General features: G+C 52.8%; 223 protein-coding genes, 4 tRNA genes and 3 riboswitches (1 of these 230 cut by a window edge). Of the genes, 101 read left to right on the top strand and 126 right to left on the bottom strand.

What is annotated here, in order from left to right:
* The 11 genes from GOC95_RS12970 to GOC95_RS13020 all read right to left on the bottom strand — a co-directional run.
* Window positions 1-132 (bottom strand): GTP-binding protein (locus GOC95_RS12970; RefSeq protein ID WP_236061810.1); only part of this gene is annotated, 132 nt, incomplete at its 3' end.
* 122 nt (window positions 133-254) lie between these two features.
* A tRNA-Thr gene (locus GOC95_RS12975) sits at window positions 255-329 on the bottom strand.
* A gap of 20 nt (window positions 330-349) precedes the next feature.
* Window positions 350-425, bottom strand: a tRNA-Gly gene (locus tag GOC95_RS12980).
* Between the two features lie 70 nt (window positions 426-495).
* Window positions 496-580 (bottom strand) — tRNA-Tyr (locus GOC95_RS12985).
* A gap of 62 nt (window positions 581-642) precedes the next feature.
* Window positions 643-718 (bottom strand) — tRNA-Thr (locus GOC95_RS12990).
* Between the two features lie 128 nt (window positions 719-846).
* Entirely contained in the window at window positions 847-1254 is a 408-nt protein-coding gene (locus GOC95_RS12995; RefSeq protein WP_194748745.1) for a ClpXP protease specificity-enhancing factor, read from the bottom strand.
* A gap of 61 nt (window positions 1255-1315) precedes the next feature.
* Window positions 1316-1915, bottom strand: a complete 600-nt coding sequence (locus tag GOC95_RS13000) for a glutathione S-transferase N-terminal domain-containing protein (RefSeq protein WP_194748746.1) — start codon at window positions 1913-1915, stop codon at window positions 1316-1318.
* Window positions 1916-1980: 65 nt separating this feature from the next.
* Entirely contained in the window at window positions 1981-2691 is a 711-nt protein-coding gene (locus GOC95_RS13005; RefSeq protein WP_194748747.1) for a cytochrome c1, read from the bottom strand.
* Window positions 2691-3977, bottom strand: a complete 1287-nt coding sequence (locus tag GOC95_RS13010; protein WP_275357632.1) for a cytochrome b N-terminal domain-containing protein — start codon at window positions 3975-3977, stop codon at window positions 2691-2693. The genes GOC95_RS13005 and GOC95_RS13010 overlap by 1 nt, the downstream gene beginning before the upstream one ends.
* 5 nt (window positions 3978-3982) lie before the next feature.
* Window positions 3983-4603: a ubiquinol-cytochrome c reductase iron-sulfur subunit gene (gene petA, locus GOC95_RS13015; RefSeq protein ID WP_275357634.1), complete on the bottom strand. Its 621-nt coding sequence runs from the start codon at window positions 4601-4603 to the stop codon at window positions 3983-3985.
* A gap of 116 nt (window positions 4604-4719) precedes the next feature.
* A complete protein-coding gene (locus GOC95_RS13020; protein ID WP_275357636.1) occupies window positions 4720-5466 on the bottom strand; it encodes a Nif3-like dinuclear metal center hexameric protein in 747 nt (248 codons plus the stop codon).
* Window positions 5467-5533: 67 nt separating this feature from the next.
* Here GOC95_RS13020 and GOC95_RS13025 point away from each other — a divergent pair, with 67 nt between their 5' ends.
* Window positions 5534-6691 carry a Do family serine endopeptidase gene (locus GOC95_RS13025; protein ID WP_275357638.1) on the top strand — a complete coding sequence of 386 codons (1158 nt, stop codon included), beginning with the start codon at window positions 5534-5536 and terminating at the stop codon, window positions 6689-6691.
* Between the two features lie 13 nt (window positions 6692-6704).
* On the opposite strand, the gene tatC is transcribed toward GOC95_RS13025, so the two are convergent.
* From tatC to GOC95_RS13165, 28 genes are all read right to left on the bottom strand, one after another.
* Window positions 6705-7442, bottom strand: a complete 738-nt coding sequence (tatC, locus tag GOC95_RS13030; RefSeq protein ID WP_275357640.1) for a twin-arginine translocase subunit TatC — start codon at window positions 7440-7442, stop codon at window positions 6705-6707.
* Window positions 7443-7473: 31 nt separating this feature from the next.
* Window positions 7474-7995, bottom strand: a complete 522-nt coding sequence (tatB, locus tag GOC95_RS13035) for a Sec-independent protein translocase protein TatB (RefSeq protein WP_275357641.1) — start codon at window positions 7993-7995, stop codon at window positions 7474-7476.
* A gap of 13 nt (window positions 7996-8008) precedes the next feature.
* Window positions 8009-8191, bottom strand: coding sequence for a Sec-independent protein translocase subunit TatA (tatA, locus tag GOC95_RS13040; protein WP_194748754.1), 183 nt, complete (start codon window positions 8189-8191; stop codon window positions 8009-8011).
* A gap of 25 nt (window positions 8192-8216) precedes the next feature.
* Window positions 8217-8546: a histidine triad nucleotide-binding protein gene (locus GOC95_RS13045; RefSeq protein WP_275357643.1), complete on the bottom strand. Its 330-nt coding sequence runs from the start codon at window positions 8544-8546 to the stop codon at window positions 8217-8219.
* Entirely contained in the window at window positions 8543-8863 is a 321-nt protein-coding gene (locus GOC95_RS13050) for a phosphoribosyl-ATP diphosphatase (protein ID WP_194748756.1), read from the bottom strand. The genes GOC95_RS13045 and GOC95_RS13050 overlap by 4 nt, the downstream gene beginning before the upstream one ends.
* On the bottom strand, window positions 8856-9239 hold the full coding sequence (hisI, locus tag GOC95_RS13055; protein ID WP_275357645.1) for a phosphoribosyl-AMP cyclohydrolase: 384 nt from the start codon (window positions 9237-9239) through the stop codon (window positions 8856-8858). Before hisI ends, GOC95_RS13050 begins: the two co-directional genes overlap by 8 nt.
* Complete coding sequence (hisF, locus tag GOC95_RS13060) at window positions 9236-10000, bottom strand: imidazole glycerol phosphate synthase subunit HisF (RefSeq protein ID WP_275357647.1); 765 nt, start codon at window positions 9998-10000, stop codon at window positions 9236-9238. The genes hisI and hisF overlap by 4 nt, the downstream gene beginning before the upstream one ends.
* A gap of 2 nt (window positions 10001-10002) precedes the next feature.
* Window positions 10003-10746: a 1-(5-phosphoribosyl)-5-[(5-phosphoribosylamino)methylideneamino]imidazole-4-carboxamide isomerase gene (gene hisA / locus GOC95_RS13065; protein ID WP_194748759.1), complete on the bottom strand. Its 744-nt coding sequence runs from the start codon at window positions 10744-10746 to the stop codon at window positions 10003-10005.
* Window positions 10747-10799: 53 nt separating this feature from the next.
* A complete protein-coding gene (hisH, locus tag GOC95_RS13070; protein WP_275357978.1) occupies window positions 10800-11444 on the bottom strand; it encodes an imidazole glycerol phosphate synthase subunit HisH in 645 nt (214 codons plus the stop codon).
* A 14-nt stretch (window positions 11445-11458) separates the two neighbouring features.
* Window positions 11459-12049: an imidazoleglycerol-phosphate dehydratase HisB gene (gene hisB / locus GOC95_RS13075; RefSeq protein ID WP_194748760.1), complete on the bottom strand. Its 591-nt coding sequence runs from the start codon at window positions 12047-12049 to the stop codon at window positions 11459-11461.
* Window positions 12050-12201: 152 nt separating this feature from the next.
* On the bottom strand, window positions 12202-13086 hold the full coding sequence (hxlA, locus tag GOC95_RS13080) for a 3-hexulose-6-phosphate synthase (protein ID WP_194748761.1): 885 nt from the start codon (window positions 13084-13086) through the stop codon (window positions 12202-12204).
* Between the two features lie 216 nt (window positions 13087-13302).
* Entirely contained in the window at window positions 13303-14367 is a 1065-nt protein-coding gene (hisC, locus tag GOC95_RS13085; RefSeq protein ID WP_275357651.1) for a histidinol-phosphate transaminase, read from the bottom strand.
* Between the two features lie 9 nt (window positions 14368-14376).
* Window positions 14377-15672: a histidinol dehydrogenase gene (gene hisD, locus GOC95_RS13090; RefSeq protein ID WP_275357980.1), complete on the bottom strand. Its 1296-nt coding sequence runs from the start codon at window positions 15670-15672 to the stop codon at window positions 14377-14379.
* A gap of 13 nt (window positions 15673-15685) precedes the next feature.
* Complete coding sequence (gene hisG, locus GOC95_RS13095) at window positions 15686-16327, bottom strand: ATP phosphoribosyltransferase (RefSeq protein WP_275357652.1); 642 nt, start codon at window positions 16325-16327, stop codon at window positions 15686-15688.
* Window positions 16328-16329: 2 nt separating this feature from the next.
* A complete protein-coding gene (gene murA, locus GOC95_RS13100) occupies window positions 16330-17595 on the bottom strand; it encodes a UDP-N-acetylglucosamine 1-carboxyvinyltransferase (protein ID WP_275357654.1) in 1266 nt (421 codons plus the stop codon).
* A 2-nt stretch (window positions 17596-17597) separates the two neighbouring features.
* Window positions 17598-17906 carry a Grx4 family monothiol glutaredoxin gene (grxD, locus tag GOC95_RS13105; RefSeq protein ID WP_194748765.1) on the bottom strand — a complete coding sequence of 103 codons (309 nt, stop codon included), beginning with the start codon at window positions 17904-17906 and terminating at the stop codon, window positions 17598-17600.
* Window positions 17907-17935: 29 nt separating this feature from the next.
* Window positions 17936-18181 (bottom strand): BolA family protein, encoded by a 246-nt coding sequence (locus tag GOC95_RS13110; RefSeq protein WP_194748766.1) that lies wholly within the window; start codon window positions 18179-18181, stop codon window positions 17936-17938.
* 54 nt (window positions 18182-18235) lie between these two features.
* Window positions 18236-19042, bottom strand: coding sequence for an ABC transporter permease (locus GOC95_RS13115; RefSeq protein WP_194748767.1), 807 nt, complete (start codon window positions 19040-19042; stop codon window positions 18236-18238).
* Window positions 19039-19953: an ABC transporter ATP-binding protein gene (locus GOC95_RS13120; RefSeq protein ID WP_275357656.1), complete on the bottom strand. Its 915-nt coding sequence runs from the start codon at window positions 19951-19953 to the stop codon at window positions 19039-19041. The genes GOC95_RS13115 and GOC95_RS13120 overlap by 4 nt, the downstream gene beginning before the upstream one ends.
* Before the next feature lie 74 nt (window positions 19954-20027).
* Window positions 20028-20321, bottom strand: coding sequence for an STAS domain-containing protein (locus GOC95_RS13125; RefSeq protein WP_275357658.1), 294 nt, complete (start codon window positions 20319-20321; stop codon window positions 20028-20030).
* A 31-nt stretch (window positions 20322-20352) separates the two neighbouring features.
* The gene (locus GOC95_RS13130) at window positions 20353-20955 is read right to left on the bottom strand and encodes an ABC transporter substrate-binding protein (RefSeq protein ID WP_275357659.1); all 603 of its coding nucleotides are present in this window, start codon (window positions 20953-20955) and stop codon (window positions 20353-20355) included.
* Between the two features lie 24 nt (window positions 20956-20979).
* Window positions 20980-21525, bottom strand: a complete 546-nt coding sequence (gene mlaD / locus GOC95_RS13135) for an outer membrane lipid asymmetry maintenance protein MlaD (RefSeq protein ID WP_275357661.1) — start codon at window positions 21523-21525, stop codon at window positions 20980-20982.
* 34 nt (window positions 21526-21559) lie between these two features.
* Entirely contained in the window at window positions 21560-22354 is a 795-nt protein-coding gene (gene mlaE, locus GOC95_RS13140; protein ID WP_194748771.1) for a lipid asymmetry maintenance ABC transporter permease subunit MlaE, read from the bottom strand.
* Complete coding sequence (locus tag GOC95_RS13145) at window positions 22354-23157, bottom strand: ABC transporter ATP-binding protein (RefSeq protein WP_194748772.1); 804 nt, start codon at window positions 23155-23157, stop codon at window positions 22354-22356. Before GOC95_RS13145 ends, mlaE begins: the two co-directional genes overlap by 1 nt.
* Before the next feature lie 129 nt (window positions 23158-23286).
* Window positions 23287-23925, bottom strand: coding sequence for a prepilin-type N-terminal cleavage/methylation domain-containing protein (locus GOC95_RS13150; protein ID WP_275357663.1), 639 nt, complete (start codon window positions 23923-23925; stop codon window positions 23287-23289).
* 204 nt (window positions 23926-24129) lie between these two features.
* Window positions 24130-25272 carry a c-type cytochrome biogenesis protein CcsB gene (ccsB, locus tag GOC95_RS13155; protein WP_194748774.1) on the bottom strand — a complete coding sequence of 381 codons (1143 nt, stop codon included), beginning with the start codon at window positions 25270-25272 and terminating at the stop codon, window positions 24130-24132.
* 24 nt (window positions 25273-25296) lie between these two features.
* Window positions 25297-27216 carry a cytochrome c biogenesis protein ResB gene (locus GOC95_RS13160; protein ID WP_275357665.1) on the bottom strand — a complete coding sequence of 640 codons (1920 nt, stop codon included), beginning with the start codon at window positions 27214-27216 and terminating at the stop codon, window positions 25297-25299.
* Between the two features lie 204 nt (window positions 27217-27420).
* Window positions 27421-28047: a c-type cytochrome gene (locus GOC95_RS13165; protein WP_194748776.1), complete on the bottom strand. Its 627-nt coding sequence runs from the start codon at window positions 28045-28047 to the stop codon at window positions 27421-27423.
* A 110-nt stretch (window positions 28048-28157) separates the two neighbouring features.
* Here GOC95_RS13165 and yihA point away from each other — a divergent pair, with 110 nt between their 5' ends.
* On the top strand, window positions 28158-28793 hold the full coding sequence (gene yihA / locus GOC95_RS13170; protein ID WP_275357666.1) for a ribosome biogenesis GTP-binding protein YihA/YsxC: 636 nt from the start codon (window positions 28158-28160) through the stop codon (window positions 28791-28793).
* 36 nt (window positions 28794-28829) lie between these two features.
* Here yihA and trmB read toward each other — a convergent pair whose 3' ends face one another.
* On the bottom strand, window positions 28830-29549 hold the full coding sequence (gene trmB, locus GOC95_RS13175; RefSeq protein ID WP_275357668.1) for a tRNA (guanosine(46)-N7)-methyltransferase TrmB: 720 nt from the start codon (window positions 29547-29549) through the stop codon (window positions 28830-28832).
* A 164-nt stretch (window positions 29550-29713) separates the two neighbouring features.
* Complete coding sequence (locus tag GOC95_RS13180) at window positions 29714-30883, bottom strand: SAM-dependent methyltransferase (RefSeq protein ID WP_275357669.1); 1170 nt, start codon at window positions 30881-30883, stop codon at window positions 29714-29716.
* 40 nt (window positions 30884-30923) lie between these two features.
* On the opposite strand from GOC95_RS13180, the gene GOC95_RS13185 reads away from it, so the two are divergent.
* From GOC95_RS13185 to topA, 4 genes are all read left to right on the top strand, one after another.
* Window positions 30924-31676, top strand: a complete 753-nt coding sequence (locus GOC95_RS13185; RefSeq protein ID WP_275357671.1) for a pteridine reductase — start codon at window positions 30924-30926, stop codon at window positions 31674-31676.
* Window positions 31677-31683: 7 nt separating this feature from the next.
* On the top strand, window positions 31684-32004 hold the full coding sequence (locus GOC95_RS13190; protein WP_275357673.1) for a hypothetical protein: 321 nt from the start codon (window positions 31684-31686) through the stop codon (window positions 32002-32004).
* Between the two features lie 68 nt (window positions 32005-32072).
* Window positions 32073-33014: a tRNA 2-thiocytidine(32) synthetase TtcA gene (ttcA, locus tag GOC95_RS13195; RefSeq protein WP_275357675.1), complete on the top strand. Its 942-nt coding sequence runs from the start codon at window positions 32073-32075 to the stop codon at window positions 33012-33014.
* Window positions 33015-33125: 111 nt separating this feature from the next.
* On the top strand, window positions 33126-35678 hold the full coding sequence (gene topA, locus GOC95_RS13200) for a type I DNA topoisomerase (RefSeq protein WP_275357677.1): 2553 nt from the start codon (window positions 33126-33128) through the stop codon (window positions 35676-35678).
* 49 nt (window positions 35679-35727) lie between these two features.
* On the opposite strand, the gene GOC95_RS13205 is transcribed toward topA, so the two are convergent.
* Together GOC95_RS13205 and metK are read right to left on the bottom strand one after the other, a co-directional pair.
* Window positions 35728-36981, bottom strand: a complete 1254-nt coding sequence (locus GOC95_RS13205; RefSeq protein WP_275357678.1) for an HD-GYP domain-containing protein — start codon at window positions 36979-36981, stop codon at window positions 35728-35730.
* A gap of 113 nt (window positions 36982-37094) precedes the next feature.
* Window positions 37095-38258, bottom strand: a complete 1164-nt coding sequence (gene metK, locus GOC95_RS13210; protein ID WP_194748785.1) for a methionine adenosyltransferase — start codon at window positions 38256-38258, stop codon at window positions 37095-37097.
* A 165-nt stretch (window positions 38259-38423) separates the two neighbouring features.
* Between metK and dapF the strand changes: the two genes are divergently transcribed.
* The 15 genes from dapF (at window position 38424) to eutC (ending at window position 56392) form a co-directional block, all read left to right on the top strand.
* Window positions 38424-39254 carry a diaminopimelate epimerase gene (gene dapF, locus GOC95_RS13215; protein ID WP_275357679.1) on the top strand — a complete coding sequence of 277 codons (831 nt, stop codon included), beginning with the start codon at window positions 38424-38426 and terminating at the stop codon, window positions 39252-39254.
* A 34-nt stretch (window positions 39255-39288) separates the two neighbouring features.
* On the top strand, window positions 39289-39942 hold the full coding sequence (locus tag GOC95_RS13220; RefSeq protein WP_194748787.1) for a DUF484 family protein: 654 nt from the start codon (window positions 39289-39291) through the stop codon (window positions 39940-39942).
* A 189-nt stretch (window positions 39943-40131) separates the two neighbouring features.
* A complete protein-coding gene (gene xerC / locus GOC95_RS13225) occupies window positions 40132-41013 on the top strand; it encodes a tyrosine recombinase XerC (protein ID WP_275357680.1) in 882 nt (293 codons plus the stop codon).
* 184 nt (window positions 41014-41197) lie between these two features.
* Complete coding sequence (locus tag GOC95_RS13230) at window positions 41198-41779, top strand: Fe-Mn family superoxide dismutase (RefSeq protein WP_194748789.1); 582 nt, start codon at window positions 41198-41200, stop codon at window positions 41777-41779.
* Between the two features lie 403 nt (window positions 41780-42182).
* A riboswitch (guanidine-I (ykkC/yxkD leader) is annotated at window positions 42183-42280 on the top strand.
* 57 nt (window positions 42281-42337) lie between these two features.
* The gene (locus tag GOC95_RS13235) at window positions 42338-43399 is read left to right on the top strand and encodes a putative urea ABC transporter substrate-binding protein (RefSeq protein ID WP_275357681.1); all 1062 of its coding nucleotides are present in this window, start codon (window positions 42338-42340) and stop codon (window positions 43397-43399) included.
* An 11-nt stretch (window positions 43400-43410) separates the two neighbouring features.
* A complete protein-coding gene (locus GOC95_RS13240; RefSeq protein WP_275357683.1) occupies window positions 43411-44226 on the top strand; it encodes an ABC transporter permease subunit in 816 nt (271 codons plus the stop codon).
* Window positions 44223-45005, top strand: a complete 783-nt coding sequence (locus GOC95_RS13245) for an ABC transporter ATP-binding protein (protein WP_275357685.1) — start codon at window positions 44223-44225, stop codon at window positions 45003-45005. The genes GOC95_RS13240 and GOC95_RS13245 overlap by 4 nt, the downstream gene beginning before the upstream one ends.
* An 11-nt stretch (window positions 45006-45016) precedes the next feature.
* Window positions 45017-45745 carry an urea amidolyase associated protein UAAP1 gene (locus tag GOC95_RS13250; protein ID WP_275357687.1) on the top strand — a complete coding sequence of 243 codons (729 nt, stop codon included), beginning with the start codon at window positions 45017-45019 and terminating at the stop codon, window positions 45743-45745.
* Window positions 45746-45758: 13 nt separating this feature from the next.
* Window positions 45759-46394 (top strand): urea amidolyase associated protein UAAP2, encoded by a 636-nt coding sequence (locus tag GOC95_RS13255; RefSeq protein WP_049637673.1) that lies wholly within the window; start codon window positions 45759-45761, stop codon window positions 46392-46394.
* 209 nt (window positions 46395-46603) lie between these two features.
* Window positions 46604-50203, top strand: a complete 3600-nt coding sequence (gene uca / locus GOC95_RS13260) for an urea carboxylase (RefSeq protein ID WP_275357690.1) — start codon at window positions 46604-46606, stop codon at window positions 50201-50203.
* Window positions 50204-50214: 11 nt separating this feature from the next.
* Complete coding sequence (gene atzF, locus GOC95_RS13265; protein ID WP_275357692.1) at window positions 50215-52017, top strand: allophanate hydrolase; 1803 nt, start codon at window positions 50215-50217, stop codon at window positions 52015-52017.
* 169 nt (window positions 52018-52186) lie between these two features.
* Window positions 52187-52504: a multidrug efflux SMR transporter gene (locus GOC95_RS13270; protein ID WP_194748797.1), complete on the top strand. Its 318-nt coding sequence runs from the start codon at window positions 52187-52189 to the stop codon at window positions 52502-52504.
* Window positions 52505-52779: 275 nt separating this feature from the next.
* Entirely contained in the window at window positions 52780-54126 is a 1347-nt protein-coding gene (gene eat, locus GOC95_RS13275; RefSeq protein ID WP_275357694.1) for an ethanolamine permease, read from the top strand.
* A gap of 66 nt (window positions 54127-54192) precedes the next feature.
* Window positions 54193-55590, top strand: a complete 1398-nt coding sequence (locus tag GOC95_RS13280; RefSeq protein ID WP_275357696.1) for an ethanolamine ammonia-lyase subunit EutB — start codon at window positions 54193-54195, stop codon at window positions 55588-55590.
* A 1-nt stretch (window position 55591) separates the two neighbouring features.
* Window positions 55592-56392 carry an ethanolamine ammonia-lyase subunit EutC gene (gene eutC / locus GOC95_RS13285; RefSeq protein WP_275357698.1) on the top strand — a complete coding sequence of 267 codons (801 nt, stop codon included), beginning with the start codon at window positions 55592-55594 and terminating at the stop codon, window positions 56390-56392.
* A gap of 15 nt (window positions 56393-56407) precedes the next feature.
* On the opposite strand, the gene GOC95_RS13290 is transcribed toward eutC, so the two are convergent.
* Window positions 56408-57394: a helix-turn-helix domain-containing protein gene (locus tag GOC95_RS13290; protein WP_275357699.1), complete on the bottom strand. Its 987-nt coding sequence runs from the start codon at window positions 57392-57394 to the stop codon at window positions 56408-56410.
* A 384-nt stretch (window positions 57395-57778) separates the two neighbouring features.
* Here GOC95_RS13290 and GOC95_RS13295 point away from each other — a divergent pair, with 384 nt between their 5' ends.
* Window positions 57779-58663 (top strand): TorF family putative porin, encoded by an 885-nt coding sequence (locus tag GOC95_RS13295; protein WP_194748802.1) that lies wholly within the window; start codon window positions 57779-57781, stop codon window positions 58661-58663.
* 164 nt (window positions 58664-58827) lie between these two features.
* On the opposite strand, the gene GOC95_RS13300 is transcribed toward GOC95_RS13295, so the two are convergent.
* Window positions 58828-62517 (bottom strand): EAL domain-containing protein, encoded by a 3690-nt coding sequence (locus GOC95_RS13300; protein ID WP_275357701.1) that lies wholly within the window; start codon window positions 62515-62517, stop codon window positions 58828-58830.
* Between the two features lie 277 nt (window positions 62518-62794).
* On the opposite strand from GOC95_RS13300, the gene xth reads away from it, so the two are divergent.
* Window positions 62795-63571 (top strand): exodeoxyribonuclease III, encoded by a 777-nt coding sequence (gene xth / locus GOC95_RS13305; protein ID WP_275357703.1) that lies wholly within the window; start codon window positions 62795-62797, stop codon window positions 63569-63571.
* Here the strand turns inward: xth and GOC95_RS13310 are convergent.
* The 3 genes from GOC95_RS13310 to GOC95_RS13320 are packed head-to-tail and all read right to left on the bottom strand — an operon-like array spanning window position 63568 to window position 66449.
* Entirely contained in the window at window positions 63568-64521 is a 954-nt protein-coding gene (locus GOC95_RS13310) for a hypothetical protein (RefSeq protein ID WP_275357705.1), read from the bottom strand. The genes xth and GOC95_RS13310 overlap by 4 nt on opposite strands.
* A 12-nt stretch (window positions 64522-64533) precedes the next feature.
* Complete coding sequence (locus GOC95_RS13315) at window positions 64534-64962, bottom strand: DNA polymerase III subunit chi (protein WP_194748806.1); 429 nt, start codon at window positions 64960-64962, stop codon at window positions 64534-64536.
* A 5-nt stretch (window positions 64963-64967) separates the two neighbouring features.
* On the bottom strand, window positions 64968-66449 hold the full coding sequence (locus tag GOC95_RS13320; protein WP_194748807.1) for a leucyl aminopeptidase: 1482 nt from the start codon (window positions 66447-66449) through the stop codon (window positions 64968-64970).
* A gap of 88 nt (window positions 66450-66537) precedes the next feature.
* On the opposite strand from GOC95_RS13320, the gene lptF reads away from it, so the two are divergent.
* Together lptF and lptG are read left to right on the top strand one after the other, a co-directional pair.
* Complete coding sequence (gene lptF, locus GOC95_RS13325) at window positions 66538-67647, top strand: LPS export ABC transporter permease LptF (protein WP_275357708.1); 1110 nt, start codon at window positions 66538-66540, stop codon at window positions 67645-67647.
* Window positions 67644-68738, top strand: a complete 1095-nt coding sequence (gene lptG, locus GOC95_RS13330) for an LPS export ABC transporter permease LptG (protein ID WP_275357709.1) — start codon at window positions 67644-67646, stop codon at window positions 68736-68738. The genes lptF and lptG overlap by 4 nt, the downstream gene beginning before the upstream one ends.
* An 18-nt stretch (window positions 68739-68756) precedes the next feature.
* Here lptG and GOC95_RS13335 read toward each other — a convergent pair whose 3' ends face one another.
* From GOC95_RS13335 to GOC95_RS13345, 3 genes are all read right to left on the bottom strand, one after another.
* Window positions 68757-69158 carry an RDD family protein gene (locus tag GOC95_RS13335; RefSeq protein WP_275357710.1) on the bottom strand — a complete coding sequence of 134 codons (402 nt, stop codon included), beginning with the start codon at window positions 69156-69158 and terminating at the stop codon, window positions 68757-68759.
* An 84-nt stretch (window positions 69159-69242) separates the two neighbouring features.
* Window positions 69243-69785, bottom strand: a complete 543-nt coding sequence (gene fae / locus GOC95_RS13340; protein ID WP_275357711.1) for a formaldehyde-activating enzyme — start codon at window positions 69783-69785, stop codon at window positions 69243-69245.
* A gap of 47 nt (window positions 69786-69832) precedes the next feature.
* Window positions 69833-70273, bottom strand: coding sequence for a GNAT family N-acetyltransferase (locus tag GOC95_RS13345; RefSeq protein ID WP_275357712.1), 441 nt, complete (start codon window positions 70271-70273; stop codon window positions 69833-69835).
* A gap of 84 nt (window positions 70274-70357) precedes the next feature.
* Between GOC95_RS13345 and GOC95_RS13350 the strand changes: the two genes are divergently transcribed.
* Window positions 70358-70738, top strand: a complete 381-nt coding sequence (locus GOC95_RS13350; protein WP_194748817.1) for a DoxX family membrane protein — start codon at window positions 70358-70360, stop codon at window positions 70736-70738.
* Window positions 70739-70776: 38 nt separating this feature from the next.
* Here the strand turns inward: GOC95_RS13350 and GOC95_RS13355 are convergent, their stop codons facing one another.
* The 7 genes from GOC95_RS13355 to def all read right to left on the bottom strand — a co-directional run bounded on the left by GOC95_RS13355 (window position 70777) and on the right by def (window position 78582).
* A complete protein-coding gene (locus GOC95_RS13355; RefSeq protein WP_194748818.1) occupies window positions 70777-72039 on the bottom strand; it encodes a response regulator in 1263 nt (420 codons plus the stop codon).
* A gap of 9 nt (window positions 72040-72048) precedes the next feature.
* Window positions 72049-74211: an ATP-binding protein gene (locus GOC95_RS13360; protein WP_275357713.1), complete on the bottom strand. Its 2163-nt coding sequence runs from the start codon at window positions 74209-74211 to the stop codon at window positions 72049-72051.
* Between the two features lie 4 nt (window positions 74212-74215).
* The gene (locus GOC95_RS13365) at window positions 74216-74791 is read right to left on the bottom strand and encodes a DUF4390 domain-containing protein (RefSeq protein WP_194748820.1); all 576 of its coding nucleotides are present in this window, start codon (window positions 74789-74791) and stop codon (window positions 74216-74218) included.
* Window positions 74769-76058, bottom strand: coding sequence for a 16S rRNA (cytosine(967)-C(5))-methyltransferase RsmB (rsmB, locus tag GOC95_RS13370; protein ID WP_275357714.1), 1290 nt, complete (start codon window positions 76056-76058; stop codon window positions 74769-74771). Before rsmB ends, GOC95_RS13365 begins: the two co-directional genes overlap by 23 nt.
* Before the next feature lie 119 nt (window positions 76059-76177).
* On the bottom strand, window positions 76178-77047 hold the full coding sequence (htpX, locus tag GOC95_RS13375) for a zinc metalloprotease HtpX (protein WP_194748822.1): 870 nt from the start codon (window positions 77045-77047) through the stop codon (window positions 76178-76180).
* Between the two features lie 84 nt (window positions 77048-77131).
* Window positions 77132-78052 carry a methionyl-tRNA formyltransferase gene (fmt, locus tag GOC95_RS13380; RefSeq protein WP_275357715.1) on the bottom strand — a complete coding sequence of 307 codons (921 nt, stop codon included), beginning with the start codon at window positions 78050-78052 and terminating at the stop codon, window positions 77132-77134.
* A gap of 14 nt (window positions 78053-78066) precedes the next feature.
* Complete coding sequence (def, locus tag GOC95_RS13385) at window positions 78067-78582, bottom strand: peptide deformylase (protein WP_194748824.1); 516 nt, start codon at window positions 78580-78582, stop codon at window positions 78067-78069.
* Between the two features lie 166 nt (window positions 78583-78748).
* On the opposite strand from def, the gene GOC95_RS13390 reads away from it, so the two are divergent.
* The 3 genes from GOC95_RS13390 (at window position 78749) to GOC95_RS13400 (ending at window position 81456) form a co-directional block, all read left to right on the top strand.
* A complete protein-coding gene (locus GOC95_RS13390) occupies window positions 78749-79786 on the top strand; it encodes a LysM peptidoglycan-binding domain-containing protein (protein ID WP_275357716.1) in 1038 nt (345 codons plus the stop codon).
* An 11-nt stretch (window positions 79787-79797) separates the two neighbouring features.
* Complete coding sequence (dprA, locus tag GOC95_RS13395) at window positions 79798-80910, top strand: DNA-processing protein DprA (RefSeq protein WP_194748826.1); 1113 nt, start codon at window positions 79798-79800, stop codon at window positions 80908-80910.
* Window positions 80911-80988: 78 nt separating this feature from the next.
* Window positions 80989-81456, top strand: a complete 468-nt coding sequence (locus GOC95_RS13400; RefSeq protein WP_275357717.1) for a DUF494 domain-containing protein — start codon at window positions 80989-80991, stop codon at window positions 81454-81456.
* 71 nt (window positions 81457-81527) lie between these two features.
* On the opposite strand, the gene metF is transcribed toward GOC95_RS13400, so the two are convergent.
* The 3 genes from metF to ahcY all read right to left on the bottom strand — a co-directional run bounded on the left by metF (window position 81528) and on the right by ahcY (window position 84277).
* Entirely contained in the window at window positions 81528-82355 is an 828-nt protein-coding gene (gene metF / locus GOC95_RS13405) for a methylenetetrahydrofolate reductase [NAD(P)H] (protein ID WP_275357718.1), read from the bottom strand.
* Between the two features lie 58 nt (window positions 82356-82413).
* Window positions 82414-82764 (bottom strand): phage holin family protein, encoded by a 351-nt coding sequence (locus tag GOC95_RS13410; RefSeq protein WP_194748829.1) that lies wholly within the window; start codon window positions 82762-82764, stop codon window positions 82414-82416.
* A gap of 103 nt (window positions 82765-82867) precedes the next feature.
* Complete coding sequence (ahcY, locus tag GOC95_RS13415) at window positions 82868-84277, bottom strand: adenosylhomocysteinase (RefSeq protein WP_275357719.1); 1410 nt, start codon at window positions 84275-84277, stop codon at window positions 82868-82870.
* 93 nt (window positions 84278-84370) lie between these two features.
* Window positions 84371-84453, bottom strand: a riboswitch (S-adenosyl-L-homocysteine riboswitch).
* A gap of 226 nt (window positions 84454-84679) precedes the next feature.
* Here ahcY and GOC95_RS13420 point away from each other — a divergent pair.
* Window positions 84680-84829, top strand: coding sequence for a hypothetical protein (locus GOC95_RS13420; RefSeq protein ID WP_194749138.1), 150 nt, complete (start codon window positions 84680-84682; stop codon window positions 84827-84829).
* An 83-nt stretch (window positions 84830-84912) separates the two neighbouring features.
* Here the strand turns inward: GOC95_RS13420 and GOC95_RS13425 are convergent, their stop codons facing one another.
* The 5 genes from GOC95_RS13425 to GOC95_RS13445 all read right to left on the bottom strand — a co-directional run bounded on the left by GOC95_RS13425 (window position 84913) and on the right by GOC95_RS13445 (window position 90457).
* Window positions 84913-85920: a serine protease gene (locus GOC95_RS13425; RefSeq protein WP_275357720.1), complete on the bottom strand. Its 1008-nt coding sequence runs from the start codon at window positions 85918-85920 to the stop codon at window positions 84913-84915.
* A gap of 367 nt (window positions 85921-86287) precedes the next feature.
* Window positions 86288-87862, bottom strand: coding sequence for an FAD-binding domain-containing protein (locus GOC95_RS13430; RefSeq protein WP_275357722.1), 1575 nt, complete (start codon window positions 87860-87862; stop codon window positions 86288-86290).
* Window positions 87849-88727: an alpha/beta hydrolase gene (locus GOC95_RS13435; protein WP_275357724.1), complete on the bottom strand. Its 879-nt coding sequence runs from the start codon at window positions 88725-88727 to the stop codon at window positions 87849-87851. Before GOC95_RS13435 ends, GOC95_RS13430 begins: the two co-directional genes overlap by 14 nt.
* A gap of 58 nt (window positions 88728-88785) precedes the next feature.
* Window positions 88786-89958 (bottom strand): diguanylate cyclase, encoded by a 1173-nt coding sequence (locus GOC95_RS13440; RefSeq protein ID WP_194748833.1) that lies wholly within the window; start codon window positions 89956-89958, stop codon window positions 88786-88788.
* Window positions 89959-89992: 34 nt separating this feature from the next.
* Complete coding sequence (locus tag GOC95_RS13445) at window positions 89993-90457, bottom strand: EVE domain-containing protein (protein ID WP_194748834.1); 465 nt, start codon at window positions 90455-90457, stop codon at window positions 89993-89995.
* A gap of 68 nt (window positions 90458-90525) precedes the next feature.
* Between GOC95_RS13445 and GOC95_RS13450 the strand changes: the two genes are divergently transcribed.
* A complete protein-coding gene (locus GOC95_RS13450; protein ID WP_275357727.1) occupies window positions 90526-90885 on the top strand; it encodes a DUF2237 domain-containing protein in 360 nt (119 codons plus the stop codon).
* A gap of 283 nt (window positions 90886-91168) precedes the next feature.
* Here GOC95_RS13450 and GOC95_RS13455 read toward each other — a convergent pair whose 3' ends face one another.
* Window positions 91169-91471 (bottom strand): cell division protein ZapA, encoded by a 303-nt coding sequence (locus GOC95_RS13455; protein WP_275357729.1) that lies wholly within the window; start codon window positions 91469-91471, stop codon window positions 91169-91171.
* Window positions 91472-91473: 2 nt separating this feature from the next.
* Entirely contained in the window at window positions 91474-91710 is a 237-nt protein-coding gene (locus GOC95_RS13460) for a hypothetical protein (RefSeq protein ID WP_194748837.1), read from the bottom strand.
* A 90-nt stretch (window positions 91711-91800) separates the two neighbouring features.
* Window positions 91801-92013: riboswitch (cobalamin riboswitch) on the top strand.
* Between GOC95_RS13460 and GOC95_RS13465 the strand changes: the two genes are divergently transcribed.
* The 9 genes from GOC95_RS13465 to GOC95_RS13505 all read left to right on the top strand — a co-directional run bounded on the left by GOC95_RS13465 (window position 92013) and on the right by GOC95_RS13505 (window position 99705).
* On the top strand, window positions 92013-94055 hold the full coding sequence (locus tag GOC95_RS13465; RefSeq protein ID WP_275357731.1) for a TonB-dependent receptor: 2043 nt from the start codon (window positions 92013-92015) through the stop codon (window positions 94053-94055). It overlaps the preceding riboswitch by 1 nt.
* An 87-nt stretch (window positions 94056-94142) precedes the next feature.
* Window positions 94143-94712, top strand: a complete 570-nt coding sequence (locus GOC95_RS13470) for a hypothetical protein (RefSeq protein WP_275357733.1) — start codon at window positions 94143-94145, stop codon at window positions 94710-94712.
* Between the two features lie 12 nt (window positions 94713-94724).
* Window positions 94725-95330 (top strand): cob(I)yrinic acid a,c-diamide adenosyltransferase, encoded by a 606-nt coding sequence (cobO, locus tag GOC95_RS13475; protein ID WP_275357735.1) that lies wholly within the window; start codon window positions 94725-94727, stop codon window positions 95328-95330.
* Window positions 95330-96631, top strand: coding sequence for a cobyrinate a,c-diamide synthase (locus GOC95_RS13480; RefSeq protein WP_275357737.1), 1302 nt, complete (start codon window positions 95330-95332; stop codon window positions 96629-96631). The genes cobO and GOC95_RS13480 overlap by 1 nt, the downstream gene beginning before the upstream one ends.
* Window positions 96628-97302 (top strand): 5,6-dimethylbenzimidazole synthase, encoded by a 675-nt coding sequence (bluB, locus tag GOC95_RS13485; protein ID WP_194748842.1) that lies wholly within the window; start codon window positions 96628-96630, stop codon window positions 97300-97302. Before GOC95_RS13480 ends, bluB begins: the two co-directional genes overlap by 4 nt.
* On the top strand, window positions 97299-98102 hold the full coding sequence (locus GOC95_RS13490) for a cobalamin-binding protein (protein ID WP_275357739.1): 804 nt from the start codon (window positions 97299-97301) through the stop codon (window positions 98100-98102). Before bluB ends, GOC95_RS13490 begins: the two co-directional genes overlap by 4 nt.
* Window positions 98099-98623, top strand: a complete 525-nt coding sequence (gene cobU, locus GOC95_RS13495) for a bifunctional adenosylcobinamide kinase/adenosylcobinamide-phosphate guanylyltransferase (RefSeq protein ID WP_275357741.1) — start codon at window positions 98099-98101, stop codon at window positions 98621-98623. The genes GOC95_RS13490 and cobU overlap by 4 nt, the downstream gene beginning before the upstream one ends.
* A gap of 14 nt (window positions 98624-98637) precedes the next feature.
* Entirely contained in the window at window positions 98638-99453 is an 816-nt protein-coding gene (locus GOC95_RS13500) for a DUF4198 domain-containing protein (RefSeq protein WP_275357743.1), read from the top strand.
* A gap of 33 nt (window positions 99454-99486) precedes the next feature.
* Window positions 99487-99705, top strand: coding sequence for an RNA-binding S4 domain-containing protein (locus GOC95_RS13505; protein WP_194748846.1), 219 nt, complete (start codon window positions 99487-99489; stop codon window positions 99703-99705).
* Here GOC95_RS13505 and GOC95_RS13510 read toward each other — a convergent pair.
* Window positions 99702-101153 (bottom strand): cobyric acid synthase, encoded by a 1452-nt coding sequence (locus GOC95_RS13510; protein ID WP_275357746.1) that lies wholly within the window; start codon window positions 101151-101153, stop codon window positions 99702-99704. The genes GOC95_RS13505 and GOC95_RS13510 overlap by 4 nt on opposite strands.
* Before the next feature lie 2 nt (window positions 101154-101155).
* Between GOC95_RS13510 and cbiB the strand changes: the two genes are divergently transcribed.
* The gene (cbiB, locus tag GOC95_RS13515; protein ID WP_275357747.1) at window positions 101156-102109 is read left to right on the top strand and encodes an adenosylcobinamide-phosphate synthase CbiB; all 954 of its coding nucleotides are present in this window, start codon (window positions 101156-101158) and stop codon (window positions 102107-102109) included.
* Complete coding sequence (gene cobD, locus GOC95_RS13520; protein WP_275357749.1) at window positions 102102-103082, top strand: threonine-phosphate decarboxylase CobD; 981 nt, start codon at window positions 102102-102104, stop codon at window positions 103080-103082. Before cbiB ends, cobD begins: the two co-directional genes overlap by 8 nt.
* Here cobD and GOC95_RS13525 read toward each other — a convergent pair.
* Both GOC95_RS13525 and GOC95_RS13530 read right to left on the bottom strand, forming a co-directional pair.
* Window positions 103068-103709, bottom strand: a complete 642-nt coding sequence (locus GOC95_RS13525; protein WP_275357751.1) for an FMN-binding negative transcriptional regulator — start codon at window positions 103707-103709, stop codon at window positions 103068-103070. The two genes, cobD and GOC95_RS13525, sit on opposite strands and share 15 nt — an antisense overlap.
* The gene (locus tag GOC95_RS13530) at window positions 103696-103944 is read right to left on the bottom strand and encodes a hypothetical protein (RefSeq protein ID WP_275357753.1); all 249 of its coding nucleotides are present in this window, start codon (window positions 103942-103944) and stop codon (window positions 103696-103698) included. The genes GOC95_RS13525 and GOC95_RS13530 overlap by 14 nt, the downstream gene beginning before the upstream one ends.
* A gap of 105 nt (window positions 103945-104049) precedes the next feature.
* Here GOC95_RS13530 and GOC95_RS13535 point away from each other — a divergent pair, with 105 nt between their 5' ends.
* Window positions 104050-105459 (top strand): PLP-dependent aminotransferase family protein, encoded by a 1410-nt coding sequence (locus tag GOC95_RS13535; protein ID WP_275357754.1) that lies wholly within the window; start codon window positions 104050-104052, stop codon window positions 105457-105459.
* Between the two features lie 151 nt (window positions 105460-105610).
* On the opposite strand, the gene GOC95_RS13540 is transcribed toward GOC95_RS13535, so the two are convergent.
* From GOC95_RS13540 to GOC95_RS13550, 3 genes are all read right to left on the bottom strand, one after another.
* Window positions 105611-106765: an OmpA family protein gene (locus GOC95_RS13540; RefSeq protein WP_275357756.1), complete on the bottom strand. Its 1155-nt coding sequence runs from the start codon at window positions 106763-106765 to the stop codon at window positions 105611-105613.
* Between the two features lie 76 nt (window positions 106766-106841).
* The gene (locus GOC95_RS13545; protein ID WP_275357757.1) at window positions 106842-107000 is read right to left on the bottom strand and encodes a DUF3309 family protein; all 159 of its coding nucleotides are present in this window, start codon (window positions 106998-107000) and stop codon (window positions 106842-106844) included.
* Between the two features lie 171 nt (window positions 107001-107171).
* A complete protein-coding gene (locus tag GOC95_RS13550; RefSeq protein WP_275357758.1) occupies window positions 107172-107570 on the bottom strand; it encodes a BON domain-containing protein in 399 nt (132 codons plus the stop codon).
* Window positions 107571-107831: 261 nt separating this feature from the next.
* Here GOC95_RS13550 and GOC95_RS13555 point away from each other — a divergent pair, with 261 nt between their 5' ends.
* Window positions 107832-108056, top strand: coding sequence for a glycine zipper 2TM domain-containing protein (locus GOC95_RS13555; protein WP_275357760.1), 225 nt, complete (start codon window positions 107832-107834; stop codon window positions 108054-108056).
* A 107-nt stretch (window positions 108057-108163) separates the two neighbouring features.
* Here the strand turns inward: GOC95_RS13555 and GOC95_RS13560 are convergent, their stop codons facing one another.
* The 5 genes from GOC95_RS13560 to GOC95_RS13580 all read right to left on the bottom strand — a co-directional run bounded on the left by GOC95_RS13560 (window position 108164) and on the right by GOC95_RS13580 (window position 112620).
* The gene (locus tag GOC95_RS13560; protein ID WP_194748856.1) at window positions 108164-108409 is read right to left on the bottom strand and encodes a DUF2171 domain-containing protein; all 246 of its coding nucleotides are present in this window, start codon (window positions 108407-108409) and stop codon (window positions 108164-108166) included.
* A gap of 211 nt (window positions 108410-108620) precedes the next feature.
* Complete coding sequence (gene cobC, locus GOC95_RS13565; RefSeq protein ID WP_275357761.1) at window positions 108621-109202, bottom strand: alpha-ribazole phosphatase; 582 nt, start codon at window positions 109200-109202, stop codon at window positions 108621-108623.
* Complete coding sequence (locus tag GOC95_RS13570; protein WP_275357763.1) at window positions 109199-109990, bottom strand: adenosylcobinamide-GDP ribazoletransferase; 792 nt, start codon at window positions 109988-109990, stop codon at window positions 109199-109201. The genes cobC and GOC95_RS13570 overlap by 4 nt, the downstream gene beginning before the upstream one ends.
* Window positions 109987-111033 (bottom strand): nicotinate-nucleotide--dimethylbenzimidazole phosphoribosyltransferase, encoded by a 1047-nt coding sequence (gene cobT / locus GOC95_RS13575; RefSeq protein ID WP_194748859.1) that lies wholly within the window; start codon window positions 111031-111033, stop codon window positions 109987-109989. The genes GOC95_RS13570 and cobT overlap by 4 nt, the downstream gene beginning before the upstream one ends.
* Window positions 111034-111159: 126 nt before the next feature.
* Window positions 111160-112620: a DegQ family serine endoprotease gene (locus GOC95_RS13580; protein WP_275357765.1), complete on the bottom strand. Its 1461-nt coding sequence runs from the start codon at window positions 112618-112620 to the stop codon at window positions 111160-111162.
* A gap of 247 nt (window positions 112621-112867) precedes the next feature.
* Here GOC95_RS13580 and GOC95_RS13585 point away from each other — a divergent pair, with 247 nt between their 5' ends.
* Complete coding sequence (locus GOC95_RS13585) at window positions 112868-113977, top strand: HPP family protein (protein ID WP_275357766.1); 1110 nt, start codon at window positions 112868-112870, stop codon at window positions 113975-113977.
* On the opposite strand, the gene GOC95_RS13590 is transcribed toward GOC95_RS13585, so the two are convergent.
* On the bottom strand, window positions 113974-114432 hold the full coding sequence (locus GOC95_RS13590; protein WP_275357768.1) for a DUF2721 domain-containing protein: 459 nt from the start codon (window positions 114430-114432) through the stop codon (window positions 113974-113976). The two genes, GOC95_RS13585 and GOC95_RS13590, sit on opposite strands and share 4 nt — an antisense overlap.
* A gap of 292 nt (window positions 114433-114724) precedes the next feature.
* Here GOC95_RS13590 and GOC95_RS13595 point away from each other — a divergent pair, with 292 nt between their 5' ends.
* Window positions 114725-117307 (top strand): chemotaxis protein CheW, encoded by a 2583-nt coding sequence (locus tag GOC95_RS13595; protein ID WP_275357769.1) that lies wholly within the window; start codon window positions 114725-114727, stop codon window positions 117305-117307.
* Window positions 117307-119466 carry a bifunctional diguanylate cyclase/phosphodiesterase gene (locus tag GOC95_RS13600; RefSeq protein WP_275357770.1) on the top strand — a complete coding sequence of 720 codons (2160 nt, stop codon included), beginning with the start codon at window positions 117307-117309 and terminating at the stop codon, window positions 119464-119466. The genes GOC95_RS13595 and GOC95_RS13600 overlap by 1 nt, the downstream gene beginning before the upstream one ends.
* Window positions 119467-119498: 32 nt before the next feature.
* Here the strand turns inward: GOC95_RS13600 and sbmA are convergent, their stop codons facing one another.
* Window positions 119499-120725, bottom strand: coding sequence for a peptide antibiotic transporter SbmA (gene sbmA / locus GOC95_RS13605; protein ID WP_275357771.1), 1227 nt, complete (start codon window positions 120723-120725; stop codon window positions 119499-119501).
* 199 nt (window positions 120726-120924) lie between these two features.
* Entirely contained in the window at window positions 120925-121299 is a 375-nt protein-coding gene (locus tag GOC95_RS13610; protein WP_194748865.1) for a hypothetical protein, read from the bottom strand.
* 200 nt (window positions 121300-121499) lie between these two features.
* On the opposite strand from GOC95_RS13610, the gene GOC95_RS13615 reads away from it, so the two are divergent.
* On the top strand, window positions 121500-122516 hold the full coding sequence (locus tag GOC95_RS13615) for a trypsin-like peptidase domain-containing protein (RefSeq protein WP_275357772.1): 1017 nt from the start codon (window positions 121500-121502) through the stop codon (window positions 122514-122516).
* 29 nt (window positions 122517-122545) lie between these two features.
* On the opposite strand, the gene GOC95_RS13620 is transcribed toward GOC95_RS13615, so the two are convergent.
* Window positions 122546-122980: a DUF3429 domain-containing protein gene (locus GOC95_RS13620; protein WP_275357774.1), complete on the bottom strand. Its 435-nt coding sequence runs from the start codon at window positions 122978-122980 to the stop codon at window positions 122546-122548.
* Between the two features lie 147 nt (window positions 122981-123127).
* Here GOC95_RS13620 and GOC95_RS13625 point away from each other — a divergent pair, with 147 nt between their 5' ends.
* Window positions 123128-123922, top strand: a complete 795-nt coding sequence (locus GOC95_RS13625; RefSeq protein WP_275357775.1) for a MipA/OmpV family protein — start codon at window positions 123128-123130, stop codon at window positions 123920-123922.
* Between the two features lie 38 nt (window positions 123923-123960).
* Here GOC95_RS13625 and GOC95_RS13630 read toward each other — a convergent pair whose 3' ends face one another.
* Entirely contained in the window at window positions 123961-124881 is a 921-nt protein-coding gene (locus GOC95_RS13630; protein WP_275357776.1) for a PHB depolymerase family esterase, read from the bottom strand.
* A gap of 126 nt (window positions 124882-125007) precedes the next feature.
* Between GOC95_RS13630 and GOC95_RS13635 the strand changes: the two genes are divergently transcribed.
* Window positions 125008-125607: a nucleotidyltransferase family protein gene (locus tag GOC95_RS13635; protein ID WP_275357777.1), complete on the top strand. Its 600-nt coding sequence runs from the start codon at window positions 125008-125010 to the stop codon at window positions 125605-125607.
* Here GOC95_RS13635 and GOC95_RS13640 read toward each other — a convergent pair whose 3' ends face one another.
* From GOC95_RS13640 to GOC95_RS13650, 3 genes are read right to left on the bottom strand one after another with little or no spacing between them, the layout of a single operon-like run.
* Complete coding sequence (locus tag GOC95_RS13640) at window positions 125608-126591, bottom strand: XdhC family protein (protein WP_275357778.1); 984 nt, start codon at window positions 126589-126591, stop codon at window positions 125608-125610.
* 5 nt (window positions 126592-126596) lie between these two features.
* Window positions 126597-128759: a xanthine dehydrogenase family protein molybdopterin-binding subunit gene (locus GOC95_RS13645; RefSeq protein WP_275357779.1), complete on the bottom strand. Its 2163-nt coding sequence runs from the start codon at window positions 128757-128759 to the stop codon at window positions 126597-126599.
* An 11-nt stretch (window positions 128760-128770) separates the two neighbouring features.
* On the bottom strand, window positions 128771-129226 hold the full coding sequence (locus GOC95_RS13650) for a (2Fe-2S)-binding protein (protein WP_194748873.1): 456 nt from the start codon (window positions 129224-129226) through the stop codon (window positions 128771-128773).
* Window positions 129227-129591: 365 nt separating this feature from the next.
* Here GOC95_RS13650 and GOC95_RS13655 point away from each other — a divergent pair, with 365 nt between their 5' ends.
* Window positions 129592-130599, top strand: coding sequence for an NAD(P)-dependent alcohol dehydrogenase (locus GOC95_RS13655; protein ID WP_275357781.1), 1008 nt, complete (start codon window positions 129592-129594; stop codon window positions 130597-130599).
* On the opposite strand, the gene GOC95_RS13660 is transcribed toward GOC95_RS13655, so the two are convergent.
* Window positions 130596-131585 carry a helix-turn-helix domain-containing protein gene (locus GOC95_RS13660; RefSeq protein WP_275357782.1) on the bottom strand — a complete coding sequence of 330 codons (990 nt, stop codon included), beginning with the start codon at window positions 131583-131585 and terminating at the stop codon, window positions 130596-130598. The two genes, GOC95_RS13655 and GOC95_RS13660, sit on opposite strands and share 4 nt — an antisense overlap.
* 153 nt (window positions 131586-131738) lie before the next feature.
* Between GOC95_RS13660 and GOC95_RS13665 the strand changes: the two genes are divergently transcribed.
* A complete protein-coding gene (locus tag GOC95_RS13665; protein WP_275357784.1) occupies window positions 131739-132185 on the top strand; it encodes a hypothetical protein in 447 nt (148 codons plus the stop codon).
* Here the strand turns inward: GOC95_RS13665 and GOC95_RS13670 are convergent.
* Genes GOC95_RS13670 through GOC95_RS13680 form a run of 3 tightly spaced genes read right to left on the bottom strand, consistent with a single transcriptional unit; the run spans window position 132182 to window position 134824 of the window.
* Window positions 132182-132361: a DUF2892 domain-containing protein gene (locus GOC95_RS13670; protein ID WP_194748877.1), complete on the bottom strand. Its 180-nt coding sequence runs from the start codon at window positions 132359-132361 to the stop codon at window positions 132182-132184. The two genes, GOC95_RS13665 and GOC95_RS13670, sit on opposite strands and share 4 nt — an antisense overlap.
* Before the next feature lie 34 nt (window positions 132362-132395).
* Complete coding sequence (gene sulP, locus GOC95_RS13675; protein ID WP_275357786.1) at window positions 132396-134123, bottom strand: sulfate permease; 1728 nt, start codon at window positions 134121-134123, stop codon at window positions 132396-132398.
* Window positions 134120-134824 carry an MBL fold metallo-hydrolase gene (locus GOC95_RS13680; protein ID WP_275357788.1) on the bottom strand — a complete coding sequence of 235 codons (705 nt, stop codon included), beginning with the start codon at window positions 134822-134824 and terminating at the stop codon, window positions 134120-134122. The genes sulP and GOC95_RS13680 overlap by 4 nt, the downstream gene beginning before the upstream one ends.
* Window positions 134825-134997: 173 nt before the next feature.
* Between GOC95_RS13680 and GOC95_RS13685 the strand changes: the two genes are divergently transcribed.
* On the top strand, window positions 134998-136362 hold the full coding sequence (locus GOC95_RS13685; protein WP_275357790.1) for a sigma 54-interacting transcriptional regulator: 1365 nt from the start codon (window positions 134998-135000) through the stop codon (window positions 136360-136362).
* A 5-nt stretch (window positions 136363-136367) separates the two neighbouring features.
* On the opposite strand, the gene GOC95_RS13690 is transcribed toward GOC95_RS13685, so the two are convergent.
* From GOC95_RS13690 to GOC95_RS13705, 4 genes are all read right to left on the bottom strand, one after another.
* Window positions 136368-136787 (bottom strand): DUF6691 family protein, encoded by a 420-nt coding sequence (locus tag GOC95_RS13690; protein ID WP_275357792.1) that lies wholly within the window; start codon window positions 136785-136787, stop codon window positions 136368-136370.
* 7 nt (window positions 136788-136794) lie between these two features.
* Complete coding sequence (locus GOC95_RS13695; RefSeq protein ID WP_275357794.1) at window positions 136795-137220, bottom strand: YeeE/YedE family protein; 426 nt, start codon at window positions 137218-137220, stop codon at window positions 136795-136797.
* A gap of 58 nt (window positions 137221-137278) precedes the next feature.
* Entirely contained in the window at window positions 137279-137500 is a 222-nt protein-coding gene (locus GOC95_RS13700) for a hypothetical protein (RefSeq protein ID WP_275357796.1), read from the bottom strand.
* Between the two features lie 220 nt (window positions 137501-137720).
* A complete protein-coding gene (locus GOC95_RS13705) occupies window positions 137721-139301 on the bottom strand; it encodes a Na+/H+ antiporter (RefSeq protein ID WP_275357798.1) in 1581 nt (526 codons plus the stop codon).
* Window positions 139302-139582: 281 nt separating this feature from the next.
* Here GOC95_RS13705 and GOC95_RS13710 point away from each other — a divergent pair, with 281 nt between their 5' ends.
* The gene (locus GOC95_RS13710) at window positions 139583-139822 is read left to right on the top strand and encodes a hypothetical protein (RefSeq protein ID WP_194748884.1); all 240 of its coding nucleotides are present in this window, start codon (window positions 139583-139585) and stop codon (window positions 139820-139822) included.
* Between the two features lie 6 nt (window positions 139823-139828).
* Window positions 139829-140098, top strand: coding sequence for a KTSC domain-containing protein (locus tag GOC95_RS13715; protein WP_275357801.1), 270 nt, complete (start codon window positions 139829-139831; stop codon window positions 140096-140098).
* A gap of 20 nt (window positions 140099-140118) precedes the next feature.
* Here the strand turns inward: GOC95_RS13715 and GOC95_RS13720 are convergent, their stop codons facing one another.
* The 5 genes from GOC95_RS13720 to GOC95_RS13740 all read right to left on the bottom strand — a co-directional run bounded on the left by GOC95_RS13720 (window position 140119) and on the right by GOC95_RS13740 (window position 145556).
* Window positions 140119-141345 carry an MFS transporter gene (locus GOC95_RS13720; protein WP_275357802.1) on the bottom strand — a complete coding sequence of 409 codons (1227 nt, stop codon included), beginning with the start codon at window positions 141343-141345 and terminating at the stop codon, window positions 140119-140121.
* A gap of 10 nt (window positions 141346-141355) precedes the next feature.
* Window positions 141356-141703, bottom strand: a complete 348-nt coding sequence (locus GOC95_RS13725; protein WP_275357804.1) for a DMT family protein — start codon at window positions 141701-141703, stop codon at window positions 141356-141358.
* Between the two features lie 145 nt (window positions 141704-141848).
* Entirely contained in the window at window positions 141849-142718 is an 870-nt protein-coding gene (locus GOC95_RS13730; RefSeq protein ID WP_275357806.1) for a hypothetical protein, read from the bottom strand.
* Between the two features lie 157 nt (window positions 142719-142875).
* Window positions 142876-144225 (bottom strand): sigma-54 dependent transcriptional regulator, encoded by a 1350-nt coding sequence (locus tag GOC95_RS13735; RefSeq protein WP_275357808.1) that lies wholly within the window; start codon window positions 144223-144225, stop codon window positions 142876-142878.
* Window positions 144210-145556 (bottom strand): ATP-binding protein, encoded by a 1347-nt coding sequence (locus tag GOC95_RS13740; protein ID WP_275357810.1) that lies wholly within the window; start codon window positions 145554-145556, stop codon window positions 144210-144212. The genes GOC95_RS13735 and GOC95_RS13740 overlap by 16 nt, the downstream gene beginning before the upstream one ends.
* A gap of 225 nt (window positions 145557-145781) precedes the next feature.
* Here GOC95_RS13740 and GOC95_RS13745 point away from each other — a divergent pair, with 225 nt between their 5' ends.
* Together GOC95_RS13745 and GOC95_RS13750 are read left to right on the top strand one after the other, a co-directional pair.
* Complete coding sequence (locus GOC95_RS13745; RefSeq protein ID WP_275357811.1) at window positions 145782-147167, top strand: DUF1800 domain-containing protein; 1386 nt, start codon at window positions 145782-145784, stop codon at window positions 147165-147167.
* A 2-nt stretch (window positions 147168-147169) separates the two neighbouring features.
* Window positions 147170-148318, top strand: a complete 1149-nt coding sequence (locus GOC95_RS13750) for a DUF1501 domain-containing protein (protein ID WP_275357813.1) — start codon at window positions 147170-147172, stop codon at window positions 148316-148318.
* Here GOC95_RS13750 and GOC95_RS13755 read toward each other — a convergent pair.
* Both GOC95_RS13755 and GOC95_RS13760 read right to left on the bottom strand, forming a co-directional pair.
* Entirely contained in the window at window positions 148264-148821 is a 558-nt protein-coding gene (locus GOC95_RS13755; protein ID WP_275357815.1) for a YgjP-like metallopeptidase domain-containing protein, read from the bottom strand. The genes GOC95_RS13750 and GOC95_RS13755 overlap by 55 nt on opposite strands.
* A gap of 43 nt (window positions 148822-148864) precedes the next feature.
* Entirely contained in the window at window positions 148865-149131 is a 267-nt protein-coding gene (locus GOC95_RS13760) for a hypothetical protein (RefSeq protein ID WP_275357816.1), read from the bottom strand.
* A 310-nt stretch (window positions 149132-149441) separates the two neighbouring features.
* On the opposite strand from GOC95_RS13760, the gene GOC95_RS13765 reads away from it, so the two are divergent.
* The 10 genes from GOC95_RS13765 to GOC95_RS13810 all read left to right on the top strand — a co-directional run bounded on the left by GOC95_RS13765 (window position 149442) and on the right by GOC95_RS13810 (window position 162176).
* A complete protein-coding gene (locus GOC95_RS13765; protein WP_275357818.1) occupies window positions 149442-151328 on the top strand; it encodes a diguanylate cyclase in 1887 nt (628 codons plus the stop codon).
* Window positions 151329-151566: 238 nt separating this feature from the next.
* Complete coding sequence (locus GOC95_RS13770; protein WP_275357819.1) at window positions 151567-153078, top strand: PAS domain-containing sensor histidine kinase; 1512 nt, start codon at window positions 151567-151569, stop codon at window positions 153076-153078.
* On the top strand, window positions 153050-153493 hold the full coding sequence (locus tag GOC95_RS13775) for a response regulator (protein WP_313985077.1): 444 nt from the start codon (window positions 153050-153052) through the stop codon (window positions 153491-153493). The genes GOC95_RS13770 and GOC95_RS13775 overlap by 29 nt, the downstream gene beginning before the upstream one ends.
* A 2-nt stretch (window positions 153494-153495) precedes the next feature.
* Complete coding sequence (locus tag GOC95_RS13780; RefSeq protein WP_275357822.1) at window positions 153496-155250, top strand: GGDEF domain-containing response regulator; 1755 nt, start codon at window positions 153496-153498, stop codon at window positions 155248-155250.
* 157 nt (window positions 155251-155407) lie between these two features.
* Window positions 155408-155587, top strand: a complete 180-nt coding sequence (locus tag GOC95_RS13785; protein WP_275357824.1) for a hypothetical protein — start codon at window positions 155408-155410, stop codon at window positions 155585-155587.
* An 84-nt stretch (window positions 155588-155671) separates the two neighbouring features.
* Window positions 155672-156886: a DUF2252 family protein gene (locus GOC95_RS13790; protein WP_275357826.1), complete on the top strand. Its 1215-nt coding sequence runs from the start codon at window positions 155672-155674 to the stop codon at window positions 156884-156886.
* A gap of 214 nt (window positions 156887-157100) precedes the next feature.
* A complete protein-coding gene (locus GOC95_RS13795; RefSeq protein ID WP_275357828.1) occupies window positions 157101-157589 on the top strand; it encodes a BLUF domain-containing protein in 489 nt (162 codons plus the stop codon).
* A gap of 335 nt (window positions 157590-157924) precedes the next feature.
* The gene (locus GOC95_RS13800; RefSeq protein ID WP_275357830.1) at window positions 157925-160249 is read left to right on the top strand and encodes an FdhF/YdeP family oxidoreductase; all 2325 of its coding nucleotides are present in this window, start codon (window positions 157925-157927) and stop codon (window positions 160247-160249) included.
* Window positions 160239-160601 (top strand): hypothetical protein, encoded by a 363-nt coding sequence (locus tag GOC95_RS13805; protein WP_275357832.1) that lies wholly within the window; start codon window positions 160239-160241, stop codon window positions 160599-160601. The genes GOC95_RS13800 and GOC95_RS13805 overlap by 11 nt, the downstream gene beginning before the upstream one ends.
* A 141-nt stretch (window positions 160602-160742) precedes the next feature.
* The gene (locus tag GOC95_RS13810; RefSeq protein ID WP_275357833.1) at window positions 160743-162176 is read left to right on the top strand and encodes a PLP-dependent aminotransferase family protein; all 1434 of its coding nucleotides are present in this window, start codon (window positions 160743-160745) and stop codon (window positions 162174-162176) included.
* A 52-nt stretch (window positions 162177-162228) separates the two neighbouring features.
* Here GOC95_RS13810 and GOC95_RS13815 read toward each other — a convergent pair whose 3' ends face one another.
* From GOC95_RS13815 to GOC95_RS13825, 3 genes are all read right to left on the bottom strand, one after another.
* On the bottom strand, window positions 162229-162681 hold the full coding sequence (locus GOC95_RS13815) for a DoxX family protein (protein ID WP_275357834.1): 453 nt from the start codon (window positions 162679-162681) through the stop codon (window positions 162229-162231).
* On the bottom strand, window positions 162665-164395 hold the full coding sequence (locus tag GOC95_RS13820; protein WP_275357836.1) for a DUF692 family multinuclear iron-containing protein: 1731 nt from the start codon (window positions 164393-164395) through the stop codon (window positions 162665-162667). The genes GOC95_RS13815 and GOC95_RS13820 overlap by 17 nt, the downstream gene beginning before the upstream one ends.
* Before the next feature lie 72 nt (window positions 164396-164467).
* A complete protein-coding gene (locus tag GOC95_RS13825; protein WP_194748904.1) occupies window positions 164468-164737 on the bottom strand; it encodes a hypothetical protein in 270 nt (89 codons plus the stop codon).
* 211 nt (window positions 164738-164948) lie between these two features.
* On the opposite strand from GOC95_RS13825, the gene GOC95_RS13830 reads away from it, so the two are divergent.
* The 3 genes from GOC95_RS13830 to GOC95_RS13840 all read left to right on the top strand — a co-directional run bounded on the left by GOC95_RS13830 (window position 164949) and on the right by GOC95_RS13840 (window position 167727).
* Complete coding sequence (locus GOC95_RS13830) at window positions 164949-165812, top strand: bestrophin family ion channel (RefSeq protein WP_275357838.1); 864 nt, start codon at window positions 164949-164951, stop codon at window positions 165810-165812.
* 134 nt (window positions 165813-165946) lie between these two features.
* Window positions 165947-167275: a chloride channel protein gene (locus GOC95_RS13835; protein ID WP_275357839.1), complete on the top strand. Its 1329-nt coding sequence runs from the start codon at window positions 165947-165949 to the stop codon at window positions 167273-167275.
* A gap of 215 nt (window positions 167276-167490) precedes the next feature.
* Window positions 167491-167727 (top strand): DUF2789 domain-containing protein, encoded by a 237-nt coding sequence (locus GOC95_RS13840; RefSeq protein ID WP_194748910.1) that lies wholly within the window; start codon window positions 167491-167493, stop codon window positions 167725-167727.
* Window positions 167728-167792: 65 nt separating this feature from the next.
* Here the strand turns inward: GOC95_RS13840 and GOC95_RS13845 are convergent, their stop codons facing one another.
* Genes GOC95_RS13845 through GOC95_RS13855 form a run of 3 tightly spaced genes read right to left on the bottom strand, consistent with a single transcriptional unit; the run spans window position 167793 to window position 173403 of the window.
* Window positions 167793-170870, bottom strand: coding sequence for a CusA/CzcA family heavy metal efflux RND transporter (locus GOC95_RS13845; protein ID WP_275357841.1), 3078 nt, complete (start codon window positions 170868-170870; stop codon window positions 167793-167795).
* Window positions 170867-172018, bottom strand: a complete 1152-nt coding sequence (locus tag GOC95_RS13850; protein ID WP_275357843.1) for an efflux RND transporter periplasmic adaptor subunit — start codon at window positions 172016-172018, stop codon at window positions 170867-170869. The genes GOC95_RS13845 and GOC95_RS13850 overlap by 4 nt, the downstream gene beginning before the upstream one ends.
* Window positions 172015-173403 carry a TolC family protein gene (locus tag GOC95_RS13855; RefSeq protein WP_275357845.1) on the bottom strand — a complete coding sequence of 463 codons (1389 nt, stop codon included), beginning with the start codon at window positions 173401-173403 and terminating at the stop codon, window positions 172015-172017. The genes GOC95_RS13850 and GOC95_RS13855 overlap by 4 nt, the downstream gene beginning before the upstream one ends.
* Before the next feature lie 248 nt (window positions 173404-173651).
* Between GOC95_RS13855 and GOC95_RS13860 the strand changes: the two genes are divergently transcribed.
* From GOC95_RS13860 to GOC95_RS13900, 9 genes are all read left to right on the top strand, one after another.
* On the top strand, window positions 173652-174335 hold the full coding sequence (locus GOC95_RS13860; RefSeq protein WP_275357847.1) for a response regulator transcription factor: 684 nt from the start codon (window positions 173652-173654) through the stop codon (window positions 174333-174335).
* Complete coding sequence (locus GOC95_RS13865) at window positions 174325-175734, top strand: HAMP domain-containing sensor histidine kinase (RefSeq protein WP_275357849.1); 1410 nt, start codon at window positions 174325-174327, stop codon at window positions 175732-175734. The genes GOC95_RS13860 and GOC95_RS13865 overlap by 11 nt, the downstream gene beginning before the upstream one ends.
* A 96-nt stretch (window positions 175735-175830) precedes the next feature.
* The gene (locus tag GOC95_RS13870) at window positions 175831-176688 is read left to right on the top strand and encodes a hypothetical protein (RefSeq protein ID WP_275357851.1); all 858 of its coding nucleotides are present in this window, start codon (window positions 175831-175833) and stop codon (window positions 176686-176688) included.
* Window positions 176689-176889: 201 nt separating this feature from the next.
* Complete coding sequence (ovoA, locus tag GOC95_RS13875; protein ID WP_275357853.1) at window positions 176890-178995, top strand: 5-histidylcysteine sulfoxide synthase; 2106 nt, start codon at window positions 176890-176892, stop codon at window positions 178993-178995.
* Window positions 178992-180212 (top strand): PatB family C-S lyase, encoded by a 1221-nt coding sequence (locus GOC95_RS13880; protein WP_275357855.1) that lies wholly within the window; start codon window positions 178992-178994, stop codon window positions 180210-180212. Before ovoA ends, GOC95_RS13880 begins: the two co-directional genes overlap by 4 nt.
* A 31-nt stretch (window positions 180213-180243) precedes the next feature.
* Window positions 180244-180993: a tetratricopeptide repeat protein gene (locus GOC95_RS13885; protein WP_275357857.1), complete on the top strand. Its 750-nt coding sequence runs from the start codon at window positions 180244-180246 to the stop codon at window positions 180991-180993.
* Between the two features lie 165 nt (window positions 180994-181158).
* The gene (locus GOC95_RS13890) at window positions 181159-181932 is read left to right on the top strand and encodes a PEP-CTERM sorting domain-containing protein (RefSeq protein ID WP_275357858.1); all 774 of its coding nucleotides are present in this window, start codon (window positions 181159-181161) and stop codon (window positions 181930-181932) included.
* Between the two features lie 240 nt (window positions 181933-182172).
* Window positions 182173-183264: an ADP-ribosylglycohydrolase family protein gene (locus tag GOC95_RS13895; protein ID WP_275357860.1), complete on the top strand. Its 1092-nt coding sequence runs from the start codon at window positions 182173-182175 to the stop codon at window positions 183262-183264.
* Between the two features lie 59 nt (window positions 183265-183323).
* On the top strand, window positions 183324-183638 hold the full coding sequence (locus GOC95_RS13900; RefSeq protein ID WP_194748919.1) for a hypothetical protein: 315 nt from the start codon (window positions 183324-183326) through the stop codon (window positions 183636-183638).
* Between the two features lie 89 nt (window positions 183639-183727).
* On the opposite strand, the gene vapB is transcribed toward GOC95_RS13900, so the two are convergent.
* The 3 genes from vapB to GOC95_RS13915 form a co-directional block, all read right to left on the bottom strand.
* Window positions 183728-183928 carry a type II toxin-antitoxin system VapB family antitoxin gene (gene vapB / locus GOC95_RS13905; RefSeq protein ID WP_049637567.1) on the bottom strand — a complete coding sequence of 67 codons (201 nt, stop codon included), beginning with the start codon at window positions 183926-183928 and terminating at the stop codon, window positions 183728-183730.
* A gap of 177 nt (window positions 183929-184105) precedes the next feature.
* Window positions 184106-184516, bottom strand: a complete 411-nt coding sequence (locus GOC95_RS13910; RefSeq protein ID WP_275357861.1) for a putative toxin-antitoxin system toxin component, PIN family — start codon at window positions 184514-184516, stop codon at window positions 184106-184108.
* Window positions 184509-184757, bottom strand: coding sequence for a type II toxin-antitoxin system Phd/YefM family antitoxin (locus GOC95_RS13915; protein ID WP_194748922.1), 249 nt, complete (start codon window positions 184755-184757; stop codon window positions 184509-184511). The genes GOC95_RS13910 and GOC95_RS13915 overlap by 8 nt, the downstream gene beginning before the upstream one ends.
* Window positions 184758-184920: 163 nt before the next feature.
* On the opposite strand from GOC95_RS13915, the gene GOC95_RS13920 reads away from it, so the two are divergent.
* Window positions 184921-185700 carry a DUF1223 domain-containing protein gene (locus tag GOC95_RS13920; protein WP_275357862.1) on the top strand — a complete coding sequence of 260 codons (780 nt, stop codon included), beginning with the start codon at window positions 184921-184923 and terminating at the stop codon, window positions 185698-185700.
* A 30-nt stretch (window positions 185701-185730) separates the two neighbouring features.
* Here the strand turns inward: GOC95_RS13920 and GOC95_RS13925 are convergent, their stop codons facing one another.
* The 5 genes from GOC95_RS13925 to GOC95_RS13945 form a co-directional block, all read right to left on the bottom strand.
* Window positions 185731-186876, bottom strand: a complete 1146-nt coding sequence (locus tag GOC95_RS13925; RefSeq protein ID WP_275357863.1) for a tetratricopeptide repeat protein — start codon at window positions 186874-186876, stop codon at window positions 185731-185733.
* A 225-nt stretch (window positions 186877-187101) separates the two neighbouring features.
* The gene (locus tag GOC95_RS13930; protein ID WP_275357864.1) at window positions 187102-187683 is read right to left on the bottom strand and encodes a hypothetical protein; all 582 of its coding nucleotides are present in this window, start codon (window positions 187681-187683) and stop codon (window positions 187102-187104) included.
* 190 nt (window positions 187684-187873) lie between these two features.
* Entirely contained in the window at window positions 187874-188770 is an 897-nt protein-coding gene (locus GOC95_RS13935; protein WP_275357865.1) for a hypothetical protein, read from the bottom strand.
* Between the two features lie 358 nt (window positions 188771-189128).
* Complete coding sequence (locus tag GOC95_RS13940) at window positions 189129-189989, bottom strand: hypothetical protein (RefSeq protein WP_275357866.1); 861 nt, start codon at window positions 189987-189989, stop codon at window positions 189129-189131.
* A gap of 32 nt (window positions 189990-190021) precedes the next feature.
* Window positions 190022-190396, bottom strand: a complete 375-nt coding sequence (locus GOC95_RS13945; protein WP_275357868.1) for a lysozyme inhibitor LprI family protein — start codon at window positions 190394-190396, stop codon at window positions 190022-190024.
* Window positions 190397-190736: 340 nt separating this feature from the next.
* Here GOC95_RS13945 and GOC95_RS13950 point away from each other — a divergent pair, with 340 nt between their 5' ends.
* Window positions 190737-191987, top strand: coding sequence for an AAA family ATPase (locus GOC95_RS13950; protein ID WP_275357870.1), 1251 nt, complete (start codon window positions 190737-190739; stop codon window positions 191985-191987).
* Between the two features lie 94 nt (window positions 191988-192081).
* Here the strand turns inward: GOC95_RS13950 and GOC95_RS13955 are convergent, their stop codons facing one another.
* Together GOC95_RS13955 and GOC95_RS13960 are read right to left on the bottom strand one after the other, a co-directional pair.
* Complete coding sequence (locus GOC95_RS13955) at window positions 192082-192774, bottom strand: NrdJb (protein ID WP_275357872.1); 693 nt, start codon at window positions 192772-192774, stop codon at window positions 192082-192084.
* 195 nt (window positions 192775-192969) lie between these two features.
* Window positions 192970-195135, bottom strand: a complete 2166-nt coding sequence (locus GOC95_RS13960; RefSeq protein ID WP_275357873.1) for an adenosylcobalamin-dependent ribonucleoside-diphosphate reductase — start codon at window positions 195133-195135, stop codon at window positions 192970-192972.
* A gap of 336 nt (window positions 195136-195471) precedes the next feature.
* Between GOC95_RS13960 and waaA the strand changes: the two genes are divergently transcribed.
* Window positions 195472-196818 (top strand): lipid IV(A) 3-deoxy-D-manno-octulosonic acid transferase, encoded by a 1347-nt coding sequence (gene waaA, locus GOC95_RS13965; protein ID WP_343223997.1) that lies wholly within the window; start codon window positions 195472-195474, stop codon window positions 196816-196818.
* A gap of 835 nt (window positions 196819-197653) precedes the next feature.
* On the opposite strand, the gene metH is transcribed toward waaA, so the two are convergent.
* Window positions 197654-201442, bottom strand: coding sequence for a methionine synthase (gene metH / locus GOC95_RS13970; protein ID WP_275357875.1), 3789 nt, complete (start codon window positions 201440-201442; stop codon window positions 197654-197656).
* 215 nt (window positions 201443-201657) lie between these two features.
* Between metH and GOC95_RS13975 the strand changes: the two genes are divergently transcribed.
* The 6 genes from GOC95_RS13975 (at window position 201658) to GOC95_RS14000 (ending at window position 209276) form a co-directional block, all read left to right on the top strand.
* Complete coding sequence (locus GOC95_RS13975) at window positions 201658-202026, top strand: CidA/LrgA family protein (RefSeq protein WP_194748945.1); 369 nt, start codon at window positions 201658-201660, stop codon at window positions 202024-202026.
* A complete protein-coding gene (locus GOC95_RS13980) occupies window positions 202019-202759 on the top strand; it encodes an LrgB family protein (RefSeq protein WP_275357877.1) in 741 nt (246 codons plus the stop codon). The genes GOC95_RS13975 and GOC95_RS13980 overlap by 8 nt, the downstream gene beginning before the upstream one ends.
* Window positions 202760-202999: 240 nt before the next feature.
* Window positions 203000-203335 (top strand): hypothetical protein, encoded by a 336-nt coding sequence (locus GOC95_RS13985; RefSeq protein WP_275357879.1) that lies wholly within the window; start codon window positions 203000-203002, stop codon window positions 203333-203335.
* A 219-nt stretch (window positions 203336-203554) separates the two neighbouring features.
* Window positions 203555-204637, top strand: coding sequence for an efflux RND transporter periplasmic adaptor subunit (locus tag GOC95_RS13990; RefSeq protein WP_275357881.1), 1083 nt, complete (start codon window positions 203555-203557; stop codon window positions 204635-204637).
* A 21-nt stretch (window positions 204638-204658) separates the two neighbouring features.
* A complete protein-coding gene (locus tag GOC95_RS13995) occupies window positions 204659-207847 on the top strand; it encodes an efflux RND transporter permease subunit (protein ID WP_275357883.1) in 3189 nt (1062 codons plus the stop codon).
* A complete protein-coding gene (locus GOC95_RS14000) occupies window positions 207837-209276 on the top strand; it encodes a TolC family protein (RefSeq protein ID WP_228518856.1) in 1440 nt (479 codons plus the stop codon). The genes GOC95_RS13995 and GOC95_RS14000 overlap by 11 nt, the downstream gene beginning before the upstream one ends.
* A gap of 498 nt (window positions 209277-209774) precedes the next feature.
* On the opposite strand, the gene GOC95_RS14005 is transcribed toward GOC95_RS14000, so the two are convergent.
* The 3 genes from GOC95_RS14005 to GOC95_RS14015 form a co-directional block, all read right to left on the bottom strand.
* On the bottom strand, window positions 209775-210356 hold the full coding sequence (locus GOC95_RS14005) for a hypothetical protein (protein WP_275357884.1): 582 nt from the start codon (window positions 210354-210356) through the stop codon (window positions 209775-209777).
* A 137-nt stretch (window positions 210357-210493) separates the two neighbouring features.
* The gene (locus GOC95_RS14010; RefSeq protein WP_275357886.1) at window positions 210494-210853 is read right to left on the bottom strand and encodes a DUF4186 domain-containing protein; all 360 of its coding nucleotides are present in this window, start codon (window positions 210851-210853) and stop codon (window positions 210494-210496) included.
* A 16-nt stretch (window positions 210854-210869) separates the two neighbouring features.
* Complete coding sequence (locus GOC95_RS14015; protein ID WP_275357888.1) at window positions 210870-212102, bottom strand: MFS transporter; 1233 nt, start codon at window positions 212100-212102, stop codon at window positions 210870-210872.
* 252 nt (window positions 212103-212354) lie between these two features.
* Here GOC95_RS14015 and GOC95_RS14020 point away from each other — a divergent pair, with 252 nt between their 5' ends.
* The 13 genes from GOC95_RS14020 to tmpT all read left to right on the top strand — a co-directional run bounded on the left by GOC95_RS14020 (window position 212355) and on the right by tmpT (window position 224222).
* Entirely contained in the window at window positions 212355-212942 is a 588-nt protein-coding gene (locus GOC95_RS14020) for a hypothetical protein (RefSeq protein WP_275357889.1), read from the top strand.
* A gap of 27 nt (window positions 212943-212969) precedes the next feature.
* Complete coding sequence (locus GOC95_RS14025) at window positions 212970-213878, top strand: hypothetical protein (RefSeq protein WP_275357891.1); 909 nt, start codon at window positions 212970-212972, stop codon at window positions 213876-213878.
* 15 nt (window positions 213879-213893) lie between these two features.
* A complete protein-coding gene (alkB, locus tag GOC95_RS14030) occupies window positions 213894-214532 on the top strand; it encodes a DNA oxidative demethylase AlkB (RefSeq protein WP_275357892.1) in 639 nt (212 codons plus the stop codon).
* 185 nt (window positions 214533-214717) lie between these two features.
* Window positions 214718-215044 (top strand): ribosome-associated translation inhibitor RaiA, encoded by a 327-nt coding sequence (gene raiA, locus GOC95_RS14035; protein ID WP_194748955.1) that lies wholly within the window; start codon window positions 214718-214720, stop codon window positions 215042-215044.
* Between the two features lie 132 nt (window positions 215045-215176).
* Window positions 215177-216127 (top strand): HPr(Ser) kinase/phosphatase, encoded by a 951-nt coding sequence (gene hprK / locus GOC95_RS14040; protein WP_194748956.1) that lies wholly within the window; start codon window positions 215177-215179, stop codon window positions 216125-216127.
* A gap of 19 nt (window positions 216128-216146) precedes the next feature.
* A complete protein-coding gene (gene rapZ / locus GOC95_RS14045; RefSeq protein ID WP_275357895.1) occupies window positions 216147-217028 on the top strand; it encodes an RNase adapter RapZ in 882 nt (293 codons plus the stop codon).
* Window positions 217029-217049: 21 nt separating this feature from the next.
* Window positions 217050-217457, top strand: coding sequence for a PTS fructose transporter subunit IIA (locus tag GOC95_RS14050; RefSeq protein ID WP_194748958.1), 408 nt, complete (start codon window positions 217050-217052; stop codon window positions 217455-217457).
* A gap of 11 nt (window positions 217458-217468) precedes the next feature.
* The gene (locus tag GOC95_RS14055) at window positions 217469-217738 is read left to right on the top strand and encodes an HPr family phosphocarrier protein (protein WP_275357897.1); all 270 of its coding nucleotides are present in this window, start codon (window positions 217469-217471) and stop codon (window positions 217736-217738) included.
* On the top strand, window positions 217739-219490 hold the full coding sequence (ptsP, locus tag GOC95_RS14060) for a phosphoenolpyruvate--protein phosphotransferase (RefSeq protein ID WP_275357899.1): 1752 nt from the start codon (window positions 217739-217741) through the stop codon (window positions 219488-219490).
* A gap of 126 nt (window positions 219491-219616) precedes the next feature.
* On the top strand, window positions 219617-221647 hold the full coding sequence (locus GOC95_RS14065) for a M3 family metallopeptidase (RefSeq protein ID WP_275357900.1): 2031 nt from the start codon (window positions 219617-219619) through the stop codon (window positions 221645-221647).
* An 86-nt stretch (window positions 221648-221733) separates the two neighbouring features.
* Window positions 221734-222042 (top strand): hypothetical protein, encoded by a 309-nt coding sequence (locus tag GOC95_RS14070; protein WP_275357902.1) that lies wholly within the window; start codon window positions 221734-221736, stop codon window positions 222040-222042.
* Between the two features lie 197 nt (window positions 222043-222239).
* Window positions 222240-223487, top strand: a complete 1248-nt coding sequence (locus GOC95_RS14075) for a hypothetical protein (RefSeq protein ID WP_194748963.1) — start codon at window positions 222240-222242, stop codon at window positions 223485-223487.
* 72 nt (window positions 223488-223559) lie between these two features.
* The gene (tmpT, locus tag GOC95_RS14080) at window positions 223560-224222 is read left to right on the top strand and encodes a thiopurine S-methyltransferase (RefSeq protein ID WP_275357904.1); all 663 of its coding nucleotides are present in this window, start codon (window positions 223560-223562) and stop codon (window positions 224220-224222) included.
* Window positions 224223-224227: 5 nt separating this feature from the next.
* On the opposite strand, the gene GOC95_RS14085 is transcribed toward tmpT, so the two are convergent.
* The 4 genes from GOC95_RS14085 to GOC95_RS14100 form a co-directional block, all read right to left on the bottom strand.
* Window positions 224228-224908 carry an HAD family phosphatase gene (locus GOC95_RS14085; RefSeq protein WP_275357906.1) on the bottom strand — a complete coding sequence of 227 codons (681 nt, stop codon included), beginning with the start codon at window positions 224906-224908 and terminating at the stop codon, window positions 224228-224230.
* 66 nt (window positions 224909-224974) lie between these two features.
* Entirely contained in the window at window positions 224975-225865 is an 891-nt protein-coding gene (locus tag GOC95_RS14090) for a transglutaminase family protein (protein ID WP_275357908.1), read from the bottom strand.
* Window positions 225866-225873: 8 nt separating this feature from the next.
* Window positions 225874-228414 (bottom strand): circularly permuted type 2 ATP-grasp protein, encoded by a 2541-nt coding sequence (locus GOC95_RS14095; RefSeq protein WP_275357910.1) that lies wholly within the window; start codon window positions 228412-228414, stop codon window positions 225874-225876.
* Between the two features lie 75 nt (window positions 228415-228489).
* A protein-coding gene (locus GOC95_RS14100) for a transglutaminase family protein (RefSeq protein WP_275357912.1) crosses the window boundary here: on the bottom strand, window positions 228490-229075 show its end. 2705 nt of this gene lie beyond the right edge of the window; only the last 586 of its 3291 coding nucleotides appear in the window; its start codon lies off the right edge, out of view; it ends in the stop codon at window positions 228490-228492.

Below are 229075 nucleotides of genomic sequence, written 5' to 3' on the forward strand. Positions count from 1 at the left end.
TGCTTCGCCACCAAATTTCTTGGTCAACACTGTGGTGATCGCCGCTGTCAATGTTGTCTTACCGTGGTCAACGTGACCAATCGTACCAACGTTCACGTGTGGCTTGGTACGTTCAAATTTGCCTTTTGCCATGATGTTTTTCCTTTATTAGTACTAAATAAAGCCAATAATATTGTTTTCACAAATTATGCGACGCGGATGACAGCACCCTTGCGCGACTACTTACCAAGCCCCATATCACTACAGAGCGCATCTGGTGCCCATGGCGGGAATCGGACCCGCGACCTCTCCCTTACCAAGGGAGTGCTCTACCACTGAGCCACATGGGCGTTTTGCCTTTTGTTATTGTTGGAGCGGGCGACGAGGTTCGAACTCGCGACATCTTGCTTGGAAGGCAAGTGCTCTACCAACTGAGCTACACCCGCACTATGCAGAACACCCAAGGAAGGCTCTCACCAACCCGCTTTACAGCAACACCTACAGGCAATCATTTTTTGGTGGAGGGGGCTGGATTCGAACCAGCGTACTCAGAGAGAACGGATTTACAGTCCGTCGCCTTTAACCACTCGGCCACCCCTCCAAAAAATCGACCGCGATTATCGCGGTTTATGTCATCAACGTCAATGTCAACTGACATAAATTTGGTGCCGGGTATCGGAATCGAACTGATGACCTTCGCATTACAAGTGCGCTGCTCTACCAACTGAGCTAACCCGGCATTTCAGGAAGGCGCAACTATATCACTTTTTTTGGGATGTGATCTAGTGCTTTTATGAATTTTTTTATTTTTTGTTGAAAAAATTGCATCCAAAATGAAGCATCGGCTAAACACCGAGCACAGCAACCTTACTTCACTACTTTAAGGTGTGACTTTTTCGCTTGCGCATCCACCGCAGACGCTACCGGGGACACCATTTTTTCAGGCGCTGGCGGCACGCCATCCACAACTTCAAAAAACATACCTTGCCCATTCTCCCTGGCAAATACGCCTCCGATCCGGTTGATCGGGACATAAATATGTTGCGCAACGCCATTAAAGCGCGCAGAGAACACAACCGCATCATTATCAATATGCAAATCTTTGACAGCGGTGTAGTTCACATTTAGCACAATCTCGCCATTTTTGACATAAGCCATCGGTACACGCGTCTGCGCATCCACTTTGACCAGCAAATGCGGCGTCAGATTATTATCCAGACACCATTCATGTATGGCGCGAATCAAATAAGCCGTGGTCGGAATCAATGTACTCATGTTGGACTTCCTTAAAAAAACAGCGCGAATATGGATTCGCGCTGTTTATGCATGACTGATGTTATTTACGCATCGCCTTTTCAGAGGGTGTCATAGCCTCTGCATACATTGGGCGCGAGAACAAACGCTCGGCATACTTGAGCAATGGCGAAGCCTGGTTTGGCAACTCAATGCCATAATGCCCTAACCGCCATAACAATGGCGTGATCGCCACATCCAGCATGGAGTACTCGTCGCCCATCAGGTAGTTTTGCTTGCCAAAAATCGGCACCAACTGCGTCAGGTTATCGCGAATGACCTTGCGTGCACGATCCGCGGTTTCCTGATTATCAGATTCAACATCCTTGATATGACTGAACAAGTCTTTTTCAAAGTTATACAAGAACAGTCTTGCACGTGCGCGCATGACCGGGTCAGCGGGCATGAGTTGGGGATGCGGAAAACGCTCATCGATATACTCATTGATGATATTGGCTTCTGACAAGACCAGGTCACGCTCGACCAACACCGGCACTTCACCATACGGATTCAAAATGGCCAGATCTTCAGTTTTATTGGTCAAGTCCACATCAATGACTTCAAAGTCCATGCCCTTCTCGAACAGCACGATACGGCAACGGTGACTGTAAGGATCAACGGTACCCGAATACAATCTCATCATAATTTATTTTCCCTATAAAAAAAGACACCAAGGCCTCACGCCTTGGTGTCAGACTTGGTTGGCAATTAGCGAATATCTTTCCAGTATTCGGCTTTGATTTTTTTCACCAAGAAGAACAATCCTGACAGGAACAGCAACACTGCCACCCCAATCCACAAACGGGATTGTTTGGCTGGCTCTGCCATAAATGCGAGGAAGTTAGTCAGATCACCGACAAACTGGTCATACTCTTGCGGATTGAGCTTACCGGCTTTGTCCAGTTTAAGGGTGTGTGTTTCGTGATCGAGTACTTGCACGCCTTGCAACTCATATAACACGTGCGGCATGGCCACCTTGTCAAACACCAGGTTATTCCAGCCAGTGGGACGTGACTCATCCTTGTAGAAGCTGCGCAGATAGGCATACACCCAATCCGCACCACGCGCACGCACTTCAACGCTCAAATCAGGCGGTGCAGCACCAAACCATTTTTTTGCATCTTTAGGGTTCATGCTAATGCGCATGGTTTCGCCCACCTTCTCACCGGCAAACAACAGATTGTCTTTAATCTCTTTGTCGGTCAGGCCAATGTCCTGCAAGCGGTTGTAACGCATGTAGTTGGCGCTGTGGCAATTCAGGCAATAATTTACAAAGATCTTGGCACCACGCTGCAATGACGCTTTATCCGTCATCTTGATTGGCGCCTTGACATCAATATGCACCTCATTTGCAAACGCCATCACTGACGCCAAGAGGGCCAGACCTGCAAAGGCCTGCAAAAACAATTTTTTCATCATTAGTATGTCACCCTTTCTGGCACAGGCTTGGTTTGATCTTTTTTGGTATACCAAGGCATCAAGACAAAGAATGCAAAGTACACCACTGAACAAATACGAGCCAACACAGTCGCACGGTCTGCACGACCCATCCATGGTCCAAATTGACCCCAGACATCACCTGGCACGGTTCCCAGATAACCCAGGATCACGAAGCTGATCACAAAAGCGGCCAACCAGCGTTTGTACAACTTGCCACGGTAACGAATAGACTTCACCGGACTCTTGTCCAACCACGGCAAGAACGCAAAAGCCACGACTGACAAGCCCATGGCTACCACACCAGGGAATTGCGAGATACCGATAGGCGGCACTGCACGCAAAATGGAGTAGTAAGGCGTGAAATACCAGACTGGCGCAATATGCGGCGGTGTTTTCAAAGGATCTGCCGGAATAAAGTTATTCGCTTCGAGGAAGTAACCACCCATTTCAGGCATAAAGAACACAATCGCAAAGAACACCATCAGGAAGACAACTACACCCACCAGATCTTTCACAGAGTAGTAAGGGTGAAATGGAATGCCATCCAATGGAATACCGGTTGCCTTGTCTTTATAGGCCTTGATTTCAACGCCATCAGGGTTGTTAGAGCCCACTTCATGCAAGGCCACGATATGCACAGCAACCAACCCCAGCAGCACCAGCGGTAAGGCGATCACGTGGAAAGCAAAGAAACGGTTCAGGGTAGCATCGGAAACCAGATAGTCACCACGCAACCATTCTGACAAGTCAGGACCAATAAACGGCACAGTTGAGAACAGGTTCACAATCACCTGCGCACCCCAGTAAGACATTTGCCCCCATGGCAGCAGGTAGCCAAAGAACGCTTCGCCCATCAGCACCAGGAAAATGCCCACACCAAACAACCAGATCAACTCACGCGGCGTGCGATAAGATCCGTAAATCAGACCACGGAACATATGCAAATAGACCACCACAAAGAACATGGAGGCGCCGGTCGAGTGCATGTAACGGATGATGTTGCCGCCAAATACGTCCCGCATGATGTATTCCACCGAAGCAAAGGCCAACTCGGCATCTGGCTTGTAGTTCATGGTCAGAAAAATACCGGTGACAATTTGCAGCACCAGCACCAACAAAGCCAATGACCCGAAGAAATACCAGAAGTTGAAATTTTTCGGTGCGTAATACTCGGTAAGGTGTCCCTTGATGGTACTGGTCAGCGGGAATCTGGCATCAAACCAGCCCAATAAACCAGTGGCAGTTGTTTTTTTAGTCGTTGCCATGATAGTTAAGCCTCCGCCTTTTTGTCTTCGCCAATCAGCAAGGTCGTGTCAGTCAGATATTGATGCGGCGGTACCAGCAGATTTTTTGGTGCCGGAGAGCCTTTGAACACACGGCCAGCCAAGTCAAATTTAGAGCCGTGGCAAGGACAAACAAAACCACCATCCCAGTCTGCTGTCATTGCAAAGTTGTCGTTTGGTGAACAACCCAGATGCGTGCAGGTCCCCAACATGACCCCGAACTCTGGCTTGATAGAACGATCCTTGTTTTTACAATACTCAGGCTGTTGCGGCACCTCCAGATTCGGATCCGACAACTGGTCATCATGCTTGACCAACTTATCCAGCATTTCTGGCGTACGACGCACGATCCACACCGGTTGACCACGCCATTCAGCCGTCATTTTCTCGCCCGGCTTCAACTTGCTGATATCCACCTCGACAGGTGCGCCCGCCGCTTTGGCACGTTCACTTGGCAGCATGCTACCAACAAACGGCACCGCTACTGCAGCAACCCCAACAGCCCCGGTGGCGGCAGTCGCTTTCACCAAAAAATCGCGTTTTTGCAAATCCACCTCAGATGGCTGGCAAAACGACAAACAGTTGTTGTCAATTTTGTTTTCTGACATTGGCTTCCTTAATCTACCCTTTTGAGGTAACAGTGAGTATAAAACTTGAGTCGCGATTATACATTTTTCGCAGAAACAAGCCAAATTTATTTCAATAAGTCATTGATATTAATCAATTAAAAAGGGTTACCCAACTCAACATAAACATGCTCCAAGCCATGCGTTTGTGCAAGCCACTGCCCAAGCGCCTGGACGCCATAACGCTCAGTGGCATGATGCCCGGCACTGAGGTAAGCCGTGCCTGATTCGCAGACGGTATGCCAGGTTTGCTCGGAGACTTCACCACTGATAAACAGGTCCACGCCAGCAGTGACCGCCTGTTGAATATAAGATTGGGCAGCGCCAGTACACCAGGAGACAGTGTGCACTAACTTATCAGGGGCCCCAAGCACTTGTGGCTGCCGCCCCAATCGTTGGGCAACATGCTCTGCCACCTGCGCCAGCGACATCGGTTGCGGCAAGGTGGTCACAGGCAGCATATTCTTATCATCGAGATAGCGTGTCACCGGCCAGCCGAACACCTGTCCCAGTTGCACATTGTTTCCCACCTGCGGATGTGCATCCAGCGGCAGGTGATACGCCAGCAGGCTGATATCATGTGTGAGCAAGCGCTTGAGGCGCTGACGCTTGAGCCCAGTCACCTCTGCTGGCTCGCCACGCCAGAAATAGCCATGATGCACTAGAATCGCATCCGCATTGGCGGCGATGGCCGCCTCAATCAGCGCATGACTGGCAGTCACGCCACTGATAATGCGCCGCACTTGCGGCCGCCCCTCCACCTGCAAACCGTTGGGGCAATAGTCCTGGAATTTGCTTACTTGCAAAAAATTGGCCAATTCACTAACAAGAAGATTCAATTCCATCTCTGAGTCTCATATACTAGTCGTTGTTAAAGACATTCACTTATTGCACATTTCTCTTTTGGCATCTATGCGACATCTCTGGTCTATCTTCTCACAAGCAGTCACCGTTTGTCTGGGCATTTTGTTTGTCTTAAAACTTTTTTATCCCACCCTGCTCACGCAACCCGTGAACAAAACCCTGGTGATCAAGGAAACGGCCGCGACTAGCCAGGCCATGGTCGCGAAGTCCGGCTACCGCAATGCCGTGAGCAAGGCCATGCCCTCAGTGGTGAATATTTTCACCACTGCCCGCATGAGCCAGGATCCACACCGCGCATTGAAGAATGACCCATTGTTTCGTCATTTTTTCGGTGATGAAATAGAAGAAGAGGATGAGCAACCTGAAAACAGCCTCGGTAGCGGCGTGATTGTCAGTGCCGATGGCCTGATCCTGACCAATAACCATGTGATCAGCTCGGCCGATCAAATTGAAGTTGCGCTCAGCGATGGCAGCAAGTCCTCAGCCACAGTGGTCGGTACCGATCCCGAGACCGACCTGGCCGTGCTCAAAATAGACCGCAAACAACTCCCTGCCATCACATTCAGCAATAGTGACCAGATGAAGGTAGGGGATGTCGTCCTGGCAATTGGCAATCCGTTTGGCGTTGGACAAACCGTGACCCAAGGCATTATTAGCGCGCTTGGGCGCAACCATCTGGGCATCAATACATTTGAGAACTTTATTCAAACCGATGCCTCCATTAACCCTGGCAACTCCGGTGGCGCGCTCATCGACGTCAACGGCAACCTGATCGGCATCAATAGTGCCATTTATTCCCGCAATGGCGGCAGCATGGGGATAGGCTTTGCTATTCCGGTCAGCATCGCCAAACAGGTCATGGAACAAATTACCTTTAATGGGTCGGTGACGCGTGGCTGGATAGGCATAGAAGCGCAAGACATTACGCCAGAACTGGCGGAATCCTTTAACCTCAAGAACGTCAACGGCTCCTTGATTGCTGGTGTGTTGTTAGATAGTCCGGCTGATCGCGCCGGCTTGCGTCCTGGCGACATCCTGATTGCCATCGACAACAAACCTGTATCTGACAGCCAGGCAATGCTAAATATAATCGCCATGCTCAAGCCACGTGACAAGGCAACATTGGCGATCTTGCGCGCAGGCAAGAAAATGGAGATCAGCCTGATCGTAGGTAAGCGCCCACTACCAAGCAAAGTACCGCAATAACTAGAAAGTGGAATTAAGTCGGCGTAGCATTGTCCGCTGGCGATTGCGGCAACCAGCGCACCACCAGCAGGCCCAGCTCATAGAGCAACCACAACGGGATGGCCAGCATGCATTGTGAGACAATGTCAGGGGGCGTAAAAATGGCGCCCAACACAAAAGCGCCTACGATTACATAAGAGCGCGCCTCCTTGAGTTGCGCCAAAGTCACCCACCCCATCAATGATAACAATATCACGGCGATGGGCACTTCAAACGCAAAGCCAAACGCCAGAAACATGCCGATGACAAAGTCGAGATACTCAGCAATATCTGTCATCACCGCGACACCCGCCGGGGCGCTACCCACCAGAAAGCCAAACACAACCGGGAACACGGCAAAATAGGCAAAGGCCATGCCCATAAAGAATAACCCGATGGCCGCCGCAAGCAGGGGCCGAATCAATCGTTTTTCATGTGCGTATAACCCCGGTGCGATAAATGCCCAGCACTGATAAATCATCCATGGCAACGCGATCAAAAAGGCTGCCATCATGGTCACTTTCATCGGCACAAAGAAGGGCGTTGTGACTGCTGTCGCTATCATTTGCGCCCCTTGCGGCAACTTTGCCAGCAAGGGTGCCGCCAGCAAATGATAAATGCGGTCAGCAAACGGAAATAAAGCCACAAAAATGACCAGCCAGCCCGCAACCGCACGCAATAAACGGTTACGCAGCTCAATCAGGTGGGAAATAAAACTTTCAGTAGGCGTCATAATTTATAAAGCGCGATCAAACTACAAACGCTTAGAGGATGGGTTCATTCGGTGGCGTATCGTTTGCCGCCTTCGCTGCCTGCCGTGCGCGGCGCTGTCTCGGTTTTGCCGCAGGGGCTTCTGCAAATAACTCGGCTTGTGGCGCTGGCGCAGGTTCAGAAACCACCAATGCGCTAGGCACTGCTGCTTCAGCAGACTGTTCATCGTTCACCGGTGTTGACTTGCGTTGACGTGGTTTGCGTGGCGGTTTAACCGGCTCAACAACCTTCTCTGGCTGGACACTGGTTTCGGCGATCGAATTCTCAGGCAAAATATGCTGTGCCGCATCGTCATATACAGACTGCAAGCCCGACTTTACTTCGTCTTGCAGTTGTTGCAAGTCGGCAAATCTGGCTTCACGATTGACCTCGTCTTTTACCTGGCTGACAAAGCGTTGCATGCGGCCAAAAAAAGCGCCCGCAGTGCGGGCGACTTTAGGCAGTTTTTCCGGCCCGATCACCACCAAGGCAACCAGCGCAATCACCAGTAATTCTGAAAACGAAATATCAAACACAATCGGTCAGTACTTACTTACTTTTGTCAGAAATCTCATCAGGCTTAGAGCCTTCTTTGCCGTCATTCATTGCTTTTTTAAACTCATTGACCGCGCCACCTACATCACCGCCAATATTACGCAGCTTTTTGGTACCAAACACCAGCACCACGATCAGTAACACGATCAACCAATGCCATAAACTGAATGAACCCATTGCAATCTCCTTAACGCGTCAACTTTTAAGCGGCAGGCCCGCCACCAAAGACATGCAGATGGATATGGAACACTTCCTGGCCACCCTCATGCCCGACATTCATCACTGTTTTATAGCCAACCAACCCTTGCTCAGCAGCCAGCTTGGCACCCAGCAACATCATTTTGCCAAGGAGCGCCTGATGCTCAGCAGTACATTCTTTAAGCGTTTCAATATGTGCTTTGGGGACAATCAGAAAGTGTACCCGCGCCAGTGGGCGAATATCATGAAATGCGATGACCTCGTCATCTTCATACAGCAATTTCGCCGGAATAGTGCCAGCAACAATTTTACAAAAAATGCAGTCTGCACTCATTCTTTCCTGCTCGCTTTCTCAACGATGCCAGACAGCCCTTCACGCCGCGCAAGCTCATTGAGCACATCCTGCGCCTGCAAGCCGGCATGACTTAACATCACCAGGGTATGAAACCATAAATCGGCGGTTTCATAAATCAGCTCTTCCTTGTTGCCGCCTTTGGCCGCAATCACTGTTTCCGTCGCTTCTTCACCCACTTTTTTGAGGATGCTGTCCATGCCTTTGGCATAGAGTTTGGCGACATAGGAGCTGGCCGGATCGGCACTTTTACGCGCTTCCAGCAACTCAGACAAGCGGCTTAATACGTCATCACTCATGGTAAATCGCTTTCGGATCTTTGAGCACAGGCTCTACAGTCACCCAGGTATCGCCCTGTAATTGCTGAAAGAAACAGTTATGCCTACCTGTGTGACAGGCGATGCCACCCAATTGTTCGACCGTGATCAGCACGACATCATTATCGCAATCGAGACGAATGTCGTGCACGATTTGCGTGTGCCCAGACTCTTCACCTTTATGCCACAGCTTGTTGCGCGAGCGTGAATAGTAAACCGCATGACCAGAGTCCCTAGTCAACTGCAAGGCTTCGCGGTTCATCCAGGCAAACATGAGAATTTTACCGGTGTCTTTTTCCTGGGCGATGACCGGCACCAAGCCTTCTGCCGTCCAGCCCACTTGCTCCAGCCAGTTCATCGCACTTCTATCCCATGTTCACGCATATAGTCTTTCGCTTGCTGTACAGTGAATTCGCCATAGTGAAAAATACTGGCAGCCAGAACAGCGTCGGCGCCACCAACGGTGACACCCTCCACCAGATGTTGCAGATTCCCCACGCCGCCGGAAGCAATCAATGGCACATCCACTGCTTCGCTGATCGCTTTGTTGAGCGGGTTATTAAATCCGATTTTGGTTCCATCGCGGTCCATGCTGGTGACCAGCAACTCACCGGCCCCCAGACTCACCATCTTTTGCGCCCATTTGACGGCATCGAGACCAGTCGGATTACGCCCGCCATGGGTGAACACTTCCCACTCAAACGGCTGGTTGTCTACTTTTTTTGCATCAATCGCGACCACTATACACTGCGAACCAAAACGTCCAGCGGCATCCTCAACCACTTGCGGATTGACCACGGCAGTGGTGTTGATGCTTACTTTATCGGCCCCCGCATTCAGCAGCCGACGCACATCTTCAATCTTGCGCACGCCGCCACCGACGGTTAACGGGATAAAAATCTGCTCGGCCACACGCTCAATAATGTGCAGAATCAAGTCACGATTGTCTGAGCTGGCGGTAATATCCAGAAACGTCAGCTCGTCCGCGCCCTGGTCGTTGTAGCGCTGTGCGATTTCCACCGGATCGCCTGCATCGCGCAATTCCAGAAAATTCACGCCTTTGACGACACGACCATCAGTCACATCCAGGCAAGGAATAATGCGTTTGGCGCAGCCCATTTTTATTGACCACTCAGCTGGTCAGCTAATGCTTGTGCAGCAGAAAAGTCCAGTGTCCCTTCATAAATGGCGCGACCGGTAATGGCACCCATGATGCCTTCATCCTGCACGGCACACAAGTTGCGCACATCATCCAGATTGGTCACCCCGCCACTGGCGATCACCGGAATCGTTAACGCCTGTGCCAATGCCACAGTCGCTTCAATATTCACGCCGGTCAACATGCCATCCCGGCCGATATCCGTGTAAACAATACTTTCCACACCGTAATCTTCAAATTTCTTCGCCAGGTCAATCACATCATGCCCCGTCAACTTGGACCAGCCATCCACGGCTACTTTGCCGTCTTTGGCATCCAGGCCCACCATGATCTGGCCTGGGAAAGCATAGCAGGCCTCATGCAGAAAGCCCGGATTCTTCACAGCGGCGGTGCCAATAATGACATAGCTGATACCATCATCCAGATAGCGCTCTATCGTATCCAGATCACGGATGCCACCGCCCAATTGAATAGGGATATCCCCACCTATTGCAGCCACAATAGACTTGATCGCACCTTCATTGACAGGCTTGCCCGCAAAGGCCCCATTCAAGTCCACCAGGTGTAAACGCTTACCGCCTTTATCTGCCCAATGTCTGGCCATCGCTGCAGGATCTTCGGAAAATACGGTGGACTCTTCCATCAGTCCCTGCTTCAAACGCACGCAGTGGCCATCTTTTAAATCAATTGCTGGAATGATTAACATGTTGTTTTCAGTAGATAAATAACGAGTAGTGACTAAAACGACTGTAGCCCGCCTTAGGGCTTCCAGTTTACAAAATTACGTAAAAGTTGCAAGCCTGCACTGGCGCTCTTTTCCGGGTGAAACTGGACGGCAAATACATTGTCACGTGCAATCGCACCGGTAAAATCAAATGGATAGGCGGTGGTCGCAGCGGTCAATGCCGTCTCATCCGGGACCACATAGTAGCTATGCACGTAGTAAAAACGGGCCTGGTCAGGAATCTCCTGCCACAAGGCATGCGGCTGAGTCTGATGCACCTGGCTCCAGCCCATGTGCGGGACCTTGAGCTTTTCACCATGCACATCCACCATTTTTGCCTGAGGAAAGCGCTTGACCTCGCCGGCATACACACCTAGCCCAGGCACATTGCCTTCTTCAGAATGCTCAAACAACATTTGCAAACCAATACAAATGCCGAGGAAAGGCTTTTGCTGTGTTGCATCAAGCACTGCCTGGCGCAAACTCCGCGCATCCAATTCACGAATGCAATCCGGCATGGCGCCCTGCCCCGGAAACACTACCCGCTCCGCCTGGGCAATTTGCGCAGGATCACTGGTGACTGCAACCGTGGTATCAGGCGCTACCGCTTTGAAAGCATTGGCAACTGAACGGAGGTTTCCCATGCCATAATCAACAATGGCGACTTGCAAACGATTCATCATAAACAATCGGGCTATAACGCACCTTTGGTTGATGGCATCAAGCCGGCCATGCGAGGATCCTGGGTGGCCGCCATACGCAAGGCACGGCCAAACGCTTTAAAAATCGTTTCCGCCTGGTGATGAGCGTTTTGGCCTTTGAGATTATCAATGTGCAGCGTGACCAGTGCATGATTGACAAAGCCCTGGAAAAATTCGTGAATCAGATCTACATCAAACTCACCGATCATGGCACGCGTAAAGGTGCAATCAAACGCCAAGCCCGGACGACCGGACAAGTCCAGCGCCACACGGCTCAAGGCTTCATCCAGCGGGACATAGCTATGCCCGTAGCGCGTCAAGCCTTTTTTGTCGCCCAACGCCTTGCTGAATGCCTGACCCAAGGTAATCCCGATATCTTCAACCGTATGGTGGGCATCAATATGCAAATCGCCTTTGGCATGCACTTTCAGGTCTATCATGCCATGACGGGCGATTTGATCCAGCATGTGATCCAAAAAGCCCAGCCCACTGTCCAGTTCAGACTGCCCTGTACCATCGAGATTAATCGACACAGTAATTTGGGTTTCTAGCGTATTACGCGTAACTTCGGCTTGACGTGACATATGAGAGAGGAAGGTGATCACTGAGAGTTTGCAAGTATTACACGCATTTTACAGCAAGTCTTGGCAGACAGGCAAAACCAGTTGTGAAAAACAAAAAAGCAGCCCAATGGACTGCTTTTTTGAATCGTGCATTTATCAGAAATAAAAGCGGATTATTTTGCTTCTTCAGTCGCTGGCGCAGCTTCTGCAGCAGGTGCTTCAGCGGCTGGAGCAGCTTCTTCAGCAGCTGGTGCTTCGGCAGCAGGCGCCTCAGCAGCTGGGGCAGCCTCTTCAGCAGCTGGTGCTTCTGCAGCAGGCGCAGCTTCTTCAGATTTTTTACCCAACAAAGAGAATACCAATACTGCAGCAACTGCAGCAATGATCCATGGCAGCAACTTGTTACCACCTTTAGCAGCACCAGCACCTGCACCGTGTGCAATTTTGGTGATTTCTGTTGCAGCAGCAGCAGGATCAGCAGCACCGTAGATCGCTGCACCAGCAACGACGATATCAGCACCAGCGTCAACCACTTGTTTAGTCGTTGCAGCTTTTACACCACCAGCCACAGACACTTTAGCGCCTGTTTTCAGACCGGACACCAGGCCCAAGTCAGCGAATGGAGTTTGACCAGCCGCTTGTTGGTCCAAGCCAGTGTGCACGCCGATGATGTGTGCACCCAACTTAACAACTTCCAGCGTACGGGCTTTTTTGTCTTTTACGTTGATCAGGTCGATTTGCGCTTCTTTGCCATATTTGTTGGCAGCATCAATCACGCCTTTGATAGTACCGATGTCAGCAGTGCCCAAAACGGTACAAATGTCAGCACCTGCTTTGTAGAATGGCTCAGCTTCGTAGAAGCCAGCATCCATGGTTTTCAGGTCAACCAAAATTTTGTTGTTAGGGAATTTTGCACGCAGTGCTTTCAACAGTTCGATACCGTTGTGCTTGATGCAAGGGGTACCGATTTCCAAGATATCAACGTGTGGCGCCACTTTAGCTGCTAAAGCGATCGTCGCGTCAAAATCCAATGAGTCCAATGCCATCTGGGTTTGTGCCATTTTTCTTCCTCCGAGTTTGCTCTATTTTCAATCCAATGAATCTATGCGCAGCAATCATGCAAACGCAACCGTCACTGCACATTATGTACAATAGGGTGCATCATAACCGGATTTGCCACACAATGACAATATTCGCTGGATATTTTTATGTGCGATTACAATCAATTAACCGCGATTAGCCCGTAATTTAGTACAAATCCCGCGCTTTTGACGACATCAGGCTTGCACAAGCGCACGTATTGCCTGCATCAAGGCCTGATTTTGCGACTCGTTGCCGATGGTAATCCGTAAAAAATCAGAAATTCTGGCTGGTTTTTTGAAATGGCGGACGATCACGGCGCGTTCACGCAGCCCTGCGGCCAACTGCTCACCCGCATACGCCGGGTGACGGGTAAAAATAAAGTTTGCCCCGGAAGGCAACACTTCAAATCCCAACGCTTCTAGCGCACTGACCAGGTTGGTACGCGACGTGATGACCTGTTGACGCGTTTGCTGAAAGTAAGCTTCATCCTGCAATGCCGCAATAGCGCCCGCCTCGGCAAAACGATCAATCGGATATGAGTTAAAGCTGTCCTTGACCCGGATTAATGCCTCAATCAACGCGGCATTGCCCAACGCATAGCCCACGCGCAAGCCTGCTAACGAACGTGATTTCGAATAGGTATGCGTCACCAGCAGATTGGGGTAACGATGAATCAGTGCGACCGCGGATTCGGTGCCAAAGTCAACATAGGCCTCATCGACCACCACCACAGATTGCGTATTGTGGGCCAGCAAGCGCTCAATTTCGCTTAATGGCAGCGGAATGCCGGTTGGCGCGTTGGGGTTAGGGAAAATAATCCCGCCATTTGGGCGCAAATAATCGTCTATCGCCACTTCAAACTGCGCATTGAGCGCAACGGTTTCAAAGTGGATGCCGTACAAGCCGCAGTAGACCGGATAGAAACTGTAACTAATATCAGGAAACAACAAAGGCAAGTCGTGCTTGAGCAAGGCCTGAAACACGTGCGCCAACACCTCATCGGAACCGTTACCGACAAACACCTGATTGGCTTGCAGCCCATGATATTCAGCCAACGCCGCCTTGAGGCGACTGGAATCCGGATCGGGATACAGGCGCAAACTGTCTGCAGCTTCTGCCTGCAAGGCAGCAATCACCTTGGGGCTGGGACCATAAGGGTTTTCATTGGTATTAAGCTTGACCAGATTTTGCAACTTGGGCTGTTCGCCCGGCACATAAGGGGTCAACTCATGAACAATCTTGCTCCAATATTGACTCATGGCTGCCTCTTATTTCAAGCGATACTCAGCACTACGCGCGTGCGCCTGCAGGCCTTCGCCATACGCCAACGTCGCAGCAATCTTGCCCAGCGTTTGCGCCCCCGCAGACGACACCATAATCAGGCTGGAACGCTTCTGGAAATCATAGACCCCCAACGGCGAACTGAATCGGGCGGTACGTGAAGTCGGCAGCACATGGTTGGGGCCGGCGCAATAATCGCCCAGCGCCTCACAGGTGTCACGCCCCATGAAGATCGCCCCGGCATGCTTGATCTGCTTGCTAAAGGCCAAGGCATCATCCATGGATAACTCCAGGTGTTCTGGCGCGATGTAGTTACAAATCTCGGCGGCCTCAGCCAGGTCCTTTACTTGTATCAGTGCACCCCGGTTTTGCAGCGAGGTACGAATAATCTCCTGGCGCGGCATGTCGACCACCTGACGGGCAATACTGGCCTCCACCTGATCCAGAAATTCTGCGCTTGGCGACAGCAATATCGCCTGTGCCAACTCGTCATGTTCCGCCTGACTGAACAGATCCATGGCTGTCCAGTCTGGATTGCTCTTGCCATCGCTGATGACCAGAATCTCAGAAGGGCCTGCCACCATATCAATACCGACGACCCCGAACACCCGGCGCTTGGCCGCAGCCACATAGGCATTGCCTGGCCCGACAATCTTGTCTACCTGTGGCACGGTTTCAGTGCCATATGCCAGCGCCCCCACGGCTTGTGCACCGCCAATACAGAACACGCGATCCACGCCACAGACCGCTGCCGCAGCCAGTACCAATGAATTTTTCTCGCCATTCGGCGTAGGCACAACCATCACCAACTCTTGCACACCCGCCACCTTGGCAGGGATCGCATTCATCAGCACAGAAGAAGGATAAGCCGCCTTACCGCCAGGCACATACAAACCCACGCGATCCAGCGCCGTCACCTGTTGACCAAGCAAGGTGCCATCAGCCTCGGTATATTGCCAGGACTGCATGACTTGCTTTTCGTGATAGCTACGCACCCGGTCAGCTGCTGCCTGCAAAGCCTCGCGCTGTGCCACCGGCAGGCTGGTTAGTGCCGCTTGCAGTTCCGCTTGAGGAATTTCCAATGCAGCCAGACTGGAGGCATTGGTTTTATCAAAGCGGTTGGTATATTCAAGCACAGCTGCATCGCCGCGTGCCTTCACATCCTTGAGAATGTTGGCGACCACCAGGTCTATGCTGTCATCTTGCGCGGTCTCAAAAGCCAGCAATGCCTTCAATTCGGCATCAAAGCCCTGATCCTGTGTATTTAAGCGTTTAATCTTCATCATTTTCTAAACATTAATCTTTGCGGACAGCGCCCGCAAAGCTATCAATAATCGGCTGCAACAAAGGCCGATTCACTTTGTAAGAAGCCTGATTGACCACCAGCCGCGAACTGATAGCACCAATCTCTTCTACTGCTTTGAGCTTGTTGGCGCGTAAAGTTCCACCCGTGCTGACCAAATCCACAATCGCATCCGCCAAGCCGACCAACGGACCCAATTCCATCGAGCCATAGAGCTTGATCAAATCCACATGCATGCCTTTGGCGGCAAAATGCTCGCGTGCAGTTTTCACATACTTGGTCACCACCTTGAGGCGCGCGCCCTGACGGATGCTGGCTTCATAATCGAAGTCATCACGCACCGCCACCATCATTTTGCAGCGCGCAATATTCAAGTCCAGCGGTTGATACAGGCCTTCTCCACCATGCTCATCCAGGACATCCTTACCGGCAATACCAATATCTGCTGCACCATATTGCACATAGGTAGGCACATCGGTCGCACGGACAATCACCAACCGGACATCCTCACGGTTGGTCGGCAAAATCAGCTTGCGGGAAGACTCGGGGTCTTCTAATGCCTGAATCCCTGCTGCGGCCAACAAGGGCGTGGTTTCCTCAAAAATACGCCCCTTGCTGAGTGCGATAGTAATCATGATTAGTTCGATCTGCGCACTTTGGCGCCCAGTTGATTCAATTTTTCTTCGAGTTTTTCGTAGCCGCGATCCAGATGGTAAATCCGATCTATCACGGTTTCCCCCTCAGCGACCAGGCCAGCCAGAACCAAGCCGGCAGACGCACGCAAATCGGTGGCCATCACATTTGCGCCTTCCAGTACGGAGACACCTTTCACCAAGGCAGTATTGCCCTGCACATCAATATTGGCGCCCATGCGCTGCAACTCTTGCACATGCATAAAGCGGTTTTCAAAAATGGTTTCAATCACCGTAGATACGCCCTCTGCCACCGTATTCATGGCCATGAACTGCGCCTGCATATCGGTAGGAAACGCAGGATGCGGCGCCGTACGCACATTGACGGCTTTGAGTTTGCCATCACTTTTGACCGTAATACTGTTCGCGTCATGACTGATTTGGGCACCGGCTTCACGCAGTTTTTCGATCACCGCCTCGAGCAAATCAGGACGTGCGTTTTTCAAGGTCACTTCACCACCGGTCATGGCAGCGGCTACCATATAGGTGCCGGCTTCAATACGATCACACACAATATGATGCTGTGCGCCAAGCAAACGCTCCACCCCTTCGATGGTAATCGTGTCTGTGCCAGCGCCTTTAATGTTGGCACCCATTTTATTCAGGCACTCGGCCAGATCAACCACCTCAGGTTCTTTGGCAGCGTTTTCCAGCACCGTCGTGCCCTGCGCCAGCGCAGCGGCCATCATGAGATTTTCTGTGCCGGTGACAGTGACCAGATCCATATAATACTTAGCGCCTTGCAGGCGGCGGTTAGGCAAGTGCAAGGTGCTGGCCTGGATGTAACCGTGCGTGATATGCATGGCAGCACCCATGGCTTGCAGACCTTTGATATGCAAATCGACCGGACGCGAACCAATGGCGCATCCGCCAGGCAAAGACACGCGGGCAGTACCAAAACGCGCCAGCAATGGTCCTAACACCAGGATAGATGCACGCATGGTTTTCACCATGTCATAGGTGGCTTCAAACGAGGCCACATCGCTGGCATCCAGTATGACCTGATCCGCCTGTTTGCTGACCTTGACGCCCATGGTGTCCAGCAGCTTCAGCGTAGACGCCACGTCACGTAACTCAGGCACCCCCGTGAGCGTAAAAGGCGTTTCCGCCAGCAAGCCAGCGCACAAAATTGGCAACGCGGCATTCTTGGCGCCAGACACGACGACTTCGCCGTGCAGAGGCACGCCACCTTCAATAATCAGTTTATCCAAAATTACGCTTTCGCCAACAGTTCTTGCAATTCACCACTCTGGTACATACTGCGCATAATGTCGGCACCGCCGATAAACTCCCCGCCTACATACAGTTGCGGAATAGTCGGCCAGTTAGCAAATTGTTTGATGCCTTCACGCACCTCCATGTCTTGCAACACGTCTACCGCAACAAACTCGGCACCACAGGCGTTGAGGATTTGCGCAGCCACGCTTGAAAAACCGCATTGCGGAAACTTGGGGCTACCTTTCATATACAGCACCACCTTGTTGCTAGTCACTGTCTCTTTGATTTTTGCTTGTACATCCATGATTCACACTCCATCGTGTTAAGAACGCTTCAGGCCTGTAGTTGCTGCCATTGCGTCGGGGTATAGGTTTGCATAGACAGCGCATGGATTTCAGCGCGCATCCGGTCTCCCAGTGCGGCATAGACAAGCTGGTGCTGCTGCACCATGCGTTTACCTTCAAATGCTGGACTGACTATCACCGCATCAAAATGCGTGCCGTCATCGCCATTGACTTTCAGGTAATCGCACTCCAACCCGTTGCGGATATAAGCCTCTAATTGCGCTGCTGTTAACACAAAACCTCTCTTGTTCTACAAAGTACAGTTGAATCTAGCCAGGGGTCTGGCCAGCTAACTGCGTAATTTATAACCGGATTTTAACATCTTTAGGCATAGCCACGCCAATCCGAGCAAGAAGCTAGCCACCACTGCCAAACTCAGCCATGGCGACACGTCCCCCTGCCCGAAGAAGCCATAACGAAAACCGTCTATCATGTAAAAAAATGGATTCAATTGCGAGACCGCCTGCCAGAAAGGGGGGAGCGAGTGAATCGAATAGAAAACACCGGATAAAAACGTCAGCGGCATGATGACAAAGTTTTGAAAAGCGGCCATCTGGTCGAACTTGTCCGCCCAGATACCGGCAATCACACCAAACGTGCCCAGCAATGCGCTACCACAAAGTGCAAACGTGATAATCCACCCGGGATGCACCGTTGGTACCGACACAAAACACAAGGCAACCAGATAAATGCTCAAGCCGACCACTAAGCCACGGATCATGGATGCCGCCAGAAAAGCGATAAAAAACTCCATGGTCGTCAGCGGCGTGAGTAGCAGGAAGACAATATTGCCCATCACTTTCGACTGGATCAGGCTCGATGAGCTATTGGCAAAGGCATTCTGCAACAAGGACATCATCATCAGGCCGGGCACCAGAAACGCTGTATAACTGACCTGATCGTAGACTTTGACGTGGGACTCCAGCACATGCGAAAAAATCAGCAGGTATAACAATGCCGTTAGAATGGGCGAGGCAATGGTTTGAAATGCCACGCGCCAAAAACGCAACAGCTCTTTTTTAAACAGCGTATAAACGCCGCGACGCTGCGGGCTGATTTTGTCATCCAGCCAAAAAAATGGATTCAGCCACTTCATGCCAGCACTCCTTGCTGATTCCCCACCAGGTTAAGAAAGACATCTTCCAGATCCGCCTCCTGCAGTTGCATGTCCAGCACATGCACGCCCGCCTGACGCAACGCAGTCAGCACCGTTTCCACCTGCGTTAACTCCGTGATCGTCAGGACGACCTCCTCCCCGTTTTGCTGCTTGAGTAGCGGCTGTAACACGGCAGGCAAGGCCGCCGACAAGCGTAACGACAACTGCTTGGCGGCATGGCTCTTGAGCAAAGCGCGCGTGCTGTCTAGCGCCACAACGCGGCCTTGCTTCATCATTGCCACGCGCTGACACAAAGCCTCAGCTTCTTCGAGATAATGCGTGGTCAAAATAATCGTATGTCCTTGCTGATTCAGTTTTTGAATAAACGCCCACAGCATTTGCCGCAATTCGACATCCACCCCTGCGGTCGGCTCATCGAGCACGATGACGGGTGGCTTGTGCGCCAGCGCCTGCGCAATCAGGGCCCGACGCTTCATACCGCCCGACAGTTTTCGCATATTGGTATAGGCTTTGTCAGTGAGCCCCAGCCCTTCGATAATCTCATCGACCCAGACATCATTCTCGGGGCCATGCCCGAAATAACCAGCCTGGAAACGCAGCATTTCACGCACATTGAAAAACGGATCAAATACCAGCTCTTGCGGCACCACGCCCAATGCCTGACGCGCACGCTGATAATCAGACTGCACATCGTACCCCATGATGCGGATGCTGCCGCTCGTGGGTTGCAACAACCCCGCCATCAAATTGATCAGCGTGGATTTGCCTGCCCCGTTAGGGCCAAGTAAGGCAAAAAACTCGCCTTGCTCAATCTGCAAATCCACGCCCCTTAGGGCTTCAAACTGACCAAACCGTTTGGTAATTCCTGTGATTTCTATGGCAGCGGCCACGTGTATCCTTTCGCTATCCCAAAAAAACGAAACCCCACCTCGTCTGAGCTGGGGCTGTTCGATTTTGTGAGTGGTTAATTCAACAAGAATCCATCGACACCGTATAGCTGCATTAAACTTCGCAGATTGTCTGGCACCCCGACGACTGACATGTTACCCGGGTGCGTATAGTCATAATTAAGTCTGCGCTGTATCTCAAGAATCATACTGATCGCCACCGTATCCACCTCTTTCACCCCTGAAAAATCCAGGGTCAGTGGCGAGGCCAGCTGCAATTTTTGCAAGTCAGCTAAAGTTTCGCTGACATTGGCAATCAGCAAATCACCTTTAAAGTGCAAACTATTTTGTTGTTGCGTCAGTTGAGCCACCCGTTTCTCCCGATTTTTTCAGACCACGCAGTTATTTACCTGTGGCTGCCTTGTTCTTATCCGCCAGTTTTTTCGTCAGGCTATCCAGACCATTTTGGCGAATTTCTTGTGCAAACTGGCTACGGTAGTTAGTGACCAGACTCACGCCTTCAATGACGATATCAAACACTTTCCAGTCGTCGCCTTTTTTACCCAACGTGTAATCAACGGCAATCGGATCGCCACCAGGCTGCTGTATCGCCGTTTTGACGGTTGCTGTATCCGCCCCGGACTCCATGCGGAAAGGCTTGTATTCAATTACCTGATTTTTGTATTTAGACAATGCAGTAGCATAAGTGCGTAACAGCAGCGTCTTGAACTCAGCCTGGAAAGCTGTTTTCTGATCTGGGCTCGCATTGGTCCAGTTTTTACCTAACACCAGACGTGACACTTTCTCAAAATCAAAGTTTGGCAATATCTTTTCTTCTGCCAGACTGAAAATCTTTTGCTGGTTGCCCGCTTGAATATCCTTATCGCTTTTGATGACTTCAATCACATCGTCGGCGGTCTTTTTCACCAGTTGATCGGGTGCCATTGCTGCCATTGCTACACCACTGACCAACCATATGGCTGCTGCCATCCACCACTTTTTCATCGCTATCCCTTTATATCGTTTGAGTTATTTGCCCACTTTATCAAGCGGGCTGGCATCTAACGCATCAACTGTACTTTCGGTTGATGCAGCTGCCGTTTTATTTCCATTCTCGTTACTTTCTGTCGCCTTGCTATACAAAAACTGACTAATCAGTTTTTCCAGCACAACCGCATCCTGGGTCTGTGTGATCTTGTCCCCATTTTTGAGGTTGATTTCGTCACCACCGGCTTCGAGCCCAACGTATTGCTCACCCAGCAATCCTGCAGTGTAAATGTTGGCGAACGTATCTTTGGGGAATGCATAACGGGCATCAATGTTGAGACTCACGACGGCCTCATAAGTTTTAGGATCAAACACAATATCATTGACGCGACCGACCACCACCCCTGCGCTTTTCACAGGGGCGCGAGGTTTGAGGCCGCCGATATTTTCAAAATTCGCCGTCACGGTATAGGTCTGGCCAATATTACTGGTAGTGAGATTGCCCACTTTCATTGCCAAGCCCAATAAAGCGGCCAATCCTAATGCCACAAAGATCCCTACCCATAAATCAATTGTTGTTCTTTCCATTGCTGCTCCCGCAAATATCTCGTACGTTGTCCTGCTAAACCGCGATCATGAACGAGGTTAATATAAAATCCAGTCCCAATACCGCCAGTGACGAACTCACCACTGTGCGTGTTGTGGCCCGGCTGACCCCCTCAGCGGTCGGCGGTGCATCATAGCCCTCAAACAAGGCAATCATGGTACAAGCCACGCCAAACACCAGGCTCTTCAACACGCCATTCAGGATGTCATACTGCCAGTCCACATTGGCTTGCATCTGTGACCAGAATGCCCCAGCGTCGACGCCAATCAAAGGCACTGCCACCAAATAGCCGCCCAAAATACCCACCATCGAGAACAAGGCCGCCAATATTGGCATGGCAATCACCCCCGCCCAGAAACGCGGGGCAATGACGCGTGCGATGGGACTGACCGCCATCATTTCCATGGCAGAAAGCTGCTCTGTCGCCTTCATCAACCCGATTTCAGCAGTAATGGCGGTACCGGCACGTCCGGCAAATAACAAGGCCGTAACCACCGGCCCCAACTCGCGCACCAGGGCCAACGAAACCAATACGCCAATCGCTTCCGACGAGCCGTATTTTTGCAACGTGTTATAGCCCTGTAACGCCAGCACCATGCCGACGAAAAACGCGGAGACCAGAATAATGATCAGTGAGAGGACGCCAGTAAAATAAACTTCGCGGATCGTGAGCCGAAAGCGGCGAAAACTCTCGCCGGAGGAAATCAGCGTTAACCACAACAGGCGACCACCCGCTCCCAGACGCCAGATTTTATTGATAAAGCCCGCCCCCAGCTTGGTCAGCAGCCGCTTGATTTTATGCACAATCATTAACGCGCCCCTCTTAACAAACTGGCATGATATTCAGGCGCCGCATAATGGAAAGGAACTGGACCGTCTTTTTCACCATGCACAAATTGATGGATAAACGGCAACTCGGACTGACGCAGCTCATCGGGCGTGCCCTCGGCAGCGACAATGCCGTCGGCGACGAAATAGACGTAGTCAGCAAACTGGAAAGTCTCTTCAACATCATGCGTGACGATGATAGAAGTTGCTCCCAGCACGTCATTCAGGCTGCGAATGAGGTCGCAAATAACGGCCATGGAAATCGGATCCAGTCCGGCAAATGGCTCGTCATACATGATGATGCTGGGATCCAGGGCAATCGCGCGCGCCAGTGCAACACGTCTGGCCATACCGCCTGACAGCTCTGTAGGCATCAGGGCATGTGCACCCCGCAAACCAACCGCATTCAACTTCATCAGCACCAGGTCACGAATCATGCTTTCGGGCAAGCTGGTATGCTCACGCATCGGAAACGCAACATTTTCATACACGGATAAATCGGTGAACAAGGCACCATGTTGAAATAACATGCCCATTTTCCGGCGCAATCGGTAAATGCCTTCACGATCTTGCTCATGAACGACCTCACCAACCACTTTGACTTGCCCCTTGGTCGGCTTTAACTGCCCACCGATCAAGCGCAACAAGGTAGTTTTACCGCTGCCACTGCCGCCCATGATGGCAACCACCTTACCTTTGGGAAACGTCATGTTGATGCCTTTATGCAACAATCGGCCTTTGTAGCCGAAAGACAGGTCTTGAATTTCTACAATTGCGTTCGCCATAGGAAGTGGGAGTTGTAAATCGGCTCTTATTCTAAAACAGATTCAAATTGAAAAGATGTATGTAAACCTCATAATACAAAAAGCCTGAAAAACCAGGCTTTTTGTATCAGCAATCTGTTGTATTCTACACTAAAAACTCATGCACACTAAGTAGGCCGTGCCGGGTAGCGGGGCGGCAACACCGGCACTAGGTGTGCCATTTAGGACAACACGCATGGCGCCAGTATTGCCCACACCGTCATCCAGCATGGTATCCAATTGCGCCGCATAACGCCCTAAAATCGCATCGGAACACATGGCGTGCGCACTGCTAAACGCGCCTGCGGTGACCGCTGTTAAAGCGGTCACGTTGCTGACACCCAACTGCCCGCCTTCACTATTGCGCGGCACATATTGCGTACTGGTGGGGTCGGTTGATCCGGTAGCCAAGCCCGCCAATCGCAGGTGTTGCCAGATTAAAAATGATTCATCCGTATCTGTGTTTGAATTCCAAGCACCTTGAATCAAGCCATTTTGTGTTTGCCCGTTCGTAGTCGCATTGGTGCCGTTGACATGGATATCCGCCGCATGATCATCCCCGGGCAAGACGCGAAAACGGTCTTGATAGCCATAAAAATAAGTGGGGATATTTCTAAAGTCACTGGCAAGGCTTTTCACCTTGGCGTTGGCAATCAATTCTTGCCCGCGCATCACCCCGGCCAATAGCAACCCGGCGATCACCAGCACAATCGCCAATTCAATCAAAGTAAACCCTTGTTGTGTTTTCATGTTAAATCCTCCTGATAGCTTAAACCTGTTGTTAAAAGCATGACCCGAGACGCTTCTGCACCGACGCCATGAATAGCCCGGCACAGCAATTACTTTAACACTAATTAAATATATTTAACAAATAAAACACCAGGAATCTAGCAAAAAGACTAAAGAAAACGGGCAGATGTTTACACATCTGCCCGTTGAAATGGCTACTTAAAATTACAGCGTACCGTAAGAATGCAGCCCGCTTAAAAACATATTCACGCCCAAAAATGCAAACGTTGTCACCAGCAAACCGACCAGCGCCCACCAGGCCAACATACTGCCGCGCAAGCCTTTCATGAGACGCAAATGCAGCCAGGCCGCATAATTTAACCAGACAATCAGTGCCCAGGTTTCTTTAGGGTCCCATGACCAGTAGCCTCCCCAAGCCTCTGCGGCCCACATTGCCCCTAAAATCGTTGCAATCGTGAAAAATGCAAAACCGACCGCAATCGCTTTATACATCAAATCATCCAGCACATGCGGCGCGGGCAAGCGACTCGCCAGAATGCCCCGCTTTGCCAGCAGGTAAGCCCCGGCAACCATCGCCGCCAGCGAGAAGGCGCCATAGCCAATGAAATTGGCGGGCACATGAATTTTCATCCAGTAACTTTGCAAGGCAGGCACCAACGGCTGAATCTCATTGGCATGACGATCGAAGGTATACCAGAGAATAAAGCCCACCGCCGCATTGATCACCACCAGCACAAAACCACCCAATTGGCGTGTTTTAAACAATTGCTCATAGTGCAAATACAACAAAGCCGTGATCAGGCAAAACAGGATAAACACTTCATATAAATTGCTGATCGGAATATGGCCGATATCGGGTGCAATCAGGTAGGACTCATACCAGCGCACCATCAGGCCGACAAACCCAAACAAGGTCGCCGTCCATGTCAGGGCCGAGGCCACTTTGGCGGTGAACTCTGATTTTTGGAACATGGCCAGCCAATAGGTCAGCATGGCCAGTACAAACAGCACATTCATCCACATGATGGCAGACTGGCTGGCCAACAGAAACTTGAGCAAGAAGCGTTGACCACCCTGACTCAAGTCGCCCTGATAAACGTAGACGCCAATCAGGCTCAGCACAGCCACACCCAAGACCAGGCGGGCAATGGCTGACCAGCGCCAGCCCAAATAACTAAATACCGCGACTGCCCCAAACAGAAAGCTGACCTCGTAAATATCCATGAAGCCTGCATAGCGCTGATACGAAAACACCGCACCCGCCAGCAATAGAATGGCATAGACCCAATCAAACTTGCTTAACGACTGCCAGAAGGATACTGGCTTGGATAACGTTGACGTATTCATCTTATTCCCCGATTCAATAACGCATTATGCTGAAGGTGCTTGCAACAGCGTTGAAAGTTGCTGGCGCGCACGCGCAAAATCCTGATCCAAGTCCATATTTTTACGGTTAGACGACATGGCCACCAGGACTTCGTGCTGTGCAGGTTTGATCAATAACCACAAGCGACGTTCCTTAATATAGAACATGGCAAAAATACCCAGTACCAACATCACCGACCCCAGATATACCCAATTCTGCCCAGGCGAGCGCGTCAGTTGAAAACCACTGGCTTGTTTCAGCGTGTAACTCTTGAGCTGAAAATAATACGGTGTGCCATAAAAGAATAAGTCATTCATGGCATTCAGGCTATCCTGTATAAAGATGGCGCTGGTCTGATCCTCTGCAATAGGCTGCAAGTGACGTTGTGCACGGCTCATTTGATATGCCTGCATCGCTGCACGATTCAACAATTTGAGATAAGTTTGTGCCGCTTGCTCGCGCTGGTCTTTGGGCACAGCGCTTTCAATAATGCGCGACAACTCACTGTAGCCGCCACGCTTGAAGGTCATCAGTAGCTGCTGCAAGCTTTGCTCAAACTGCGCTCGTAATGTAGGGTTATTACCTGGCATTTGCGCGGCTACCTGTTGCGCGATCGCCTGAATCGACTTGTCATCGCGCAAGGTTTGACGCAATCGCATAAAACCGGTGATTTCCATGTCGTCATCTGCCGGAATGCGCAAATACTTGAAGTCCTCCTGCACGGTCTCACGCATGCCAGAGACAAAATAAGCGCGGCCATCCAGCATCAAAGGCTGCATGTAATTCACGTACTCACGAGCCTGGCCACTGGCATTGCGCAATTTGAACGTGGTGTTTGGCCCCACATTGTGCGGCTTACCTTTACCATCCGCCGACAGATTCAGGATGTTAAACTGGCGAAACTCGTTGAATTCGACGGTCAGTTTTTGCGCGCCGTCACCGAGCGAGCCTTTTTGCAAGATCACGCCATCCACATCAAATCCATCCTGCTGGTTAGCGGCCAAATCCCAGAGTTTGAATTTGAGCTGTGAGCCACCATCCTGAAAGTCAGATTGGTAAATCGCAATCCCTTTGTAAATAAAAGGATGATTCACTCTGACCGTCGCCTCAATCGGTTGCTTCAGGTCTGAATCAGTGATGAGGATATCGCTTTCAAACGATTTCGGCATCCCGGTCGGGTAATGCTCGATACGAAAGTCCTTGAGCATGACCGTAAAAGGTAATTCTTGGACCAGATAGCCATCACGCACCCGTAAGAAAGACACGTTATCACGTTCGCCTTCCGGCAAGGTCATATTGGCGCGGAATGAAAGGTTGCCCACCCCCAGCCGACTCTCAGGCGGCACCTGGCGTGAAGGAATATCGCGCGTCTCAACCTTTTTGCAACCCAGCAATTCCTGAATCTTGAACGGCAAATTGCCATCGAGCAGGCCACCAAAACAAATCACCACAATCGCGGCATGCGTAAAGATATAGCCCAGGCGCTGATGCGTCCCCAATTTGGCCGCAATCAGCACATCGCCATTACTTTGTGGTGTGGCCTTATAAGTGTAACGCTCTGCCGTCAACCAGGCGGACAACTGTGACTGTAAGGCGGGTGCTGCCGAAGCCGTCGTCAGACTGGCCTGATGCTCAAATAAACGCAAGGACTTTTCAGTCGCATGCTCTTTATAGGTTTTCCATTCCTTGAGCATGAGCGGTGTATTCCGCAGCACGCACAAGGTGGTTGAAATCACCAAAAACAGTAAAATCACCAAAAACCACGCCGCATGATAGACATCCAGCAACCCGAGCAATTCGAACAATTCAAACCAGAATTGACCGAACTTGACGATGTAATTGGTATAGGGCTCATTCTGCTTGAGTACGGTACCAATAATCGACGCAACGCCCAACAGCGTTAACAAGCTCACGGCAAAACGCATGGAACTCAGTAACTCATAAACACGCCGGGAAAATGAAGCTGGTGATTTCAAATCGTTCTCGTCAAAAAGATGGATAAGTTTGGTTGCTGATCAGTCACGGTCTTAACGCAAGGCCCGCTGTTGTGGACGACACAAAACTGCAAAGGTTGCATACGGCTACAGTAAAAAAGGTGGCCAAAGCCACCTTTTTCGAGCAGTCAAAAATTAACGCAAACCTTGGATATAGTCTGCAACAGCCTGCATCTCGGCATCGCTCATTTTACCGGCGATGGTCATCATCATTGGTGCATTGGCGCGCTCACCCGTGCGGAAAGTACGCAGTTGCTGCAAGGTGTAATCTGCATGCTGCCCGGCCAAGCGCGGAAACTGCTTGGGCAACCCGGCACCCGTCGCGCCATGACAAGCTGCACAGGCAGGCACTTGCGTTGCAGCAATCCCGCCGCGATAGATCTTCTCGCCCAGTGAGCCTTTACCATTACTTTTCGCCTTGTTCAGCTTGATGCTTTGGGAAGAAAAGTATTTTGCCAGGCCTTCCATGTCTTCCTGGCTTAAGGCACCGGCCATGCCGGACATCACTGCGTTGGCACGCGTGCCTTCTTTAAAGTTAGTCAACTGCTTGACCAGATACTCAGGATGCTGACCCGCCAACTTGGGGTTGGTCGTAATCACACTGTTACCATCTGCGCCATGACAAGCCGCACAGACGTTCTGCACGATTTTCTCAGGGCCATTGACCGCTGGCGCCGCCGCAGGGGCCGCTTCCTCAGCAAAAACAGGCTGCAAGCCAGTTGCCAGCAATAAAAACAATCCCGCTTTAAAACTCTTTAACATATCTGAATGCCCCAACGTTTTTATTCTGCAGCATTTTATCAAACAAAGCCTGTTCGTGATAGCATGCAAGCCTGAATAGTCCACAAATCTTGAGTCAGCTCAACGCCATCATGCCTGTTTTCCAAAATGCCAGCTTTCACCTCTCTGCACACCACCTGCGGGACTTGCCCCCAGCCAGTGGCATTGAAGTAGCGTTTGCCGGCCGGTCTAACGCCGGAAAATCGAGCGCGCTGAACACTTTGGCCAACCATAACCGGCTCGCGTTTGTGAGCAAGCAACCAGGTCGCACACAGCTGATTAACTTTTTCACCCTGGGCGATGACAAGCACCTGGTTGACCTGCCTGGCTACGGTTACGCCAAGGTGCCTGAAGCCATGCGCATGCATTGGCAAAACGTGCTGTCCCGCTACCTGAGCGAACGTAGCAGCCTGGCCGGCCTGGTACTGGTCATGGATAGCCGTCACCCACTCACACCACTAGACCGGCAAATGCTGGACTGGTTCTGCCCCAGCGGCAAACCTGTGCACGTACTGCTGACCAAAAGCGACAAATTGTCGCGCAGCGAATCTACCATCACCTTAGGTAAAGTCCGCAAAGAGCTCCAAGCCAACTGGGGAAATGCCATCACCGTACAACTCTTTTCCAGCCTGAAAAAGCAAGGCGTGGATGAAGCAGAAAAAGTGCTGGGCGAATGGTTTTTCGGTGGTGCCCCCCAAACGGAAGCGGTGGCGCCAGCCAGCGAATAAAAAAGGCAGACGCACAGTCTGCCTTTTTGCTTGGCCTTAAACGCGCCTGAACACCAAATCCCACACCCCGTGTCCCAACTTGAGACCCCGGTTTTCAAACTTGGTGAGCGGACGGTAGGCCGGTTTCTCGGCGTAATCTGCCGCAGTATTCTGCAACTGTGGCTCTGCGCGCAACACCTCAAGTACCCACTCGGCATACTCCTGCCAGTCAGTCGCCACATGAATGTAAGCGCCCGCTTTCAATTTTGAGCACAACAGTTTTACAAACTCAGCCTGGATCAATCGACGTTTGTGATGACGTTTTTTGTGCCAGGGATCGGGAAAGAAAATGTGTACGCCATCCAGCGAACCGTCTGCCAACATCTGCTGTAACACCTCAACCGCATCATGCTGAATAATACGGATATTCTGGATATCCCCCTCCTGCATCAACTTGAGCAGACTCCCCACGCCTGGGGTATGTACCTCGACTGCCAGAAAGTCATAGTCAGGCAAGGTTTGTGCAATCTTTGCCGTCGCATCCCCCATGCCAAAGCCGATCTCAAGGATTTTTTTGCTCTCGCTACGCGCGAATGCCTGATTCAGATCGAGCGGCTGCGCTGCATACTCGATCCCGAATTGCGGCCAGGCCGTTTGTAATGCGCGCTCCTGGCCCTTGGTCAAGCGGCCCTGACGCAGCACAAAACTGCGGATACGGCGTTGATAAGGCGCTTCGTCAATCGGGAGGGTTTGGTCTAATTCACTCATGGAGCGCATTATACTTGAGAGGCATGCTTTTGATTTTGTGATTTTTACGGTCTGTGCTTTCAGCTTCATTGCAACCAGTCGCGAGTACAACAATGTGTCAATCAAGGTTGCGTGCACTCAAGCGCAAACATGGCTGATTCAAGCATACACGGCCGCCATCAACCAGCCCAAACTTAAAGCTGATGACGCTTATCCCCTTGCAAAAAGCCCAGCAATGGCAATGAGATCCCTTTACTCAAAGCCAATACCTTGAATAATTCGCCCATCTCCGCCGGTGACAACAGCTTTTGCACCGCAGCCACCTGCGGCAAATAATGGGCACTGTCTTCGGGATTGATCTGCTGTAGCAATTGCAGAATGCCGCAATTGATCAAAAACTGGGCTTGATTGGTGTATCCCGCGCAATCGAGTCCATGTGCCAATGCCGTTTCGGCCATGGCGGTAAAATCGACGTGGGCGGTGATGTCTTGCAAGCCGGGATACCGCAACGGATCATCATGCGCATAGTGCTGATAATGACACATCAGTGTGCCCTGGTTGCGCTGCGGGTGATAGTACTCGCGGGCACTGAAGCCGTAATCAGGCAGCAAGATCAATCCTTGCTGCAACATCGCGGCGAGACTGGCGATCAATCCTTGTGCCGCAGGATTGATTTCGGTGAGATAGCCTTCTGGCAACTGAGCGGCGTCGATGTGTGCGACGCCTGCTTCATTTTGCAAAGGGCGCGTTTGCCATACAAAACCATGTTCATAGCCAACCCCGCGCTCCAGCCAGCGGCCGCCATGCCACTCCACCAGCTGTACCGGGATTGCATCCAGCACTTCATTGCCAATCACCACGCCCGTGAATTGCTCAGGCAAACGATCCAGCCATTGCACCCGTGCATAAAGCTCGGCTGGCAAGCCTGCCTGCAAGCTTTCTTGCTGGCGCATCCGTAAGTTGGCACTTACCTCAAGGATAGAGTAGTGTGGGAGTAGCTGGTGCTGGGTATGCAGCGCTTGCAGCAAGCCTTGCGCCAATCTGCCGGTGCCTGCGCCTAGCTCCAAAATAGCCCCCCCGGTTTCTAACAGCACAGGGGCGAGCTGGTTGGCGATGGCCTGCGCAAAGAGAGGCGAAATTTGGGGAGCAGTCACAAAATCGCCGCCTATACCGAACTTATTGCCGCCGCCGCTGTAATATCCGAGGTGTGGCGTATACAAGGCTTGCTGCATGTAATCCGCAAAGGAAATCCAGCCGCCTTGTTGCTCAATATGCGCTTTGATCTGTTGGTGCAGGGCGTCGCTGTGCGCCTGCATCAGCGCATCCGGCACAGGCAAGCGGGAAGAAGTGGGTTGAACAGTCATTCAATCATTATAATGTGAGCCGTTTAGAAAAGAGTACAACGTGAAATTCAGCCCTAACAATAAAGTAGTATTGATTACTGGCGGTGCCAAGCGGGTAGGCGCCGCCATCACCCGCGCCTTGCACCAGCAAGGGGCCAATGTGATGTTGCACTACCACACCAGTCAGCAAGAAGCCGAAACACTGCAAGCAGAGCTCAACCAGACGCGTGCCGACAGTGTAGCGATCATGCAGGCCAACCTACTGCAAACGGCAGATTTACCCAAACTGATCCAAGCCACCTTGCAACAATTCGGCCGACTCGATGCACTGATCAACAACGCTTCCAGCTATTATGCGACACCCCTCGGTGGCATTAGCGAAGCACAATGGGACGAACTCACCGGCAGCAACCTTAAAGCGCCCTTATTTTTAAGCCAGGCCGCCGCCGATGCCCTGTTCGCCAGCCGGGGATGCATCGTCAACATCACGGACATGCACATAGAGCGCCCAAAAAAGCATTACATCGTTTACAGTGCCGCCAAAGCCGGTCTGGTCAACCTGACCAAATCGCTGGCGCAGGAGTTGGCGCCCAATGTACGCGTCAATGCGGTCGCACCTGGGCCAGTATTGTGGCCAGAAGACCATCAGGAGTTTGATGAAATCTACCGGCAACAGGTCGTCAACCAGACCCTGCTTAAGCGCACAGGCGAACCAGAGGATATTGCCAAGGCGGTCAAATTTCTGGTGTATGACGCGCCGTTTATCACCGGCCATGTGCTGGCCGTGGATGGCGGCCGCCATTTAAGTATGTAACTCAGCGATGCGGATTAAAGAGCAGACCATCACTATCCATGCTGCTGCACCCCCCAAACCCCAATTGGGTGCAGCCTGTAATGGCTGTGGTGTCTGTTGTGCGGCCGAGCCCTGCCCGGTGAGTCTGACCCTGCTCTGGCCGCATCAAACCCCGTGCCGCGCCCTGATCTGGAGTGAAGTTGAAAAACGTTATTTTTGCGGCATGGTCAGTGCGCCGGCGCAATTTTTAAGCTGGCTACCGACCAGGCTCAACCGTGCGGCCAGCCGATTATTCAGACGCTGGATTGCTGCAGATACGCGATGCGATGCAGATGTTACGCTGGAATAAACAAAATCACCTCAAATAATCAAACACTTACCATTTTTACGCCCGGCTTTCCGCTATAATGCGCGCCTATGAAGATCAAACATTACCCTGACGATGTCAGCCAGAATTTTTTAAAGCTGCGCAACCAGTTGATTAGTGCCACCGGTAAAGCCATTGGTGACTACAACATGATTGAGGAAGGCGATACCGTGCTGGTGTGCATGAGTGGCGGCAAAGACAGCCATGCCATGCTCATGATTCTGCTGGCGCTGCAAGAACGCGCGCCGATCAACTTCAAACTGATTGCGATGAATCTGGACCAGAAGCAGCCGGGCTTTCCAGCCGACATTCTGCCGGCCTACTTTGAAAAACTGGGTGTTGAATATCGCATCGTCGAGGCCGACACCTACTCCATCGTCAAGGAAAAAATCCCTGAGGGCAAAACCACTTGCAGCCTGTGTTCACGCCTGCGTCGTGGCATTATCTACACCACGGCACAGCAATTGGGTGCTAACAAGATTGCGCTGGGACACCATCGCGATGACATTGTGCAAACCTTGTTCTTAAACATGTTTTACGGTGCCAAGATGAAGGCGATGCCGCCCAAGCTGGCGACCAACCGTGGCGAATTCATGGTGATCCGCCCGCTGGCCTATTGTGCCGAAAAAGACATTGCCGCTTATGCACGCGGCATGCAGTTTCCGATTATTCCGTGTGATTTGTGCGGCAGCCAGGAAAACTTGCAGCGGCAAAAAGTGAAAGACATGCTTAACAACTGGGAGCGTGAACAACCCGGGCGCATCAATAATATTTTCCGTGCCATTGGTAATGTGGAGCCCTCACACTTGGCAGATTTTGACTTGTATGACTTCAAGCATTTGAGCCAGGCCAAAGAGGAGGATGAAGACCCCATGTTTGACCATGAGAAATTTTCGAGCAACGACATGGCACTGACCATTGCCACGCAAGACGAAAAACATATTGCCTTTGCACGCAAACCGTTTCCAGTTGCGGTGTCCACTGAAGAATAAAACAACTATTTGAGGATGGCAGGTGTATAAAACGGCACTTTCTTGTATGGAAGGTTGTCTACCCGTTGCAACGCTTGCTATTATCTAGCCAACGCTTAAACAGACTACGCAATGTCCAAACTACTGATTGTAGAATCCCCTTCCAAAGCCAAAACCCTAAAAAAGTATTTGGGCGGCGACTTTGAAGTCTTGGCCTCTTACGGGCATGTACGAGACCTGATTCCGAAAAATGGCGCCGTCGATCCAACCCAGCAGTTTGCCATGAAGTACGGCATTATCGACCGCAACAGCAAGCACGTAGATGCGATTGCCAAAGCAGTCAAAAATGCAGACAGCATTTATCTGGCAACCGACCCGGATCGCGAAGGCGAGGCCATCTCCTGGCATATTGCCGAGATTCTGGCTGAGAAAAAGCTGATCAAGAACAAATTGCTCAAACGCGTTGAGTTTAACGAAATCACGCAAACCGCCGTCAAGTATGCGATTGATCATCCGCGCGACATTTCGATGGACTTGGTCAATGCGCAGCAGGCGCGCCGCGCGCTGGACTATCTGGTTGGCTTTAATTTATCGCCACTGCTATGGAAAAAGATCCGCCGCGGCCTCTCGGCTGGCCGCGTGCAGAGCCCTGCTTTGCGCCTGATTGTCGAACGCGAGCTCGAAATCGAAGCCTTTACCAGTCAGGAATACTGGAGCATCCATATGGGTGCGCTCAAGCATGCGCATGGTTTTGAAGCCAAGCTGGTGCAGCTCAATGGGGCAAAAGTCGAACAGTTCACCGTCATCAATCATGACCAGCAAGCCGATATCGTCGGCAAACTGCTGCTGGCGTCTGCCGGCAAAACAACGGTCACCCGCGTTGAGAAAAAACAACGCAGCCGGAGTCCGGCCGCCCCCTTTACCACGTCAACCTTGCAACAAGAGGCCGTGCGCAAGCTGGGCTTTACCACCAGCCGCGCCATGCGTGTTGCACAACAACTGTATGAAGGGGTAGACGTAGGTAGCGGCACCGTCGGTTTGATTACCTACATGCGTACCGACTCATTCAGCCTGGCCACTGAAGCAGTCATGCAAATCCGCGACTACGTGAAAAAGCATTTTGACGCAGACTACCTGCCCAAAGCGCCCATCATGTACAAAACCAAAGCCAAGAATGCCCAAGAGGCACACGAGGCGATCCGCCCAACCGATATTACACGGACGCCAGCCAGTGTGCGTCAATATCTGAATGACGAGCAGTTCAAACTGTATGAAATGATCTGGAAGCGCACGCTGGCTTGTCAGATGACACAGGCCAAATATGACGCGGTCAGCGTTGATCTGGCCGTCGGCTCTGAGGCTAACCTGTTCCGGGCCAGTGGGCAAACGCTGGTCTTCCCTGGCTTTATTGCCGTCTATATGGAAGGCAAGGACGACGACAAAGACGACGAAGATGCCGAGGCCAAACTACCGCACCTGGAAACAGGCGAAGTGCTGAACGTTGAGCGTATTTATGGCGAGCAACATTTTACCGAGCCGCCGCCGCGTTACTCTGAGGCCAGCCTGGTCAAAGCACTGGAAGAATACGGTATTGGCCGCCCCTCGACGTATGCGAGCATTATCTCCACCTTGCAAGACCGCGAGTATGTGCTACTGGATAAGAAACGCTTTACCCCTACGGACGTAGGTCGTGTCGTCAACAAGTTTTTGACCGAGCACTTTACCCAGTATGTGGATTATGACTTTACCGCCAAACTCGAAAACGAGCTCGATGAAATTGCAGAGGGGAATTTAGACTGGGTGCCCGTCATGGACAAGTTCTGGCAAGGGTTTAACCAGCAGATCCAGGTCAAGGCCGATGTCGAACGTCCGGGCAATGAACTCATAGATGAACAATGCCCAAAATGTGGCCGCCAGTTGCAGAAACAACTGAGCCGCTATGGTAGCTTTATCGGTTGTACCGGCTACAACGCCACCCCCAAATGTGATTACAAACGCAGCCTGGATGGTGAAACCAATGCCGCCGCCGAACCGGTCGTCATCGGTCAGGACACGGAAACCCAAAAAGACATTTACCTGATGAGCGGCCCTTATGGCCCCTATTTACAGGTAGGTCAGCCTGTGGAAGGCGAAAAGAAAAAACCAAAACGCGTCAGCATCCCCAAAGAGATTCCACTCAGCCAGATCAATATTGATACGGCGCACATGCTGCTCAGCCTGCCTCGGGATCTGGGCGCACACCCGGAAACCGGTAAAAAAATCGTCGCCAATATTGGCCGCTTTGGCCCCTACGTCAATCACGACGGCAAGTTCAAGTCCATCCCAAAAACTGAAAGCGTGTTCAGCATTACGCTGGAAAGCGCAGTCGCACTGTTGGCGGCTGCCGGGGGCCCGGCACCGCTGGCTGACTTGGGGGCGCACCCTTCAGGCGAGGGGCGTATTGAGGTATTCTCAGGACGTTATGGTCCCTATGTACAACATAGCGGGATCCGCGCCACACTGCCAAAGAGTGTGACGCCGGAAGAGTTAACCGTTGAGCAAGCGCTAGAGTTATTGGCCGAAAAGGCAGCGAAAGACGGCGGCACTAAAACTGGTAAAAAAACGACAGCTAAAAAAGCGCCTGCCAAAAAGACAACAACCAAGACAACCACCAGCAAACGCACAAAAAAAACCGAAGCAGGATAAATAAAGGGAGCTTAGCTCCCTTTATTTATTGTTGCTGCGATGGCGAGGACTAATGATTCGTCCATAAATGATCAATGTTGTCTACGCCCCAGGCTGCAGCGGACTCATTGCCTACAATCTCATCCATTCCCTTGGATAAATCTAATTCAACCACGGGAATACGCGTTTTGGATTTTGTGGAGAAAAACACCTTCACGACCGGCTTGAGTAAACTGTCAGGCGATTGCCTGACCACGACAGCCAAACGGCCAGACTTCAAAATTACCACAGTCCCCACAGGATAAATACCCAAACTCTTGACGAAAGCCTTAAAGATGACCGGATCAAAATGCCCGGCCCAACTGGCCATACGTTTGAGTGCCATACCTGGCTCCCAAGCCGGTTTATATGAACGGGTCGACGTAACGGCGTCATACACGTCACAAATAGCGCCCATCTTGGCAAAAATACTAATGCGGTCTCCAGACAGTCGCTTGGGATAGCCGCTTCCGTCCACTTTCTCATGATGATGCAAACAAACATCGAGCGTGACTTCATCGGCAACATTCGCTTTAAGCAACATATCGTAGCCCAACTGCGGATGCTGGCGGACGATATCAAACTCCTGATCAGAGAGTGCGCCAGGTTTATTCAAAATATCCAGCGGAATCGCAGCTTTGCCCATATCATGCATTAATCCGGCCAATCCGGCTTTACGGATCTCTGCATCAGAAAGCTTGAGCTCTTTTGCCAGGGCCGCCATCAGTGCGCATACCGCCACCGAGTGCATATACGTGTAATCATCTACCGTTTTTAGCCGTACAAGACTAATCAGCGCATGCGAATTACGCGTAACAGAGGCAGAAATTTCTTCCACGATGGGCATCACTGCTTCCGCCTCTATTGCTTTACCCAGGCGCAAGTCCTGAAACATTGAGCTAATGGCTTTGCGCGAAGAAGCAATGATCTTAACCGCTTGCTCTCGCTCAGCCTCAATCGTGGTCGGGGTGTGTCTATTCGGATCAGGTGAGGCGGGCGGTGGGGACGGTGCCGGACCATCCAACTCAAGCATGACCAGCTCCTTATCGGACAAGGCTGGCTGCGGAGGGGGCTCGGATAAGGTTTTTTTGGCCTTAGCAACATCCAGGCCCTGGCTGATATCAATCACTACCTCTTGGATGCGGCTGGCAAGGAGTTTTTGCAAGTCTTCAGGGTCTTTGAGCACAAACTTGCTGCGCCAAAATGGATGATCCATCCACTGCCCCTTGAGCTCATGAATGTACATGCCTAGGCGCACGTCCTTCACTTTAATTGTTTTAAGCATCCCGTTTACAACCCCCATACAACTGCTAACAATTTTACAATTGATTCAGGTCAAATAGCCATAAAAAAAGAGGGCAAATGCCCTCTTGAAAATTACTTTTATGTGAATGTTGTTTACAATCCAGCCGCCGCGCGCAGTGCTGCCGCCTTGTCGGTATTTTCCCAGCTGAACTCGGGTTCATCGCGGCCAAAGTGACCATATGCTGCTGTTTTGCTGTAAATAGGTCGCAACAGGTCCAACATTTTGACAATGCCTTTGGGACGCAAGTCAAAATGCTCGCGTACCAATTGTGTCAGACGTTCATCAGACACCTTGCCGGTACCATAGGTCTCGACCATGATAGAGGTCGGTTGAGCAACGCCAATCGCATAGCTCACCTGCACCAGACACTTGTCCGCCAACCCTGCAGCGACAATGTTTTTGGCGACATAACGACCCGCATAAGCGGCTGAGCGGTCAACCTTGGAAGGGTCTTTGCCAGAGAATGCGCCACCACCATGGGGTGCAGCACCGCCATAGGTATCCACAATAATTTTGCGGCCGGTCAGACCGCAATCACCTTGCGGGCCGCCAATGACAAAACGACCGGTCGGATTGACCAGATACTTGATCTCGCCTTTGATCAATTCTGCGGGTAAAGTCGGTTTGATAATTTCTTCAATGACAGCTTCACGAATGGCTTCTAAAGTCATCTCAGGGGCATGCTGGGTAGACACCAGCACGGTGTCAATTTTATGCGGTTTGCCATCGACATACTGAATCGTGACTTGTGATTTGGCATCCGGACGCAGCCAAGGCAAGCGGCCATCTTTACGCAGTTGCGATTGACGCTCCATGACACGGTGGCTCAACCAGATGGGCAAAGGCATCAGTTGTGGCGTTTCGTTCACGGCATAGCCAAACATCAGACCCTGATCACCCGCGCCCTGATCCAGAGGATCATCATTGGCGTTATCGACGCCTTGCGCAATGTCCGGGGACTGTTTGTCATAAGCCACCAGTACCGCACAACCTTTGTAGTCAATGCCGTAATCGGTATTGTCGTAGCCGATACGCTTGACTGCATCCCGGGCCACTTTGATGTAATCAACATTGGCTGTGGTTGTAATCTCACCGGCCAACACAATCAGGCCTGTATTTGCCAGAGTTTCCGCCGCCACACGTGCTGTCGGATCTTGGGCAAGAATGGCATCGAGAATGCTGTCAGAAACTTGATCGGCCAGTTTGTCAGGATGACCTTCGGAAACGGATTCCGAGGTAAAAAGATATTCACTCATGTTTGACGCCTTGAAAAGTATAAAGTTAATAAAAGCAGCGGACTAAAGGCTAAAGCCCGCCACAAATCGTGGGATGGCTGATTCTACCCGAGTTTAAAAACAACTAGGAATAAATATAATGTCCATAGATGCCTTCAACGGCCCGATAAGGTATTATCTTGAGCTATGAAATTAAGATTCACCAAAATGCAGGGCGCCGGCAATGATTTTGTCGTCATTGATGCGACACGAGCACCCGTCAACCTCTCCCATGCCCAAATCCAGCACATCGCCAACCGCTATTTTGGCGTGGGTTGCGACCAGTTATTGATGGTCGAGTCGACGACCACGCCTGACGTGGACTTTCGTTACCGCATTTTTAATGCGGATGGTGGCGAAGTTGAGCAATGCGGCAATGGGGCCAGGTGTTTTGTGCGATTTGTCGTGGATAAAGGGCTCACAGACAAACACGAAATCAAGGTCGAAACCGCCAGTGGCGTGATTACGCTCAAATTACAAGAAGACGGACAAGTCACAGTGAATATGGGCGCGCCTCGTTTTACACCCGCGCAGATCCCATTTGAGGCTGAGCAACAAGCAACCACTTATGAATTGCCATTGGCAAGCGAAACCATCACAGTCAGCGCAGTATCCATGGGCAACCCGCATGCAGTCATGCTGGTAGACAATGTGCATACGGCCGAAGTCGCCAGCCTTGGTCCGCAAATAGAATCGCATCCTCAATTTCCGCAACGCGTGAATGCGGGTTTTATGCAGGTCCTGAACGAGCATGAGATCAATTTGCGTGTCTATGAACGCGGCAGTGGTGAAACGCTGGCTTGCGGCACTGGCGCCTGCGCGGCAGCCGTCAGTGGCATCCAACTGGGTACACTACAAAGCCCGGTCAAAGTCCATACCCGTGGCGGCATCCTCACCATCCAATGGGCAGGCGGAGAGTCGCCCGTCTTGATGACCGGGCCGGCAGAGATTGTATTTGACGGCGAAATTGAAATTTAAAACAAAGAACTTTAAGATAAAGAACAGCAGTATCATGGAAGAAAGCATCAACGAAAACGACATCAAGCATTACCTCAAAGCACATCCTGATTTCTTTGAGCGTCATGCCCACTTACTGGCAGAGCTGTTCCTGCCCAGCCCTCATGGCAAAGGCACCATTTCACTGGCAGAACGTCAGCAAATTGCACAACGTGACAAAATCCGCGTCCTGGAATCCAGATTTACCGAGCTGATCCTGACTGCTGAAGAAAACGAAACCACCGCCAACAAAGTACACGAGCTAACATTAGGGTTGCTTTATGCCAAAGACGTGCCGGCCTTGCATGCGCATCTGGTCGAGTTTTTGTCCAGCCAGTTTCAGTTGCCAAATACGCAACTCAAACTATGGGCCAATGACGCCCATGCGCCAGACAGCCTGTTTATTGCGGCAGAAGACTCACTCAAAAACTGGGCCAAAGACTTGAGCCAACCTTACTGTGGCACGCTGCCAACCATGGATATTGCTGGCTGGTTTAGTGAAACCCCGGCTTCGCTGGCCGTGATTCCGATGCGCTACCAGGAAGTGACGTTTGGTCTGATGGCCATCCCCAGCGAGCAACGCAGCCGCTTTTATGCGGGCATGGGCACCCTGTTCCTTAACCGCATTGGTGAACTGGTCAGCGCCTCGCTGGCACGCTATATCGTATGAAAGCCCCCGCTGAGGTTTCCGCCAAGAGGTATCTTCTTGCGGCAATTGTCAGCGTAAATCAACCATGGCAACGCGGCCAGATTGCAGCGTTAGCTGTGACCCAGAGTCGGCATGAACAAGCATGGTCACTCCAACTGCTGCGGGCACTGGCTGCCGCCCACTCATCTTTAAAGTACTGCGGATACTCGCATGCATGAATTGCTAGATGACTATCTCGATTTTCTGCATTTCGAGCGCGGTCTCAGTGAACACACCCGCAACAACTACCAGCGTGACCTCGAACAACTGCTCGCGCAACACGGGCAAACGCTACAATCGATCACCCCGCAACACATCCGTCGGAGCATCGCCACCCTGCACAGCCAAGGCCTGAGTGGCCGCAGCATCGCGCGCATGCTCTCCAGCTGGCGTGGCTTCTTCCGTTATCTGGTCCTGCATCACCAATTCCCCTCCAATCCGGTCATCGGCTTGCGCGCACCCAAAGCCGCCAAAACGCTGCCACACGCGTTATCTATCGAGCAAACCATCAAACTGGTCGAACTGGAGGGCGATACCGCCATCGTTGTGCGCGACCGCGCCATGCTGGAACTGTTCTACTCCTCAGGCTTGCGACTGAGCGAACTGGTCGGCCTCAATCTGGACCGGCTGGATTTAAACGAAGGCATGGTCACCGTCATCGGCAAAGGCAATAAAACACGGATGGTCCCGCTGGGGAGCAAAGCCGTTGCTGCACTGAAGGCCTGGTTGGCCCAGCGGCCACTGTGGCTGCTCAAACAGCCACAGCAACCCGCGGTCTTCATTAGCCAGCAAGGCCGCCGCCTCAACGGTCGCAGCATCCAAAAGCGCATCAGTGACTGGGCCATCAAGCAGGGCCTGCATAGCCATGTGCATCCCCATATGCTGCGTCACAGCTTTGCCAGTCATGTGCTGCAAAGTAGTGGCGATTTACGGGCCGTTCAAGAAATGCTCGGGCACGCCAATATCAGCACTACCCAGGTGTATACCCATCTGGATTTTCAGCACTTGAGCAAAGTGTATGACGCTGCACACCCGCGTGCCAAAAAAAAATAAATGGCTGAATCAATGGCCTAGCTTTTACCCTAGTCCTCACATGGTTTTGCAAGTGCATAAATTGTGGCAAAATAACCCTACTAAATTGGTAAACTTTCTACCAGTCTCGTGACTCTAAAGTCACATCGCCTGCGTTTAGTCATGACAGGCAGTTATTTCAATCAAACCTAAAAAAGGAAATTCCATGGAACACGTCTTACCAGCATTGCCTTTTGCAAAAAACGCATTAGCCCCACACATGTCAGAAGAAACTTTTGACTATCACTATGGCAAACACCACCAAGCCTACGTGACCAACCTCAACAACCTGATCAAAGGCACCGAGTTTGAAAATGCCAGCCTGGAAGAGATTGTGAAAAAATCTTCTGCTGGCATCTACAACAACTCTGCACAAATCTGGAACCATACCTTCTTCTGGAACTGCCTGTCTCCAAACGGTGGTGGTGAGCCAACAGGTGCATTGGCTGCAGCCATCAATGCCAAATGGGGCTCTTATGAAGAGTTCAAAAAAGCTTTCCAAGCTTCAGCAGTCGGCAACTTTGGTTCAGGCTGGACCTGGTTGGTGAAAAAAGCCGACGGTTCTGTAGACATCGTCAACATGGGCGCCGCGGGCACCCCATTGACCACAGGCGACACTGCATTGTTGACCATCGACGTTTGGGAACACGCCTACTACATCGACCACCGCAATGCCCGTCCTAAATTCGTGGAAACATTCCTCAATCACCTGGTGAACTGGGAATTTGCAGCAAAAAACTTTGCTTAATTCGCAGAGTCGTTGGCGACAATAAACTAAAAGTCGCAAACATTAACCTGTATATTAAAAGCGTTGTTTGGTGATACCAAACACCTGCGCTAAAGCCCCGGACCTTCTGGGGCTTTATTTTTTCCTGGTTGATCAGTTTGAATAGAGACGCTTGGTAATCATGCCTTTGTGAGGTGAGGCTGACTTTCTCTGAAAGTATTTTCTCTGTCATTTACAAGTGAATGATTGCATTTTTATCGTATTGCACGATTTTAATCACGCCCAAACTTGGACTTAACGCACTATCAAAGTGCATAAATATTGATCACTTTTATAGGAATTCCATTTAAAACAAGGATTTACTGACTGGCATATTAGTTGCTAGTTTAGTCATGTGGGGCAGCAGGTATGAACGCTGCATTACCTAATGGTTGGCTAGGGTTCCGGCTTACGTGAGTGAGTGCTGGTCCGAGAGCTGACGACCTCCAAGAGGTTACACGGCGGGATAAAAGCCCGGGAGATAGCAACATTTTGAATGTTAGCTGCTCCCTTGCCGAATAATTTACTTGGAGTTCTCCTATGCTAGTTCGACGCTTTACAATCGCACTGACGCTGCTTTGCTTTTCTTTGTTCAATACCACAGCATTCGCTGCTGACTCAAAAAAACAATTCAATATTTGCTGGACCATTTATGCTGGATGGATGCCATGGGATTATGCGCAAGCTAAAGGCATCGTTGCCAAATGGGCAAAGAAATACGGCATCACGATTAAAGTCACTCAGTTGAACGATTATGCTGAGTCCATTAATCAATACACCGCGGGGCAATTTGATGGTTGCAGTATGGCCAATCTGGATGCGTTGGTTGTGCCAGCGGCGGGTGGCGTTGACTCCACCGCATTAATTGTCGGCGACTATTCAAACGGTAACGACGGTATTGTCATTAAAGGCGCGAATAAACAGATCAAGGACCTCAAGGGGCAAAGCGTACACTTGGTTCAATATTCTGTATCGCATTACTTACTGGCAAGGGCTCTGGAACAGGCCGGACTCACCCAGAAGGACTTGAAGTTAGTCAATGTCTCAGATGCAGATGTTGTCGCCGCCTTTAGCACACCCTCTGTGAAAGCAATGGCAACCTGGAACCCTCAACTCTCTGAGTTAGCCGCGCTGCCAAATACCTCAAAAGCATTCACCTCCAGCCAGATTCCTGGCGAAATCATCGACTTGATGGTCGTCAATACAGACACTTTACGAAAAAATCCATCGCTAGGGAAAGCTTTAACGGGCGCATGGTTTGAAGTGATGGCACTCATGAAAGCAAAAGATAAAGAGGCGTTGCAATACATGGCAAAGCACTCTGGCACAACCCTGGATTCATACATGCAGCAAATTTCCACCACAGCCCTGTTTTATGAACCTGCTGCCTCACTGGCCTTTGTCAGGGACGCGAAACTGCCAACGGTGATGCAAAAGGTTTCTAGTTTTTCTTTCGAGAATGGTTTGCTAGGGCCTGCAGCAAAATCCGCAACCGCCATTGGCATTGAATATCCCAACGGCGTCGTCACCGGTAATAGCAAAAATATAAAGCTCAGATTCACTGACACGTATCTGCAAATGGCTGTGGATGGCAAGCTCTAAACAGGTCAATCATGAGATTAATTAATCAACACCCCAGCCGGGGGACGAGATGGATGCTTGCCGCAATACCAATGATCTTGATCATTGTTGTGTATTTGGTGAACTCACATCTTCGCCTGGTTGAAAATCCAGAGGACAAGCTCCTGCCTAGTGTTTCTCAAATGTGGGAAGCCCTGAAGCTGATGGCATTTACAGAAGATCCCTCCACTGGGACCTTTCTGATGCTGGATGACACCTTGTCCAGTTTGAAGCGACTAGGGATGAGCTTAGCCATTGTTGCATCGCTTGGGTTAACGCTCGGTATTTTATTAGGGTCGATCCCGTTGTTACGGGCATCCCTTTCTCCGTTGGTCGCGATCATCTCCATGGTGCCGCCGCTGGCGATCCTTCCCATCCTGTTTATCGTGTTTGGCCTGGATGAGCTCTCTAAAGTCATGCTGATTGTGATCGGACTCACGCCCATGCTGGCGCGCGACCTGGAACAACGGGCACGAGAACTGCCCAAGGAAATCATCATTAAAGCGCAGACCTTAGGCGCTAACTCATGGACGGTAATGATACGGGTGGTACTACCGCAATTACTGGCAAGATTGATGACTTCCCTGCGCTTACTGATGGGTTCAGCCTGGTTGTTTCTGATTTCTGCGGAAGCCATCTCATCCACAGAAGGCCTGGGATATCGCATCTTTCTAGTGCGTAGATATCTGGCAATGGATGTGATCTTGCCCTATGTTTTGTGGATCACCTTGCTCGCTTGGCTGACAGATTATGCCCTCAAAAAACTGCATCAAGTCTGCTTTCCTTGGGCTGAAGGAGCGGACGCATGAGTTTTATAGAGTTTAAGAATGTGTGGCGAAGCTACGGAGACCATGTCGTTTTAGAAGGCCTGAATCTGAAGGTTGAAGAAGGCGAGTTTTGCACGCTGGTAGGCGCTTCCGGATGCGGAAAATCTACATTCCTGCGCATGTTGCTGGGCCAGGAAACCCCCACCAAAGGTGAGATTCTTTTGGATGGGCAAAAACTCCGGGCAGAGCCAGACCCATCCCGCGGGGTGGTATTCCAAAAATACTCGGTGTTCCCGCACCTGACGGTTCTGGAAAATGTAGTCATAGGTATGGAGTTTTTAGCATCGCCTTTTTGGGGGCGCCTGTGGGGAGCTAAAAAGAAAGAAGCAAGACTGAGGGCCACGCAAATACTCACCCGTGTCGGTCTGGATCACCATTTACATCAATACCCTTCTGCGCTATCGGGCGGCATGCAGCAACGCCTCGCCATCGCGCAGGCATTGATTGCTCAACCTCGCATCCTGTTGCTGGACGAACCCTTTGGCGCGCTGGATCCCGGCATTCGCAAAGATATGCATGCACTCATGTTAGAACTATGCAAAGAGACAAAATTGACGGTCTTCATGGTCACCCATGACTTGTCCGAGGGCTTTCATTTGGGCACCCGATTGATGGTATTTGATAAGGTCAGAGTCGATCCACATGCGCCCCAAGCCTACGGTGCGCGCATCACCTACGACATCAAGCTCAATCAGGACAGACTCCAGCAACAAGCACAGGTGGCGACATTGCCCACCCATGTGCTTAATCAAACGAATTAAAAGGTTTACCCATGAACAATGATACAAATACATCCAACATCCTCTATGAAGAGCTTGTTCCAGGGGGCGGTCACATCTCCTTCATCCTGAAAAAAGACCAGGTTTTGCGCATGACAGACGTCGAAGGTCACGCCAATGTCAGCCTCATGATGTTGAATGCACATCAACACAGCGAGCGACTGAACTTACCAGACACCTTAAAAGCACAACACACGGCCAAGCTCACAAAAGGACATTGCTTTTACTCGGACATGGGGAGAGTACTCGCCGCCATCACTGAGGACACATGCGGCTGGCATGACAGTTTGGGCGGGGTTTTGAACGCTCAAGAAGTTGAAACGAAATATGGCGTTGGTCGCTATCAGGAACTGAGAAATAATTTCTATCGCAATGGTACCGACAACCTGTTGGTGGAAATGGGTAAATGGAACCTTGATCTTCAAGATTTGCTCATGGTCGTTAACTTTTTTAGCAAAGTGACCGTGGATGACGAGGGATCCCTGTTCTTTGAGCCCAACCATTCTTGTGCAGGCAATTACGTGGAGTTGTATGCCCCAATGGACACCTTGGTGATTCTGACCGCCATTCAACATCCATTGGATCCCAATCCTGAATATCACCCCCGCCCCGTTCAACTGTCATGGCGCAACGCAGAGAGTGAAAGTATCAGTGAAGTTTGTCGACAGTCTCGGCCGGAAAACGGTCGTGCTTTCCATAACACTGAACGCTTCTACCTGTGAGGAAGGAATCAATATGAACATCATCTCAAGCCAATTAGTTGCTGAAAACGCCTTTTTCCACCATGTCATTCCGGCAGGCGAACCTTATTTGTTTGAAGTCAAAGCAGGACAGACATTCAGGCTGTTAGACAGTGAAGGTAACCAAGCCGTGGATACCCTTTTTTATAGCGCGAGCAATCCAAGAGAGCGTTATGACGCGCAACGGACCATGCGCAATCAGAACAAGGTTTACCTGACGACGGGTACAACGCTGTACTCAAATCTGGGCAATCCATTAGCCACGATTGTGGCAGATACCTGCGGTCGCCACGACACGCTGGGAGGCGCATGCGCTCAGGAAAGTAATACCGTACGTTATTCCCTCGACAAGCGCTACATGCATAGTTGCAGAGACAATTTCATGTGTGCATGTTTGCATGATGGCAGATTGAACAAGCGGGATATTGGCGCAAATATTAACTTCTTCATGAACGTTCCGGTCACTCCGGAGGGCGGCTTGACCTTTGCAGATGGCATTTCAGCGCCAGGCAAATATGTGGAGTTAAAAGCGCACCAGGATTTAATTGTGTTGATCTCGAATTGCCCGCAACTTAACAATCCCTGTAATGGATGGAACCCAACCCAAGCGGAGGTGTTTGTATGGAATTAAGGTTTAAAAAAAGTATGCGCACTGTCTTTAGAAAAATGCTCACGACGCTCTATCAAGGAATGGTTGCAAGAGCAGACTTTTCCAAATAGCGCGCTTTTAGCAAGTCACGCCGGCTACCCAAACGATCACCTAGCCAGTGGATCCCGCTGTGGACGACCTCAGCGTGGTTTCGTATATGCGGGACGACCCGCCCTCAGAAGATCATTTGTATGTTCAATAAACTACTGATTGCAAATCGAGGGGCAATTGCTTGCCGCATCCTCCGCACCCTAAAAGCCCTGAACGTGAAAGGGGTGGCGGTTTATTCAGAATCGGATATTGCCAGTTTACATATTCAGCAGGCCGACGAGGCGATTAGCCTAGGTGAAGGCCCCGCTGCAAATACGTATCTCAATGTAGCGCGAATACTTGAAGTCGCAAAAACCACAGGGGCGACTGCCATTCATCCTGGGTATGGTTTTTTATCTGAGAATGCAGCGTTCGCAGAAGCCTGCGAACAAGCAGGCATCGCCTTTATTGGCCCAACTCCGGAACAATTACGCGTTTTCGGGCTTAAGCACACGGCAAGGGCCATTGCAAAAGCCCATCAGGTGCCCATGCTGGAGGGCACTGAGTTGTTGGAGAGCGTGCACGAGGCGACCGCTGCAGCCAAGCAGGTAGGTTACCCGGTCATGCTGAAAAGTACCGCAGGGGGTGGTGGCATAGGCATGCGCGTATGCTGGAACGAACGCGACCTTGCCGAAGCATTTGAGGCAGTCAGGCGCCTGGGACAGAACAACTTTAGTGACTCTGGCGTGTTTATTGAAAAATACATTGAACGCGCCAGACACTTAGAGGTTCAGGTGTTTGGGGATGGCAACGGTGAGGTCATTGCCTTGGGGGTGCGTGATTGCTCAGTGCAGCGCAGAAACCAAAAAGTATTAGAAGAAACCCCGGCGCCCAATTTGCCGGACGGCATGGCGGAGGCGCTATGTGAAGCGGCGATTAAATTAGCAAAAGCGGTTAATTACCGCAGTGCTGGCACCGTAGAATTTGTGTATGACAGCCTTGCCGAGCAATTTTATTTCCTCGAAGTGAATACCCGCTTACAGGTAGAGCATGGTGTTACCGAGCAAGTATGGGGCGTTGACCTGGTGCGTTGGATGATTGAATTGGCGGCTGGCGACTTACCGCCTTTGTCAGACATTCGCCAAACACTGCAACCCCATGGCCACGCAATACAAGCCCGCCTGTATGCCGAAGATCCGGGAAAAGACTTTCAACCCAGCCCTGGTTTGTTGACCAATGTTGCGTTTCCACATGCGGATGGAAAAGCATTGCGTGTAGACACATGGGTTGAGGCAGGCTGCGAAGTGCCGCCCTATTTTGACCCCATGATTGCAAAAGTGATTAGCTGGTCAGCCACCAGGGAAGAGGCCAGAAAGCGCCTAGATGACGCGCTTGGTGAGACAGTGTTATACGGCGTAGAGACCAACCGTGACTACCTCAGACAAATATTATCCGACCAGCCATTTTCAGAAGGCCATCCCTGGACGCGCTGCCTTGAGGGGTTGGCGTATCAATCTCACACATTTGAAGTCCTTGTTCCGGGCACGCAAACCACTATCCAGGATTATCCTGGCCGCCAGGGATATTGGGCCGTCGGTGTTCCGCCCTCAGGCCCAATGGATAGCCTGGCGTTCCGTTTGGGGAACCGTTTGCTGGGGAACGAGGAACGTGCCGCCGGATTGGAAATCACCATGAGTGGTCCCACCTTGCGCTTCAATACGGATGCCGTTGTCGCTATCACGGGTGCAACCATCCCAGTAAAAGTGGATGGAGAGCAGGTGCCACACAATGTCTCTCTCCACATCAAGCGAGGGTCAACGTTAACCTTAGGCAAAATTGCCGAAACAGGCGCCCGCAGCTATTTGCTTTTCAGGGGCGGCCTGGAGATTCCTGAATATTTGGGCAGTAAAAGTACGTTTACGCTGGGCCAATTCGGCGGGCATGCCGGGCGTGCTTTAAGGGCCGGGGATGTCATCCACCTGCCAGCATTAGAGGATGCTGCTGCGGGCATCGCACTACCGCCAGGCCTCTACCCTCCCCTTGCTGAGACCAGACAGATCCGGGTCATTTATGGGCCGCATGGCGCCCCGGAATATTTCACCCAGCGCTACATCGATCAGTTTTTAAACACAGATTGGGAAGTGCATTTCAACTCCAGCAGAACCGGTGTTCGCCTGATTGGACCGAAACCTGAGTGGGTCAGAGAGAGCGGCGGTGAAGCGGGTTTACACCCATCCAATATTCACGACAACCCCTATGCGATTGGTGCGGTTGATTTCACCGGTGACATGCCGGTGATTCTCGGGCCTGATGGGCCCAGCCTGGGCGGCTTTGTCTGCCCGGTGACGATGATTGAAGCAGATTTATGGCACCTGGGACAACTCAAGGCAGGTGACAAAGTTCGCTTTATCCCGGTGACCATCGCCACCGCCAGACAGGCTTTTAAAGAACAACAGCAACAAATCGCAGGCCTGAGTCCAATCACTGCATCCTGGCAGGCGGCAGAACTGCAGACCCCTATCGTGCTGGAAATTGGGGAAAAGGATGCCAAGCTCGTCGCAAGACTATCTGGCGATACGCACTTGTTGATTGAGATCGGCGCGCCTGAGCTAGACCTTGTTTTGCGATTCAAAGCGCATGCTTTGATGCAAGCCATCGAACAAAGTAATCCTGCCGGCATTATTGACCTCACCCCTGGCATACGCTCCTTGCAAGTGCATTACCAGCCTGAACAGCTGCCATTAAAAACCTTATTGGCGTTGATCCAGGAAATTTGGGGCAAACTCAGTTCAACGCAAGACATTACCGTGCCATCCAGGGTAGTGCATTTGCCATTGTCCTGGGACGATCCCGCTTGCCAATTGGCGATCGAAAAATATATGACCACCGTGCGTAAAGATGCGCCTTGGTGCCCGAGCAACCTGGAGTTCATCCGCCGCATTAATGAATTGCCGGATATTCAAAAAGTGCAGGAAATCGTTTTTGACGCCAGTTACCTGGTCATGGGGCTGGGTGATGTTTACCTTGGCGCACCAGTCGCCACCCCTTTGGATCCAAGGCACAGATTAGTCACTACCAAATACAACCCGGCCAGAACCTGGACTGCCGAGAACTCCGTCGGCATTGGCGGCGCTTACATGTGCGTTTACGGTATGGAGGGCCCAGGGGGTTACCAGTTTGTGGGCCGCACCCTGCAAATGTGGAGTCGCTATAAAAAAGTGGCTGCGTTTGAAGGAAAGCCATGGTTATTGAATTTCTTTGACCAGATTCGCTTTTACCCCGTGTCGGCCGAAGAATTACTTGTCATCCGGCGTGATTTTCCACTCGGTCGCTATCCATTAAAGATTGAAGAGACCAGCCTCAATCTTTCGCAATATCAGTCCTTCTTGGCGCGGGAAGCATCATCGATTCAAGCGTTCAGAACCCATCAAAAAAAGGCATTCAATGCGGAGCGTCAGCGCTGGATTGACACTGGGCAGGCGAATTTTGAAATAGATGAACAGTTAGCCAGTGACACTGAAGAATCCACCTTAGCCGAGGGTCAGGTCGGCGTGGAAAGTCACATTGCCGGCAATTTGTGGCAAGTCGTTGTGCAGATTGGGCAACAGGTGACCGCTGGCGAATCTTTAGTCATTCTTGAATCCATGAAAATGGAAATTGAAATCCAAGCACCTGTCGATGGTGTCGTGGCAGAGATACGGGTCTCCCCTGGCTCACCAGTCAAAGCCGGGCAGTGTGTGGTCGTGATTAACGAAGCTTAAAGGACATTGAAATGAAACACCCATATAACCTGCAATTGGATGCCCTTAAAAGTGCGTATGCCAACCATGCATTCTCACCCCGTGAACTCATTCAAGCATTGCGCGAAAGAGCCCTCCAGTTAAATCCAGAATACAAGCTCTTTATCCACATTCTGACCGAAGAAGAATTAGCGCCTTATCTGGCAAATCTAGAGGCAACCGGGCCTGAAAGCTTACCGCTGTATGGCGTCCCATTTGCGGTCAAGGATAACATCGACCTGGCCGGTGTCCCAACCACGGCGGCATGTCCTGCGTTTAGTTACATCCCGGCAAAAAATGCCACCATTGTTGCGCAGTTGATCGCACTAGGCGCGATCCCCATCGGTAAAACGAATCTTGATCAGTTCGCGACTGGCCTGAACGGCACCCGCTCCCCCTATGGACTCTGCCGCAATAGCGTCCTTACTGAATACCCCAGTGGCGGTTCAAGTGCAGGCTCCGCGCTGGCAGTGGCGTTGGGACTGGCATCATTTGCACTCGGGACGGATACCGCAGGCAGCGGGCGTGTTCCGGCAGCGCTCAATAACCTGATTGGATTGAAAGCCACCAAGGGCTTAATTTCAACGGCTGGCGTGGTGCCAGCTTGTCGCACACTGGATTGCACGACCTTTTTTACCGCGACTGCATTGGAAGCAAGCAAACTGCTAGCACTCACTGCGCATAAGGATCCAGAAGACGAATACAGTCGTGCCAATGTTGGCTGGAACACGGGCAGATCGTTTGGCATCCCCGCCAGCGGATTTAAGTTTGGCGTCCCTAAACAATTAGAGTTTCTAGGTTGCGCTGAAAGTCAGGCCCTCTTTGAGCGTTCAGTCTCCACCCTTGAGACCATGGGGGGCATTGCCATTGAAATAGACTTCAGTGCCTTTCTGGAGGCTGCGAAGCTTCTTTACGAAGGCCCTTGGGTTGCTGAAAGATACAGCGTCGTTGGCGAGTTGATTGAGAATAATCCAGAAGCGGTGCTGCCTGTCATCAGAGATGTGCTGCAGAAAGCGCCGACTGCCACGGCGGTGCAAGCGTTTAGAGCTCAATACAAATTACAAGCCCTAAAAGTCAAGACGGATGCCATTCTTGCCAATCTGGATTTCATGATCACGCCAGCCTATCCGCGCCCGTTCACCTTGGCTGAGCTAGCGGCAGAGCCTGTGAAACGCAACTCTGATTTGGGGACTTACACCAACTTCATGAATCTGCTGGACTATGCGGCGGTAGCGGTTCCGGCTGGATTCATGCGGAATGGCCTGCCTTCAGGGGTGACTTTGTTTGGGCGGGCATTCTGTGACCAATATCTTTTAAGTATTGCTGACAGTTTTCAGCGCACCTCAAAACTACCGCTGATTGGTCAATTCGAATTCACGGCCGCGCACCCGACAACACTGGCAAAAAATGATCGCTCACAGCTGCTGGTGTGTGGCGCACATTTAGACGGTTTACCCTTGAATTGGCAATTAAAAGATAAAGGCGGGCAATTGCTCAAAAAAACACAGACCTCCCCTGCTTACCAGTTTTATGCCTTGGCGGGCTCACCGCCCAAACGACCAGGGTTAAGAAGAGTTGCAACCGGTGGCCGGTCATTTGAGGTGGAAATCTGGGAAATCCCCACCCAAGAGCTAGGCGCCTTTCTAAATGATATTCCGGCGCCATTAGGACTGGGCAAGGTTGAACTGATAGATGGCTCATGGGTCACCGGATTTATTTGTGAGGATTACGCACTGGAAACTGCAGATCAAATCTCTCAGTTTTCTGGATGGCGAGATTACTTGCAACACCAATAGCTTTGCTGGGTCTGTCAGCGGCCCGCTGACGTTTCCATTATCCATTCAAAAATCTTTTTTGCTTTTAATAAGGATGTTACACAAAAAGATGACTATCTTTAGCGCAGTGGGGAGGCCCTCCAGTCATTGCGTTTTCACAGGACGGCTTGGCTTCACTTTAGGACAATTTATGGCTTGGTTACAACTTTTCGCCGCTGGCATTCTGGAAATCATCTTCGCTTACGCGATCAAAGAGTCTGATGGTTTTTCAAAACTGCTACCGTCACTCATGACGCTGCTTACAGTGATAGGAAGCTTTTGGTTGCTGTCTTCAGCGATGCGCACGATCCCCATGGGCACCGCTTACACTGTTTGGACGGGGATTGGTGGCGTTGGTGCATTTATCGTTGGCATCACGGTGCTCTCTGAACCCATCACAATGTTGCGATTACTTGCGGCAACCTTAATCATTTCTGGGCTGATACTCATGAAAGTTGGCGGATCATAAACCATGAAATGTCAACAGCACTCGCCCTAAAGGGGTCGCTCACTTAACGCTCACCTTGCGTGAGACGACGTATTTATTCTTTTAACAGCACGTCTGTGATCAAGCAGACCCTGCTGATGTAGCTTACTTCGTTGCAATTACCCAAGCTTGTAAGATTCAAGCCCAACCTTAGGCAATCTATAGCGCGCAACCCATCATTGCGAAAATGGGATAGTTGAATTCACACGAAACTCGCATGATACGACCATGATTTTTAATTGCTAGGGGAAGCTGTCATGAGCGTATCGTTAAAGCCAACGCTGAATGGTTGGCATTTATGGGGACTGGCCGTCGGGCTGGTGATTTCTGGCGAATATTTTGGCTGGAGTTACGGCTGGGATAAAGCGGGAACCTTGGGTTTTTTGGTGACCACGCTCTTTATCGCGCTGATGTACACCACCTTTATTTTCAGTTTTACCGAACTCACTACTTCTATTCCACATGCCGGTGGGCCGTTTGCTTACGCCAGACGGGCTTTTGGTCCTAAGATGGCGTATGTTGCCGGTTATGCCACCTTGATTGAGTTTTTATTCGCACCGCCGGCCATTGCGATGGCGATTGGCGCCTATCTGAATGTGCAATATCCGGGCATAGACCCCAAGCTTTTTGCCGTGGGTGCTTATATTGTATTTGTCAGTTTGAATATTGTTGGGGTGCATATCGCTGCCACCTTTGAACTGCTGGTCACCTTGCTCGCGATTATTGAGTTATTGGTGTTTATGGGCGTGGTTGCCCCCGGTTTCTCGATGACAAACTTTGTCGCACATGGCTGGGCAGGTAATGACGTTTTTAGTAGCGCAGCGATTCCAGGCATGGTGGCGGCGATTCCATTTGCCATTTGGTTTTTTCTCGCCATTGAAGGTGTTGCCATGGCGGCAGAAGAGGCCAAAGATCCGAGAAGAACGATCCCCAAAGCCTATATTGCCGGGATTCTGACGCTGGTGTTTCTGGCTATGGGTGTCATGCTTTTTGCAGGTGGTGTGGGCGACTGGAGAACCCTGGCCAATGTCAATGATCCTATTCCACAGGCAATGAAAGTGGTGGTGGGTGAGAACAGTGGCTGGTTACATATGCTGGTTTGGATTGGCTTGCTAGGCTTGATTGCCTCTTTTCACGGAATTTTGCTTGGTTGCTCACGGCAGATTTTTGCCCTGGCACGCGCCGGATTTATGCCCAAATACTTTGAAGCCACGCATGCGCGCTTTAGAACCCCACATCGCGCGTTGATCGCTGGGGCCGTGGTCGGCCTGGCAGCTATTTTGAGTGATGACTTACAGTTTAATGGCATGACGCTCACGGCAAACTTGATCACGATGGCGGTATTCGGGGCCATCGTCATGTATATCGTTTCGATGCTGAGCTTTTTTGCGCTGAGAAAAAATGAGCCTAAGCTTGAACGCCCGTTCCGAACCATGGGTTATCCGCTGTTTCCGGCCATTGCCTTGAGCCTTGCCGTGATCAGTTTGCTGACCATGGTCTACTACAATCAGGCATTGGCGCTGGTGTTTGCCGTGCTGATGGCAGTGGGCTATATTTATTTCAGCCTGACAAAAGGGCAACGCGACACCGCGACTGACCGTTAAACGCGGACAATCCATGCAAGGTACGTAAAGGAGTCCCCTGTTGATTCCTTGGAGAGTGAGAAAAAGATGGCTTACAGTTACAGCGTCGGCGTACATCAGTATCAGTTTAAAGACTTGAAAGAAGTGATGGCAAAAGCCTCACCGCCGCGCTCTGGCGACTTTCTCGCAGGCGTGGCTGCAGAGACTTATGTCGAACGGATGTCCGCCAGAATGTGCCTCGCCAGTGTGCCGCTCAAACGCTTTTTAGAGGAGTTGCTGCTGCCTTATGAACAAGACGAGGTGACGCGCTTAATCATTGATACGCATGATGCGCAGGCATTTAGTGAAATCAGCCATTTAACCGTGGGCGATTTTCGAGACTGGTTGTTGCTGGATACCACGGATACCGCCACGCTGACACGGGTGGCCAAAGGTATCACACCGGAAATGGCGGCAGCGGTCAGCAAACTGATGCGCAACCAGGACTTGATCCTGGTCGCCAAAAAATGCCAAGTGACGACCGCATTCCGAAATACCATCGGTCTGCCGGGTCGGCTGTCTGTGCGCTTGCAGCCCAACCACCCGACCGACGATGCCCGCGGTATTGCCGCTTCTCTGCTAGACGGATTATTGTATGGCTCCGGAGATGCGGTGATCGGCATCAACCCGGCCACCGATAGTATTCCTGGCTTGATGAACTTATATTACCTGGTTGATGAAGTCATTAACCAATATGAGATTCCCACCCAGTCGTGCATCCTGACCCATGTCACCAACCAGATTCAACTCATCGAAAAAGGCGCGCCGATTGATTTGGTGTTTCAGTCGATTGCCGGCACCGAACAAGCCAATAAAACGTTTGGTATTAATCTTTCCATTCTGGATGAAGCTTATTCTGCAGCCTTGTCACTGCAACGCGGCACGGTAGGCCAAAACGTCATGTATTTTGAAACCGGCCAAGGCTCGGCACTCTCGGCCAACGCCAATTTTGGCATGGACCAGCAAACCTGCGAGGCACGTGCCTATGCGGTTGCCCGCCACTTTTCGCCCTTACTTACCAATACGGTGGTGGGCTTTATCGGGCCTGAATACCTGTACGACGGCAAACAAATTATCCGTGCCGGATTGGAAGACCATTTCTGCGGTAAGTTGCTGGGCCTGCCGCTGGGGTGTGATGTCTGCTACACCAACCATGCCGAGGCAGATCAAGACGACATGGACACCTTGATGACCTTGCTGTCTGTGGCTGGTATTACCTTTATCATGGGCATTCCAGGGGCGGATGACATCATGCTTAATTATCAGACCACCTCCTTTCACGACGCCCTCTATTTGCGTAAAACGCTCAACCTGAAGCCAGCACCGGAGTTTGAGCAGTGGCTACAACGCATGAACCTGATGGATCACACCGGCATGATCCGCCCGGTAGACAATAGCCATGCCCTGTTACAAAATAAACCCAAACAATTAATGAATGCCCCTTAATATGCATCAGCCTCCCGCAGACACGAGTACTGGCATCGTCAGTGAAGACCCCTGGTCACAGCTTAAAAGCTTCACACAAGCGCGGATTGCCATCGGCAGGGTAGGCAGCAGCCTGCCTACGCAAGAAGTCTTGGATTTCAGCTTGAGCCACGCATTGGCCAGGGATGCGGTTCATCTTGGCCTGGATACCCAGGCGTTGATGGCGCAAATTCAAGCGACATTGTCAGTCGATGTCCATCAGGTTCATAGCAAGGCACCAGACCGGGCTTCTTATTTATTAAGGCCCGATTGGGGCCGTCAACTGAGTGAAGACAGCGGGCTACACCTCAAAGCCGCCAAACCAAAACAAACCATTGATTTATTACTGGTGGTGGCGGATGGCTTGTCTTCACTGGCAATCAAAAATCATGCCCTGCCATTATTGCAAGAAATTCATGCGCAAGCCCCTGCGGAATGGCATCTGGGGCCAGTGGTGATTGCCTCCCAGGCCAGGGTTGCACTGGCCGATGAAGTGGGCGAAATGCTTGGCGCAAACATGGTGGCCATGCTGATTGGTGAGCGGCCTGGACTCAGCTCGCCGGATAGTCTGGGGATTTATTTGACGCATCAACCACGACGTGGCCGCAGTGATGCGGACAGGAACTGTATTTCCAATGTCAGGCCAGATGGCCTGGGTTATGCTGCCGCCGCAAAAAAATTGTTATGGCTGGCAAAAGAAGCCAAACGTTTAAAATTGTCCGGCGTTGCACTCAAAGATGAAAGCGATGTCGTTATGATTCAAGACGCGCCTTCCGGCCAATGACGCAAAACCGCCACCTCATCCATGAAAGCGCTTGAAGGTCGTAGAGGGCGCTTCACCAAACATCTTTTTATATTCCTGCGAAAAATGTCCAAAATGCCAGAAGCCCCATGAAGTGGCTGCCTCCGTCACAGAATTGGCGTGCCTCAGCATTTGGCGGACACCATTGAGCCGCTCGGTGCGCAGGTAGACGATCGGACTTTTCTCCAGGGTTCTTTGAAAGTGATATTGCAAGGTACGGTGGCTCATGGCCAAAGACTCGCACAACTCGACGACAGTGATAGGATCATCCTGGCGTTCACGCACGATTTTTCTGGTTTTGGTGACCACTTGCCAGGATTGATTCTGATAATAAACCGTCCTTGGCGCCGAATCGTCACAGAGCAATGTATCGGCCACCATTTGCAAAGCCATCATTTGTGTTTCTTGCACCAGCGTAGGGTATTGTATAAAGCCGGGCAATGCCTTGAGCGTCGCAAATACAGAACGTAAAAAGCGGACCAGGTTCTGATACTTTGTTTGGCTCAAATATAAAATCTTGGCACTCTTGCACTGCTGGTCCAGTCGCTCCTGATCGTCATCTGACAAGTACTGCATCAGAAACTTTCTCGAAATCACAATCAGGCCGATAGTGAGGTTTGCAGGCGAGACAAACTCAAAACCGTTTCTGCCAGAAAAAATATGCACTGCCTGCTGCTCGCAGAGGCTGCCACAAAACATGCCCTTTTCAATGCTATTCATCGGCACCCCGATAGAGATTTTCTCCTCATCCAGATAGCCTTGTTGATGGAGTTGCTGATTAGTAAATTCAAGGAATAATGACACCTCAGGCAAGTGCACATGGGTCAAAAAGCCATTAAAGTGCCCGGCCGAGAGCTGTGAGTAATCTTGATGCCAGCCTTGCAGGAACTGAGACTGCTCATCAAAATCCTGACTTTCCCTATGCAAATAGTTTGACTGTGGCAGCGTCAATAATGCCGCAGTGCGCGCGCAGTGTTCTAACATTATGGTATCCCTGAGTCTGCTTTATTATTATGTGAGCTAACTGTAGTGCTGTGTTAGCAAATAACATTCCAACTCTCCTGTTTTAGCACACCGCCCAGCATTCAGCTTGCCATGCAGGTTTACAAAGCATTTCCTGCGCGCTTTTATTTCGTAGCATTGGTTACCCTCATCACAAAGTTATCAATCCAGGTGCAATTAGGCATGCTGCGCCTATTTTTAGTGCATTGCATGGGCGCAAAAAGCACTGTCTGCGCATCCGGTGCTCACCTAATCCTCAAACCTCCCATCACCATTTTTATCTGCATCTTTGCCGATTTGGGATAGCCGCAGGGGACTGCAATCCGCAGAATGAGCTCACATTATTCATTAACAGGGACCCTATTTATGCGTAAATCTATCCTTTTTGCTCTTGCACTCGTCTCCGCAAGTTTCGTCTCCACGCTTAGCCAGGCAGAAGAAAAGTCTGCCTGGACATTGTCCAGAAATGTGGCCTTTGTGTCGGACTACTACTCCCGCGGCATCTCTCAGTCATGGCACAAGCCTGCCGTTCAGGCCGGGATGGATCTTGCCCATGAGAGCGGCTTTTATGCAGGCGTTTGGGGGTCTAGTATCACGCCACAAACCTATGTCGACAGTACCACCGAGATTGATATTTACACGGGCTACAATGGTAGTTTCGCTGCAGTTGAAAAGCTCGCCTGGTCAGCTGGGCTGATTGGCTACCTCTATCCAGGCGGCAATTGGAACAAATGTAACTGTAAACGCAGCGACGGGGTTACCAGAGTGGGTAGCCAGCGCTTTGACACTTATGAAGCAAATGTTGCCCTCAGTTATGACTGGATTAGTGCAAAAGCCTCTGTCACGCTCACGGACTGGTTTGGCGCCAATAAGAGTACCGGTTTTGACAGTGATAGCCGTGGCTCCACTTACATCGAGTTAAATGCCAACTATCCGCTGCCGTTTTATGACCTGATTCTGGTGGGACACGTTGGTATGCTTGATGTAGCGGCCAAGGTAACACCACTCTCTTATGGTGACTACTCTGCTGGTAAAGGGAATCCAGACAACACTGACTACAAAATTGGATTGAGTAAAACGCTGGCAGTAGCGAATACGACTGGGCTGAACCTTGGCGTGTACTATGTGGGGGCGAATGACACTGGCTACTGGAGTCCCCAAGGTTACGGTGGCTCCAGTTTTAATGGCGGAAGCCGGTCCAAAGACCTGACAGATAATCGCTGGATAATCACGCTGAGTTCTACCTTCTGATCAACACCGCGTTTGATCCGTGGTCGCGCGTCAGTCTGATGCGACTGGCGCAGCCTGGAGCGCCACTCCAGGCCGTTAGCGACCACACACAGTCCTCTCTCATACTCCCGGTTGACCGGGAGTTTTTTTATGTAAGGCGCGTTAGATGCTGGCGCTGCCAAGCATCAGCCTGTCATGACAGACTGTCCGGTTGCGACTAAACGTTCAAAATCCTGCGTACGCTGCGGAACGGAGAAGTAATAGCCCTGGAACGTATTACATCCCAAACGGGTGAGAAGGTCGAGCTGCGCTTCGGTCTCTACCCCTTCGGCCAATACGTCGAGTTGCAGGCTGATCCCCAGTGAAATAATGGCATTGACGATACTTTGGTGATCCTGCCCCTGTAACATGTCGCGTACAAACGACTGGTCGATCTTGAGCTGATCAAACGGGAAGCGCTTGAGGTAAGACAATGAAGAATAGCCCGTGCCAAAATCATCCAGCGAAAAACTGACACCCGCCGCTTTGAGCGCGGTCATTTTGGCGATGATATCTTCCACATTGTCGATCAACATGCTTTCCGTCAACTCAAGTTGAAGTCGGCCTGGGGCAATGTTGGCTTCGGTCAGCAATTGCTGCACCTCCGTGACAAATGCTGATTGCAGATACTGCTTGGGACTGACATTCACGGCCACCACCATTTGACTGAGTTGCGGATGAAATGCCCACTGCTGCAATAAGGCACAGGCCTGCTGCAAGACCCAGCGCCCCAGGGCGACAATTTGTCCGCTAGATTCGGCGAGGGCAATAAACTCACCGGGCATGATCAGGCCACGTTCAGGATGTTGCCAGCGCAACAGTGCTTCTGCACCGACCATCTGATGCTGCTGGTTATATTGTGGCTGCAAATGCAAGACAAACTCCTGCTTTTGTATGGCCTCATGTAACTCCGCCTCCAGCGCCACGCGCTGACGGAGCTCGACTTCCATCTGCGCATCAAAAAACCGGTAGCCATTTCTGCCGGCCTCTTTGGCTTTATACATGGCCATATCGGCGCGTCTGAGCAGCTCATCGGTCTGACTCATGTCAGGATCAAACAAGACGACGCCGATGCTGGGGGTGGTGTAGTGCTGGTAGTGATCGAGTTTGAACGGCTTTTTAAAGGCGCCTACGATTTTTTCACAAATTTTGCGCGCCTGCTTTTCCGCTTGGTCCGCCGCGGATGCCAAACTATCGAGCACGACCACAAACTCGTCGCCGCCCAGGCGGCTAACCGTATCCTGCCGCCGCACAGAGTGTTTAATGCGTTTGGCGACCTCAATCAGCAAGGCATCGCCTACTGCATGCCCATGCGTATCGTTGAGTGTTTTGAAGTTATCAATATCGATAAACATCAAGGCGCCACCGGTTTTTTTAAGTTGGGATTTACGGATATGGGCCGCCAGCCTGTCTTGCAGCAACAGCCGGTTGGGTAGGCCGGTCATGGTGTCGTAGTAGGCCAATTGGCGAATTTGCGCATCGGTGCGCTTGCGTTCACTGATGTCCCTGAGTACAGCCACCCAATGCGTCACACGGCCACGCTTGTCATGCAGCGGCAAGGCATCCATTTCCAATGAAATGCCGTTACCTTGATGATCGACAGTCACCACTTCCGTTTTAATCGGTAATTGCTGCTGCCAGGCTTCCTTAATGCGTTGCAAATCGTTGGCAGGCGTACTGTTTTTAAACAGCTCAAACGGCGAAAGATGATTGTACTGGTCCACGGCCAAGCCGGTGATACGTGTAAACGCATCATTTAAAAAGACAATTTTTTGCTGTAACGGGGTGTGTACCGGCGCCTCAGTGATCATCACCATATCATTCAGCCGTGACACTCCGCTTTGTAACAGCTTCAATTGTTCATCGGCCTGCTCGCGCTCAATCGCCAACCCGAGAATATGGGCATAACTCTCGACCATGTCCAGCTCGGCTGTCTCTGGCAGGTGGCGTGACTGACGATACATCGCCAGCATGCCAAGCACCCGTTGGCTGCGTGAGAAGATGGGCAAGCTCCAGCAGGCACGCAAGCCATGTTTCAGCGCAAGGTCTGCATAGTCAGCCCATAGCGGGTGCGTGCTGATGTCTTCGGCTATCACCCGGTTCTGGGTCAAACTGAGCATGCCATAACCTGCAACAGGCAGCTGACTCATCGCTTGTGCGTAGCTGGCTGGCAAGCGGTGCGAGGCGGCATGATGCAGATGCCGCCCATCCTGATCCATTTGTAAAATCACACAATAGACCTCGGAAAAATGCGCCTCGATGAGCTGCACGGCCGCATGCAAAATCTCAGGTAACGGGATATCCGCCAGCAGCATCGCCTGTATTTTGTCTTGTCCCTGCTTGATCGCTTCAAGTTGTTTTTGTACCGTAATATCCTGTAACGAGCCTTGCACCTGAACAATCCGGCCGTGCTCGTCGCGCAACGCCTGCCCCATTGCGCGCACCCAGAACCGGCGGCCATGCACGGTGACCTTTTCCAGCTCCAGATCATAAGGGGTTCCCTCCGACATGCATTTCTCAAGCGCGCTGGACATGATCGCCCGATAGGCTGGCACAAAAAGGCCCATGCCTTCCTCAAGGCTGGGAGAGTATCCAGGTGGCAATTCATGTAAGGCTGCCACTTCGTCAGACCAGCGCATGCGCTTTGTGGGCAGGTCTATGACCCAGCCACCGATTTTTGCCACATTGCCCGCCACTTTGAGCAAATACTCAGTCTGGCGCCGCTGATCAATTTCCTCTTGCAAGGCCCGCGTTCGCTCAGAGACCTGCCTGCGCATTTGCAGGTTCCACAACACGGTGACAGCCACCACCAGCACGAGTGTAAACACCCCGCGTATTAGCCAGTTCACATAGGGGCGTTCTATAGAAACATCATGGCGGTAGATAAAGCCTTGTAGTTGCGCATTGGCAGGAACCAGCCCCAGCGCGGCATAGGTCTGGGCAATCGACTGCCAGCGCTCTTCATTCATATGTCCCCAGGGCACCACCTCAGACAACACATAAGGCGCCATTAAACGCGCCTCCTGCAACAGAGACTGTTGATTGATGTCGCGTTGCGCAACGCCAGGCATGCTGGCTATCGCATTGGCCATGGCCTCTTGATGATTGAACGCGTACTTCCAGCCTTTTTTGGTGGCGCGCAAAAAAGCCTCAACCCGTGCGGGATGTTGCAACAGCTCCTGTTCAGTCGTGAACAGTACATCGCCATAAAAATCTGCGCCATAGGCCTGGTTGCTAAGAATAGCGGGGGCATAGCCTCTTTGCTGTAATTGCATGGGCTCATCCATCGCATAGGCCATCATGGCGTCCACGCGCCCCTCAATCAAATCATCCAGATTTGAGCGATAAGGCAGAAGCGTCATTTGGTGAATATCCAGATGTTGCTTGAATAGCATGGCCTGAAATTGCAAACGGCCATGTTCACCCGAAAGCATAATGCGTTTGCCGATCAGATCTTGAGGCCGCTTGATTCCGCTGTTTTGCAAACTCAGTAACACATACGGGGAGTGCTGAAAAATGGCGGCCAGAGCGATTAGCGGCTGGCCAGACAAGCGTGAAATCAGAATTTCGGAATCGCCGATGGCGTAATCTGCTTGATCAGACAAGACCTGCTTTAAGGGATCGATGGACTGGTTACCCTCGATAATCTCGACCGCCAACCCTTCATCACGGTAGTAACCCTGTTGCAAGGCAGCGTAATAACCAGCGAATTGAAACTGGTGATGCCATTTGAGTTGTAAGCGGATAGGCTCAGCCGGGGGTGCCGCATAGGCGAATGCTGACCAAACCATGGCCAGCAGCGAGGTGCAGACTAAAACAATCCATCGGCGTGTCATGCGGATCCAGACAACATGAAAGATATCCTGACTGGATGCGAGGTGTTCTGTCAGGCCCAACTGTATTTATACGGCAGTGATATGCAAACAGATTGCAGAAATAAACACAGAATCCATGAGGTATCCGGAGAATTGATCTCATTAATGCTCCGGGTGTGAGTTAACAAGCCGGTTTAGACCAGCATGCAGGCATTGCCTGTGATCTCAGTTGCTCGTGTAAAATAGCGGCAAATCAACGCCAGCACGGCTTGTTGCACTGAATTTAAGGGGAAGATGGTTGAAACTCGCTACTTGGAATGTTAACTCGCTGACCGTGCGTTTGCCGCATGTGCTGGACTGGCTCAGTGCGAATCAACCGGATGTACTGTGCTTGCAGGAAACCAAACAGGAAGATAGCAAGTTTCCGTATGCGGCGCTCAAAGAGGCTGGCTACAATGCCGTGCATAACGGCCAGAAAACCTATAATGGCGTGGCGATCCTAAGCCCGCATGCAATAGAGGCTGTTCACCTGGACTTGCCAGACTATGCTGACACGCAAAAACGCATTATTGCGGCCACCATACAAGGCATTCGGGTGATTTGCGCCTATGTCGTCAATGGCCAGGCAGTAGACTCGGACAAATACCATTACAAGCTGGCATGGCTTAATGGACTGCAAAGCTGGCTTCAAGCAGAACTGAGTCAACATGAAAAACTGGTAGTTCTTGGCGATTACAATATTGCACCAGATGACCGTGACTGCCACGACCCGCAGGCCTGGCTGGGCCAGGTGCTGGTAAGTCCGGCTGAGCGGGCCGCCTTTCAGCAATTGCTGGCCTTAGGCTTGCATGATAGCTTCAGGTTGTTTAATGATCAGGCAGGCGAGTTTAGCTGGTGGGATTACCGCATGGCCGCCTTCCGCCGTAATATGGGCATGCGAATTGATCACATTCTCGTCAGCAACGCCCTCAAACCACACTGCGAAAGCTGTGTGATAGATAAAACACCACGCAAGCTCGAACGCCCCAGCGACCATACGCCCGTGGTGCTGACCCTGGCCAACGCAAGCCCTTAAACCGTTGGCATCACAAACTTGATGCCCTGCAACACCTCCAGAATGCGCGACTTGAGCCGTTTGTTCATATCGGCTTCCATCGCCTGCAGTTGCATCGCCACCAAGGCAGCGACTTTTTCTTGCATGCTAGCAGCATTGACCGACAAGTCGTCCTGCATGCCCTGCTTGAAGGCCTCCAGTTGTTGTGCAGACAGTTCGTTAAACACTTGCTGCAACGATTGCTTATAGTCTGCAGCCAGGGTCGCCGCAGCCAGCTCATGGCTGGCGGACAAACGAGACTTGGCTTGTTCCTGTAATTGCTGCAAATGCGTCTCCAACGTTGATTCCAGTTGGCTACGCAATGCCAATACTCTGCTTTCGAGTTCGGTTTGCTGTTGCGCCAACAAACTGGCGAGCCGTTCATCCAGCCATTGCTGGCTATTGGCCTCCAACCGCTCAAGCAGTGTTTGTTCGGTAGCGGAAAATGTGGCCTGCTGCGACGCATTCAGCTGGACCAGCTTATCTTCGACCGCCTGCAACTGTTGCTCGGACTGACTTTCCAGCGCCTCGGTAAACGCTTGTTCACGTTGTTGCATCTGAGCGAGCTGCCCCTCTGTCAGCGCGCTCAGGCTCGCCTCCAAACCGTCCACCTGTTGCTTGCTGACATTGCCCATCGCTTCACGAAAAGCTTGCTCAATCGACTGTATGCTTTCGCCGATTTGGGTTTGTGCCTGTGACAACACGGTCTGTTGCAACGCGTTGGCATACTGGGTCAGCCCTTGCTGGTGCTGCGCGAGCGACTCACTGGACTGCTCGGCCAACTGCGTCGTGATGAGTTGCGTGATCTCTGGCAATAAAGCCTGTTTGAGCTGTGCCACCAGTTCGTTCATGTCTGGCATGACCACCTCGGCCACTGGCGACGCAGATTTTTGAACAACTTTGGTTAACACCGGAATTTCTGAAGTTTCCACACACCCTCCCCGTTATGCTTGTGACTGCATGGACTTGATATGCTGAATCTCATAGCCCCGATCACGGTAAAACGCCCAGCGCTGGCGACCAGCCGCTTTTTCAGTTTCGTCTTGCCCAATGATTTCGAACACATGCCGAAAACGGCTAAAAAACTTGGGCAATGCTGTTTGGCAGTTAAACAATAAATCATCCTGCCGGATCTGCTCAGGCGCCCAGGCAATCTGCACAGGCGTCAGCGCTGCATGGTCGGCATCGGCGAGCACATGCGGTAAAAAGCCTTCAACCGGCTGCTGCCAAAGCTGAGTACTCAACTGCTCAGCCTGCTGACGATCTGACAAATAGACGGTGACACTGCGCTGCCTGGAAAACGCCTGCGATATTAAGTGTTGCATCAATGCAGGCGTATCCGGCACATCCGTATAAAAACGAATTTTGGTCATGCCTTTTATTGTGCGGCTTGCGCCAACAGATAACTCATGAGCAAAGGCACTGGCCGGCCAGTGCCGCCTTTTTCCTTGCCTGATTTCCAGGCAGTGCCTGCGATATCCAGATGTGCCCAGTCATACTTTTTGGTATAGCGCGACAGGAAGCAGGCGGCTGTAATACTGCCGGCGGCGCGCCCGCCAATATTGGCCATGTCGGCAAAATTACTGTCCAGTTGCGCTTGATAGTCATCCCACAAGGGCATTTGCCAGGCACGGTCACCGGCTTGCTCCCCCGCCTCCAGCAACGCTTTGGCCAGCTGGTCATTATTGGCAAACAAGCCACTGACATGATGGCCGAGTGCAATCACGCAGGCACCGGTCAAGGTTGCAATATCAATCACCGCGGCAGGCTCAAAGCGCTCGGCATAGGTCAAGGCATCACACAGAATCAAACGGCCTTCGGCGTCGGTATTCAATACCTCTATTGTTTGGCCAGACATACTGGTCAAAATATCGCCAGGTTTGGTCGCGCGGCCGCTTGGCATATTCTCACAGGTCGGGATCAAGCCAACCACGTTGAGTGGCAGCTTCAACTCACCCAAGGCCTTGAACACGCCAAACACAGATGCCGCGCCGCACATGTCATACTTCATCTCATCCATCTCAGCGCCTGGCTTGAGTGAAATTCCGCCAGTATCAAACGTAATGCCCTTACCCACCAGCACCACCGGTTTTTGCGATTTTTTACCGTGCAAATGCTGCATGACAATAAAGCGCGGCGGCTCTTCGCTGCCACGGGTCACGCCTAAAAATGAGCCCATATTGAGTTTTTCAATCGCAGCCTGATCCAGCACTTCGACCTTGAAGCCATATTCCTTGGCTAACTTTTCAGCCTGCTTGCCCAAATAGCTGGGCGTACAGATATTTGGTGGCAAATTGCCCAGATCTTTAGCCAACGCCACGCCCTGGCCAACGCTCTGCCCTTGTTTCAGCCCCAGCTCAGCCTCGGCTTGTGCGGATTTTTCAAGCAACACGCTGACGGATTGCAGCGGATGCGGCTCCACCGATTTCTCTTTGACCGCATTCACTTTGTAAGTGGCATCGAGCGCCACCTCGGCCAAAGCCGCCGTTTTTTGCTGCACACTGACTTTTTTCAACGCAAGCGCGGCAAAGTCGGTGGCGAGATGGTCTACGCCTGCTGGCAACGCTTTAATCGCGGCGCGGAAACTGGCACGCAATCCTTTGAGATTCAGCTCATCGGCTTTACCCAAGCCGACCAGCAGCACTCTGGGCGCCGCAACGCCTGCCAACTGACGCAACATCAGAGTGGTACCAGCCTTACCTTCCATATCGCCAGACTTGACGGCCGCCGAGATGGCTTTCTCAGTGGCGCCATCCAGCAGCTTGGCTAAATCGCTGAGTTTACGGCCTTCAAAAATGCCCACCAGCAAGCAATCTGTACGCAATTTTTCCGGGGAAGTGCTTTTTATGCTAAATTCCATCTTTATCCTTTTTGGTTCCATGCAACTAGCTTAAGTGATGGTTGTATTATCTAGTGTTTTATGCTGATTTCAAAGCGGTGCATTTAAATTGAAAATTTTCAAACGTGCATTGTCTGCAGAGCTCATGTCTTCTGCCTCTGCCATCTTCCTGATTATCCTCGGCATCGTTGTCGCTCAGCGCGCTGGCAATATCGTACGCCAGGTCTCCAGAGGCATTTTACCTAACGATGCCATTGGCACCATCCTGACCTTTAGCCTGGTGCAATTCATGCCCATGATGATGTCGCTCGCTGTTTTTCTGGCCGTGCTATTGACGCTGACACGCTGGCACCGCGACTCGGAAATGGTGATCTGGATGTCCGCAGGCCTGAGTTTAAGGCAATGGGTCTTGCCTATCATGCGGTTTCTGGCGCCGATTGTGCTCATTATCAGTCTGTTTAGCCTGATAATTATGCCTTGGGCCAGTGGCAAGGCAGACAGCTACCGCGAGCAGCTCAAAAAACGGGATGAACTGTCATCAATAAGCCCCGGGACCTTTAAGGAGTCGAGCGCGGGCGATCGCATTTACTTTATTGAGAGCTTTGACAAGCTTGGCTACGAAGTCAAAAACGTGTTCGTCCAATCCAAACAAAACGGCAAAATTGGCATTATTACTGCGAATCGTGGCAGCCGCTACAAAGCCAGCAACGGTGATAATTTTTTACGGCTGGAACATGGCCGACGCTATGAAACTACGCCCAACAGTCTGGAGGTCATGACCACCGAGTTTGAGCGCTATGATATCCGGGTCGAAGCCAAAGAGACTGCGCCCGCCGCCGCCACCGCGCAGATCAAATCCACGCAATCGCTGCTGAGCGATGCCAGCGCCGCAGACCATGCCGAGCTGCACTGGCGCATGGCGATTCCGATCTCAACCATCGTCATGGTCCTGCTTGCCATCCCGCTCAGCTTTGTCGATCCACGCGCAGGCCGCTCGCTCAACATCATGTTTGCGATCCTGATATTTATTATCTACAACAACCTGCTCAGCATTTTTCAGGCCTGGATTACGCAAGGCAAAATCTCGGTACTGGTGGGATTGTGGCCCGTGCATCTGAGTTTTATCCTGCTTGGCTGGTATCTTTACCACCGACGCAAACATCTGAAACCGCTGATGCCGAGCTGGCTCAAACGCACCCCAAAAATCACTAAGCCATGACCCTGACCCGTCTAAACCGTTATTTCTGGCAAGAGATCAGCTTCAGCATCATGCTGGTGCTGTTGGGCCTGCTTGCCATGTTTTCGTTCTTTGACCTGCTACAGGAGCTGGACAGCCTGGGACGAGGTCACTATGGCATCAACAGCATGCTCATCTATGTCGCCCTGAGTATTCCTGGCCATATATACGAGGTGGCACCAGTCGCCGTATTGCTGGGCATCGTCTATACCTTGGGCGCGATGGCAGGGAACTCGGAGCTGATTGTCATGCGCACCAGCGGCATTTCATTGCAATCCATTGCCATGATTCTGCTTAAAATTGGCCTAGTGTTTGCATTAGTGACCTTTCTGATTGGCGAGATCATTGCACCCATCAGTGAAAAACTGGCGCAGCGCATCCGTATTCAAGCCACTGATTCCGTCGTCGCGCAGGACTTTCAATCCGGCCTCTGGATTAAAGACGGCAGCAGTTTTGTCAATGTCAGCTCGGTCATGCCAGACACCAGCCTGGTCGATATCCGCATTTATGATTTCGACCCCCAGTTCAAGTTAAAGCATATCAGCCATGCCGAGAAAGGCTACTTTCAGGATGACCACTGGGTGCTGTCTAACGTCACCCAGACCAATATCAATCACAGCAAACAGATTCAGGATAACTCGATCACCTCACAGTTTTTCAAGCAGACGCGCTGGGAGTCACTGATCCGGCCAGAACTGTTGAATGTGCTGCTAGTATTGCCAGAAAAAATGTCGGCCTGGAACCTGTATAGCTTCATTCAATACTTACATCAAAATGGACAACGCAGTACCCGCTATCAGGTCGCACTGTGGGCTAAGCTGGTCTATCCACTGGCATGTTTGGTGATGGTGGTACTGGCCTTACCGTTTGGCTTTTTGCAACAGCGTGCCGGTGGCATCAGCGCCAAAATCTTTGCCGGTATTTTTCTGGGCGTGGTCTACCAGATCATGAACCGCGTGTTCGTGCATTTGGGTGTGCTCAATGACTGGCCACCGCTGGTGAGTGCCATCAGCCCGACGCTACTGTTTTTGCTGGTCGGCCTGGGCATGCTTTACTACGTAGAGCGGCGTTAAAACCCGCCTGACTCGTGCTTATGTGATGCTGATTATCCGCGAGCCAAGCAGCCGGTCATGCAAAAACTGCTGCTCGCGATCCAGTACTGCCCACCACAATGTCAGCCCAGCCGGGAGCAACAACAGTGTTGCCACCCCATAGCGCAGCAAAGCCAGGCGCCAGTCCAGCAAACTGCCCTCGGCATCTATCACTTTCAGCTTCCAGGTCTGGCTGGCCAGCGTTTGTCCGGTCACCACCCAACAGCGCACAAAGTAAGCGCCTATCGACAGCCACAACAGCATCTGCAAACCTACACGCCGCCAGCCATGACTGGCATCCCCCACCACCAGCACATAAGCGGCGGTCAGTGCCAAGGCCAAGGCCAGCATCAACAAAGCTTCGTAGATCACGGCCAGATATCGTTTAATTAAATATTTCATTGCGCGCCTGCCCACTTTCACCGGATAACAAAAACCCCGCACATGCGGGGCCTATTTCACACAGGATAAACAGGGGATCCTGACTTATTTCTGATCCCAGCTATCTTCCCACATGCAGTGCTTGATTTTGTGACGGTTAGCAATCAGCTCATCAATGCTAGGCTCGTCGTTCAATGCGCGCTTCAAGGCCAGCTTGATCGCTTCGTAGTTGTTTTTGTACAGATCGGCTTTGTCCAGATTGGCTTCTTTGGCACAGCCCGGATCAATCCACAGCAAGGCAATAATGCACAGATCATTGACCAGCTCTTTAGGAATAATGCCTTCGATCACTGCATCGGTAATGCCATCAGCCACACCAGCTTGCACCACACCACCGAACAATTCGATATTCAAGGAATCTTTCAAGGTGACTTTTGGCACCATCATGGTCGCTGGGCGCACCATCTGGTTGATGTCACGCACGGCAAACATGGCCGTGTGGCCTTTGGTTTGCGCCATCATGTTCGCGAAAGCCGTACCCACTGGGCCGTCCACGGCACCGATCACGATTTCTGGCATCGCGGCGGTCACGTCCTTGCCTTCGGAAAACACGGTAGCTTCACCCGCTTTAAATACGATTTTTGACATGAGAATTCCTTTGTATGTCTGGATGTTGGAGAAAATTCAAACCATAATTATATCAGTTCAAGCTGCATATCGACATGCAGGATATTGGCATCCAGATACGGCTCGCTGCAAACCACAAACCCGGCTTGCTCATAAAAGCCAATTGCATGCCTCTGCGCCGACAAGCGCACATCGCTGAGCTCCCATTGCCGACAGATCTGTATTGCCTGCAACAGCATGGCCTCGCCAATTCCTCGCCGCCGCCATGCGGGCAATACCGCCATGCGGCCAATATAGCCCCCGGGCAGAACGCGGGCGCATGCCACGGCATCATGCGCGTAATGCGCTAACAGATGCACTGCAGTGTCATCCGCAGCATCCCACTCCAGCGCTTCGGGCACCTGTTGTTCATGTATGAAGACCTGTTGCCGTATCCGGCTACAGTCTGCCCATAAAGGATCTTGCTTACTCAGTGTGCTGATTCGGAGCTCAATGCGCTTTACAGACATGACAGCCTCCAGAGCAAATATTGCAATTGTCAGAGCCCGCAGGCATCATACATCCTTTATTAAAACAGGATTTGAGGAAAAGTTATGTGTCGTTTTCAAACCGCAGCGGCCAGGATTTTACTGGGGCTGGTGTTTTTTGGGGTGGTGATTTTAAAGCTGATGGCCATTTTAAATACGCCTGATGGTTATCTGCAATACCAAATGATGTTAGGGCAATTTGGCCTGCCAGCCGTGTTTGCACCATTGCTGATTTTCATTCAGTTTGTGTTTGGTCTGTTGCTGATCGTGGGGTACAAAACCCAACTATCTGCACGCGTTTTGGGCGTGTTGGCGGTATTTATGGCACTGGTGCTGGGCCAGGCTTCGCTGGACGCGTTTTTTGCCTACCTGGGCATCGCCGGTGGCATGTGGTTATTGAGTATTTATCCGCAAACTGCTTGCAGTCTGGATAACCGCAACAAATAAACGATTCAGTCGTAAAAAGCCGGGTTAGCCCGGCTTTTTTATCCCTTGATTTTGATCCCCAGCTGTTTGAGCTTGCGATAGAGGTGTGTCCGCTCCAGCCCCGAAATTTCTGACAACCGGCTCATATTATTTTTGACCAGCCGCATGTGGTACTGGAAGTAAAAACGCTCGAAGTCATCGCGCGCTTCACGCAAAGGCTGATCCAGATTAAGCGGCATATGCTGCTCGGACGACTCGCCGCGCTGCCCTTGAAAATTGGCCAGAACACGCTGCACATCGGTCTGGGTAATGCTTTCACCCAAACTGGTCATGAGCAGGTTCTGTACCACGGACTCCAGCTCGTCCAAATCACCAGGCCAGTCAGCATTGCGCAGCGCATTCAGCGCCGCCACATCAAACGCCTTGTAGTCAATCTTGCTGGCTTCAACCATCAAGGTCGCCATCGCATTGACCAGATCGGGAATATCCTCTTTGTGCTCATCCAGGCAAGGCACCTTGACCGCTGACCCGGCCAGCGTTTGCAGCAAGGCCTGCTCCAGCATGGCTTTTTCAATCAGTTGCGGCAAGCCATGCTCACTGGCACAAATCACGCGTACCCCGTATTTTTCGGATTTATTGATGAGCAGGTGCAGGCCTTTTTGTTCGGTCTTGCCCAGCCTGGTGACTTCATCCACAAACACCACGCCTTCGCGGGCCTGCTCGAGAATTTCCATCGGTGCGGTGACCAGCTTCTCATACTCGGTCAAGGCCACCCACGGCGTATTCTGCGGACGCAAAAACTTGGCGCACAATGGCACACTGCCGCCTTTTTTACCAATCAGGAACAAGGTGTTTTTATGGCGCGCCAGCTGCTCCAAGCGCTGCTTGAGCTCCTGAATGACGGCACTTTTGCCAAAGCTGGACAGGTTAATTTCGGTATGCGCCAGATGCTCGGTATGTTTGATCGCTGCGCCTACGGTTTTGAGCAGCTTTTGCAAGGCAATCGGTTTTTCGAGGAAGTCGAACGCCCCGAGGCGAGTGGCCTCGACCGCGGTATCTATGGTGCCATGCCCAGACATCATGATCACCGGCATGGTCAGCAAGCCGGCATTGGCCCATTCTTTAAGCAGGCTGATGCCATCACAATCGGGCATCCAGATATCAAGCAACACCAGATCCGGTCGCTGCTTGAGCCGCTCGTCCCTGGCAATTTGTGCATTTTCTGCCAGGCGCACGACGTGCCCCTCATCCCGCAAGATATCGCTTAATAACTCCCTGATGCCGATTTCATCATCGACGACCAAAATATTACGTGAAGCCATGGTACTTCCTTACACGATGCGCTCAACGCGCCGACGTTGTTGTTGTTTATCGACCGGCAAGCTGATGGTGACGCTGGCGCCCCCTTGTGGCAGATTATCAATGCGTATCTGTCCACGCTGCTCTTCTATCATTTTTTTGACAATAGCCAATCCCAACCCGGTACCGTGTGACTTGGTTGTGACGTAAGGTTCGAACACCCTCGCCATCACCTCGGTGGGAAAACCACTGCCGTTATCCGTCACTGACAATTTTATACGCTCGCCATCATAATCGGTCAAGATCACAATTTGCGGTTGTTCAGTTTGCACCAATGCATCCTGGGCATTTTGCAGCAGGTTATGCAGGATTTGGCGCATCATGGTGGCATCGGCATAAATCTCGGGCAGCTGCTCATGCAGGGACAGCACCAGCTTGACCACAGAGGCGTTATAAAGGCGGCTCACATCGCGGATCAAGGAATTCAAATCCAGCCTTACCAGTTGGGCGGCAGGCGTTCTGGCATACTCACTAAATTCATTGACCATATTCTTCATGGCCTGCACCTGGTTGACGATGGTATCGGTAGACTTAAACAGCATCTCCGCATCTTTTTCTTCCAGTTTGTCCTGCAGCTTCAGCTGCAAGCGCTCGGCAGACAGCTGTATCGGTGTCAGCGGATTCTTGATTTCGTGCGCCAGCCGTCTGGCTACCTCGGCCCAGGCGGCATCGCGCTGGGCTTGCGCCATGGCGGTCACATCATCAAACACCACTACCAGGCCGTGCCCCGCCCCTTCCGGCAACCGCGTCACCCGCAGCATCAGCATCTGCTTGCCATGCACGCCTTCAATTTCGATCTGGCTGCTTAAATGCCGTTCATGATGGTCAAATTGCAACGTGTCTTCATAGTGCTGCATCACCAACGCTGTAAAAGGCGTGAGGTAATCATTTTCGGCCGCAATGTCGGTAAAGACTTTGTTTTTAAAGCCCACCAGCGAAATCCCCAAAATATTGGTGGCAGCCAGATTGTAAACACGCAGCTCCGCCTGTTCATTAATGGTCATCACGCCTGAGCTCAGGTGCGACAAAATAGCTTCCAGGTAAGCACGTGCAGACTCCACATGCTGACGGCTCTGCTCGGAGGCATTTTTCGCTTCCTGTAACTGGCGCGTCATGCTGTTAAACGACTTCACCAGCACACTCAGCTCATCCTTACCAAATGAGGGCAGCTGCTGCGAATAATCGCCACTGGCAATCAGCCGCGTCCCTTCTGCCAGCACAGTCAAGGGTTGCGCCATGCGCCGACTCAGTGCAAAGGCGATGGTCAATGCGCCCAGCATGGACAGCAGCAAAATCATGGTCAGCGTCAGCATGAAAATGTCTTTGAGTGACTGCCGGCTGTACGACAAGGTCTGGTACTCGCGGTAGACCTCCTGCACCGATTCGGCAGTATTCGAGAGCGCCTTGGGCACCGGTTGCATCAATTGCAGAATACGCATCTCGCCCGTGATCCCCAAGGACTCCACCGGAATCAGCACGCGCATGTACAAGCCTTTGCCGGGGATAGGCTCGATTTTGCCGTAGATACGGCTACGTGCCTGGCGCAACTGCGGCACAGAAGGCAGTTCGGGTAAAAAGCTGCTGGGGTCAGAGCTGCTGACAGCCAGAATCGCACCTTGCGGGGTCAGTAATGCCGCGTCCTGAACGCCGGCTTTTTCACGCAGATCGTTCAGTTGTCCATAATGTGAGCGGGCCGTTTGCAGTGATAGCGAGACCGCCATGCTTTGCGCCTTTTCCTTGACGTCCTCCAGCATGATATCCAGCGCCCGTTGCCCCAGATTCAGACCCCCATCCAGTGCGGATTCGACTTTGACGTTAAACCAAGACTCAATCGAGCGTGACAGGAAGTTCACAGAAACCAGATAAACGATCATGCCAGGAATCAATGCCATGAGGGCAAAAGACACCAGCAATCTGAAATTCAGCTTGCTGCCTACCTGTTTGGCTTTGGTGGTCTGGTAAAGATGGCGTAACTGGTAGGCAATCACCCCCAGCAACAACACGGCGAGGCCAGCATTGATATACAGCAGGATCAGGTAATAATCCCCACTGATGGCGGTGTTGGCACTGGCGAGAGACAGCAGGTACAGCAGGGCTGCCGCCAGTAGAATGGACAAAATCAGGACATACCGCATAGGGCTAACGCTGGGTGTCCTTTACCCACCAGCTAAACGTCGGCGTGACCAGCTCCCAGTCACTTTCGCCCAGTGCATCCAGCTGCAAGGCTTTAGGCAGCTTGCTGGTGTCCAGATGCATTTTGAGCGCCGCCTGATAGGGCTGATTTTTTTCTAGCGTGGCATGCGGCGTCAAGCGCCAGTCGCGGATCAGGCCCAACTCACGCCTGGCTTCAGCCAGGCTGTCGAATCCTTTTTGCTGTTGCGGATAATTAAGCAGATACTGCTTGGTCAGCGCGTGATAGTTGAGCGTGACGGCGCGACGCTCGGTCACCACCTCATCATCAAACCAGTACTTCATGGGTTTGATGATCTGGCATTCATACAAAAAAGTCAGGGCGATGCCCTTACTCAAAGCTTCCTCAAGCGCGCGGCCAAAATGGATGTCCAGATCCGCATCCAGCGCCCAGGTATCTTCACGCAATACCAGCTCGGCACTTTTGACATGGGCATGATTGTTATTGGCAGCCAGTGCCAATGCTGTCATGGTCAGCAGAAAAAAAAGCGCCGAATAATATTTAATGTTTTTGTAAAAGCGCATAAAACAATCCGTCATGCGCTGCAGTAGGCAGCAATTGCCCACCAATGGACTGCTGGCAAGGGAGATCCGAGGCATCAAACTGCACTGGCAACCTGACCGCATCTGCATGCATGGTTAAAAACTGTTGAATCTGCATTTCATTTTCTTGTTGAAAAATCGAACAGGTGACGTACAGCAATTTACCGCCTTTTGCCAGCATATGCCACAAATTCAATAATATTTGCTGTTGCATCTGGGCAAATACCGTCAAATCCTGTGGCCGACGCAACCATTTCATATCGACATGCCTGCGCACGATGCCTGAGGCGCTGCAGGGCACATCAGCCAGAATGCGGTCAAATAACTGACCATCAAACCAGTCGGCTTTTGCCGCATCGCCTGTCCTGACCTTGGCTTGCAAGCCCAGACGCTGCAGGTTGTCGTGGACACGGCGCAGGCGCTCTGCCTCCACATCCAGGGCAAGCAAGTCAATATCACTGGCTTCAAGCAAGTGACAAGTTTTACCGCCCGGCGCGCTACAGGCATCCAGCACGCGCATGCCTGCTTGCACATCCAGCAAAGGAACCGCCCACTGTGCGCCGGCATCCTGCACACTGAGCCAGCCTTGATCAAAATACGGCAGCTTGTGCACCGGCAACGGCTGCTGCAACTGAATCGCCGTACCGCCCAGCGCTTGCGCCGCAATCCCCGCATCATCCAGCGCCTGCATATAGCTGGCGACATCCGTTTTGCGCAGATTAATGCGCAACGTCATGGGGGGGTGGCTGTTGCCTATGGTCAGAATCGACTGCCAATGCTGAGGATATTGTTGTTTGAGGGTATCAATCCACCATTGCGGATAGTTAAATTGCACCGCTTCCGACTGACTCACTTGCGCCTGCAAGGCTGACCGTTGGCGCAAAAAATTACGCAATACCGCATTAACCAGCCCTTTTGCCCAGCGCAGCCCGGTTTTGCCCGCGGCTTCCACAGCCTGATTGACCACCGTAAAATCATCTTCGGCCCCATGCAACAGCTGCGACAGGGCAACCAGCAACAGCGCGTGTACACGTGCATCCGTCACGGGCTTGGCCGTCAGCGCCTGCAAATAAGCCGCGGCTTCGGCATACAAGCGCAAGGTGAGGTAACTGTAATCCTGTGCAGCCGCCTGCTGTTGCGGCGTCGCTGACTTGACCCTGCGCAATGCCTTGGGCATGGAAACAGTCAGGTTATGTCCGGCCAACACTTCGGCCACCGCAGATGCGGCTATGAGCTGGGCAACTTGCAAAAGAAGACTCTGGTGAAAAAAAGACTATTCTACTTGATGCGCCCAAAATACACAGACAAAAACACACACAATAAAAAAGGCTTTCTTGCGAAAGCCTTTTTTGTCTGTTGAAATCGCGTTTAATACTGGTTAGCCAACGCCAGCAAACGGCGGATCCGCTCTTCGGTCTGCGGGTGGGTGCTGAACAACCCCGCCAGGTCTGCGCCTGATAAGGGGTTGATTATCATCATCTGCCCGGTTTCCGGGTGTTGCTCGGCAGTCATATTGGGAATCTGGTGCGCATAATTGTGAATTTTCTCCAGCGCGGCCGCCAAGGCTTTCGGGTCGCGGCTGATCTCAGCCCCCATGCGGTCTGCTTCGTATTCGCGCGACCGTGAAATCGCCATCTGGATCAGCGAAGCGGCCAACGGTGCCAGAATCATAATCAAAATACCAATAATGGGATTGGGTCGGTCTTCGCCCTCCCGATGCCCGCCAAACATCAGGCCAAATTGCGCAATCGATGAAATAGCCCCGGCCACGGTGGCGGAGATAGTAGAGATCAAGGTATCGCGGTGTTTCACGTGCGCCAGCTCATGTGCCATCACACCGCGCAATTCGCGCTCACTTAAAATCTGCATGATGCCGGTGGTGGCTGCCACGGCCGCATTTTCGGGGTTGCGGCCAGTCGCAAAAGCATTAGGCTGGCTTTCATTGATCACAAATACACGCGGCATGGGCAGTTGCGCCCGCTCGGCCAGCTCTTTGACCATGTTGTAATAATTGCGGAACTGCCCATTGCCAAAATTATTTTCAGCATTGATCTCAACTGCGCCATACATTTTCAGCACCGCCTGGTCGCTAAACCAGTAGGCATAAAAGTTCATGCCGCCTGCCAGTAACAGCGCCAGCAACATGCCGCCCTGGCCACCCAGCGCGCCGCCCACCGCAACAAACAGGGCAGTAATCGCGGCCATCAACACAAAGGTTTTGGTCCAGTTACCTAACATAGTGACTCCTTCACAATTCGGTGAGTAATATCGACTTTAATATGCGGGGATGACAGGCATTTTTCAATGCCTGCACCAGATTGACTAGAAAAAGCGGTCGCCGACTTGCACATGCTGACCTTGCACAAACTGTTGTGCCGTTTGGCGCTTGCCACCCGGCATCTGCAACTCATGCAGTTCTAATGCGCCGTCGCCACAGGCCACCTGCAGCGGATGTGTCTGCAACACAGTGCCTGGCTCGCCTTGACCCGCCACGGCTTGAGCAAACCACAGTTTGCAGACTTGATCATTAAATTTGGCTGTAGCGACCGGAAAGGGATTAAATGCACGAACCTGACGTGAAAGTTGCTGGGCAGATTGCGTCCAGTCAATGGCTGACTCGGCTTTTTCGAGCTTGTGCGCATAGGTCACCAGCGTATCGTCCTGTACTTCAGAGGCCAGACGACCGGTATCTTGCAAGGTCTGCATCGCCTCGACCATCAAGCGCGCCCCTTCGCGACTGATCGCATCATGCAAGGTCTGCGTGGTATCGGCCGCAGTAATCGCCACCGACCATTTACTGATCATATTGCCGGCATCCAGCTTGGGCACCACCTCCATGATGGTGACACCCGTCTCGGTGTCCCCGGCCAGAATGGCCCGGTGGATGGGCGCAGCCCCGCGCCAGCGTGGCAGCAAGGAGCCATGGATGTTGTAACAGCCTCGCGTCGGGATGTTCAGCACCGCGGTCGGAATAATCAGGCCATAGGCCGCAACGATCAGCACCTCGGCGTTGACCGCTGCAATCTCGGACTGCACCTCGGCGGGCTTAAGGCTTTCTGGCTGAAAAACACGTAAGCCGTGTTGCAAGGCGAGCTGTTTGACCGGACTCGCTTTTAACTGCATGCCACGGCCCGCGGGGCGGTCTGGTTGCGTCAACACCATGACAATGTCATGGCCCGCGTCTATGAGTCCTTGCAAAGCCGGTACTGCAAACTCCGGGGTCCCGGCATAAATAATACGCATGCAACCTTCCTGACTTAATAACTGTTGCGCTCGATTTCACGCGCGTGCTTGACCATTCTGGTCCGGATACGGTTACGTTTGAGCGTGGAGAGATACTCCACAAACACCTTGCCCAGCAAATGATCCATTTCATGCTGGATACAGACGCTCAGCAATCCATCCGCATCCAACCTGAAAGTGTTGCCATGCACATCTTTCGCTTCGACGGTAATAAATTCAGCGCGCGTGACACTTTCATAGATGCCGGGCACTGACAGGCAACCCTCTTCATAATCCTGGCTACCTGACTGGGCAATGATTTTAGGATTGATCAGCACCAGCAAATCGTCTTTTTCCTTGCTCAAGTCAATCACGATCAACTGGATGTGCTGGTCGACCTGCGTAGCAGCCAAGCCTATGCCTGGCGCATCATACATGGTCTCAGCCATATCGCTGACCAGTTGCTGTAATGCCTCATCAAATACTTGCACCGGTTTGGCCACCGTATGCAGGCGTGGATCCGGATATTGCAAAATTGGAAGTAGTGCCATGCTCTACAAATCTTTCCATTCAAATAGTTTGTGCAAAAACAGGGCAAAACGCCTGCTTTTTCACCTTGATCAGAACTTTAAAGCCATGCTAGATTGGTTGATATTGCGCAGTGGCTGTGCGCAGGTACAGCCCATCCATTTGTGTCGCATAAAACAGAGACGCCACATGACGAAAATTGTTCAAATTATAACCTCGCTTGCGCTGGCTTGTAGCAGCTTATTGTTACAGGCAGAAGAAATTCCGTTGCGGCCGCAGCACCCCGACCGGCATGTCGTCGTCAAAGGCGATACCTTGTGGGATATTTCGGCCAAGTTTCTGAAAAATCCATGGCAATGGCCACAGATTTGGCAATTAAACCGGTCTAGCATTAAAGATCCGCACTGGATTTATCCGGGGGATGTCATCGTGCTCGACACCAGCAGCGGCCAACCCGTACTCAAACTGGTGCGCGAATCTGTCACCCTGGAGCCTGGCATGATAGTCACGCCAATCAAAGGCGATGCCATCCCCGCCATACAGCCCAATATCATCCAGCCGTTTTTGACCAAGCCCATGCTAATTGCACCAGAGGCGCTCAAGTCGGCGCCCAGAATTGTGGCGGCGCAGGAAGAACGTGAGATTCTGAGTCCTGGCACACGCATTTATGTGCAGGGCCTGCCAGACGGTCCACGCAACGCCTGGGCAATCTACCGAGAGGGGGAGGCGATCAAAAACCCTGAAAATGGTGAGCTGCTAGGCACAGAAGCGCATTATCTGGGGGAGGCTAAGCTGCTGCACGCAGGCCAACCTGCCACCTTGACCGTGACCCAGGCCAAAGAGGAAATTGCGGTTAAAGACAAACTGATTGCGATGGAAGATTCTCTCAGCCCGCCTTATGTGCCGCATGCGCCCGAACGCCAGATTGAAGGCCAGATTGCACGCGTGAGCGAAGGCATCAACGAGACTGGATATGGCCGTGTGGTGGTGCTCAATCGCGGCGAAGCGCAAGGCCTGGAGCACGGTCATGTGCTTTCGGTGCTGCGCAAAGGCGACAGCATGGTAGACCCCGAATCCCCAGACCCTAAACATCCGGTCACGATCCAGTTGCCGGATGAGCCTGTCGGCTTGGTGATGGTCTTCAAAACCTTTCCCAAGCTGTCATACGCGCTCGTCATGCAGGCCTCGCAACCTATCCATGTGGAAGACGTGGTGCGTACCCCCTGATCTCCGCACTGATGGTCACAGATCCTGAAGAGAGCGCAGCCTGGATTGCCTTAAGCCTGGTCGAAGGGCTGGGTAGTGTCACCTATTGCCAGCTGTTGCTGCACTTTAAAACCCCGCAGGCGATTCTGGCCGCCTCCTACAGCAGCTTGTGCGAACTGGTCAGCAAAGACGTCGCCGAAGGGATACAAAAAGCGCCAGAAGACCCGCATATTGCCAAGACACTGGACTGGCTCTCACAACCAGATAACCACCTGATCACATTGGCGGATGCCTACTATCCGCAACGCCTGCTCAGCATAGACCAGCCGCCGCCCGTGCTCTATGCCAAAGGCAACCTGCAAATGCTCAAGCGGCCTGGCCTGGCCATTGTCGGTAGCCGCCATGCCACACCGCAAGGCGAGTCAACCGCCGAACAGTTTGCCGAAAGCTTGTGCCGGGCCGGATTTGCCGTAGTCAGCGGGCTGGCATTAGGCATAGACGGCGCCGCACACAGAGGCGCGCTCAAAGCAGATGGTGCCACGATTGCCGTGGTCGGCACCGGGCTGGATATTGTCTATCCGGCACGGCATAAAGCCTTGGCCCATCAGATTGTGCAGTATGGCTTGTTGCTCTCCGAGTATCCACTAGGGACGCCATCTTTGACACACAATTTTCCCAGACGCAACCGTATTATCAGTGGCCTGTCTGAAGGCTGCCTGGTGGTAGAGGCCAATATTGATAGCGGCTCACTGATCACGGCAAGACTAGCGATCGAACAGGGCCGTGAAGTCTTCGCCATTCCGGGCTCTATTCACTCGCCGGTGTCCAAAGGGTGCCATGCGCTGATCAAACAAGGGGCAAAGCTCGTCGAGTCCACCGAGGACATTGTCAGCGAATTGAAGCATGTCCGCCTGCCCAACCCCGCACTTTCGATTAGCCCGAATGGGTCACTACCCGATTGGACTAATCTACCCGCCGAAGCCAGTCCTGTCCTGGCTTGCATGGGGTTTGACCCCATCTTTGCAGAGCTCATTGCCGCCCGCGCCGGGTTGACGCCCGAACAAGTTTCCACCATGCTAACACTACTTGAATTAGAAGGTGTGGTCAGCCATCTCGCCAACGGCCAATTCCAGCGATTGGTTTAAAGCTCGGTTCAGACCCACCCCAGTATCGCTGCTATTCACTACTAATAGCGGAGCAGCGTGTTTGAGGAGAATTTAGACATGTTGGAAGTACTGATATTTATCTATCAAAATTATTGGGATAAGCATGATGCGTTTGAGCTGAAAGAAACAGACGAAACCATCATGGCCTATGAGCTCTCCCAAGCCGGGTTTAACCACCAGGATATTTTACATGCCGTGGGCTGGGTGAAAGACCTGCGTCGCTCGGTGCAACAGCCGCAATACCAGCACGACCCGTTTGCGATTCGCGTCTATTGCGAGATGGAACGCAACAAGATCAGTGACGACAGTCTGAACTTTCTGGGCTTGCTACAAAGAAGCGACATCATCACGGCTTATGAGCGCGACCTGATTATTGATCGTGCCATGGTCTTGCCGCAAGAAACCTTGAGCATGGAAGATATCCGCTGGATCACCATGATGGTGCTGTGGGACGAAACGCGCAAACAGGATTACCTGTTTGTTGAAGATGCCTTGTTTAACCCGCAAGGTTTGTCATTGCAATAACCCAACAGAACGACACAAAAAAAGCGCGGCTGATTCAGTCCGCGCTTTTTTGTTTGCCCGTATTGTTACGACTACAGTTGCCGGATAATCTGGCCAATAATGCCCGCCTGGTTTAGGGTGTAGAAGTGCATTTTATCTACGCCTGCCTCAATCAGTTTGGTACAGATATCAGTGACCACCTCCGCGCCAAAGGCGCGCAATGAAGCCATATCATCGCCATAGGCTTCCAGTCGCATACGCAGCCAGCGTGGAATCTCGGCACCACAGACATTGGAGAAGCGCGCCAGTTGCGTGTAGTTATAAATCGGCATGATGCCGGGAATAATCGGTGCAGTGACACCCAGCTTCTGCGCCGCTTCTACAAAACGGAAATAGGCATCCACATTGTAAAAATACTGTGTAATGGCCGAATCCGCGCCAGCGTCGATTTTACGCTTGAAGTTTTCAAGGTCTTTTTGTGCTGAGCCGGCTTCCGGGTGAAACTCGGGGTAAGCCGCCACCTCCAGGTGAAACCAGTCGCCGGTCTCGGCGCGGATAAAACTCACCAGCTCATTGGCATATTTAAAGTCCCCCGCACTCACTTCGCCTGAAGGAATATCGCCACGTAAGGTCACCAGTCTGTTGATGCCTTTCGCCTGATAGGCTTGCAGCAATTCGCGGATTTCTTCTTTGCTGGAAGAAATACAGGAGATATGTGGGGCTGCACCATGGCCTTCAGCCTGGATTTCGAGCACACTTTCCATGGTACGGTCGCGGGTTGAGCCCCCCGCACCAAACGTGACGGAAAAAAACTCGGGAGAGAATACGGCCAGCTCTTTGCGTACTTGACGCAGGTTTGCCATGCCTTCCGCCGTTTTGGGCGGAAAAAACTCAAAACTGTAAGCGATTTTTTGATTCACTGTTTTCTCTTTTATTTCTAAACGCGTGATTTCAGGCAGATGCGGGGATGGTCAGGTATCAGTCTTTTTCGTTGAACACAATCGCACTCAGGATCCAGGCAATCACGCTATACACCAGGGCGCCTATGACGCCAGTCATCACACTATTGACGACAAAGCCTTGCAACAGGTGGCCGACAAACCAGAAGAGCAGACCATTGATGACTAACAGAAACAGTCCCAACGTCAGCAAGGTAATCGGCAAGGTCAAAAGCACCAGAATCGGCTTCACCAGCATATTGGCCAGACCAATCACGACAGCAGCCACCAGCGCAGCGCTGAAATTGGCCACTTGAATGCCTGGGACCAGATAAGCCACGGCCATCAGTGCCAATGCATTGAGTACCCAAACAACCAGTAGTTTAAACATGCCGCCTCCTTGGATGAAAGATGAGGCAAAGTGTACACCAAATCTGCGCCAGAACATCTGGCGCAGGGGCGGCATGGTTTAGCGCACGCTGAAAAGCGCGTGATTAATAGCGATAATGCTCAGGCTTGAATGGGCCGGTTTTGCTCACGCCAATGTAGGCTGCTTGTGCATCGGTCAAGGTGGTCAATTGCGCATTGAGTTTCTTCAACTGCAAGATCGCCACTTTTTCATCCAGATGTTTAGGCAAGGTGTAAACGCCAACTGGATACTTGTCGGTCTGGGTAAACAATTCAATCTGCGCAATGGTCTGGTTGGCAAAGCTGGAGCTCATCACATAGCTTGGATGACCTGTGCCGCAGCCCAAATTGACCAGACGGCCCTTGGCCAGCAAGATGATGCGCTTGCCGTCCGGGAAAATCACGTGATCGACTTGTGGCTTGATCTCTTCCCACTGGTATTTTTCGATGCTGGCAACATCGATTTCATTGTCGAAGTGACCAATGTTACACACAATCGCCTGATCCTTCATTTTGGCCATGTGCTCATGCGTGATAACGTGGTAGTTACCCGTCGCTGTGACAAAAATGTCCGCATGTTCAGCGGCATAATCCATGGTCACGACGCGGTAGCCTTCCATCGCGGCTTGCAGGGCACAAATCGGGTCAATTTCGGTCACCCAAACCTGGGCAGACAAGGCACGCAAGGCTTGTGCAGACCCTTTACCCACGTCACCGTAACCGGCAACAACGGCAATCTTGCCTGCAATCATGACATCGGTCGCACGCTTGATGCCATCCACCAGAGACTCACGGCAACCATACAAGTTATCAAACTTAGACTTGGTCACAGAGTCATTCACGTTAATGGCAGGGAAAGCCAGCTTGCCTTCTTTATGCATTTGATACAAACGGTGCACGCCCGTGGTGGTTTCTTCGGTCACGCCTTTAATCGCAGCCAAACGCACGGAGTACCAGGTCGGGTCTGTTTTCAGCTTGGCCTTGATGGCGTTAAACAGACAAATTTCTTCTTCTGAAGTGGGGTTCGCCACCACAGACAAATCTTTTTCGGCACGGCTACCCAAATGCAGCAACAGGGTCGCATCGCCACCATCATCCAAAATCATGTTGGAGTAATCACCATCCGTCCACTCAAAAATACGGTGGGTGTAATCCCAATACTCTTCCAGCGTTTCGCCTTTCACGGCAAACACGGCAGTGCCCGTCGCGGCAATCGCAGCGGCGGCATGGTCCTGGGTTGAGAAAATATTGCAAGAAGCCCAGCGCACTTCAGCACCCAAATCCTTCAGGGTTTCAATCAGTACAGCGGTCTGGATAGTCATATGCAGAGAGCCAGTAATGCGCGCGCCTTTCAGTGGCTGTTGCACCGCGTACTCTTCGCGGATTGCCATCAGGCCAGGCATTTCAGTCTCGGCAATCGCAATTTCCTTGCGACCCCAGGCGGCCAGGCCCATGTCTGCGACTACATAATCTTTGATATCAGCTACAGTATTCATGTTTCAAATCCTTAAAAAAATGAAAACTGAGCAGGAAAAGTTCGATAAGAACCGGTGGCAACGTTGTTCACCTTTTTTCCGTGCTCGCACAGTGAAAAGTGAACGCCGTTGAGATGCTTTACAGCAAATGCTCTGAGCCTGGGAGTCGAGTGACTCTCGCAGCGTTCCTCAGAAGTTGCGAATTATACGCGAACCCAAGGATTTTACAAAAAACAAATCCTGAGCAATCAAAGAACAACCACTGAAAACCTGCTCAAATAGCTGCCTAGAAATACCCTCTTTACCGATTCATTAAATTGACCGAATTACATGCTGCTACTCTGTCAAATCAGTTTCACCCGCCTGTGCCATGATGACATCACGTTCTCAAATATCCTCATTTAGTATAGAAAGGTGATTACTATGACCATGTATCAAGTAATGGATGAAGAAAATCATTGCATCGCAACCTTTCATCATTTTCAGGAAGCCATGTATACCGCACAAGACTTCACCCTGTGGGATGATGAACATTACTATCATGTCGAAGAGCTGGATCTGGCGGTCGCCTAAGCAAACCGTCCCGACATCAAAAGAAAAAAGCGCCAGTTAAGGCGCTTTTTTATTGGGGCTGACACAACACTGCCAGCCTCGCATCAAGGCAAGGTTTTCATCGCCACTTTGAGCTCTTCAGCCTTTTCGGCATCCAATTGTGTCAGCGTATCCACATTGGCCAAGGCTTCGATATGTTTACCGTTGGACTCCGCAATCAGGCCCAGGTAATAAAAAGCCTGACTATGCTGATCGTTCATGCTGACGACACGGTGCAAGTGTTGCTCAGCCATGTTGAGATCCTTGGTTTCATATTCAGCTGCAGCCAGATAAAACCAGGCTTCTGTATTATGAGGTTCCTGAGTCGTCCATTGCTGGGCAATCGCTTTCAGGCCATCCCAGTCCTTGTGCAGGTAAGGAAACACCACTTTCATGAAATAAGGCCATTCAGCTGCCGGCTTGCCCCAGAAAGGCAGCTCGCTTTTGACCACAATCGGGCCCGCTGGCTGCGCGATCAAAGCCTGAACCCAATCAATCGACATGTAATAGTAGTAGGCATCTTTACCAGGGCTCTTGAGTGTAATCAGGCCGACCAACGCGCCCGTCTCATCAAACAGACCACCACCACTGGCGCCTTGTCTGAAACTGCTGGTTGCCCGCACAATCACGGAGTCATCCATGGCAAACAGCCCCTTGACCACCCCTTGGCTGCTCACAGGTGCGGCGACAAAACTCGGATAGCCGATGTTAAAGACTGCTTGCTCGTATTTGAGATCGCGGCTGGACTTCATGGTGACTGGGCTAATCGGCAGGTCATCCATTTGCAGCATGCAAACATCATGCTTCCAGTCCGGTTTGACACCCACGGCATGGTAAGCCGCCCCGCCACTGACCACGCTGATACTGGTGGCATTGGCAACCACATGGCAGTTGGTCACGACCTGATTTTCAGCCACCACGACGCCTGAACCCAGCCCGTATTGCCCATTTTTCAGGCCGACCTGCACACGTAGCACGCGGCTGTTCAACGCCTGCATGAGCTCGGCAGAAGGCTCTGCCATCAATGGGATTGCCAGGCAACCTAACAAACATCCGATCAACCATTTTGCCATGTCTTGCTCCAATCTGCGAAGGTAGGCAACAAGGAATGCACTACCTGTAATACGTTTTGGAAAGCTTCTTAAACTGTTTATAGCAAAACGTATTCCAAGCTGGAGAATGCGGGCTCACTTACCGCCAGACTATGGGGAGACCATGAGAAAGAAAGGAGAGATTTTATATTTAACTATAAAAATCAATGAGATAAGGAAAAATAACTGTCGTATCACTGTAGTCGCTCAGTCGACTGCTTGAGCGAGCGGCCAGAAGTGCCGCAGCAGACCGCTCAGCACACGCACAAAATCAGTGCGCAAAATCAGTGCATGCACTACCGAGTCGCACGCCTTATCGGTTTCGCAAACATCGGCAACTGGTGAAAGGCTAAAACTGCAGTGAAAGCTGGGATGCTGCCGGGCTTTGTGCACTCACGGAAGCCGTACTCCGATTTGATTTTTTGCGGAGACTGCCACGGTCTACCTTGGGAAAATGGCGCGATTTGCGCGAAGCATGCCGCTGCAAAATATCTGCGACAGCATGCGCTGGCATGGTCTGCCTGATTGCAAACCAATCCTGCTTGGCTGTCTGGATGGCCTCGCCAATATCAACCATGGGCGCAGGATAGTCGCGGCCAATCAGGCAGCCATACCGCCGCTGTAAACTCGGAGGCATGCGCCAGGGTTCAAAAATCCAGCTGTCTGGCACCTGTCTCAAAACAGGCAGCCACTGGCGGACAAACACCCCTTGAGGGTCCTGAGTCAAGGCTTGTTTAACCGGATGGTAAATGCGCAATGTATTGATGCCGGTCGTGCCAGACTGCATTTGCACTTGCGGCCAATGAATCCCCGGCTCGTAATCAACAAAAGCTCTGGCCAGATGCAACCCGCTTGGCCGCCAGGGCAGTTGCAACAAATAGCTGGCGGTACTCATGAGCATGGCGCGCATGCGAAAATTCAGCCACCCGCTTTGATTGAGCATCTGCATGCAGGCATCTACCAGTGGCCAGCCAGTCTGGGCAGCCTGCCAGGCTTGTAAACGTAAGGCGACCCCAGCATCGGGTAACCGGGACTGTAGTGCCTCGAAGCCCCGGTAAAAACTCTGGTGTTCAATCCGTGGTTCGCTTTCAAGCTTTTGCATAAAATGGCAATGCCAGTGCAAGCGGCTTTCAAAACTGTGCAGCTGACGGCGCTGTTGCACGTTTTCAGTCTGCTGCGCACGGGCCCGGGTAGCCTGTAACACGGTACGCAGGCTCACAGCGCCCCATGCCAGATAAGGTGACAGGCGGCTACAGGCTTGGACAGCACTGAGCGGGCTGGAAATCCCCCGCTGATAACCATGTACGCGGCGCGTCAAAAAATCCGCCATCACCGCCTCAGCCACCCCTATACCGCCGACCTGACGTTCCGCTTGCGCGTGGCCAGCCACTGCTGGCAACCGCTCCAAGCCATGATCCGGTAACCGAACAGCAAGTCCGGATGCAGGCACCGCAATGACAGGCGCCTGCATGCGTAACGCCCACTGCGCTTGCCACTGTTGCCGGTCTGACAGCCGTCTCACCACCCCATTCTGCGGCCATTCCTGCCAGACGATGCCTTGCATCCTGCACCACGCTTGTACCTGCCGGTCGATGGTGTAGGTGTGTTGATTCCCGGTTTCTTCATGGCTATACAGTCCGGCGATCCCGAATTTTGCATGCAGCCTCTGTAACAGCGTCAAGGGGTCGTGATGATAGACATGCAAATGCAATCCAAGATGTTGCAAGGCATCTGCCAGCCCCTGCAAACACTCGCGCACGAACATGGCCTGACTGAGGCTGGCATCCTCTGCCGACCACACTTGTGGAGCCCAGATAAAGAGCGGCAAAACCGGCCCAGCCTCACAGGCGGCAGACAGCGCGGCATGATCCGCGACACGTAAATCGCGCTTAAACCAGACCACATGCACATCACGCAGAGGCATGCTGGCCAATCCAGTCGCAAATATCTTGTAGCAATGGACTGTTGCCGCGCAGGGGTCTGGCCAGCTTGGCGACCATATCCACATGGTTGTAGTTGGCATAAGTCAGCAACTTGACCTCGCTGCCTTGCGCCTCAAGCGCACGCGCCAGATTGATCGAGTTTCTGGGCCAAACGGTTTGGTCTTTCAGGCCTGCCAGCAGTAGTAAAGGCGGATGTTGGCCGCTGACAAAATGGATAGGCTGTGATTGCCACTCCTGCTCAGTAGGTGCAAAAATCGCGCGCAAGGTATCCGAGGTGAGCGGCAAAAAGTCATAAGGTCCGGCCAGGCCTATGGTGCCTTTAATCGCCGTGGGTGATAATCCGACAGCCGCCAGATAGGCAGCATTCAAGGTCAGCATGACGGCCAGATGTGCGCCCGCAGAATGCCCCAGCAAGAAGACACGCGACGCATCGCCTTGATACTCGGCTACGTGTTGCTTGACCCATTGCAATGCCAGAGCGGGGTCTTGCATCAATTGCGGAAACTTAAGTTCGGGATAGAGCCTGTAATCGGCAATCACAACCAGCATGCCTTGCGACGTCAACGCCTCTGCCACAAACAGGTAATCTTGCTTGCTGCCAGACTCCCAGCTACCGCCATAAAAAAACAACACCACAGGGCGTGGTGTTACAGTGTGGTCACGTGGCTGATAAATATCCAGGCGCTGCCTGCTGTGCGGCCCAAAAGCGATATCGCGATGGATGCGCATACCTTTATCGGGAATCACCGCGTTTAACAAAGTGACTGGCCGACAGGCCGAAAGCAGCAGACCGGCCAAGCCAGTCAACCAGCTACGCCGCGTCAATTGAGGATTTTGCAGATTCATAGGCATTGATGACCATGCCCAAGATAGAAAATTCCCGTCGCAATAATGATCGCTATCGTTAATGGTTGGCAATATAGACGCGGTTACGGCCCTGCTGCTTAGCCGTGTACAAAGCAAAATCTGCCATTTTCATCAGCTGCGTCAAGCCATCCTGCGTCCCCAATTGCGCGGTAGACACCAACCCAAAAGAGGCCGTGTAGTGAATTTGCTCTCCTTGCTCGCTCATCACACTGTGATCAATTTCCGAGCGCAAGCGCTCAATCACATGTGCCGCTTCATGCAGATCCGTCATCGGCATCAGAATACCAAACTCTTCGCCCCCCAGACGCCCAACCATGTCGCTGGTACGCAAGGCACTCACGCAGCGCAGGCAAAAATTCTGCAAAACCAGGTCGCCAGCATGATGTCCGTATTGGTCATTAATCTTTTTAAAAAAATCGATGTCCACCATCGCAAATGAAAACGAGGAGCCGTAACGCTGATAGCGCCTGATTTCTGACTCCAACTCATGAATGAAGTGCCGCCGGTTGGCGATCCCGGTTAAAAAGTCAGTAAAGGCAAATTTGTCTGCTTCAAGATGCAAATGGTATATGCGGCCCCCAACAAAGAGGCCTACCAGCAAAAACAGGGTCACCAGCAGCGCTGCGTAAGTGATGCCTTGATGGGTGTGCCGCTCCATGCGCTTTTCACTCTCGGCCACATACTCGTTGGCGCGCAAGTCCGCATGCGCGAGGATGGCTTCGTTGAGCTTTGCCACCTTGGCAAAGCGCGCATTCCAGGCCGTCTCAATCAGGGTGCTTGCTTCGGTATACTGTCCCTCAGCCAATTGCTTGATTACCGAGGCTGTCATTTCGTCCAGCGCTTGAATATTCTGTTTGAGCAGCGGTAATGGCGCGCGATCTCCCGAATAATTACGTTCTATGCTGGCGATTTTTTGTTGGGCAGCGGCCTCATGCCCCTTAATCGCCGCCACGGTATTGATCAAATGCACGCTGTCTGCCTGAATCAGCGTGGCATAGAGCAAATCGCTTCGGATCTGATGCAACTGAGACTCCAGCGCCTGCGCAGCGTTGGAAACCGTAAAAGACTGCTCATAGAAATTGCGAGTGGTCTGGTGCATCTCGCGCATACTGGAAAAATAAATCCAGAGGAACAGCAGCACACCGATCAGAACGATCATAAAACCGGCGACAAGGATATACAAGACTGCTTTTCTACGCCTGATACTCATATCATGTACGCCACCAAAGTCGCCAAAGAAAAGGTTATGTGCTGAGCAGGGCCGTGATAAACGCCCACTCTTTGGGATCGACCGGGGTAATCGACAAGCGGTTCCCTTTTTGCAAGACACGCATGGTGGCCAGGGCGGGCGTTTCCCGCATCTCTTTCAAACTCAGCAATCGCGTTTTGCGCACGAGCTTGACATCTACGTTCACCCAGCGTGGACTTTCCGGTGTAGACTTGGGATCAAAATACTTGTGCCCTTGCACAAACTGAAAGCGGTCGGGATAGGCCAAGGTGCTGACCTCGCAAATGCCGACGATGCCAGGCTCAGCACAATTGGAGTGATAAAACAACACGCCATCGCCCACCTTCATCTGATCACGCATGAAGTTTCGCGCTTGATAATTGCGTATCCCATACCAGTCTACAGTTTGATTGGGGAATCCCGCCAAATCATCAATGGAGACATCCGAGGGTTCGGATTTCATTAACCAGTAACGCGCCATGCCTGAAAACCTTCTTTACACATCTAAATGCCAGTATCATAAACCAAGTTAGAGCACAGTTGAAAATCATGACAAAAAACGTTTTAGGCACCCTTCTGATCCCTTGCAGTATGCAACCAGTCACAGGCTTTATGCGTGATGGTTGTTGCAGTCACCACCCGGAAGATTTAGGTAAACATACCGTCTGCGCAGAAATGACAGATGAGTTTCTGGCGTTTTCGCAAGCGCAAGGCAATGACTTGTCCACCCCCAGACCAGACTACGCCTTTCCCGGGCTCAAGGCTGGTGATCGGTGGTGCCTGTGTGCGAGAAGATGGCTGGAAGCCAGTGAAGCGGGTTATGCGCCGCCAGTGATTCTGGAGTCTTGCCACGAAAACTGCCTGGAAATCATTAGCCTGGCGGACCTGAAATACCACGCCTTGAGATAACAAGACAAAGGTGCGAGAGGAGATGTGCTAAGGGGTTACCTGAGCCGCTAATCCTGAACCAAAAAAGTTCAGGTGGTAACAGCCTAAGGTACATTAGGTTCGCACGCCAAGGGCGTCTTAAAAGACCGCCCAACTTAGTGCGATCGCACCGCACCTGATGAGCCGAAACCTATAACAAAGACTAGTTCAAGGAATTTTGGACTCAGGCAACGCCTTAGCACACCACTTTTATGATACGTCATTTAATACTAATGACGGTTAAAATTTTGTGAAATGAAGCGGATTACAATAATTTGTGCTGGCCGGACAAAACATCATCGATCTGCTGCTGCATGGTAGAAATGCGCTTTTTCACCTCGCCCACATCAACCCCGCCGCTACGGGTATTCAACAACTCATGGGTAATGTTCAGCGCGGCCATGATCGCAATCCGCTCCACACTCACCATCTTGCCCACATCACGAATTTCGCGCATTTTACCATCAAGGTAACCCACCGCCTGCAATAAACTGTCGCGCTCTTCGTCGGTACAGGTCACGCTAAACGCGCGGCCCATGATCTCGATATCAATCGGCTGCTTGGCCATGACTAACGACCTTCCTCAGGCAATGCCGACAACAAGCGCTCCAGCTGCACACTGGCTTGCGTCATGTTCAGCTTTAGAGATTGTGACTCCTGATGCAAACGCGTGACCTCCTGACGTAACTCCACGTTTTCGTCACGCAGCTGGCTGCACAAAGCAATCAGCTTCGTCACACGCTCTTCAAGACTTTTCAAATCGGCATCCATCAGCCCATTATCTTTTAAAAAAACGAGTGTGGTCAATAGCTAAGCGCATTTTTTCAAAGTAAATTAAGAATTTGAAGCCCCTCGCAAGACACCATGCAACTGGTCAAAGTCACCGCTTTAGACTAGAATGCCGAACAGTTGTCAGGTGCCTGCGGCTGCGTTCTTGCAGACAAGGGTGAAACTGGGAAACAGGTGCGCGAACCTCGTTCGCAATGCCTGTGCTGCCCCCGCAACGGTAAGCAAGTGCGGGTCTATCCATACGCCACTGAGTAAAAACTTGGGAAGGCGATAGACCAAAACTTGCCAGCCCGGAGACCGGCCTTATAACTTAAATAAGCATGGAAATACCGCGGGGTGACGGTTTCAAAACGAATGACATTCTCAAGCTATTAAATGTCTCCATCAATGTCTTTGATGTTGAGCCTGTCTACCTTGCGTTTCCTTTTTACTTTTTGCATGCGGGGTCGCATGCATTATCGGAAACAATCATGAATAAAAAAATCATTTTGGGACTCATCGCCCTTTCTCCTACGCTTACTCAAGCGCAAGAAGTCTTTTCAAATAGTAGTAGTGAAATTGCTTCACTGTCTTTGGATGAAGTTACTGTAACGGCAGCCAGGGTTCCCGTTTCGACTAAAACAGCTACTGGAGATGTTACTGTCATTACTCACGATGAAATTGATCGTTTAAAAGGCAGTTCACTTCCTGACTTGCTCAGATTGCAACCGGGTTTACAAATTTCCACCAATGGAGGCATGGGAACCGCAAGCAATGTATTTTTACGTGGCACCAATGCGGAACAGGTTGTGATTTTAGTGGATGGTTTGCGCATTAATTCGGCAACATTGGGTACGACTGCGATTGAAAACCTGCCGCTTGCGTTGATAGATAGAATAGAAATTCTTCGTGGCCCAGCTTCCAGCCTGTATGGCGCAGATGCCATTGGCGGAGTTATTCAGATATTTACTCGGCGGGGGAAAACCGATCAAACAAGATTTTTTGGTAGCGTAGGCGCAGGTAGCTATGATACCTACACAGGTAGCGCAGGGTTTGGCAGCCGCTATCGTGCCTTGCAATTTGGGGGGCAAATAAACAGCTATGACACACGCGGCATATCTGCCAAGAAACACCCACCTCAAGCCATTGATCGCGATCGGGACGGCTATCGTAACTTGAGTGGAAGTGCCTATGCCGACTTAGAGTTCAGAGAAGGACACAGCCTGGGCGTCAACTTCATGGAATCTGATGGACGGAATGATTTTGACAATGCATATAACAACTACTCTACAACCAATCAGCAGGCCTATGGCGCAACGCTCAAAAATCAACTTACTGAACATTGGAACAGTACCTTAAAATATGGAATCGGTCGCGAGCGCTCGTTTAGCCTGAATAGCGCTACCAGTAATAGTAAATTCGACTCAAAGCAGACGCAGATCACATGGCAACACGATTACTCCCTAGCTGTTGGGACCTTAACATTTGCCTACGATAGACTCGAACAAGATGTAGATACTTTGTCAAATGGCATTCCAAGCATTAGCAGAACAAGAAATGATGACGGCTTTCTGGTGAGCTTTGTGGGAAACCGTGCTGCACACAGCACCCAGATGTCAGTGCGTGAAGACCATAACAGTCAATATGGCAACTACGTTACGGGCGGTTTTGGTTATGGTTATACATTTTCGCCAGAATGGAAAGTCACTGCTCAATATGGTTCTGCATTTAGAGCACCTACATTTAACCAATTGTATTTCCCTAGCTTTGGTGATCCAACGCTCAAACCAGAAAAGTCTGATAACTTTGAAATGAGCCTGCGGTACCAAAACACCGCCATACAGGCCAAAATGACTGTATTTGAGAATCACATTCGCGACCTGATTCAGAACGTTGGGCCTGCAACCTCAGGATGTTCCTTTACAGGATTCTGCCCCGTCAATGCCGGTAAAGTTGTTATTCAAGGACTAACCATCGAGGGAGGTGCCATGCTGGACGATGAATGGCAACTCGCTGGAAACCTCACTATTCAGTCCCCAAGAAGCGATGATACAAATAAACTGCTGCCAAGAAGAAGTCAGCGCTATGGCAATTTGCAGTTGCTATATAAATCAGGCAATTGGAATGCTAGCACCGAACTCTCAGCATCATCAGCTCGTTACAACGACGCGGAAAATAATTTCAGATTAGGGGGCTACACTTTATTAAACGCTTCGCTTGGCTATCAGTTAGCTACCCACTGGAAACTTCTCGCGCGGGCAAACAACCTTTTGAATAAAGATTATGCATTGGCAACCACCAAGAGCTCGTTTTCGCCCAACGCGCCTGATTACAACACCATGGGTACCAACGTCTTTATCAGCCTGAATTACGATATGAAGTAAACCGGGAACGGGGGATTTTGCCCAAGCCCGTGCGAATTGGGCTAAAATCCACGTCTTATAATTAACCTTAATTTTGGAGTCGTTGGCATGCCACGTAACCTTTCAACTCAGTCTCTGGCAATTGGCTTTCTCATTGCCTTGATGGTCATTATCACGCGTGGTCATCATTTTGCTTCGATTGATTTTTTACCGAGCGCTTCTTATGCAGCGTTTTTTATCGCGGGTTATTACCTGCGCTCAACGCTGGTGTTTGTGGCCTTGCTGGGATTGTGTGCTGCGCTGGATATGGCAGCCATCACCTGGGGCGGCGTGAGTAATTTCTGCGTGACCCCTGCTTATGGCTTTTTGTTGCCGGCTTATGGCAGCATGTGGCTGGCTGGCCGTTGGACTGCGTCGAACACTGCCTGGCAATTAAGCAGCCTGTTCAAGCTGACAGGGGCGGTATTGGTGGGATCTGTGCTTGCTGAGCTGTTTTCCAGCGGTGGGTTTTACTTCTTTGGTGGCCGCTATGCCGAACCGACCCTGGTTGAGTTTGGCGCGCGTCTGGTCAAATACTTCCCGAAACAAATCGAAGCGATTGCATTTTGGGTCGTGGTTGCAGTGATTGCACATGTGGCATTTGGCCTGGCCAAGCGCTCCGTGCGCGAAAACGCTTAAGTATTACGCACCATGGAAACCAATGATCGCGACAGTCGCCACAAGGCGCGCATGATCCGCAAAAAAGCGGTCATTGACGAAAAAATCGAGCAGGCCAACCAAGAAAAAGGCCTGTTACTCATCCTCACAGGCAACGGCAAAGGCAAAAGCTCTTCTGCCTTTGGCATGGTGGCCCGCTCGCTGGGCCACGGCATGCGTGTTGGTGTCGCCCAATTTATCAAAGGCCGTTCAGATACGGGCGAAGAAGCCTTTTTTCGCCAGCACTCTGCTGTCACCTGGCATGTGCTGGGCGAAGGCTTTACCTGGAACACACAAGACCGCCAACGCGACACCGAAACCGCCATGCGTGGCTGGCAGATTGTAGCGGAGATGCTGCAAGACCCGGCCATTCAGCTGGTGGTGCTGGATGAGCTCACCTACACCTTCAAATATGGCTACCTCGATGAACAAATGGTGTTGGACGCCATCGCCAAACGCCCACCCATGCAACATGTGGTCATCACTGGCCGCGGCGCTTCCGAGGCATTGAGAAACGCTGCCGATACGGTGTCTGAACTGATGGATGTCAAGCATGCCTGGCGTGCAGGCATCAAGGCCCAGGCCGGGATAGATCTGTAATGCAAGCAACCGCGGCAAGCTGCCGCGCCATGTTAATGGCGGCCCCGGCGTCTGGGCAAGGCAAAACCATGGCTACCGCGGCCTTGGCCCGGGCTTATAAAAACCGCGGCCTGCGCGTGCAGGCGTTCAAATGCGGGCCGGACTTTATCGACGGCATGATTCTGCAAGTTGCGACTGGCAAGCCAGTGTATAACCTCGACCTTGGCATGTGTGGTGAAGCCGATGCACAACGGCTGCTGCACAAGGCAGCCCAAAACAATGACGTGATTCTGCTCGAAGGGGTGATGGGGCTGTATGATGGCAAGCCTTCATGCGCCGATATTGCCGAGCGCTTTGGCATCCCTGTCGCACTGGTGCTTAATGCCAAAGCCATGGCACAGACCTGTGCCGCGGTCGCCTATGGTTTGTATGGCTTTCGGCCCGCCCTTCAGCGCGCCGGAGTGATTGCCAACCAGGTCGGCAGCGAGGGTCATGCCAATATGATTAAAGAAGCACTCCCCACGGACATCCCCTGGCTGGGTGCCATGAAATATGACACGCAACTGAGCTTGCCAGAGCGCCATCTGGGCTTGCATCTTGCTCAGGAAATCACGGACATAGACCAGCGCATAGAAGCCGCTGCGCAACTGCTGGGGCAAGACATGCCATTGCCGCCGAGCGTGCAGTTTGCCGCACCCGAACAGCAGGCGATAACACCATTATTGCAAGGCAAAACCATTGCCGTGGCTAAAGATGCTGCTTTCTGTTTTACCTATCAGGCCAATCTGGATCTGCTACAGACACTAGGCGCACAGATTGCATTTTTTTCACCCTTGCACGATACGCAATTACCGGCTGCGGATGCTTACTGGCTGCCGGGTGGCTACCCGGAATTGCATCTGGAGCGACTGCAACACAACCACAGCATGCGTGAAGGTTTACGCGCAGCCGCCGAATCAGGCAAACCCATATTGGCCGAATGTGGCGGCATGCTGGCACTCGGTGAAACACTAAATGGACAACCCGCCTTCGGCCTGCTCCCCGGCAGCGCCGCGCTTCAGCCCAAATTGCAAGGCCTGGGCACGCAGCATGCAACCTTTTCAGCGGCTGACAACAGCGCAACTGGCGATGACGCGACGACGATAGGCGCGCACACTTTTCACTATGCCCGCTTTGACACCGACTTGCCGGTCATTGCGCAAGGCAAAGGTAAATATGGCGCTGGCGAGCCGGTCTATCGCCATCAATCCATCACTGCCAGCTTTTTGCACTTTTACTTTCCGTCTAACCCGGCACTGGCCGCACAATTTTTCATGCCATGAGCTTTGCCTATTCAGATGCCGACAAAGCGGCGATATACAAGGTAATTACCGAGCGACGCGATATGCGGCATTTTTTGCCCACGCCTATCGCCCCCGAGTTATTGCAGAAATTACTGCAAGCCGCCCATCACGCGCCCAGTGTCGGCCTGATGCAGCCATGGCGGTTTATCCGCATCAGCGATGTCACATTGCGAAAAGCCATCCACACGCTGGTCGATGAAGAACGCAAACTCACGGCCCAGGCCATCGGCGAAGTTGAAGACACGGCGCGCATGGCCGAGTTTATGCGCCTCAAAGTGGAAGGCATTCTGGACTGTGGCGAGGTGCTGGTCGCCACCTTGTGCGACCAGCGTGAAAAACACATTTTTGGCCGCCGCACATTGCCAGAAATGGACCTGGCCTCGGTCAGCTGTGCGATTCAAAACTTGTGGCTGGCGGCGCGTGCCGAAGGCATAGGCTTGGGTTGGGTCAGCCTGTTTGACCCGCACCAACTGGCGCAATTATTGAATCTGCCCGAGGGCGCCAAACCAGTCGCCATTTTATGCTTGGGCTATGTGAATACGTTTTACAAATCGCCCATGCTGGTGGAAGAAGGCTGGACGACAGAAAAACCGCTCGCTGACATGCTGATGGAAAATGGCTGGCAACCTCACGAAAGCACACAAACATGAAGCGCTGGCCACAACGCATCGTCTGCCTGACCACCGAAACGGTGGAGGTACTGTACCTGCTGGGTGAGCAGGACCGTATTGTCGGTATTTCCGGCTTTACCACGCGCCCGGCCATCGCCCGCAAAGAGAAGCCAAAGATCAGTGCCTTTACCAGCGCCAATATTGAAAAAATCCTGGCGCTGCAGCCTGACCTGGTGCTGTGCTTCTCTAACTTGCAGGCTGATATCGCGGCCTCACTGATCAAAGCCGGTTGCCAGGTGCATGTGTTTAACCAGCGCAGCCTGGATGAAACACTGCAGATGATACTCACCGTCGGTAATCTGGTCGGGGCCAGCGAAAAAGCAGAAGATTTAGTAGCACGCTACCAGGCACAATTGGGGGCAGCACGCCAGCAGACAGCCAGTTGGCCGCGCAAACCCAAGGTCTATTTTGAAGAGTGGGATGAACCCATGATGTGCAGCATCCGCTGGGCGGCTGAATTGATCGCCGCTGCCGGCGGGCAAGATTGCTTCCCTGAATTGAGCCAGTTTCACAGTGCCAGGGACCGCCAGGTCACCGCAGCGCAAGTGATTGCAGCACAACCGGATATCATCATCGGCTCCTGGTGCGGCAAGAAATTCCAGCCGGAAAAAGTCAAAGCCCGCCCAGGCTGGCAAGCGATTCCTGCCATCCAGCATGGGCATCTCTATGAAATCAAGTCGGTCGATATCTTGCAACCAGGCCCCGCGCTGTTTAGCGAAGGCCTGGTGCAATTGCAAACCATTATTCAACGCTGGCAACAACAAGGGGGTCACGCATGACTACGCACCTGATTTTAGGCGGGGCACGCAGCGGCAAAAGCGCCCATGCCGAGCGGCTGGCCTCGGCACTTGAATGCCCGGTCACCTATATCGCGACGGCCCAAGTCTACGATGACGAATTTGCCAAACGCGTGGAGCATCACAAAACCCGCCGTCCGCCTTACTGGGGATTGGTCGAAGCGCCATTCAACCTCGGGCAGACCTTGCTAGACAACGACGCACCAGACACCTGCCTGATTGTCGATTGTTTAACCTTGTGGCTGGCGCAATGCATCTGCCCGGACTGCGAAAAACCGGAACGCTTGGACTGGCAGGCAGAAAAACAGGCGCTACTGGCGGCCTTGCCGCAATTGCAAGCACACGTATTTTTAGTGAGCAACGAGGTCGGCATGGGCATTGTGCCCTTGGGTGAAATCAACCGCCAGTTTCAGGATGAACAAGGTCGCCTCAACCAGCACGTGGCAGCGGTTGCAAACCACGTGAGTTTTATTGCCGCAGGCTTGCCATTAACGCTTAAATAACAAGAAAGACCTGTATGAAAAGATTGTCCCTCGCCCTGCTCGCTTTAGTCACCGCTTTGGCTGCCGAGGCGCATGTGCCCTTTTTAAAACCTAACCAGTTCAATGTGACGCATCATCGGCTAACCATTGAATCTGCGTTTACCGAGTTTCCATTCCAGGCCGACTTCGCCATGGACTCGCCTAACTTCACCATCACGTCCCCTGCCGGCGAAGTGACTGCCATCAAACCGATCGCCAAAACCAAAGCGGCGGTGTATCTGGAGCCCGAATTAAAAGAAGAAGGCAGCTACCGTATCAGCACCGGCCAGCGTGTAGGGCCTGTTTATAAAGCAGTAGAAACGCCGGATAAAAAACTGTATTTTGCGGCAGATATGAAACGGGTTAGCGGCAAGCCGACCACCATGAACTATTACAGTTATGCCGACACTTATATTTTCAAAGGACAACAGAAATACAAACCTGTGCCTTTAAACAAAGGCCTGGAAATTATCCCCTTGGCCTCGCCCAATGGTGTGCAATTAGGGGGTGAACTCAGCTTGCAAGTCCTCGAACATGGCAAGCCGGTGCCTAATGCACGCATTATCGTGGTTACCGATAACGAGCACTTTAGCAAGCGCCGCATGGAAGACCTTTACGATGTTGAAAACGTCAGACCGTCCAACCTCCATGCCAATCAGCAAGGTGAGTTTACCTTCAAACCACAAAAAGCCGGGTTGAATTTCCTGTTTGTGACGGTGCATCACCAGCTCAATGAAAACCTGTGGGAAAGCCTGAATGCTTCGCTGACGCTGGAAGTGAATTTACCGCCAGAGACGGAAAACAAGCCTTAAAATGACTGCTTTCAGGCATTGAAGGGAAGCAGCATGCAAACGACGACTTTTGAACTGAGAGGCGAATACATCGCACTCTGTGACTTGCTCAAACTCGAAGGGGTAGCCGACAGTGGCGGTCAGGGTAAGTCTATGGTGGCGGAAGGATTGATCAAGGTTGATGGCGAAATTGAACGCCGAAAAACCGCCAAAATCCGCGCCGGGCAAGTGGTGCAGGCGTTTGAACAGACCATCCAGGTCGTGGCTGCTTAATCTGGCTTAAAGTCTTGCGGCAGATAAGCCGCCAGCGCGGACCAGTTGAAGTGCTGCTGCACACTGTCTGCCAATTTTTCCAGGCTCTGCTCACGCAATTGCGTGTAATCGTAAGCTACTTGCTCAGACAAACCAGCCCATTGCAACCAGGCAGCGCAAGCTTGCGGATGGTCAAACAGGCCATGGATATAACTGCCTGCCACCTGGCCATCTTCGGATAACGCCCCCTCTGCCTGGCCACTCAGCAGATGCACCGGGCGTGCTAATGCCCGTCCGGTACTGACGCCCATATGAATTTCATAGCCTTGCAATTGGGCATTGGCAAACGCCAACTGACCTGACACCTGCTTGAGCTGTTTGTGCGCCTCAAGGGTGGTTTCCATTTCCAGCCAGCCCAAGCCGGCACTACTGCCTATCTCGCCCTCCAGCCCTAGTGGATCATGCAATTGCTGGCCCAGCATCTGAAAGCCACCGCAAATGCCCAGCACTTTGCCACCATAACGCAAATGGCGCGCGATCCGTGGCTCCCAGCCATGTTCACGCAAGGCCGCCAGGTCACCGCGTACATTTTTGCTACCAGGCAGGATGATAAGATCAGCCGCCGGCATCTCTTCACTCAACCGCACAAATCTGAGATCGACCTGCGGGTGCAAACGCAAGGCATCAAAATCAGTATGGTTGGCGATATGCGGAAATATGGGCACGACGATGGTCAACTGTATGTCTGATTTGCGTGCGCTTGTGGTGGCTACCGCATCTTCTGCTTCCAGATGCAAGTCATGCAGATACGGCAATACGCCAATCACGGGCTTGCCTGTGCGTTCCTCCAGCCAATCCAGCCCTGGTTGCAGCAAGGCAAGATCGCCGCGGAATTTGTTAATCACAAAGCCGATCACCCTCGCCTGTTCGCTTTCAGATAACAACGCCAGCGTACCAACCAGGTGGGCAAATACGCCACCCTTATCAATATCAGCCACCAGAATGACGGGGCAATCCACCGCCTCAGCAAAGCCCATATTGGCAATATCGTTGGCGCGCAGGTTAATTTCAGCCGGGCTGCCCGCGCCTTCGACCACAATGCATGCATATTGCTGCTGCAAACGCGCATAGGATTGCAGCACGGCTTGCATGGCGGTCTTTTTGTAGTCGTGGTAAGTACTCGCTTCCTGGTTACCCACCACCCGGCCATGAATGATCACCTGGCAGCCGGTATCCGAGTTAGGCTTGAGCAAGACCGGATTCATATCGGTATGCGGCGGCAATCCGCAGGCCATGGCCTGCACCGCTTGCGCACGGCCAATCTCGCCGCCGTCTTCAGTCACCGCCGCATTGAGCGCCATGTTTTGCGGCTTGAATGGCGCCACCGCCACCCCGCTGCGGTACAATACGCGGCACAATCCGGCCACCAGCGTACTTTTACCGGCATCCGACGTGGTGCCTTGAACCATTAATGTTTTCACTGCCTGCTTATACATCCCCTGATTATCTCACACTCGCCGGGATTGCCTGTGGCGCGGTGCTGCTCGATTTCTGGCTTGGCGAACCCAGGCGCTGGCACCCATTGGTCGGTTTTGGCTGGTTAGCGTCCAGGCTTGAAAAACGGTTGAATCCTTTATCTAGGCAACCGTTACGCGGCCAATATATCAGTGGTATCGTTGGTGTGCTCCTGCTGGTGTTACCAGTGCTGATTGCGGTGGTATTACTGATGCAAGTCTCCGTCTGGCTCGCGCTCGCATTGCATGTGTATTGCCTGTATTTTGCCATTGGTCAGCGCAGCTTGCGCCAGCATGGGCTGGCTGTTTATCAGGCCTTGCTGGCCGGGCAATTTAAGCAGGCACAGCTTGCCACCTCCTATATGGTCAGCCGCGATGTGGAGGCGATAGAGCCGGTCAGCGCAACCATAGAATCCGTGTTAGAAAATGGCAACGATAGTGTATTCGGCGCCCTGTTCTGGTTTTTTGTCGCGGGCGGCCCCGGCGCGCTGGCTTACCGCCTTGTGAATACGCTGGACGCCATGTGGGGCTATAAAACGCCACGTTATTTTTATTTTGGCTGGGCCGCCGCACGGCTGGATGATGTATTGAATTACATTCCGGCCCGCCTCACAGCCATCACCTATGCACTGCTCGGACACACCCGCCTTGCCTGGCAATCCTGGCGATCACAGGCATCGTTATGGGATAGCCCGAACGCAGGCCCGGTCATGTCCGCTGGGGCAGGCGCACTCAATGTACAGCTCGGCGGGCGCGCCCGCTATCATGGCGAATGGCATGAGCGCCCGCGTCTGGGCACCCACACGCCCCCTACTGCAGAGGATATCCCACGCGCATTGCAACTGGTGCGCAATGGCATGCTGAGCTGGCTGATGGTGGCGCTATTGATTGGAGGGTTAGCCTATGCTTGAGCACGGCGGCAATTTGCAGCAAGCGGCACAGCAATACGGCAGACCACTGGCCGACTGGCTGGATCTCTCGACCGGCATCAACCCGCAACATTACCCGATCCCCGCACTGCCCGCCGCCTTGTTTCATCGGCTGCCTGCTGCGGCGGACAGTTTGCACGCCATAGCAAAAGCCTATTACGGCGCACCGCATGTGCTCGCCTGTGCGGGCTCACAAGCGGCCCTGCAAGTGTTGCCGCGTTTGCGCGCGCCATGCCAGGTCGCCATGCCGCGCACCATGTATCAGGAACACGCACATGCCTGGCAACAAGCCGGCCACCAACTGCACTTTTTTGAACAGTCCCCAGACGACGTCCTGTTGCAACAATGCGAGGTGTTACTGGTCTGCAACCCCAACAACCCGACCGGCCAGAAGTACGCCGCTGAGACGCTGCTTGCCTGGCATGCCGCATTAGCGCGGCGGGGCGGCTGGCTGGTGGTGGATGAAGCGTTTATGGACAGCACGCCACAACACAGCCTCGCCAGCCAGAGCGGTCAGGCAGGGTTATGGGTGTTGCGTTCACTAGGCAAGTTTTTTGGACTGGCCGGGCTCAGGGTCGGCTTTTTACTGGGGGAGCCTACGGCCCTGGCGCAAGTGGCCGCTCTGCTTGGCCCCTGGACCCTTGCCGGCCCCAGCCAATACCTGGCCGAGTTGGCCCTGGCGGATCGGTCATGGCAGCAACAGATGCGTGCACAGTTGCCTGTGCAATCGGCGAACTTAGCGCAACTGCTGACGCAATATGGACTGCCCGCTTACGGCGGCACGGATTTATTTCAATATGTACAACATCCTGGCGCGCACCAGTTTCACCAGTCTTTGGCCCAACATGGTGTGTGGACGCGTTATTTTGCCGCGCCACAAGCGCTGCGGTTTGGATTGCCCGCTGAGGCCGACTGGCCGCGGTTGGCGCAGGCGCTGGGATCACTTACCGTTTAACCCATTCACCGCCTGCACAATGGCAGCCAGGTCCCTGGCATGCGGCGCCTCACTTGCCTGCAAGCCCTGCCATACACCCTGCCGATTCTCCAGCGGTTGATTCTGACTCACCTTCCATTTGCCAGTCAGTTGCGTGATTTCTATCGAGATGCCCACGGTCGCCTGCATCATCCGCTCAATATCGTCAGCCGGTGCATCTTCAAGCTGCCACGGCTGTTCAAACTCGGCCTCATGCTGCGCAGTCAGCGCCCGCAAATGCTCGCGCAACCAATCCGCCTCTTCAATCAACCGTAATTGACCTTGCACGTGGACCACCACGTAATTCCAGGTAGGCACCCCTTTTCCACGCTGCGTTTTGCTGGGGTACCAGGAGGGCGAAACATACGCATGCGGACCATGAAAAACCGCCATCACGGCTTGCGCTGACGCATTCTGTTGCCAGTGTTGCCAAAGCGGATTGGCACGCGCCAAATGCCCGCATAAGCGACCGGCCTGCAAAGACAGCGGCAGGTGGTTCACCTCCAGTCCGGTCGGCAACGAGGCAATCAATGTCGCAAAAGGATAGCGATGGATCAATGACAGCAGGGCTTCGTCACTCGATGCAGAAAAATGTTTAGGGAGATACATTGGACTCATCCTGCGCCTGATTGGTGACAGGCGACAGCCACAACACCTGCCCCCTGACCATCACAGCCGCCTGTCGCGTTTGGTTACCAGGGTCGCATCCCAAAGGACGAGTCAGGTTTTGCAGGCATACCGGCGGCTGGCTGGGGGATAGCGCTTGTTGGTGAAAGGGATGTGCAGGGATCACACATGCAGCCAGTAGTGTCAGCACCAGCACACTGCTCAGAACCAAAGACATGATGACGCTCCTTCATGAAAGATAGCGTGATCGTAATCGCCAAAACCAGTACACTACATATACACTTTATACATCAATCTACAAAACTGTACAGGCCCATCTACCATGCCAGTCACACAGCCGCTAATCACCATTAACCCGCTTGAACCGATACCACTGGTTGAGCAAATTGTCAGCGGGATCCAGCAACAGATCGCACAGCGGGTGCTACGCACCGGTGCGCGCCTGCCGTCTATCCGTGATTTTGCCGCGCAACATGGGGTCAGCCGCTTTACCGTGGTCGATGCTTATGATCGCCTGGTCGCGCTGGGCTACCTGCTGTCGCGGCGCGGTTCTGGCTTTTATGTGGCTCCCGTCACCCCTTTGCAAACGGCGGTAACAGATACGTCTTATCTGGAGCGGGCAGATGATGTATTGTGGCTGTTGCATAATACTTTCAGGGATGTGCCAGAGGCGATCCGGCCGGGCTGCGGCTGGCTACCCAAGGATTGGCTGGATCAAAAAGTCATTCAAAAAAGTCTGAATGAATTATCCAGAAAGTCTGGCGGCTTTTTAACCAGTTATGGCGACGTCAGCGGCTATTTACCGCTCAGGCAGTTGCTCGCCCAAAAAATCCTGGGCGAGATCGGTATCCACGCTGAGGCCTCGCAACTGCTCATCACCAACGGCGCTTCGCATGGGCTAGACCTGATCGCCAGACTCATGATCAAAGCGGGCGATGTGGTGCTGGTGGATGATCCCGGCTATTACACCTTATTTGGCCTGCTCAAATCCATGGGCGCCCAGATTGTTGGCGTGCCGCGCGGACTCCATGGTCCCGATATCGCACAGCTGGAGCAGCTGTTGCACATACACAAGCCCAAGCTGTTTTTCACCAACACCGTGCTGCATAACCCGACCGGCACCAGCACCAGCCTGGCGGTGGCACACCAGTTGTTACAGCTGGCAGAAAAATATGGTTTTTATCTGGTGGAAGACGATATTTATGGTGACTTTCACCCACAGACGGCGGTCAGGCTCGCCGCCCTGGACCAACTCAACCGCGTCATCTATGTCAGTAGTTACTCCAAAACAATTTCTGCCAGCCTGCGTGTGGGCTTTATCGCCTGCCAGGCAGAATTGGCGCGCAGGCTGCTAGACCTCAAGCTCCTGACAGGGCTGACCAGCTCTGAAATCAACCAGCGCGTGATGTACCAAATCCTGGTGGAGGGCAGGTATCGCAAGCATATGGAGAAAGTACGCAACCGCCTGGCAGTCAAAAGAGGGCAAGTCATTCAGGCACTAGAGCAATGCGGGCTGACGCTTTACACCGAACCGGCCGGAGGCATGTTCGTCTGGGCCAGCCTGGGCCATGGCAGACAGGCGGCCGAAATCGCCAGTCTGGCGACCAGACAGAACGTCATGCTGGCCCCTGGCAACTTGTTCAGACCGTATCAGGAGCCTTCATCGTGGTTGCGCTTTAACGTGGCGCATTGCGAGGGCGACAAGGTATTTGAGCTATTAAGCACCGCCTAGCGTCTTAACGGGTTTACAAAACCGACCTTGGGAATCGCACCTGACACATTCAGGTGGCGATGCTGGCAACGTGACGCTGCTGCCGCTCAGGTTAACAGGGCACCCAAGAGTAGGCGTCGGCGGCCCGCCCTGCCCCATGGAGGCCTTGGCGTTAAGAGCACCCGGGCCGGTCAGGCAACTGGTGCTGTGCCTGATCTTCGATGACCACGCGCCGATTGGGTTGCAAACATAGAATCAGTGGCTCTCCATGTATGCCCTGACAGCTGACTTTGGGATCGGCCTCGCCTTTGCCTACACTTTTCAGTCGGCCGGACGCTACGCCTGCCTGCACCAGATAGTCTTTGACCTGATTGGCTCTTTGTTCAGAAAGCCGCTGATTGTATTGTTGCTTGCCGATGCGATCGCTGTAGCCGGTCACCATCACCAGCTCAAATTCAGGATGCGCGTTTAACTTGCTCACCACGTCATCCAGCAATGGTTTTGCGCCTTCACGCATCTGGGCTTTATCAAAATCAAACAGCTTTTCTGCCGACAGCGTAATTGTTTCAAACTGGGCTTTGCAATCAGGAGGCGGCGCGGCGACCGGGAGAGTCGCCGTTGTTCTGGGCTCAGTTTGTGTGGCTGGTGGCATGGGGCGTGTGACCGGGGCATTGGGTGGCGGCATGTCGTTTGCAGCTAGGATGGCCGGCGGCGGTGCGCCAAAACGCCACATACCGCCGATATTGAACAGATCGTTAGCAATGGTGCCTGAGGTATCCACGCTGGTACCCGGTGCATGGGCATCAGACTTTGACCATTGACGTCGCCAATCCACCTGTACGCCAAAGCGATCGCTGATGATCCATTGCGCGCCCAGACCGGCATTGCCCATCCAGGAGGTGCGCATTTCATGATGCAAGCCAGGCAGATTGCTGTAATCCACATTATTACGTGCGACGCCGCCGCCTATCAGTAAAAATGGCCGTAGCGCCTGACGGCTGAACAGATATAACACGTCAGCACCCAGGGTGATTTGTTTGTAATGCCCGCCGACGCCGGCGATGCCGGTATCTTCAGCCACGCGATTGTAAGTAAAACCGCCTTGCACATCCCAGTCAGGCGAGAGCTCCTTGCCCAGCTTGATAAAAAAGCCGCCGCCATGCTGTTTGGCATCCAGCTGGTCATCGGTGCGCAGGCTGCTGGCACCCGGTAACACATACCAGTCGCCCTGATACATCTGTCCGGCATGTACCATGCCGATGTTCAGGGATAGCAAGGTGGCTAGAGTGATTGTTTTAAGCGGAACATTCATGACAGCAGGATGCATACGATGCCTTAAGTAAGTAAAAATGGGTTGCATGAACCAGTGCGCAAGCCTGGCCAAGCGACATGTTGTCAGTCAATTAAATCCGTCCGGTCAACAGCAAGATGAGCAACACCAGCAATATCACCCCCAGCCCGCCGCTGGGCAGATAGCCCCAGTTCTGGCTATGCGGCCAGCGCGGCAAAGCACCAATCAGCATCAATATAAAAACAAGGATCAAAATCTGTATCATGGTCATGGTCTTCTCCGTAGGCAGCGTCAGCAAGTGCGCTTATTGGTGCGTGATGTTGTAACGCAAGGCATCAATCTGGTCATGCGTGAGCGTGCACTCTGCCGCTGTATGGTTTCGAGTGATCTTCAATATGAACCCGGCGCATCTCCGCGCCTGAGTTTTGTCTCTGTTAAAAAACTACTGTATCTTCAATTGATTATCGACTTTGCTCACCTCGGGCATCGCTTGCACAATCTCCACGGCCTTATCGCGGCTGGCCAGCGAAGTGACCACCCCATTCAGAGTGACGACCCCGTTGAGGGTGCTGACCGCAATATCCATGCTGGCAAGACTGGACTCGGCCAGAAACGCAGCTTTAACCTTAGTGGTAATAGCCGTATCAGAGAGCGCTTCCTTTGCGGCATCCGTCTTGTTTTCCAGTGGGTCTTGGGCCTGGCCCAGACGCTGCTCGGCACTTTCGACGGCCTGGTCTATCTCCTTACCCACATCCTGTGCGTTCTTGGGGTCATTGCAGGCGGTCACGGCCAGACCACACAGCCCGGCGATAAAAATATGCCTGATTGCTAAACGATTCATTCCCTGCTCCTCAATTTGTTAATCGCAGCCAGGTGACGATTGCATCACGCCTGCCCGGCCATGCTGAAAACACAAGCTGCGTGTTGATTGCTGCCATTATTGGAATGAATGCACCCGGGGTCTGTGCGTTAGCGCGCTTAGCGGGCAGCCACCGGAATCATAGTCAGCCACTGCATCTACAACTAGCGCACAGACTGGGTGTTGATGCGGAGATAAGCTCTTTATGTACGCTTACTCAACCCTGACTCAAGAGGTCTCAACATGAATACGATGAATCACAAAAGCAACAACCTGCTGGCTGCCATACTGTTTATATTGCTGACAGGATGCGGTGGCATGACCACACGAGATAAAAGTACAGCGATTGGCGCTGGCGTGGGCGGTGTGGCAGGTGCAGTGCTGACGGGGGGAGGTGCACTGGGTACGGTGGGTGGGGCAGCCGTTGGCGGCATCATTGGCAACCAGATTGGCAAAGACAAAAAATAAGCGGCTACGCATGCCGGAGCGTCCTCGGACACTGTCGGCACTCACACAAAAAAACATCCCCCGCGGCGGATGCCAACAAGAGATGCAAGACGATGCGCTACACTACTTTAGTTGGCCGATGCCGAGCTTTTCCAATCCTTCATGGCTTGCTCGCCAGAGCGATCTACCTGAATCTGATTGTTTTCTGTTGAAACGACCCAGCTCAGCGGGATAAAGTGGTGCTGGCCGCTTTTATCCTTCATTAATTTAATCGTTTGCTCACCTTCCATATGGTCGACCTTGGCAAACTCATTGTTTTGCGAACAGACCACCGACATATCCGGCTTGATGTCACTTGCTTTGACTGTATTCATTGTTCTCCATTCCACTTGTACCAAGTGTTTGCGTTTAGGGCCTTAGAGTGTCGCAGCCTTTTTAAGCCCCGACTGTAAGCTAGCCCACGCTTGGTCAGACAGCGACGAAGCGGGATTCCCCTCCTGCCAATGTCAGAACAGACTGGTTTTTAGAAACGCATGCGTGGTGACCCACATGGAGAGCGTGCATGCAAGTGATACAAGCCTGATACTAACGATTCACAAACGTAATTTTGGGAATTTCCCCGAAAAATTCCATGCGGGTCAAACTGGCGTAATCGATATGCAACCGGAACAAGCCTTTGAGTTGCATATTCAGCACATGGGCAATCAGCGCGCGTATCATGCCGCCATGGGTGACTACCAGCACATGTTCACCGGCATGGCGGGCTTGTATCTCTTGCAAAAAGTCCACACCGCGCGCCTGTAACTGGGCAAAGGTTTCGCCTTGTGGCGGCGAAAGTTCGGCATAGTTTTTGGCCCAGACATCAAATCGCTCACGCGGAATATCGTTCCAGGCCTGCATCTCCCATTCGCCAAAGTGCAGCTCCTTGAGGCGCACATCGGCCTGAATGTCTCCGGCATGCCCCAGGCCGTGGGCCAGACCCAGTGCGAGTTTGTGGCAGCGCTGCAAAGGGCTGGTATAGAGGGCGTGGAAAGCATCGGCTTGCAGCTTTTGCTGCACGCTGGCCAACTCGTGATGAAAGTTGGCCGAGACATCGACATCGCTTTGTCCGTAACAGATGCCTTCAGCGATTTGTAAACTGGTGTGTCTCACCAACGTCAATTTCATGCCAAGCGCTCCCAGGCCAGCAGGCCCAAATAAAAAGCGACTTCAGTCAGTTGCTGTGTCGCACCCAGCGTATCGCCGGTATACCCTTGAATCTGTCGTAACATCGTTTGCCGCCACATCTGCCAGACCACGAGCACAGGCAAGCTGGTGATCAGTAAAAAATATCCGGCAGCCATCAATGACTGATTGATGCCCAGCATCAGGGCGAAGCCCAGCCAGCAGAGCATGCCGAAGACGCTGGCGCACAACACGTCCTGCCGGGTCAGCGTAGTGGCTAGCGGTTTGGCCTTGCCCGCAGTGCGCACATAGTTGGCCGTCGCCATCACATACACCGCCGCCAGTCGGCTCAGGGCATGGCTGGCAATCAGGGCAAACGGCAAGATAGCGGGCGCAAGCGCAGACAAAGCCTCAAACTTGAACAGCAAGATGCCCACCAGCGCAATGGCGCCGTAGCTGCCAAGGCGAGAGTCATGCATGATCTCCAGCTTGCGCTCGCGCGTCATGCCTCCGCCCAAGCCGTCCGCACTGTCGGCCAGGCCATCTTCATGAAAGGCGCCTGTGGCAAGGATGGTGGCAGCCATGCTGCACAACACGGCCAATGCCGGGTTGAATAGCCCATGCGCCAGCCACCAGACCATGGCGGCCAATAAGCCCACCAACAGGCCGACCAACGGGAAATAGCGGGCCGCCTGATTCAGATCACTTTCTTTAAAGTCAGGCAGTGCTGGCACCGGGATACGCGTAAAAAACCCCACGGCCAGCAAAAAGGAACGCCATTGCGATTTCACTGCACTTGCTCGCTGACGCCAGCACTCTCAAAGCTGGCCATTTCGGTGAGAAAGGCAACCGCAGACTGCAGCAAGGGATAAGCCAGTACGGCGCCGGTGCCTTCGCCCAGACGCAAAGACAAATGCAGCAAGGGCTGCGCCTTGAGGTGTGCCAGCATGATGCCATGGCCACTTTCGTCAGAGCAATGTGCAAAAACGCAATAGTCGACCACCTGCGGATACAGCTTGGCGGCCACCAGCAAGGCCGAGGTGGCAATAAAACCATCAATGAGCAAGGTGACACGGGCTTCGGCAGCGGCAAGCAATGCCCCAACCATCATGGCGACTTCAAAGCCGCCAAAAACGGCCAATGCATGCAGAGGATCGCTGGCAGGCACATGATGCGCTTGCAAGGCGGAAGTGAGCACCGCCAGTTTGTGCTGCAACCCCTTGTCGCTGACACCGGTGCCACGCCCCACACATTGATGCATGGGTAAGCCACACAGCACACTCATGAGGCAACTGGCGCTGGAGGTATTGCCGATGCCCATCTCGCCCAGTGCCAACACATTACAGCCCTGGGTAATGGCATCCCTGGCAATTTGCGAGCCGCGGTAAATCGCCTGTGCGCATTGCTCGGCCGTCATCGCCGGCTGATGCAGAAAACTGGCGGTGCCCATGCCCACCTTGGCATCAATCAACTTGGGGTGCGGGGCGAATACGGCATTGACGCCGCTATCCACCACATGCAGCTCAAACCCATGCTGGCGCGCAAACACATTAATGGCGGCACCGCCATTTAAAAAGTTGAATACCATTTGCGCCGTCACCGCTTGCGGATAAGGGCTGACGCCTTCGGCGACGATGCCATGATCACCTGCAAACACCAGCATGGTGGGCTGTTGCAACACCGGATGTACGGTTTGCTGGATCAGCCCCAGTTGCATAGCCAGGGCTTCCAGCCGCCCAAGGGCGCCTAAGGGTTTGGTTTTTTGGTTGATCTGCTGGGCCAGCGCGGCTTGCAGGGTCTGGTCTTCGATGGGGGTGATTTGAAATGTTTGCATATTGTTATTTTACCGGGCAAAAAGGTCAGTCTGGCAGAATTGTTAAACGCTTTGGCGTCTACACCGCTGCCTGAATAAAAAAGCCCCGCAACTGCGGGGCAAATGGCTAAGGAAGCAACACGTGAATCAACCTATTTTAACGGGAACATAGAGTTTGCTGTCCCCACGCATGACCAATAGGGCCACATTCTTGCTGTTTTGCGTTAACTTGTCCTGCAACTGGCTGACGCTTTTCACCTGATCGCCATTAACGGCTAGAATGACGTCACCTGGCTGGATGCCGGCATTGGCGGCAGGACCCTTACCCACCTCTTCCACCAGCAAGCCCTGCTTCAGTTGCGTCTGTGCCAGCTCTTGCGAAGTGAGCGGGCGCACACTCACCCCTAATCTGGCTTGCTTGCTATCCATGCTGGCAGCAGGGTCTACCTGCGCGGTTTGCATTTCATCAATACGCACAGTCAGTTTTTTGAGCTGTTTGTTGCGCCAGACTTCAACGCTGACCGTACTGCCCGGCTTGATACTGCCCACCATGGGCGGCAAGTCGCTGGAGCGGTCTATGCTCTGACCATTAAACTTCAAGATCACATCGCCAGGTTCTAGGCCGGCTTTATCCGCAGGGCCATTTTTCTCGACATTGCTGACCAGGGCACCATTGGGGGCCTGCAAGCCAAATGAAGAAGCTAAATCCTGGTTAATGGCTTGCACACCAATGCCCAGACGGCCACGGCTGACTTTACCTTTTTCGAGCAACTGCTGCTCAATGCCCATGGCCACATCAATCGGGATCGCAAATGACAGGCCCTGATAGCCACCGCTACGGCTGTAAATTTGCGAGTTAATGCCAATGACCTCACCATTCAGGTTGAAGAGCGGCCCGCCAGAGTTACCGGGGTTAATAGCCACGTCAGTCTGCAGGAAAGGCACATAGCCCTCGTCTGGCAAGGCGCGGGATTTGGCCGAGATAATGCCTGCCGTCACCGTGTTGTCAAAGCCGAAGGGCGAGCCTATTGCCACGACCCAGTCCCCCACATTGCTGCTTTTGGTACTGCCAATACGGACAGTCGGCAAATCTTTGGCATCAATTTTCAGCACCGCCACATCGGTCAGCTTGTCCACGCCGACCACCTTGGCTTGGAACTCACGCTTGTCAGACAGTTTGACGGTCACCACATCGGCTTTATCCACCACGTGGGCATTGGTCAGGATCACGCCATCAGACTTGACGATAAAGCCTGAACCCAGGCCATTCATCGGCGTTTCGGTTTGTGGCATATTGGGCTGAAACCGGCGGAATAACTCAAACATGGGGTCGCTAGGATCCATGCCCGGAATCCCGGCGGTTTTCACGGTGCCACTGACGCTGATATTCACCACTGCAGCGCCCTGGGTAGACGCGATACTGGCAAAGTTAGGCAGCGTGATATAAGCACTTGGCGCGGTCATGGTTTTGGCCGACACCGGCGCAGTCGCCTGCGCATGATTCACCAGCGTGTAGCCTTTCATCCAGTAGCCAGCACCAAACAGTGCTGCCACGGCCAAAGGCACAGACACCCAATGCGTCAATTTTGATTGTAAGAACGCTTGCATCACAGTTTCCTTTCTTCTGCATCAATCAAGTTGTGTCCTTTCTTGCAGGACCATTCAGCGCTTATGAGCTTTAAAACAGGGCCTAAGTTTCCGAATTTTTGTAACCGAATTGTATCGGGAGAAATTCCCGCTCATCGTCACACCAACATCACCCCTAAAAAGGGTCCGTGTTACACTGCGGTCTTTGCTTTTTTGAATTGGAATGGCAAACCTCGCCCGTTTTTTAAAGCCTTATTGGCCGCGGCGCATGACCGGGTCGATGCGCGATTACGCACGGGCGGCGCTGGGCGCGGGCCTGGGGATTTTGCTCACTGGCGGGATGGCCGGCCTGGTCATCGCAGAAGCGCCAGCTGCAGACTGGCATACTGCTGTTTTCCTGATTGCGCCCATGGGGGCCTCCGCTGTCATTTTGTTTTGTTTGCCATCCAGCCCGCTGGCACAACCGTGGGCCTTGCTGGCAGGCAATACGCTTGCCGCCTTAAGCGGGGTATTGTTTGCGCAATGGTTGCCAGATTTTCCGGTCACCGCCGCAGCGCTTGCCATGCTGTCGGCCATTGCGTTGATGTTTGCCTTTCGTTGCCTGCATCCGCCTAGCGGCGCGGTGGCCCTGACTGCCGTGTTGGGCGGCGAACCAATCTGGCAACTCGGCTTTGGCTTTATCTGGTGGCCGGTGCTGGCAAACAGCCTGTTACTGGTACTCACAGCCTGGATTTACCATCGTCTGACCGGCTATCGATACCCGGTGGCGGATCATGACCATGCCGCAGCGACGCCCACGCATATGCGCTATCAGTTTGGATTCACGCCTGAAGATTTGCAGCAGGCACTGGGGCAGTCTCACGAAGTGCTGGACATTCACCCTTCGCAATTACAACACCTGCTTGAGCAAACCGAATTGATTGCCTACCACCGTAAACTGGAGGCGATTACCTGCGAACAGATCATGCGGCCAGTGGAGACCACCTTTGAATATGGCGACCCTCTGGAAGCCGCCTGGCACACCATGCTGGCGCAGACCGAGCCTGCGGTGCCTGTAGTCAACAAGGCAAAGCTGGTGATAGGGATATTGAGCCTGTCAGACTTTGTGCGGCATGCCCAGGCGAGCAGTTATCGCGAAGTGGGGCCTGCCCTGCAGCGACTGATCCGCTGGTCACCCACCACGCATAGCGACAAAGCGGAAGTTGTCGGCCAAATCATGACCACGCCAGCCATCACCATCCAGGCCCAGATGCATCTCATGCATACCATTCCGCTCATGACCAGCCATCACTTGCAATTGCTGCCCGTGGTGGATGCCTCCAACAAACTGGTCGGCCTGCTGACACAAACCGACGTGATCCGCGCACTTTACCGCTAGGACTTGCCCGCCTGTTTACGCGCCGGTTTTTCCAATTGCTGATACGGCACGATCACTTCGCGTGAGGCAAGCACAATCTCGCGCAAGAAACAGAGCAGTCCCAATATCAGTGACGCCATCGAGATAATAAACGACACCATCACCAGGTGCGGCAAGCGCAAGCCGGTTTCCACCGAAATAAACATGCTGGCGATGGAGACACAAATACACAAGGCGGCAAACGTGGCCAGGCCAATCGCCCGGCGCAGCCATTTGGTGCGCCTGACAATAATCTTGAGCTCATCCTTGAACCGCTCACGCTTCTCCTCCGGCGTATCGGTTAAAAACCTGGCACGGTCAATCGAGCGGCCCAGGCGGCCAATTAACACGCCGAGAATCGACCCGATGCCAGTGAGCAAAAACACGGGCGCCACCGCATCACGGATCGCTTCCGACACACTGTGGATTTCTATCATGGTATTAATCATGCGCTGGCGAACTCAGGAAAAAGGAAGGCCTATTTTGACATGAAAAACACCAGACACGCGTGCACCATTTTAGCCAACTGCGCACCAACACAAGGCATGCGCGCAAAGCAGGTAGCGTTTATTTGACCAATCACCAGCGAAATCATGTCCCTCAGGTTTTAATATTTAAATAAAAGCATTTTTCTTGCCATTGTTTTGCAATTCGACCCCGCTAAATGGGAACCATTCTTGCTATAAATAGGCGGAATTAATTGCAATCATGGAAGAACACTAGAAATATATGCACCCACAACCTTTGACTGAAGAGCTCGCCAGCCATTTTAAAAAGGTCAACGATTTCCGTTCACACATCTACCAGCTACAAAATGCCTGGGACAGTCTTGCGCTGATGGCGCAACTGTCCGGCACAGGCTCCGAAATGGAAGAAACACGCACGGCATTCAACAAAATCTCGAATGCCGTGTTACGCCACCTGTCAGAAGAAACCTTGCACAAAACGGCGGCACAGCTGACATCCAAGGCATTTGAGGTCATTAACCTGCTGATCCGCAACCTGTTTGAACGCACGGCGGATATCGGCTTTTTTGCCACCGACGATGATGTCAGGGGTTACCTTGAAAAACATGCGGCAGGCGCAGTCACGGCGCATGAGCAATCGCGTATCACGCAGCGTTTTCAGGAATATCAAAAGAAATATACCGTCTACGAAAATATTGCCCTTTTTGATATGGCGGGCAACTTGCTGCATCAGCTGGATGCCTCCCAGCAGACGCTGGTAGACCAACACGCAATTTTCAAGCTGGCAGCACAATCCAGCGCGCCGTATGTCGAGTATTTTTATGAAACGGAAATCAACGGCAAACCTTACCAATCCCTGATGTATGCGCATGAAGTGCGCAGCAGTGATGGCCTGCGGTCTTTAGGCGTCCTGTGCTTGTGCTTCAAGTTTGTGAACGAACTGCAAACCATTTTTCAAAACCTGATTTCTGGCTCGGACTGGACCATAGGCATCCTGCTGGATGAGCATCGTCACGTGATTGCCTCTAGCGATCCACACCAAATCCCCATTGGCATCACCCTCTGTGCAGACACGGACAAGGACTGGTTTGTGGCGCGATTTGCGGGCCGTGAATACCTGTGTGTCACCAAGCAGGCCGAGAATTATCAAGGCTACTCAGGGCCAGGCTGGCTGGGACAAGCCATGATTCCGCTTGAGTATGCATTCAACCAGAGCATGCAGGGCATGATCAGCAATATTGATGCGGAAATCTTGCGCAAGGTGATGCGCAGCCCGCTGATTTTTTCTGAAAGCCTGCTGAATATTCCAAAACAGGCGGCCAACATTCAGAGCAAGCTGAACCAGTCGGTGTGGAACGGCAATATCTGGCAGAGCAACTACGTCAACACCCAGCAAAAGAACTTCTCCAAAAGCCTGCTCTCGGAGATCAGCAATACCGGACATAAAACCCAGCAAATTATTGAGGGCATGGTCTCTGAGCTGTATCAGACCGTGGTCTCGGTGATGCTCGAAAACTCCAGTTTTTATGCGCAGCTGGCGGTAGAGATCATGGACCGCAACCTGTACGAGCGAGCGAATGACGTCCGTTGGTGGGCACTCACACACATCTTCAGAGAATGCCTGGGTAACGCCCAGCTCTCTGCGCAGGATAAAAGCCAGATCAGCTCAATTCTGCGCTACATCAATGGCTTGTATACTGTTTATGACAACCTGATCGTCTTTGACCGGCAAGGCACGGTGATTGCAGTGTCCAACCCACGTTACAATGAGTTGATCGACAGTCAGCTCACCGAAGAATGGGTAGGCCGCACACGCAGCTGTACTTCCAGTCAGGACTATGTGGTGTCGCAGTTTGAACCGACGCCCTTGTACAACCATCAGGCAACCTATATTTACGCAGCGCCGATCCGGCATTTGGATGGCAACAGTATTGTCGGTGGCATAGGCATTGTGTTTGACAGCAAGCCGCAATTCCAGGCCATGCTCCGTGATGTGATTCCACGCGACAAAACCGATACCCCGGTCAGCGGCAGCTTTACGCTGTTTGTCAACGAACAGCTCAAGGTGATCTCCAGCACGCATGCAGACTTTGCCACCGGCGATGACTTTGCGTTGATGCCGGAAATCAGCAATCTCAATGAAGGCCAGCGACTGTTTGATATTGCCATTTACCATCACACCTACTATGCGGTAGGGGTGCACGCGGCGTATGGTTATCGTGAATTCAAGGGGGCAGAAGACAACTACCGGAATAAAGTCTTTGCCTTGATTTTTACCCCGCTTGGCAATGTCAACGAAATCAACCAGCGCATCACGGCAGAGTCGCAGGTCATCCACAACAAATTTAACCCCAACCTGTTCCTGCAAAATGCTGAAGACAGCCAGGAGTACGCAACCTTTTATGTCGGCAACAGCTGGCTAGGGATAGAGGCCCGCTTTGTCCGCGAAGCGATTGACGAAGTGCAGTTACGCACGCTGCCAGAGTCGGCGCCTTTTATTGCGGGCATGCACCCCTATGGCGATCAGGTCATCCCTATTATTGACCTGGCGCGCATGCTGGGTCACGCGCACTACTTTACCGATTACCGGCAGATTGTGGTGATTGAAGACAAGGCAGCCGCCCTCAAATTCGGGGTCTTTGTCTCGGCGCTGGGCGAGATTCCTTACCTTGCCCCCAACCAGATTCAGCCCATGAATACTTTTTTCAAGGGGATTAGCAACAACCCCGGCATTGCCATTGCCAATCTCGCCCAGCAAAGCATGCTGACCCTGATGAATGCCCAAAGCCTGTGGGAAAAAGTCACTATCGGCCAGCAAAGGCAAACTGAACAGGCGATGCTGTAATGCGTGGCCAGATCAACTGGGACATGATGCAAACACAAATCGTCGATGCCTTAATGACCTCACAGCAACAACGGCTGTTGGATACGCTACTGGATAATCTGGATGGCATGATATACCGCTGCCTGTATGATGATCAGTGGACCATGATTTATGTCAGCAAAGGCTGTGAGTCGCTGACCGGCTATGCTCCGCAAGACTTGATCCTGAACAAGGTCAAGTCCTACGAACGGATCACGCACACTGAAGACCGTGCACAGGCGCGCAAAATCATTCATGAAGCGGTCAGTCGCAAACAACGGTTTGCACTTGAATACCGCATTGTGCGTGCCGATGGCGAAATCAGCTGGGTGGCCGAACGCGGCAGTGGCGTCTTTGATCCCGAGGGCAAACCCGTCGCCCTTGAAGGCATTATTCAAGACATCACTGAACGCAAACGCATTGAGCAGGCGCTCTACAGCACCGAGCAAAAATACCGCTCCATGTTTGAGAACTCGACGCTAGGCATGTTCCAAACCACAGAATCTGGCACCTACCTGAATGCCAACCTGGCGCTGGCCAAGCTCTATGGCTATGCCTCGCCGGCGGAGCTGATCAGCGACCTCAACAATATCAGCACGCAACTGTATGTAGAAGACAGCCGCCGTCACGACTTTACCGAAGCCATCCGCCTGCAGGGGCGTGTGCAGAATTTTGAGTCGCAAGTCTACCGGCTGAATGGCGAAACCATCTGGATCTCGGAAAACGCGCATGCCGTCTATGATGCACAAGGCAGTATTCTTTACTACGAGGGCACGGTCGAAGACATCACCGACCGTAAAAACTATGAGTTGCAAATCCGCCAACTGGCGGTGACAGACAACCTGACCGGGTTGTTAAACCGCCATGCCTTCAGTGGCAAACTGGCCAGCCTGATTGCGGAAGCCGACAAGTTTCACTACAAAATAGCGATTGCCTTTATTGACCTCGACCATTTCAAACTCATTAACGACACGCTGGGCCACCGTGCCGGTGACAAGCTGCTGGAGAACGTCGCGCAACGGCTGATTCAGAGTACACGCCCGACGGATGCCATTGTGCGGTTTGGCGGCGATGAGTTTGTCATGCTCTACCCCGGCATGCGCTCGGCAGAAGATGCCCAACCCTTGCTGTCACGCGTGATGGAAGCCATTTCGCAACCGATTGCCATTGGCGACTATGTGTTTAACATGACTTGTAGCGTTGGCGTCAGCATCTACCCGGACCATGCCCAAGACATTGATACCTTGCTGACGTGCGCCGACTCTGCACTGTATAGCGCTAAAAATGCCGGTAAAAATAAAGTGCAAATGTTTAGTGGCTCCCTGGCACAGCAACTGGGCGAACGTAACGAAATTGAATATGGCCTCGGACACGCCCTGCAACGGCAAGAACTCATGCTGTATTACCAGCCGCAAATCAATATGCAGCACGGCAATATCAGCGCGCTGGAAGCCCTGATCCGCTGGCAGCACCCGGAGCGCGGCCTGATTCCGCCTGACCAGTTTATTCCGGTGGCTGAAGAAACCGGCCATATTTTTGCCATCGGTGAATGGGTCTTGCAGACTGCCTGCAAGAAAATCAAAGCCATGCAAACCGAATGGGGCTATCTGGTGCCGATTGCGGTCAACGTCTCGCCTATCCAGTTTTTGCGCGGCAACCTGGTGGAGACGGTGCAACGGGTCTTACGGCAGGAACGCGTCCCGCCACACTTGATTACGCTGGAAGTGACCGAGAATGCGCGCTTTAAGGATGAAGCCATGTTTACGCGGACACTGGAGCAACTCAAACGCCTGGGCGTTTGTATTGCCATTGATGACTTCGGCATCGGCTACTCCAATATGGCCTATCTGAAAAACTATCCGATTGACGAGCTCAAGATTGACAAAGCGTTTGTGCAGGACCTGGAACAAAGCGTGACCAATGGCAATATCCTGCTGGCATTGATCAATCTGGGTAAAAGCTTGCATAAATCAGTGACCGCAGAAGGCATAGAAAACGAGTACCAGCACCGCTTTTTATTGCACAGCGGCTGCGATGTCGGCCAGGGCTATTACTACAGCAAGCCCTTGTCAGATGAAGCACTGGCACAGTTCATGCGCGAGCAACGGCCCAAGTTTGACCATTTGCAGGTGAGCCGCTAGGCGGTCACCTGCGATGTCCAGCTTGCAACCGTCTACGCGTTGCTGCGTTCGATTTCTGGCAGCGCTTCGTGTTTAATGGCGGCTTCAAATGCGGTCAACCGTTTGTAAACCGACAGCAGCTCGACAATGGTGGTCCAGGAGTTGACCAGATATTGAAACGAGTTACTCACTTGTGAGAACGCCGTCAGAATCTGCTGCAAAATACCAAACGTGATTTTACCCGCAGCAATGGTAGGCACCAGAATCAAGTAGGCAAAGATATTATCCGCCTGCAAATACAGGCTGCGCGCGACATTGAAATACATATAGTGAAAATACAAGCGGAAGTAGTTTTTACGCACATCCAGAAACAAGGCTTTTAGCGTCTCAGGTTGCGCGCGTGCCGGGTCATCTTCGCCATACACCAGCTCTTTACGATACGCGGCTTCTACCCGCTGGTTTCTGAATTCCAGGCCTGGCAACTTAATCCCGACCGCAGCCAACAAAAAGGTACCGAACACAGACCAGGCGATTGCCGCCGTGAACAGCGGCGCAGGCACCGCCCCAAACACGGGCAGCTCACTTACATACGCAGACAAGCTCCACAACACCGGCAAAAACGCAAACAAGGTCATCACCGCCTCCACCATAGACACGCCCAGGCCCTCCATGATGGTCGCAAAGCGCATAGTGTCTTCCTGTACCCGTTGCGATGCCCCTTCAATGTTGCGCACCTGCGGCCACTGGTGGGTATAAAAATCGTTCATCGCCGTACGCCAGCGGAAAATATAGTGGCTGACAAAAAAGCGAGTCAGGACATAAATAAAAATGGCCACGAACGCGATTTCGGCAAACTGCAACATGAGGATATACAACTGCGCGGTCGTGACCTTGGAGTTGGGCGAAAGCGCCGCTTGCACCGCATCAAAAAAAGGCCGGCGCCAGTTATTGAGCGCTACCGATACCTGCACAGAATAATAGGTCGAAAACAAAATAAACGCGCTACCGACAATCGACCACCATTGCCAGCGGCTAGGTTTAAGCTTGAACCACATCAGCGCAAAAATCGCGACGCTCACCAGGTAATACAGATAAAACAGCTTGAACGGGTCAGTGACAAAATGCCCGAGTCCGATCACCGGCTCCTTCTCTACCATGGATAAACCCAATGCCGTGCCAATGGCAGAAGAATACTCGAACCATATGCCGCAACAGACCATTGCCCACAGAATGACAGACGGCCAGAACCAGCGGGAGTCGGGAAAAAAGGATTTGAACATAGGCGATTGATATTCTTATTAACAAGTGTTCAGTGTATTGGCTCTTGCCCTGGCCTGCAACAAGGTCATGCAATCAGATTCATCAAGTTTTGCAGATCAAATAACGTCCGGCAACAAAAAAGCCCCCATGTGGGAGCTTGAGTATTGTGCGGGGAAAATGTTCAAAATCTTTTACATAGCCGATTTTAAAACGGTCGTGTTAACTGTAATTGCCTCTAAAGCAGCACCCTAAAGGGGAGTTGCTTTGATAGCTGGCGCGTTGAAGCATGACTTTAGCCTTGGGTGAAGATTTGTGGCTGACCAGCCGCCGTTTTACCGGCGCTTTTCTTGCAGACTCCACCTTACCGGGTGTGGCTTGAACTGGCGTGGCTTGTGCGGCATCAGCCATGGCGTCACTAGCCTCAGCCAATTGCACGCGCTGCTCAGGCTCAGGCTTAGCCCCTTCACCTGCATTCACAGCTTTAAGAAAATAACGGTTATCGGCAGGCGCTTCATGTTCAAAGGTAATCATCATCAAGGCCAACATGTTGAGGAAAATCAGTTTGGGAAGCATGTACGATTTGTGGGAATGCATTTTATGCTCAATATTTGAAGGTTGAGTCAGGCACCATCTTAATGGTAAGCGCCGCACTTAGACGTAGGCTGCCGCTGATTTGCCTGTCAGAAAATGCTTACTCGCACCGCACCGAAAACGTTTTTGATCCTGACAGGTCTTACCGCTTAAGAATTTGTTACTTAAACATCCGACAGACCTGAATAAAGAATAGAGGGGTTATGAAGTCAATCTTGCTCACCAGCTTGCTTTTGCTGACCAATGTTTTAAATGCTCAGCCCAGTATTGTTGATACGCTGGAACTCGGACACTCAATTGTCATGGTCACCACCGACTTGCCGGATGGCTCAAACGGCAGGGGCTCTGGTGTAGTGGTCAGCCCCGAATACGTGGCGACCAACTGTCATGTGATTGCCAATAGCAAAGGTGTGAATATCGCCAAATTTAGAGATGGTTATCAGCCGATAGGCCTGAAAGCCAACTGGAAGCGCGATGTCTGCCTGCTGAAATTTGACCCGCTGCCATTCAAACCCATCCCCATGCGAGACAGTCAAAGCCTGCAATATGAAGAAGAAGTCTTTAGCATGAGTTTTCCAGCCGGTGCGCCGGTGCCACAGCTGTCTTATGGCGCGATCAAGGGCATTTATCCGTTTGATGGCAGCCTGATTGTGCGCTCTAACGCCTCTTTTTACATGGGCTCTAGCGGCGGCGCCTTGTTTGACCAGCACTACAACCTGATCGGCCTGACCACGTTCAAAAGCCCGGGCCAACCAGCGTTTTATTACAGCCTGCCGGTCGAGTGGATCAAGGAGTTGATGGCGGCGCCTGAAACCACGTCACTCAAAACCAATGATGTCCCTTTCTGGGCGTTGCCGCTGGAACAACGGCCTTATTTCATGCAGGTGGTGATTCCCTACCAAAATGCAGACTGGCGTGATTTGAAAACCATTGCCGGACAATGGACGGGCCAAGAACCGGCTTCTGCCGATGCCTGGTATTTTTTGGGGCTGGCGGAAGAAGGCTTGCAGCATTATGTGCAGGCAGAGCAGGACCTGAAAAAAGCCTATGACCTTAACCAGCGCGATGTTGATGCCATGCTTGCGCTGTCCAGAGTCGCCTTTGTGCAAAAAGATGTGGCGACGTTAGAGTCTATCCAGCCAGCGATTCAGGCGATAGACCCGGAACAAGGCGAAAAAGTCACGCAACAAATCCAGGCCTTGAAGCAAGCCAGTCCCTGAGTTGGTCTAATCTGACGCTGGCCTGGCGTTTAAAACTGCAACACCAGCATCGCGCACAGGCACAATGTCACCAGCAGTGTGATTTGTGTGCGCAACTGGTAAAACCAGCGTTCAATCAGACCCTCAGCCACCAGCTTGCGGTCTATCAGCCATAAAACGATAAAGGCGGCTATCTGCACCAGATATTGGGTGACCGGCACCACAAAAAACAGGGTAGCCCAGGCAAGTAGGGCCAGCAAATTGCTGGTGACCAGCAAATTCAGGCGGGTGTCTTGGGCATGGTTCAAAAACAAGCCCCAGTGTATCCCACATAAAAATGAGATAATAACGGCGCCATAGGTCAGCGCCAGATAGCCGGTATGATAGTGCGCCATCCCCTGCATCTGCGCCACCACGGCGCCCGCAAAAGGCAGCGCGCCCATAAAGGTCAATGTTTTAGCCAGCTGAATATGTATAGGTCGCATGTGTTTTCTCCTCTTTGCAGCGATGTGACCATGGGCAATCATTTTGGTTTTGGGGCTGCAAACGAAAAAGCCTGCATGGCATGCGGGAACTAAATCAGCCGTTAAGTGCTCATGCCATCAACATAAAATAATACACGGATACACACCATGAACTTTCATCACGCATTGCCCGTGGTTGGCACTTGTATGGCCATCACCTTCTTCAGTCCCCTTACGTCTGCCGAATCCCGCATAGACCGGCAAACAGAAACTGCCGTGCCCAGAGCACAAAATCTTTATGGGATTGGCGTTGGCATCCTGCCAAAGACATCCGGTTCGGATGAATACCGCGCGCTTGTGTTGCCGATTATTAACGCGAATTATGGCGACCGTTTTTTTATCAATGCCCTGCAAGCGGGCGCCTGGTTAGTGGATAGCGAGGATAAACGCTTACGCTTTGGCCTGTCTGCCGAGGCCAAGTTTGGCTGGGATGCCAGTAAGGGCGACCGTACGCGCGGCATGGATGACCGCGACTTTTCGATTTTTGTTGGGCCGCTGCTCCGCTGGCAAACCGACTATGGCACATTGAATGCGCAATGGACCGCGGATGCCAGTGGCAACAGTAATGGCCAGCAGTTTCAGGTGCAATACATCAAGAGCCTGTTAAGGTCGCAAAACTTGCGTCTGAACGGCCTGGTGGGGGCGACCTGGAACAGCCAGAAATTCAACAACTATTACTTTGGGGTGCGCAACAATGAGGTCAACGCCAGTCGGCCGTTTTACCGTGCGGGATCCGGCGTTGAATGGCAGGCAGGCATCAATGGCATGATGCCTGTGATGACCAATCACTCACTGCTTTTTGGTGCATTCATCACCCGACTCAGTGATGAACAATACGACAGCCCGATCACAGAAACACGCATACAACCCATGACTTACGTCGGCTATAGCATCCCGTTTTAACATAAACCGCCCATCGCGGCGTACATGCAGACGGAGGCTTAATGGCGGCCATTGGCATTGAAAAAGGCCCAGATCACATCGTTGGCGTCAATCGCCGTTGATCCAGCCTCCCCACCACGGGGTTTGCTGCCACCCGGCCAGGAGTGTCCGCCGCTGTCGGTGACACAAAGCTGCACAGGCGCCAACCCGCCCCGATGCACCTCACAATAGGCACCGCTGACTTCAAGGATACGCTCCGCCTGTGGATTGGCCTGGTTGAGCTTTACCCATTTCTGGATAGTGGCAGGCACCGAATTAAAACTGACATCTGTCATGGATTTCTCGCCAGGACCACCATTGAATGGGACATGGTCATCGTCTTTGGCGTGAATATGCAAAATCGCCACCGGTTTGCTGGGCAGACATTGCTTGGTATTGTCTGTCCCGGCGACAGCCGCAATCGCGCTGATGGTATCGGACAACTCGCAGGCCAGCCGATAAGACATCATGCCGCCATTGGACATGCCATCGACGAAAATGCGGTTGGCATCAATGGCTGTCTTTTGCTGCATGGCTTGAATCATGGCCCGGATCACACCCACATCATCACTTTGTTTTTTGAGCGCGGGACCACAACAGTTACCGGCATTCCAGGTGGCGAACTTGCCGCCCGGCAACCGGCTGTAACCATTAGGAAACACGGCAATATAGCCATGTTTTTCGGCCGCAGAAATCTGGTGATAAAACCGTTCGGTGGCCTGCACCTGCATATTGCCCATCCCGCCATGCAGCACCAGCACCATGGGCAAGGCCTGGCCTGCGCCGGCCTGCTTGGGCACATGCACGAGATACTCGCGCGGCTCACCACCGACATTGACCTCAAAGGCATGATCGCCAGGGGCGAGAGTTGCCAGGCACAGGGCGGGCAAACAGGTTACACTGCACAGCAAATACTCCATCAAGCGCCGAAACCAGGACATGGGGACCCCCTCAACCAGAACAGAATATTGTCATGAACGCTCAAGTATACGATGATGTTGACGCAGCGCTGTAGCTGAACCCACCGCCTTATGTTAGAAAAGCATTTTTTAGACGATCAGGCCCAGATGCATACGCCCCTTCCCTCTGACGCCCCTCCTGTAGGCCTGCTGTTAGCAGCTGGCTTCTCCCGCCGGTTTGGTGTGCAAAACAAACTCTTACAGCCCTTGCCTAATGGTGAGTGCATGGCAGTAGTGGCCGCCCGCAGCCTGATCACCGCCTTGCCTCACAGTGTCGCCGTGATACGCGCCAATGTGCCTGAGTTGAGTGCCGCACTCAAGGCCTTGGGATTGATGGTGGTCGAATGTGGCGAGCAGGAGCAGGTCATGGCCGATAGTCTCAAGCTGGGGTTGAACACCGTGTTAACGGCCTTTCCGCAGTGCGCCGGCGTGGTGATTGCCTTGGCAGACATGCCCTTTATCCAGCCGCAGACCATACAGCACGTCGCAAATGCCTTGGCTCAGCATCCATTGGTACAACCGGTCATGGCGGGCAAGCCTGGCCATCCGGTCGGGTTCAGCCGTGCGCTGATTCCTGAATTACTTAGGGTGGAAGGTGACCAGGGCGCGCGGGAGGTTGTGCGCGCCCATCAGGCACAGAGCGTACACATTGCGTGCGAGGACCCGGGCATTTTCAGGGATATTGATATCCCCGCCGACCTGAAATGATCAGGCCATCGCCAGCCTGTGCGCCCGTGAGACCAGGCCCGTTTGCTGTAAGTGCGCGCGTTCCTGAATCAGCTCAGCCAGGATAGACACGGCAATTTCGGCCGGCGTGCGGCTGCCGATACGCAGACCGACCGGGCCATGCAGGCGATTCACCTCTTGCTCGGTGAGGTCAAAACTGCGCAAGCGCTGTTTGCGTTTTTCCTGATTTTTGACGGAGCCCAAGGCGCCAATATAAAACGCGTCTGACTTGAGCGCCTCAAGCAGCGCCATGTCGTCCAGTTTGGGATCATGGGTGACGGCCACAATCGCCGTGTGTGGATCAGGCGCCATCTCCAACACCACATCGTCAGGCATGCCAGGCAACCAGTCTGCGCCTTCCACATGCCATTCAGCGCGCATTTCCTCACGCGGATCGCAGATCATGACGTGAAAATCCAGCGCTTGTGCCATGGCCGCCAACACGGAGCCCAGCTGGTTGGCGCCAATAATCAGCAGCCGCCATTGCGGGCCAAAATAGCTGTGAAACCAGTCATGCTCCAGATAAGGCTGACCTTCAGGCAACACGTATTGATGCCGCACTTCGCCGCGATGCACATGTACCGATCGCTTGAGCAAGCGTCGCTGTGACAAGCTCTCAAGCATGGGCGTTAATTGCGCCGCCTGCGTCAGTGGCTCGGCAAAAATCTTGAGCTGGCCACCACAAGGGATGCCAAAACGCTGTGCTTCTGCCTGATTGACGCCATACTCCATGATTGCAGGCTGCGCGGGCAGTTGTTGATGGCGGGCTTTGTCTGCCAGATCATCTTCAATACAGCCGCCAGAGACAGAGCCGACCAGATGGCCATCTTCACGCACTACCAGTATGGCACCTGGCAACCGGGGGGCCGAGCCCCAGGTCTGGATCACGGTAAACAGATGCGCGCCATAGCCCTGGTCCAGCCAGTCACGGGCACGTTGTAACACTTCCCAATCAGAGGACTGCATAGGGCTTAAGCCAGCTGATCACCAATCGGCAACCGGCGGATACGCTTACCAGTCGCAGCAAAAATGGCGTTGGTCACGGCAGGTGCCAGCGGCGGCACGCCCGGCTCCCCCACCCCGCCCATTTTTTCGGTGCTGGGCACAATATGCACCTCCACTTTGGGCATGTCTTTCATGCGTAACACCTGATAGTTGTGGAAGTTGGATTGTTCCACCTGACCGTCTTTGAAGCTCACCTCGCTACTGAGCGCGGCGCCCAGCGCAAAGGCGACACAAGACTCCATCTGCGCTTTGACACCATCCGGATTCACAGCCAGCCCGCAATCAATCGCCATCACCACGCGGTGCACTTTGGCCTCGCCGTCTTTGACGGAGACTTCGGCCACCTGCGCCACATAGCTGCCAAACGACTCGTGGACGGCAATGCCACGGAACACGCCCGCAGGCAACGGTTTGCCCCAGCCCGCTTTATCGGCCGCCAGATTGAGTGCCGCCAGATGACGGGGATGGTCTTTCAGCAACTGGCGGCGATACGCCAGTGGGTCTTGCTTGCTGGCATGCGCCAGTTCATCAATCAGGCTTTCCATGACAAAGGCAGAATGACTATGCCCGACCGAGCGCCACCACAACACCGGCACCTCACTTTGCACCGAGTGCAACTGCACCTCATGATGCGGAGTGCCTTTCACATAGGGCGAATCAGCCACGCCTTCCACCGAGGTGGCATCAATGCCGTCCTTGATCATGACGCCTTCAAAGGGCGTGCCTTTGATGATGGACTGTCCGACCAGCGTCTGTTGCCAGGCCAGCGGTTTGCCCTGTTTGTCGAGCGCAATACTGGCTTTGTGAACAAACATCGGCCGGTAGAACCCCCCCTTGATATCGTCTTCGCGGCTCCAAACCGTTTTCACCGGCATGCCTGCCGCTTTGGCCACTTCAACCGCTTCAGACACAAAGTCTGCACGGGGATTGGCGCGACGGCCAAAACCGCCCCCTAAAAACAGCGTGTGAATTTTCACTTGTTCTGGTTTCAGGCCCAGAATCTTGGCAGCTGACGCCTGGTCCGTGGTTTGCATTTGCGTCCCGGTCCAGATTTCACAGCCCTGATCAGAGATTTTGACGGCACAGTTCAAAGGTTCCATCGGTGCATGCGCCAGATAAGGCAACACATATTCCGCCTGTATGGTTTGCTTGGCCTGCTTGCTGGCCGTGGCGACATCGCCCGCTTTCGCAGCCTGCAAGCCTGGCTTTTGCGCCAGCGCCTGATATTGCTTGAGCAAGGCAGGGGTATCCGGTTTGTCATGCCCGGCCAGCGCCCATTCCAGCTTGAGAGCCTCGCGCCCCTGCTTGGCGGCCCAGTAATGCTCGGCAATCACGGCAACCCCCGTGGGCACTTTGACCACCTTGATCACGCCCGGCACTTTGCGTGCAGCGGCATCATCCAGGCTTTTGAGTGTGGAGCCAAACACCGGCGCACGTGCCACCATGGCGACTTTGAGTCCTTCAAACTGCACATCCTGACCAAACTTGGCCGTGCCATTGATTTTTTCTACGCTGTCCAGACGCTTGGTGGCCTTGCCGATCAATTTCCACTGCTCCGGCTTTTTAAGCGTGACGCTGGTCGGTGTCGGCAATTGACTGGCGGTCTCCACCAGTTTGCCATAACTGAGTTTTTGCGTGCCGTTGATGACAAAACCATTTTCGGTGCGCAAGCCAGCTACTGGCACCTTCCATTGCTTGGCCGCCGCTTCCAGCAACAGGACGCGTGTTAATGCGCCCGCCTGGCGATAGCGGTCAAACTCTGACCAGGTGGTGGAAGAGCCGCCGGTAATCTGGATACCATAGGCGGTATGCACATAAGCAGGCGCCGCAGGCGCATGCTCGACCTTGATCTTGCTCCAGTCGGCATCCAGCTCATCTGCAATCAGCATGGGCAAGGTGGTCCACACGCCCTGCCCCATTTCGCTATGCGCCAACATCACGGTAATACTGTCATCGGCGCCGATGCGCAAAAAGGCATTCGGCGCAGGCAGCGGCAGCGCTTCTGCCGCATTGGCTACGCCCATAAAGCGTTTGGCTTGCGGAATACTGAATGCCACCACAAGGCCGCCAGCGACCAGGGCCGTACTTTTGATAAAACTGCGGCGGGAGAGATTAATGAGATCATTCATGGGGTCTCTCCTTAAGCCAGTTTGGCAGCGGCTTCGTGGATTGCTGCCCGGATACGTTGATAAGTCCCGCAACGGCAAATATTGCCACTCATGGCCGCATCAATATCGGCGTCGCTGGGTTTAGGGTTTTGCTTGAGCAGTGAGGTCGCAGACATGATCTGGCCGGATTGGCAGTAGCCACACTGCACCACATCAATCTGTTGCCAGGCGGCTTGTACGGCCTGGCCCACCTTGTCGTCATGCATGGCTTCTATGGTGGTGATTTTTTTACCCGCGGCCGCACTGACCGGGGTCACACAAGAGCGAATGGCCTGACCATCCAGGTGCACAGTACAGGCTCCACATTGCGCCATGCCACAGCCAAACTTGGTGCCGGTCATGCCAGCCACATCGCGGATTGCCCATAAAAGAGGCATGTCATCGCTCACGTTGAGCTCGGTCTCTTTGCCATTGATATTGAGTTTCATCGTGTTTGTTCCTTTTTAAAATCTGATGCTGCAGTCGCAAAACCAATCTGAGGTTGGCTATCGTGAAAATATACTAACATACATGATTGTATGTATGGGCGTCCCGGAGCTGCATAAATTTAAATTTAATCGTGTTAAGTCTACAGTGTGCAGCCCGTGATTTAGCTGGTCGCGCAGCCGCTTTACATCTGTCGATCCAATCAGGACGAGATCCTGAAACAGTCTTTACATTGACTTCACTCCCGTCCGCCTGCTGGTGCCGGGCGATTTACTTTGTCTGCAAGTCAGGGCAGAATCAACCGCTTACCGTGAACACTCATCCCTATGAATACAATCCCCATGTCACGCTTGATTAGGAGAACGCCATGACGAAAGCCATTATTCTGCAACCGGGCGGCGGCTACCAAAATGTCACCGTCGGCACACGCGAAGCGCCTGCGCCAACTGCCGGGCAAATCACGGTCAGGCTGCATGCCAACTCGCTCAATTACCATGATTTTGCCGTGGTCAGCGGCATGTGGGGGCCAACCGAGCCACGTATCCCGATGGCGGATGGCGCGGGTGAAGTAGTCGCGGTCGGCGCAGGCGTCACCGAATTCAAAGTAGGCGATGCCGTACTCAGTACTTTTTTCCCCACCTGGCAAGCGGGTGAACCGCTGGTTGAAGGCTTTGCCACCGTGCCAGGCGATGGTGTGGATGGCTACGCGCGTGAAATCGTCACCGCCAGCGCGGAATCTTTTACGCTGGCCCCCAAAGGCTGGAGCCATATCGAATCCTCCACCTTGACTACCGCCGCCCTGACGGCCTGGCGTGCGCTGATGTCTGATGATCAGCTCACCCCTGGCGATACTGTGCTGGTGCAAGGCACGGGCGGCGTTTCCCTCTTTGCCTTGCAATTTGCCAAGCTGGCAGGCGCAACCGTGATTGCCACCTCGTCCAGCGAAGCCAAGCTGGAAAAACTCAAGGCCATGGGTGCAGATCACCTGATCAATTACAAAACCACCCCGGCCTGGGGAACGCTGGCGCGCGAACTGACGGGCGGCCGTGGCGTCGATCACGTGGTCGAGGTGGGCGGTCCGGCCACCCTCGAACAGTCCATGCTGGCGGCGCGCGTCGGTGGCCACGTCTCTGTCATTGGTATTTTGACCGGCTTGGCGGGCGACTTTCCTCTGGTCACAGCCCTGATCAAGCAACTGCGCCTGCAAGGCGTGCTGGTGGGTAGCCGCAGCATGCAGCAAGCCATGATCAAGGCCATAGATGCGAATGGCCTGAAACCGGTGGTGGATAAGGTGTTTGCGCTGGAGGAAATGGTGCAGGCCTTCCAGTATCAGGAGACCAATCAGCACTTTGGCAAAATTTGCCTGCAGATTTAACGGAGTAAAGCCCCATGCTGCCGAAAAGCGCGGGGGGCGTCGCCAAACTGCTGCTTAAAGGCCCGGCTAAAATGTGCAAAATCGTTAAAGCCGCAAGCCAGCGCGACCTCGGAAATGCTCCGGTGCTGCCAGGCCGGTTGCTTGAGGTATTGCGCACTCAGCGCCAGCCGTTGTTGCCAGACATAGCGCATCAAAGACGTCTGTTCATCGGCAAACAATTGATTGATATACCGGCTGGAAAATCCGGTGGCAGCGGCAATGGCGTCACTATCCAGGTCTGCATCCTGTAGATGCTTACTGAGCCACTGCTTGATTTGCAACAATGACAAACTGCGGCCAGGCGAACGCGGCAGCGTATGGTCTTGCAAGGTTTCAAGCGCGTTGCCCAGCATGTCCAGCATAGGCGCCGCGCTGGCATCGAATGCCTGTATGGAGAGTTGATTCAGCTGACGCGTGAGCTGTTGCAAAAACGGCGACAACATGGCGGTCATGCCGTGCTGCAATCGCATGGGCATCGCCGTCAGATGCCCGGCCTGCGGCAAACGCTGATGCAACAAGGTTCTTGGGATGGAAACAATCAGCTTGGAAAACGCCTCTGGACAATGAATATAGTGCGGCACCGTGGCATCATAAATAGTCATGTCGCCAGGGCGCAAAAACACTTCCCGCCCTTGCTGTTGCAGACAATACCGGCCTTGCAGCAACAGGACGGCAAAATAATTATCCAACTGCGGACGACTGATCTCTCGCGTCCCGCGCTGGATGGTCAGGCTGTTGGAATGGATCACGGATAGTTGCAACGCCTGCCAAGGATAGAGCGTCATCTCGTTGTAAAGCGGGGCTGCCGTGGGCGGGACGATGTCCACCTCTGCATATTCACGTCCAATCACCTCACACAACCATGCCTTGCGCTGACTGGGTGCGACCAGATCGGAGCTATATTTTCGACCTGTCGCTGCGACTACTGTCCTTGCTTGCTGCGCCATGACCCTCTCCTTTGCTGAGCGAAATTAAGTCACAAACAGCTAGATTTCGCAAGCGAGTCATCTCCGTTTCAGTCAAGCGTGAGCTCCGTCTAGGTCAAGCAGGCCATGACAGATGGGCTATGCTGGGGACACGATACCCCCCAGGAGACTTTGATGCAATCGACCCCACAAGCCCACCAGATGTTATTGAAAGGGGCCGCATGCTGGCTGCTGATGGCGTTGTTACTGGCATGGTGTATGGTGGGCCTGAACTTTGGTGTGCCCCCACTCAAGGCCATTTTCGCGGGAAAATTCACGCGGCTGTTGCAAGCACATATCGATTTTCTGCTGATGACCGCACTCATTTTTGGCATTGCGGCCAGCCGGGTCTCGTTGCCATGGCATGTACGCTGGGCGATGGTGATAGGCGCATTTACCAACTCCAGCCTGTTTTTACTGATGGCCATTTTCCCGGCGCTGGACAATCCTGAGCTCCCGCCGCCCTTGCTGTTTCAGGGCTATTTGTTTGCCAGCCTCTTTACCACCAGCTATGGTTTTGGCAAAGCCTCTGTGCTGATTTTAAAGTCTGGGTTGCAAACACCCCCTCACCGAGAACCTTAGCGACGGTTAATCTTGAGCAAGGCATAAAGCGGGCACCACTGGATCAGCCCGGTCGCCAACGGCACCAGCCCAAACCAGCCCCAGGTGGGACCCTGGAAAAACAGGGTCCACATCAGCAATCCGGCGCCGATAATCACTCTTAAATACTGTTCCAATTGCCCGATATTATCTGCCATGCCAGCCTCCTATATTTAGCGGCGCTCAACGCCGTTAATGACAGGACAGCGCTGCATAAGCCTGGTGTTGGGTCAGATAAATCTCGCCATTGAGCTGCTGCCTGAGTGGAGCATGTTGCAACATGTCCATCACCGGGCCTTTGACCTCGGACAAATGAAAGCCAATTCCCAATGCAGATAAATGGTGGTTGATGACTTCCAGCACCTCCAGGGCACTGCCATCTACCTCGTTGACGGCGGAGCACATCAGTATCACATGTTTCAATGCCGGGTTATCGGCCACCACTTCGAGCACTTTTTGCTCGAGATAGCGCGCATTGGCAAAATACAAGCTCTCATCCACACGCAAAGTAATCACATCCGGGCACACACTGACCGCGTGCCGCGCCACGTTTCTAAAATGCTCGGTACCCGGCACCTGCCCGACAATGGCAATGTGCGGCCGACTGCTGCGGTATAGATGCATGGCCATGGACAGCAACACGCCCGCACTGATGCCATGTTCAATATCAACCAGCAAGGTAATCATAAAAGTCACCAGCAAGGCGGCAAAGTCACTGCGGTTACGCCGCCAGGTCTCGATAAACACGCGTCCGTCCACCAGGCTCATCACCGCAACGATAATCGTGCTGGCCAAAATAAATCTGGGTAACGCACTGAGCCACGAGGCCAGAAAAACCGTGGCCAACCACATGCCCAATGCGGTAAACAAACCCGCTGCCGGCGTTTGCGCACCCGCATCCATATTCACCACCGAGCGCGACACGCCGCCAGTGACCGGCTGCCCCCCACTCAGGCTGGCCGCCAGATTGGCGCCGCCCAAGGCAATCAACTCCTGGTCAGGGTCTATGCGTTCGCGCCGCTTCATAGCCAGACTCTGCGCCACAGAAATCGACTCCACCGTGCCAATGATGGAAATCAGCAAGGCCGGGGCCAATAAAGACTGCCACATTGCCAGACTCCCATGCGGCAAGGCCAGCGCAGGCAGCCCGGCGGGAATCTGCCCTACGGTCCGCACCCCGGTGAACAGGGCCCAACCGGCATGCATGGCAATCGTCCCGATCAACACCAGCAGCGCAGGCACTGCCCGCACCAACGCCTGCGCCCAAAACGGCGAGCAGCCCAGACTTAGCAACAGCGATTGCCCTTGCCGCCTGGCCAGCACTAGCAATAGCAGGGTGAGCACCGACAGCATAGCCGTCGCGAGATGAATCTGCGGCCATTGCCCCAGCATACTCTGCCAGAGCGCCAGCACATGACTGCCCTCGGCCTGGATGCCAAGCAAGGTGGGTAGCTGACTGCTGGCAATCACCAGGCTGGCGCCAGCAATAAAGCCGCTCATGACGGGGTGCGATAGAAAATTTGCCAGAAAGCCTAATTTGAACATCCCGGCCAGCATCAGAAACAGGCCAGACAAACACGCCAGGATCAGCGCCGCTTGCAGCCCCAACGCGGGACTCTGTGCTGAATAAGGCGCCACTGCGGTCGCAGTCATCAGTGCCGCCACCGCCACTGGGCCCACGGCCAGCGTCGCACTGGTGCCTAACAAAGCATAGACGATTAACGGCAACAGGCTGGCATACAGGCCAACTTGTGGCGGCAAGCCCGCCAGGATGGCATAGGCCAGCGCCTGCGGAACCAGCATCAGGGTCACCGTCAGCGCCGCCATCAAATCATGTATGGCCTGCTCGCGCCGATAATGCGGCCCCCAGCGGAGGGCGGGCACGTAATGGGCCAGCCGAGTCAACATCGCTGTGCTCATGCCGACTGCTTGATCACCACTTGCCCACAGGCCTGGTTGGCAGGCAGGGCCACATCAATTTGCTTGGGATAGGCCAGCTTGAGATTGGCCATGATATTGATAAACTCAGCGCGGGAAGTTTGCCCGCCCAGCCGCTTGTTTTCACGCTTCTCGTGGCCGACCGTGGAGACGGTCCTGCCTTGATAATCGTGGCCGGGATAAATCAGCGTATCCTCAGGCAAGCTGAAAATTTTGGCATGTATGCTGTCATACAACTGCCCGGCATTGCCCTGCTGAAAGTCGGTGCGGCCACAGCCATCAATGAGCAAGGCATCGCCGGTAAAGATGCGGTCACCGACCAGATAACTGACACAGCCGTTGGTGTGTCCGGGGGTGTAGCGGACCTCGATATCCAGCGTGCCAACTTGCAAGTGCACGCCATCAGTCACCAGCACATCACCACATTGCGCGCCTGCATCACGATGCACCACACTTTTACTGCCCAGACGCTCGCGCAAGGTGGCGGCAGCGGTGACATGATCGGCGTGCACATGCGTTTCCAGGGTAAACACCAGCGTCAACCCATGCTGTTGCAAAGCCGCCACATACTTGTCGACCTCGCTGCCTACTGTATCAATCATCACCGCCTGCCGGGTTTCTTCACAGCCTAGCAGATAGGTATAAGTGCTACTTTCAGGCTCAAAAAATTGCTTGAAAATCATCCGCGTGCTCCTTATCAAGATGGCGTTGATTCAGCAAAACCAGTGCCAATGTTTCAATAAAACTTTAAAAACAGTCAAATCAACGACTTACATAAAAATATCGCTTGCCTACCCCTGCCACAAATGTTTCAATGAAACACAAAACCACAATCATGAAACGTTTCAAATAAAAAATGGAACAAACTACCCCCGATTTTTTCAGCCAGCAGGCCGGTCTGAGCCGGGCACAGGGCGAATCGCTGGCCCGCATGATTTCATTGATCATGCCAGATGCAGCCGTGTTTACCGTCGATGCTCAAAAGCGGATCAGCTACTGGAGCCCGGGTGCCGAAAAACTGCTAGGCTTCACCCAGGCTGCGCTCCTGGGTGAAAACTGCCTGACCGCCAACCGCTGCGAACAGTGTATGCGCGGCTGTGGGCTCACCGAGTCTGGCAAGGTCGAGGGCGCCCCCCTATTGCTGCACCGGTCTGATGGTGAACGACAGGCAGTGTTGAAATATGCCATGGCCTACCTGCCAGAAGATGGCGCGTTTGCGGGCGGCCTCGAAATCCTGCTGCCCCAGCAGGCCGACGCAGGCAAGACCGCAGGACAATCCTCGCTGGGTGAAAAATATGGCTTGATCAGCCATGCGCCCGAAATGCAAAAAGTGTTTGAAATGATACGCCGCGTGGCAGTGACAGACATCCCGGTGTTGATCCGCGGCGACTCCGGCACAGGCAAAGAGCTGGTGGCCCGCACCATTCATGGCGAGAGTCCGCGTCACCGCGCCGCCTTCGTCGCCATCAACTGTGCCACGCTCAATGCGGGCATGCTGGAGAGTGAGCTGTTTGGCCACGTCAAGGGTGCCTTCACCGGTGCCATTCGTGATCACCAGGGCCTGTTTGGCCGGGCCGAGGGCGGCACGCTGTTTCTGGATGAAATCGCCGAACTGCCTTACGAATTACAGGCCAAACTGTTGCGCGTACTCGAAACCGGTGAATACCTGCCCGTCGGGGCCAGTCAGGCCATGCAGGCCAATGTCCGCATTGTTGCCGCCACACATAAAGCCTTGCGCGAAGAGGTTAAAGCCGGGCGTTTCCGACAGGACTTGTTGTTCCGCTTGCGCGTGGTGCCCATCTTCTTACCCAGCTTGCAGGCGCGCAAACAGGATATTCCGCTCATACTGCGACATCTGCTTAAACAGCAATTTACCGGGGAACTACTGCCCATAGTGAAGGCCGCCGCCATGCAGCAACTGATGGCCTATGACTGGCCGGGCAATGTGCGCGAACTGCGCAATGTGTTGAATTACGCACTGGTGATGTCAGATGGCAAACAGATCGACACCACAGACTTGCCGCCCGAACTGCAAGCGATACCCGCGTCAACACAGGCAATGGCAGCGCCAGTCGCCAAACCGGGCCGCCAGGCGCTTTCAGAAGCCGCCATCGTGCAAGCCGTCACTGACTGCCAGGGCAACCTGACCCAAGCGGCCAAGCAACTTGGGATTGGCCGCACCACACTGTGGCGTTACCGCAAACTTTGGCAAAAAGACTGATACGGTCACAACCAGCCGCGACGCACCGCCAGCGTATGCACGGCCATTCCCGCCAGCATGCTGGCGACAAACAGCCAGACCGCCGGGCCACCCGTCAAGAGTGAGGCGATGGCTGGGCCGGGACAAAATCCGGCAATGCCCCAGCCGGTGCCAAAGATCACCGCCCCCAGCACCAGTTTGCGGTCAATCAGGCGCGTGCCTGGTAACTGCACAGGCAGGCCCAAGACACTGGTGGAGTGCCTGGCCGCAGACTTGAAGGCAAAAAAGCCTACAGCAATCGCACCCATCATCACAAATGCCAGTGACGGATCCCAGTCACCGGTCACATCCAGAAAGGCCAGCACCTTGGCTGGATTGGTCATCCCGCCCACAATCAACCCCACACCGAAGATCAGCCCGGCGATCAATGCCATCAGATTTGCCATCTTGCTTCTACCCTATCATCCACACATGGCGCCATAGCCAGACCACCAGCATCGCCACCAGCATAAACGTCAACGTCGCCACCAGCGAACGTGGCGACAGCCGTGACAAGCCGCAAACCCCATGACCACTGGTGCACCCCGACCCCAGGCGACTACCGAAGCCCACCAGCAATCCCGCCACGATCAACCAGGGCGTGGACGCCTGAATCTCCACCATAGGCAACGGCCGTGCCAGCACATAAACCAATGGCGACAGCACCAGACCTGCGACAAAAGCCAGGCGCCAGGCTCGGTCACCGGCGGCGGCCGACCAGACCTGACCCACAATGCCACTGATGCCAGTGACCTTGCCCAGCCAGCGGATCATCAGCAAGGTGGAAAAACCAATCAGCAATCCACCCATCAGTGATTGCCAGGGGGTAAAAGAAATCATGCTTTTTTCTACATCCTCAACAGCGTTTATGAACAGGCCTAGCCAGCGTCATCACCCCTCAATCGACTTCGTCGGCCATGTCCTCATGGGCGGGTTCCGCAAGCTGGTTACATTCAAAACCGGCATTTTCCAGCGCAACCCGATACTCGCAGCCGGGCAAATGCCCTTCCAGCTTGCCGTTGATATGGGTGGTTTCCTGCTTGCAATAGGCGCAACGGTAACGGTGGGCCTGGCCTTCAAAGTGCTCTTGCGGATAGTCGATATAAAACAGTCGTTTCATGTTAATTGCTCCTCATCACAGCACTAGACAAGACCTATGCTACGCTGTCGACAGGAGGCTGGCAATACACAAAAAATCGCCTTGAGCAAGATTTTTCATCAAATAATTTTAACGTGCAGATTTTAATCAGGCCTAATTTCACAAATAAAATCAAATAGTTAAGACACTCACCCACAGCTCACCATAAAAGTTATCCACAAAAAATGTGGACAGGCGCCCCTTAGCCACGGCTATGTAAGGCAGCGATTTCCTGAATGTCCAGATCACGTTCCATCAGATGCAGCAACTCGTCATGAATCTGCCCCGAGCGATGCAGTCTAAGCAGCTCTTCTCGACCGGCGGCTACGGCGGCCAGTACCACATTAAAATGCGCTTTGCGGAGGTCATCGGGCAGACTGTCTTCATGTTTATGTTTGTCTGACAGGCTTTGCCGGTAGCTGTACTGTTCCAGCAAACGCGGGTGCATTAATGCGCCATGTTCGTTATAGGCCAGTTTGTTAACCACTGAAAACTGTGCCTGCTCAATCCGGGCCCACACCTGTGGCTCATTGAGGTAAGTATGCTCATGCTTGCTCGCCTTCAGTTTAAATGCGCGGATCACCTGACCAATTGTCGTCCCCTGCACCACCACCGTCACCAGGATCACGGCAAACGCGCACATCAGCATCAAGTCGCGTCCGGGCACCTGAGCGGGGACCGCCAGTGCTGCCGCCAGCGTGACCACGCCACGCATGCCTGCCCAGCTTTTAACAAAAGACTCGCCCCAGGTGCTGTGTCCATGCGCCGCATGCGGCTTGCGAATGAGTCTGGCCAGCCCATCAACCATGAAAATCCAGACAAAGCGTGACAAGATCACCACGGCCAGCACCAGCAACACTTCCAGTCCATAAGCCTCCAGGGACTTGTCGGCATGGGCGACACGCTCCCAGACGCCGCGCAAAGAGAGACCGATAAAGATAAATACCAGCGATTCAAAGATAAAAATCATGATTTCCCAAAACGCGGCACCGCGCCGCCGCGCCGTGGCCGACATGATTTCATGCTGATGCCAGCCCAGCATCATGCCGTAGGTGACCGTGGCGATCACGCCTGAGACACCGATGTGCTCGCCCACAACATAACAAATCCACCCCGGCAAGGCCGAGGCCAGCACCATGAGCTCAGTGCCATGCAGATAGCGCAGGGTTTTAAACACCAGATAGCCCATAGCCGCGCCAAACAATACGCCCCCAACACTGAGCCAGGCAAAAGTTTCGAGCGCACCGCTCAGTGAAAACACGCCGGTCAGCAAGGCGACAATCGAAAACTTGTACAGCACCAGCCCGGTGGCGTCATTGAGCAAGCTCTCGCCTTCGAGCAACACCAGCAGCTTGCGTGGCAAGGCCACGCGTTGCAGCACGGCTTTGGCGGCAATCGCATCCGGCGGTGACACAATTGCGCCCAAGGCAAAACAGGCCGCCCATGGCAAGCTAGGGTTGAAGCTATGCAAGGCCAGCCCGACCGCCAGCGTGGTGAACAGCACCGCACCAATCGCCAGCAGTAAAATGCCGCCCAGGTGCCGCCTGAACTCATGCCAGACCGTGAAATAGGCACCCGCCATCAGCAACGGCGGTAAAAACACCTCCATGACCAGGGCAGGATCAATCTCAAACGCCGGTAATTCTGGCACCAGCGCAATCAGGGCGCCACCCGCCAGCTGTGCTACCGCAGGCGGCCAGCGCAGCCGGTTGGCCAGGACTTCGAGTGCAATAATCGCCACCAGAAAAAACAGGATTAAATTGAAATAAAACGAATTACTCATGATAGACCGAGAGGGTCAGGCCCTCATGTAAACAGATGAAACCGCACCACTGAGGCGCGCCAGTGCCGCTAATCTAACACAGGCAGCTTGCGCCAGGCTTGCGTTAACAGGATTTGTCTGTTGTGAGTGTGCGGGGAAGCGCCTGTTTGACGCGGGCTTGAACTTGCATGCCCGCAATGGCTCAAACCAAAGAGTGTCCTTTTCAAAGATGAAGTGGCCGCACTGAATACCGTCAAGTTGGAGTAAGATGACGGCAGTCCGGCACAGGATAAGGAGTAAACATGTTTAGCTTGAAAAAATGGATATGGCGGCAATGGCAGGCCTGGCGCGGTGCAGATCGCGCGTATGCCAAATATCTGGCGCATTTTCAGCATTACCAGTCGCAAGTGGTGGATCCCGCCTTGCAACAAAGTTTGCAACTGCAACCCATGAGCAAAGAAGCGTTTTTGCAAGCCTGGCAACAAAAAGGCCTCAAGCCTGCGGGTAAATCCTGCGGCTGCAAACCCGGCTGCTGCGGCTAGGCCCTGATGGACATGATCAACACGCATGCCGGCAAGTTGCGGGCAATTGGCTATGATGCAGGCAAGCGGGCGTTGCGCGTGAGGCTGGAAGACGGCAGCACCCTCGAATATGCCAATGTCGGCGAAAGCGTCTGGCGTAGCTTCAAAAGCGCCAGTGCCCAATGGAGTTACTACTGCGACAACATTGAAGAAGCCTACAGTTGCCAACGGGTGAGCCCCTCAGTTACCTCGGCCCCGACCTTGGTCCGCAACCCGCTGGACGATTTGTTCCAGTAACCGCGGGTACAGAGACGCATTCAAGCCCAGCTTGCCGCAGATTGAGCAGCCGTTTGCCTGGCCTGTTGCCACCATAACAATATCGCCAGCACCGCCACCCCTGTTAGCAAGGTAAAACTCATGGCGTAGCCATAACGCTGCGCGACCCAGCCTGCCATGGCCGGACTCAAGGCTGCCCCCAGGCCCTGGATGGTCAACACAAATCCCAGCCCGACATTGAAGTGCCCACTGCCTTGCAACATCTTGGCCACCAGTCCTGGCAAAGCCACCCCTAACAGCCCCGCGCCGACGCCATCCAGTAGCTGCACGGGCACCACCGCCCAGGGCGAGTTCCAGGTCGACGCAATCACGCCGCGCACCGGCAAGGCAAGCAAGGCCAGCGTGACCAGCCGTTCGTAACTAAACTGCTCGGCATAACGCCCGGCCAGCAATGCCATGGGGATCATCACCAGTTGCGCAATCATCACCGTCAAAGCCGTAAACAGGCTGGCGTTGACCAGACCTTGCGACACCATGGTTTGCCCCAGCAAAGGCAGCATGGCGGCATTGGCCAGATGAAACAGCATCATGATGCAAGCCAGCATCAATAAGGGGCGTGACTGCAGCAATGCCTTCCATACGGCACGGCCAGAATCACTGACCGCAGCATGTGACTCCAGACCGCGCGCCGCATGGTAATCAATCTCCTGCGGGCGAATGCGGCGGATGCACAGCAGCGCCAGCACCGCCATCACCGCCAGTAGCATAAAGACGGCAGACAAGCCCCAGAAATAGCCAAGCACGCCAGCCACGGAGACTGACACCAGGCTACCGGCATGACTCCAGGCCTCGTTCTGACCAAGCTGCCTGGACAAATATTTAGACCCGACCAGGCCCAGGCTGATACTGGCAATCGCGGGCCCAATCATGGCACGGACCACACCGGTAGCGGCTTGCGACAAGGCAATCGCCGCAAACGAGTGCCACAGCAACAACACCAGGCAACCGACCACCATCAGGATGGCGCACACGGACAGCCACAAGCGCTTGGCATGGGTGCGGTCCATCAGGGCACCCGCCGGGATTCCCGCCATCATGGTTGCCAACCCGCCTATGGTCATCACATAGCCAATCTCATCCGCCTGCCAGGATTGTGCCAATAAATACACGCCGAGAAAGGCGCCCAGCCCGTCGCGGACATCGGCCATGAAAAAATTCATCACCGCCAGCCATTGCCGTGAATCTGCAGGCATTTTGAATAGACGCATGCTTTTCTCCTTACACCACAGGGGCTTTAAAGATAAAAAAGGAGCCCAGACCAATGAGGGCAAAGCCGACAACATGGCTGGAGGTGAAATGCTCGCCGAGCGAATACACCGAAAACACGGCAAACACACTGAGCGAAATGACTTCTTGCATGGTTTTGAGCGCCGCCACCGAATACACGGTATGGCCGATCCGGTTGGCCGGCACCGCAAAACAATATTCAAACAGGGCAATCAGCCAGCTCACCACAATCACCACATACAGCGGCTTTTCGGTGAACTTGAGATGGCCATACCAGGCCACTGTCATAAACACATTGGAGATCAATAACAATAGAATCGGGGCTAATTTTGCAATCATGATGCATCCTGTCAAAAGAGGGAGTACAGCGTGGGCGGCGGCCTTTTGGCAGCACCGCTGTTGCCCAAAGCGCTTTAAGCAACACCTAACTTGCTTAAAGCGCAGGCGACGCCGGATGAAGCGTTGGCCTTAGCTAAATCAGGGACTAGCACTGGCCGGCTACCGCAGCCGCTGGCTGGCAAGCTGGGGCCGCAGCCGCTGGCTGGCAAGCTGGGGCCGCGGGCGCATAGAGTGGCTGCATCGTAGCGGCGGAGCTTCCCATGCGGATCGCCTCCAGCGACACACCATTGGCCGTCCTGGTCCCTAGACCAGCCACCGCAATACGCAGCCCTGGGCGCAATGGCATACTCAGGCTTTCAGGCGGAAAGTGAACAATGCTCTGGTTATCCAGGATGACACCATCGACTTCGCCACGCGGACCATTCAGGATCAAATCGACCTTGCCTTCCACCTGCAGCGGCTGCAATGACTGCGCCCGCAAATGTGGGGGTAACAATGGCAGGTTATTGGCGGGTGGCTGGTCCACCACAATATTGCCGGTGGTCACATTGATAATGGCATCGGCTTTAACAATGGCTGGCGTTTCAGCATGCCCGAGAATACGCACATGCTGGCCGGGTTGCACAGCGCCTAGCAAGGCCTGCGAACGGTGCGGGGGGAATTTGACAATCACGTCATTCGCCAAGCGCAAGCCATCCGCTTCCCCATACGGATTAAACAGGATGGATTTGACAGTCGCCTCAGCTACCGCGGGCAGCGCCGCCGTCGCCTGTAAATCCAGCGCGCCTGCAGGCGCAAGCGGAGCGGGGACCATAGGCGCAGGCGCCAGTGGTGCCGATGCGCCTGGTCCCAGATTAAGTGGCGCAGGCGTCAGCGGAGAAGGATTCGCAGCTAAGGGCGGCAAGGCAAATGCTTGCAGGGTCATACTTAGGGTAGTGACGAGCAGCGCGGCACGCAGAGGACGACTGCCGCGTGCAAGATGGCTGCTACGTGTACATACAGAAGAAGTTAACATGAAATGCTCCTTGTCATGGATAGAGGTTATCTCCTCTATTGCAAGGGGCATGCCAGATAAAAAATCATTTTAAATCAATTGCTTGAAAAATAAACCCTGGCACACTTGTCCGCTTTGGTGACACAACACTGTCCGCTGGGCGGACAGCTGTCAGCGCTTATGTCAGGCCATGCTCTTCGAGCTTGCGGTAAAGTTGCTGACGGGACAACCCCAGTTTACGCGCCGCTTCACTGCGGTTGTCACCGCTCTCGCGCAAGGCGCGTTCTATCATCTCGCGCTCGACTTGCTGCAGGGTCTCGGCCAGCGTGCCGGTGGCGGCGCCACGACCAGAAGCGTCTGCCGCCTGCGGACGTGGCGTAAAAGAAATATGTTCAGCCTCGATCCAGGCATGATGACTCAAAATCTGCGCGCGCGCGATGGTGTTGCGGAGTTCACGGATATTCCCCGGCCAGTCATGTTGCACCAGCTGTTGTGCGGCTTCAGCGGTCAGACGCTTGGGAGTACCCGCAGCTTCACTGGCCAAAAAATGCTGTGCCAGCAGCAACAGGTCTTCACCGCGCGCGCGTAGTGGTGGCAAGGCAATCGGCATCACCTGCAGCCGGTACCATAAATCTTCACGAAACTGCCCGGCGCGGACGGCGGCAGGTAAATCTCTATGGGTGGCTGCAATGATGCGCGCATCCAGCGCAAGCACCGTTTGCGCGCCGACCGGGCTAAACTCGCGCGCCTCCAGCACCCGCAAAATCTTGGCTTGCAGCGCCAGCGGCATATCACCAATTTCGTCGAGGAACAGGGTGCCGCCAGTCGCTTGTCGCAAATAACCTTTACGGTCAGCCACCGCACCGGTAAACGCACCTTTGACATGCCCAAACAGTTCGCTTTCCATCAATTCTGCCGGGATGGCGGCGCAGTTGACGGCCACAAAAGGGCCATGGGCGCGCAAGCTGTTACGGTGCAGTGCACGCGCCACCTCTTCCTTGCCGGTGCCGGTCTCGCCCAAAATCAGCACGGTTGCCTCGGTCGCCGCAGCCAGGCCGATGTGTTTGAAGACCTCGCGCATGCATTCACTGTTGCCAATCAAGCGTTCCGCCGTTGGGTTGTCTGCGGTCAGCGACGCGTCGGCCTCCAGGCGAGACTCGCGGTCAGCGCTGCGCTCGGGCAGTGCGCGTTGCAAGGTTTCCATTAGCTTCTGCCGTGACACTGGCTTGGTCAAATGGTCAAACGCACCCAGCCGCATGGCCTCAATCGTGTTGTTGCCACTGGCATAGGCGGTAAGCATGATGCAGGGCACCGCCTTGATCGCCTGCGCCTGACGCAAGAAGGACAAGCCGTCTTCCCCGGTGAGTTTGAGATCGGTGATCACCAGCTCTACCGGCGCCGTCCGCAAGCAGTGCAGGCCCGCCTGCACATGGCCGGCTTCCAGCACATGGTGCCCCAGGTCAGACAGCATTTCAGACAGGCTGCTTCTAAAGGCGGGATCATCGTCAATAATCAGGAGGTGTGCCATGGTAATTCAATCTCAAAACGGGCGCCCGCGGCAGTATCGGCCAAGCGTAGCTCGCCGCCATGCGCCTGGACAATCTCGCGCGCCAGGGCCAGGCCCAGGCCGGTACCACCACTGCGCGCCGTACTAAAAGGTTCAAACACCTGGGGGCGCAAATGCGCGGGCACGCCACTGCCATTGTCGGCCACCCACAATCGCAGGTGCCCCGAAGTGACGCTGTCCAGCCCCAACTCAATCTCGCCTCCCACGGGGATATGCGCCAGCGCATTCAGGAGCAGATTGTCCATCACTTGCGCCATTTTATCTGGGTCGAGCACGGCCTGCGCTTGAGCACGTGTCACTACGGCATCACTCAGGGTTAACTTCCAGCGTGCCTGCTGCGCAGTCAAGGCCTCTTGATGCAAGCTGGTCAGGCTGGTCAGCCAGGCGCGCAAATCCACTGCCTGCTTATGTAGTTGCAAGGGATGCGTCAGTGCCAGCAAACTGGAGATCAGGCTTTCGAGGCGCGAGGTTTGCGCCAGCACCGCCTCAAAGGCACTCTGGCTGCGTTGCTGATAGCGCTCGGGGGCCGCGGCCATGGCATTTTCAACCTTCATGCGCATGGTGGCCAGCGGATTACGGATTTCATGCGCAAGCCCGGCAGAGACCCGGCCCAGCGTCGCCATGCGCTCAGACTGTGCCAGCTGTTGCATCAGTGTAGCCATCTGGCGCTGCCAGCGCAGCAGCATCCAGGCCAGCCAGGCGCCAGACATCACGACCAGGCCTATCAGCAGCGCCAACGCCAGGCTCAAATGATTGAGCACCTCAGCCTGAATCAGCAACACGCGTTTCATCACCCAGGCAACAGACGTGCCGGGGGCTTGGGTCAGTGGGCAGGCAGCAAACACAATGGCTTCACGCAAGCCGGGGCGCACCTCCAGAATCAACTGATGGCTGCGGCTGGCCAGTTCGGCCGTGGCAGTGATTTTTTCAAGTTCGGCCACCGGTGGATCACGCTTGACGCCGGTGCCATCATACGTAGGAAAGGCATACGCAAACACACCTTGGTCTGGCCGCCAAAAGCCGCCTTCACTGCCGGGCTCTTCGCGTAGGGCAAGATCTATCACCGCCTGCCAGCCTGCCTGCGCTGAAGCACTCTCCAGCCTCGCAAGGTGTACCCCATGTTGCATGGCCTGGCAGCTGGCAGCCGCATGCAGCCTGGCCTCGGCAATCTGCGAGGCCGCGCCCTGGCGGCTCAGTTCGATCAACAGCCAGACCAGCAAGGCCGAGACGGCCGCAATCACAGCCCAGAGCAGGAGCAGGTCTCGGCGCACCTTGTGGGTATGGGTCTGCATAAAAAGCCTGTGTAGAGTCGATGGTGTGAGTAAGAAGGTTAACGCGGCAACCACACGGTAGCACATCACTCACAGCGCTTCAATCAGGCTGGCGCTGACAAGCCTTGGCGGCTGACCAAGCGCACCGCAGGACTGGTCCCCGTGCGATTGTAAGCCCGCTGTAATCCAGCTTTGTTAGTCTGGTCATGGCTGTTAGTATTCCTGTTCCCCTCACGTCTGGAGTCGATGATGACGGATGACGCATTGATCATTGATCAACGTTTTGGCCTGGGCGCGCGCGCCGCGGCCACTACGCCCTCAAATAGTGTCTCGCTGGCATTGCTGGACGAATTTAGCCGTTACCAGGCCTTGCCGCCATTGTGGCAGCAATACCAGCAAGCGCTGCCATCCATCGAGCAAGAGATGCAGGAAATGCGCATGATCAATCAGGCCGAATCACCTGAGGACAAACTGCAGTTGCGCCGCCAAATGCGTAACGAAGCGCGGGACAGCTATACCGAGGCAGTGCAGGTACGCGCGCAAGTGGCGCAGCAGACCGATACCCCGTTCGTGGAAAGACTGGTGCATTTCTGGTCCAACCATTTTGCAATCTCGGCACAAAAATCGCAGGTCACACAACTGGCCGGATTGTTTGAACTGCAAGCCATCCGTCCGTTTGTACTGGGCACGTTTAAAGACATGTTGTTTGCGGTCGAGAAGCATCCGGCCATGTTGATCTACCTAGACCAGCAGCAATCACGCGGGCCACAAAGCGAAGCCGTACAACGGCAAATGCGCCGCCAGCCGGACAAGAAAAGTGGCCTCAACGAGAACCTTGCCCGCGAAATTCTGGAACTGCACACGCTGGGCGTACGTAGCGGTTATAGCCAACAGGACGTGACCGAGTTTGCACGCGCACTGACCGGCTGGACCGTGCCCGGCCCCAAACTCACAGGCGAGACCGATGCGCGCTATCCTGGCTTTGTCTTTAATGAGCGCGTGCACGAGCCTGATGTCCGTCAGTTACTCGGCAAAACCTATGCGCAACCGGGCGTACAACAAGCCGAAGCCATCCTCACTGACTTGGCCGCCGCCCCGGCCACGGCCACGCATGTAGCGACCAAACTGGCCTGCCATTTTGCTGGCGACCAGCCACCGCCCGCCCTGATTAACCGGCTACGCGACACCTATCTGCAAACCGGGGGCCAACTGCCGGCACTGTATCGCGTGCTGATGGAAGCGCCGGAGTGCCGCGTGCCCACGCCGGTCAAGTTCAAAACGCCGTGGGAGTGGCTGATTAGCAGTGTACGGGCGCTGGATATTGACCTTTCGCATGTCCGCGTCTCGCAAGTCATGACCCAGCTGGGACAACCGATCTGGAAACCAGGCTCCCCCGCCGGTTATGACGATGTGGCCGAAAGCTGGCTCGCCTCCAACGCCTTGTTGCGCCGGGTGGAGTATGCGCAGCGGCTGGCTTCGCTGACCAAGCTGAGCATGCCACCCGCGGTGCTGGCCAATACCGTCCTGCGCGGCAGGCTCAGCCATGAGACCTTGCAGCAAGTGAGCCGCGCCGAATCTGCGCACACCGGTTTTGCGCTTCTGCTGGTCAGCCCTGAATTTTTAAGGAGATAGCCATGCAGCGCAGACAATTTGTGAAATTATGCGGCGCCGGGCTGGCCGCCTTCTGGCTCCCCAGCTTGAGTTTTGCGGCGGCGGCGACCGAACAACGCTTTATTTTCATCATCCAGCGCGGCGCGGCCGATGGCTTGAACACCGTGATTCCGTATGCAGATCCCGATTACCAGCGCTTGCGTGGCGCCTTGGCCGTGCAAGACATCAATGACACCAAGCTGGACAGCCTGTTTGCGCTACACCCGTCCCTGGTCAAGGCCAAGACACTTTACCAGCAGCAACATGCACTGTTTGTGCATGCGGTGGCCTCGGCCTACCGCGAACGTTCCCATTTTGACGGGCAGAATGTGCTGGAAAGTGGGGGGACGCGTGCTTATCAGCTCAAAGATGGCTGGTTGAATCGCTTGCTCGGCCTGCTGCCGCCCGCCCAAAACGAGGCGATTGCATTTTCCCCCACCATTCCGCTGGCCTTGCGTGGCAACTATCAGGTCGATGCCTATGCCAGTGCCAAGCTGCCACAACCCTCCGATGATTTACTGTTAAGAGTCAGCCAACTTTACCAGCAGGATGCCCAATTACATGCCGCCTGGGAAAGTGCGATGCAAGTCGAGAATATGGCGGACAAAGGCATGCAAGGGCAAAACAGCCAGCAACCAGCAGCGCTGGGCAACATGGTCGGTGATTTTTTAAGCCGGCCAGACGGCCCGCGCATTGCCATGCTGGAAACCGGCGGCTGGGATACCCATAGCGCCCAAAACAGCCGTCTGAGCAAACAGCTGTCTGACCTGGACACCCTGCTCGCCAGCCTGCAAACGCATCTGGGGAATCACTGGCAGCAAACGCTGATCATCGTCGCCACCGAATTTGGCCGCACCGCCGCCGCCAATGGGACAGGCGGCACCGACCATGGCACAGGCGCCGCCATGCTGGCGTTTGGGGGCGCCCTGCCCGCCATCACGGCAAGCAATCGAAGCTGGCCAGCCGGCAAAGTCATCGCCGACTGGCCCGGCCTCAAAGACAGCCAGCTGTATCAAGGGCGCGACTTGCAACCGACACTGGCGCTGGATAAGGCAATCACGGCATTGGTGAGCGCACACTATGGCTTGGAGCCAGGCAAGGTGGCCCGCACACTGTTTCCGGCATCCAGCTGATGTTTTTGCAGGGCGCCCCATAACAAATACACCCGGCAATCAAACTCATATTGCATGTAGTCGGGTTCCATATGCAGACAGAGCTGGTAAAACGCCTTGTCATGCTCGCGCTCTTTGAGATGTGCCAGTTCGTGTACCACGATCATGTTGAGAAATGCCAGCGGCGCCGTTTTAAAAAAAGCCGAAATCCGGATCTCTTTTTTGGCCTTGAGCTTGCCGCCCTGCACCCGCGAAATGGCGGCATTGAGCCCCAGTGTCTGCTTTTCTATGGTGAGCCGGTTGTCGAAATAGACTTTGTCGAGCAAGGGCGCGTTTTTCAAATAGCGCTGCTTGAGCGCATTACAAAAATCATACAGCGCCTTGTCACTTTGAATCGTGTGCGTCTCGGGATAACGCTGCTGCAGATAATGGCCCAGTTGGCCCTGGGCATGCAACTGGGCAATTTGCGCACGTAAATGCGCGTGATACCCCGGCAGAAATTGTTGAATCAAGGTCGCAGACATGCCGCCATTTTAAACGGCAACGGCCACAACATTCAAAAATCAGTTACATCGAAAAATCGGAAGACAAATCCATGGTGTTGGGGCCATTTTCCTCCTGATAGGTAGATGTCGTCACCGGCGGTGCTGACGCCCGTTTCCAGGCGTCATAGGCCTGTTGATCGACAGGACTCAGCTGCGCGATGGCCTCCGCATTCAGGCTCGCAAAAGGGCGGCCATCTTGCGTCGTCGCACCCGCATCTGCCGCGCAGGCCACCCCGACCACTGCAGACAAGATCGTCGCCAATATCCATACATTAGTGAAAGGTCTCATTGTTGGCCCGCTTGCATACCTATGACCGCATACACTAAGCCAGCTGCCGCCAGGCCACAACAGGAAAGCTTCCTGTTAACAGCTGTTTAAACCAGTTCATCCTGCGTCAGGCCAATCAAACCATCACAGGCCGGCCAATTTTCTGCCTCATCTACCGTCGCGCATGCGCGGTATCCATCAAAAATGCCATGAACACTGCGCGCGTGCAAAGACAATATAGATATCGCGTAAATATTGCAGTATGCTAATTACTCTGCTATGGACAATCGCACTTCAACCTGGTCAACATTGGTAGCGCAAAAAACATCGCATGATCACGCATAAAAAGTTATTAACTCGCTTGACCGTTGTGCTCTGGATAGAACTTGTGCTCGCACTGTCTGTGCTTGGCGGATTGATTGCGCTCAATATTTACCATGAGCATGCGCAAATTGAAGCGAATGAACGCGACCGCCTGATTACGCAAGCCAATGTCATTTCAAAAAACCTGGCCTTCCAGTTTCAAGGCGCCAATCAAGCCTTACTGGCCATTATTCAAGAAATCCCGGAGTGGAAACATCACCAGCAAGTCGCGACCAAACGCTTGACAACCATGGCGAGCGCCATGCCAGGAATACGGGGATTTGACGTGTTTGATGCCGATGGAACACTGATATACACTAGTTTTCCAGAATATCTTGGCATGAACTTCAGTTACCGCGATTATTACCAGACCGCCCGGCGGGTTAGTGATCCCGACAGGCTTTACGTTTCGCCCCCTTTCACCGGTATGAGCGGTAACTATATACTCAACCTGACCCGGATCATTCCTGGCAAGCAGGGTGAATTTTCCGGGATTGTCACTGCCATTCTGGATCCCGAATATTTTAAACCGCTGCTAGCCTCTGTGTTATACACGCAGGATAGCCGCAGTTCCCTGATACATAGCAAAGGCGTGCTGTTCATGAGCGTGCCCGACAACGGGCTCAAGCCGGGCACAAATCTGGCAACTCCTGGTTCATTTTTTACCCGGCATATCCAAAGCGGCAAAGCGGTGACCGTATTTAGTGGTCAGTTATATTCAACCCGGCAGCAGCGTATGGTGGCTCAAACCACACTGGCCCCCGGCGACCTCAAACTGCATAGCACACTCATGGTGGCGGTCAGCCGCGACCTTGAACGCATTTTTAGATACTGGTACGAAAATGCCATGATTCAGATCATCTGCTTCAGTATTTTTGCACTCTTTACATTCACTATGTTGTTTGTATTCCAACGCCGTGAAAGCAAACACGCGCGAATGGCGGCTGAACATTCACACGCCCTGTTTCAATCCGAAAAACTGTTTCGCTCAACCTATGACTCCGCAGCCATCGGCATGGCTTTGCTAGGCCTCGATGGCAGGTTTATGCAGGCAAATCGGGCCTTATGCCATATGCTGGGGGAAGATGAAGCGGCGTTATGCCAGAAAACCATCCAGCAGATCACCCACCCTGACGACCACCAGCTTGACCATCTGCTGCTGGACTCGCTGCTCACTAGCCAGCGAGATAACTATCAGGTAGAAAAGCGCTTTTTTCATAGCCAAGGTCATACGCTTTGGGTCTTGTTGACCTACTCCTCCATTAAAGATGAAGCAGGCCAGCTCCAGCACTTTGTCGTACAAATACAAGATATTACTGAGTACAAGGCGCTACAGGAAAAATTGCAGAAGCAAGCCAATCAAGACTTTTTAACCGGATTGCCCAATCGACGCCACTTTATCCAAGAGGCCAATATCGCGCTGGCAAGACTCAAACGCCGTGGCGGCGCCATCGCTTTATTGATGATAGACATCGATCACTTCAAGAAAATCAATGACAACTATGGCCACCAGGCTGGCGATGTTGTATTGCAAGCGTTTGCCCGGCAATGTCAGACGCAGTTGCGCGATATTGATTTGATCAGCCGCTATGGTGGTGAGGAGTTTGCGATCTTGTTGCCAGATACGCAGAAAGAACAAGCGATAGAAGTCGCGGAGCGCTTGCGAACGACTGCAGCTAACACCGAAATGCACCTTGGAAACCACCGCGCTCTTCACCTGACTATTTCGATTGGCTTAGCTGCCACCTCGGAGACCAGCATCAGCTTGGAAAAACTGCTGATCAAGGCAGATGCGGCTCTCTATCAGGCCAAACAGTCTGGACGGAACGCCGTCAGTATTGCGCCAACAGACTGACCAGAACGTATGCGGGAGTCCGACAGCAAGATTATCCACACTGATGTACTATACAAGAGTCAGCAAGATGGGTGTAGACTGTGACTCATCATAAAAACCACGGTTCAGCGAGCTGCAAGAATACTTTTGCAGCATCAGCTCTCTCGGCAACACAGTGGTCGCATGTGCTTCTTTTCAACAGTGCAACATCAACTATTAAAATAAAAATATTAAGTGCAGTCACCATGGGAGATTGGGTATGCATGATGAAAGTGGAGACGTTGCGCGAGCCAATCTGCGCTTCCGGCAAGTAGTAGAAGCCGCCCCGACCGCCATGGTGATGGTAAACAGTCGCGGCCTGATCGAACTCGTCAATACACAGACAGAGCTCATTTTTGGCTACCCAAGAGAAGAGTTGCTTGGACAAAGCATAGACATTTTGTTACCTGAGCGCTTCCGCCAACAGCATCCGCATCATCGCGCCGCCTTTTTCTCAGACCTCAGACCTCGCGCCATGGGTAGCGGACGTGACTTGTATGGCCGCCGCAAGGATGGCACCGAGTTTCCTGTCGAGGTCGGGCTCAATCCCATTGAAACCGATGATGGCGTCAAAGTCTTGTCAGCCATTACCGACATTTCGGCACGCAAGCGCATGGAAGCGCGCTTTCGCCAGGTCGTCGAAGCCGCGCCCAATGCCATGGTGATGGTGAATAAAAATGGCTTGATCGAAATGGTCAATCCGCAAACAGAACGTATTTTTGGCTACCCGCGCGAGGAGCTGCTGGGGCAATCCATAGATATGTTGCTGCCCGAGCGCTTGCGCCATCAGCATGCCCATCACCGGGCCTTCTTTTTTTCCGAGCTGAGCCCGCGGGCGATGGGCACCGGGCGGGACTTATATGGCCGCCGCAAGGACGGCAGTGAGTTTCCTGTCGAGGTCGGGCTTAATCCGATAGAAACCGATGACGGCGTCAAGGTGCTGTCGGCCATTACGGACATTTCTGCCCGTGTCAAAGCCAGTGAAAAGCTGGCGCAACACCGTGACGAGCTGGAGCGCAGCAATAAAGAATTGGCCACTTTTGCCTATGTGGCCTCCCACGACCTCAAGTCCCCATTACGCGGCATTTTCCAAATTTCGCACTGGATCGAAGAAGATCTCAACCAGGGCAAAGTGGAGGCCATTAGTGGTCACATGTCTCTCTTGCGCGGACGGTTGCGCAGAATGGAACGCCTGCTGGATGATTTACTGGCCTATTCGCGCGCCGGACGTTTGGAAGGCAGCGTCAGCCAGGTCGACCTTGGCAAAGTAGCGCAATCCATTTTTGAGATGCAAGCTCCGCCTGCAGGCTTTAGCCTGAAGATGGCAGACGATTTGCCCACGTTTTATACGCTGGCCACCCCGTTGGAACAGGTGCTGCGCAATCTGTTTAGCAATGCCATCAAACACCACGATCAAACGCGCGGCAGCATTCAGTTGCAATGGCAGCAGGCCAGCCCGCATTACTATGAGTTCAGCGTCATTGATGATGGGCCGGGTATCTCTCCAGAATACCAGGAGCGGGTTTATATCATGTTCCAGACCTTGAGGCCGCGCGATGAGGTGGAAGGGAGTGGCATGGGATTGGCACTGGTTAAAAAAATCGTCGAAGCCTATGGGGGCAGTACCAGCATCCGCTCCGATGGTCAGCGCGGCTGTGCGATCACGTTCACCTGGCCGATCAATATAGAAGAAAGGTTGATGCGTGCAAATCCTGCCCAAACATCGATATAAGGAAGTATCGTTGCTGATTGTTGACGATGACGACATTGATGCCATCTCGCTGGAGCGCGCATTACGCAAATTAAGACTGTTGAACACCCTGTTTCGAGCCCGCGATGGCCGTGAAGCGCTGGAGTTGCTGCGTTCGGGCCAGATTCCTGCACCCTATATTATCCTGCTTGACCTGAATATGCCGCGCATGAATGGCCTGGAGTTTCTGGAAGCCTTACGCACGGATCCATTATTAACCCATGCTGTGGTGTTTGTGCTGACGACGTCAAAATCAGACGAGGACCTGGTCGCGGCCTACCGCAAACATGTCGCGGGCTATGTGTTCAAGCAGCACATGGACCGCGACTTTATGGAAGTCATGGGGCTAATTGAGCATTATTGGCGCATTGTTGAGCTGCCAGCCACGAAGGAGTAACCATGCGCCTGCTACTGGTAGATGATGATGAACTGGACCGCATGGCTGTGGTACGGGTGTTGCAAAACCCATCACTGGTGAAGGATATTGTGCATGCAAATACCGCCGTCAAAGCGTTGAAACTGTATGAAGAAAACGATTTTGATATCGTACTGCTCGACTACCGCCTGCCCGATATGGAATGCCTGGATGTGTTAAGCCAACTCACACAACACACAGAAAAGCAGGCCGCCGTGGTGATCCTGACCGGCATGGAAGATAACGAGACCATAGAAAGAAATTGCATCTTCGCCGGGGCCCAGGATTTTTTACTTAAAAAAGAGCTGTCTGAGCGACACCTGACCAAAGCGCTGGTACACGCGCAAGCCCGCCATGCCCTGAACAACAAGTTGATTGAAACGCACAAGCGATTGAAGTATCTGGCAGAGAATGACCCGATGACCGGATTATCAAACAGATATTATTTTGAAGAGCATTTGCGCAATGCCATGCAACGTGCGCATCGCCTCAACGTTCAACTCGGCTTAATTTATCTGGACATTGATAATTTCAAGTTGGTCAATGACAGCCTGGGACATGACTCTGGCGATCACCTGCTGAAGCAGGTCGCACAGCGACTGCAGGAAGTGGTCAGAGAAGGCGACATGGTCTGCCGCCTGGGAGGGGACGAGTTTGCCATTATCGTGCACGATCTGGAAAATGAAACCGCCGTCGGCGCCTTATCGCAGCGCATCCTCGAACAGGTGCGTGAGCCTTTTGCGCTGAATCAAACCGAACAATTTATTACCTGCAGCATAGGCATTGCCACCTTTCCCCGCTGCGCAAGCACGGCAGAAGACATGTTAAAGCGTGCCGACCTGGCGATGTATCATGCCAAGCGTGCAGGGCGAAATGGCTTTCACTTTTTCAGCGAAGTACTGCAAGAGCAGATTATCCATCGCATGATGGTAGAGAACGAACTGCGTTCGCAACGCCTGCAAAACCAGTTGGTGCAGTACTACCAACCGGTATTGAATGCACAAGACTTTACCGTGTGCGGTGCAGAAATGCTCATGCGCTGGCAGCATCCCACGCAAGGTCTGCTGCCACCGGCGGTCTTTATCGATGTGGTGGAAGAGCTTGGCTTTTTTGCCGAGATCGACAGCAGAAACCGGCAACTGGCCTGCTTACAGTTTGCACGCTGGCGCCAGAGCGGTCTGATTGACGCGGACTGCGTACTCGCAGTGAATGCCAGCGCACAATGGTTACAACATGAACACATGCTGACTGAAATTGAGCGTGATTTAAGGCAGATTGACCTGCCTGGCAGCTGTTTGTTACTGGAAGTTACCGAAAGTGTACTGGTGTCTGACTTTGACAAAACCTCGGCAAGACTCCGTCACCTCAAGCAGTTTGGGCTCAAAGTGGCACTGGATGATTTTGGCATAGGCTACTCGTCCATGACCTATTTGAAACACCTGCCTGCCTCTATCCTGAAAATAGACCGCAGCTTTGTGCAAAATGTGCCAGAGAATGAGGCGGATTGTCGCCTGCTCAAAGCCATGATCGTCATGGCCAAAAGTCTGGATCTTGAAGTCATTGTCGAAGGCATAGAAACCCTGCCACAAGCCACCCTGTGCCGAGCACTGGGTGCAGACAAGCTGCAAGGATTCCTGTTTGCAAAACCCTTGTCGCCTGACGACTTTGAACATTTTTTAAGCTCGCATCAGCCCGCCCGTTACCTGTCACTGTATGGCGAGCCAGACCAGGCAGGATGAGTTAACATTGATCAGGCAAGCGCCCAGCCATCCACACATCATTTTCAGCAGGCGCCACAAAACTTAGTCATCCGATTGATACTCGAAACAGACATACATAGATTGCAGCAGGCGCTCAAGCCTGTTCACAGCCCCCGACGATGATGGAGAATCCGCCATGACCCAAGACCTCAAAACATCCAAGCTCGAAGCGCACTTGCAAGCCATCGAGGCCCATAAAAGCCTGCTGGAGAAACTGCATTTACATGATAACCAACCGCTGGATGAGGTGAATGCCTCACTGCAAAGATTGACGCTGACGCTGGAGGAATATCTCAAGCTGGTCGGCCTGCCTTAAACCGTTGCGTGCTGAAAGCCCCTAGCATCCCTTTCAGAACCAGCCTCGCGCAGACAACGCTTTGTACCCTTTTCCGGAACCGCCATGCCTATTTTAGACAGAATCCAACACTACAACGCCGGCCGCGACCCTGAGCGTCTGCAAATGAAACTGGCCGCCATGTGCAAAGACCCGTTTGTGTTTTTGCGCGGCACCTGCCATTTGTTTTATGAAGACTGGCACCCAGCCCTCGCAAAGCTAAAAAGCCCTGCCGCCTGGATTTGCGGCGACCTGCATCTGGAAAACTTTGGCAGCTACAAAGCCGAAAACGGCCTGGCCTATTTTGACCTCAATGATTTTGATGAAGCGGCCCTGGCGCCTTGCCTGTGGGAGTTGACGCGCTTGCTGACCAGCCTGCTGGTCGCCCAGGACACACTCAAGCTCAAACCCAAACAAACCACTGCACTGCTTGACATCATGGTGCAGAACTACGCGCAGGCACTGGCGGAAGGCAAACCCAAATGGGTAGAGCGCAAAACGGCCCGTGGCTCGATCAGGCATCTGTTGTCAGACTTGAGCAAGCGCAGCAATCAGGCCTTTATCGAAAGCCGGACCAATGCCAAAGCACCGGATACACTCCTGATAGACGGCAAACGTGCGCTGGCCTTGGACAAAGCGCAAAAACAAGCCGCTTTGGAAAAATACATGAAGGCCATGCAAGTGCAGGATAAAAAAGAATTCTTTTATCCGCTGGATATTGCGCGCCGCATTGCCGGCACTGGCAGCCTGGGCCTGGAACGCTATGTCGTGCTGGTGAACGGCAAAGGGCCAGAGCGCCGCGCACTTGTAGACATGAAAGCCAGCAACCAGAGTGCACTGAGCCCTTACCTGAACACCGCAGCAATCAAACTCACGCAACCTGACTGGACACTGGAATCTCAACGCGTCGCGACCATACAGGCAGGCGCCCAAATCCTGCCGCCCGCCCTTCTCAAAGCCGTGTGCGTAGACAAACAGTCTTATTTGATCAAAGCGCTGCAACCCTCGCAAGACCGGGTAGACCTCACGCAGTGGGATGGCAAACTCAGCGTGCTGGATAATATTTTTGCCAGCATGGCCGCCCTCACCGCCTGGGCCCATTTGCGCAATGCCGGTTATCTGGGCGCCGCCAACCGCGAAGCCTTGATGGCATTTGGGGCGCAAGTCGCCGACTGGCGAGGCCCCGTGCTCACGCTGGCGAAACAGGTGGCCGATCAGACCATCCATCAATGGCAGGACTATGTGAGCGCCTACCAGGCCGCCTTCAAGAAATCCTCTTAAGGCTGAAGGATCAGCAACGCCCAAGGCCGCGTTGAATGCGGGTGCCGCCTGCTTTGTGCCATGCGTCATGGCCGCAGGTTTTTTAGTCTGCTGGCGAGCCGGGATGAGGTGCTTAAGTTTGTCTGCGTAGCTTCAAGCATGCGCTCCCATCCACCCAGAACCTTCGCCCAAGCAAACGGGTCATAGTGTTTGTCTGTTTCATCAAGGAACTGCCATGGACCATGATCCGATACAGGAAAACGACCTCGTAATGCTGAGCTATACCAGCATTGCCGACCACCTGATGTCCAGCCAGGAGCTGATCCAGCTACTCGCCATGGCGCGAGAGAACAACCGCCACCTGCACATCACCGGCATGCTGCTGTACATGGAAGGATGTTTCTTTCAAGTGCTGGAAGGGGAGCGGGCGGTGATCGATGCCCTCTATGAAAAAATCGCGCATGATCAGCGCCACCATCATGTGATGAAGCTGATTGAAGAACCCATTGATGCGCGCAGTTTTAACGACTGGAGTATGGGGTATCGCCATGTGACGCGTGAAGACTTGGCTCATGTGACTGGATTGACCGACTTCCTGGATAGGGATCAACCCGGTTTTGACGGCATGCACAGTGAGCGGGCGAAAACCCTGATCAACGCATTTAGACAGGGTCGCTGGCAGACCCGTAATACCCAACAATACCGCTATCAGCACGTCGCTTAAGTCTGCTGACTCATCTACGTGCACACCTCAACCTCACTTGCACAACACAGGTCTCCACATGGGCGGTGTTGCTTGGGTCAAACACCCCTGCAACGCTGCTCGGATTCGCGTCTAAGGAATGGCGTTTTGACTGAAAACCACGCCTGACCCTGCAGGAATCAGAATCGCTGCCGTAATAACTGTATCCTAAAAATTAGGGCGGTTCTGTGTCTGTTTTTGTTGCCTCAACCTGACTACGATAAACACCATCCGCAATCCGCACAACCCACTGACAGACAAGTTGAATCTCGCCTGTTGTCACTGTTAAACGTACTGACGCAATCTTACTGGAAACTATGTCGCAATCCAAAGCTGTGATTAAACCGTATCACCACCCGGCCGCTGGCTGGGGCGCATTGAAGCAAGTGGCCGCCCAACTGGCGCTGCAAAAAATCCCGGTCAAAGGCGTGATGACGCTATTGTCACAAAACCAGCCCGATGGCTTTGACTGCCCAGGTTGTGCCTGGCCGGACAAAGAACACACCTCTACCTTTGAGTTTTGTGAAAACGGCGTGAAGGCGGTGGCCGCTGAGGCTACGGCCAAACGTGTCCCGCCTGCCTTTTTTGCCCAGCATACGGTGACTGAGCTGATGGGCTGGAGCGACTTCGAGCTGGAAAATGAAGGCCGCCTGACCCACCCCATGCGCTACAACGCGGTCACCGACAAATATGAAGAAGTGTCCTGGGACGAGGCCTTTGCGCTGATGGCAACACAGCTTAACGGTCTGGATCATCCAGATGAGGCCGTGTTTTACACCTCGGGCCGCGCCAGCAATGAAGCCGCCTTTCTCTACCAGCTGTTTGTGCGTGCATTTGGCACCAACAACTTTCCTGATTGCTCCAACCTGTGCCATGAATCCACCAGTATTGCCTTGCCTGCCACGGTGGGCATCGGCAAAGGCTCAGTGACCCTGCATGACTTTGAGCATGCCGATACGCTGCTGATTTTTGGCCAGAATCCGGCCACCAACCATCCGCGCATGCTGGGTGAGTTACGTGAAGCGGCTAAACGCGGCGCACGCATTGTCGCCATCAACCCGCTCAAAGAGCGTGGCCTGGAACGTTTTGCCGACCCGCAAAGCCCGTTTGACATGCTGAGCTTTAAAGGCAGCAAGATCAGCAGCCTGTTTGTCCAGCCCAAGCTGGGCGGGGACCTGGCGCTGATCAAAGGCATGATCAAGTTCGTCATTCAGTGGGATGACGAAGCCATTCTGCACGGCACCGAGCGCGTGGTCGATGTCGATTTCATTGCCGAACACACCAATAACTTTGCGGCGATTGCCGCAGATGCGCGTCAGGAAAGCTGGGAGGTCATCGTTGAAGAGTCCGGCGTCCCCTTGGCACAAATTGAGGAAATTGCCCGCATTTATGCCACGGGGGATCGCGTCATTGCCACCTGGGGCATGGGCATTACCCAGCACAAACATGGCGTCGCCACCATTAAAACCCTCGTCAACCTGATGCTGTTGCGCGGCAATATCGGCAAGGAAGGCGCAGGCCTATGCCCGGTACGCGGCCATAGCAATGTGCAGGGCAATCGCACGGTAGGCATTTATGAAAAAATGCCGCTGGAGTTTCTGCAACGGCTGGACCAGGTGTTTGACCTCAATGTCCCCAAAGCGCCAGGTTATGATGCGGTAGGCGCCATCGAAGCCATGATTGCAGGCAAAGTGAAATTCTTTTTTGGCCTGGGCGGTAACTTTTCAATCTCCACGCCAGATACTGACCGCACCTGGCAAGGCATGCGCAATTGCGAGATGACCGCGCATGTCACCACCAAGCTCAACCGTAGCCATCTGGTGCATGGTAAACAGGCCTTGATACTGCCCTGTTTGGGTCGCACCGAAGTCGACACGCAAGCCACAGGCCCGCAAGGCGTGACCGTGGAAGACTCCATGAGCATGGTGCATATTTCGTATGGCATGAACAAACCTGCTTCCCCGCACTTGTTGTCAGAGCCCGCGATTGTGGCGCGCCTGGCCGCAGCAACGCTCAAGGCAAGCAGCATCCCCTGGCTGGCGCTGATTGAGGATTACAGCAAAATCCGTGACCTGATTGAACAAACGCTGCCGGTGGCGTTTAAAGACTATAACGAGCGCATCAAACGCCCAGGGGGATTCCGCCTGCCCGTGCCGTCTAGCGAGCGCATCTGGAATACCGCCTCTGGCAAGGCTGAGTTCACGCTGCAAGCCATCCCTAAAAACTCGCCCATCCATCAGGCCCGTGAGCAATATGGCGATCAGTTATTTGTGCTGATGACCACGCGCTCACATGACCAGTACAACACCACCATTTATGGCATGGATGACCGCTATCGCGGCGTCTTTGGCGAGCGCCGTGTCATCTTCATGAACCCGGCCGATATTGCGCGCCAGGGTCTGCAAGCAGGGGACTGGATCAACCTGGTGAGCGTCTGGCAGGATGGCATTACGCGCCGCGCAGACAAATTTTTGGTGGTGGCTTACGATATTCCGGCAGGCTGCCTGAGTGGCTATTACCCGGAAACCAATAACCTGGTACCGCTGGAAAGCGTAGCCGACGATTCGCGTACCCCAACCTCCAAATCGATTCCGGTAATCATCGAGAAAACCACTGCCCCCGAGGTCGCCCATGCTGCTTGAACGTGACCACACCTTACAGTCCATGCTCGAGGCAGAGGTGACACTGCCCTCTGCGGTTGAAGACTCGCAGGCTCGGGAAGACACTTCAATCAACCTGACCCCGCTGGACCCGAGTGCGGTCATGCTGCTCAGCATCCTCGAATGCCTGTATGCGGAACACAGCCAGGGCCGCGCGCACATGCCGCTGGCCGCGCTATGCAAACGTCTCGAGCTGCGCATGAGTACACTGCAGCGTCTGTTAACTGCGCTCGATGACCAGGCGCTGGTCAAGGTATGCGCACAAAAGGACCGGCTGGTGGCCAGTCTGACTGCCACTGGGGCTGAGGTTGCGCTGGCCTTGCAAACAGCCTGATCTTTTTTGATTCACCCAGGTGCGTTTAAACAGGGCAAGTGTGTTTAAACGCAGACTGTTGTATCGTTGTTCTGGCAAATCCTCGCCCGCTGGCTTCACGTATAATGGTGAACATCTTGATACTCGCAAGCCTTGCCATCCATGAAGCTTTACGTCTCGCTCGCCGCCCGCATCCGCGCCATGATAGACGAAGGCGTCTTGCGGCCATGTGAAAAAATCTTCTCGGTACGGCAAGCCAGCCAGCAATATGGCTTGAGTATCAGCACGGTGCTACGCGCCTATTTATTGCTGGAGCAAGAAGGTGTCATCAGCAGCCATCCGCAATCTGGCTATTACGTCACCCCACGCAAACGCCTGCAGCAACAGGCCGCCTCGCCGCTGGCCAAAGACCTCAACCTGGCCGAAGTCGATGCTAGCAAGTTAGTCCTCACTACGCTGAAATCCATCCGCGAATTTGGCACGGTGCCGCTGGGGTCACCATTTCCTGATCCGCAGTTATTCCCGCTCAAAAAAATCCACCAGTATGAAAAAGCGCTGACCGATGACCAGGGCGAATGGGGGGTCTTGAGTGATTTGCCCCCAGGCAACGAGTTATTGCGCCAGCAGATTGCGCGGCGTTACCTGGCGCATGGCATGGATGTGTCGCCTGATGATATTGTGATTACCCACGGCGCAACCGAGGCGATTACCCTGTGCCTGCAAGCCGTGGCTAAAGCGGGCGATACCATCGCACTCGAATCGCCCGGCTACTATGCGCTGGCACATACCGTCGAACGCCTGGGCATGAAAGTCGCCGAGCTACGCACCGACCCACTGACGGGCATAGACCTCGACGCCTTGCAGGCCGTGAGCAACAACGTGCGCATTGCCGCCGTGATCCTCACCACCAACTTCCAGAATCCGCTTGGCTTTGCCATGCCAGAAGCCAAAAAGCAGGCACTGGTGAGCTTTCTGGCAGCGCAGCAAATCCCGCTGATTGAAGATGACGTGTACAGCGAGCTCTATTTCAGTGACGCGCCGCCCAAGCCGGCCAAAGCCTATGACCAGCAAGGCATGGTGCTGCATTGTTCGTCCTTCTCCAAATCGCTGGCGCCTGGCTACCGCGTCGGCTGGACCGTGGCCGGACGCTACCGTCAGGAAGTCGAGCGGCTCATGTTTCTCAACAGCCTGTCACTGCCTTCGCCACCACAAATTGCCATCGCCAAATTCATGCAGCGCGACAGCTTTGAGCAGCACCTCAAACAATTGCGCCACACCCTGCGCTCCAACTACGTGCTGATTCGCAACGTCATCGAGCAAAGTTTTCCGGCGGGCACACAGCTGTCCGTGCCACAAGGCGGTTATGTGATCTGGGTTAAACTGCCACCCAGCATTGATGCGCTTGCCCTTTACCGCGCCGCCATTGATAACGGCATCACCGTCGCGCCAGGCACCATCTTCTCGCGCAAAAAAGAATTCACGCACTACATCCGCCTTAATTTCAGTCACTTGTGGACACTGGCCATTGAACAGGCCGTGCGTGAAGTGGGTGCGCTGGCGAGTGCCATGCTGGTCAACGATTCATCCGCGCAGTGACCACCCCCGATGCTTGAGGGCAGTGCGCCAATGGCCGATGCACGGATGGGCATTAATGGTTTTTGTAGCGGCGCTCCAGCCAATCATCCAGCGAAACCTTGCCAGCGCCACAAATCGCCAGCCAGGTAAACACGGCAAAGTAAGTCGCCTCCTCAAAGCCGAGCAAGGTTTCCAGCGAATCGATATCGGCCAGTTTCGCCGAAATAATCGCTACCACCATCACCACCGCCAATGCCCCGCCACAAATACGCGTCATCAACCCCAGAATCAGGCCTAACCCACCGAAAAACTCCCAGCCGGCCACAAATGGCGTCATGAATTCTGGGAAAGGGATGCCCCAGCTTTGAAAGTTCTCAATAATGGCGGGTAGGTTATTCAGCTTGCCCCAGCCCGTGAGCATAAAGGTGTAGCCCACCACGACGCGGGCGACCAAGGGGCCCAGCCATTCAAAATGCGCAGCCACTTTTTTCGGCCAAGCGATCAATCCCTCAAACAAGATATGCATGTGTTTCCTCCTTTTGCAGATGAGTGGCGTCAGCCGCGGTAGCGTCAATCGTCGCCGCCACCTGCGTTGCGGCCAGCAAGCCGTTTCTCATCCATTTTGAAAAATAGGCCATGACCTCGGGGCCTGCTGCGTCATCCAGCCCAGCCAACGCCTCGCCCACGGTCGCCCCGCCAAACAAGGTACTGAGCAAGGCGAACTCCTGCGCCTCCAGCGTCATGCGCCAAACCACATCCTCATGGCGATACACCACCAGATACTCGTCAACGGCTTCGTCCATCGGCGTCGGCACCTCGTCCATCACGGCCTGATAGTATGCATTCACACCGTGGCTAAAGTGCGCCAGTGTTAACGCTGCTCTGGGCATCAGTTGCAAGTCCATCAATCCATCCGGCGTGAGCCCCTTTAGCTGCGAAGCTTCCAGCACAGGCGTTTCAGCCGGGTCCATCATTTGTGCGACCAGCGTTTCCAACTGGCAGAGCGCATGGGCAAAACCATGTTTAGGCAGCGCAATTTGAATAAACGCAGGCAGCTTAAGTGCAAAGCGGCCGATATTAAAATGCTCTGGTTGCACCGCCGCAATAAAATCCCACAGCAGCCGGTCAAAGACTGGTGGCGTTAAATAATGCGCTAACACCGGATAATCTTCAGCCACCACGTCAAACAAGCGGTAACGGTACGCCTCGGTATACACCGACAACTGTGCCTCTGGCGCAAACTCGGCCTTGGCGCGTATCCACTCTGCCGGACGACTGTCCATGCGATCGCCCAGCACAATGGCTTGCTGTAAGTGGGTTTGCGCCTGCAGTAAAGACGGTTGCATGGCTGGGGTAGATGCCTCAACCGGCTTGGCTGACTCTGGCAAGGCATAGGCGCTAGCCTGGCTAGCCACTTGCCGGGCTTTCTCCAGCTCAGCGGCCAACACCGGAAACTCCGGGATCTGGTCATCCCACTCAATCATGGTATTCGGCACGCGGCCAGCCCGGTTCACCACATATTGGTACAGCCCCCACACGGCATCCGTCACATGGTCATCGTGGGTATCAACGATGTGACTGCCTTTGTTGCGGTGCCCCGAAAGATGCACCTGAATCACCCGCTCCAGAGGCAAGGCATCAAGGTAGGCTTGTGCATCCAGCCGGTGGTTGTAGCTCGTCACATAGACATTATTCACATCGAGCAGCAAATGGCAGTCCGCCGCTTGCGCCATGGCCGCAATAAACTCGGCCTCTGGAATGGTGGAATGCTTGAACTCCAGATAGGTAGACGGATTTTCGAGCGCGATTCTGCGGCCCAGCCTGTCCTGCACCTGGCAGATACGCTGCACCATATGCTTGAGCGACTCTTCGGTGTAGGGCAGCGGCAGCAAATCATGGGTATTTTTATGTGCCACGCCAGTCCAGCACAGATGATCCGACACCCAGGCCGGTTGCACCCAGTCAATCAGCGCCTTGAGCTTGGTCAGGTATTCAGAATTCAACGCATCTACGCTGCCGATGGACATCGACACACCATGCATGACAATCGGGTATTGCTCTTTGATACGCGCCAGGTTGCGCTTGGGCTTGCCGTCGGTATCCATAAAATTTTCCGAAATAATTTCGAACCAGTCCACCTGTGGCTGATGTTCAAAAATATACGGATAGTGCGTGGGCCTGAGGCCCAGTCCAAAGCCCAGATGGGGTAATGCATTGGGTAAGGGATTGGTCAGCGGCATGACAACTCACTCCTTGCAAAGCAGCAGGGCCACTGCCCCGCCGCCTTGACATGATTCAAGAAAATGACCAGCTTACTTACTGCCGTCCGTGGCGCATGAACCATGCCCTTTACACGCATTCTTGCCATCACCGCCCTGGCCTTTACAGGAATTTTTGCCTTTGCATGCATGCTTCTCTTTACCGTCAGCAGTTTTGCAGTTGGCCTTTTCCATCTTGGCGTTATCTTTGCCATTGCAGCCAGACTTGCCTTCATCCCCAGCAAATGCCGGGCTTGCACTCATCACCGTTGCAGTGAACAAACCTAACAATGCTGCGCTGGCCAATTTTTGAGTCGTTTTCATACTATCTCCTAAGGATTCAATTAAAAAGTTAAACAGAAAATGTGTTCTGTAACCCTTAGTCGAGGCAAGCAACGCGGCCTTACAGATTTTTTGAAAATAATTTAAAAATAGTTGAGTGCTTGCAAAAGGCGGCCAGAACAGCGCCGTCCTGGCAACAAAGATTGTGTCAGTGCCATGTTAAACTGGGGCCAACATTTCACAGGCAATCGGCATGATTCAATACAACCCCAAAGACTGGCTGACCTTCATCTTTCGTTTTCACGAGTCAGATACCTTCCGCCAACTGATGCCGATGATGCTGCTGATTGGCGCCTATGCCGGAGGCGTCGCCTATCTTGAAATCGAATACTGGAAGCTGGCCGACAGCAGCCATGTCAAAAATCTGTCGCTGATACACACCACCGTCGGTTTTGTCTTGTCCTTGTTGCTGGCCTACCGCACCAATACCGCCTACGACCGCTGGTGGGAGGGCCGCAAAGCCTGGGGGTCGCTGGTCAATAATAGCCGCAATCTGGCGATCAAGCTATCGGCTTATCTGGGCGATGACCATGACCGTGATTTTTTCAGAAAAATTATCCCCACGTATGCCACCGTGCTTTCCCAACATTTGATGAATGCCGAGGTCAGCAAAATGCTGTTTGAAGGCCTGGATCTGGACATTGACCACCATGAGCACCACCCCAACCAGATCGCCAAGCGCATTTTTCAACAAGCCAACCTGCTTTATACCTCAGGCAAAATCAGCGGTGACCAGTTTTTTATCCTTCATGACGAACTCAAAGCCTTCACCGAAGTGTGCGGGGTGTGCGAACGGATCAAAAACACGCCCATTCCTTACTCTTACAGCGCGTTCATCAAAAAATTCATCTTCTTCTACGTGATGACGTTACCATTCGGCTTTGTGTTTAGCCTGGGCTATTACGTGATCCCGGTGGTGGTGTTTATCTTTTACGTCTTAGCCAGCCTGGAGCTGATTGCCGAAGAAATTGAAGACCCGTTTGGCACCGACACCAATGATTTGCCTACCCCAAAAATGGCGGCAAATATCAAAAAGCACGTCGAAGAGCTACTTTAAACGTCATAACAAGTATTTATGCTCATCATATTTGTTATGATGTAAGTGCATTTTTGTTAAAGCCTGCGCTCATGAACTTAAGTTTAGTGCATCGCGCAAACACCCACTCCCGGTAAACTGGCAGCGATACCTCCATGCTGAACGACCTGAAAAATATCCTCGCCTCCATCAAAATGACTGATGTGCATCTCTGGCTAGGCCGTCTGATCATCTGGTCGGCGGCCATCATCACCGGCCTGGTCATTGTGTTGTTTGCCCGTGCCACCGAGTATGCCATCGCCTGGTTTGATCAGATGCAATCGGCGCTCTGGTGGCTACCGCTCATCGTCATGCCCGTGGTAGGCATTTTTATTGTCTGGGCGACCAAGCGCTGGTTCGCCGGCGCTGCCGGCAGCGGCATCCCGCAGACCATGGCGGCGCTGTCGTACGCAGAACATCAGCCGATTGGCCATTTGGTATCGATTAAAATTGCGGTCTCCAAAATGGGGCTGGTCATCCTCGGCCTGGCCGCAGGCTTTTCCGCAGGCAGAGAAGGGCCTTCGGTACAGGTGGGGGCCAGCATCATGCATGCCTTTCGCCGTTTTTTGCCGCAAACCTTTCAAATCGACCCTAAACACCTGATTCTGGCCGGTGGGGCCGCGGGCATTTCGGCGGCGTTCAATACCCCGCTGGCAGGGATTATCTTTGCCATAGAAGAGCTCAGCCGCAAATTTGAGCAAAGAACCAATGGCGTGATGATTTCGGCCATTGTCTTGTCCGGGCTGGTTTCGATTTCATTGCAAGGCAATTACACCTATTTTGGCAGCCTGAGCGTGAGTCCGATTGATACGCAAATTTTGCTGCCCGTGCTGATTGGCGGGCTGGTGTGTGGCGTGTTTGGCGGCATCTTCAGCAAAACCCTGATCGAACTCACAGAAAACCTGCCCGGCAGAATCACCCGCTTGCGTACCCGTCACCCGCTGTACTGGACGGGCTTTTGTGCGCTGCTGGTGGCCGGACTGGGCATTGTCAGTCATGGCGCTGCCAATGGCTCAGGGTATTCACTCACTAAAGCCATGCTCAATGGCTCCATCAATGAAACCTGGTACTACCCTGTGGTCAAATACCTCTCTACCATCTTCACCTATTTAAGCGGGATCCCCGGCGGCATTTTTGCCCCGGCGCTCTCCATAGGCGCAGGCATAGGCTATGACTTAGCCAGCATTTTTCATTACCACCACCTCACCATTGCCTTTAGTGCCTTGTGCATGGCCGGTTTTCTGGCTGGCGTGACGCAAGCGCCCATCACCTCGTTTATTATTGTCATGGAGATGATAGACGGCCATGAAATGGTGATCAGCCTGATGGCGGTGTCACTGATTGCCACCGTCACCTCGCGCATTTTCAGTCGACCACTTTATTCGGTGCTTGCTGGCCAGTTTACCGCTGGTCCGCCCGATCAAAAGCGGCTAGATCACCCCTGAGGTCAAGCAGCGCACGCCAAAGCGCACACAGCATTCGCGCATCGCATAAGGAGTGCGCGCAGAATAAAGGGCGAGGCACCCGTCAGAGAACCCAAGCCGACCAAGTTTCAGCGTAAACTGGAGACCACAATGACCGCGCAGGTAGGCAGGCGAATCGTTTGCCCGCCTCGAAGATGCCGTGCTTAGTCAACCTCACAACGTCAGGAGTCCGCCTTATGGAAGCGTCACTACACAGCCTCAACAATCTGTTTGCCCAACTCGGCTTGCCGAATAGTGATGCCGAGATTGAACAGTTTATCCACACGCATCGTCAACTGGCCGGCACCATTTCACTGGCGGATGCCCCGTATTGGACACCGGCGCAAGCCGCTTTTTTAAGAGAAGAAATATTGAAGGATGCGGACTGGGCAGAGGTCATCGACCAGCTGAATGCCAGGCTACATGCCAAATAAGGCAGAATGACTGTGCGGCTAAGCCTGTACAGCCTCTGATAAAAAAGCCGCACTAGGTGGCTTTTTTATCGGGCATGTCTGCCGTGCAAGGCCTGATACATCACCGGCAAAATAAATAGCGAAATCACTGACGAGAAGAACAGCCCCCACACGATCACTGTCGCCAGCGGGCGTTGTACATCCGAGCCCAGCCCCGTCGCGAGTGAGGCGGGCAGCAAGCCCAAGATCGCGACCAATGAGGCCATCATGACTGGCCGCATGCAAACGCTGGCCCCCTCAATAATCGCGGTATGCAAGGCCTGCCCCGGCGTTGAATAGTTTTTAATGGTTTTAACCATGAGTACCCCACTCATGATCGACACCCCAAACACGGCGGCAAAGCCAACCCCGGTAGACACATTCAGATGCATGCCGCGCATGAACAGCGCCAACAGCCCGCCCGCCAGCGCGGCGGGCAACACAGACAACACCACCAGCGTATCTCGATAGGATTTAAAAAAGAAAAACAGGATGGCAAAGATGATGGCCATGGTCAGCGGCACCAGCACCTTGAAGTGGTTGGCAGCACGGTCCAGATTTTCATACATGCCGATCCAGCTCATCCGGTAGCCGTTTGGAATCACCATTTTTTGTGCCAGCAACTGTTGCGCTTCGGCGACGAAGCCGCCCTGATCGCGGCCACGGATGTCGCTGCGCACGGTGATTCTATGCTTGCCATCACCGCGGGCGATAATCGTTTGCCCATCTACCACACGGATGGTAGCGACCTGCGACAGCGGGATCGTCACGCCATCGGTGTTGGTCACCGGCAAGCGTTCTATGGCATTGACAGAGCTGATGGCCGCCTTGTCAAACTTGGCCACAATATCAAACCTGCGCTCGCCTTCGTAAATCACGCCCACGGGTGCACCGCCAATCGCATTATCAATAAACGCCGAAAGATCATGAATATTGACTTTGTAGCGCGCGCACAAGGCACGGTTGGGCGTAATCACCAGCTGCGGCTGCGGCCCCTCCTGCTCAATGTTCACATCCACCGCACCGTCCACCGTTTTCAGCCAATCCTCAGACTGCCTGGCCAAGCCCAGTAACACATCAAGGTCTGGCCCGGAAAACTCCACCGCCATATCGGCCGAGGTGCCGTTAGAATCTTCTGTCACACTATCGATGATGGGCTGGGTAAAGTTGAATCGGGTGGTTGGAAACTCATTTCTAAATGCCTGCCCCAGGGCAACAATCAACTCGGCCTTGGTGGCAAACTGCTGCCAGCGCTCATGCGGTTGCGGCACAATCATCATCTCGATCCGGCTTGGCGGATACGGGTCAGTGCCGCTGTCATTGCGGCCGGTCTGAATGGTGGCATACTTCACCTCCGGGTACTGCAGCGCAATTTCGCGCAAGCGCTTGCCAAACAGTGCGGTCTGCTCAAGCGATGTCCCCTCCGGGAAATTGGCGCGTACCCAGACCACGCCTTCATCCATATATGGTAAAAACTCACTGCCGATTTTGGGCACCACCCACACCAGCAGCAAGATCAGGCTGGCAAACACCGCCAGCAGCGTTTTCGAGGCATGGCGCAACAAGTGCGTGATGCCACGGCTATACCACTGATTCACGCGCTCGAGGACAGGGTTGTGCCGCTCCTTGAATCCCTGTTTAAAGATCATGGTCGCCAGCACCGGCACCACAAAGAAGGAGAATAAACTGGCGCCTATCAGTGCAAAAATAATGGTCATGGCCATGGGCCGGAATAACAAGCCCTCAATATGCGTCAGCGAGATCAGGGGCAAAAAGCCGCCAATAATCAGCAAAATTGAAACGAATACGGGTTTTTCCACCTCCAGCGTGGCATTGAGCACCGTGAGCTCCACCGATGGCGGATCCGCGACATGATTGCGCTCATCCAAACGTCTGGCTATGTTTTCAGAAATGATGATTGCCCCATCCACCAGCACACCGAAATCAATCGCACCCAGTGACAGCAAGCCAATCGGGATATCGGTCAAATACATCACCAGCAAGGCAAACACCAACGCCACCGGAATGGTCAAGGCCACCAGAATAGCCAGCGAGGGCCGCCCAAAAAACAAGAACAGCACCAGCAACACCAGCGCAATACCTAACACCACGCTATGCGTCACCGTATGCAAGGTGCTGTTGATCAGCTCACTGCGGTCATAAAACGGCACCAGCTGGACGCCCTTGGGCAGCATGCCGTCGTTCAACTCCTGTATCGCCTGTTTGACCCTGGCCAGCACCTCGGACGGATTTTCGCCTTTTCTGAGCAAGACGATGCCTTCGACGGATTCATCCACCGTATTCTTGCTAAAAATCCCGGCCGGAATCTTTTTGTTGATTTGCACACTGGCCACATCGCGCACGTAAATGGGCTGGCCATCGATATTCTTGAGAAAACTATCCTCAATATTTTTCTTGCTCTTGATCGCACCTTCACCGCGAATGACAAACGACATACTGCCTCGCGACAGCAGGCTGCCGCCCGAGTTGGCGTTGTTTAATTGCACCGCCTCAATCACATCATTCACCGACACATCGTAGCGACGCAATTGCGAAGGATTCAGAATAATGCCGTACTGTTTCTCATAGCCGCCGAAATTGGTGACCTCGGCTACCCCATCCGCCCGTAACAGCCTGGGGATCACCACCCAGTCATTCAGGGTACGCAACTGCACCAGGTCGCTGCCCTCACCGCCGGTCAGCTGATAGCGCACCATCTCCCCATACGCCGTCGCCAGTGGCCCCAGCTCAGCCTCAGCCCCCGGCGGCAACGTAAACAGTGACAGTTTTTCCTGCACGCGCTGCCGCGCCCAGTAACTTTCGGTGCCTTCCTTGAAAATAAGCTGAATCACCGACAAACCAAAGATGGTTCGCGAGCGGACGGTCTCCACATTGGGGACATTTTTCATCAGGATTTCGAGCGGCACAGTGACCTGGCGCTCGACATCCTCGGGTGCCTTGCCCGGAAACACCGTAATGATCTGCACCATTTGCGATGAAATATCCGGATAGGCATCGATTTTCATGCGCGAGAGGGAATACAGGCTCAGGAGACTCAGCGCCATCAGCACGCCGATGACGATCCATTTGTACTGCAATGCCTGGCGAATCAATTTCGCCATCATGATGCAGCACTCTCGTCCGCATTCACAATCTCTACCGCCTTGATGGCCAAGGGCTTGAGCAAAATGGCGCCATGCGCAATGATGGTGTCGTTTTCTCGCAAGCCGGACAGGACTTCAACCGATTTACGATCAAAATTATCGCCGATGGTCACTTCCACCAGCTTCCAGGTATTCGGCTGGCTCAAGACAAAGACATAATCTTTTTTATTGAGATGAATCAGGGCCTCATTCGACACCAGCATTTTTTTGCGCTGCTCAGTGCCTAACTGGATATCGGCAAACATGCCGGGCCTGAGCTGATGCAGGCTGTCCTGCAGCGCATAGTAAATGCGTAAGGAACGCTTCTCAAATGACACCAGCGGAGAAATACTCGCCAGCTTGCCCGCAAACGGTTTATCCGCATTGCCGTAAAACACGGTGGTCAGGGCCTGGCCCGCATACACCTTGCCAGCATTCATTTCCGGCACATCGCCCGCCACCAGCACTTCATCCGCCTTCAGGCGGATCAGCAAATCAATGTCTATGCCCTGCTGAAACAGCTGACGTTCCGCATCCGCACGGTTGTTTCTTGCCTGGTTTAAAGCGCTCTGAATATCAAATAGTGCTTTCTGCCCTTCCAGCTGCGCCTGTAGCAAATTGGCTTCCGACAGGCTCAAGTCTCTGGCAGCTTCTGTGCCGATATCCACCAGTTTTTTCAGGCGCTCCACCTCTATCCGTTGCGAGTGCAACTTGGCCTCGTTCAGCTCGGCAGTTTTCTTGTACTGCTTGCTCAAAAACTCGATTTCATTGCCATCGTTTTTCCAGTTGGCATACAAACTGGAGATTTGCTGATTGATGAACTCATACTGCTCATCGTCGGCCGCGCTGGTCGGTTTTCGTTTGGCAATAATGCTGCCAGTCACGGTCAAGTCCGGCAAACTGACCGCTTGCAGTTGCAGCTGCTCGCGCAGAATCTTGCGATTAAAGGTTGAAGCCGGATCAATCAGGATTTGCCCGTTCCGCAACAGCGTCACTGCCTGCCCCTGCTGGGCCGGTGCCGACGCGACCGCCGGTTTGGCCGAGTGTGCGGTCATATAATAAAGCCCGGCACTTACCATCCCCAACAACACCAGTGCAACCAGGGCGCCTTTTTTTTGTAATTGACTCATTTTAAAACCTGCTTCCCAATGGCTGCATTCAAAGCGTAGAGCGAATGCCAATAGTTGGATAACGTCATAATGTGTACGCGATTGGTTTCGCGGTAGTTTCTTTGCGCATCCAACAACTCGAACAGACTCTTGCCGCCCAGCGCGTAAGCCGCTTTCATCTTGTCACGGATCACTTTAGAAACACCCAACTTGGTGTCTGCCTCATTGACCAGCACCAGATACGAAGCGTCATAGATGTGGTAATTACGCTCGATTTCAGACCTGAGCTCAATCAGCTGCGTATCCAAATCCAGCTCACTCTGTCTTTTGAGGGATTTGGCCTTGGCAATATTGCCCTGGTTGCGGTCAAATACCGGCAACGAAACATCCACGCCTATGCCCCAGGCATTCTGATCCGGGAAACCAATCGCCTCTTTCTGAAACTGGCGAGTCACCCCTAAATGGGTCACCACCGAGGGATAAGCCTTGACCTCTTCGAGCTCGATATTGCCGACTGACTGTTCGATTTGCCGCTTTAGCATGGCGATATCCGGCCGGTTTTCCTCGGCCATCTGGATCAAATGCTCAGGATCACTGATCGGCTGCGGATGCTCAATCTCCAGGCTGCCAACCACGTGGATGACTTTGTTCTTTTGCATGCCCAGAAAGGCCTTCAGGCGGCTAATGGCATTTTCCACAGCCACCCGTTTGGCGCGCAACTCGGTTTGGCTGGAGAGCAAAGACAAATTCACTCTATCCAGCTCGATAGACCCGGCCCCGCCGATTAACACCCTTTTCTCCGTCAACGCTTTCAGGGCCGCCAGCTCGGTGAAATCCTCCTGCGCCAGCGCTTGCAGATTTTGCGCCTCCAGCACATCGTAAAAAGCTGCAATCGCCCCAGCAATGCGCAACCGGATAGTGTCATTCACACTCGCTCTGGCCACCTCCACCCCGAGTTGGGCAGCACGCATCTCTGCCGCACGCTTGCCAAACACAAACCAATCAATCGGATATGCCACCCCGAGATCAAACTGCGGAGGGCCGCCTTGGCGATTGACGTTAAAAGACTGATTCAGCGGCATCAAGGTATTGGAGACGTTCATCACCGGGTTAGGCGGCAACTTGGCCGTGACCAGGTCCGCCTCGGCCTGATAAATGCCTTCCACCGCAGACTTGATTTGTGGGTCTGCCTGAAGTGCGAGATAGATGGTTTTGTTGAGATCGAGCGCCGTGTCTTCCAGCTGCTCAGCAGCCAGCGGTGAACGATGTTGATCGGGTAGCCGGGCCGAGAGGCCGTCTTTGACAAACGCGGGCGGCACGACATACCCTTCAGCAAAACCGGGGCTCTGCAATGCCATCGGCATGATCAGCAGCAGGAGTCTGGCGTAGAGGCGTAATAACTGCATAAAGGAGAAGTGCAAATGTCGTTCATCATGAACAGCTTTTATGAAGAATTTATTACACTCTTTCTAAAAGCTGGATTTTTAGTGTTTCTAAGTGAGCGTTGCCAGGATTGACGGCATCATAATTTTTATTGCGTTTGACTTCCCTGAATTATTCTTCAGGGAATATGATGCATTAACCATTTAATATGCTTGGCGCACGCAGCAGCAAATGACCACTACTCAGTAATACGGATGATAGAGATGCAACCATGAAAATTCTGATCGTTGAAGACGATTTCAAAGCCGCCAAACTCATTGCCAGAGGCTTGATGGAAGAAGGCTTCAAGGTTGAGATTGCTGGCAGTGTCAGCCAGGCGCTGGATGCGTTGATGCATCCCTTTGACTTAATGATTCTGGATTGGATGCTGCCTGATGAAGACGGATTAAGTTTATGCATCAAACTGAGAAAAAATAAAATGGAGCTACCCATTTTGATGCTGACGGCAAAAAATGCCATCAATGACAAAGTCAGTGGATTGAACAGCGGCGCGGATGACTATCTGGCAAAACCGTTTGCATTTGATGAGCTGCTGGCCAGAGTGAATTCACTGCTGAGAAGACAACGCAGGTCGCCATCCACGCTACTCTCCGAGCACGGGGTCATCCTGAACTTGCGCTATAAAACCGTCATGCGCCGTGGTCATGCCATCACGCTTTCACCCAAAGAGTTTGATCTGCTCGAATTATTGATGTTGCATTCCGCGCAGGTGATTTCCCGCAAAACCATTGCACAACGTCTTTGGCAGCAGGACTGGATTGCAATCGACAACCTGATTGATGTGAACATCAAGAATCTGCGTCAAAAACTGGAGCTTCCAGGACAGCCAAAATTGATTCATACCCTACGGGGAGAAGGCTTTATTTTTGAAGAAAGAGCCAGCATTGAAAATTAACTTTCGTCAGAAACTCACTCTGACCTACCTGACACTCATCCTGGTCATCGTATCGCTCACTGCGCTTTTCTCATGGTGGCAACTCTCCATCGCCGCCAAAAATCAATTGGATCATGCCCTGCTTTCCCTGGCGGAAACTGAAGCAGAAATGCTGGTCTCCCTGCGGGATCGCTCAGATATCCGCATTCATGACTGGCAACATGATAAAGACCGGATTGCATTAAACAGACTGGATAGACTAGTACAGATTGTGGATGAACATGGCCACTCCCTCGCCAAGAGTCGCAATCTGGGGGAGGCCAACCTCCCCATCACGCCTCAGGCGCTCAGGCAGCATCACCGTGCCAGCTTCGAAACCATTGATCACTTTAATAACGAGCCCTTACGCGTAGTGGTGTTTCCCGTTTACAAAAACGCTCATTATTACTATGTGCTGGTGGCCGGGTCCATGGATGATATTGATCGCATTCTCAATACGGCAACCATGATCTTCATGCTCATGGCCGTCGCGCTCGCCGGTGCGATCTTATGGGCAGGCTTGCTGCCCATAGACCGTATTCTTAAAGTGATTCAACGTATCGTGTCACAGACCAGAAATATCCATCAGGAAAATCTGCATCAGCGGCTCTCCAATGACCATGCGGATGACGAAATAGGCGAATTGATTAACACCCTGAATGCGATGCTGCAGAGACTGGAAAGCGCTTTCGAGATCCAAAAAAACTTCACCTCCCATGCGTCTCATGAACTGAAGTCGCCCCTCTCCAGAATGCGAACAGATATTGAGGTCGCGCTGAGAAGACCCCGAGAGAAAGAGGCGTATCAAGCAGTCCTGATGTCCTGTCTGGATGAAGTCGATCATTTAACAAAAATGCTGAATAGCATGCTGCTATTGGCGCAACTGGATGCCAATATGGAGACGCTGAACAAAGAGGTTTTATCAGTCAGCGACTTGATGACCGAAGTGCTGCACCAGGCTCGCCAACGTCTGCAACAACGCGATTTAAGCGTCACCACGGTGATCCCCGCCGAACTATCCATTGTGGCTCAAAAAGAGTTTGCATTATTGTTGATTGGCAACCTCATCGACAATGCCATCAAGTTCACTTTAAACAATAAAATCATCGTTGAGGCCATCCAATACCAAGGGGGCGTAGTGTTGAAGATTATTGACTTCGGTGCCGGGATTCCAGCCGATGAAGCCCCCTTTATTTTTGACCGTTTTTATCGTGGCAGAACCGTACTCAAAAATGCGATCCCCGGCAGTGGGCTGGGGCTGGCGTTAGTCAAAACGCTGGCCAGGCATTGTCAATGTGAGATCACCCACTCGCCGAATCCAGAAGGTGGATCAATCTTTACGGTATGCTGGGCACCGCCGCAACGGCCACTACCGCTTTGAACTTGAATGCTGAGCATTAAAATGTCATCTCTTTACTCTGCCCCAAATATCGTGAGACACCACTACACGCTACCCCCAGCACACAGCATCGTAAGGTTGCAAAGCTTAAGCGTCACCGAACAAGCCCGGCTGCTGCCACAAGTGTTTGCCCTTGCCCGCGAGCAATACCCGGAATGGCCCGCAGAGCAGTTGCCTAATTGGCTGGCTGCCTTGGCGGGTGGCAATGCCAACGGCACCAAAATGGCTGTGTCGGTGGTGCTGGATGCGCAGGGTGAAGTCGCTGCCGCCAGTGCGCTGGAGCTGTATCGCAACGGCACCGCCATGATCAACTACAGCCTGGCCCGAAAAAGTGTCGAGCGTGCTAGTACCGAGCGTGCTAGTGCCAAGCATAGTAGTCCCGAACAGAGCGCCGCGCTGATTTACGCCGCGACCAAAGACATGGCGGCGGGGATTCAAGCGTTGCAGGCACAAGGTGAACCCATCCAGTTTGTCGGCAAAGAGCATCATTTGCAAAGCCTGCGTGCGATTGCGGGCTATTATGCGGTGGGCCAGGTGCCGATTGACGGCCCGACCTCTTTGCTCACACGTGAGGTGAAATATTACGAGGTTGCCTATGGCGACCCGAGTGAGGTAGAGAAACAAGCCAGAATAGACCATGCGATGATGCTGGCTGACCCTAAAGCAGGCTATGCCGAGGAAGAGAATGTGCACCTGTGGCTGCTGGGTGACTTTATCCCCAGCGCGCCCAACAAGCCCTTGGCCGAATCGCTGCGAGCGCTGGCAGACACCTATGCCCAAGAGCACAGCATCTTCCGCGAAAAAGACATACGCTTAGACCCTGGCTACAGATCGCTACACCAGCTGGCTGACCATTTGCCAGCAACGGCCACCTATCAACAAGCCGTGCAGGCCTCGGCGGTGGGCGCGGCGCAATGGCTGGGCTTGATTGAATAACAGCCTTGCCACCGTTTGCTGCGCACCCTATCCATCGCTACGACACCAATGAGTATCGTGCATTCAAATTGAACCAATCATTTCAAATGCTATTCAATAAACAAGCGCTGCCTGGGGATTTACATTCCCCCTGTGTGCGCTTATTTTCCAATCTCTAAAGATGCGCTTGATAGACAGGCCACGAAACCGATCACGACAGACATGACCAAACCTCCTCATCGCAGCCTTCTACTCAGCCAGGATCACACATCGCTCACGCGTGAGCAGATACGGGCTTATTTTCATGAGACCTCAGATGTCTATGAAGCCTTGTTTACGCTGCTTAGCAACGAGCAAGCGTACTACGTGAAACCCATTGCGCTGAGACATCCTTTGATTTTTTACTACGGCCATACCCATACCTTTTTTATCAACAAGCTGACTCTGGCCGGGCTCATCACCGAACGCGTGAATCCCAGGTTTGAGTCCATGTTTGCGGTCGGCGTCGATGAAATGGGCTGGGATGACGTGAACGAGGCCCACTACCAATGGCCAACGCCAGCGGAGGTGAAGGCCTACCGTGCACAGGTGCGCGAAGTGGTTGACCAACTGATCACGCGCCTGCCTTTTGAGCTGCCGATTGATTGGGAGAGCCCATGGTGGCCGATTCTGATGGGCATTGAGCATGAGCGCATCCATCTGGAAACCAGCTCGGTACTGCTCCGGCAACATGCCTTACAGTATGTTCGCCCCTCCCCCGCATGGGCACCCTCTGCTGCGCGGGATGTGGTCGCCCCTGAAAATCGCTTGGTGCATATCCCGGCGCGTGAAATTGTGTTGCGCAAGTCAGATGCGTATTACGGCTGGGATAACGAATACGGTCAATTTCACGGCCACTGTCCGGCCTTTGAGGCGGCCCAATACCTGACCTCTAATGCCGAGTTTTTACGCTTTGTGGAAGCGGGCGGCTACCAGGCAGAGGCCTACTGGCAAGAAGAAGGCTGGGCCTGGCGCACCTATACGCAAGCCGAGCATCCCACGTTTTGGATCAAACAAGCCTCCGGCTGGCAACTGCGCCTGCTGACGGAAGAAATCAACATGCCATGGAGCTGGCCGGTAGAAGTCAATTACCATGAGGCCAAAGCGTTTTGCAATTGGCTGTCTGCACAGCGGGGCAAACCAGTGCGTCTGCCCAGCGAGCAGGAGTGGTATAGTCTGTATGAACATGCAGGCTTGTCCGACGCCCTGGTCGCCAACGGCCATCTTGCCAATCTGTTTTTAGACCAGGGAGCATCGTCTTGCCCGGTCAACCAGTTTGCGCATGGTGAGCTGTATGATGTGGTGGGCAATGTCTGGCAATGGACAGAAACACCCATTTTTCCGTTTGATGGCTTTAAAGTACACCCGTTGTACGATGACTTTACCACCCCGACCTATGATGGCCGCCATAATCTCATCAAGGGTGGCTCCTGGATCTCAACGGGCAACGAGGCGATTAAAAGTGCGCGCTACGCCTTTCGCCGACATTTTTTTCAACATGCAGGATTCCGCTATATTGTGACTGATACCCCCGTAGAAAATAACAGCTCGTATTACGAATCTGACAAGCAGCTGTCGGAGTATGCCGAATTTCATTATGGTGACAGCTATTTTGGCGTACCCAACTTCCCCAAAGCGCTGAGCGATTATGCCCTGCAGCATTTGCAAGCCAAACCAAAACGCAAAGCACTCGATTTAGGCTGTGCCACCGGCCGTGCCACTTTTGAGCTGGCCACACAGTTTGAGCACGTCACCGGCATAGACTTTTCTGCCCGCTTTATTGGCTTGGCATTACAAGCGGCCGAACAGGGCGTGTTGCGTTACACCATGGTCAATGAAGGCGACTTGGTCAGCTACCAGGAGCGCACACTGAGTGCCTTAGGCTTAGACCAGTTGGTCGACAAGGTGGAATTCTGGCAGGGCGATGCCTGCAACCTCAAGCCTCAATTCACCGGCTACGACTTTATTCTGGCCGCCAATTTAATTGACCGGCTCTACCGCCCACGCCAGTTTTTGAGCACGATTTATGAGCGCTTGAATATCGGTGGCGTACTCATGATCACCTCGCCGTATACCTGGCTGGAAGAGCACACCCCACGTGAGGAATGGATAGGCGGCTACAAGCAAGATGGCGAAAATGTGACCACGCTGGATGGCCTGAAAGCGCTGCTAAGCCCCCACTTCAAACTCATGCAAGCCCCGGTAGAGATTCCGTTTGTGATTCGTGAAACCCGCCACAAATTCCAGCATACGCTGTCAGAAGTGACGCTGTGGGAGCGCGTCAGTTGAGCCACCGCTTTGATGAACACGTGTCGCGTGAAGGTAGCGGCGCATTAAAATTCGATGGCCGCCAGCAGACCTTCGGTACCACCGAGGTCATGCCCATGTGGGTGGCCGATATGGATTTTGCCGTGCCCGCAGCAGTGACTGAGGCGCTGCAAGCGCGCATCGCCCATCCGGTGTTTGGTTATTCCCTGGCGCCCGACAGCCTGTATCAAGCGCTGATTGATTGGCTACAAATCAAGCACGGTTGGCCAGTCCAGCGCGAATGGATTGTGCTCACACCCGGCGTGGTGCCCTCGCTCAACCTGGTCGTCGCTGCCCTCACCGCCCCAGACGAAGGCGTGATCGTACAACCACCCGTGTATTTTCCGTTTTTTTCAGCAGTCACCGGGCAGCAGCGGCACTTGCTTGAAAACCCCTTAAGCCTGACCACTGATCACGCAAACCAGCCGCAATACCAGATGGATATGGGCCACCTGACGGCGTGCGCGCAACAAGCGCGCATGCTGCTGCTATGCTCACCGCATAATCCGGTAGGTCGGGTGTGGCAAACGGCAGAAATGGAAGCCATTTTAAGTATCGCTAACCAGCACGACTTAGTTGTGCTCTCCGACGAAATCCATGCCGATTTAGTCTATGCAGAAGCGCAACACAAGCCGCTTAGCCGTTTGGCCATGCAAGCCGAAACCACCGAGCAAACCGCGTTGTCCCACCGCGTGATTACCGCCGTCTCGCCCAGCAAAACCTTCAATATTCCAGGCCTGGGCCTTTCAGCCTTGATTGTGCCAAACACCGCGCATCGGCAAGCCATTCAACGCCAGCTCAACACGCTAGGCCTCTCAGTGACCAACCCACTCAACATGGCCGCCTTTGAAGCGGCCTATCGCGGCGGCAGCAACTGGCTAAATGAACTGATGCCTTATCTGCAAGCTACACGCGATGCGGCAGTGGCGTATATTCAGGCAGAGCTGCCCAGTATCAAAGTCATCGCTCCGCAAGCCACTTATCTGCTATGGCTGGACTGCAGCGCCCTCAATCTGGATGACGCCGCATTAAAACGCTTTTTTATTGAAGAAGCACAACTCGGCCTCTCGCCCGGTGCGATGTTTGGTCATGGCGGCGAAGGCTTTATGCGCATGAACATAGGCACACCCCAAGCCAACGTGCTCGCGGCGCTGGCGCGATTAAAAGCCGCCTGCAGCCGTCACGGTCTCTCAACTTAAATACTTCCCTCACCACACGCTAGGAACAGCCATGACGCAAGCAGCTAAAACGATGTTGGCACAGTTATTCAGCAAAGCAATCTCCACCGCATTGATGCTGTGCGCGCTGTGTGCAGCCAGCCTCGCGCAGGCAAACACGCTAGAAGAAGCCAGACAGAAGCTACTGCAAAAAGACTATGCCGCCGCCCACGCCATTTATCTGTCGCTCGCCAGTCAAAACGATGCCAAAGCCTGCTACAACCTGGGCCTGATGTCGCAGAACGGCGATGGCGTGCCCAAAAGCATGGACGAAGCGGTCAAGTGGTACACAAAATCGGCCGAGTTGAATTACAAAGAGGCGCAGTACACGCTGGGTTCACTGGTGTTTCAGCGCCAGATTCAAAGCATCAGCTACCCGCAAGCGGTGGCCTATTACGAGCAAGCAGCCAAGCAAGGTCATGTGAAATCGCAGCTCAATTTAGGCATGCTGTATTTGCGGGGCGAAGTGATTGCGCAAGACATGTCCGCCGCCGTGCACTGGTTAAGCCAGGCCGCCAGCAACAACAATAGTGAAGCCCAGGGCTACCTGGCCGAGCTTTACCAGCAAGGGGTCGGCGTTGAACAAAGTACCCTCAAAGCGGCGATGTGGTTGATATTGGCAACCCAAAACGAAGAAAAACGCCTGGTGAATCGCCACAGCAAAATGCTGAATTATCTTTATGCGCAAATGAGCGAAGAGCAAAAAGCCGCTGCCACCCAATTGGCCACGCAATGTAAAAGCCAGCAACTGCAAGGCTGTTAAAACGAGGATATGCGAAAAAAACCATGTAAACAGTGAGGTATTACGCGATTAATGTATCTAATTGATTAAAATAGGTTTAGTGTAGCAAGTACACTACAGCCTAATATTAGTGTGCAGTTCCTTTCGATTTTTTTGAAGCGCAGTATTTTTGAAAAGGAAATACAAATGATGCTCCCCAAGAAATTTGGCATACTAATCCTATTGTTCCTTTTAGCAGGCACTCAATCTGTCAACGCAAACGTCACGTTTGATTACGCCAATACGAGCAACTGCTTTCCATTTGGCAGTTGTCCGGTCAATGAAACTATCGAGTACCAGCAGCTTTATTCGCATTATCAGTTTGGCACTGACCCTTTAGAAATTACAGGGATCAGTTTTAAGCCAGCACAAGGTGTCTCAGGTGCGTTTGACCCCACCCCGCTGAGCTTCACCTTGACGCTATCCACCACGCTGAGCAATGTCGGCTCTTTTTATGGAGATTACGCTGATCAAGCTCCTGCAAGTTCGTTTGCAGGGAACCTGGGGGTGAATACAGTGGCCGTCTTCTCAGGCACAGTCTCATTATCTTCCAGTGGTGATGATGTTTTCGATATTGCAATCCCATTTGCCACACCTTACTTGTACGACCCTCATGCCGGCAATCTTGTGATCGGGATTACAAACATCAGCGGCGGTATTCCACTAAAAGGCTTTGCAGCGGGCTACTCTCCGTTAATGAGCCGGTTTGTGAATGGCATGTATGGCGGCAACCCCAACATCTTCTTTGAAGCCGGGTTTGGCTTAGCAACACAATTTATCTCATCCGCCTCACCAACACCTGAACCGTTCCCTGCTGGCCCACCGCAATATGTGCCTGAGCCTACTGCGCCGGCAATGCTTTTCGCCGGATTAGGGTTATTGTGCTTTTGGCGTAGCCGTAAAGCATTAAAAAGTCACTAAGTCACCGCTCTTTTAGCGATCCCATCAAGGGCTGCGTCAGGCAGCCCTTAGTCTGCAGGTTAAGCGCATCTCTCATCCTCAAGCACGTTGTCTAAGTCAACCGCGCCAAGAACTGATTAAAATAAACCGTGTCTAGGTGACTTGCATCCCATTGGTTCAGGGACAAAAAGCCGCTGCCACCCAATTGGCTGCGCAGTGTAAAAGCCAGCAACTGCAAGGCTGTTAAACAAGGATCACACGATGCCAATCACCACCCTTCAACGTGCAGACCGGATGCGCGGCGCCCTCTGGGGTATGTTTATTGGCGATGCGCTGGCCATGCCCGTGCACTGGTATTACAACATCGCCGCCCTCTGGCAAGACTTTGGTCAAATTCGCGACTATCAAGCGCCCAAAGCCAGCCACCCCAGCTCCATCATGCCCCTGGCCAGCACAGGCAAGGCAGGCCGCGGCACACAAGCGGGCGACATTGTCGGCAGTGTGATTTTAAAAGGCAAAAAACAATTCTGGGGCCTGCCTAACGGCCACTATCACCAAGGCATGCAGGCAGGCGACAACACGCTAAACCTGCTGTGCGCCCGTGTGTTGCTGCGCTCCCTTATCGCCCAAGGCCAGCATGATCCCGCAGACTTTTTGCAAGCCTATGTGCGCTTTATGACCGAGCCCGATCAGCACAACGACACTTATGCTGAGTCATACCACCGTGATTTTTTTGCCAACTATGCCAAAGGCGTGGCCCCGGAAAAGTGTGCTGGCAACGAAGGCCATGACACCGCCTCCATCGGCGGCCTGGTGAATATCCCCATGGTGGTCATGGCCAGCGTCAAGGCGAACGACCTGGCCGCCTGCAACCAAGCCGCCTTAACGCAACAAAACCTCACCCACCGCTCAACCGAGTTAGAACGCCATACGCTGGCACTGAGCCAACTCTTGTTTGAAATTTTCAACTCGCCGTACCCTGACAACGAACAACTCGCCAGCGCTGCGGCCAGTCAGTTAGGATTCCCGGCCGCCAAAGTGGTGGCGCAAGTGCGTGCCAACCAAAAATCTGACCTCGACGTGATTGGCGGCCTACTCAGCCCTGCCTGCTACATAGACCAATCATTTCCATCTGTGCTCTACCTCGCCACCCGCTATCACGATGACTTTGAAAGCGCGCTTATTGCCAACACCAATGTCGGCGGAGATAACTGCCACCGCGGTGCCGTGCTGGGTGCAATTTTGGGTGCTTCGTTGGGGTTGGAGGCGATTCCGCCACGCTGGATCAAAGGCCTCACCGCGCACGATGCCATTCAGCACGAAGTTGAGCAGTTTGTGGCACAGTTTGCCTAAACATTTTGACTAATCAGGCGGTGAAAACCATGCTTACAAAAATATTAGCAACCCTCTTTATGATGAGCGGCAGCGTTGCCTTTGCTGCCAATGACTTAAGCTTTATGACTGAAGGCAAACCATATAACGAGGTCAAGCAAACGCTGATTGATCAAGGTTGGGCGCCGATTAAAAACACCAAGATTGATCGGGCTAGTCTATACGCGCAAGAAATCTACAACATGGGCATGACAGAGGTCACCGATTGCATCTCGATGGAAATTGACGGCTGCACATTCCTCTACCAAAAAGGCAAACAAACACTGGAAATCAAAACCATCACCAGGCAGTTGAGTGTGGAGTCTTTCCGTGTGTATAAGAAAAATACGCGGTGAATGCTTAAGGCAATTGTTTTTATGTAGCTCCCGCGCATGGTGCGTTGTATTTGAAATGAACCATGCGGCGCACTGAAAGCGAGTCCGCCCTACCGCGTTGGCATAAAATCATCGCTTACCGTCAAGTTAGCATTAAAAAAGCTATCCCAGGTTTCAGCAATCGGCGTGATAATCCGCTCGTTACCAAGTGCACGCACGTTCACCAGTTTCACATCCTCTGGCAAGCGCATTTCAGCAGGCAGGCGTACAGCTTGCGTGCGATTATTAATAAACACAGTGCTTATAGCCATCGTTCATCCCTCTCGTCAACACGCATGTAGCATTAGCGTATAGCACGAAAAATATAGTTGCAAACCTGCTTGGGAGCCGCATGAAAGAATAGCGACCTGATCACGTCGCATGCGTCTTTAAGGTAATAAAAACGCGGAGATGTGGCTTGGCTTACAAGAGTGTGAGACCTGCTTAATTCAAAGCGCATTAAACTGTGCGGCAGTCAAAATAGAGATGCCTTGAAAAGGATGCAACACCAACAAGTCAGCATCGCCCGTGATGATCATCGATGCACCACCATTCACTGCGACTTCTAAAAATTGATTGTCTTTTGGGTCACGGCAGGCATTCACGGGATAGACAATATTCACACGTTCATACATGCGACTAAACAGTCTAAAAAAAGCTTGCCTGTCTTCAAGCGAAATATAGCGGTCAAACTTTGGGCGAGATAATACGTCCGCCAGTTCATTGAGCGTAGACTCAGACACCAGCAATACACCTTGCTCAAAAGCTTTACGCACGGCAATTGACGAAACGCTGTTCGGTAACAGCAAATAACTGATCAAAGTATTGGTGTCACAGACTACCCGTAACGCCTCACTCATTGGTCAGCAACTCGGCTAATTTGTCCTCGGTTAAGCCATTTGCCACCGCCTGCTGCCCCACACGGTCACAAAATGATTGAAACTCAGCCAGATTCAGCCCGCGCAAGCGTTGATATTCAGCGGGAGAAAGCACAATCGCAACATCACGGTTTTGACGACGAATCGTCACTGGCTCGCGCTGTGCCGTATCAATTAAAGCCGCCATATTTTGTTTAGCATCTGTTGCAGAAACATATTGCATAATCAACTCTCCTGTTTGCCTAATAATAGTACAAAATGTCTATTTTGTACATTTTGCACAAACCATCACATTTAGTCTTGAAACTGCGTCGGAGAACAAATACGTGTAAGGCATCAACAAGTCACACGACCAATCCACTCCAGCCAATTGATGGAGTCTCGTCATGAACAAACAATCTCTGCTCACCGCTTTATGCGCCATCGTGTTTGCATCAAACGCCCTTGCGCAACCACAATGCAGTGCCGTCAGCGGCCCACAGACCAATGCCCTGGTTGAGCTATATACCTCAGAAGGCTGTAGCAGTTGCCCGCCCGCTGACCAGTGGTTAACGCGCCTAAAAACGCAAGGCAATCAGTTGGGCAACATCGTGCCGATGGCCTTACATGTGGATTATTGGGATTACATAGGCTGGAAAGACAACTTTGCCAACCCTGCCTTTGCCAAGCGGCAGCGTGACATGTCCGCCTCAGGGCATGCACGCGGCGTATATACCCCGCAACTCGCCATCAATGGGCAAGATAGCCGCAGCTGGTTAAGTGATGCGCGCTTTAAGAGGGAAGTCGCCAGTATTAATCGCCAGCCTGCCAAAGCTGAGATTCGCCTAACAGCCAACGCGACAACGACAAGGTCAGTGCAAGTCTCCACCAACATCAAAACCACTGAGGCTGGGCCATTGGTCTATTACCTCACGCTACAAGAAAACAACCTACAATCCACCATCAATGCAGGTGAAAACCGTGGCGAGCTATTGCGCCACGATTATGTCGTACGCCAGTGGTTAGGGCCGTTTAAAGTGGGTGCTGAGGGAAAAATAAGTGCCAGTCATGAAATTCAGCTTCAACCAGCCTGGAAGCAGCGTGATCTTAGCGTGGTCGCATTTGTGCAGAATTCAGCGACGGGGGAGATTTTGCAGGCAATAGCGTTAGGATTCTGTGAAGATTAATTTCACTTTACCGCCAACTATCGAATTTATCTAATCACATTTTTCAAATTTTGTACCCTTACATTGATCAATCAACTGAACCACCTGCTCTTTTTGTTTTGGTTTGAGCTCATGCAAAAAACTGTCTCTCAAACCAGCTGATACACCATTCTCAAAACTCAGGTTTTCCCATACTTGAGCTTTCACTAAGTCTTTTTTTCTACCTTGGCCTTTGCTGTAGATTTCTTTTAAATAAAATTGAGCAATAGGCTCTTTTTGTTTTGCAGCCTTCAAAAACCAGTCATATGCATTTTGATAATTGACTGGGACACCTAAACCTTTGTAATAAATAATGCCAGTATTCAGTTGAGCATTTACATGACCCATTTCTGCAGACTTTTTAATGTACTCAAGTGACTTTGCATAATCCCTCTCTTCGTTGTCCGGCATCCCCCAAATGACACCAATATTTTCGATAGCTACGGGATTGTTTTCTAACTCTGGTTTAGATAACCATACAATCGCTTCTTTATAATCTTTGGGTTCAACCGAAAAATAGAACTGGGCTAACTTGAGCATAAACTCAGGATCGCCTAAGTCAGCACCTTTGCGGTACATCCTGATCACTTCATACCGATTTTTAGAGACACCTTTCCCCTCTCTGTACATCATAGCCACATTATTAAAAGCCGGTTTATACCCTTGATCTGCAGCCAACTCAAACCACTTCAAAGCTTGCTCGTAATTGCGATTTACTCCTAGAGCGTCTCGATACATAATTCCCAGATTATTCTGAGCGAGTGCATACCCCTGATTAGCTGATTTGAGCATCCAGTCAACGGCTCTCCATAAGTCTTGTTCTACGCCTTCACCATATAAATACATTGCCGCAAGATTTGCTTGAGCAAGTGGAACACCCTGCTCTGCAGCTTTTGTAAACCAGTATGCTGCTTTAGGTAAGTCTCTTAAAAGGCTGTCATCTTTGTTGTAGATTTGAGCGAGATTAGTTTGAGCCTCCGCATCTCCGGCCTCTGCTAGCGGTTGATACAAGTCTTTGGCTAATTTGTAATTACCAAACCCATATGCTTGATTAGCATCGTCAATAGGAGCTGCAAACGAGAAACTGGTAAATATTAAAGAGGATGTAAGTAGAAGGATGGGGAATTTAAAAAACCTATTGAGTACATGCCAGTTCATGACCTAAAACTACCTTGTTGTTATTTGTATTGAATGATTTGTTTAGTTTTTAAGATTAATTTTACTCTGGCCTCATAATTTACAGGGAGAGATTTTGCAGGCATTTTTTAGGGGTGTTTGAACAATGAGAGTCCTGATTGCAGAATCAAAGACAGTTGCTGACCCCATTGATTTAATTATTCAAATTAATCATGCGGCGGACAGTAAATGAGGCTGCCCTATACGTTAATCCGCAATAAACCCCTTTTGGGATAACTTGCGTATAAAGTCATGGGTAAAGTAATTAAGGGGAGTTTTCGAGCCCTCAAAATTAACTCCGACCAGCGTGTATTTTTCCTCTATCCCTTTCCCAATAATCATCGTGTCACCACCTTGCGGATTTTTACCGTATTGCACTGCGTTATAGGCGAGTTGTAGGTAAATAGTATTCTCAGAAGTGTTTTTGATATGGCTGATTCTGACTTGAATAAGCCCATCGACTCTTTTCTGCGCAAATTGTTGCGCTATAAAAGTGTTGGAATCGATCCGAGAGTTTAAATTTATAGCCTGTTCAGCATCTGTGTGATGTTCTTGTTCAATCTCAGTCTCTAAATACTCTGCTAACTTTTTTGAGGTCTCCAACCAAGTGGCTCTAACTTTTTGGTCCTTAGGATCATCATAGGTTGGATTAAACCCCTCACCCGCCATAATCAGGATACCCAGTTTGTTTTTATCTGGATTAGCGACATGCTCTGGGACTGATGAACAACCCACCAATGTGAAGACCGATACAACAACCAATATGAGTGGTTTTAAAATGCTTTTCATAATTGACTTGGTTCTCTTTTTAATAACCCATGCAGAGACAAAGCAAAATAGCCTATGAATATTAATTAACTATGAGTCGCATAGTCTGATTCTATAAGCGCTCGACGGCCCAGTAAGTCCCAAAAATGTTTAGAAATTCAGCCTAAACTGGCTCCCAGTGCTAATCAGAAAATCACGATTTGCGCCAGGATCAATAAGACTTATCTTCTATGAATGGGTGGGTTGATTGAATTTGCTTTGAATTCGTTTTAATTTCGATCTTGCCTTCTTTAGCAGTTTCGAAAATTATCGACATCCGCGTCTCAGTCTCACTATGTTGGAATATCTGAGCTTTTGTATCATAAAGCATCATTCCACCTCCATCACCTACCGTAGTAGCTTTGAAAGGACCATTTGGCACAATAAAATCCATGGAATAAGTTTGGGAAATTCGGGCAATACCATTATCGATAGCCAGTAGCTTATTATCGATATGCATTTTAACGTCTATAACGACTATGTTACCGATCGGCACTTTGAGTGAAATTTCTTGAGGCGTGCTTTTGCCCAGTGATAACTTCAGCGTTTCAACATTTGTAATTTGTGACAGGGTTGATGATGCTATTTTTTGAACTAGCTGATCGAGCTCTGGTGGCAATTCTTTCATTCCGGAGACTTTGACTGACTCTTCTAATATTTGTCCGGAAGCGTTAATTGAGCCTGAAACATGCATGCCATTAACATCAATCGGCTGCTGAACCAGTGTATCTTTCCCAGATTGATCTTTTCTATATGTTTCTTTTTCCAGAAAGCTAACTTCCAATGGATATGTTTGATCTGCTTGCAAGCTACCAGAAATTATTCGAATCTTGTTCTTCGTAACAAGGTGTTGGATTTTAGGCTCCATGGTTAGCTTACCTTTTGAGTTCGCAATGATTCCACGGTCCTCGAGTACTTGTAACGAATTCACTGATTCATTTGTAGACTCAGAGATAAAGTCTGTATTTGGACTTATCCTATATCGAAGCTCAATCTCTTGGGTTTCTGCCTTCAGGGTATGAGCAGTAAAGACAAGGAGTACTAAATTAAAACTAATCAGATTGCGCATAAAAAATGAAGTTACTTTTCTTAGAAAAGAATTGCTAAAAGAACGACTAGTGCAAAAATCAGAAAGCAAACTGATAAGGCCCAAAAGATTACATAAAACCTGTAATTCCTTGGTCGATCAAACACATCTCCAATCACTGGTGGAGTTTTGGCGTTAGCCATTACCCAGTAGTGCCAATAAATTGGATTCATCGGGAAAGTCGTTAGTTTGACTCTGGCGAGTAGCGCAGCAATTATCAAACATACAATACTCAAAGCGATGTAAATCCAGAAAAATCTCATGTCATCGGGGATAACGCCACCTCGAAAATAAGTAGGTCGATAAGATGAGTGAATATGCATGAGATGCTTAAGCTAAATTACTTATTGGTTTTGGCTTTAATGAGAGCACTAAGCGATTTAATTGAAAGTCCCTGTGTTACCTGTAATATTTTTTCAACCTGCTCAGAGCTTTTCTGTGTGGCTTCCCTAGATATATTTTCTTTAACTCGCAACTGAGTAGCTTCTTTTGTGAAATACGGACGAGCAGGATTACCGGTATTTTTGACGATCAGCATGTCTAGGAAATTACCTGCATAATCGATCGAAGCGCATTTAATAAATGCAGGTAGCCAGTGAGATTCTAGTGCTGCTGGATAGCAGCTTTTGAGGAATGCCTCGACACCATCTATGCCTTGTGCTGAGTATATTCTGTCAAAATCCCTTATAGCAAAATCGATGTTTTTATTAATATCGAAGGGCTCAAAACCCACCCCGTAAATCATTTCTGCATTGCCAGTACTTTCGAAGACAACTTTATAACTGTTTTTTCCATTGATGGTCGCTTCACAAGTAATCGTTGCTTTATTTGTAATGTCACCAGTCACTGAACATGAACCAACTGCAGGCCAAGATACTGGTGTTCCAGAAATAACCGTTAACACCTGATCTACTTCTAACTTGTAGTTATCTGCGGCAGGTTGCGCGTCTTTACCCCCTGAAAATGAAACCGGAAAATCAGAAACAAATGAAAATGCTGCTCGCCCATTTTGATAAGACGTATTCGTTGCTTTCCCTTTTTTGCATTGCTCGGTGATATCTTCATCGTTTTGCTTAGCTGAAATACATTCGCCATTTAAGAATGCCATGTATTTAATAAGTATGTCTGCACTTGCATTAGAGGATAAGAAAATACCCAACATTAGCAGGCATAAGGTAGCTCGGCCTTTGAGAATAAGCATCCATGACCCCCGTGTATGGATTAACTGATTGATTAGAGAAGCTTACTATTTTGGCAACCAGAGCTTAAGCACTCTCGAATTCGGTCTTGCAAAAACTGGGAGCGTTTTATGGTGATACTGGAGGCGCAATTCAGATTTACGAAGAAAGCTTCGCCATCGCGCTTGGAACAACTACTATTTCTTTCCGACATCCATGAAAGTTGGCCTGACTTTAAAGCCTTTTTACCATCAGCGTCCAATTTTGAATTTAGCTTTTTGAAGTTTTCATTCAACTCTTTGTCTGCTTCTTGGTAAACCTTATTTAAGCAATACAAACCGTCGAAATCATCTCTTGGTTTATCACAAGCGGAGTTAGCAAATGCAGCCCCTGAAATACAGAGTAATAGTAATGTTGTTATTATTTTCATGATGTCCCCGATGATCATTATTTTGTTAGAAATTTAGAAAATCATACTACTGTTGGATCATGAAGTATTTATTAACGGAGACTAATATGTACATATCAATGCAAGACGTTCAACTCTTAGTTTCATCCCGGAATAATTTGCTCTGCCTCCAATTATTTAAATTCAGCAATACAAACTTGTATCCAGCTCAAACCCATTTTTCTACAAAAATAATGTTTAAATAAATATCGATCAAATAGAATATTATTTACATTAACGCCATCAGCTAATCTTGGACCGTTGTTTAATAAGGCGATAATCAGTTAAAGCTCTAAGCATCAATAATTACAAAGGACACTAAATGGCCATTAAATGTTTATCCGTATCGAACTTTAAAGGAATCGAAGGGTTAACTGACTTTGAACTCAAACCTATTACTGTTTTTGTCGGAGGCAACTCATCCGGTAAAAGCTCCTGCTTACATGCTTTGGCAAGTCTTGCACAAACAATAAAGCTAGGAAATAGCATTCCAGCTTTGATATTGGATGATGATTATGCACAAGTTCACTTAGGTAGATTTGTCGAAATTGCGCATTCGAGAAACTATCGTTTACCAATCCATTTAGCCATCAATGTTGGTCATGTCCAAATGGCTATTCATAAAAGTGAGTATAGCGGAGACTGCACTGCTAAATACGCTTTCAAATGTTCCAAAGATACTGAAGAAATTTATATTGATACCGCCGAGCTTGTTATTGGCGACAGCTGGATTAAATTTAAGAAAAAAGCCAACTCCGATCAATATGTAGTTACGAGTAACATTCACACCTCAAAACTAGTTGGTACTAGAAAAACTAATTTTTTCTTTGCTGTAACGCCTCCACAAACTGATCCTTCAGATTGGATTGAGATTTTATTTCTGGTAGACGCCATTCAGCGGGTTATTGAGAGCAATCTTCGACAAACAATGTATCTCGGACCTTTTCGCCAATCTCCTTTACGTAGATATCCGTTTAGAGGTTCAACAGCAAATGAGGTTGGAGCGCAAGGTGAAGCAACCATTACGATGCTTGCAAGCGAGTATGTGCAATCTAGTGACAAGTCCCATTTATCCCAAATTAATGAGTGGTTATCTACGCTTGGATTAGCAAAAAATGTTGGCGTTAAGAGAGTTGGCTCATCTGATTTATTTGATGTTTCATTAACACTTACCGACGATAAAGACTTACCGATTGCTGATCTAGGTTATGGACTATCCCAAGTGCTGCCGGTTTTAACCCAATGCAGTTTTGCAGCAAAAGGCTCAACATTGATGTTTGAGCAACCAGAGCTACATCTGCATGAAGGGGCTGCAAAGAAGCTTTCCCAGGTTTTTCTTGAAACATCAAAAATTAAGAAATCTAACATTTTGATCGAAACTCATTCCAAAGAGTTGATTTATGAGCTTTTCGAAATGATTAAATCTGGAGATTTAGATATTGAGGACATCGCAATTTACTCGGTTAAGAGAGAAGGCGGTAAGAGTAACTACGATAGAGTAAAAATGCACTTTGACGAGGACGGACGTTTTGAAGTGGAAAATGATAACCCTTGGTTTAAAACTTTAAGTTAGCGTACTTTCATCTATTCACTACCATTCGCAGAAAAGCCCGCAACCGCGGGCTTTATTTTTTTAATCTCAAAAAAGAGCTCTCACCTTTTTTATTCTAACCGCACTTACTATCGCCGCAGTTCAGGCACGTCATGCACCCATCCATCAGAATGCTTGCTTTGGTATTACACTTTTTACAAAGCTGTGCGCCTTTTGGGAAGCCTTCGTCGTTTGATTCGTCACCTGACTTGGCGTGTTTTTCCAGGTATTCCGCTTTTTTCTCTTCTACCAGTTTTTGCTGGTGTTCGTCTAAGCCTGGTTTTTTCAGCATGCCGATTTCTTGCAGGTGTTTTTCTACCACTTCGCCAATCTCGGCCACCAGGCTGGGCACGAACTTGCCACCTTTTTTAAAGTAGCCGCCGCTAGGCTCAAACACGCTTTTGAGTTCTTCTACCAAAAAGGTGACATCGCCACCTTTGCGGAACACGGCGGACATGACGCGGGTCAGCGCGACTATCCACTGAAAGTGCTCCATGTTTTTGGAGTTGATGAAGATCTCAAACGGGCGGCGGTGCTCTTGGGGCGTGCCTTCGTTCATGATGACGTCGTTGATGGTGATGTAGAGCGCGTGCTCGGTCACCGGGGTTTTGATCTTGTAGGTGTTACCCACAAGCATATCTGGGCGGCTTAATGGTTCGCCCATTTGGATAATATTCGTGACAGGCGCTGCTGCGGCCTCGGCTGCTTTTTTGTCTTCATCGGTCACCAGTTTGTAGGCGGTGATTTTTTTGTCGATCTTGATTGCCATGTTGTTCTCCCTATTGGAGCTTAATTTTTCAATAAATTCAATAATCTAAACGCGGTCCAAAAATTTTAGATGGTTGCCGTCGCGAGCGAAGCCAGTGCCAGGCGAAAAGCGGTTTTAAACCGGAGTGTACAAACGAGTACATGAGGATTTAAAACTGCTTTTCAACGCCGCAATGGCGAGCGCAGTAGGCAAACACTAAAATTTTCCGTAATAGCCTTCTTTAAACGCATCAAAGAGGTTTGCTGCCGTGTGAATCTCTCCATCGTACTCAATCTCTTCGTTACCTTTGGCTTCGATCTCTGTGCCATCTTCGAGCGTGAACTTGTAAGTGGTGCTCTCTAAATCTTTCTCGGTCACCAGCACACCCTGGAACGCTTCAGGGTTGAAACGGAAGGTCGTGCACCCTTTGAGGCCTTTGTCATACGCGTAGAGGTAGATGTTTTTGAAATCCTCAAAGTCGTAATCGGTCGGCACGTTAATGGTTTTGGAGATGGAGCTATCAATCCATTTTTGCGCCGCAGCCTGAATATCCACGTGGGCCTTGGCCATGATGGTGGATGAATCGAGGAAGTAATCTGGCAACTGCTCTTCTGGCTTGTCGCTGAACGGCATGGCGTTCGGGTTCACCAGTTCACGATAAGCCAGCAGCTCGTAGCTGAATACATCCACTTTCTCTTTGGACTTTTTGCCTTCACGGATCACGTTACGTGCATAGTGGTGGGCAAAGCTGGGCTCGATGCCGTTGCTGGCGTTGTTGGCCAGGCTCAGTGAAATCGTACCCGTTGGTGCGATAGAGCTATGATGCGTAAAGCGCACACCCTTGGTTGCGATCTGGTTACGCAGGCCTTCCGGGAACTGCTGCATGTAGCGGCTGTATTTGCCCAGCAGCACTTTACCTGCCAGTTTTTGGCCGACCTTGATGCCATCGGCCGCCATTTCAGGGCGCACGCGCAACATATCGGCGGTGACTTCAAATTTTTCGTCCATGATCGGGGCTGGGCCTTTTTCTTCAGCCAGTTGCACGCCGATTTCCCAGCCCACTTCGGCCATGATGCGGGTGACTTCTTCAGTGAACTTCACTGAGTCTTCTTCACCGTATTTCATTTTGAGCATGGTGAGGGTTGAGCCCAGGCCCAGGTAGCCCATGCCGTGGCGGCGTTTGCGGGCGATTTCCTGGCGTTGCTGCTCGAGTGGCAAACCGTTGATTTCGACCACGTTGTCGAGCATGCGGGTAAACACGGCCACTACTTCGCGGTATTCGTCCCAGTCAAAATGCGCGTTGTCGGTGAAGGGTTCGCGTACAAACTTGGTCAGGTTGACTGAGCCCAGCAGGCAGGCGCCGTATGGCGGCAATGGTTGCTCGCCGCAAGGGTTGGTGGCGCGGATGTTTTCGCAGAACCAGTTGTTGTTCATCTCGTTGACGCGGTCAATCAAAATAAAGCCAGGCTCGGCAAAGTCGTAGGTGGAGGACATAATCACATCCCACAGACGGCGCGCCTTGATGGTTTTGTAGATGCGGCAAGCGACTTTACCAGCCTCAGGCCCTTCGGTTTTGGTCAGATATTTGTGCTTGACCGGCCAGTCGCGCCACACCACTTGTGACTCGTCGTTGACATTGAGGCCGTCAATAATGGCTTCTTTTTCAGTCACGGGGAAGGCCAAACGCCATTCGGCATCGGCTTTCACCGCTTCCATAAATTCTTTGGTGATCAGGCAGCTCAGGTTGAACTGACGCAAACGGCCGTTTTCACGCTTGGCCTTGATAAAGTCAGTCACGTCTGGATGCGAAATATCAAAGGTGGCCATTTGTGCACCACGACGGCCACCAGCGCTAGACACGGTGAAGCACATTTTGTCGTAGATATCCATAAAGCTTAAAGGGCCAGAGGTGTAAGCGCCCGCACCGGCGACAAATGCGCCCTTTGGACGCAGCGTAGAAAACTCGTAACCAATGCCGCAACCGGCTTTGAGCGTCAGGCCAGCTTCGTGCACTTTGCCTAAAATATCGTCCATGCTGTCGGCAATCACGCCAGACACGGTGCAGTTGATGGTAGAGGTGGCGGGTTTGTGCTCTAACGCGCCCGCATTAGAAGTAATGCGGCCTGCCGGAATCGCACCACGGCGCAACGCCCACAAAAACTTTTCGTGCCATTCATTTTTCTTTTCTTCGGTGGTCTCGACGTCTGCCAGCGCGCGCGCAACGCGGCGATAAGAATCGTCCATGTCCTGATCCACATGTTCGCCCGACTTGGTTTTGAGACGGTATTTCTTGTCCCAAATATCGAGAGAGACGGGCTGCACTGGAATCTCCACGGCAACGCCTTCTGACTGGACTTTCTTTTGTTCAACAGCTTTTAACATCGAGTTCTCCCACACCTTGGTGATTCTTATTGGTTTGACAAACAGGGTTATTACAACAAACATCCGCCACAAGCTTGGCAACGGCTGGGGCGGGATGCGTTTTGGAACGGGGCCAGGGGTATGACAAGCTTTGTTGTGTATTTATGCGGCTTGCCCGGCCTGCACATCGACATGGGTGCGGGCCCTGACACAAACACAATATCTTGTGTTGCTGGCGATAATTTATGCCTATAGCTAGTTGCCGTCAACCGATTTTTTGCGCTTTTTTTGATGCTTTTTTTGCGTGCAACATCTTGCATTTTTTTAAGCGTGATAGAAACAGGCGCTACGGCATAGGTGAGTCATCACTCACCTGCTTTTGCTGGTGTCGGCAATACGCAACAGGTCAGTGTTGGGCAAATATGCGAAAATACCGCCATGCCTAGATTTGTCTATACCCTGCTCATGACCGTGATTGCCGTCCTGCTGCCGCTCAAGCTGTTCTGGCGCGGCCTCAAGCAGCCGGAATACCGCCAGCATGTGGCTGAGCGCTACGGCTTTTACCGCCAATCGGTGCGTGATCCGCTGATCTGGGTGCATTGTGTCTCGGTGGGTGAAACACGTGCCACGCAACCGCTGATTCACGCCTTGCTGAGCACCTACCCGCAACACCAGCTGCTGATCACGCACGGCACGCCGACCGGCCGCGCGACCAGCAGCCAGTTATTCAGCGCCGAGATTGCCAGTGGCCGTGTCCTGCAAGCCTACCTGCCGGTAGACACGCCCGGCGCAGCCAGGCGCTTTCTCAAACACTTTAAACCGGTATTCGGCGTGCTGATGGAAACCGAGCTCTGGTTTCATTTAATTGACCAGGCCAGCCGCCAGCATCTGCACATGGCCTTGCTCAGCGCCCGCCTCTCGGAAAAGTCCGCGCGTGGCTATGCCAAACTCGGCAGCCTCACCCGCCAGGGCTTGCAGCAACTCACCCTCATCGCCGCCCAAACCCAGGCCGATGCCGAACGCCTGCACACCCTGGGCGCCGCCCAGCCGATGATTTGCGGCAACCTCAAGTTTGATGTCACGCCCCCCGCAGACAGCACCGACAAAGGGACGGCCTTGCGCCAGCAACTAGGCCCACACCGCACGGTATGCATGGCCGCCAGCACACGCGAAGGCGAAGAATCGCTGATTCTCGACGCCGTGCAAGGCCTAAATGTGCTCACCCTGCTGGTGCCCCGCCATCCACAACGCTTTGCCGAGGTGGAAGCGCTGCTCAAAGCCCGTGGCTTGCGCTATGTGTTGCGCACCGAACTGGTCCAACCCTTGCCTGCCGATGTGCAAGTCGTGCTGGGCAACAGCATGGGCGAAATGTACACCTACTATGCCGCCAGCGACTTTGCCGTGATGGGCGGCAGCCTGCAGCCGCTGGGCGGGCAAAACCTGATTGAAGCCGCCGCCATGGGCGTGCCGACCATACTGGGACCGCATATGTTTAATTTTGCGCAAGTGGCGCAAGCGGCGGTCATGGCGGATGCGGCGGTACAGCTAAAGGATGTAAGTGAGTTGCATGGCATGGTTGCTGCCTTGGCGGCAGATAAAACGAGAGTGCGAACAATGGCGGAAGCAGCAAAGGGGTTTACCTTGCAGCATAGAGGGACAACGGAAAGGTTGATGGCGGCGATCGCGCCGTTATTGAAAAGGTGACTCTTCCAGCGCAGAGTGACTGGAGCACTCGAAAAATTTTGCGCTCAATTGCGGCATTCTTTTTCGCCTTTAGGCGACCATTCTTTCTTATGCTTGTCCATAAGAAAGAAGGCAAAGAACAAGACACCCTAGCTTCCGCTTGTTCCCTGCGTTGCTCATCAGCGTGGGCGTCCATTGAAACTCGCCCTGACAAGCCACACAGTTCGTGGCTTGTTGCGGAACTCAAACAGGCAATGGACGAAAACTCCCATGCTGATTGCGCTACTCGGCGCGGCAGATAGGGGCCCGTTTAACCCCACCACGATGGGACGTTTATTGGGCATGTTAAATTCAGTGCGCTAGGCAACTTTCCACTTCAAAGCTGAAACTAGAACTAGTTTTTCACGGTGATGGAGCGTGATGCAATGCAAAGAATTCCACTCAAGTGAAAGCGTCTGCTTTTCATGGGCCCCTATCTGCCGCGCCAAGTAGCGCAGGCAAAACAAGAATAAAGGGAGCGACTGTTCGAGTCCCGCAGCAGCTCACGTATGTTGTGATCTGCCAGGTCGAGTTTCGTGACCGCTTGTTTTGGTGAGCAACGCAGGGAACAAGCGGAAGCTAGGGTGCATTTCTTTTGGTGACTTATTCTTTGGGCAAGCAAAGAAAAGTCACTCGCCTAGAGGCGAAAAAGACCATTCCATACGACAAGAAATCATCCGCGTGGGCATGCATGCCCACCCTACCTCCTAAGAGTCTCATTTTGAGCCAATCAGCGGCCTGCCAATCCATATCATGACCTTTTAAACCCAACAAAAAAGCGCACTAGTGTGCGCTTTTTTATCTGCCATCAACCCCTTTACCCCAGGTTAGGCGCTAACCACCGCTCCAACCAAGCCTTATCCACATTCCTTCTCTGTGCCATGTCTTCCACCTGATCATTGCCAATCTTATCGACACTGAAATAGCGCGACTCAGGGTGCGCGAGGTAGAAGCCACTGACAGCCGCCGCCGGAATCATGGCGTAGCTGTCGGTGAGTTGCATGTCAATTTCTTCTGCCTGCAACACCTTGAACATCTCGGACTTCACGGTGTGGTCCGGGCAGGCCGGGTAGCCAGGCGCCGGTCGGATGCCGCGGTATTGCTCTTTGATCAGCGCTTCGTTGCTCAAGTCTTCATCGGCGGCATAGCCCCAGAAATCGGTACGCACACGCTCGTGCATGTATTCGGCAAAAGCTTCAGCCAAACGGTCGGCCAGTGACTTGAACATGATGGCGTTGTAGTCATCGTGGTTTTTCTCAAACTCGGCCAGGCGTTTTTCCATGCCCAGACCCGCGGTGACGGCAAACAGGCCGATGTAATCATCGACCCCTTTAGGCGCAATAAAGTCGGCCATGCACTGATTGGGGCGGGCGACGCCGTCGATGACCGGTTTTTGCGTTTGCTGGCGCATACCGTACCAGGTCAAGGCGACCTGACTGCGGCTGTCGTCGGTGTAGATTTCGATATCGTCCGTATTCACCTGATTGGCGGGCAGCAAGGCGATCACGCCATTGGCGCTGAGCCAGCGGCCATCGATGATGCGCTTGAGCATGACTTGCGCTTCGGCAAACACCTTGGTGGCAGCTTCGCCGACAACTTCATCTTGCAGGATAGCGGGATAAAACCCGGCCAGGTCCCAGGTCTGGAAGAAAGGGCCCCAGTCGATATATTGCGCGATAAGCGCGAGGTCGATGTTTTTGAACACGCGGCGGCCGATAAACTTGGGTTTCAGTGGCGCATAGTCACCCGTGAAAGTGAGTTGCGCGGCATTGGCGCGTGCTTCGGCCAGGCTTAGCATGGGCACGCCTTTTTTATTGGCGTGTTGCTGGCGGGCTTTTTCATAGTCGGCCTGAATCTCGGCCAGGTAAGCCCCGCGCGTTTCTGGCGTGAGCAGGTTTTGCATGACGCTGACCGAGCGTGAGGCATCGGGCACATAAATGACCGGGCCGGTGTAATTGGGCGCAATTTTCACCGCGGTGTGTGCACGGGAAGTAGTCGCGCCACCGATCAGCAAGGGCGTTTGCTGCTCAACAAAGTGCGGGTCGCGCTGCATCTCTTTGGCGATATAGGCCATTTCTTCGAGCGATGGTGTAATCAGTCCACTCAGGCCGATGATGTCCGCATTCTCGCGTTTGGCCATCTCCAGGATTTCAGCGGCGGGCACCATGACGCCCATGTTCACCACCTCGAAGTTGTTGCACTGCAACACCACTGAGACGATGTTTTTGCCAATATCGTGCACATCACCTTTGACCGTGGCAATCACCACTTTGCCCTTGGGCTTGGCGACCATGCCGGTGCGGCGTTCTTCGGCGGCTTTTTCTTCCTCGATAAACGGAATCAGGTGCGCCACGGCAGACTTCATCACACGCGCGGACTTCACCACCTGCGGCAAAAACATCTTGCCCTGGCCAAACAGGTCACCGACCACGTTCATGCCGTCCATGAGCGGCCCTTCAATCACATGAATCGGGCGGCCGCCCTTGCTCATGATGTCCTGACGCACTTCTTCAGTATCTGCGACGATAAAGTCGGTAATGCCATGCACCAGCGCATATTCCAGGCGCTTGGTGGCGGGCACCGGGTTCTCAGGTGTGCCACGCCAGGCCAGAGTCGCTTCGGCTTTTTTGCCGCCAGCGACCAGCGTGCCCGCAATCTCAATCATGCGTTCAGTGGCCGCTAATGGATTCTCAGGGTCCACCACGCGGTTAAGCACCACGTCTTCGACGCGCTCACGCAATTCCGGATCAATATCGTCATAGACGCCGACCATGCCCGCATTGACGATACCCATGGTCATACCGGCTTTAATCGCATGGTAGAGGAACACGGTATGAATGGCTTCACGCGCCGGCTCGTTGCCGCGGAAGCTGAAACTGACGTTGGATACGCCGCCGGAAATGCGGGCGTAAGGCAGGTTTTGCTTGATCCAGCGCGTGGCTTCAATAAAGTCCACCGCGTAATTGTTGTGTTCTTCAATGCCGGTGGCAATGGCGAAAATATTCGGGTCAAAAATAATATCTTCAGGCGGAAAGCCAGTGCTGACTAACAAATCGTAAGCACGCTTACAGATTTCAGTTTTGCGTTCAAACGTGTCGGCCTGGCCCTTTTCATCAAACGCCATGACAATGACGGAAGCGCCGTAGCGGCGGCACAATTTGGCCTGGCGCAAAAACTCCGCTTCGCCTTCTTTCATCGAAATAGAGTTGACGATGGCTTTGCCCTGCACGCACTTGAGGCCGGCTTCAATCACGTTCCACTTGGAGGAGTCGATCATGATGGGCACACGGGCAATGTCCGGCTCGGAGGCAACCAGATTGAGGAAGTGCGTCATGGCCTTGACCGCATCCAGCATGCCTTCATCCATGTTGATGTCGATGACCTGGGCGCCGTTTTCCACCTGCTGGCGTGCCACGCTGAGCGCTTCTTCGTATTGCTCGTTGATGATCATGCGCGCAAACGCTTTGGAGCCGGTGACGTTGGTCCGCTCACCAACGTTGACAAACAGCGACTGCTCATCAATCACAAACGGTTCCAGGCCTGACAGCTTGGTCGTCACCGGTAGGGTTGGCACCTGGCGTGGTGGCAGGTCTTTAATCGCGTTATAAATGGCGTTGATATGCGGTGGTGTGGTCCCGCAGCAGCCACCGGCAATATTGATAAAGCCGCTTTGCGCAAATTCTTTGACTAGGCTGGCGGTGATGTCCGGCGTTTCGTCAAAGCCAGTGTCGCTCATCGGGTTGGGCAGGCCCGCATTCGGGTAGATACAGACAAAGGTATCGGCGACCTTGCTCAGCTCTTCGGCATACGGGCGCATCAGGGTCGCACCCAGTGCACAGTTGAGGCCGACGGTGAGCGGTCTGGCGTGGCGTACCGAATGCCAGAAGGCAGTGACGGTCTGGCCGGACAGGATGCGGCCAGAGGCATCAGTCACGGTGCCCGAGATCATGATCGGCCAGGTCTTGCCCTGTTCTTCAAAGAAACTGTCGATGGCAAACAGCGCGGCCTTGCAGTTAAGCGTATCAAAAATGGTTTCCACCATGAGGATATCGGCCCCGCCTTCGACCAGGCCACGGATTTGTTCCAGGTAAGAAATAACCAGCTGGTCAAAACTGACGTTACGGGCCGCGGGGTCGTTCACGTCGGGTGAAATCGAAGCGGTTTTTGGCGTGGGCCCGAGGGCGCCTGCCACAAAACGCGGCTTATCCGGCGTGCTGTATTTGACGCAGGCGGCCTTGGCCAGTTTTGCGGCCTGTACGTTCATCTCGTACACCAGATGCGCCATATGGTAATCATCTTGCGCCACACTGGTGGCACCAAAGGTATTGGTTTCAATGATGTCGGCCCCGGCCGCCAGGTATTGCTCGTGGATTTCCTGAATCACCTGCGGTTGCGTGAGTGTCAGCAGCTCGTTGTTGCCTTTGACAAACAGCTCGCGTTCGCCTGCCGGGCCCTGAAAATCCTTGAAGCGCTCGCCACGGTAATCGGCTTCGGTCAACTTGTAGCGCTGGATCATGGTACCCATGGCACCATCCAGAATCAGGATGCGTTGGGAAAGCGCCTCACGGAGCCATTGTTCAGTTGCGGAAACCGGCAGTTGCGTCATGCGTATCAACTTGAAAACAAAAGTAATATTTTATCACAAGCACAAGGCGGCTCCTTGCCTGTCGGCGCAAGGCGGAATCAGGAAGATTGGGGGTGACTCCCGAGCTTGCCTAAACCGGATAGGCGAAATAAAAAAATGCATTTAACATAGCGCTGATTCAAGGGCGTATGGCTTTATCCATCACGCAGGGACCACACAGACAAACGGATTCACAGATGATTTCAGGCTTGGTACAACTTTTTTTATGGCAGGGGCTGGGCGAGCTGCTCAGTAAATTCTTTTTACCCGGCATCCCCGGACCGGTGCTGGGCCTGCTGCTCTTGCTGGTGTTTTTATGTGCCCGTGGGCAGGTGAATGCCGACCTCGGCCTGGTGGCCGACAGTTTCCGCCAGCATCTGGGATTGTTGTTTGTACCTGCCTCGGTCGGCGTGCTGCTGTTTCTGCCCGAGCTGCAAACGCATGCCCTGGCGGTAGGCACTGCCCTGCTGGTGAGCGTGATTCTGACCATTGCCGTCACCGCCATTGTGCTCAAACTATTCTGGTATGTTTCACTCAAGCGCAATAAGGGGCACCGCCATGAGTAAGCGCCTGCCAATTGCCGAAATCTGGGTCTACCTGTCGGGTGACCCGCTGTTTGCACTGATTATTACGCTGGCCAGTTATCAGCTCGGTTACCTGTTGTATGTGCGCGCCAAGCGTCATCCGCTGGTCAACCCCGTCGCCATTTCGGTGCTGCTCACCTGCCTGACCATCCACCTGCTGGACATGCCGTATGAAAAATACTTTGAAGGTGCGCAGTTTGTGCACTTTTTGCTGGGCACGGCGACCGTCGCCCTGGCAGTGCCGATTTACAACGGCTTCAAGCGCATGCAAGGCAAGATTTTTCATATCTGGGTGGCGCTCACCGTGGGCAGTACGGTGTCCATTGCCAGCGCGGTGGCCATTGCCAAGCTGATGGGCGCGACCGACAACATTGTGGGCAGCATGTATGCCAAATCGGTGACGGCGCCGATTGCCATGGGCATTGCCGAGCGCCTGAACGTGTCGCCGACGCTGACGGCGGTGTTTACCGTGATCACCGGCATGCTGGGGGCGATTCTGGCCCCGTATATCCTCAATGCGGTCAAAGTTCAGCAGTGGTGGATACGCGGCACGGCGATTGGGGTGGGCGCGCATGGTCTGGGCATTACGCGCGCGTTTAGTGTCAATGAAGAAGCCGGGGTGTTTGCCAGCATGGCGATGGGGCTCAATGGCGTGATCAGTGCCATCGGCCTGCCCATCGTATTGACCTATTTACGCCCACATTTGGGCTTCTAGCTGACACCCAGCTTACAAACGGCCATTTTGGCCGAACTTGGCGCAAAATCGTATTGTCATTCCAAACGTAAAAGGGTTTAATGTAAGCATTGTAAATCCCATTTACGGCGATCAATGTGTGAAAGCGTCACCTGGCTGATCAAAACGATTAGCCAGTGAAAACAGTGCCTTATCACAGCAATAAACCGTAAACATACACCCCATACTAACAACCATTGATGATAGCCATTCACTGAATATATGGATAAACCTCTGAATACAGCCGCATACAAGCTCAGACTGTGGGTCGTCACAGTGCTGCTGGCTGTGCTCGGGGTGGCCCTGGTGGCAGAGTTCTCTGACCACTCCAGCTACCGTGATGATGTGGTGCGCGTGCGGATTGCCGAGGTCAGCGAACCTTCAGCCGATGGCGAATCGCCGTTTCCCTCATTAGTGCCTTTGATTAACCTGCCCGCAAGCTTCGTCATTGCCTGCGTGATTCCGTTTGCGCTACTGGCTTTGCCCCGTCAGCGCCTGATCAAACACCGCACGGTGGTTCGCCACCTGCACTCACGGGCTCCCCCCACATCTGTTTAGGCCACTCTGTGCCCATGCGCATGCTGTTACTCCCCGATTCAAGTTGATAGTGTTTGTAACCGATGCGCCCTCCCTGTCCTGCATCATGCCCGGTGACATGGTACTGGCGCCCAGAGTCCAACGGTGGGTGAACATTCCCTGGCGGCATACGCCTACAAGATGCCAGATGGCTGTTTAACCAGTATTCCTCTTCAATTTAATTAAGATAAGAACACACTTATGATGAAACAGCACTTAATCGTTTTAGGCTTGCTTGGCTCCCTGCTAGGCGCTTGTCATAAAGAAGAAGCGCCCAAGGAAGAGCTTCCCAAACTGGAAGTCACCACCCCGATGCGCAAAGACACCACGCTGATTAAAGAGTATGTCTGCCAGATCCATGCCATCCGGCATATTGAAATGCGCGCGCTGGAGCGTGGCTATTTGCAGGATATCTTTGTCGACGAAGGCAAATATGTCAAAGCTGGCCAGCCCATGTTCAAGATCATGCCGAATATCTATCAGGCGGAATTGATGCGCGCCAAGGCTGAGGCCAATGCCATTCAGATTGAATACGAAAACACCAAGGCACTGGCCGAAAAAAATGTTGTGTCGCTAAACGAGCTGGCGATTGCCAAAGCCAAACTCGACAAGGCGCTGGCTGAAGTGAACCTGCACCAGACACACTTGAACTTTACCGACATCAATGCGCCGTTTGACGGCATCATGGACCACCTGTTTGTGCGGAAAGGTAGCCTGATGCAAGAGGGTGACTTGCTGACCACACTGTCTGACATCAGCAAAATGTGGGTCTACTTTAACGTGCCAGAATCCGAGTATCTGGACTTTAAAGCCCGTCATGAAGATGAAAAACAGGTCAAGGTGCATCTGCGCATGGCCAATGGCCAGGTGTTTAACCAGCAGGGGGTCATCGAAACCATCGAAGCCGACTTTGACAACAAAACCGGTAACATCGAGTTCCGGGCAGGCTTCATGAACCCCGAGCGTCTGTTACGTCATGGCGAGACCGGTAACATCATGATGGATATCCCTTACAAAAACGCCATGCTGATTCCACAAAAAGCGATTTTTGAAATTCTGGACCAGCAATATGTGTTCGTGGTAGGCAAGGATCACAAACTGGAACAACGACTGGTTAAAGTGGCGGCTGACATTCAAGACATGTCCATCATCGAGAGCGGCCTGCAAGACACCGATCATGTGTTGATTGAAGGCCTGCGCCGCGTCACCAAAGGTGACAAGATCATTGAGGACTTTAAAACACCCGACAAGGTTGTTCCTGAACTGAAGCTGTACGCAGAATAACGAAACATCAGGTGAACACATATGCTTAACATATTCCTCAAACGCCCAGTACTGGCCATCGTACTGTCCCTGCTCCTGACGTTTACTGGCTTTTTGTCCATTAAAAGTCTGCCGGTCGAGCAGTTTCCAGACATTGCGCCACCGCGCGTATTGATCTTCCTGGCTTATCCTGGCTCCAGCGCCAGCGTGCTGGTGCAATCGTCACTGATTACACTGGAGCGCGCCATTAACGGTGTGCCCGGCATGAAATACATCGTGTCCGACGCGACCAGTGCGGGTGAAGCCACCATCCAGGTCTATTTTGACCAGGGGGTAGACCCGAACGAAGCGATGGTGAACACCAAGGTCAGGCTGGACCAGGTCATCAACCGTCTGCCACAGCTGGTACAACTGGAAGGGGTGATCCTGAACAAGGTACAGCCCAGCATGTTGATGTACGTGAACATGTACAGTACCGATAAAAACGCGGACCAGAAATTCCTCTACAACTACTCACAAATTAACGTGATTCCTGAAATCCAGCGCGTGAACGGCATTGCCTGGGCGCAGATTTTGGGTAGCCGCCAATATGCCATGCGGGTGTATTTAAACCCTGACCGCATGCGGGCTTACAACGTGTCTTCCAAAGAAGTCATGGATGCGATGTCCAACCAGAGTTTGATTGGTCGTCCTGGCCGTTTGGGGCAAAGCTCGGGCCTGCAGGCGCAAGCCAAGGAATACACCCTGGTCTACAGCGCCAGCCGCTATGAAAAGCCTGAGCAATATGAAAATATTGTGATCCGCTCCACCCCCTCAGGTGAGATTCTGCGCCTGAAAGACATTGCCAAAGTCATGCTGGGCAGTGAGTTCTACGACATTTACTCCAACAAAGACGGTTATCCTTCTGCCTCGATTGTGTTGAAGCAAAACTACAACACCAACGCGAAAGAAGTGATTGAAAACGTCAAGAAAACGCTGGAAGAGCTCAAACCCACCTTCCCGGCTGGCATGACCTATGAAATCAACTACGACGTGTCACGCTTTGTAGATGCTTCTATCCACAAGGTCTTGCATACGCTGGTTGAAGCGTTTGTGCTGGTATCACTGGTGGTGTTCATTTTCCTCGGTGACTGGCGCTCTACCCTGATTCCGTTGATCGCGGTGCCCATCTCGCTGATCGGGGCGTTTGCCGTGATGAGCTCGTTCGGCTTGAGTATCAACCTGATTACGCTGTTTGCCATGGTGCTGGCGATCGGGGTGGTCGTGGACGATGCGATTGTGGTGGTGGAAGCGGTGCACGCCAAAATGGCTTCTGACCATGTCGGCCCTTACGCCGCGGTACAACGTGTATTGGGTGAAATCGGCGGCGCGGTGGTCGCGATCACCTTGCTGATGACCTCGGTATTTGTGCCGATCACCTTCCTGCCGGGTCCGGTGGGTGTGTTCTACCGCCAGTTTGCGATCACCATGGCGTCCTCCATCGTGTTGTCAGGCATTATTGCGCTGACCCTGACCCCCGTGCTGTGCGCGATGATCTTGAAGAATACGCATGGCCAGCCCAGAAGCCGTAACCCGATCAACCTGTTTTTGGATATATTCAACAAGGGCTTTGACAAGGTAACTGATTATTACACGGCCTTCCTTGAAAAACTGGTGACTCAGCGCACGATCACCTTTCTGGTGATTGGGCTGTTCTCTTTCGGGATTGTTTCGATTGTTAAAATCATTCCAGAGGGCTTCATTCCCGGTGAAGACCAGGGCATGATTTATGCAATTATCCAGACCCCTCCAGGCTCAACACTGGAAACCACCTATCAGGTGTCACAAGAGCTGCAAAAAGTAGCGAAGAAAATTCCTGCAGTGCAGTCTGTGACCGCCTTGGCGGGTTACGAGGTGCTGACCGAAGGGCGCGGCTCTAACGCGGGTACTTGTATTATCAACCTCAAGGACTGGGAAGAACGTAAAGAGACGGTTGCCGACGTACTCAAATTACTGGAGAAAGCCACCGAAAACTTTGGCGCGCGGATTGAGTACTTTGAACCGCCTGCAGTGCCTGGTTATGGTACCGCTTCCGGTCTGGCCTTCCGCTTGCTGGATAAAACCGGCTCGCTGGACTACCAGAAGTTTGATGAGATCAACAAAGACTTCATGAAGGCCCTGGCAAAACGCAAAGAATTAACCGGTTTGTTTACATTCTATGCGGCCAACTATCCACAGTACGACTTGATCATTGATCCGCAACGTGCCATGCAGAAAAAAGTCACGATTGCCGATGCCATGGACAACCTCGACGTGCTGGTGGGCAGTACCTTTGAACTGGCCTTCATCCGCTTTAACTACTACTTCCGGGTGTATACCCAGGCTGCGCCTGAGTTCCGCCGCTTCCCTAGCGACATCCTGAACTACTATGTGCGCAATGAAGATGGCGAGATGGTGCCTTACTCAGCCTTCATGACTATGAAGAAACAACAGGGTCCTAACGAAATTACCCGTTACAACCTGTTTAACTCTGCAGCGCTGCGTGCCGAGCCTGCTGAAGGCTACACCACAGCCTCTGCAATCAATGCCATCAAAGAAGCCGCTAAATCTCTGCCCAAAGGCTACTCAGTGGGCTGGGAAGGCTTGAGCTTTGACGAAGAACGCCGTGGCAATGAAAACATCATTATTTTCATGGTGGTGCTGGTATTCGTTTACATGGTGCTGGCCGCCCAATATGAAAGCTTCATTATTCCGTTTGCGGTCATGCTGTCGTTGCCAGTTGGTATTTTCGGTAGCTTCCTGTTGCTGAAAATGACCGGGTTGGCCAATGACGTGTATGCGCAGATTGGCTTGATCATGCTGGTGGGCTTGCTTGGTAAGAACGCAGTGCTGATTGTAGAGTTTGCGGTACAGGCGCGTGAAAAAGGCGCCTCTATCAAAGAGGCCGCCATCGCCGGGGCAAAAGCACGTTTCAGACCAATCTTAATGACCTCGTTTGCCTTTATTGCCGGCCTGATTCCATTGACGGTCGCGACCGGGGCCGGTGCGATTGGTAACCGGACCATCGGTACCTCGGCCTTGGGCGGCATGTTATTCGGGACGCTCTTTGGTGTGGTCGTGATTCCTGGCCTTTACTATATATTCGCCAGCTTGGCGGACGGTAAAACGCTGATCCGCAAGGAAGATCAGAACCCACTGACTGAGTCCTACGAGTACAACAGACATGAAGAAGAAGACGAACATGACCACTAATAAATATCTGTATTGGCTGGTAAGCGGTGCAGTTGCAGCCATGCTGCAGTCCTGTGCGATCCCCAACATCATGACCAAGGAGGCCGACACCGCCTTACCCGCGCAATATAGTGGTAAAGCGGCCGCGGCCGACACCCAAAGCAGTGCCAGTGTGAGCTGGAAAGAGTTCTTCCAGGACCAGAATCTGGTCTCTCTGATTGATACGGCCGTGGCCAACAATAAAGAGATCCAGATGATGGCGCAGCGTATCTCGATGGCGCAGAACGAAATTCAGGCCAGACGCGGTGCTTACCTGCCTTTTGTGAATGCCGGTGGTGGCATCAATTATGAAAAAACCAGCAAGTTTACCCGGCTGGGTGCGGTCGAAGATGGCCTCAAGATTCATAATCAATCCTTCCCGACCTTTCTTGGCGACTACCAGTTTGGGCTGGTAGCCTCCTGGGAAGTCGACATCTGGCACAAACTGCGTAATGCACAACAAGTTGCCGTGCTCGACTACATGGCGACCACAGAAGGCAAAAGCTTCCTGGTCACCAATTTGGTGGCTGAGGTGGCCAACAGCTACTACGAGCTGGTCGCGCTGGATAACCAGTTGCTGACGCTGCAAAAAAACATTGAGATTCAGCAGAATGCGCTCAATGTGATTCGTGAACTGCAGAAATACGCGCGCTCAACCTCACTTGCGGTCAAACGGTTTGAAGCCGAAGTGAAAAAGAACCAGAGCAAGCAGTACGTGATCAAGCAGCAAATTACCGAGGCTGAGAACCGCATCAATATGCTGCTGGGTCGCACCTCGCAACCAATTGCACGCAACAGCGATGGCTTCATGGAACTACAGCCTAAAGCAGTCGAGACTGGCCTGCCATCACAAATGCTGGCCAACCGCCCGGATATCCGTCGCTCAGAGCTCGAACTGGCAGCGGCCAAGCTGAATATTGATGTGGCCAGGGCTAACTTCTATCCCTCGTTCACCATGAACGCCGGACTGGGCTTTCAGGCCTTCAAGCCGCAGTATTTGCTGAATATCCCAGATGCACTGGGCGCTTCACTGGGCGCGGGCTTGATGGGGCCATTGATCAACCGGAACGCGATCATTGCCGAGTATAAAAATGCCAGTGCCTCGCAAATTGAAAAAGCTTACGAGTATGAGCAAACCATCATCAATGCTTATATGGAAGTGGCGAATCAAATTGCCAACGTCGATAACCTGAGCAAAAACTTCAGCCTGAAAACCGACCAGGTTAACCAGTTGACGCAGTCGATTGACGTCGCCAACCAGCTGTTTAAAAATGCCCGCGCGGATTACGGTGAAGTGCTGCTGACGCAACGTGATGCGCTGGATGCCAAAATGGAGTTGATAGACACCAAGCAGCAACAGATGTCTGCCATGATCAATCTCTATCGTTCTTTGGGCGGTGGCTGGCGTTAAGCGTTACCCAAACCAAGCCTAAGCAGATCGCCCAGTCTAAAGCTCGCGATCTGACAAAACAAAGGGATTCCGCAAAACGGAATCCCTTTGTTTTTGTTGTCCTGAGAAATCAATCCACGCCTTAAACCATCACTTTTGTCTAAGTCACCTAGACCACCTGAGCGTAGCAATGCTTGAGAGCACTCAATCGACCTCGGCACGCAAGTAGGCTACATGGCACATGTGCTGTCTTACCGATGCATATGGTACACAGCCTAAGTTGAATAACGAGTAAACACCACTCAGCCAATCCGCTCAAAGCGAGCCTCCCCATGACAAATACCCTTGCTGCAGGATATAGCAATTCCTGTTTAAACAGGCGTGTGCGTAACGAGCGCGGTAGCAGAGCGCCGGAGGGAGGAGTCGTGAAGAGATGCGCCGTATATTGCGTGACGCTGACAAGCACTCACCCGTGCCTAACCAAACAGGCTAGCCACGGGCAAGTTATTAGAATGGGGCTTATTTGCCGAGCAGGTTATCCAGTGAACGCTGGTCCAGTGCGCCCAAATAGGTCGGGCATTGCTGGCTGATGACGGCGACCCAAGCTGCACAACCGTCTAAAGGTTGCTGGCTGGCTGGCACGGTCAAACCAAAATCTGCTGGTTTGCGCGGCGGGACTGATTTGTTGCCAAACCACATGACGCGCTTGTCCTTAGACAACGCGAAACAGCTCTTGGCCGCTTCACGCAAAGCCTCGCGCGCATCGCTCAGGCTGCCGCAAGCCGCACTGCCGTCAACCTCCATCAATTGTGCACCGACTTCATAGCGGGTTTGGTCCACAGTCAATATCGTACCGGCAGGCTTGTATTCATTCATGACCGCATAAAAGCCAAACAGAAAAATCAGCATGCCCAGGGAAAGGCCACGATGCTGCTTCTCAAACACCTCAATGCCAAAATAATTCACCGCCAGCGCCATCAGCGTCAAGGCAAATGCCGCCATAGCCACCATTTTGTGCGGAATCTGTATCTCATAAATCCCCCAGGCAAACGCAATTACCGCGATGGCAAGGGTGACAATCCGCATCATTTTTTTATTCATTGCAACACACGCTCCACTAACTAAAGATAGAGGCAGTAGTGGCCCTAGCCACCGCTCACCCACGCGCAACATCTTAACCGATTTGCCTGAATGATTGATATTGATGCAGCCCGAATGTTCGCAAAGACGGTGCCAAATTAAGCTTGCTGTAAGTTTGCCGCCAGCCAATGCTCAATCACCACCACCAGATACGCCTGTTCCTCCAGGGTCAGCGCTCGGCCAGCAGGAATCTGGTGCCATTTGGATAAACATCCTCGGCAACATGTGGCGGTAGCATGCTGCGCGACAAACACCGGATGTCCGCGCATCGGCGTTTGCTGACCGTCATTGGCCGGAGTAGCCGGGGCCAGCCGCTCGGCAATAAATTTTTCTGCATGGTCTAGCACCACCGCCAACCCTTTTTGTTGCAAATACTGCTGGTCTTTAGGGTTTAATTTGAACCGTGCGCGAAAATCGGAGCGTTGCAGGGCTTGAAACAAGGCTTCGAGATCGCGCATGGCCTACACACCACAATCAGTGCAACTGCGAAAGGTGCAGATCTCGCAGTTTTGGCGCCTTGAACGCCGTCACCCCTACCACTGCCAGCGTCATGCAGCCCCCAAACACCACCGAGGGCACCAACCCCATGAGTCTGGCGGTGAGCCCGGACTCGAACGCACCTAGCTCATTGGAAGAACCGATAAAAATGCCGTTGATGGCCGAGACGCGGCCGCGCATGCCATCGGGCGTGGCCAGTTGCAGAATGGTTTGCCGTAACACCACCGAGACGCCGTCCATCATGCCGGAGATGGCCAGGATCAGCATGGCTAATTCAAAATTGGTGCACAAGCCAAATGCAATCATGCACGCACCAAAACCGGCCACGGCAAACAGCAGCCAGCGGCCACTGTGCTCATGAATCGGGTGTTTGGCAAGCCAGATGCCGGACACAATGGCGCCCAGTGCGGGGGCGGCACGTAATAACCCCAGGCCTTCGGGGCCCATCTGGTAGATATCGTGCACAAAGGCAGGCAGCATGGCGACAGCACCGCCAAATAGCACGGCGAACATATCGAGCAGTTGCGCGGCGAGCACCACTTGCGTACGGCGGACAAAGCGCAAGCCTTCAGCGATGCTGGCAAAGACTTTCATTGGCTCATGGCTATGGTGCTCGGTCACGCGCAAGGCCAGCGCAGCCACACAGGCGGCCAGTGCCAGCAGTGCAGACAGCCCATAAGCGATAGATTTGTCAGCAAACCCAATCAGCAAACCGCCGATGGCGGGACCGACAATGAGCCCAATCTGAAACATGGAGCTGCCGATGCCAGAGGCCTTGGCGATGGAGGCACGCGGGATAATCAGGGCAAATAGCGTGTTATAGCTGGGGGAGATCAACGCACGTGCAAAGCCGGTCAGGCAGACCGTGCCATAGATCCACCAGGCAGTATGTGCTGGCTGTTGTTGCGTAATCATCACCAGTAACCCGGCGTTCACCGCCAGAAAAAAAGCCGACACGGCGGCAAAACCGCGGCGCGAGAAGTAATGATCCACGGCATGCCCCGCAAACAGCGCGCTACCCATGTAAGGGACCACTTCTGCCAGGCCGACCAGCCCCAAGGACCAGGGATCGTGTGTCAACTCGTAGATATGCCAGCCGATGGCAACCATCATCATCTGGTACGACAGCACCATGAGGATGCGGTAGGCAAGCAACTTGGGGAATGCATAGCCCTGATGGGCAAGAATCTGGCGGATGGACAAAGACATAGGCAAGATTATACGCTATCGCTTCACATGGCTGCGGCGTGCAAAATCGCCTACAATCTGCAAGCGGGTGCGGTGAATCAGGCAGTAGGCGGTAACGCTGATGAGCCGTCGTTGACTCCGTGCGACTCTGCCGATATAGATGGGGCGCACCCGCAAGTCTTAAGCAACCGATTAAATGCGGCAAGATTTAATCGGGTAAGATGCCTGCCTGCTATCGCAAGCAGTCTGCCCCTTAACTAAAGGTTTATTTTCATGACATCACGTATTTCAGTATTCAGTTTGTGTTTTCTCTGGTTTGTGACGCTTTGCGCACATGCAGAGGAAAGTTTCGTCACCAAAGAGCCATTCAGGCAACCGGCAAAAATGCCTTCGGCCATCGTGACTTTGCTGGCGCAAGAGCCGTCGGTGGCCAATAGTGCCAGTTGCGGGGAATCCAAGCCTGCCGCTTTACTGGAAACGCAAGTGTTACGCCTGAGCAAAACGGCAAAAGCTTATTTGGTGAAACCAGCACATGCTTGCCTGTGCCGCGATGCCGCTTGCCCGGTGTGGTTGTTTCAAATGAGAGGGGCGGCGGCCAAGCTCATTTGGCATACCCCTGCCGCAATCAAGGTGGCCGTATTAGACAAAAAATTTGATGGCTACCAAAAACTGGGCGAAACCGACGGCGATGCAGCGGCAGGGAGTGAGACGCACTGGTCTTGGGACAATACGCGTTATAAACAAACCTATAAAAATACCTGGACCATGGACGCCGACAATAAATGCCGCTTGGGCGAGGAAACGATCCATCTGGTGGATGGAAACATTGTGAACCATACCATCAAGTGTCCCCAGGAATAACTCTCGAGAAGCTCATGCGAGGCTAAGATGCGCATCGTGATCCAGAGACTGTTGCTGGGACTGGCATTACTGCTGACATCCCCCGCCATGGCGGCGGACACCATGCAACTCTGGATCACCGTCGATTGGGAAGGCTTGTCGCTGGATGAAGACAATCTACAGGCCATGCAACGCTTTCGGCAGCAGTTTCCAGACATTCCGATGTTGCATTTGGTCAATCCGGTCTATTTTATCCAGCCTGGGGTCCATCGCGCCCAGGTAGGCAGCCTGATTCGCAGCACGTTTTTACCGCAGGACACGGTGGGATTGCATCTGCACCCCATGCGCACATTGGTTGAGTATTGCGGGCTCACCTATCAGGCCACGCCCTCGATTTCTGGCCGCGATGAACATTGCAGACAGGCCAGTTGCGGTCATTCTGTCAGCCTGGAGTTTGCTTACAGCGAGACCGAGCTGACGCGGCTAGTACATTGCAGCAGTGATTTGATGGTGCAAAACGGCTTTAACCGTCCCCGGCATTTCCGCGCCGGCGCCTGGCAACTGGGGCCCAAGTTGCAAGCCGCCCTGGTTGCGAATGGCTTTTATTGGGATAGCTCGCGCATTGATGCGCGCTTGCTGACCACGCGCTGGCCCAGCGACAGTCCCCTGATCAAGGGATTGCAACAGCTGCATGCGGGCAGCACACCGCTGGAACAACCGTATGCTTTGTCTTATCAATTGATGGAATACCCGGATAACGCCGCCCTGGCGGATTACACCAACACGCAACAACTGTTGCGCCTGTTTGAAGCTTTATTGAACCAGGCCCCTGCCGTCATGGTCTTGGGATTTCATCAGGAATCGGCTGCAGACTACCTGTTGCAACTGGAGCGCGCCATTCCCCACATGCAGCGGCTGGCAAAACAGAAAAATGTCACGTTGGTGTGGATGCCCTAATCGCCGCGAGAACGCATGGACTTATTTGCACAAGACACCCCCTCTAAAGTGATGCTGGCCCCGGGTGCCTGCTGGTTATCCGGCTTTGCGCTGCCCTGCATGCCAGTACTTTGGCCTTGTCTGGCACAGCATCTGTCTGCCCATCCGGCCCGGCAGATGATGACGCCCATGGGTTACCCGATGTCAGTGCGCACCAGCAGCATGGGTGATTGGGGCTGGGTAGGCAGTGCGGCTGGCTATGGCTACCAGGCGGCTGACCCCGCCAACCATCAACCCTGGCCAGCAATGCCGGAGGTGATTTTACAGCTGGCTGCGACCGCCGCGCAGCAGGCAGGCTATGCCGGCTTTGTGCCCGACAGCTGTTTGATCAACGTGTATGCTCCCGGCAGCAAAATGGGCTTGCATCAGGATAAAGATGAGCAGGATTTTACGCAGCCGATTGTGTCAGTGTCGCTCGGCCTGCCCGCCACGTTTCTATTTGGCGGCCCCAGGCGGACGGACAAGCCGGTGAAAATCCCGCTGGTGCATGGCGATGTGGTGGTCTGGGGCGGCGCCAGCAGACGGTTTTATCATGGTGTCGCGCCAGTCCAGCCTGGGCAGCACCTGCTCATTGGCCCGCAACGTATTAACCTCACCTTGAGAAAAGCGCGTTAGCATCTCGCCCTGACAACGCCTTAACAATAGCCGCATAAACGCTGATGAAGATCAAAAACCCCGCTCACTTCCGGGTTGCATCTGTTTTTCAAAAGAGTAAACTGAAACTGTCTTATCTATCCAACATTTGCTGAATGATCCAGCAAACACTCGATAAGACCCTTTCCGAAAACAAGGAGTTTGTCATGAATTTACAACTTACAGGACACCATTTAGAAATCACTCCAGCACTGCGTGAGTACGTATCATCGAAGTTCTCGCGTATCAGCAATCACTTTGATCATGTGATTGATGTCAAAGTCACCATGTCTGTTGAAAAGCTTGCCCAAAAGGTTGAAGCGACATTGCATGTGCCAGGCAACGACTTACACGCCGCCTGCTCAGACGAAAACATGTACAGTGCCATCGACATGCTGACCGACAAACTTGACCGCCAGGTCGTGAAACACAAGGAAAAAAATGGCGACCACCACAAATCCGGTGGCGCTGTGAAACACCAGTTAAGCTCATAAGCCTTAACGCCATTCTCTACCCGACCGGGTAGAGAATTCACCCCGCCCCCGCTACTTTTACGCCGTTTCACGCCACCCGAATCAATTCAGTTGTAAAATGAGTCCAACACTTTGTTGATGCGTTAACAACTTATGGCTCAAATCTCCGTAGCCGATTTATACAAGCAGATTCGCAGCAAACTCAAATTGAAATGGGTAGCAGGCGAGTCTGGCGGTCAGAAAATTCTCAATTCAGGCACTGTGACCAAGCCTTCACTGGCTCTGGTCGGGCATTTGAATTTTGTGCACCCCAACCGGGTGCAAGTGTTGGGCTGTGCCGAAATGGACTACCTCGGTGGGCTCAGCATCCTGGCCATGCAACAGGCGGTAAGCAACCTGTTTTCAACCGACCTGGCCATGGTCGTGGTCGCCAATGGTGAAAAAGTACCCTCGGTCATGCTGGAAGCCGCACAACAATCGCAAACCCCCTTATTCACGACACCCATGATCAGCCCGCAACTGATGGAATTACTCAGCCATTATCTGGCGGTGGCGACGGCAGAAACCACCAGCCTGCATGGTGTGTTTATGGAAGTACAAGGCTTTGGTGTGCTGATTACCGGCAGTGCGGCGATTGGTAAAAGCGAGCTGGCGCTCGAGCTGATTTCACGGGGTCATCGGCTGGTGGCAGATGATATTGTGGATTTTTACCGGGTCTCGCCCGAACGCATTGAAGGCCGCTGCCCGGAGCTGTTGCAAGACTTTCTGGAAGTGCGGGGTCTTGGCATTTTGAATATCCGCGCACTCTATGGCGATAATGCAGTCAAACCAACCAAGCCGCTGGATATGATGATACAGCTGGAGCTGGCCGACGAATTGAAACCGCAAGACCTGGACCGGCTCAGTGCCAACCGGCAGACGCAACAAGTGCTGGATGTAGAGATCAGCAAGGTCATTATCCCGATTGCGGCCGGACGCAACATTGCGGTACTGGTAGAAGCCGCCGTACGCAATCACATGTTGCTGTTGCGTGGCGTGAATGCCACCAAACAACTGACACAGCGGCAAAAACAGATCATGCTCAGAGAAAGCAAATTACGATGACATCCACAGGGTTAAGTACATGCAACTGGTGATTGTGACCGGGCTCTCCGGCTCGGGTAAAACCATTGCCTTGCGCGTGTTTGAAGACAGCGGCTATTACTGCATTGATAACCTGCCGGCCACCTTGCTGCCGCATATCCAGAGCCATGTGGCCAACCGTGATGCGGCCAAAGTGGCGGTGAGTATTGATAGCCGCAGCATTGCGATTGAGTCTTTACCCGACATCCTGAAAACCCTCAAGAGCCAGGGCATTGCCGCGCATCTGCTGTTTCTGGATGCCAGCCTGGAGACGCTGGTCAAGCGCTTCTCTGAAACCCGGCGCAAACACCCGCTCAGCACGCCAGATCAAGCGCTGGCCGAGAGTATCAAGCATGAGCGTGATTTGCTGTCTGGCCTGAATAATCTGGGCCACCATGTAGATACCAGCAACCTGTCATCCAATGCCTTGCGCAACCACACCCGGGACTGGATGCTGCAAATTGAACAAAGCTATTTGCCCGCCCGCTCGCATTCGCTGGTGCTGTCGTTTATCTCGTTTGGCTTTAAACATGGCATTCCACTCGATGCCGACTTTGTGTTTGACGTGCGCAGCCTGCCCAACCCGCATTACGATCCGATTTTGCGACCCTACAATGGCACACAGGCGCCGATACAGCAGTTTTTGCAAAATGAATCACAGGTGCTTGAAATGCAGCAAGACATTCAGCACTATATCGAAAAATGGCTACCAAGCTTTTATCACGACCATCGCAGCTATGTCACGGTAGGCATCGGCTGCACCGGGGGGCAACACCGTTCCGTCTATCTGGTGGAACAATTGGGGACGTATTTCAAGCAACAGCATCAAGTCATGATTCGCCACCGCGAACTGCAGGATGCCGCCGCGATCGCTACCCCGTAACGAGACTCTGAAAGTACATTTATGATTGGTGTTTTGATTATTGCGCACGGTAGCCTGGGACCCAGCCTGATTGACTGCGCCACACATGTGATGGGCAACCGCCCGGCACAGCTGGATTATCTGGAAATTTCAAAAAATGATGACCCGGCAACGGTACTGCCCAAAGCGCAGGCACTGGTGCAAAGCCTGGACAGTGGCCAGGGGGTGCTGGTGTTGTCAGATATTTATGGTGCAACCCCGTGCAACATCGTCACCAAACTGCTGACACCAGACGAGACCGAGGGCGTGGCTGGCGTGAACCTGCCCATGCTGGTGCGCGTGCTCAACTACCGTCACGAGGGTTTGCACTCCTGCATCCAGAAGGCCCTCAGCGGTGGCCGCGACGGCGTTGTCCACTTTACCAAAACCACTTGTCATCACGCACAATAACCACATAAAACATGGCCAAACTTTCTTTAGAAATCATCAATAAACTCGGCTTGCACGCACGCGCCTCCACCAAATTCACCCAAACTGCCAGCCAGTTCAAGAGCGAAGTCTGGGTGGAAAAGAATGGCCGTCGAGTCAATGCCAAAAGCATTATGGGCGTGATGATGCTGGCCGCCGCCAAGGGCAGCACCATTGACATTGAAGCCACCGGCCCGGATGAAGATCAGGCGCTGGCCGCACTCGAAGCACTGGTTAACGACTATTTTGGCGAGGGTGAATAATTGACCAGCTTTAGCATGCATGGCGTCGGGGTATCGAGTGGCATTGCCATCGGCCATGCACACCTGATTTCGCATGCCCTGCTCGAAGTCGTGCACTTCAAAATTGAGGCGTCTGCTATCGACGAGGAAATTGCCCGCTTTGAACGTGCAATCGGTCTGGTCAAGCACGACCTGGAACAACTCAAAGCACAACTGCCCAAAAATGCCCCGGCTGAACTGAGTGCCTTTATCAATACCCACTTAGCCATGCTGACTGACAAATCATTGTCAGAAGCGCCTAAAGCCATTATCCGCAATGAGCTGTGCAATGCAGAATGGGCACTTAAACAGCAAATGGATGATATCGTCGCCCAGTTTGACGCGATTGAAGACGCCTATTTGCGCGAGCGCAAGCAGGATGTGGTGCAGGTGGTCGAGCGTGTAATCAAGGTCTTGTTGGGCCGCGACCAACTGGCCGCCAGCGAGAAAAAACTGCAAGCCAGACAAGAACGCGCCATGATTCTGGTGGCGCATGATGTCTCCCCGGCAGATGCCATCCAGTTCAAACATCACCAGTTTGCGGCCTTTATCACCGATGTCGGCGGGGTTACTTCACACACCGCGATTCTGGCCCGTAGCCTGAATATTCCGTCCATCGTTGCCTTGCAGCGCGCCCGTGACCTGATCAATGACGGCGAACTGATGATAGTCGATGGCAGCGAAGGCGTGGTCATCGTCAACCCTGACCCCGAGGTGCTGGCGGAATACCAACTCAAGCAAAACCAGTGGCAACTTGCCCAGCAAAAACTGCAACGGATTAAAACCACCAAAGCCGTCACCGTGGATGGGGTGGCGATTGACTTGCTGGCCAATATTGAAGTGCCGGACGATGTGGTTGCTGCCAAAGCCTCGGGCGCCGTCGGCGTAGGCTTATACCGGACCGAGTTCCTGTTTATGAATCGCACCGAAATGCCCGATGAGCAGGAACAGTTTGAAGCCTACAAACATGTGGCGGAGGCCATGAAAGGCCAGCCGGTCACCATCCGCACGCTGGATATTGGCGCCGACAAGCAACTAAACCCGGATGAAGTGGTGACGGCCATCAACCCGGCGCTGGGCTTGCGTGCCGTGCGCTATTGCCTAGCCGAGCCGCATATTTTTCACAGCCAATTCCGCGCCCTGTTGCGTGCCTCGCACTATGGCCAGGTGAAAATCCTGATTCCCATGCTGTCCAACCTGGCAGAACTGCGGCAAACCAAACTGCTGTTCACCCGTGCCAAAGAGTCGCTGCGCCAGCAAGGCATCCCGTTTGACGAGCAAGTGCCTATCGGCGGCATGATCGAAGTACCGGCCGCCGCCATCAATGCTGACGCCTTTGCGCAGGAACTGGACTTTTTGTCCATAGGCACCAATGACCTGATTCAATATACGCTGGCGATTGACCGTGCCGACGATGCGGTGGCGCATTTGTATAACCCTTTGCACCCGGCCGTCTTGCGCTTGATCCAGATGACGATTGCCGCCGCCGCCAAATATGACAAGCCGGTCTCGGTATGCGGCGAAATGGCGGGTGACATCAAACTGACGCGCTTGCTGGTCGGCATGGGCATGCGCCAGTTATCCATGCACCCGGCGCATATCCTGAGCGTGAAGTCGCAAATCCTGCAGAGCGAAGAAAATGTGCTGGCCAAACAAGCCAGAAAAATTCTGTCGCTCAATGATCTGGAGAAAATTGACCCGCTGATTAAAAAATTAAATGGCGAAGTGCACTAACGCTGCACGGATGCCCTTGTATTAAACAAAACTCATCACCATCATCAATATATACAATGAGCCAAATGCAAACATTTGGCGAATAATACGCCTCTATCATTTATCGCATTCAACAAAGGATTTGCTGTGAGCACCAACCCATTACTTGCTTTTAGTGGCCTGCCCAAATTTAACGATATCCGTCCAGAGCATGTCTCACCCGCGATTGACCAGTTACTGGCAGAAGGCCGCGCCCTGGTAGAGCGCCTGGCAACTGCCAGCGAGACGCCCGACTGGCAAAACTTTGTGCAACCGATTGAAGACTACTCGGAAAGACTGTCTCGCAGCTGGGGGCCGGTCGGGCACATGAATGCCGTGGTCAACACGCCAGAACTGCGTGAAGCCTATAACGAAAACCTGGCCAAACTGACCGACTTTTACAGCGACCTGTCACAGGATGAGCGCCTGTACGCCAAGTACAAAGCCATCCAGGCCAGCGCGGGTTACGCACAATTGAGCCGGGCACAACGCAAGATTATCGACAACGAAGTGCGTGGCTTCAAACTGGGCGGTGCCGAACTGCCGCCAGCCGAAAAAGTACGCTTCAAGGAAATCGCCGAACAACTGTCCAAACTGGGCAGCAAGTTTGAAGAAAATATCCTCGATACCACCAACGACTTCAAGCATCTGGTGACAGACGCAGCCGAACTCACAGGGCTGCCTGAGGACGCCTTGCAAGCGGCCGCCGAAGCCGCAAAAGCCGAGGAGAAAACCGGCTATCTGTTTACGCTGCACTTCCCGTCTTACATGCCGGTCATGCAATACTGCGACAACCGCGCCCTGCGTGAAACGCTTTATCGGGCCTATGCTACGCGCGCCTCAGAATTCAGTAAACCCGAGTGGGATAACACCGCCCTGATCGCTGACCTGCTCAAACTCAAGCGGGAAGAAGCGCAACTGTTAGGCTTTAAAAACTATGCTGAACTGTCGCTAGCGACCAAGATGGCAGATACGCCGGCACAGGTGATTGAATTTCTGGACACCCTGGCCAAGCGGGCCAAACCCTATGCCGAAAAAGACATGGCCGAACTCAAGGCCTATGCCGAAAAGCTGGGCTTTAGCGACATGCAGGCCTGGGATGTGTCCTACATCAGCGAAAAACTGCGCCAGGACAAATACGCGTTTTCAGATCAGGAAGTCAAACAATACTTCCCCGAAGACAAGGTGCTGGCAGGCCTGTTTAAAGTGGTGGAAACCATTTTTGGCGTGCAGGTGCGCAAAACCGATGCGCCGTTATGGCATAAGGATGCGGGTTTTTATGAGATCAGCGACCAGCAGCGCCAGCCAATTGCCTATTTCTATCTGGACTTGTATGCGCGGCATGGCAAACGCGGGGGCGCCTGGATGGATGAGTGCATTACCCGCCGCAAAATTGCCAATGGCATAGAGCTGCCGGTTGCCTACCTGACCTGTAACTTCTCGGCACCCGTTGGCGACAAACCTGCGCTGTTCACCCATGACGAAGTGATCACGCTGTTCCATGAATTTGGTCACGGCCTGCACCACATGCTAACCCAGGTCGAGGAATACAGTGTTTCCGGCATTAAGGGCGTGGAATGGGACGCGGTCGAACTCCCCAGCCAGTTTATGGAAAACTTTTGCTGGGAATGGGACGTGCTGCGCCATATGACGGCGCATGTCGACACTGGTGAGCAACTGCCGCGCGCACTGTTCGACAAAATGGTCGCCGCCAAAAACTTCCAGGCCGGCATGCAAACCGTGCGCCAGATCGAGTTTTCATTGTTTGATATGCGCCTGCACAGCAGCTTTGACCCGGCAGGCAAGCAGACGGCACTCGACGTGCTCGAACAGGTGCGTGATGAAGTGGCCGTGTTGCGTCCGCCGAAATGGAACCGTTTCCCCAATAGCTTTAGCCATATTTTTGCAGGCGGTTATGCCGCAGGCTACTACAGCTACAAATGGGCAGAAGTGCTATCTGCGGATGCCTATAGCCTATTTGAAGAGCTGGGCGTGTTGTCTGCCGAGGCAGGTAGCCGCTTTAAAAACGAGGTACTGGCACAAGGTGGCGCACGTCCGGCCATGGAGTCTTTTGTTGCCTTTAGAGGTCGCGAGCCGAGTATGGATGCGTTGTTACGCCACAACGGCATGGCAAGTTAATCACTTTGTACATCTAGCCAAGTGTCTGACACTTGGCTTTTTTACACGCACCCGCTATGCTAGCCAGATCGTTTTAAGGATTAAAAATGTCTCGTCTGCCCCTCTGTGTGTTACTGATTGCCTTGTTGCCGACGTTGGCGTTTGCCGCCAAAGAAGAAGCAGATGATATTCAAGCCAAAACCGCCAATGGCGATGAAGTGGTGCTGCACGCCAATGGCTACTGGGAGTTTAAGGATGCCAAAAAAGCCGAGGAAGCCAAAGTCAAAGTCGAGCAATTTGAGCGGAGTAATAGCTGTCCCTTGGGTATGCGGCCCAGCTTTTTGGGCGTCGGCCGTTGCATCGCATTTGACGACCCCATCCTCAAACGTGGTTCACTGAGTGGCAAGGGCCGCTAATTTGCGGCCACGCGAACCTCAGACAAGCACTAAAACAGGGCAGCCATCGCTGCCCTGTATCATTTCAAATATCCCGCGCACAGCAAGTGCAGGGCACGGGCCGCAAGCACAAGCCATTGTGCGCAATATTTTGCCAACGTCCCCCAGCAGGAACGCCACTTGCTTATTTCAGGTTTTAGATGCATTGATGGAGCCTCATGATTAATTCTCTCGATTTTGCCCGCCACGGCGACAAACAAAACTCCGCTTTTTTTGAAGAGTATTTGCAAAAGCTGCTCGAAGAGCGCGACCAGCTCGGGCTGACCGACATGATTCAGGAAATTGATGCGCTGATGATTACGGTAGACCCTGATCATTCGATTCAGTACATCGCCGAACTGTCTTTAATGACCTCTTACCATTATCTGGTGACGCTGGAGAGTGAGAAACACTGGACGCATATTCTGCGTATAGACCTCGACTCGCCGGATTTACTGGTCCGAGAGGTGAAAGACCCTAACTTCAGGGGAATTTTCCGCGCACTCAACGAGATCTATCCTGTTGGGGCGCGCAAACCAAATAGCCGCTACATGGGTGAAATCATCCGCGTCACCAATATGCACGAGGTGGTGAAGTTACAGGAAGAACGCGAATTCCGCTTTTTTACCCAGGACGAAGTGCGCAAACTGGAATTGCCGGGCAATGTGGCGATCAGCAAACCTTCGCCCTACACGCATAATATCGTTGGCTATATGAAACGCGAGCCGGATGAGTTACGCGTGTATGCGTTGGGTATCAGTACCATCCGCGCCGATGTACAAGCCGCGTATGAAGAGGCTAAAAACCTGCAGGCCAAGCTGCGCATAGACGATTTGATTTTGCCGGTGGATCACCTGGCTACCCGCGTTTATAGCCAAAACCGTGAGGTGGCGATTCTCGAATACCTGTCCTGGTCCAGCTACTTTTTCTGGGGCGCCTATAACATCTGGGACCAAAACTCCTCCACCAATGTCACCAAGAGCGTGCATGGCTTCCCGGAAACCAAGAGCCCAGCCAAAGTGTTTACCGCCAACAATACGCCTTACTTTGTCAACCACCTGGAAAAACTGCCCTCGCCGACCGAAACCTTTGTGCGTAACTATGGCCCACGCTTGCACCATATCGCCTTATCAGTCAAAGATGGCACCCGGGACGGCAAGGAAAATATCGAATTTGTCGTCGATGCCATTGCCAGCCAGGGCAAAGGCTTTCTGCTCGATGTGATTGGCTCCAAGGAAGAAGGCCTGAAACAGATTTTCTCCAATGCCTCTGAACATTCCTCGCTGATTATTGAATATGTACAACGCTATGACGGCTTTGATGGCTTTTTCACCCGGGATAATGTGGCCAAGCTAACCGAAGCCGCCGGGGTGGAAGAAGGCGTGCTGGAGCAACAGGCAAGATTGAGTCAGCGCGCTGGGAAATAACGGACGTGCACAGGTTGATCTATACTTAGACTCTTTACGCTCAGGCTTTGACGCCTAGACCAAGGATTTTGTATGGATCACGCATTCTGGCACAGTCGCTGGCAAACCCAGCAAATTGGCTTTCATCTCGACCAAGCCAACCCGCTGCTGGTCAGCCACTTTCATCATTTGGCATTAACGGCCGGGCAATGTATTTTTGTGCCCTTGTGCGGAAAATCGCTGGATATCCCCTGGCTGTTAGACCAAGGGCTACAAGTGGTGGGCATAGAACTGAGCCCACTCGCGGTGAAAGCGTTGTTCCAAGAGCTGGCGCTGACACCGGAAGTAGACGAGATGGGGGCGATTACCTGTTACCGTACCGGCCCACTGACTGTGTTTAATGGCGACTTTTTCGCCCTCAGCCAGACACAACTGAAGCAGGCGCAAGTGGGTCAGATAGATGCGGTCTATGACCGCGCCGCACTGGTGGCCCTGCCCGCTGACATGCGCCCACGCTACAGCCAGCATTTGGCCGCCTTGACCGCACACGCCAAACAATTACTGGTGAGTTTTGACTACGACCAGTCGCTGCAAGCCGGACCACCGTTTAGTGTCGATGCCCAAGCCGTGCAACAACTGTACGGCAAGGACTTTAAATTAAGCCTGTTGGCCGATGTACCGCTGGCGGGTGGCCTTAAGGGCAAATGCCCGGCACAAGAACAAGTCTGGTTGTTGCAGGCAAAAGAACGAGTTTAGGAACGTCACTCATCAGCCATGTCGGCGCTTGGCACGCAGCCCATGAGCGCATCATGATGATGCTGCCAGTGCAGCAAGCTTTCCACCACATGAAACGCCTGTGCCCGCACCAGGTCGCCCGGTTGTTTTAAATCAGGCACCACAATCACGCGCAAGCCTGCGGCAATAGCGGCTTGTGCGCCGAGCTCACTGTCTTCAAACGCAATGCATTCGTCCGCTTGCAAGCCCAGTTTTTCCATGGCAAGCAGGTAGATGTCAGGGTTGGGCTTGCCGCGCTGCACCTCCTGGCCACTAGTGACGTGGTCAAAGTAATCCAGCACGCCCGTATGGCTCAGGCGGTGGGTAATATGCGGGATGGGTGAAGAAGAAGCGACACTGCAGGTGATGCCTGCGTCACGGTAAAACTGTAATAGCTCAAGCACACCGGGCTTGAGCGGAAACACATGGTTGCGTGCATCAAGATAGGTGTTCAGGCCAGCAATCACCTGCTGCATATGATGTTCGCCGTTGAGTTGCTCCGCCATGATCCGGCTGGAGTCTGACCAGATCCGCCCCACCAGTTGCACATATTGCTGCTCGGTATAGGTAATGCCTATGCTGGCGGCGGCTTCAATACAACCTTGCATGATGATACGTTCAGAATCGATCAGCAGACCGTCCATGTCAAAAATTGCGGCTTTAATCACTGGCAAACCCGTTTGGCGAACAAAGCGATATTTTATCGCGTCTTTGCAGGTGAGATCACAGGAATATCACGCTTGCTCGGCGTAGGCCAACGGCGTGACGGTGACACTGACCTTAAGCTGCTGCTGACCGCCACCCAGCACCACACCACGCATAGGTGAGACATCACCAAAATCGCGGCCCCAGGCCACGGTAATGTGCTCTTGCTGGACCAGACAATTATTGGTCGGATCAAAGTCTACCCAGCCATAGACCGGGCAATAGACAGACACCCAGGCGTGCGATGCATCGGCGCCGACCAGGCGCGGCTGGCCTGCGGGTGGATGGGTAAGGATATAACCGCTGACATAACGGCAGGCCAAACCGATAGAGCGTAGCGCGCCTATCATCAGATGGGCAAAGTCCTGACACACACCGCGGCGGCCTTTGAGCACCGTATCTAGCGGGGTAGAGACATCGGTGGCTTGTGGGTCAAATTCAAACTCGGTATAAATTTTTTGCGTCAGCGCCATGGCGGCTTCTAGCAACGGTCGCTGCGGGGTAAAGCAGCTCAGGGCGAAACTGGCCAGCGCTTCGCTACAGGTCACGCGCCTGGTGGCATACACATAGGGCGCAGCATCCAGGTGGTGTGTGTCCTGATCTTTTAACAAAGTCTGCACCTGCTCCCAGGGTGGGCTTTGCACAAGCTCAGCCATCTTTGGCCGTGGCTGGATATCGACCTGGAATCTGGAGGTGACTTCGAGTGACTGGTGCGGTGTCAGTAGCGTGAAGTAGTCATTGTGATTGCCGAAGAAATCCAGCCGCCGCGTCTGTTCCGCCGGCTGCGGCTCACAGGCCAGCGTATAAGAAACGCATTGCTGAAATGCGGTTTGCCGGGGCATTAAATGCAGTAATTGCTGCGATTGAATCACAGGCACATCGTAGCGATAAATGGTTTGGTGTTCGACCTGATAGCGCATGCGGGTCCTTAATGCCCAGAGATGACGACCGGACTGGCATAGCTGAAAAAGCGCAGGCTGAGGCGGTCAGACAGCGTTAAAGTCACCTCGTAGGTGTGATTGAGCCAGGCTGACAACTCTGGACTGCCTTGCATAAAGCAGGTGTCCGGGTCCAGTTGCAGCAACGCTTGCCAGCAGGCTTTCAGCTCGGCGGCAATGCCGCCTGCATTATCATGGGCATCCATTTCTTCGAGATATTTCACCAAGCCCTTGATTTGAAAAACGATGGCATTGGGATTATTGCCATCCATCAACAGTAAATCCAGCACAGGCAACCATTCGGGTTGCGAGGCGTAGCGGGCCCGGTAAGTGACCAGGTTATTGGTCACTTGTAGCAACCACTCAAGATTACTATGTTGTGGCATTTGCAAGGCACGGCTTAATAACACACACATAAACTGCAAGCGCTCAATCCGCCGTCCGAGCGACATAAACCGCCAGCCCAGATCACGCGTCATCCAGTCCATGGCAAAGCCGGTCAAGGTGACAAAATGATTCACGGCCTGCTCGATATACGACATCGCATCCTGCAAGGTGGCATGCGCGTGCCGGGTAATAAACTGCCGTGACAATACGTTCACGGTCCGCCAGTGGTCATTGGAGATGCGCTCACGCAGGTTGAACGCCTGTTGATACAACTGCTGCACGCTGGTAGCCAGACTGCCGGACTGCTGCGAGAACACGGCTTGTACCAGCAACGGCTCAATATCATCATCACTGTAAGGTTGCCATTTCGCCCATTCTTCATCATCTTTAGGCGAGGGCAACAGGTCAAACCACTGACACAAGCCCTGCATGGTCGGCCACTCGCCTTCGCGCGACTCCGGCGTGTATTCGAGCAAGGCGCGCAAGGTGGCGCGTAACATCATGGCTTTTTGCAGGTTGCGCACGGAATAGCGGCCATACCAGAACATGTTTTCTGCCATACGGCTGGAGAGCGAGGTGTTTTCACGCACCAGGTCCTGACTGGAGGTGGTTTTGCGCAACAAGCTGAACGCCGACTGCGTAAACTCCGAAAGCACCCAGGTGTCTTTGCTGGTGCCGCCACGCTGCATGGTCACCACGCGGCTATCTTTGCCGCTGGCGACGCGGGAAAGGCCGCCTGGCATCACCGCATAGCCATTGGGGGTGGCAAAGGCATAGACACGCAAACTCACTGCCAAGCTGCCCATTTGTGGCTGGTGATGATGATTGCTCAGCACAGGCGCATGTGAAATATCCACTTGCTCCTGGGCAATATAATGGCCGGGCTGCGCACGCAGCTTGGCAATCAGCGCTTCTTTTTGCGTGGCATTGAGATCCTCACCAAAAATGGGCGAAGATTGCATTTGCGGGTAAGCCGGTTTGATCACCAGATCATCCAGATGCTGGATCACATAGTCAAGCGCCGCAGATTCGCCACACCACCAGGTCGCCACCGAAGGCATATGCAACGACTCCCCGAGCAGCGACTGGCACAAGTTGGGCAAAAAGCCCAGCAAAGCCCCAGACTGCAGCAGATTCGCGCCCAGCGCATTGGCAATCAGCACATTGCCCAGTCGGGCGGCCTGGGTCAACCCGGCCACGCCTAACAGCGACTCGGCATTGAGTTCCAGCGGGTCACAATAATCATCGTCAATGCGGCGCAAAATGGCGTGCACAGGCTTGAGCCCGGCGATGGTTTTGAGCCAGACCACGCCGTTGCGCACCGTCAGGTCGTTGCCTTGCACCAGAGGATAGCCCAGATAACCAGCTAAAAATGACTGCTCGTGGTAGGTTTCGTTATACGGTCCTGGCGTCAAAATCACCACCAGTGGCGGCTCCCCCTGACTCAGTGGGGCAATGCCAGGGACAGTCTGTGCCTGATTTTGTGCAACGCGGTGCCCCCAATGTGCCAGACTGTCACGCATGCTGGCAAAAAAGCCGCTCAAGCGCTCAATATTGAGGTCGCGGAACATTTCGGGGAACACACTGGAAATAATGGTACGGTTTTCCAGCGCATAACCAGCTCCGGTGGGCGACTGGGTCCGGTCAGACACCACCCACCACTGCCCGTTAGGCGAACGTGCAATATCTACGGCATAGTTATGCAGGGCAATATTGTCGTAATGCGGGATGCCGACACAAGAAGGCAAAAAGCCGTTATGACCGTAAATCAGCGCCGGCGGCAGTTGACCACTGGCAAACAGGCGCTGTTCACCATATACGTCCAGCAATACCTGATTGAGCAAGGTGGCCCGCTGCGCCACGGCAGCAGCGATATGCTGCCACTCGTGCGAGGGAATAATCAGCGGCAAGACATCCAGATCCCACGGCCGCTGCACGCCATGCGTGTCTGCATAGACGTTATACGTCACGCCATTATCACGAATCTGACGCTGCACGGCCTCCATGCGCTTGCGCATGACGGCAGGCTCTTCACTCTCCAGCTGAGAAACCAGGGCCTGCCAGTGCGGACGTGGCTGGCCCCTGCTATCCAACAGTTCGTTATAGCGGTCAGAAAAATAAAGTTGATTAAGCACTGGTTGCATGCGTGGTTAGGCGAGGATCATGGTGCGACTCAAACGCGCGGCCTATTAAACAAGACCTTGAGTGTAACAGGATGTTCACACATTCGGCTGCCATCGCAGATCAAGCGTAAATGGAAAACGTGGATTCGGTGGTTCTTTTACCACAGTCACCTTGCCCGCCGTATGGCCATGCGCCCAGAATCGTGCAAAACGCCGTGCCTCAGCTTCATTGGCATTCACCGGGAACGTATTGTAATTGCGCCCCCCTGGGTGCGAGACATGGTAGGTGCATCCTCCCAGGGATTTTTCACTCCAGGTATCCACCAGATCAAACACCAGCGGCGCTTGCACCGGAATGGTCGGATGCAGCGCTGACCACGGACTCCAGGCACGGAAGCGGATGCCAGCCACATATTCCCCGGCATGGCCGGTTGGTTGCAGCGGCAAGGGTCGGCCATTACAGGTCACGACATGGCGACCATCGGTCAGGCCCCGCACACGCAACTGCATGCGCTCGACGGAAGAGTCCACGTAACGCGCGGTGCCCCCGCCCGCCATCTCTTCGCCCAGTACATTCCAGGGCTCTATGGCCTGGCGCAACTCCAACTCCACGCCATGATAGGCCGCGGTGCCATAGCGCGGAAAACGGAACTCGACAAAGGGCTCAAACCAGCGCTGTTCA

Source organism: Methylophilus sp. YYY-1, assembly GCF_029132825.1.
Taxonomy (GTDB): domain Bacteria; phylum Pseudomonadota; class Gammaproteobacteria; order Burkholderiales; family Methylophilaceae; genus Methylophilus; species Methylophilus glucosoxydans.

What these genes read in the sequence shown, in the direction of transcription:
- GOC95_RS13625 (WP_275357775.1), top strand. Translation starts at nt 123,128, where the DNA reads ATGAACTTTCATCACGCATTGCCCGTGGTTGGCACTTGTATGGCCATC.
- sbmA (WP_275357771.1), bottom strand. Translation starts at nt 120,725, where the DNA reads ATGTTCAAATCCTTTTTTCCCGACTCCCGCTGGTTCTGGCCGTCTGTC.
- GOC95_RS13725 (WP_275357804.1), bottom strand. Translation starts at nt 141,703, where the DNA reads ATGATTGCAAAATTAGCCCCGATTCTATTGTTATTGATCTCCAATGTG.
- GOC95_RS13190 (WP_275357673.1), top strand. Translation starts at nt 31,684, where the DNA reads ATGCGGATTAAAGAGCAGACCATCACTATCCATGCTGCTGCACCCCCC.
- fae (WP_275357711.1), bottom strand. Translation starts at nt 69,785, where the DNA reads ATGTCAAAAATCGTATTTAAAGCGGGTGAAGCTACCGTGTTTTCCGAA.
- GOC95_RS13825 (WP_194748904.1), bottom strand. Translation starts at nt 164,737, where the DNA reads ATGAAAACGACTCAAAAATTGGCCAGCGCAGCATTGTTAGGTTTGTTC.
- GOC95_RS13655 (WP_275357781.1), top strand. Translation starts at nt 129,592, where the DNA reads ATGACGAAAGCCATTATTCTGCAACCGGGCGGCGGCTACCAAAATGTC.
- GOC95_RS13930 (WP_275357864.1), bottom strand. Translation starts at nt 187,683, where the DNA reads ATGAAAAGCATTTTAAAACCACTCATATTGGTTGTTGTATCGGTCTTC.
- tatA (WP_194748754.1), bottom strand. Translation starts at nt 8,191, where the DNA reads ATGGGTTCATTCAGTTTATGGCATTGGTTGATCGTGTTACTGATCGTG.
- GOC95_RS13955 (WP_275357872.1), bottom strand. Translation starts at nt 192,774, where the DNA reads ATGGCAATCAAGATCGACAAAAAAATCACCGCCTACAAACTGGTGACC.
- GOC95_RS14020 (WP_275357889.1), top strand. Translation starts at nt 212,355, where the DNA reads ATGACATCACGTATTTCAGTATTCAGTTTGTGTTTTCTCTGGTTTGTG.
- GOC95_RS13800 (WP_275357830.1), top strand. Translation starts at nt 157,925, where the DNA reads ATGTCGCAATCCAAAGCTGTGATTAAACCGTATCACCACCCGGCCGCT.
- GOC95_RS13600 (WP_275357770.1), top strand. Translation starts at nt 117,307, where the DNA reads ATGCGTGGCCAGATCAACTGGGACATGATGCAAACACAAATCGTCGAT.
- GOC95_RS13620 (WP_275357774.1), bottom strand. Translation starts at nt 122,980, where the DNA reads ATGCGACCTATACATATTCAGCTGGCTAAAACATTGACCTTTATGGGC.
- GOC95_RS13220 (WP_194748787.1), top strand. Translation starts at nt 39,289, where the DNA reads ATGGAAGAAAGCATCAACGAAAACGACATCAAGCATTACCTCAAAGCA.
- GOC95_RS13660 (WP_275357782.1), bottom strand. Translation starts at nt 131,585, where the DNA reads ATGGCGCAGCAAGCAAGGACAGTAGTCGCAGCGACAGGTCGAAAATAT.
- GOC95_RS13050 (WP_194748756.1), bottom strand. Translation starts at nt 8,863, where the DNA reads ATGAGTGATGACGTATTAAGCCGCTTGTCTGAGTTGCTGGAAGCGCGT.
- GOC95_RS13205 (WP_275357678.1), bottom strand. Translation starts at nt 36,981, where the DNA reads ATGCTTAAAACAATTAAAGTGAAGGACGTGCGCCTAGGCATGTACATT.
- ccsB (WP_194748774.1), bottom strand. Translation starts at nt 25,272, where the DNA reads ATGAATACGTCAACGTTATCCAAGCCAGTATCCTTCTGGCAGTCGTTA.
- GOC95_RS14070 (WP_275357902.1), top strand. Translation starts at nt 221,734, where the DNA reads ATGTCTCGTCTGCCCCTCTGTGTGTTACTGATTGCCTTGTTGCCGACG.
- GOC95_RS13550 (WP_275357758.1), bottom strand. Translation starts at nt 107,570, where the DNA reads ATGAATCGTTTAGCAATCAGGCATATTTTTATCGCCGGGCTGTGTGGT.
- GOC95_RS13995 (WP_275357883.1), top strand. Translation starts at nt 204,659, where the DNA reads ATGCTTAACATATTCCTCAAACGCCCAGTACTGGCCATCGTACTGTCC.
- GOC95_RS13540 (WP_275357756.1), bottom strand. Translation starts at nt 106,765, where the DNA reads ATGCATCCTGCTGTCATGAATGTTCCGCTTAAAACAATCACTCTAGCC.
- GOC95_RS13705 (WP_275357798.1), bottom strand. Translation starts at nt 139,301, where the DNA reads ATGAGTAATTCGTTTTATTTCAATTTAATCCTGTTTTTTCTGGTGGCG.
- GOC95_RS13045 (WP_275357643.1), bottom strand. Translation starts at nt 8,546, where the DNA reads ATGAGTGCAGACTGCATTTTTTGTAAAATTGTTGCTGGCACTATTCCG.
- GOC95_RS13645 (WP_275357779.1), bottom strand. Translation starts at nt 128,759, where the DNA reads ATGAATGATCTCATTAATCTCTCCCGCCGCAGTTTTATCAAAAGTACG.
- GOC95_RS13910 (WP_275357861.1), bottom strand. Translation starts at nt 184,516, where the DNA reads ATGAGTGAGGCGTTACGGGTAGTCTGTGACACCAATACTTTGATCAGT.
- GOC95_RS13950 (WP_275357870.1), top strand. Translation starts at nt 190,737, where the DNA reads ATGGCCATTAAATGTTTATCCGTATCGAACTTTAAAGGAATCGAAGGG.
- GOC95_RS13760 (WP_275357816.1), bottom strand. Translation starts at nt 149,131, where the DNA reads ATGAGACCTTTCACTAATGTATGGATATTGGCGACGATCTTGTCTGCA.
- GOC95_RS13610 (WP_194748865.1), bottom strand. Translation starts at nt 121,299, where the DNA reads ATGCATTCCCACAAATCGTACATGCTTCCCAAACTGATTTTCCTCAAC.
- eutC (WP_275357698.1), top strand. Translation starts at nt 55,592, where the DNA reads ATGCATCAGCCTCCCGCAGACACGAGTACTGGCATCGTCAGTGAAGAC.
- rapZ (WP_275357895.1), top strand. Translation starts at nt 216,147, where the DNA reads ATGCAACTGGTGATTGTGACCGGGCTCTCCGGCTCGGGTAAAACCATT.
- hxlA (WP_194748761.1), bottom strand. Translation starts at nt 13,086, where the DNA reads ATGGCACAAACCCAGATGGCATTGGACTCATTGGATTTTGACGCGACG.
- grxD (WP_194748765.1), bottom strand. Translation starts at nt 17,906, where the DNA reads ATGGATGTACAAGCAAAAATCAAAGAGACAGTGACTAGCAACAAGGTG.
- GOC95_RS13835 (WP_275357839.1), top strand. Translation starts at nt 165,947, where the DNA reads ATGCTGAACGACCTGAAAAATATCCTCGCCTCCATCAAAATGACTGAT.
- GOC95_RS13530 (WP_275357753.1), bottom strand. Translation starts at nt 103,944, where the DNA reads ATGTCTTTGGTTCTGAGCAGTGTGCTGGTGCTGACACTACTGGCTGCA.
- GOC95_RS13640 (WP_275357778.1), bottom strand. Translation starts at nt 126,591, where the DNA reads ATGCAGTCCTCTGATTGGGAAGTGTTACAACGTGCCCGTGACTGGCTG.
- cobT (WP_194748859.1), bottom strand. Translation starts at nt 111,033, where the DNA reads ATGCAAACATTTCAAATCACCCCCATCGAAGACCAGACCCTGCAAGCC.
- GOC95_RS13480 (WP_275357737.1), top strand. Translation starts at nt 95,330, where the DNA reads ATGCAAGCAACCGCGGCAAGCTGCCGCGCCATGTTAATGGCGGCCCCG.
- sulP (WP_275357786.1), bottom strand. Translation starts at nt 134,123, where the DNA reads ATGAGCACAGCGATGTTGACTCGGCTGGCCCATTACGTGCCCGCCCTC.
- dapF (WP_275357679.1), top strand. Translation starts at nt 38,424, where the DNA reads ATGAAATTAAGATTCACCAAAATGCAGGGCGCCGGCAATGATTTTGTC.
- eat (WP_275357694.1), top strand. Translation starts at nt 52,780, where the DNA reads ATGAGCGTATCGTTAAAGCCAACGCTGAATGGTTGGCATTTATGGGGA.
- GOC95_RS13150 (WP_275357663.1), bottom strand. Translation starts at nt 23,925, where the DNA reads ATGAAAACACAACAAGGGTTTACTTTGATTGAATTGGCGATTGTGCTG.
- lptG (WP_275357709.1), top strand. Translation starts at nt 67,644, where the DNA reads ATGACCCTGACCCGTCTAAACCGTTATTTCTGGCAAGAGATCAGCTTC.
- GOC95_RS13445 (WP_194748834.1), bottom strand. Translation starts at nt 90,457, where the DNA reads ATGGCGCGTTACTGGTTAATGAAATCCGAACCCTCGGATGTCTCCATT.
- htpX (WP_194748822.1), bottom strand. Translation starts at nt 77,047, where the DNA reads ATGTTAGGTAACTGGACCAAAACCTTTGTGTTGATGGCCGCGATTACT.
- cbiB (WP_275357747.1), top strand. Translation starts at nt 101,156, where the DNA reads ATGTTTTCACTGCCTGCTTATACATCCCCTGATTATCTCACACTCGCC.
- GOC95_RS13740 (WP_275357810.1), bottom strand. Translation starts at nt 145,556, where the DNA reads ATGCAGACCCATACCCACAAGGTGCGCCGAGACCTGCTCCTGCTCTGG.
- hisI (WP_275357645.1), bottom strand. Translation starts at nt 9,239, where the DNA reads ATGAACTGGCTGGAGCAAGTGGGCTGGACGGCAGAAGGCTTGGTGCCG.
- metH (WP_275357875.1), bottom strand. Translation starts at nt 201,442, where the DNA reads ATGACGCAACTGCCGGTTTCCGCAACTGAACAATGGCTCCGTGAGGCG.
- dprA (WP_194748826.1), top strand. Translation starts at nt 79,798, where the DNA reads ATGGTCACAGATCCTGAAGAGAGCGCAGCCTGGATTGCCTTAAGCCTG.
- GOC95_RS13730 (WP_275357806.1), bottom strand. Translation starts at nt 142,718, where the DNA reads ATGTTAACTTCTTCTGTATGTACACGTAGCAGCCATCTTGCACGCGGC.
- uca (WP_275357690.1), top strand. Translation starts at nt 46,604, where the DNA reads ATGTTCAATAAACTACTGATTGCAAATCGAGGGGCAATTGCTTGCCGC.
- GOC95_RS13245 (WP_275357685.1), top strand. Translation starts at nt 44,223, where the DNA reads ATGAGTTTTATAGAGTTTAAGAATGTGTGGCGAAGCTACGGAGACCAT.
- GOC95_RS13900 (WP_194748919.1), top strand. Translation starts at nt 183,324, where the DNA reads ATGATGAGCGGCAGCGTTGCCTTTGCTGCCAATGACTTAAGCTTTATG.
- GOC95_RS13715 (WP_275357801.1), top strand. Translation starts at nt 139,829, where the DNA reads ATGGACATGATCAACACGCATGCCGGCAAGTTGCGGGCAATTGGCTAT.
- GOC95_RS13020 (WP_275357636.1), bottom strand. Translation starts at nt 5,466, where the DNA reads ATGGAATTGAATCTTCTTGTTAGTGAATTGGCCAATTTTTTGCAAGTA.
- GOC95_RS13855 (WP_275357845.1), bottom strand. Translation starts at nt 173,403, where the DNA reads ATGCAGTTATTACGCCTCTACGCCAGACTCCTGCTGCTGATCATGCCG.
- GOC95_RS14055 (WP_275357897.1), top strand. Translation starts at nt 217,469, where the DNA reads ATGGCCAAACTTTCTTTAGAAATCATCAATAAACTCGGCTTGCACGCA.
- GOC95_RS13750 (WP_275357813.1), top strand. Translation starts at nt 147,170, where the DNA reads ATGCAGCGCAGACAATTTGTGAAATTATGCGGCGCCGGGCTGGCCGCC.
- GOC95_RS13790 (WP_275357826.1), top strand. Translation starts at nt 155,672, where the DNA reads ATGCCTATTTTAGACAGAATCCAACACTACAACGCCGGCCGCGACCCT.
- GOC95_RS13985 (WP_275357879.1), top strand. Translation starts at nt 203,000, where the DNA reads ATGGATAAACCTCTGAATACAGCCGCATACAAGCTCAGACTGTGGGTC.
- GOC95_RS13670 (WP_194748877.1), bottom strand. Translation starts at nt 132,361, where the DNA reads ATGGCAGATAATATCGGGCAATTGGAACAGTATTTAAGAGTGATTATC.
- GOC95_RS13000 (WP_194748746.1), bottom strand. Translation starts at nt 1,915, where the DNA reads ATGATGAGATTGTATTCGGGTACCGTTGATCCTTACAGTCACCGTTGC.
- GOC95_RS13425 (WP_275357720.1), bottom strand. Translation starts at nt 85,920, where the DNA reads ATGGCAAAATGGTTGATCGGATGTTTGTTAGGTTGCCTGGCAATCCCA.
- GOC95_RS13990 (WP_275357881.1), top strand. Translation starts at nt 203,555, where the DNA reads ATGATGAAACAGCACTTAATCGTTTTAGGCTTGCTTGGCTCCCTGCTA.
- GOC95_RS13455 (WP_275357729.1), bottom strand. Translation starts at nt 91,471, where the DNA reads ATGGCCAAGCAGCCGATTGATATCGAGATCATGGGCCGCGCGTTTAGC.
- GOC95_RS13680 (WP_275357788.1), bottom strand. Translation starts at nt 134,824, where the DNA reads ATGATTTTCAAGCAATTTTTTGAGCCTGAAAGTAGCACTTATACCTAT.
- bluB (WP_194748842.1), top strand. Translation starts at nt 96,628, where the DNA reads ATGAGCTTTGCCTATTCAGATGCCGACAAAGCGGCGATATACAAGGTA.
- trmB (WP_275357668.1), bottom strand. Translation starts at nt 29,549, where the DNA reads ATGCGCTCCATGAGTGAATTAGACCAAACCCTCCCGATTGACGAAGCG.
- hprK (WP_194748956.1), top strand. Translation starts at nt 215,177, where the DNA reads ATGGCTCAAATCTCCGTAGCCGATTTATACAAGCAGATTCGCAGCAAA.
- GOC95_RS13770 (WP_275357819.1), top strand. Translation starts at nt 151,567, where the DNA reads ATGCATGATGAAAGTGGAGACGTTGCGCGAGCCAATCTGCGCTTCCGG.
- petA (WP_275357634.1), bottom strand. Translation starts at nt 4,603, where the DNA reads ATGTCAGAAAACAAAATTGACAACAACTGTTTGTCGTTTTGCCAGCCA.
- GOC95_RS13165 (WP_194748776.1), bottom strand. Translation starts at nt 28,047, where the DNA reads ATGTTAAAGAGTTTTAAAGCGGGATTGTTTTTATTGCTGGCAACTGGC.
- GOC95_RS13840 (WP_194748910.1), top strand. Translation starts at nt 167,491, where the DNA reads ATGGAAGCGTCACTACACAGCCTCAACAATCTGTTTGCCCAACTCGGC.
- GOC95_RS13615 (WP_275357772.1), top strand. Translation starts at nt 121,500, where the DNA reads ATGAAGTCAATCTTGCTCACCAGCTTGCTTTTGCTGACCAATGTTTTA.
- GOC95_RS13820 (WP_275357836.1), bottom strand. Translation starts at nt 164,395, where the DNA reads ATGCCGCTGACCAATCCCTTACCCAATGCATTACCCCATCTGGGCTTT.
- GOC95_RS14015 (WP_275357888.1), bottom strand. Translation starts at nt 212,102, where the DNA reads ATGTCTTTGTCCATCCGCCAGATTCTTGCCCATCAGGGCTATGCATTC.
- GOC95_RS13350 (WP_194748817.1), top strand. Translation starts at nt 70,358, where the DNA reads ATGTGTCGTTTTCAAACCGCAGCGGCCAGGATTTTACTGGGGCTGGTG.
- GOC95_RS13450 (WP_275357727.1), top strand. Translation starts at nt 90,526, where the DNA reads ATGACAAAAAACGTTTTAGGCACCCTTCTGATCCCTTGCAGTATGCAA.
- GOC95_RS13810 (WP_275357833.1), top strand. Translation starts at nt 160,743, where the DNA reads ATGAAGCTTTACGTCTCGCTCGCCGCCCGCATCCGCGCCATGATAGAC.
- hisF (WP_275357647.1), bottom strand. Translation starts at nt 10,000, where the DNA reads ATGGGCTGCGCCAAACGCATTATTCCTTGCCTGGATGTGACTGATGGT.
- GOC95_RS13535 (WP_275357754.1), top strand. Translation starts at nt 104,050, where the DNA reads ATGCCAGTCACACAGCCGCTAATCACCATTAACCCGCTTGAACCGATA.
- GOC95_RS13745 (WP_275357811.1), top strand. Translation starts at nt 145,782, where the DNA reads ATGATGACGGATGACGCATTGATCATTGATCAACGTTTTGGCCTGGGC.
- GOC95_RS13545 (WP_275357757.1), bottom strand. Translation starts at nt 107,000, where the DNA reads ATGACCATGATACAGATTTTGATCCTTGTTTTTATATTGATGCTGATT.
- GOC95_RS13295 (WP_194748802.1), top strand. Translation starts at nt 57,779, where the DNA reads ATGCGTAAATCTATCCTTTTTGCTCTTGCACTCGTCTCCGCAAGTTTC.
- GOC95_RS13270 (WP_194748797.1), top strand. Translation starts at nt 52,187, where the DNA reads ATGGCTTGGTTACAACTTTTCGCCGCTGGCATTCTGGAAATCATCTTC.
- GOC95_RS13695 (WP_275357794.1), bottom strand. Translation starts at nt 137,220, where the DNA reads ATGATTTCTTTTACCCCCTGGCAATCACTGATGGGTGGATTGCTGATT.
- GOC95_RS13665 (WP_275357784.1), top strand. Translation starts at nt 131,739, where the DNA reads ATGCAATCGACCCCACAAGCCCACCAGATGTTATTGAAAGGGGCCGCA.
- hisG (WP_275357652.1), bottom strand. Translation starts at nt 16,327, where the DNA reads ATGATTACTATCGCACTCAGCAAGGGGCGTATTTTTGAGGAAACCACG.
- GOC95_RS13230 (WP_194748789.1), top strand. Translation starts at nt 41,198, where the DNA reads ATGGAACACGTCTTACCAGCATTGCCTTTTGCAAAAAACGCATTAGCC.
- GOC95_RS13010 (WP_275357632.1), bottom strand. Translation starts at nt 3,977, where the DNA reads ATGGCAACGACTAAAAAAACAACTGCCACTGGTTTATTGGGCTGGTTT.
- GOC95_RS14090 (WP_275357908.1), bottom strand. Translation starts at nt 225,865, where the DNA reads ATGCGCTATCAGGTCGAACACCAAACCATTTATCGCTACGATGTGCCT.
- GOC95_RS14005 (WP_275357884.1), bottom strand. Translation starts at nt 210,356, where the DNA reads ATGAATAAAAAAATGATGCGGATTGTCACCCTTGCCATCGCGGTAATT.
- GOC95_RS14095 (WP_275357910.1), bottom strand. Translation starts at nt 228,414, where the DNA reads ATGCAACCAGTGCTTAATCAACTTTATTTTTCTGACCGCTATAACGAA.
- hisH (WP_275357978.1), bottom strand. Translation starts at nt 11,444, where the DNA reads ATGAATCGTTTGCAAGTCGCCATTGTTGATTATGGCATGGGAAACCTC.
- GOC95_RS14050 (WP_194748958.1), top strand. Translation starts at nt 217,050, where the DNA reads ATGATTGGTGTTTTGATTATTGCGCACGGTAGCCTGGGACCCAGCCTG.
- GOC95_RS13510 (WP_275357746.1), bottom strand. Translation starts at nt 101,153, where the DNA reads ATGGTTCAAGGCACCACGTCGGATGCCGGTAAAAGTACGCTGGTGGCC.
- GOC95_RS13160 (WP_275357665.1), bottom strand. Translation starts at nt 27,216, where the DNA reads ATGCGTTTTGCCGTGAGCTTGTTAACGCTGTTGGGCGTTGCGTCGATT.
- GOC95_RS13975 (WP_194748945.1), top strand. Translation starts at nt 201,658, where the DNA reads ATGATTTCAGGCTTGGTACAACTTTTTTTATGGCAGGGGCTGGGCGAG.
- xerC (WP_275357680.1), top strand. Translation starts at nt 40,132, where the DNA reads ATGCATGAATTGCTAGATGACTATCTCGATTTTCTGCATTTCGAGCGC.
- ttcA (WP_275357675.1), top strand. Translation starts at nt 32,073, where the DNA reads ATGAAGATCAAACATTACCCTGACGATGTCAGCCAGAATTTTTTAAAG.
- GOC95_RS13925 (WP_275357863.1), bottom strand. Translation starts at nt 186,876, where the DNA reads ATGAACTGGCATGTACTCAATAGGTTTTTTAAATTCCCCATCCTTCTA.
- cobD (WP_275357749.1), top strand. Translation starts at nt 102,102, where the DNA reads ATGCTTGAGCACGGCGGCAATTTGCAGCAAGCGGCACAGCAATACGGC.
- GOC95_RS13755 (WP_275357815.1), bottom strand. Translation starts at nt 148,821, where the DNA reads ATGTCTGCGACCTTGATTCAACAATTTCTGCCGGGGTATCACGCGCAT.
- hisD (WP_275357980.1), bottom strand. Translation starts at nt 15,672, where the DNA reads ATGAAGATTAAACGCTTAAATACACAGGATCAGGGCTTTGATGCCGAA.
- yihA (WP_275357666.1), top strand. Translation starts at nt 28,158, where the DNA reads ATGCCTGTTTTCCAAAATGCCAGCTTTCACCTCTCTGCACACCACCTG.
- hisB (WP_194748760.1), bottom strand. Translation starts at nt 12,049, where the DNA reads ATGTCACGTCAAGCCGAAGTTACGCGTAATACGCTAGAAACCCAAATT.
- cobC (WP_275357761.1), bottom strand. Translation starts at nt 109,202, where the DNA reads ATGAAATTGACGTTGGTGAGACACACCAGTTTACAAATCGCTGAAGGC.
- GOC95_RS13780 (WP_275357822.1), top strand. Translation starts at nt 153,496, where the DNA reads ATGCGCCTGCTACTGGTAGATGATGATGAACTGGACCGCATGGCTGTG.
- GOC95_RS13345 (WP_275357712.1), bottom strand. Translation starts at nt 70,273, where the DNA reads ATGTCTGTAAAGCGCATTGAGCTCCGAATCAGCACACTGAGTAAGCAA.
- GOC95_RS13765 (WP_275357818.1), top strand. Translation starts at nt 149,442, where the DNA reads ATGATCACGCATAAAAAGTTATTAACTCGCTTGACCGTTGTGCTCTGG.
- GOC95_RS13555 (WP_275357760.1), top strand. Translation starts at nt 107,832, where the DNA reads ATGAATACGATGAATCACAAAAGCAACAACCTGCTGGCTGCCATACTG.
- GOC95_RS13580 (WP_275357765.1), bottom strand. Translation starts at nt 112,620, where the DNA reads ATGCAAGCGTTCTTACAATCAAAATTGACGCATTGGGTGTCTGTGCCT.
- GOC95_RS13980 (WP_275357877.1), top strand. Translation starts at nt 202,019, where the DNA reads ATGAGTAAGCGCCTGCCAATTGCCGAAATCTGGGTCTACCTGTCGGGT.
- GOC95_RS13850 (WP_275357843.1), bottom strand. Translation starts at nt 172,018, where the DNA reads ATGAGTCAATTACAAAAAAAAGGCGCCCTGGTTGCACTGGTGTTGTTG.
- GOC95_RS13315 (WP_194748806.1), bottom strand. Translation starts at nt 64,962, where the DNA reads ATGACCAAAATTCGTTTTTATACGGATGTGCCGGATACGCCTGCATTG.
- GOC95_RS13860 (WP_275357847.1), top strand. Translation starts at nt 173,652, where the DNA reads ATGAAAATTCTGATCGTTGAAGACGATTTCAAAGCCGCCAAACTCATT.
- cobU (WP_275357741.1), top strand. Translation starts at nt 98,099, where the DNA reads ATGACTACGCACCTGATTTTAGGCGGGGCACGCAGCGGCAAAAGCGCC.
- GOC95_RS13845 (WP_275357841.1), bottom strand. Translation starts at nt 170,870, where the DNA reads ATGATGGCGAAATTGATTCGCCAGGCATTGCAGTACAAATGGATCGTC.
- GOC95_RS13440 (WP_194748833.1), bottom strand. Translation starts at nt 89,958, where the DNA reads ATGAGTATCAGGCGTAGAAAAGCAGTCTTGTATATCCTTGTCGCCGGT.
- GOC95_RS13235 (WP_275357681.1), top strand. Translation starts at nt 42,338, where the DNA reads ATGCTAGTTCGACGCTTTACAATCGCACTGACGCTGCTTTGCTTTTCT.
- fmt (WP_275357715.1), bottom strand. Translation starts at nt 78,052, where the DNA reads ATGCGTATTATTTATGCCGGGACCCCGGAGTTTGCAGTACCGGCTTTG.
- GOC95_RS13830 (WP_275357838.1), top strand. Translation starts at nt 164,949, where the DNA reads ATGATTCAATACAACCCCAAAGACTGGCTGACCTTCATCTTTCGTTTT.
- GOC95_RS13400 (WP_275357717.1), top strand. Translation starts at nt 80,989, where the DNA reads ATGTTGGAAGTACTGATATTTATCTATCAAAATTATTGGGATAAGCAT.
- GOC95_RS13250 (WP_275357687.1), top strand. Translation starts at nt 45,017, where the DNA reads ATGAACAATGATACAAATACATCCAACATCCTCTATGAAGAGCTTGTT.
- GOC95_RS14075 (WP_194748963.1), top strand. Translation starts at nt 222,240, where the DNA reads ATGATTAATTCTCTCGATTTTGCCCGCCACGGCGACAAACAAAACTCC.
- hisA (WP_194748759.1), bottom strand. Translation starts at nt 10,746, where the DNA reads ATGTTAATCATTCCAGCAATTGATTTAAAAGATGGCCACTGCGTGCGT.
- mlaD (WP_275357661.1), bottom strand. Translation starts at nt 21,525, where the DNA reads ATGGAAAGAACAACAATTGATTTATGGGTAGGGATCTTTGTGGCATTA.
- GOC95_RS13585 (WP_275357766.1), top strand. Translation starts at nt 112,868, where the DNA reads ATGACCGGGTCGATGCGCGATTACGCACGGGCGGCGCTGGGCGCGGGC.
- GOC95_RS13595 (WP_275357769.1), top strand. Translation starts at nt 114,725, where the DNA reads ATGCACCCACAACCTTTGACTGAAGAGCTCGCCAGCCATTTTAAAAAG.
- GOC95_RS13935 (WP_275357865.1), bottom strand. Translation starts at nt 188,770, where the DNA reads ATGCGCAATCTGATTAGTTTTAATTTAGTACTCCTTGTCTTTACTGCT.
- GOC95_RS13280 (WP_275357696.1), top strand. Translation starts at nt 54,193, where the DNA reads ATGGCTTACAGTTACAGCGTCGGCGTACATCAGTATCAGTTTAAAGAC.
- GOC95_RS13410 (WP_194748829.1), bottom strand. Translation starts at nt 82,764, where the DNA reads ATGTTTAAACTACTGGTTGTTTGGGTACTCAATGCATTGGCACTGATG.
- GOC95_RS13115 (WP_194748767.1), bottom strand. Translation starts at nt 19,042, where the DNA reads ATGAAGTGGCTGAATCCATTTTTTTGGCTGGATGACAAAATCAGCCCG.
- GOC95_RS13915 (WP_194748922.1), bottom strand. Translation starts at nt 184,757, where the DNA reads ATGCAATATGTTTCTGCAACAGATGCTAAACAAAATATGGCGGCTTTA.
- GOC95_RS13890 (WP_275357858.1), top strand. Translation starts at nt 181,159, where the DNA reads ATGATGCTCCCCAAGAAATTTGGCATACTAATCCTATTGTTCCTTTTA.
- GOC95_RS13895 (WP_275357860.1), top strand. Translation starts at nt 182,173, where the DNA reads ATGCCAATCACCACCCTTCAACGTGCAGACCGGATGCGCGGCGCCCTC.
- GOC95_RS13490 (WP_275357739.1), top strand. Translation starts at nt 97,299, where the DNA reads ATGAAGCGCTGGCCACAACGCATCGTCTGCCTGACCACCGAAACGGTG.
- def (WP_194748824.1), bottom strand. Translation starts at nt 78,582, where the DNA reads ATGGCACTACTTCCAATTTTGCAATATCCGGATCCACGCCTGCATACG.
- GOC95_RS13795 (WP_275357828.1), top strand. Translation starts at nt 157,101, where the DNA reads ATGGACCATGATCCGATACAGGAAAACGACCTCGTAATGCTGAGCTAT.
- GOC95_RS13240 (WP_275357683.1), top strand. Translation starts at nt 43,411, where the DNA reads ATGAGATTAATTAATCAACACCCCAGCCGGGGGACGAGATGGATGCTT.
- tmpT (WP_275357904.1), top strand. Translation starts at nt 223,560, where the DNA reads ATGGATCACGCATTCTGGCACAGTCGCTGGCAAACCCAGCAAATTGGC.
- GOC95_RS13360 (WP_275357713.1), bottom strand. Translation starts at nt 74,211, where the DNA reads ATGCGGTATGTCCTGATTTTGTCCATTCTACTGGCGGCAGCCCTGCTG.
- GOC95_RS13945 (WP_275357868.1), bottom strand. Translation starts at nt 190,396, where the DNA reads ATGAAAATAATAACAACATTACTATTACTCTGTATTTCAGGGGCTGCA.
- topA (WP_275357677.1), top strand. Translation starts at nt 33,126, where the DNA reads ATGTCCAAACTACTGATTGTAGAATCCCCTTCCAAAGCCAAAACCCTA.
- GOC95_RS13180 (WP_275357669.1), bottom strand. Translation starts at nt 30,883, where the DNA reads ATGACTGTTCAACCCACTTCTTCCCGCTTGCCTGTGCCGGATGCGCTG.
- GOC95_RS13430 (WP_275357722.1), bottom strand. Translation starts at nt 87,862, where the DNA reads ATGCCTCTGCGTGATGTGCATGTGGTCTGGTTTAAGCGCGATTTACGT.
- GOC95_RS13690 (WP_275357792.1), bottom strand. Translation starts at nt 136,787, where the DNA reads ATGGCAAATCTGATGGCATTGATCGCCGGGCTGATCTTCGGTGTGGGG.
- GOC95_RS13500 (WP_275357743.1), top strand. Translation starts at nt 98,638, where the DNA reads ATGAAAAGATTGTCCCTCGCCCTGCTCGCTTTAGTCACCGCTTTGGCT.
- GOC95_RS13290 (WP_275357699.1), bottom strand. Translation starts at nt 57,394, where the DNA reads ATGTTAGAACACTGCGCGCGCACTGCGGCATTATTGACGCTGCCACAG.
- GOC95_RS13025 (WP_275357638.1), top strand. Translation starts at nt 5,534, where the DNA reads ATGCGACATCTCTGGTCTATCTTCTCACAAGCAGTCACCGTTTGTCTG.
- GOC95_RS13005 (WP_194748747.1), bottom strand. Translation starts at nt 2,691, where the DNA reads ATGATGAAAAAATTGTTTTTGCAGGCCTTTGCAGGTCTGGCCCTCTTG.
- GOC95_RS13355 (WP_194748818.1), bottom strand. Translation starts at nt 72,039, where the DNA reads ATGGCTTCACGTAATATTTTGGTCGTCGATGATGAAATCGGCATCAGG.
- GOC95_RS13470 (WP_275357733.1), top strand. Translation starts at nt 94,143, where the DNA reads ATGCCACGTAACCTTTCAACTCAGTCTCTGGCAATTGGCTTTCTCATT.
- GOC95_RS13960 (WP_275357873.1), bottom strand. Translation starts at nt 195,135, where the DNA reads ATGTTAAAAGCTGTTGAACAAAAGAAAGTCCAGTCAGAAGGCGTTGCC.
- GOC95_RS13320 (WP_194748807.1), bottom strand. Translation starts at nt 66,449, where the DNA reads ATGGAATTTAGCATAAAAAGCACTTCCCCGGAAAAATTGCGTACAGAT.
- GOC95_RS13630 (WP_275357776.1), bottom strand. Translation starts at nt 124,881, where the DNA reads ATGTCCTGGTTTCGGCGCTTGATGGAGTATTTGCTGTGCAGTGTAACC.
- hisC (WP_275357651.1), bottom strand. Translation starts at nt 14,367, where the DNA reads ATGAGTCAATATTGGAGCAAGATTGTTCATGAGTTGACCCCTTATGTG.
- GOC95_RS13885 (WP_275357857.1), top strand. Translation starts at nt 180,244, where the DNA reads ATGACGCAAGCAGCTAAAACGATGTTGGCACAGTTATTCAGCAAAGCA.
- GOC95_RS13720 (WP_275357802.1), bottom strand. Translation starts at nt 141,345, where the DNA reads ATGCGTCTATTCAAAATGCCTGCAGATTCACGGCAATGGCTGGCGGTG.
- GOC95_RS14025 (WP_275357891.1), top strand. Translation starts at nt 212,970, where the DNA reads ATGCGCATCGTGATCCAGAGACTGTTGCTGGGACTGGCATTACTGCTG.
- GOC95_RS13420 (WP_194749138.1), top strand. Translation starts at nt 84,680, where the DNA reads ATGACCATGTATCAAGTAATGGATGAAGAAAATCATTGCATCGCAACC.
- GOC95_RS13920 (WP_275357862.1), top strand. Translation starts at nt 184,921, where the DNA reads ATGAACAAACAATCTCTGCTCACCGCTTTATGCGCCATCGTGTTTGCA.
- GOC95_RS13700 (WP_275357796.1), bottom strand. Translation starts at nt 137,500, where the DNA reads ATGAAACGACTGTTTTATATCGACTATCCGCAAGAGCACTTTGAAGGC.
- GOC95_RS13300 (WP_275357701.1), bottom strand. Translation starts at nt 62,517, where the DNA reads ATGACACGCCGATGGATTGTTTTAGTCTGCACCTCGCTGCTGGCCATG.
- ahcY (WP_275357719.1), bottom strand. Translation starts at nt 84,277, where the DNA reads ATGAATACTGTAGCTGATATCAAAGATTATGTAGTCGCAGACATGGGC.
- cobO (WP_275357735.1), top strand. Translation starts at nt 94,725, where the DNA reads ATGGAAACCAATGATCGCGACAGTCGCCACAAGGCGCGCATGATCCGC.
- GOC95_RS14000 (WP_228518856.1), top strand. Translation starts at nt 207,837, where the DNA reads ATGACCACTAATAAATATCTGTATTGGCTGGTAAGCGGTGCAGTTGCA.
- GOC95_RS13390 (WP_275357716.1), top strand. Translation starts at nt 78,749, where the DNA reads ATGACGAAAATTGTTCAAATTATAACCTCGCTTGCGCTGGCTTGTAGC.
- GOC95_RS13650 (WP_194748873.1), bottom strand. Translation starts at nt 129,226, where the DNA reads ATGAAACTCAATATCAATGGCAAAGAGACCGAGCTCAACGTGAGCGAT.
- GOC95_RS13635 (WP_275357777.1), top strand. Translation starts at nt 125,008, where the DNA reads ATGCATACGCCCCTTCCCTCTGACGCCCCTCCTGTAGGCCTGCTGTTA.
- GOC95_RS12995 (WP_194748745.1), bottom strand. Translation starts at nt 1,254, where the DNA reads ATGAGTACATTGATTCCGACCACGGCTTATTTGATTCGCGCCATACAT.
- tatC (WP_275357640.1), bottom strand. Translation starts at nt 7,442, where the DNA reads ATGACGCCTACTGAAAGTTTTATTTCCCACCTGATTGAGCTGCGTAAC.
- GOC95_RS13335 (WP_275357710.1), bottom strand. Translation starts at nt 69,158, where the DNA reads ATGAAATATTTAATTAAACGATATCTGGCCGTGATCTACGAAGCTTTG.
- GOC95_RS13130 (WP_275357659.1), bottom strand. Translation starts at nt 20,955, where the DNA reads ATGAAAAAGTGGTGGATGGCAGCAGCCATATGGTTGGTCAGTGGTGTA.
- GOC95_RS13785 (WP_275357824.1), top strand. Translation starts at nt 155,408, where the DNA reads ATGACCCAAGACCTCAAAACATCCAAGCTCGAAGCGCACTTGCAAGCC.
- GOC95_RS13255 (WP_049637673.1), top strand. Translation starts at nt 45,759, where the DNA reads ATGAACATCATCTCAAGCCAATTAGTTGCTGAAAACGCCTTTTTCCAC.
- GOC95_RS13685 (WP_275357790.1), top strand. Translation starts at nt 134,998, where the DNA reads ATGGAACAAACTACCCCCGATTTTTTCAGCCAGCAGGCCGGTCTGAGC.
- mlaE (WP_194748771.1), bottom strand. Translation starts at nt 22,354, where the DNA reads ATGATTGTGCATAAAATCAAGCGGCTGCTGACCAAGCTGGGGGCGGGC.
- GOC95_RS13465 (WP_275357731.1), top strand. Translation starts at nt 92,013, where the DNA reads ATGGAAATACCGCGGGGTGACGGTTTCAAAACGAATGACATTCTCAAG.
- GOC95_RS14010 (WP_275357886.1), bottom strand. Translation starts at nt 210,853, where the DNA reads ATGCGCGATCTCGAAGCCTTGTTTCAAGCCCTGCAACGCTCCGATTTT.
- GOC95_RS13435 (WP_275357724.1), bottom strand. Translation starts at nt 88,727, where the DNA reads ATGAATCTGCAAAATCCTCAATTGACGCGGCGTAGCTGGTTGACTGGC.
- ovoA (WP_275357853.1), top strand. Translation starts at nt 176,890, where the DNA reads ATGACCAAACCTCCTCATCGCAGCCTTCTACTCAGCCAGGATCACACA.
- GOC95_RS13805 (WP_275357832.1), top strand. Translation starts at nt 160,239, where the DNA reads ATGCTGCTTGAACGTGACCACACCTTACAGTCCATGCTCGAGGCAGAG.
- atzF (WP_275357692.1), top strand. Translation starts at nt 50,215, where the DNA reads ATGAAACACCCATATAACCTGCAATTGGATGCCCTTAAAAGTGCGTAT.
- raiA (WP_194748955.1), top strand. Translation starts at nt 214,718, where the DNA reads ATGAATTTACAACTTACAGGACACCATTTAGAAATCACTCCAGCACTG.
- GOC95_RS13735 (WP_275357808.1), bottom strand. Translation starts at nt 144,225, where the DNA reads ATGGCACACCTCCTGATTATTGACGATGATCCCGCCTTTAGAAGCAGC.
- GOC95_RS13145 (WP_194748772.1), bottom strand. Translation starts at nt 23,157, where the DNA reads ATGGCGAACGCAATTGTAGAAATTCAAGACCTGTCTTTCGGCTACAAA.
- GOC95_RS13815 (WP_275357834.1), bottom strand. Translation starts at nt 162,681, where the DNA reads ATGCATATCTTGTTTGAGGGATTGATCGCTTGGCCGAAAAAAGTGGCT.
- GOC95_RS13560 (WP_194748856.1), bottom strand. Translation starts at nt 108,409, where the DNA reads ATGAATACAGTCAAAGCAAGTGACATCAAGCCGGATATGTCGGTGGTC.
- alkB (WP_275357892.1), top strand. Translation starts at nt 213,894, where the DNA reads ATGGACTTATTTGCACAAGACACCCCCTCTAAAGTGATGCTGGCCCCG.
- GOC95_RS13505 (WP_194748846.1), top strand. Translation starts at nt 99,487, where the DNA reads ATGCAAACGACGACTTTTGAACTGAGAGGCGAATACATCGCACTCTGT.
- GOC95_RS13365 (WP_194748820.1), bottom strand. Translation starts at nt 74,791, where the DNA reads ATGCGCTTTTACAAAAACATTAAATATTATTCGGCGCTTTTTTTTCTG.
- metK (WP_194748785.1), bottom strand. Translation starts at nt 38,258, where the DNA reads ATGAGTGAATATCTTTTTACCTCGGAATCCGTTTCCGAAGGTCATCCT.
- GOC95_RS13590 (WP_275357768.1), bottom strand. Translation starts at nt 114,432, where the DNA reads ATGATAGAAATCCACAGTGTGTCGGAAGCGATCCGTGATGCGGTGGCG.
- vapB (WP_049637567.1), bottom strand. Translation starts at nt 183,928, where the DNA reads ATGGCTATAAGCACTGTGTTTATTAATAATCGCACGCAAGCTGTACGC.
- GOC95_RS13940 (WP_275357866.1), bottom strand. Translation starts at nt 189,989, where the DNA reads ATGCTTATTCTCAAAGGCCGAGCTACCTTATGCCTGCTAATGTTGGGT.
- GOC95_RS13525 (WP_275357751.1), bottom strand. Translation starts at nt 103,709, where the DNA reads ATGTATCTCCCTAAACATTTTTCTGCATCGAGTGACGAAGCCCTGCTG.
- GOC95_RS13710 (WP_194748884.1), top strand. Translation starts at nt 139,583, where the DNA reads ATGTTTAGCTTGAAAAAATGGATATGGCGGCAATGGCAGGCCTGGCGC.